This window comes from Acinetobacter sp. ANC 4470 (assembly GCF_002135335.1).
Classification (GTDB): Bacteria; Pseudomonadota; Gammaproteobacteria; order Pseudomonadales; family Moraxellaceae; genus Acinetobacter.
In genome coordinates, this window is the sequence record NZ_NEGC01000001.1 from 115,344 (window position 1) to 346,029 (window position 230,686).

Annotated in this window: 182 protein-coding genes, 11 tRNA genes, 1 other RNA gene and 13 pseudogenes (2 of these 207 only partly in view); 92 read left to right on the plus strand and 115 right to left on the minus strand. The window is 38.2% G+C overall.

The genetic code is table 11. From position 1 onward, the window contains the following. Nucleotides 1-318, minus strand: the 5' portion of a protein-coding gene (gene rpsB, locus B9T25_RS00565) for a 30S ribosomal protein S2 (protein WP_086186570.1). It extends 435 nt beyond the left edge of the window; 318 of the gene's 753 nt are visible here — the first part of the coding sequence; its start codon is at nucleotides 316-318; its stop codon lies beyond the left edge, outside the window. Nucleotides 319-525: 207 nt separating this feature from the next. On the opposite strand from rpsB, the gene map reads away from it, so the two are divergent. The 3 genes from map to B9T25_RS00580 all read left to right on the plus strand — a co-directional run bounded on the left by map (nucleotide 526) and on the right by B9T25_RS00580 (nucleotide 3,470). Further along, nucleotides 526-1,353: a type I methionyl aminopeptidase gene (map, locus tag B9T25_RS00570; RefSeq protein ID WP_086186571.1), complete on the plus strand. Its 828-nt coding sequence runs from the start codon at nucleotides 526-528 to the stop codon at nucleotides 1,351-1,353. 165 nt (nucleotides 1,354-1,518) lie between these two features. Beyond that, entirely contained in the window at nucleotides 1,519-1,938 is a 420-nt protein-coding gene (locus tag B9T25_RS00575) for a hypothetical protein (protein ID WP_086186572.1), read from the plus strand. Between the two features lie 305 nt (nucleotides 1,939-2,243). Next, the gene (locus tag B9T25_RS00580) at nucleotides 2,244-3,470 is read left to right on the plus strand and encodes a pyridoxal phosphate-dependent aminotransferase (protein ID WP_086186573.1); all 1,227 of its coding nucleotides are present in this window, start codon (nucleotides 2,244-2,246) and stop codon (nucleotides 3,468-3,470) included. An 88-nt stretch (nucleotides 3,471-3,558) separates the two neighbouring features. Here the strand turns inward: B9T25_RS00580 and B9T25_RS00585 are convergent, their stop codons facing one another. Further along, on the minus strand, nucleotides 3,559-4,401 hold the full coding sequence (locus B9T25_RS00585) for a DMT family transporter (RefSeq protein WP_086186574.1): 843 nt from the start codon (nucleotides 4,399-4,401) through the stop codon (nucleotides 3,559-3,561). Between the two features lie 321 nt (nucleotides 4,402-4,722). Between B9T25_RS00585 and B9T25_RS00590 the strand changes: the two genes are divergently transcribed. Next, nucleotides 4,723-5,154: a PaaI family thioesterase gene (locus tag B9T25_RS00590; RefSeq protein ID WP_086186575.1), complete on the plus strand. Its 432-nt coding sequence runs from the start codon at nucleotides 4,723-4,725 to the stop codon at nucleotides 5,152-5,154. Nucleotides 5,155-5,238: 84 nt separating this feature from the next. Here B9T25_RS00590 and B9T25_RS00595 read toward each other — a convergent pair whose 3' ends face one another. Then, nucleotides 5,239-5,697 (minus strand): hypothetical protein, encoded by a 459-nt coding sequence (locus B9T25_RS00595; protein WP_086186576.1) that lies wholly within the window; start codon nucleotides 5,695-5,697, stop codon nucleotides 5,239-5,241. A 239-nt stretch (nucleotides 5,698-5,936) separates the two neighbouring features. Here B9T25_RS00595 and B9T25_RS00600 point away from each other — a divergent pair. Continuing rightward, a tRNA-Asn gene (locus B9T25_RS00600) sits at nucleotides 5,937-6,012 on the plus strand. 237 nt (nucleotides 6,013-6,249) lie between these two features. Here B9T25_RS00600 and B9T25_RS00605 read toward each other — a convergent pair. Then, nucleotides 6,250-7,431 (minus strand): S1C family serine protease, encoded by a 1,182-nt coding sequence (locus B9T25_RS00605; RefSeq protein WP_086186577.1) that lies wholly within the window; start codon nucleotides 7,429-7,431, stop codon nucleotides 6,250-6,252. Between the two features lie 170 nt (nucleotides 7,432-7,601). Between B9T25_RS00605 and B9T25_RS00610 the strand changes: the two genes are divergently transcribed. From B9T25_RS00610 to B9T25_RS00635, 6 genes are all read left to right on the plus strand, one after another. Next, a complete protein-coding gene (locus B9T25_RS00610) occupies nucleotides 7,602-8,360 on the plus strand; it encodes a Nif3-like dinuclear metal center hexameric protein (RefSeq protein ID WP_086186578.1) in 759 nt (252 codons plus the stop codon). A 158-nt stretch (nucleotides 8,361-8,518) separates the two neighbouring features. After that, nucleotides 8,519-9,145, plus strand: a complete 627-nt coding sequence (locus B9T25_RS00615) for a superoxide dismutase (RefSeq protein WP_086186579.1) — start codon at nucleotides 8,519-8,521, stop codon at nucleotides 9,143-9,145. Nucleotides 9,146-9,303: 158 nt separating this feature from the next. Further along, nucleotides 9,304-9,379 (plus strand) — tRNA-Asn (locus B9T25_RS00620). A 5-nt stretch (nucleotides 9,380-9,384) separates the two neighbouring features. Continuing rightward, nucleotides 9,385-9,460 (plus strand) — tRNA-Asn (locus B9T25_RS00625). A 224-nt stretch (nucleotides 9,461-9,684) separates the two neighbouring features. After that, nucleotides 9,685-9,760 (plus strand) — tRNA-Asn (locus tag B9T25_RS00630). A gap of 56 nt (nucleotides 9,761-9,816) precedes the next feature. Further along, on the plus strand, nucleotides 9,817-10,260 hold the full coding sequence (locus tag B9T25_RS00635) for a DUF2726 domain-containing protein (RefSeq protein WP_086186580.1): 444 nt from the start codon (nucleotides 9,817-9,819) through the stop codon (nucleotides 10,258-10,260). A 241-nt stretch (nucleotides 10,261-10,501) separates the two neighbouring features. Here the strand turns inward: B9T25_RS00635 and ubiA are convergent, their stop codons facing one another. The 4 genes from ubiA to glnA form a co-directional block, all read right to left on the minus strand. Then, nucleotides 10,502-11,380 (minus strand): 4-hydroxybenzoate octaprenyltransferase, encoded by an 879-nt coding sequence (gene ubiA / locus B9T25_RS00640; RefSeq protein ID WP_086186581.1) that lies wholly within the window; start codon nucleotides 11,378-11,380, stop codon nucleotides 10,502-10,504. A 17-nt stretch (nucleotides 11,381-11,397) separates the two neighbouring features. Continuing rightward, nucleotides 11,398-11,898: a chorismate--pyruvate lyase family protein gene (locus B9T25_RS00645; RefSeq protein ID WP_086186582.1), complete on the minus strand. Its 501-nt coding sequence runs from the start codon at nucleotides 11,896-11,898 to the stop codon at nucleotides 11,398-11,400. Between the two features lie 126 nt (nucleotides 11,899-12,024). Beyond that, nucleotides 12,025-12,300 carry a hypothetical protein gene (locus B9T25_RS00650; protein WP_004651480.1) on the minus strand — a complete coding sequence of 92 codons (276 nt, stop codon included), beginning with the start codon at nucleotides 12,298-12,300 and terminating at the stop codon, nucleotides 12,025-12,027. 91 nt (nucleotides 12,301-12,391) lie between these two features. After that, nucleotides 12,392-13,807, minus strand: coding sequence for a type I glutamate--ammonia ligase (glnA, locus tag B9T25_RS00655; protein ID WP_171262689.1), 1,416 nt, complete (start codon nucleotides 13,805-13,807; stop codon nucleotides 12,392-12,394). 962 nt (nucleotides 13,808-14,769) lie between these two features. On the opposite strand from glnA, the gene B9T25_RS00660 reads away from it, so the two are divergent. The 6 genes from B9T25_RS00660 to B9T25_RS00690 all read left to right on the plus strand — a co-directional run bounded on the left by B9T25_RS00660 (nucleotide 14,770) and on the right by B9T25_RS00690 (nucleotide 19,750). Further along, nucleotides 14,770-15,354 (plus strand): anthranilate synthase component II, encoded by a 585-nt coding sequence (locus tag B9T25_RS00660; protein ID WP_086186583.1) that lies wholly within the window; start codon nucleotides 14,770-14,772, stop codon nucleotides 15,352-15,354. Between the two features lie 8 nt (nucleotides 15,355-15,362). Beyond that, complete coding sequence (gene trpD, locus B9T25_RS00665; RefSeq protein ID WP_086186584.1) at nucleotides 15,363-16,409, plus strand: anthranilate phosphoribosyltransferase; 1,047 nt, start codon at nucleotides 15,363-15,365, stop codon at nucleotides 16,407-16,409. A gap of 21 nt (nucleotides 16,410-16,430) precedes the next feature. Continuing rightward, nucleotides 16,431-17,237 carry an indole-3-glycerol phosphate synthase TrpC gene (gene trpC / locus B9T25_RS00670; protein WP_086186585.1) on the plus strand — a complete coding sequence of 269 codons (807 nt, stop codon included), beginning with the start codon at nucleotides 16,431-16,433 and terminating at the stop codon, nucleotides 17,235-17,237. A 15-nt stretch (nucleotides 17,238-17,252) separates the two neighbouring features. Further along, the gene (locus B9T25_RS00675) at nucleotides 17,253-17,939 is read left to right on the plus strand and encodes a Smr/MutS family protein (RefSeq protein WP_086186586.1); all 687 of its coding nucleotides are present in this window, start codon (nucleotides 17,253-17,255) and stop codon (nucleotides 17,937-17,939) included. Nucleotides 17,940-18,033: 94 nt separating this feature from the next. Next, nucleotides 18,034-18,582: a GTP cyclohydrolase I FolE gene (gene folE, locus B9T25_RS00680; protein WP_171262707.1), complete on the plus strand. Its 549-nt coding sequence runs from the start codon at nucleotides 18,034-18,036 to the stop codon at nucleotides 18,580-18,582. Between the two features lie 298 nt (nucleotides 18,583-18,880). Further along, a complete protein-coding gene (locus tag B9T25_RS00690) occupies nucleotides 18,881-19,750 on the plus strand; it encodes a hypothetical protein (protein WP_086186589.1) in 870 nt (289 codons plus the stop codon). A 331-nt stretch (nucleotides 19,751-20,081) separates the two neighbouring features. Here B9T25_RS00690 and B9T25_RS00695 read toward each other — a convergent pair whose 3' ends face one another. From B9T25_RS00695 to hemE, 4 genes are all read right to left on the minus strand, one after another. Beyond that, nucleotides 20,082-21,968, minus strand: a complete 1,887-nt coding sequence (locus tag B9T25_RS00695; protein ID WP_086186590.1) for a DUF4105 domain-containing protein — start codon at nucleotides 21,966-21,968, stop codon at nucleotides 20,082-20,084. Between the two features lie 71 nt (nucleotides 21,969-22,039). Continuing rightward, nucleotides 22,040-22,510 (minus strand): DUF3015 family protein, encoded by a 471-nt coding sequence (locus B9T25_RS00700; protein WP_086186591.1) that lies wholly within the window; start codon nucleotides 22,508-22,510, stop codon nucleotides 22,040-22,042. A 143-nt stretch (nucleotides 22,511-22,653) separates the two neighbouring features. Further along, on the minus strand, nucleotides 22,654-23,460 hold the full coding sequence (locus B9T25_RS00705; RefSeq protein ID WP_171262708.1) for a DUF817 family protein: 807 nt from the start codon (nucleotides 23,458-23,460) through the stop codon (nucleotides 22,654-22,656). Between the two features lie 39 nt (nucleotides 23,461-23,499). After that, entirely contained in the window at nucleotides 23,500-24,570 is a 1,071-nt protein-coding gene (gene hemE, locus B9T25_RS00710) for a uroporphyrinogen decarboxylase (protein WP_086186593.1), read from the minus strand. Nucleotides 24,571-24,772: 202 nt separating this feature from the next. Between hemE and B9T25_RS00715 the strand changes: the two genes are divergently transcribed. Continuing rightward, entirely contained in the window at nucleotides 24,773-26,002 is a 1,230-nt protein-coding gene (locus B9T25_RS00715) for a L,D-transpeptidase family protein (RefSeq protein WP_086186594.1), read from the plus strand. 177 nt (nucleotides 26,003-26,179) lie between these two features. Continuing rightward, nucleotides 26,180-26,872, plus strand: a complete 693-nt coding sequence (locus B9T25_RS00720; protein ID WP_086186595.1) for a pirin family protein — start codon at nucleotides 26,180-26,182, stop codon at nucleotides 26,870-26,872. Between the two features lie 245 nt (nucleotides 26,873-27,117). Here B9T25_RS00720 and B9T25_RS00725 read toward each other — a convergent pair. The 6 genes and pseudogenes from B9T25_RS00725 to arsC all read right to left on the minus strand — a co-directional run bounded on the left by B9T25_RS00725 (nucleotide 27,118) and on the right by arsC (nucleotide 38,945). Continuing rightward, a pseudogene (locus B9T25_RS00725) lies at nucleotides 27,118-28,276 on the minus strand (catalase family protein). Nucleotides 28,277-28,653: 377 nt separating this feature from the next. Next, on the minus strand, nucleotides 28,654-31,500 hold the full coding sequence (locus B9T25_RS00730; RefSeq protein ID WP_228146834.1) for an ImpA family metalloprotease: 2,847 nt from the start codon (nucleotides 31,498-31,500) through the stop codon (nucleotides 28,654-28,656). Between the two features lie 334 nt (nucleotides 31,501-31,834). Next, entirely contained in the window at nucleotides 31,835-34,987 is a 3,153-nt protein-coding gene (locus B9T25_RS00735) for an efflux RND transporter permease subunit (protein WP_086186597.1), read from the minus strand. Next, nucleotides 34,977-36,194, minus strand: a complete 1,218-nt coding sequence (locus tag B9T25_RS00740) for an efflux RND transporter periplasmic adaptor subunit (RefSeq protein WP_086186598.1) — start codon at nucleotides 36,192-36,194, stop codon at nucleotides 34,977-34,979. The genes B9T25_RS00735 and B9T25_RS00740 overlap by 11 nt, the downstream gene beginning before the upstream one ends. Before the next feature lie 2 nt (nucleotides 36,195-36,196). Beyond that, nucleotides 36,197-37,591 carry a TolC family protein gene (locus tag B9T25_RS00745; protein ID WP_086186599.1) on the minus strand — a complete coding sequence of 465 codons (1,395 nt, stop codon included), beginning with the start codon at nucleotides 37,589-37,591 and terminating at the stop codon, nucleotides 36,197-36,199. Between the two features lie 925 nt (nucleotides 37,592-38,516). Next, nucleotides 38,517-38,945: pseudogene (arsC, locus tag B9T25_RS00755) on the minus strand (arsenate reductase (glutaredoxin)). 84 nt (nucleotides 38,946-39,029) lie between these two features. On the opposite strand from arsC, the gene B9T25_RS00760 reads away from it, so the two are divergent. The 4 genes from B9T25_RS00760 to arsH are packed head-to-tail and all read left to right on the plus strand — an operon-like array spanning nucleotide 39,030 to nucleotide 41,586. Beyond that, nucleotides 39,030-39,353: a metalloregulator ArsR/SmtB family transcription factor gene (locus B9T25_RS00760; protein ID WP_086186601.1), complete on the plus strand. Its 324-nt coding sequence runs from the start codon at nucleotides 39,030-39,032 to the stop codon at nucleotides 39,351-39,353. Nucleotides 39,354-39,358: 5 nt separating this feature from the next. Then, on the plus strand, nucleotides 39,359-39,832 hold the full coding sequence (locus B9T25_RS00765; RefSeq protein ID WP_086186602.1) for an arsenate reductase ArsC: 474 nt from the start codon (nucleotides 39,359-39,361) through the stop codon (nucleotides 39,830-39,832). A 4-nt stretch (nucleotides 39,833-39,836) separates the two neighbouring features. Continuing rightward, nucleotides 39,837-40,877, plus strand: a complete 1,041-nt coding sequence (gene arsB, locus B9T25_RS00770) for an ACR3 family arsenite efflux transporter (protein ID WP_086186603.1) — start codon at nucleotides 39,837-39,839, stop codon at nucleotides 40,875-40,877. Between the two features lie 4 nt (nucleotides 40,878-40,881). Continuing rightward, nucleotides 40,882-41,586 (plus strand): arsenical resistance protein ArsH, encoded by a 705-nt coding sequence (arsH, locus tag B9T25_RS00775; RefSeq protein ID WP_086186604.1) that lies wholly within the window; start codon nucleotides 40,882-40,884, stop codon nucleotides 41,584-41,586. Nucleotides 41,587-42,355: 769 nt separating this feature from the next. Here the strand turns inward: arsH and B9T25_RS00780 are convergent. From B9T25_RS00780 to lldP, 13 genes and pseudogenes are all read right to left on the minus strand, one after another. Further along, nucleotides 42,356-43,156: an undecaprenyl-diphosphate phosphatase gene (locus B9T25_RS00780; RefSeq protein WP_086186605.1), complete on the minus strand. Its 801-nt coding sequence runs from the start codon at nucleotides 43,154-43,156 to the stop codon at nucleotides 42,356-42,358. Between the two features lie 811 nt (nucleotides 43,157-43,967). Continuing rightward, on the minus strand, nucleotides 43,968-44,348 hold the full coding sequence (locus B9T25_RS00790) for a hypothetical protein (RefSeq protein WP_086186607.1): 381 nt from the start codon (nucleotides 44,346-44,348) through the stop codon (nucleotides 43,968-43,970). Between the two features lie 22 nt (nucleotides 44,349-44,370). After that, entirely contained in the window at nucleotides 44,371-44,751 is a 381-nt protein-coding gene (locus B9T25_RS00795; protein ID WP_086186608.1) for a hypothetical protein, read from the minus strand. Between the two features lie 214 nt (nucleotides 44,752-44,965). Next, nucleotides 44,966-45,211 carry a hypothetical protein gene (locus B9T25_RS00800; protein WP_086186609.1) on the minus strand — a complete coding sequence of 82 codons (246 nt, stop codon included), beginning with the start codon at nucleotides 45,209-45,211 and terminating at the stop codon, nucleotides 44,966-44,968. A gap of 88 nt (nucleotides 45,212-45,299) precedes the next feature. Further along, nucleotides 45,300-46,061, minus strand: coding sequence for a hypothetical protein (locus tag B9T25_RS00805; protein WP_086186610.1), 762 nt, complete (start codon nucleotides 46,059-46,061; stop codon nucleotides 45,300-45,302). A gap of 123 nt (nucleotides 46,062-46,184) precedes the next feature. Then, nucleotides 46,185-46,337: pseudogene (locus tag B9T25_RS00810) on the minus strand (hydrolase or metal-binding protein); the annotation flags it as partial. After that, nucleotides 46,328-46,417 (minus strand): annotated as a pseudogene (locus tag B9T25_RS14815) (DUF4102 domain-containing protein); the annotation flags it as partial. The pseudogenes B9T25_RS14815 and B9T25_RS00810, both read right to left, overlap by 10 nt. A 169-nt stretch (nucleotides 46,418-46,586) precedes the next feature. Beyond that, nucleotides 46,587-46,676 (minus strand) — tRNA-Ser (locus B9T25_RS00815). An 87-nt stretch (nucleotides 46,677-46,763) separates the two neighbouring features. Next, nucleotides 46,764-48,797, minus strand: a complete 2,034-nt coding sequence (locus B9T25_RS00820; protein WP_086186611.1) for an NADPH-dependent 2,4-dienoyl-CoA reductase — start codon at nucleotides 48,795-48,797, stop codon at nucleotides 46,764-46,766. Nucleotides 48,798-48,970: 173 nt separating this feature from the next. Further along, a complete protein-coding gene (gene dld, locus B9T25_RS00825; protein WP_086186612.1) occupies nucleotides 48,971-50,671 on the minus strand; it encodes a D-lactate dehydrogenase in 1,701 nt (566 codons plus the stop codon). A gap of 292 nt (nucleotides 50,672-50,963) precedes the next feature. Beyond that, a complete protein-coding gene (lldD, locus tag B9T25_RS00830; RefSeq protein ID WP_086183580.1) occupies nucleotides 50,964-52,118 on the minus strand; it encodes an FMN-dependent L-lactate dehydrogenase LldD in 1,155 nt (384 codons plus the stop codon). A gap of 2 nt (nucleotides 52,119-52,120) precedes the next feature. Beyond that, complete coding sequence (gene lldR / locus B9T25_RS00835; RefSeq protein ID WP_086186613.1) at nucleotides 52,121-52,864, minus strand: transcriptional regulator LldR; 744 nt, start codon at nucleotides 52,862-52,864, stop codon at nucleotides 52,121-52,123. A gap of 22 nt (nucleotides 52,865-52,886) precedes the next feature. After that, a complete protein-coding gene (lldP, locus tag B9T25_RS00840; protein ID WP_171262690.1) occupies nucleotides 52,887-54,557 on the minus strand; it encodes an L-lactate permease in 1,671 nt (556 codons plus the stop codon). 506 nt (nucleotides 54,558-55,063) lie between these two features. Here lldP and argG point away from each other — a divergent pair. Beyond that, nucleotides 55,064-56,407: an argininosuccinate synthase gene (gene argG / locus B9T25_RS00845; protein WP_086186615.1), complete on the plus strand. Its 1,344-nt coding sequence runs from the start codon at nucleotides 55,064-55,066 to the stop codon at nucleotides 56,405-56,407. 60 nt (nucleotides 56,408-56,467) lie between these two features. Here the strand turns inward: argG and B9T25_RS00850 are convergent, their stop codons facing one another. Next, nucleotides 56,468-57,727 carry a GGDEF domain-containing protein gene (locus B9T25_RS00850; RefSeq protein WP_086186616.1) on the minus strand — a complete coding sequence of 420 codons (1,260 nt, stop codon included), beginning with the start codon at nucleotides 57,725-57,727 and terminating at the stop codon, nucleotides 56,468-56,470. 151 nt (nucleotides 57,728-57,878) lie between these two features. Here B9T25_RS00850 and pyrC point away from each other — a divergent pair, with 151 nt between their 5' ends. From pyrC to B9T25_RS00905, 11 genes and pseudogenes are all read left to right on the plus strand, one after another. Then, nucleotides 57,879-58,913, plus strand: a complete 1,035-nt coding sequence (gene pyrC / locus B9T25_RS00855; protein WP_086187014.1) for a dihydroorotase — start codon at nucleotides 57,879-57,881, stop codon at nucleotides 58,911-58,913. Next, entirely contained in the window at nucleotides 58,898-59,557 is a 660-nt protein-coding gene (rnt, locus tag B9T25_RS00860) for a ribonuclease T (RefSeq protein ID WP_086186617.1), read from the plus strand. Before pyrC ends, rnt begins: the two co-directional genes overlap by 16 nt. Nucleotides 59,558-59,577: 20 nt before the next feature. Then, a tRNA-Glu gene (locus B9T25_RS00865) sits at nucleotides 59,578-59,653 on the plus strand. Between the two features lie 129 nt (nucleotides 59,654-59,782). Further along, nucleotides 59,783-62,368 (plus strand): TonB-dependent receptor plug domain-containing protein, encoded by a 2,586-nt coding sequence (locus B9T25_RS00870; protein WP_228146835.1) that lies wholly within the window; start codon nucleotides 59,783-59,785, stop codon nucleotides 62,366-62,368. A gap of 380 nt (nucleotides 62,369-62,748) precedes the next feature. Next, a complete protein-coding gene (locus B9T25_RS00875) occupies nucleotides 62,749-64,173 on the plus strand; it encodes an amino acid permease (protein ID WP_086186619.1) in 1,425 nt (474 codons plus the stop codon). A 156-nt stretch (nucleotides 64,174-64,329) separates the two neighbouring features. Continuing rightward, a tRNA-Glu gene (locus B9T25_RS00880) sits at nucleotides 64,330-64,405 on the plus strand. A 110-nt stretch (nucleotides 64,406-64,515) separates the two neighbouring features. Further along, the gene (locus tag B9T25_RS00885; protein ID WP_086186620.1) at nucleotides 64,516-65,934 is read left to right on the plus strand and encodes an amino acid permease; all 1,419 of its coding nucleotides are present in this window, start codon (nucleotides 64,516-64,518) and stop codon (nucleotides 65,932-65,934) included. A gap of 79 nt (nucleotides 65,935-66,013) precedes the next feature. Beyond that, nucleotides 66,014-66,891: pseudogene (locus B9T25_RS00890) on the plus strand (hypothetical protein); the annotation flags it as partial. Between the two features lie 142 nt (nucleotides 66,892-67,033). Continuing rightward, nucleotides 67,034-67,109 (plus strand) — tRNA-Glu (locus tag B9T25_RS00895). 42 nt (nucleotides 67,110-67,151) lie between these two features. Further along, nucleotides 67,152-67,227: transfer RNA gene (locus B9T25_RS00900), tRNA-Glu, on the plus strand. Between the two features lie 129 nt (nucleotides 67,228-67,356). Beyond that, a complete protein-coding gene (locus B9T25_RS00905) occupies nucleotides 67,357-68,064 on the plus strand; it encodes a glutathione binding-like protein (protein ID WP_086186621.1) in 708 nt (235 codons plus the stop codon). Between the two features lie 6 nt (nucleotides 68,065-68,070). Here B9T25_RS00905 and B9T25_RS00910 read toward each other — a convergent pair whose 3' ends face one another. The 6 genes from B9T25_RS00910 to B9T25_RS00935 form a co-directional block, all read right to left on the minus strand. Beyond that, a complete protein-coding gene (locus B9T25_RS00910) occupies nucleotides 68,071-69,315 on the minus strand; it encodes an NADH:flavin oxidoreductase/NADH oxidase family protein (RefSeq protein WP_086186622.1) in 1,245 nt (414 codons plus the stop codon). A gap of 100 nt (nucleotides 69,316-69,415) precedes the next feature. Beyond that, complete coding sequence (locus B9T25_RS00915) at nucleotides 69,416-71,005, minus strand: ABC transporter ATP-binding protein (RefSeq protein ID WP_086186623.1); 1,590 nt, start codon at nucleotides 71,003-71,005, stop codon at nucleotides 69,416-69,418. Beyond that, nucleotides 70,980-71,993, minus strand: a complete 1,014-nt coding sequence (locus tag B9T25_RS00920) for an ABC transporter permease (protein ID WP_086186624.1) — start codon at nucleotides 71,991-71,993, stop codon at nucleotides 70,980-70,982. Before B9T25_RS00920 ends, B9T25_RS00915 begins: the two co-directional genes overlap by 26 nt. Further along, on the minus strand, nucleotides 71,993-73,066 hold the full coding sequence (locus B9T25_RS00925) for a microcin C ABC transporter permease YejB (protein ID WP_086186625.1): 1,074 nt from the start codon (nucleotides 73,064-73,066) through the stop codon (nucleotides 71,993-71,995). Before B9T25_RS00925 ends, B9T25_RS00920 begins: the two co-directional genes overlap by 1 nt. Before the next feature lie 84 nt (nucleotides 73,067-73,150). Next, on the minus strand, nucleotides 73,151-74,989 hold the full coding sequence (locus tag B9T25_RS00930; protein WP_086186626.1) for an extracellular solute-binding protein: 1,839 nt from the start codon (nucleotides 74,987-74,989) through the stop codon (nucleotides 73,151-73,153). A 31-nt stretch (nucleotides 74,990-75,020) separates the two neighbouring features. Next, nucleotides 75,021-78,308: a LysM peptidoglycan-binding domain-containing protein gene (locus B9T25_RS00935; RefSeq protein WP_086186627.1), complete on the minus strand. Its 3,288-nt coding sequence runs from the start codon at nucleotides 78,306-78,308 to the stop codon at nucleotides 75,021-75,023. Between the two features lie 217 nt (nucleotides 78,309-78,525). Here B9T25_RS00935 and dnaQ point away from each other — a divergent pair, with 217 nt between their 5' ends. The 3 genes from dnaQ (at nucleotide 78,526) to nudC (ending at nucleotide 82,479) form a co-directional block, all read left to right on the plus strand. Next, the gene (dnaQ, locus tag B9T25_RS00940) at nucleotides 78,526-79,938 is read left to right on the plus strand and encodes a DNA polymerase III subunit epsilon (RefSeq protein WP_086186628.1); all 1,413 of its coding nucleotides are present in this window, start codon (nucleotides 78,526-78,528) and stop codon (nucleotides 79,936-79,938) included. Between the two features lie 124 nt (nucleotides 79,939-80,062). Then, the gene (locus tag B9T25_RS00945; protein ID WP_086186629.1) at nucleotides 80,063-81,706 is read left to right on the plus strand and encodes a chemotaxis protein; all 1,644 of its coding nucleotides are present in this window, start codon (nucleotides 80,063-80,065) and stop codon (nucleotides 81,704-81,706) included. Beyond that, a complete protein-coding gene (gene nudC / locus B9T25_RS00950) occupies nucleotides 81,706-82,479 on the plus strand; it encodes an NAD(+) diphosphatase (RefSeq protein WP_086186630.1) in 774 nt (257 codons plus the stop codon). The genes B9T25_RS00945 and nudC overlap by 1 nt, the downstream gene beginning before the upstream one ends. Nucleotide 82,480: 1 nt before the next feature. Here the strand turns inward: nudC and B9T25_RS00955 are convergent, their stop codons facing one another. The 4 genes from B9T25_RS00955 to B9T25_RS00970 form a co-directional block, all read right to left on the minus strand. Beyond that, the gene (locus B9T25_RS00955) at nucleotides 82,481-83,368 is read right to left on the minus strand and encodes an alpha/beta hydrolase (RefSeq protein ID WP_086186631.1); all 888 of its coding nucleotides are present in this window, start codon (nucleotides 83,366-83,368) and stop codon (nucleotides 82,481-82,483) included. Beyond that, nucleotides 83,358-84,041, minus strand: coding sequence for a BON domain-containing protein (locus B9T25_RS00960; RefSeq protein WP_086186632.1), 684 nt, complete (start codon nucleotides 84,039-84,041; stop codon nucleotides 83,358-83,360). Before B9T25_RS00960 ends, B9T25_RS00955 begins: the two co-directional genes overlap by 11 nt. A gap of 65 nt (nucleotides 84,042-84,106) precedes the next feature. Further along, nucleotides 84,107-84,538 carry a YraN family protein gene (locus B9T25_RS00965; RefSeq protein ID WP_086186633.1) on the minus strand — a complete coding sequence of 144 codons (432 nt, stop codon included), beginning with the start codon at nucleotides 84,536-84,538 and terminating at the stop codon, nucleotides 84,107-84,109. Beyond that, on the minus strand, nucleotides 84,538-85,092 hold the full coding sequence (locus B9T25_RS00970) for a penicillin-binding protein activator (protein WP_086186634.1): 555 nt from the start codon (nucleotides 85,090-85,092) through the stop codon (nucleotides 84,538-84,540). Before B9T25_RS00970 ends, B9T25_RS00965 begins: the two co-directional genes overlap by 1 nt. Before the next feature lie 11 nt (nucleotides 85,093-85,103). Between B9T25_RS00970 and rsmI the strand changes: the two genes are divergently transcribed. Next, nucleotides 85,104-85,943: a 16S rRNA (cytidine(1402)-2'-O)-methyltransferase gene (gene rsmI, locus B9T25_RS00975; protein WP_086186635.1), complete on the plus strand. Its 840-nt coding sequence runs from the start codon at nucleotides 85,104-85,106 to the stop codon at nucleotides 85,941-85,943. A gap of 80 nt (nucleotides 85,944-86,023) precedes the next feature. On the opposite strand, the gene B9T25_RS00980 is transcribed toward rsmI, so the two are convergent. From B9T25_RS00980 to B9T25_RS01005, 8 genes and pseudogenes are all read right to left on the minus strand, one after another. Continuing rightward, on the minus strand, nucleotides 86,024-86,275 hold the full coding sequence (locus B9T25_RS00980; RefSeq protein ID WP_086164239.1) for a hypothetical protein: 252 nt from the start codon (nucleotides 86,273-86,275) through the stop codon (nucleotides 86,024-86,026). Between the two features lie 177 nt (nucleotides 86,276-86,452). Further along, nucleotides 86,453-87,685: an FAD-dependent monooxygenase gene (locus tag B9T25_RS00985; RefSeq protein ID WP_086186636.1), complete on the minus strand. Its 1,233-nt coding sequence runs from the start codon at nucleotides 87,683-87,685 to the stop codon at nucleotides 86,453-86,455. Beyond that, nucleotides 87,682-88,890 carry a 2-octaprenyl-6-methoxyphenyl hydroxylase gene (gene ubiH, locus B9T25_RS00990; RefSeq protein WP_086186637.1) on the minus strand — a complete coding sequence of 403 codons (1,209 nt, stop codon included), beginning with the start codon at nucleotides 88,888-88,890 and terminating at the stop codon, nucleotides 87,682-87,684. Before ubiH ends, B9T25_RS00985 begins: the two co-directional genes overlap by 4 nt. A gap of 344 nt (nucleotides 88,891-89,234) precedes the next feature. Continuing rightward, on the minus strand, nucleotides 89,235-89,372 hold the full coding sequence (locus B9T25_RS14500) for a hypothetical protein (protein ID WP_171262691.1): 138 nt from the start codon (nucleotides 89,370-89,372) through the stop codon (nucleotides 89,235-89,237). 96 nt (nucleotides 89,373-89,468) lie between these two features. After that, nucleotides 89,469-90,761 (minus strand): MFS transporter, encoded by a 1,293-nt coding sequence (locus B9T25_RS00995; RefSeq protein ID WP_086186638.1) that lies wholly within the window; start codon nucleotides 90,759-90,761, stop codon nucleotides 89,469-89,471. 209 nt (nucleotides 90,762-90,970) lie between these two features. Continuing rightward, nucleotides 90,971-91,123, minus strand: a pseudogene (locus B9T25_RS14505) (IS982 family transposase); the annotation flags it as partial. 227 nt (nucleotides 91,124-91,350) lie between these two features. After that, a complete protein-coding gene (pepP, locus tag B9T25_RS01000) occupies nucleotides 91,351-92,670 on the minus strand; it encodes a Xaa-Pro aminopeptidase (protein WP_171262709.1) in 1,320 nt (439 codons plus the stop codon). A gap of 79 nt (nucleotides 92,671-92,749) precedes the next feature. Further along, nucleotides 92,750-93,382, minus strand: a complete 633-nt coding sequence (locus B9T25_RS01005) for a UPF0149 family protein (RefSeq protein WP_086186640.1) — start codon at nucleotides 93,380-93,382, stop codon at nucleotides 92,750-92,752. 64 nt (nucleotides 93,383-93,446) lie between these two features. Between B9T25_RS01005 and B9T25_RS01010 the strand changes: the two genes are divergently transcribed. The 3 genes from B9T25_RS01010 to ssrS all read left to right on the plus strand — a co-directional run bounded on the left by B9T25_RS01010 (nucleotide 93,447) and on the right by ssrS (nucleotide 94,569). Continuing rightward, the gene (locus tag B9T25_RS01010; protein ID WP_086186641.1) at nucleotides 93,447-93,998 is read left to right on the plus strand and encodes a hypothetical protein; all 552 of its coding nucleotides are present in this window, start codon (nucleotides 93,447-93,449) and stop codon (nucleotides 93,996-93,998) included. Nucleotides 93,999-94,000: 2 nt separating this feature from the next. After that, entirely contained in the window at nucleotides 94,001-94,285 is a 285-nt protein-coding gene (locus B9T25_RS01015) for a cell division protein ZapA (protein WP_086186642.1), read from the plus strand. Between the two features lie 100 nt (nucleotides 94,286-94,385). Then, a non-coding RNA gene (gene ssrS / locus B9T25_RS01020) (6S RNA) lies at nucleotides 94,386-94,569 on the plus strand. A gap of 894 nt (nucleotides 94,570-95,463) precedes the next feature. On the opposite strand, the gene B9T25_RS01025 is transcribed toward ssrS, so the two are convergent. From B9T25_RS01025 to B9T25_RS01040, 5 genes and pseudogenes are all read right to left on the minus strand, one after another. Continuing rightward, the gene (locus tag B9T25_RS01025; RefSeq protein ID WP_086186643.1) at nucleotides 95,464-96,447 is read right to left on the minus strand and encodes an SUMF1/EgtB/PvdO family nonheme iron enzyme; all 984 of its coding nucleotides are present in this window, start codon (nucleotides 96,445-96,447) and stop codon (nucleotides 95,464-95,466) included. Continuing rightward, nucleotides 96,444-98,120, minus strand: a complete 1,677-nt coding sequence (locus B9T25_RS01030; RefSeq protein ID WP_086186644.1) for an arylsulfatase — start codon at nucleotides 98,118-98,120, stop codon at nucleotides 96,444-96,446. Before B9T25_RS01030 ends, B9T25_RS01025 begins: the two co-directional genes overlap by 4 nt. Nucleotides 98,121-99,230: 1,110 nt before the next feature. After that, a pseudogene (locus B9T25_RS14370) lies at nucleotides 99,231-99,364 on the minus strand (IS5/IS1182 family transposase); the annotation flags it as partial. A gap of 82 nt (nucleotides 99,365-99,446) precedes the next feature. Next, complete coding sequence (locus tag B9T25_RS01035) at nucleotides 99,447-101,120, minus strand: ShlB/FhaC/HecB family hemolysin secretion/activation protein (protein WP_086186645.1); 1,674 nt, start codon at nucleotides 101,118-101,120, stop codon at nucleotides 99,447-99,449. 2 nt (nucleotides 101,121-101,122) lie between these two features. Beyond that, nucleotides 101,123-106,990 carry a YDG domain-containing protein gene (locus tag B9T25_RS01040; protein ID WP_086186646.1) on the minus strand — a complete coding sequence of 1,956 codons (5,868 nt, stop codon included), beginning with the start codon at nucleotides 106,988-106,990 and terminating at the stop codon, nucleotides 101,123-101,125. 602 nt (nucleotides 106,991-107,592) lie between these two features. On the opposite strand from B9T25_RS01040, the gene B9T25_RS01045 reads away from it, so the two are divergent. Further along, complete coding sequence (locus B9T25_RS01045; protein WP_086186647.1) at nucleotides 107,593-110,301, plus strand: M66 family metalloprotease; 2,709 nt, start codon at nucleotides 107,593-107,595, stop codon at nucleotides 110,299-110,301. 39 nt (nucleotides 110,302-110,340) lie between these two features. Here B9T25_RS01045 and B9T25_RS01050 read toward each other — a convergent pair. The 3 genes and pseudogenes from B9T25_RS01050 to greB all read right to left on the minus strand — a co-directional run. After that, nucleotides 110,341-111,142 (minus strand): annotated as a pseudogene (locus B9T25_RS01050) (tyrosine-type recombinase/integrase); the annotation flags it as partial. 167 nt (nucleotides 111,143-111,309) lie between these two features. Beyond that, a tRNA-Ser gene (locus B9T25_RS01055) sits at nucleotides 111,310-111,399 on the minus strand. A gap of 90 nt (nucleotides 111,400-111,489) precedes the next feature. After that, on the minus strand, nucleotides 111,490-111,984 hold the full coding sequence (gene greB, locus B9T25_RS01060) for a transcription elongation factor GreB (RefSeq protein WP_086186648.1): 495 nt from the start codon (nucleotides 111,982-111,984) through the stop codon (nucleotides 111,490-111,492). A 365-nt stretch (nucleotides 111,985-112,349) separates the two neighbouring features. On the opposite strand from greB, the gene B9T25_RS01065 reads away from it, so the two are divergent. Continuing rightward, on the plus strand, nucleotides 112,350-113,462 hold the full coding sequence (locus B9T25_RS01065) for a transglycosylase SLT domain-containing protein (RefSeq protein ID WP_086186649.1): 1,113 nt from the start codon (nucleotides 112,350-112,352) through the stop codon (nucleotides 113,460-113,462). 63 nt (nucleotides 113,463-113,525) lie between these two features. Here the strand turns inward: B9T25_RS01065 and B9T25_RS01070 are convergent, their stop codons facing one another. Both B9T25_RS01070 and ttcA read right to left on the minus strand, forming a co-directional pair. Beyond that, nucleotides 113,526-113,909 (minus strand): SCP2 sterol-binding domain-containing protein, encoded by a 384-nt coding sequence (locus B9T25_RS01070; RefSeq protein WP_086186650.1) that lies wholly within the window; start codon nucleotides 113,907-113,909, stop codon nucleotides 113,526-113,528. A gap of 216 nt (nucleotides 113,910-114,125) precedes the next feature. Beyond that, nucleotides 114,126-115,046, minus strand: coding sequence for a tRNA 2-thiocytidine(32) synthetase TtcA (gene ttcA / locus B9T25_RS01075; RefSeq protein WP_086186651.1), 921 nt, complete (start codon nucleotides 115,044-115,046; stop codon nucleotides 114,126-114,128). Between the two features lie 496 nt (nucleotides 115,047-115,542). Here ttcA and B9T25_RS01080 point away from each other — a divergent pair, with 496 nt between their 5' ends. Further along, a complete protein-coding gene (locus B9T25_RS01080; protein WP_086186652.1) occupies nucleotides 115,543-116,391 on the plus strand; it encodes a lytic transglycosylase domain-containing protein in 849 nt (282 codons plus the stop codon). Nucleotides 116,392-116,531: 140 nt separating this feature from the next. Next, the gene (gene htpX / locus B9T25_RS01085) at nucleotides 116,532-117,437 is read left to right on the plus strand and encodes a protease HtpX (protein ID WP_086186653.1); all 906 of its coding nucleotides are present in this window, start codon (nucleotides 116,532-116,534) and stop codon (nucleotides 117,435-117,437) included. A 49-nt stretch (nucleotides 117,438-117,486) separates the two neighbouring features. Here htpX and B9T25_RS01090 read toward each other — a convergent pair whose 3' ends face one another. The 3 genes from B9T25_RS01090 to B9T25_RS01100 form a co-directional block, all read right to left on the minus strand. Then, nucleotides 117,487-117,840, minus strand: a complete 354-nt coding sequence (locus B9T25_RS01090; protein ID WP_086186654.1) for a hypothetical protein — start codon at nucleotides 117,838-117,840, stop codon at nucleotides 117,487-117,489. A 19-nt stretch (nucleotides 117,841-117,859) separates the two neighbouring features. Next, nucleotides 117,860-118,447 carry a DUF4112 domain-containing protein gene (locus B9T25_RS01095; RefSeq protein ID WP_086186655.1) on the minus strand — a complete coding sequence of 196 codons (588 nt, stop codon included), beginning with the start codon at nucleotides 118,445-118,447 and terminating at the stop codon, nucleotides 117,860-117,862. A gap of 198 nt (nucleotides 118,448-118,645) precedes the next feature. Further along, nucleotides 118,646-121,741 (minus strand): multidrug efflux RND transporter permease subunit, encoded by a 3,096-nt coding sequence (locus tag B9T25_RS01100; RefSeq protein WP_086186656.1) that lies wholly within the window; start codon nucleotides 121,739-121,741, stop codon nucleotides 118,646-118,648. 272 nt (nucleotides 121,742-122,013) lie between these two features. Between B9T25_RS01100 and B9T25_RS01105 the strand changes: the two are divergent. Beyond that, nucleotides 122,014-123,147 (plus strand): annotated as a pseudogene (locus B9T25_RS01105) (glycerophosphodiester phosphodiesterase). A 333-nt stretch (nucleotides 123,148-123,480) separates the two neighbouring features. Here B9T25_RS01105 and B9T25_RS01110 read toward each other — a convergent pair. Next, nucleotides 123,481-125,082, minus strand: coding sequence for an isocitrate lyase (locus tag B9T25_RS01110; protein WP_086186657.1), 1,602 nt, complete (start codon nucleotides 125,080-125,082; stop codon nucleotides 123,481-123,483). A gap of 635 nt (nucleotides 125,083-125,717) precedes the next feature. Here B9T25_RS01110 and B9T25_RS01115 point away from each other — a divergent pair. The 3 genes from B9T25_RS01115 to B9T25_RS01125 all read left to right on the plus strand — a co-directional run bounded on the left by B9T25_RS01115 (nucleotide 125,718) and on the right by B9T25_RS01125 (nucleotide 129,889). Continuing rightward, entirely contained in the window at nucleotides 125,718-126,707 is a 990-nt protein-coding gene (locus tag B9T25_RS01115) for a LysR family transcriptional regulator (protein ID WP_086186658.1), read from the plus strand. A 128-nt stretch (nucleotides 126,708-126,835) separates the two neighbouring features. After that, nucleotides 126,836-128,167, plus strand: a complete 1,332-nt coding sequence (locus tag B9T25_RS01120) for a hemolysin family protein (RefSeq protein WP_086186659.1) — start codon at nucleotides 126,836-126,838, stop codon at nucleotides 128,165-128,167. 381 nt (nucleotides 128,168-128,548) lie between these two features. Next, nucleotides 128,549-129,889 carry a CitMHS family transporter gene (locus tag B9T25_RS01125; RefSeq protein ID WP_086186660.1) on the plus strand — a complete coding sequence of 447 codons (1,341 nt, stop codon included), beginning with the start codon at nucleotides 128,549-128,551 and terminating at the stop codon, nucleotides 129,887-129,889. Nucleotides 129,890-129,945: 56 nt separating this feature from the next. On the opposite strand, the gene B9T25_RS01130 is transcribed toward B9T25_RS01125, so the two are convergent. Then, a complete protein-coding gene (locus B9T25_RS01130; protein ID WP_086186661.1) occupies nucleotides 129,946-130,455 on the minus strand; it encodes a hypothetical protein in 510 nt (169 codons plus the stop codon). Nucleotides 130,456-130,901: 446 nt separating this feature from the next. On the opposite strand from B9T25_RS01130, the gene B9T25_RS01135 reads away from it, so the two are divergent. Next, nucleotides 130,902-131,543 carry a hypothetical protein gene (locus B9T25_RS01135; RefSeq protein WP_228146836.1) on the plus strand — a complete coding sequence of 214 codons (642 nt, stop codon included), beginning with the start codon at nucleotides 130,902-130,904 and terminating at the stop codon, nucleotides 131,541-131,543. Between the two features lie 44 nt (nucleotides 131,544-131,587). Here the strand turns inward: B9T25_RS01135 and B9T25_RS01140 are convergent, their stop codons facing one another. After that, complete coding sequence (locus B9T25_RS01140) at nucleotides 131,588-133,351, minus strand: alkaline phosphatase D family protein (RefSeq protein ID WP_086186662.1); 1,764 nt, start codon at nucleotides 133,349-133,351, stop codon at nucleotides 131,588-131,590. A gap of 206 nt (nucleotides 133,352-133,557) precedes the next feature. Here B9T25_RS01140 and B9T25_RS01145 point away from each other — a divergent pair. After that, nucleotides 133,558-133,643 (plus strand) — tRNA-Leu (locus B9T25_RS01145). Nucleotides 133,644-133,748: 105 nt separating this feature from the next. Then, the gene (locus B9T25_RS01150; RefSeq protein WP_086186663.1) at nucleotides 133,749-134,141 is read left to right on the plus strand and encodes a hypothetical protein; all 393 of its coding nucleotides are present in this window, start codon (nucleotides 133,749-133,751) and stop codon (nucleotides 134,139-134,141) included. Between the two features lie 12 nt (nucleotides 134,142-134,153). Here B9T25_RS01150 and B9T25_RS01155 read toward each other — a convergent pair whose 3' ends face one another. From B9T25_RS01155 to rlmE, 5 genes are all read right to left on the minus strand, one after another. Next, on the minus strand, nucleotides 134,154-134,468 hold the full coding sequence (locus B9T25_RS01155; protein ID WP_086186664.1) for a DUF5713 family protein: 315 nt from the start codon (nucleotides 134,466-134,468) through the stop codon (nucleotides 134,154-134,156). A gap of 122 nt (nucleotides 134,469-134,590) precedes the next feature. Further along, nucleotides 134,591-136,183 carry a vWA domain-containing protein gene (locus B9T25_RS01160; protein WP_086186665.1) on the minus strand — a complete coding sequence of 531 codons (1,593 nt, stop codon included), beginning with the start codon at nucleotides 136,181-136,183 and terminating at the stop codon, nucleotides 134,591-134,593. 153 nt (nucleotides 136,184-136,336) lie between these two features. Then, nucleotides 136,337-137,188, minus strand: a complete 852-nt coding sequence (gene folP, locus B9T25_RS01165; protein ID WP_086186666.1) for a dihydropteroate synthase — start codon at nucleotides 137,186-137,188, stop codon at nucleotides 136,337-136,339. A gap of 137 nt (nucleotides 137,189-137,325) precedes the next feature. Continuing rightward, nucleotides 137,326-139,215, minus strand: coding sequence for an ATP-dependent zinc metalloprotease FtsH (ftsH, locus tag B9T25_RS01170; RefSeq protein WP_086186667.1), 1,890 nt, complete (start codon nucleotides 139,213-139,215; stop codon nucleotides 137,326-137,328). 132 nt (nucleotides 139,216-139,347) lie between these two features. Beyond that, the gene (rlmE, locus tag B9T25_RS01175; RefSeq protein WP_086186668.1) at nucleotides 139,348-139,998 is read right to left on the minus strand and encodes a 23S rRNA (uridine(2552)-2'-O)-methyltransferase RlmE; all 651 of its coding nucleotides are present in this window, start codon (nucleotides 139,996-139,998) and stop codon (nucleotides 139,348-139,350) included. 196 nt (nucleotides 139,999-140,194) lie between these two features. Between rlmE and yhbY the strand changes: the two genes are divergently transcribed. Both yhbY and B9T25_RS01185 read left to right on the plus strand, forming a co-directional pair. Then, a complete protein-coding gene (gene yhbY, locus B9T25_RS01180) occupies nucleotides 140,195-140,518 on the plus strand; it encodes a ribosome assembly RNA-binding protein YhbY (RefSeq protein WP_086186669.1) in 324 nt (107 codons plus the stop codon). A gap of 5 nt (nucleotides 140,519-140,523) precedes the next feature. Beyond that, nucleotides 140,524-141,063, plus strand: a complete 540-nt coding sequence (locus B9T25_RS01185) for a DOMON-like domain-containing protein (RefSeq protein ID WP_086186670.1) — start codon at nucleotides 140,524-140,526, stop codon at nucleotides 141,061-141,063. A gap of 81 nt (nucleotides 141,064-141,144) precedes the next feature. Here the strand turns inward: B9T25_RS01185 and B9T25_RS01190 are convergent, their stop codons facing one another. Then, a complete protein-coding gene (locus B9T25_RS01190) occupies nucleotides 141,145-141,711 on the minus strand; it encodes a hypothetical protein (protein WP_086186671.1) in 567 nt (188 codons plus the stop codon). A gap of 310 nt (nucleotides 141,712-142,021) precedes the next feature. Here B9T25_RS01190 and carA point away from each other — a divergent pair, with 310 nt between their 5' ends. The 6 genes from carA (at nucleotide 142,022) to B9T25_RS01220 (ending at nucleotide 149,123) form a co-directional block, all read left to right on the plus strand. Then, nucleotides 142,022-143,161 carry a glutamine-hydrolyzing carbamoyl-phosphate synthase small subunit gene (gene carA / locus B9T25_RS01195; RefSeq protein ID WP_086186672.1) on the plus strand — a complete coding sequence of 380 codons (1,140 nt, stop codon included), beginning with the start codon at nucleotides 142,022-142,024 and terminating at the stop codon, nucleotides 143,159-143,161. 14 nt (nucleotides 143,162-143,175) lie between these two features. Beyond that, nucleotides 143,176-146,406 (plus strand): carbamoyl-phosphate synthase large subunit, encoded by a 3,231-nt coding sequence (gene carB, locus B9T25_RS01200; protein WP_086186673.1) that lies wholly within the window; start codon nucleotides 143,176-143,178, stop codon nucleotides 146,404-146,406. Nucleotides 146,407-146,501: 95 nt separating this feature from the next. After that, nucleotides 146,502-146,978 (plus strand): transcription elongation factor GreA, encoded by a 477-nt coding sequence (gene greA, locus B9T25_RS01205; RefSeq protein ID WP_086186674.1) that lies wholly within the window; start codon nucleotides 146,502-146,504, stop codon nucleotides 146,976-146,978. A gap of 100 nt (nucleotides 146,979-147,078) precedes the next feature. Next, nucleotides 147,079-147,291: a hypothetical protein gene (locus B9T25_RS01210; protein WP_086186675.1), complete on the plus strand. Its 213-nt coding sequence runs from the start codon at nucleotides 147,079-147,081 to the stop codon at nucleotides 147,289-147,291. Nucleotides 147,292-147,559: 268 nt separating this feature from the next. Then, nucleotides 147,560-148,432 (plus strand): class I SAM-dependent methyltransferase, encoded by an 873-nt coding sequence (locus B9T25_RS01215; protein WP_086186676.1) that lies wholly within the window; start codon nucleotides 147,560-147,562, stop codon nucleotides 148,430-148,432. Nucleotides 148,433-148,499: 67 nt separating this feature from the next. Next, nucleotides 148,500-149,123, plus strand: a complete 624-nt coding sequence (locus B9T25_RS01220; RefSeq protein ID WP_086186677.1) for a CatB-related O-acetyltransferase — start codon at nucleotides 148,500-148,502, stop codon at nucleotides 149,121-149,123. On the opposite strand, the gene B9T25_RS01225 is transcribed toward B9T25_RS01220, so the two are convergent. Beyond that, nucleotides 149,112-150,521: a KAP family P-loop NTPase fold protein gene (locus B9T25_RS01225; RefSeq protein WP_086186678.1), complete on the minus strand. Its 1,410-nt coding sequence runs from the start codon at nucleotides 150,519-150,521 to the stop codon at nucleotides 149,112-149,114. The two genes, B9T25_RS01220 and B9T25_RS01225, sit on opposite strands and share 12 nt — an antisense overlap. Nucleotides 150,522-150,834: 313 nt before the next feature. On the opposite strand from B9T25_RS01225, the gene B9T25_RS01230 reads away from it, so the two are divergent. Further along, the gene (locus B9T25_RS01230) at nucleotides 150,835-151,278 is read left to right on the plus strand and encodes a universal stress protein (RefSeq protein WP_086186679.1); all 444 of its coding nucleotides are present in this window, start codon (nucleotides 150,835-150,837) and stop codon (nucleotides 151,276-151,278) included. A 68-nt stretch (nucleotides 151,279-151,346) separates the two neighbouring features. On the opposite strand, the gene B9T25_RS01235 is transcribed toward B9T25_RS01230, so the two are convergent. After that, a complete protein-coding gene (locus B9T25_RS01235) occupies nucleotides 151,347-151,685 on the minus strand; it encodes an MGMT family protein (protein WP_086186680.1) in 339 nt (112 codons plus the stop codon). A gap of 107 nt (nucleotides 151,686-151,792) precedes the next feature. On the opposite strand from B9T25_RS01235, the gene B9T25_RS01240 reads away from it, so the two are divergent. Then, nucleotides 151,793-152,755: an alpha/beta fold hydrolase gene (locus B9T25_RS01240; protein WP_086186681.1), complete on the plus strand. Its 963-nt coding sequence runs from the start codon at nucleotides 151,793-151,795 to the stop codon at nucleotides 152,753-152,755. Between the two features lie 77 nt (nucleotides 152,756-152,832). Here B9T25_RS01240 and B9T25_RS01245 read toward each other — a convergent pair whose 3' ends face one another. Beyond that, nucleotides 152,833-154,332: a cation:proton antiporter gene (locus B9T25_RS01245; protein ID WP_086186682.1), complete on the minus strand. Its 1,500-nt coding sequence runs from the start codon at nucleotides 154,330-154,332 to the stop codon at nucleotides 152,833-152,835. Between the two features lie 235 nt (nucleotides 154,333-154,567). Here B9T25_RS01245 and B9T25_RS01250 point away from each other — a divergent pair, with 235 nt between their 5' ends. Next, nucleotides 154,568-155,125 carry a hypothetical protein gene (locus B9T25_RS01250; RefSeq protein ID WP_086186683.1) on the plus strand — a complete coding sequence of 186 codons (558 nt, stop codon included), beginning with the start codon at nucleotides 154,568-154,570 and terminating at the stop codon, nucleotides 155,123-155,125. Nucleotides 155,126-155,171: 46 nt separating this feature from the next. Here the strand turns inward: B9T25_RS01250 and B9T25_RS01255 are convergent, their stop codons facing one another. Together B9T25_RS01255 and B9T25_RS01260 are read right to left on the minus strand one after the other, a co-directional pair. After that, the gene (locus B9T25_RS01255; RefSeq protein WP_086186684.1) at nucleotides 155,172-156,077 is read right to left on the minus strand and encodes a neutral zinc metallopeptidase; all 906 of its coding nucleotides are present in this window, start codon (nucleotides 156,075-156,077) and stop codon (nucleotides 155,172-155,174) included. 57 nt (nucleotides 156,078-156,134) lie between these two features. Continuing rightward, entirely contained in the window at nucleotides 156,135-157,055 is a 921-nt protein-coding gene (locus B9T25_RS01260) for a DUF808 domain-containing protein (RefSeq protein ID WP_086186685.1), read from the minus strand. A gap of 196 nt (nucleotides 157,056-157,251) precedes the next feature. On the opposite strand from B9T25_RS01260, the gene trpS reads away from it, so the two are divergent. After that, nucleotides 157,252-158,265 carry a tryptophan--tRNA ligase gene (gene trpS / locus B9T25_RS01265; protein ID WP_086186686.1) on the plus strand — a complete coding sequence of 338 codons (1,014 nt, stop codon included), beginning with the start codon at nucleotides 157,252-157,254 and terminating at the stop codon, nucleotides 158,263-158,265. 360 nt (nucleotides 158,266-158,625) lie between these two features. Here trpS and B9T25_RS01270 read toward each other — a convergent pair whose 3' ends face one another. From B9T25_RS01270 to B9T25_RS01280, 3 genes are all read right to left on the minus strand, one after another. Then, complete coding sequence (locus tag B9T25_RS01270; RefSeq protein WP_086186687.1) at nucleotides 158,626-160,083, minus strand: capsule assembly Wzi family protein; 1,458 nt, start codon at nucleotides 160,081-160,083, stop codon at nucleotides 158,626-158,628. 139 nt (nucleotides 160,084-160,222) lie between these two features. After that, nucleotides 160,223-161,749 (minus strand): lysine--tRNA ligase, encoded by a 1,527-nt coding sequence (gene lysS, locus B9T25_RS01275; RefSeq protein WP_086186688.1) that lies wholly within the window; start codon nucleotides 161,747-161,749, stop codon nucleotides 160,223-160,225. A 126-nt stretch (nucleotides 161,750-161,875) separates the two neighbouring features. Further along, the gene (locus B9T25_RS01280; RefSeq protein ID WP_086186689.1) at nucleotides 161,876-162,313 is read right to left on the minus strand and encodes an SRPBCC family protein; all 438 of its coding nucleotides are present in this window, start codon (nucleotides 162,311-162,313) and stop codon (nucleotides 161,876-161,878) included. A 285-nt stretch (nucleotides 162,314-162,598) separates the two neighbouring features. On the opposite strand from B9T25_RS01280, the gene B9T25_RS01285 reads away from it, so the two are divergent. Further along, on the plus strand, nucleotides 162,599-163,102 hold the full coding sequence (locus B9T25_RS01285; protein ID WP_086186690.1) for a YqiA/YcfP family alpha/beta fold hydrolase: 504 nt from the start codon (nucleotides 162,599-162,601) through the stop codon (nucleotides 163,100-163,102). 43 nt (nucleotides 163,103-163,145) lie between these two features. Here B9T25_RS01285 and B9T25_RS01290 read toward each other — a convergent pair whose 3' ends face one another. Continuing rightward, complete coding sequence (locus tag B9T25_RS01290) at nucleotides 163,146-163,688, minus strand: adenine phosphoribosyltransferase (protein ID WP_086186691.1); 543 nt, start codon at nucleotides 163,686-163,688, stop codon at nucleotides 163,146-163,148. A 519-nt stretch (nucleotides 163,689-164,207) separates the two neighbouring features. Here B9T25_RS01290 and rubA point away from each other — a divergent pair. From rubA to B9T25_RS01315, 5 genes are all read left to right on the plus strand, one after another. Then, a complete protein-coding gene (gene rubA, locus B9T25_RS01295; RefSeq protein ID WP_086186692.1) occupies nucleotides 164,208-164,372 on the plus strand; it encodes a rubredoxin RubA in 165 nt (54 codons plus the stop codon). Between the two features lie 65 nt (nucleotides 164,373-164,437). After that, nucleotides 164,438-165,616 (plus strand): NAD(P)/FAD-dependent oxidoreductase, encoded by a 1,179-nt coding sequence (locus B9T25_RS01300; protein ID WP_086186693.1) that lies wholly within the window; start codon nucleotides 164,438-164,440, stop codon nucleotides 165,614-165,616. 56 nt (nucleotides 165,617-165,672) lie between these two features. Next, on the plus strand, nucleotides 165,673-166,620 hold the full coding sequence (gene estB / locus B9T25_RS01305; protein ID WP_086186694.1) for an esterase EstB: 948 nt from the start codon (nucleotides 165,673-165,675) through the stop codon (nucleotides 166,618-166,620). Between the two features lie 6 nt (nucleotides 166,621-166,626). Beyond that, a complete protein-coding gene (gene oxyR, locus B9T25_RS01310) occupies nucleotides 166,627-167,532 on the plus strand; it encodes a LysR family transcriptional regulator OxyR (protein ID WP_086186695.1) in 906 nt (301 codons plus the stop codon). A 558-nt stretch (nucleotides 167,533-168,090) separates the two neighbouring features. Next, a complete protein-coding gene (locus B9T25_RS01315) occupies nucleotides 168,091-168,675 on the plus strand; it encodes a response regulator transcription factor (protein ID WP_171262693.1) in 585 nt (194 codons plus the stop codon). 98 nt (nucleotides 168,676-168,773) lie between these two features. Here the strand turns inward: B9T25_RS01315 and ppk1 are convergent, their stop codons facing one another. Together ppk1 and mtgA are read right to left on the minus strand one after the other, a co-directional pair. Continuing rightward, nucleotides 168,774-170,855 carry a polyphosphate kinase 1 gene (ppk1, locus tag B9T25_RS01320; protein WP_086186697.1) on the minus strand — a complete coding sequence of 694 codons (2,082 nt, stop codon included), beginning with the start codon at nucleotides 170,853-170,855 and terminating at the stop codon, nucleotides 168,774-168,776. 421 nt (nucleotides 170,856-171,276) lie between these two features. Continuing rightward, nucleotides 171,277-171,951, minus strand: a complete 675-nt coding sequence (mtgA, locus tag B9T25_RS01325) for a monofunctional biosynthetic peptidoglycan transglycosylase (protein WP_086186698.1) — start codon at nucleotides 171,949-171,951, stop codon at nucleotides 171,277-171,279. A 79-nt stretch (nucleotides 171,952-172,030) separates the two neighbouring features. Between mtgA and B9T25_RS01330 the strand changes: the two genes are divergently transcribed. Continuing rightward, the gene (locus B9T25_RS01330) at nucleotides 172,031-172,843 is read left to right on the plus strand and encodes a rhomboid family intramembrane serine protease (RefSeq protein WP_086186699.1); all 813 of its coding nucleotides are present in this window, start codon (nucleotides 172,031-172,033) and stop codon (nucleotides 172,841-172,843) included. Nucleotides 172,844-172,867: 24 nt separating this feature from the next. Here B9T25_RS01330 and B9T25_RS01335 read toward each other — a convergent pair whose 3' ends face one another. Further along, nucleotides 172,868-175,327, minus strand: coding sequence for an ABC transporter permease (locus B9T25_RS01335; RefSeq protein ID WP_086186700.1), 2,460 nt, complete (start codon nucleotides 175,325-175,327; stop codon nucleotides 172,868-172,870). 1 nt (nucleotide 175,328) lies between these two features. Continuing rightward, nucleotides 175,329-176,057, minus strand: coding sequence for an ABC transporter ATP-binding protein (locus tag B9T25_RS01340; protein ID WP_086186701.1), 729 nt, complete (start codon nucleotides 176,055-176,057; stop codon nucleotides 175,329-175,331). A gap of 11 nt (nucleotides 176,058-176,068) precedes the next feature. On the opposite strand from B9T25_RS01340, the gene B9T25_RS01345 reads away from it, so the two are divergent. Continuing rightward, nucleotides 176,069-176,698 carry an arylesterase gene (locus B9T25_RS01345; protein WP_086186702.1) on the plus strand — a complete coding sequence of 210 codons (630 nt, stop codon included), beginning with the start codon at nucleotides 176,069-176,071 and terminating at the stop codon, nucleotides 176,696-176,698. A gap of 441 nt (nucleotides 176,699-177,139) precedes the next feature. Here B9T25_RS01345 and B9T25_RS01350 read toward each other — a convergent pair whose 3' ends face one another. Beyond that, nucleotides 177,140-177,754 carry a carbonic anhydrase gene (locus B9T25_RS01350; protein ID WP_086186703.1) on the minus strand — a complete coding sequence of 205 codons (615 nt, stop codon included), beginning with the start codon at nucleotides 177,752-177,754 and terminating at the stop codon, nucleotides 177,140-177,142. Between the two features lie 312 nt (nucleotides 177,755-178,066). On the opposite strand from B9T25_RS01350, the gene B9T25_RS01355 reads away from it, so the two are divergent. Continuing rightward, a complete protein-coding gene (locus B9T25_RS01355) occupies nucleotides 178,067-179,095 on the plus strand; it encodes an alpha/beta fold hydrolase (protein WP_143222449.1) in 1,029 nt (342 codons plus the stop codon). Nucleotides 179,096-179,109: 14 nt separating this feature from the next. Further along, on the plus strand, nucleotides 179,110-180,117 hold the full coding sequence (locus B9T25_RS01360; protein ID WP_086186704.1) for a hypothetical protein: 1,008 nt from the start codon (nucleotides 179,110-179,112) through the stop codon (nucleotides 180,115-180,117). Between the two features lie 36 nt (nucleotides 180,118-180,153). Here B9T25_RS01360 and B9T25_RS01365 read toward each other — a convergent pair whose 3' ends face one another. Then, nucleotides 180,154-182,220, minus strand: a complete 2,067-nt coding sequence (locus B9T25_RS01365) for a TonB-dependent receptor domain-containing protein (RefSeq protein WP_086186705.1) — start codon at nucleotides 182,218-182,220, stop codon at nucleotides 180,154-180,156. 272 nt (nucleotides 182,221-182,492) lie between these two features. Next, the gene (nfuA, locus tag B9T25_RS01370; protein WP_086186706.1) at nucleotides 182,493-183,131 is read right to left on the minus strand and encodes a Fe-S biogenesis protein NfuA; all 639 of its coding nucleotides are present in this window, start codon (nucleotides 183,129-183,131) and stop codon (nucleotides 182,493-182,495) included. Between the two features lie 158 nt (nucleotides 183,132-183,289). Between nfuA and B9T25_RS01375 the strand changes: the two genes are divergently transcribed. Further along, nucleotides 183,290-183,907 (plus strand): rhomboid family intramembrane serine protease, encoded by a 618-nt coding sequence (locus B9T25_RS01375; protein ID WP_086186707.1) that lies wholly within the window; start codon nucleotides 183,290-183,292, stop codon nucleotides 183,905-183,907. A 200-nt stretch (nucleotides 183,908-184,107) separates the two neighbouring features. Beyond that, entirely contained in the window at nucleotides 184,108-185,658 is a 1,551-nt protein-coding gene (locus B9T25_RS01380; protein ID WP_086186708.1) for a hypothetical protein, read from the plus strand. 254 nt (nucleotides 185,659-185,912) lie between these two features. Here B9T25_RS01380 and gmtX read toward each other — a convergent pair whose 3' ends face one another. The 3 genes and pseudogenes from gmtX to B9T25_RS01395 form a co-directional block, all read right to left on the minus strand. Beyond that, on the minus strand, nucleotides 185,913-186,584 hold the full coding sequence (gene gmtX / locus B9T25_RS01385; RefSeq protein ID WP_086186709.1) for a gamma-mobile-trio protein GmtX: 672 nt from the start codon (nucleotides 186,582-186,584) through the stop codon (nucleotides 185,913-185,915). Between the two features lie 16 nt (nucleotides 186,585-186,600). After that, the gene (locus tag B9T25_RS01390; RefSeq protein WP_086186710.1) at nucleotides 186,601-189,189 is read right to left on the minus strand and encodes a VPA1269 family protein; all 2,589 of its coding nucleotides are present in this window, start codon (nucleotides 189,187-189,189) and stop codon (nucleotides 186,601-186,603) included. Next, nucleotides 189,186-189,545, minus strand: a pseudogene (locus tag B9T25_RS01395) (tyrosine-type recombinase/integrase); the annotation flags it as partial. The gene B9T25_RS01390 and the pseudogene B9T25_RS01395, both read right to left, overlap by 4 nt. A 13-nt stretch (nucleotides 189,546-189,558) precedes the next feature. On the opposite strand from B9T25_RS01395, the pseudogene B9T25_RS01400 reads away from it, so the two are divergent. From B9T25_RS01400 to B9T25_RS01415, 4 genes and pseudogenes are all read left to right on the plus strand, one after another. Next, a pseudogene (locus tag B9T25_RS01400) lies at nucleotides 189,559-192,012 on the plus strand (DEAD/DEAH box helicase family protein); the annotation flags it as partial. Between the two features lie 21 nt (nucleotides 192,013-192,033). Beyond that, entirely contained in the window at nucleotides 192,034-192,726 is a 693-nt protein-coding gene (locus tag B9T25_RS01405; RefSeq protein WP_086186712.1) for an ADP-ribosylation factor-like protein, read from the plus strand. Between the two features lie 2 nt (nucleotides 192,727-192,728). After that, complete coding sequence (locus B9T25_RS01410; RefSeq protein WP_228146837.1) at nucleotides 192,729-193,244, plus strand: hypothetical protein; 516 nt, start codon at nucleotides 192,729-192,731, stop codon at nucleotides 193,242-193,244. A 4-nt stretch (nucleotides 193,245-193,248) separates the two neighbouring features. Continuing rightward, on the plus strand, nucleotides 193,249-194,091 hold the full coding sequence (locus tag B9T25_RS01415) for a hypothetical protein (protein ID WP_086186713.1): 843 nt from the start codon (nucleotides 193,249-193,251) through the stop codon (nucleotides 194,089-194,091). A 32-nt stretch (nucleotides 194,092-194,123) separates the two neighbouring features. Here B9T25_RS01415 and B9T25_RS01420 read toward each other — a convergent pair. The 3 genes and pseudogenes from B9T25_RS01420 to B9T25_RS01430 form a co-directional block, all read right to left on the minus strand. Continuing rightward, nucleotides 194,124-194,369 (minus strand): annotated as a pseudogene (locus tag B9T25_RS01420) (IS5 family transposase); the annotation flags it as partial. Between the two features lie 347 nt (nucleotides 194,370-194,716). Further along, the gene (locus B9T25_RS01425; RefSeq protein WP_086186714.1) at nucleotides 194,717-195,322 is read right to left on the minus strand and encodes an HAD family hydrolase; all 606 of its coding nucleotides are present in this window, start codon (nucleotides 195,320-195,322) and stop codon (nucleotides 194,717-194,719) included. 356 nt (nucleotides 195,323-195,678) lie between these two features. Next, nucleotides 195,679-197,298 (minus strand): inorganic phosphate transporter, encoded by a 1,620-nt coding sequence (locus B9T25_RS01430; RefSeq protein ID WP_086186715.1) that lies wholly within the window; start codon nucleotides 197,296-197,298, stop codon nucleotides 195,679-195,681. A 430-nt stretch (nucleotides 197,299-197,728) separates the two neighbouring features. Between B9T25_RS01430 and metH the strand changes: the two genes are divergently transcribed. From metH to B9T25_RS01445, 3 genes are all read left to right on the plus strand, one after another. Further along, the gene (gene metH / locus B9T25_RS01435; RefSeq protein ID WP_086186716.1) at nucleotides 197,729-201,421 is read left to right on the plus strand and encodes a methionine synthase; all 3,693 of its coding nucleotides are present in this window, start codon (nucleotides 197,729-197,731) and stop codon (nucleotides 201,419-201,421) included. A gap of 114 nt (nucleotides 201,422-201,535) precedes the next feature. Then, nucleotides 201,536-201,976, plus strand: coding sequence for a hypothetical protein (locus B9T25_RS01440; RefSeq protein WP_171262694.1), 441 nt, complete (start codon nucleotides 201,536-201,538; stop codon nucleotides 201,974-201,976). 4 nt (nucleotides 201,977-201,980) lie between these two features. After that, entirely contained in the window at nucleotides 201,981-202,706 is a 726-nt protein-coding gene (locus B9T25_RS01445) for a hypothetical protein (protein ID WP_086186718.1), read from the plus strand. Nucleotides 202,707-202,816: 110 nt separating this feature from the next. On the opposite strand, the gene B9T25_RS01450 is transcribed toward B9T25_RS01445, so the two are convergent. The 6 genes and pseudogenes from B9T25_RS01450 to pnuC all read right to left on the minus strand — a co-directional run bounded on the left by B9T25_RS01450 (nucleotide 202,817) and on the right by pnuC (nucleotide 205,686). Further along, nucleotides 202,817-202,954, minus strand: coding sequence for a DUF559 domain-containing protein (locus tag B9T25_RS01450; protein WP_086186719.1), 138 nt, complete (start codon nucleotides 202,952-202,954; stop codon nucleotides 202,817-202,819). Nucleotides 202,955-202,990: 36 nt separating this feature from the next. Beyond that, a pseudogene (locus tag B9T25_RS14385) lies at nucleotides 202,991-203,119 on the minus strand (IS3 family transposase); the annotation flags it as partial. Nucleotides 203,120-203,160: 41 nt separating this feature from the next. After that, nucleotides 203,161-203,676 (minus strand): peptide deformylase, encoded by a 516-nt coding sequence (gene def, locus B9T25_RS01455; protein ID WP_086186720.1) that lies wholly within the window; start codon nucleotides 203,674-203,676, stop codon nucleotides 203,161-203,163. Between the two features lie 487 nt (nucleotides 203,677-204,163). Next, entirely contained in the window at nucleotides 204,164-204,661 is a 498-nt protein-coding gene (locus tag B9T25_RS01460) for a DUF2505 family protein (RefSeq protein ID WP_086186721.1), read from the minus strand. Nucleotides 204,662-204,796: 135 nt separating this feature from the next. After that, nucleotides 204,797-205,069, minus strand: coding sequence for a hypothetical protein (locus tag B9T25_RS01465; protein WP_086186722.1), 273 nt, complete (start codon nucleotides 205,067-205,069; stop codon nucleotides 204,797-204,799). 32 nt (nucleotides 205,070-205,101) lie between these two features. After that, the gene (gene pnuC, locus B9T25_RS01470) at nucleotides 205,102-205,686 is read right to left on the minus strand and encodes a nicotinamide riboside transporter PnuC (protein ID WP_086186723.1); all 585 of its coding nucleotides are present in this window, start codon (nucleotides 205,684-205,686) and stop codon (nucleotides 205,102-205,104) included. A 223-nt stretch (nucleotides 205,687-205,909) separates the two neighbouring features. Here pnuC and B9T25_RS01475 point away from each other — a divergent pair, with 223 nt between their 5' ends. Genes B9T25_RS01475 through B9T25_RS01485 form a run of 3 tightly spaced genes read left to right on the plus strand, consistent with a single transcriptional unit; the run spans nucleotide 205,910 to nucleotide 208,210 of the window. Further along, nucleotides 205,910-206,695 carry a crotonase/enoyl-CoA hydratase family protein gene (locus B9T25_RS01475; protein ID WP_086186724.1) on the plus strand — a complete coding sequence of 262 codons (786 nt, stop codon included), beginning with the start codon at nucleotides 205,910-205,912 and terminating at the stop codon, nucleotides 206,693-206,695. Nucleotides 206,696-206,730: 35 nt separating this feature from the next. After that, complete coding sequence (locus B9T25_RS01480) at nucleotides 206,731-207,633, plus strand: alpha/beta fold hydrolase (protein ID WP_086186725.1); 903 nt, start codon at nucleotides 206,731-206,733, stop codon at nucleotides 207,631-207,633. A 13-nt stretch (nucleotides 207,634-207,646) separates the two neighbouring features. Next, a complete protein-coding gene (locus B9T25_RS01485; protein ID WP_086186726.1) occupies nucleotides 207,647-208,210 on the plus strand; it encodes a TetR/AcrR family transcriptional regulator in 564 nt (187 codons plus the stop codon). Nucleotides 208,211-208,245: 35 nt separating this feature from the next. Here the strand turns inward: B9T25_RS01485 and B9T25_RS01490 are convergent, their stop codons facing one another. Beyond that, a complete protein-coding gene (locus B9T25_RS01490) occupies nucleotides 208,246-208,728 on the minus strand; it encodes a hypothetical protein (RefSeq protein ID WP_086186727.1) in 483 nt (160 codons plus the stop codon). Between the two features lie 336 nt (nucleotides 208,729-209,064). Between B9T25_RS01490 and B9T25_RS01495 the strand changes: the two genes are divergently transcribed. Then, the gene (locus B9T25_RS01495; RefSeq protein ID WP_086187019.1) at nucleotides 209,065-210,006 is read left to right on the plus strand and encodes a DMT family transporter; all 942 of its coding nucleotides are present in this window, start codon (nucleotides 209,065-209,067) and stop codon (nucleotides 210,004-210,006) included. 254 nt (nucleotides 210,007-210,260) lie between these two features. Here the strand turns inward: B9T25_RS01495 and B9T25_RS01500 are convergent, their stop codons facing one another. From B9T25_RS01500 to B9T25_RS01520, 5 genes are all read right to left on the minus strand, one after another. After that, nucleotides 210,261-212,090, minus strand: coding sequence for a diguanylate cyclase (locus tag B9T25_RS01500; protein ID WP_086187020.1), 1,830 nt, complete (start codon nucleotides 212,088-212,090; stop codon nucleotides 210,261-210,263). Nucleotides 212,091-212,296: 206 nt separating this feature from the next. Next, nucleotides 212,297-212,635 carry an FKBP-type peptidyl-prolyl cis-trans isomerase gene (locus B9T25_RS01505; protein ID WP_034696431.1) on the minus strand — a complete coding sequence of 113 codons (339 nt, stop codon included), beginning with the start codon at nucleotides 212,633-212,635 and terminating at the stop codon, nucleotides 212,297-212,299. 86 nt (nucleotides 212,636-212,721) lie between these two features. Further along, on the minus strand, nucleotides 212,722-213,345 hold the full coding sequence (locus B9T25_RS01510; RefSeq protein ID WP_086186728.1) for an MgtC/SapB family protein: 624 nt from the start codon (nucleotides 213,343-213,345) through the stop codon (nucleotides 212,722-212,724). 85 nt (nucleotides 213,346-213,430) lie between these two features. Beyond that, nucleotides 213,431-213,961 (minus strand): YaeQ family protein, encoded by a 531-nt coding sequence (locus B9T25_RS01515; RefSeq protein WP_086186729.1) that lies wholly within the window; start codon nucleotides 213,959-213,961, stop codon nucleotides 213,431-213,433. A 42-nt stretch (nucleotides 213,962-214,003) separates the two neighbouring features. Continuing rightward, the gene (locus B9T25_RS01520) at nucleotides 214,004-215,035 is read right to left on the minus strand and encodes a CobW family GTP-binding protein (protein ID WP_086186730.1); all 1,032 of its coding nucleotides are present in this window, start codon (nucleotides 215,033-215,035) and stop codon (nucleotides 214,004-214,006) included. A 581-nt stretch (nucleotides 215,036-215,616) separates the two neighbouring features. Between B9T25_RS01520 and B9T25_RS01525 the strand changes: the two genes are divergently transcribed. Both B9T25_RS01525 and B9T25_RS01530 read left to right on the plus strand, forming a co-directional pair. Further along, nucleotides 215,617-215,838: a hypothetical protein gene (locus B9T25_RS01525; protein WP_086186731.1), complete on the plus strand. Its 222-nt coding sequence runs from the start codon at nucleotides 215,617-215,619 to the stop codon at nucleotides 215,836-215,838. 316 nt (nucleotides 215,839-216,154) lie between these two features. Then, nucleotides 216,155-217,765: a bifunctional 3-(3-hydroxy-phenyl)propionate/3-hydroxycinnamic acid hydroxylase gene (locus tag B9T25_RS01530; protein ID WP_086186732.1), complete on the plus strand. Its 1,611-nt coding sequence runs from the start codon at nucleotides 216,155-216,157 to the stop codon at nucleotides 217,763-217,765. A 93-nt stretch (nucleotides 217,766-217,858) separates the two neighbouring features. Here B9T25_RS01530 and B9T25_RS01535 read toward each other — a convergent pair whose 3' ends face one another. The 8 genes from B9T25_RS01535 to B9T25_RS01570 all read right to left on the minus strand — a co-directional run bounded on the left by B9T25_RS01535 (nucleotide 217,859) and on the right by B9T25_RS01570 (nucleotide 226,812). After that, on the minus strand, nucleotides 217,859-218,473 hold the full coding sequence (locus B9T25_RS01535) for a glutathione S-transferase family protein (RefSeq protein ID WP_086187021.1): 615 nt from the start codon (nucleotides 218,471-218,473) through the stop codon (nucleotides 217,859-217,861). A gap of 146 nt (nucleotides 218,474-218,619) precedes the next feature. Then, the gene (locus B9T25_RS01540; RefSeq protein ID WP_086186733.1) at nucleotides 218,620-219,513 is read right to left on the minus strand and encodes a LysR substrate-binding domain-containing protein; all 894 of its coding nucleotides are present in this window, start codon (nucleotides 219,511-219,513) and stop codon (nucleotides 218,620-218,622) included. A 12-nt stretch (nucleotides 219,514-219,525) separates the two neighbouring features. Continuing rightward, the gene (locus tag B9T25_RS01545) at nucleotides 219,526-220,719 is read right to left on the minus strand and encodes an MFS transporter (protein ID WP_086186734.1); all 1,194 of its coding nucleotides are present in this window, start codon (nucleotides 220,717-220,719) and stop codon (nucleotides 219,526-219,528) included. Nucleotides 220,720-220,740: 21 nt separating this feature from the next. After that, on the minus strand, nucleotides 220,741-221,310 hold the full coding sequence (locus B9T25_RS01550; RefSeq protein ID WP_086186735.1) for a TetR/AcrR family transcriptional regulator: 570 nt from the start codon (nucleotides 221,308-221,310) through the stop codon (nucleotides 220,741-220,743). 139 nt (nucleotides 221,311-221,449) lie between these two features. Further along, complete coding sequence (locus B9T25_RS01555) at nucleotides 221,450-221,965, minus strand: acyl-CoA thioesterase (protein ID WP_086186736.1); 516 nt, start codon at nucleotides 221,963-221,965, stop codon at nucleotides 221,450-221,452. Between the two features lie 506 nt (nucleotides 221,966-222,471). Next, nucleotides 222,472-223,461, minus strand: a complete 990-nt coding sequence (locus B9T25_RS01560) for a patatin-like phospholipase family protein (protein ID WP_086186737.1) — start codon at nucleotides 223,459-223,461, stop codon at nucleotides 222,472-222,474. Between the two features lie 240 nt (nucleotides 223,462-223,701). Then, nucleotides 223,702-224,943 carry a sodium/glutamate symporter gene (gene gltS / locus B9T25_RS01565; RefSeq protein WP_086186738.1) on the minus strand — a complete coding sequence of 414 codons (1,242 nt, stop codon included), beginning with the start codon at nucleotides 224,941-224,943 and terminating at the stop codon, nucleotides 223,702-223,704. Between the two features lie 594 nt (nucleotides 224,944-225,537). Beyond that, entirely contained in the window at nucleotides 225,538-226,812 is a 1,275-nt protein-coding gene (locus B9T25_RS01570; protein ID WP_086186739.1) for a DcaP family trimeric outer membrane transporter, read from the minus strand. A 389-nt stretch (nucleotides 226,813-227,201) separates the two neighbouring features. Between B9T25_RS01570 and B9T25_RS01575 the strand changes: the two genes are divergently transcribed. Further along, entirely contained in the window at nucleotides 227,202-227,909 is a 708-nt protein-coding gene (locus B9T25_RS01575; protein WP_086186740.1) for a nitroreductase, read from the plus strand. A gap of 325 nt (nucleotides 227,910-228,234) precedes the next feature. Here B9T25_RS01575 and B9T25_RS01580 read toward each other — a convergent pair whose 3' ends face one another. Beyond that, nucleotides 228,235-229,452, minus strand: a complete 1,218-nt coding sequence (locus B9T25_RS01580; protein WP_086186741.1) for a multidrug effflux MFS transporter — start codon at nucleotides 229,450-229,452, stop codon at nucleotides 228,235-228,237. Nucleotides 229,453-229,597: 145 nt separating this feature from the next. On the opposite strand from B9T25_RS01580, the gene yccS reads away from it, so the two are divergent. After that, nucleotides 229,598-230,686 carry the 5' portion of a YccS family putative transporter gene (yccS, locus tag B9T25_RS01585; RefSeq protein WP_086186742.1) on the plus strand. It continues 1,068 nt past the right edge of the window, so the window shows 1,089 of its 2,157 coding nt (coding positions 1-1,089); it begins with the start codon at nucleotides 229,598-229,600; the stop codon falls past the right edge of the window.

Sequence of the window (230,686 nt, forward strand, 5' to 3'; positions counted from 1 at the left end):
CCAGTTCGTCAACATACCACCTAACCAACGGTGATCAACATATGGTTGACCAGCACGTTGCGCTTGTTCACGGATGATGTTAGAAGCAGCACGTTTAGTACCAACGAACAATACTTTGTTCTTTTTGCTAGCAAGATTGTTAACAAAGTTCAAAGCATCATTTAACGCAGGAACAGTGTGTTCAAGGTTGATGATGTGAATTTTGTTACGCGCACCAAAGATGTATTCACGCATCTTTGGATTCCAGAAACGAGTTTGGTGACCAAAGTGCGCGCCTGCTTGAAGAAGGTCACGCATGCTTACGTTGTAATCTGCCATTTTCTTTACCTTAAAGTTTGGGTTAGGCCTCCATATATCCGCATTCTCCACCCCAAAGGGCACCCAGAGAAATGTGTCGATATATGTGCGGATTTTGTTGCCCCATCCAACAAAGCCCGTGAAATATATTCACGAAAAAGCATTTGATAAAATGGGCGGCTATTTATACCATAGTCACATATAAATTTCCAAAAGTTTTTAGAGATCATGAACAGTACTTACCAAGCACCACGTCGACTCATTAAAACTCCAGATGAAATTGAAAAAATGCGTGTGGCGGGACGACTAGCGGCCGAAGTTTTGGATATGATCAAACCGCATATTGTTCCGGGTGTTACCACTTTAGAACTTGATACGATTTGTCATGACTATATTGTCAATGTTCAAGATGCCATTCCAGCATGTTTAGGTTACGGTGCAGCTCCCGGACGTCCAGCGTTTCAACATGTGATTTGCACATCGGTCAACCATGTGGTTTGCCATGGCGTTCCATCAGACAGCAAAAAACTAAAAAAAGGTGACATCCTTAATATTGATGTGACTGTGATTAAAGATGGTTACCACGGTGACACCAACATGATGTACATCGTCGGTGGAGAAACCTCCATCTTGGCGAATCGCTTATGTAAAGTTGCTCAAGAAGCCATGTACCGTGGCATAGAAACGGTTAAACCAGGTTCAACCATTGGTGACATCGGTCATGCGATTCAACAATATGTTGAGTCCGAACGCTTTGGTGTGGTTCGTGAATATTGCGGTCATGGTATCGGCACAGTATTCCATGATGAACCACAGGTACTGCACTATGGTCAAGGCAGTAGCGGCATGATCCTTGAAGAAGGTATGACTTTCACGATTGAACCTATGGTCAATGGTGGTGATTGGAAAACCAAACTTCTAGGTGACAAATGGACTGTAGTGACTAAAGATCATAGTTTATCTGCACAATATGAACATACGCTTTTGGTGACAAAAACTGGGGTTGAAGTCCTCACCGCTCGCCCTGAAGAAGATTTATCACGTTTTATCAAATAACAGCTTAATCCTCTATTTTTAAAAGGCTACTTCAAAGTAGCCTTTTTATTTTTCAGTTTTAACCCACAGTTTTTCACTTCATATTCACACAGACATCAATTGATTTTTAAATCATTTTCACCATACTGACACGTATCCCCATTTATTTTTAGTTCAGAGATTTTCATGTCCGATTTTAGTAATGTCACAGTAACCCATAATGATGATGACTCTGTTTCATTGTTAATTGATCAAAAACCTATTTCTGAACGCTATGGTATGAAGTTCAGCGCAACGATTGTCGATGAACTAAAAGCGCTAACAAGAGATCAAAGTCTCAAATTATTCGAGCAATTTGTCTTTTCACATACCGATTTAAACTTTGAACACAGCTATCGTTATGTAACCTACGTGATTAACCAAGAATCTGGTTACACCACTGCATCTAATTTCGTTTATAAAATTACTGCTACAGATCAGCAACCGATCGAGCACGTCATTACTAAACAAGGGCAAGCGATGACGCCTGAAGATATTCGTGAATTTATCAATACTCATCTACAAAAATCTCTAACCGATTACACCGACTTAAAATACGCTTATTAATTTTTATTAAATTATTTCATGATGCTCGGCATTGCAATCACCATTATTTTAAATGTAAGTGCAGTGCCTATAACATCTTAAAAACATCTGCTTAAAGCATCAATTTTAGACATGATTTATTGCCACAAATGACATTTTTATTTTAAATAAAACAAAGCAGTCATTTTTTATAGTTATTAAACAATTAATTAAACAAAACAACATACTTTTTCTATTGTTAGCACACTCAGTCTCCCCTTTCTTCGATTTTTTAGGCTAAGATAGTGTGCTTTTTTATTTTAATCTCCATAAGAAGGAATACTGCCGTGGACGTACGTCTCTCTGATCGTGTTAATGCCATCAAACCGTCCCCTACACTTGCTGTTACCAATAAAGCTGCTGAACTTAAAGCTGCTGGTAAAAACGTAATTGGTTTAGGCGCAGGTGAACCAGATTTTGACACCCCACAACACATCAAAGATGCAGCAATTGCAGCGATTAACAACGGTTTTACCAAATATACCGCTGTTGATGGTACGCCTAGTCTTAAAAAAGCGATCATCGCAAAATTTAAACGCGACAACAATCTTGATTACGCAGCAAACCAAATTTTGGTTTCTTGCGGCGGCAAACAATCATTCTTTAATTTAGCACTCGCTTTGTTAAACAAAGGCGATGAAGTGATCATCCCAGCACCTTACTGGGTAAGCTACCCAGACATGGTGATCATCGCTGAAGGCGTTCCAGTTGTCGTGAAATGTGGTGAAGAACAACGTTTCAAAATAACCCCAGCTCAACTAGAAGCTGCAATCACTGACAAAACACGTTTAGTTGTGCTTAACAGCCCATCCAACCCTACAGGTATGATTTACACTAAAGCTGAATTAGAAGCTTTGGCTGAAGTACTGCGTAAATATCCAGAAGTATTTGTTGCATCTGATGACATGTATGAACCAATTCGTTGGGATGATGAATTCTATAACATCGCAACTGTTGCTCCAGATCTTTATGACCGCGTAATCGTATTAAACGGCGTGTCTAAAGCCTATGCAATGACTGGCTGGCGTATTGGCTATGCAGCGGGTCCTGCTAAATTGATTGGCGCAATGAAAAAAATCCAATCTCAATCAACTTCAAACCCAACGTCTATTTCACAAGTTGCTGCTGAAGCTGCATTGAATGGCCCTCAAGACGTTCTTGAACCAATGATTGAAGCATTCAAACGCCGTCATGACTTAGTTATGGCTGGCTTAAATGACATCAACGGTATTTCTTGCCTACCTGCTGATGGTGCGTTCTATGCTTACGCTAATATCAAACCGTTAATTCGTGCTAAAGGTTTAAAATCTTGCACAGAATTCTCTGAATGGTTATTGGAAGAAACTGGTGTTGCCGTGGTTCCTGGTGATGCATTCGGTTTAGGCGGTTTCATGCGCATTTCTTACGCAACTGCTGATGAAGTACTTGTAGATGCACTTGCTCGTATTAAGAAAGCTGCTGATTCAATCAAAGGCGTAGACGCTGCGATTGCTTCAATTGCTGCTGAAAAATAATCTGCTTTTTATAAAGCTTGATTAAAAAAACCCGCGAATATCGCGGGTTTTTTTAATCAAAAATAAATACTAAATATAAAAAAGCGACTTACTTGTTTTCTTTAACGCTATTTTTTCCTGCATAAATCACCAAAAAAATACCCAGCAACACAATGATCGTTGATAAAACAAGACGCAGCCCTATGGTTTCACCAATAAATAATGCTCCACCTAAAATTGCTAAACACGGTACACTCAGTTGCACAGTACTTGCATCTATACGATCGATACGCTTAACAATCGAATACCACAGTACATATGCTCCAGCTGAGGTGACCCCACCTGAAAGCATGGCTAGAACAACACCTTGAGTCGTAATACTTGTACCTTGATATAAAATACAATAACCAATCACCACCAAAGGAACAGCCAGCAGAAAATTACCTACGCTACTCGATAAAGGACCCAGCATCTTCTTACCTAAAATACTGTAAACCGCCCAAGCAAAACCTGAAATCATCATGATGACGGAATAACTTAAACTCGGTGCACTGGCTCCTGGTAAAAGCAAAATCACAATCCCCATTAATGCAATGATTAAACCCAAACCACGTTTTAAATTCAGTTTCTCACCATGAAAAACAGCATAAAGAACCATTGCCAATTGCACCGTTCCAAAGAGTAAAAGTGCCCCAACACCTGCATCAACTTGAATATAGGCATATGAAAATGCCATCATATAAGTCGCCAAAGCCAGCGCGCTGTATAAATTCCATTGTATTGCCTGTCGCGTTTGGCTCAGCAACCACAATATCAACAAGACCACAGCACCACTACAAACACGAATCACACTAAAGCTTAATGGGTCTATTTGATGTCCAGCCAAAGCCAAACGACACAACACTGAATTTGCAGCAAAGGCGATCATAGCCAAGGTTATTTTTAAAAACATTGTTGAGTATCCATATTCAACGACGAGCCTCTATTCATTCTCATAGATATACAAATTTAAATATAAATTCCAATCTTTATCTTTAATGTCTTAAATCAAATAAACTTATTCAACTCAATCATAAAAACCCATGCGCTCGGTATAATCTCATTTTATTCTTATCTTAGATTTATATTTAAAAGCGAACACGCATAAAATCCTGAAATAAATATTAGCATTCAAGCATATAAATCACTTACGTTGACTTGACGAATATTAAGCAGCCCATTAAGTTACTTACACGTTCCTTTTAGAACGCCATAATAATTCAGGAAGATCGCTATGAACCCCAAAGAAATGACAGGGCTACAACTTTTACAAGCCATGTGTGCTGGCAAAATTCCAGCTGCAAGTATTAGTGAAACTATCCCTATGCAGCCGTATGAAGTTTCAGAAGGAACTATCCGCTTCAAAGCTAAAGCGGATAGTCGTCATTTAAACCCACTGGGTGGTGTACATGGTGGTTTTGCAGCAACAGTACTGGATTCTGTCACAGGCTGCGCTGTACACAGCATGTTAGAAGCTGGTGTTGGTTACGGCACCATCGATCTAAATATTAAAATGTGCCGCCCTATCCCGCAAGATAAAGAACTACTGGCAATTGGCACAGTGATTAACATCAGTAAAAATTTAGGTATTTCTGAAGGTAAAATTATCGATGAAAATGGCAAGTTATATGCACATGCCACTGCAACCTGCATGATTATTCGTTAACTTAATTTTTAATGCTTTAAGACTTTTAAGCCCAGCATTTTGGCAAACCAATAAAGGGTTTGCCAGTACTGCATAATTTTCTGCTTATATTGCTGTTTTGAAATTTTTAATCAGGTTATTCTGAGAAATAATCGGACGATGTGTGCCTTTAAAAATACACAAATATTTAAATACGCTATCTAAAGATACTGAAAGCTTTTTCTGCTCAGACACAGACCAGACTTTCGAGTTGTTTCGTCCTGATAACGCACTGCCATTCAACTGATAAAGATATAAATCATGGTCGCGTTGTAAAGGCTTTTTACGACCATTTGAATAACTTTCCAATAGCAATTGGCATGGTGAGTTAATCAACCATTTATCACTAAACCAAAGTTGTAATAAATCACCCAAATAAAGCTGTTCAGTGCCCACTGGCCACACTTGAATATAAGCATCTTCCACCACAGTTCGATACTGTGCAGGATCTTGAACAATTGAAAGGTAGTTGTCTTGATAAAAAGATAAATTTGAAAAAATTTCGGCAATCGTCAGCGTATGCATTCGCTTTCTCCTGTTTAGCCATTTTAGTGCTGGCAAGTTGGTTTTAAATCCACACTGTTTGAATTTTCATTCAAACGCTCTGTTATGAATTTAATTTAACAACTCATTTTTAGCTGTGCAAGTTTTTTTAACTATTTTTACTTATTTGTCTAAATAAAAAGCATACAGTGCAAAAATGAAGGAAAGGTGACAACTTTAGCTTGACCCTCTAAAAAATCTCCTTATAATCGCATTCAGATTCTCCAATAGCTCAGTCGGTAGAGCGACGGACTGTTAATCCGCAGGTCCCTGGTTCGAGCCCAGGTTGGAGAGCCAAATACCAAAAAGCCCACAGCATTAAAGTGGGCTTTTTTTTGCCTTAATATTTTATATACCCGATTAACCCCCACCAATCAAAAAATCGGAAAACTCCCTTCAGATAAAATTATCCTATCTGCGCACCCACCCTTACCTTATTTATCAAGACTTAAAATAATCAACAAGTAAAAACAGAAAAAGCGCATCGAAATGCACTTTTTCTGTTCATATTATCTAAACATAAATCAGGATTTTTTAACGCTGCGGTAAAGGAATATACTGTGAACTATTATTCTGCTCTTTACGCTCAGCGACAACCACATCCAGCATTAATGGTTTTTCATCTCGAACAACAGAAATTTTAATACTGCTATTTGGAGCCTGCAAAGCCACATAGTTAATCAGATGAGAAGCAGATGTAATCGGCTCATTATTCACCTGAATAATCTTATCGCCTTTTTTAATTCCCGCATTTGCCGCTGGGCCCTTTGGCAGTACATCTGCCACCACAACACCTGCCTGCTTAGGTTCAAGAAAATTCTCTTGTTGTACAGGCATCAAACTGATCCCTAACCAACCACGAACTACACGACCATCTTTCAAAATTGAATTCAATACTTGCTGACAAACCTTAGCAGGAATTGCGAAGCCAATACCCAATGAGCCCCCTGATTGAGAGAAAATTGCAGTATTTACACCAATTAAGTTACCCGTAACATCAATCAACGCACCACCAGAGTTTCCTGGGTTAATTGCAGCATCTGTTTGAATAAAGTCTTCATAGGTATTAATACCCAAATCTGAACGATTGGTGGCTGAAATAATCCCTTGCGTTACCGTTTGTCCTACACCAAATGGATTACCAATCGCAAGAACCACATCACCAACTTCATTACCACTCAACTTAAAAGGTAAAACAGGCAGTTTATCTAATTCAATTTTAATGACAGCAAGATCAGAATCTGGATCGGTACCAATAATTTTTGCAATTGCACGACGACCATCATTCAACCCGACCACAATTTGATCGGCTTGCGCAATCACATGATTATTAGTCAAAATATAACCATCAGAACGCACAATAACACCAGAACCTAAACTGTTTTCATTTTGCTCCGGACCGAATTGATCTGGGATTTGATCACCAAAAAATTCACGAAAAGCAGGATCATTTAACAAAGGATGTTGAGCTTTGTTCACTTTCTGCGTGGTAAAAATATTCACTACTGCTGGAGCGGCAACTTTAACAGCAGCACTATAAGAATCGACCCCACCCGTTCTGGTCGTATTGATCAAAGGCTCTACTTTCTCTGCTGGCATTTTTATACCATCAGCTGCAATAGGTGCTTTAGGCTTCTGATATTGTTGCCATGAAAGAAAGCCAAGAGTGACTAGGATGAGTAAAACCCAAGGTAACCATGAAAATGTGCGGCGCACGTTAATTTCCTCTAAATATATTTTAATTCGTTGATGACTAAGTAATTTATGTGTCATTGTAAGATGAAATACATCTAGAAACATAAAATAGTACAAGAGTTTTGTCATGCTTTAGTTACAATTTAAAATATGTTTTGATGATGTTAAATATTTAGACTTGTGAGAAATTTATGGCAAAACTTAATGAAATTATTCAGTGGTGCAACCAAACCCTGAAATCACACGAATTTAAAGACTATGCACCAAATGGTTTACAAATTGAAGGCAAACAAGATGTAAATAAAATTTTGTGTGCAGTCACAGCATCACAAGATGCAATTGACGCAGCGATTGAACAAGGTGCTGACTTACTCCTAGTGCATCATGGTTATTTTTGGAAAGGCGAACCCTATCCAATCACAGGAATGCGCGGTAAACGCATTAAGAGCCTCATTCAGCATGATATCTCTCTGGTAGGTTACCACCTGCCGCTCGATTCGCACCCAAGCCTTGGTAATAATGCTGCCCTCGCGGAAATTTTAGGTTTACGCGATATCGAACCTCTAGATTCCAGTGAACGCTACCCAATTGGCAATATTGGTTACTTGAACCAAGCGATGTCTGCGGAAGCATTTAAACAGTATTGTACTGATCGTTTAGGGTTTAACGCCACCCACTTACCTGCTGAAAAAAACAGCATTCAAAAAGTGGCATATTGCACTGGCGCTGCACAAGATTTTATTGGCAAAGCTGCGGAGCGCAACTGTGATGCCTATATTTCAGGGGAAGTCAGCGAACGTACTTATTATGAAGCACGTGAATTAAACGTGAATTATTATGCTTGCGGTCATCATGCAACTGAGCGTTATGGCGTTCAGCGTCTTGCTAAAGCTATTTCAGAACAGTTCAATATTGAGTATAGTTATTTCGAATTAAACAATCCGATTTAATTTTAAAATCGCCTGTGGTTGGCATTTTTCTTTATACATATAAATTCAGGCTTTATTCTGTATTGTTATTTATAAGCAATGCGCAATTTTCCTTAAGAATCTATTACAATAAAGCCACTTAATGTCAAAACCCAGCAAAATGCAAGGAATTGAAAATCATGACAACTATCACTTTACCAGCACTTCCATACGGATATGAAGATCTTGCTCCGCACATTAGCAAAGAAACTTTAGAATACCATCACGACAAACATCACAACACTTACGTTGTGAATTTGAATAACCTGATCAAAGGTACTGACCTTGAAGGTAAAACTTTAGAAGAAATCATTACAGCGACTGCTGGTGATGCAACTAAAGCGGGTGTATTCAATAACTCGGCTCAAGTTTGGAACCATACATTCTACTGGAACTGTATGGCTAAAAATGGTGGTGGTAAAGCGACTGGTGCTTTAGCTGCTAAAATTGATGAAGCTTTTGGTTCTTTTGAAAAATTTGCTGAAGAATTTGCTGCTGCTGCAACAACTCAATTCGGTTCAGGTTGGGCTTGGTTAGTTGCTGACAAAGTAAACGGTAACTTATCTCTTCTTAAAACATCAAATGCAGATACTCCACTTGCTCACGGTCAAGTTGCAGTACTTACAATTGACGTTTGGGAACATGCTTACTACATCGATTTCCGTAACGCACGTCCTGTTTATATCAAAACTTTCCTTGAAAGCCTAGTAAACTGGGACTATGCAAACGCGAAATATGCAGGTCAAGCTGCTGGCGTTGAAAAATAAGTTTTTTATAGATTCTTATTTTTAGTCTAAAAAATCGTCCTTTATGGGCGATTTTTTTATTTTTAGTGCATTTTTGCATAATTATAAGGCAAATGATTCATTTCTTTATCTTTACGTGTTGACGAGTCGGACTTTCATCCCTAAAATGCGCATCAGATTCTCTAATAGCTCAGTTGGTAGAGCGACGGACTGTTAATCCGCAGGTCCCTGGTTCGAGCCCAGGTTGGAGAGCCATCTATTCTTCCATAGCTCAGTTGGTAGAGCGACGGACTGTTAATCCGCAGGTCCCTGGTTCGAGCCCAGGTGGAAGAGCCAGATTCTAAAAAGCCCATTCATTATGAAGTGGGCTTTTTTATATCCTTATTTATCATCTATTCAGTAAAACAATATTCACGCCTCCAACTCATCAAAATATGACCATCAAAAGCACCAAATTTCACCAGAATGATGATAAAAAAGGCAGTTAAATCAACATTTAGCTTTTTTTATCAAAACAGACTTGACCAAAGTCTTTTAGGTCAATAGAATCCGTTTCAGATTCTCTAATAGCTCAGTTGGTAGAGCGACGGACTGTTAATCCGCAGGTCCCTGGTTCGAGCCCAGGTTGGAGAGCCAAATTCTAAAAACCCACTCTGCTTGAGTGGGTTTTTTCTTATCTATAGATTTATATTGTGTTTGATTCCAGCTCATTTACTTTTCTCATTATTGGTATTATTGCTAGCCTTGTACTCATTATACTGTGTGCTCAGCAATATCTAAAAACCAAAAAGAAGTTTTATTCTAAACGCGTCATTACTGCATATGAATGCAGAATGTACGTTCGTTTGAAAGAAGCCTTCCCCCAATACCATGTCTTGGCACAAGTTGCTTTTAGTGCCTTAATTACCAGTCATAACCTTAAAATCCGTAATCAGTTTAATCGTAAAGTAACCGATTTCGTTTTACTCAATGAATCCTTACAAGTTTTAGTGATTATTGAACTTGATGACCCAACTCATTTATACAAAGTCGAAGAAGATAAATTTCGCGATCATATGCTTCATGAAGCTGGTTATCGCGTATTACGCTATACCGAAATTCCTTCAGTTCGACAACTACAGAAAGATATTGATTAAAAAAGGAGCCGAAGCTCCCTATAAGTTTTACTGTTTCATTAGCATATCAACGGTATTCGCCAACTCAGGAATATGTTCCGAGACTATAGAGCTATGCGTATCTTTATCAAATAATTTAAACTCTACCTATGTGTACAGTTTTATCCAGTTTGGTTTGTACAAGGAAATTTACGCTTAACCACATCTGTTTTAAAGCTTGATAGGCTCCAAGCACTCAACCATATACAGCTCTCAAGCAAAACTAAAACAAGGAAATTAAAATTCCAACAAAAATAATCACACCGATCCAACGGTTATGGCGGAATGCCCAAAAACAATGTTGCGGATCACGATCACGAGTCTTCGTCCATTGGTAAATAAAATCTGCAACAACCAAAAATAAGGCAAGTAAGCCATAAGGGAATAATAAGTTTTCTAAATACAATGCACAGCCAATCAATACCACACTCATCGCTTGTAACATTGCAATAATTTCAATGTCATATTTACCAAAGAGTATTGCTGTTGATTTCACTCCAATTTTTAAATCATATTCACGGTCAGTAATTGCATATTGAGTGTCATAAGCCACTGTCCATGCTAAATTACCGAAGTACAGTAGCCAACACGTCCAATCTAGCGGTTTACCCATAGCCGTAAATGACATCGGAATTCCCCAAGAAAATGCCATACCCAATACGACTTGTGGTAAATGCGTATAACGCTTCATAAATGGATAAATGAATGCAAGTAGCAAACCACCCAAAGCACAATAAAATGTTGCAATGGGGAGAAAAAGCAACGTACAGGCACTTGCAGCAATTAATGCAATAAATACCCAGACAGCCTCTTTAGCAGAAATCACCCCTGTCGCCAATGGACGATTTTTCGTTCTTTCTACTTGCCCATCTACTTTACGATCAGCAAAATCATTGATAGCGCAACCAGCAGCACGCATAAGGATGGTACCGAGTACCATCATAATCAGTATTGTAGGACTTGGAACCCCTTCAGCTGCAATCCATAACGCCCACATGGTTGGCCAAAAAACCAACTCTGTTCCAATCGGCTTATCAAAACGACATAAATAATAATATGCTACTAAACGCTCACGCCATGTAGTTTGTTGCGCAGTGTCCATGACTATCCTTAACCCAGTTACTGTTTAATATTTTGCTGAATAAATTGCTCAAATGTAGGCAAAAAAGTTTCTTGAACAATAAATTTACAACCATGCCAAGTATAACAACTTTGCCGCGTCCAACCATCTTCAAGCAGAATAACGCGGCGCTGACACTGTGGATTGGTTCGTTGAAATAGAAACCATCCTATTGGTTTTTTACCAATATGCTGAAATATACGTGCTTTTGCTTGTAGACTTAAAATAGGGAAGATACTTTTTGCTTTGACCCAAGGCTCCGCTTCAGAGCCATACAGATAGCTTTCACGCACCCATGATGTATGCCAATGTGGCATTTTCATCCATTGTGCATCGCTAAAACCGAGACGTTTAAAATGTTCTTTAATAGGTTTAACGCTAAACTCACCATCCGCTAAATCTGTAAGCTGTTGTGTTAACGAACCTGATGCATATAACCATGTTTTTAATTCAGGAGAAAATTGCGCATCCTGTACCTTACATGCCTGCTTATTTCGCATATACCCACTACTCTTTGAATATGATTTTTTAAATATCATTTACTGTAACTTAATTGAGTCACCCTTTTGTCACTTCACCTGAATGCACCCTGTTGCACTTACCCAGAGCGACAAAATACCAAAGCATCAGCACTTATCCGTTTTTGCAATCACTTCAAATTTACCACTAGCCGTTTTATGTAAAATCAAACCCTCAGAACTTAGAAAAAAATGCTCAGGATAAGCATAATCCAAAGCCAGTGCTGGATTTTTTAAACCAATGAATTCAGCCTGCTTATACCCTTCAGATGTACGCCCAAGCTCCAAGTAAATGACTGTAGAAAAATTCATTTTAAAGCCTTTACTATGGTCTTTAACATCAACCCAAGGATAAAAGCTCGTTTCTTTTTTACGTTGTGCCATATGTTTTCATGAAATTATCTAATTCAAAAGCAATGATACAAAAAAACCCGCTACATGAGCGGGTTTCTTTTTGCTTAAATTCGTGTACGAATTACAAGCTGTAGTACATATCAAATTCAACTGGGTGAGTTGTCGTGTTCAAACGACGAACTTCTTCAGTTTTAACTTCGATATACGCATCAAGCATATCTTTAGTGAATACGCCACCTTTTAATAGGTAGTCATGGTCAGCTTCAAGAGCTTCAAGCGCCATATCTAAGCTGTGTGCAACTGTAGGGATTTTCGCTTCTTCTTCAGGAGGAAGATCATACAAGTTTTTGTCAGCAGCTTCACCTGGATGGATCTTGTTTTGAATACCATCAAGACCAGCCATCAACAATGCCGCGAAACCTAAGTACGGGTTCATCATTGGATCTGGGAAACGTGCTTCAATACGCTTACCTTTAGGGCTAGAAACGTAAGGAATACGAATAGATGCTGAACGATTACGAGCCGAATATGCAAGCATAATTGGTGCTTCGTAATGTGGCACTAAACGCTTGTACGAATTTGTAGATGGATTCGTAATTGCATTCAATGAGCGAGCATGTTTAATCACACCACCAATGAAGTACAACGCCATTTCTGACAAACCAGCATATTCATCACCAGCAAACAAGTTCTTGCCATCTTTAGAGATAGACATATGAACATGCATACCTGAACCATTATCACCAACCATTGGTTTAGGCATAAAAGTCGCAGTTTTTGCATACTGGTGCGCAACGTTCCAAACAGCATATTTAAACTGCTGTACTTCATCCGCTTTACGAACTAGCGTATTAAAGCTCACACCAATTTCTAGTTGGCAAGATGCAACTTCATGGTGATGTACTTCTACACGACCAGGGCCCATGATGTCTTCGATTTTTGCACACATTTCTGCACGCATATCATGTGAAGAATCCACTGGTGGAACTGGGAAGTAACCGCCTTTAACACGTGGACGATGACCAGAGTTACCGCCTTCATAATCTTTGTTTGTTGACCAAGCTGCTTCTTCTGCGATTAATGTATGGCGCGCGCCAGACATATCGATTTCCCATTTCACTTCGTCAAAAACGAAGAATTCTGGTTCTGGGCCAAAGAATGCAGTATCACCAATGCCTGTTGATTTTAAGTATTCTTCTGCACGGCGAGCGATTGAGCGTGGATCACGTTCATAACCTTGACCAGTAGATGGCTCGATTACATCACAAGTTACAACAACTGTAGCTTCAGCAAAGAACGGGTCAAGAAAACATGTTGCAGCATCTGGACGTAAAATCATGTCCGATGCTTCGATGCCTTTCCAACCTGTAATTGAAGAACCATCAAACATTTTACCGTCTTCAAATGTATCTTCGTCAATTGTATCTGCTGGGTAAGTTACGTGTTGTTCTTTACCCTTAGTATCAGTAAAGCGAAAATCGACCCATTTTGCGCCACTTTCTTGGATGAGTTGAAGGACCTTGTTCGCCATGCTCATTTTGCTCCGATGATTTTTTGTTGCACCTGCTAAGTGCATGTTAGTAGTTGGTATCTATTAAGCAATTCTCATACCAACTTTAAAAAACAAAGATAAAATATTGAATTCTTTATCAGAATAGAAGATTTAACCACTTTACTTTGAGGCTATTATACTGTGTGTAAATGTAAATGCACCATATTCAAACACTCTTCATTACTTTTGATTAAAAAGCTTCTTTCCGGTGTGCCAAAATGGTGCGGATTTATTTTTACAACTTGTAAAAGGTCCTTTTTTCGAGCTGTTTAACTTAAAACTAATATCTTTATGTGAAAATCAATTCTTAAAATTTATTTTTACGCCATGTTGATGATTTAATTATTGAATGCTTCGACCGTTTAATGCAAACGAATAAAAATAAATTTACTTTTATCAAATTATGAGTGGGCTATTATTGCAGTATTTGATGCTTCTACATTGAATATGCAAATATTTCCCCCAATTCAACAACCTAAACTCTGTGCGCTATTTTGGTGACAAAAGTTCTCGTTCTAATTCCTTCTTAAATATACGACCATAAGCCCAGTTTTCAGCAATTCAAGTTTTAATACAAACCTACTTACTAGTTAGCCTATTACTTAAATTTGAAATTATTTTACGATTAACTGCCTTTGAAATCTAAATAAAGTCCTTATATCATTTGAGGTAATTTTAGATTTTAACAATCTAAATTAGTGAAATGGATTCAGCATAATATGTACATAAATCAGATTATTCCTATGCTGAGACTCCTCTAAAATCATTATCATGGAAATAGTTCAGCCGAAAATGCTTATTTTTTGCTATGATTATTCACACTCCATTTTTTACTTATTTTAGCGCCCCTCATTTATATTAGGTCAGCCATTAAAAAATAGGCACAATGTGAGTATTCTTGGACTATTCGAGCACATATACGTGCATAAATTTCAACAGGTTAGCTCATGCTTTTAATGATCGACAACTATGACTCTTTTACCTACAACATCGTCCAATATTTTGGCGAGTTAAATCAGGAAGTAAAAGTCGTCCGTAATGATGCCGTGACATTGGAAGATATTGAGCGATGGCAACCAAAATACCTCGTGATTGGTCCTGGGCCTTGCTCCCCTTCTGAAGCCGGTATTTCCATTCCTGCTATTCAGCATTTTGCAGGGAAAATTCCATTACTGGGTGTATGTTTAGGTCATCAAGCGATTGGTCAAGCCTTTGGCGGTGAAATTATTCGCGCAAAAACCGTCATGCACGGTCGTTTGTCTGACATGTATCACAGTAACAAAGGTATTTTTAGCAATCTGCCTTCTCCATTTTCTGCAACGCGCTATCATTCATTGGTGATTGATCAAGCGACTTTGCCAGAATGTTTAGAAGTCACCTGCTGGACCAATGAAGCCAATGGCACGATGGAAGAAATCATGGGTGTAAAACATAAGACATTGCCTGTAGAAGGCGTGCAGTTCCATCCTGAATCAATTTTGAGCCAACATGGTCACCAAATCTTCCAAAACTTCTTAGAAATTTATGCATAGTGAACACAATGAATATTCAACAAGCTTTAAATAATATTACGAAGCAAATTCACCTGACTCAGCCACAAATGGAAGATGTGATGCGAGCAATCATGTCAGGTGAAGCAACTGATGCACAAATTGGCGCACTAATGATGGGCTTACGTCTTAAAGGCGAAAGTATTGATGAAATTACCGCTGCTGCACGTATTATGCGTGAATTTTCCATTAAAATTGATGTCAGCGATATTCCATATTTAGTCGATATTGTGGGTACTGGTGGCGATGGTCAAAACCTATTTAATGTCTCAACAGCATCCAGTTTTGTGATTGCAGCAGCTGGCGCAACCATTGCCAAGCATGGCAATCGTGGTGTGTCTTCAAAATCAGGTTCATCTGACCTATTAGAAAAGGCCGGTATTAATCTTGATTTAAACATGCAGCAAACTGAACGCTGTATCCGTGAAATGGGGATCGGTTTCTTATTTGCACCGAACCATCATAAAGCCATGAAATATGCAGTTGGACCACGTCGTGAGTTAGGTATTCGCAGTATTTTCAATTTACTTGGCCCGCTTACGAATCCGGCCGGAGTAAAACGCTTTGTGATTGGCGTGTTCTCAAATGAGCTTTGTCGTCCTATTGCTGAAGTCATGAAACAACTCGGTGCTGAACATGTCATGGTGGTTCATTCTAAAGATGGACTAGATGAAATTAGTCTTGCATCGCCAACCTATGTTGCCGAACTTAAAAATGGTGAAATCACTGAATGGATGATTACACCAGAAGAAGTTGATATTGAATCACAAACTTTGACTGGTTTAATTGTCGATGGTTCTGCTGAAAGCTTAGCTTTAATTAAAGATGCTTTAGGCAAAAAGAAATCAACCATTGGTGAAAAAGCAGCAAATATGCTTGCACTAAATGCTGGTGCAGGGATCTACGTTTCTGGTCTTACCAATAACTATAAACAGGGTGTGGCTTTAGCCCATGATATTATTTATGGCGGACAAGCTTTAGAAAAAATGAGCGTTTTGTCTGAATTCACCAAAACACTTAAAGAATATGAAGCTTAAACAGATACAGGAATAATAGTCATGGTAGATATCGCAAATACAATTTTAGGTAAAATTGTTGACCGTAAATACGAAGAGTTTGCTGCCCGTTTAAAACAACGTAGCTTAAAAGATGTCGAAGAGCTGGCAAAGGCTGCGACACCTGTACGTGGTTTTGCCAATGCTTTAAATGCTAAACGTCCAGGGGTAATTGCTGAAATTAAAAAAGCATCACCTTCTAAAGGGATTATTCGTGAAAACTTTAATCCTGCTGAAATTGCCCAGCAATACGAACAAGCCGGTGCAGCGTGTTTATCGGTGCTCACCGATGTAGATTTTTTCCAAGGTGCGGATGAAAACATTGCTATTGCACGTCAACATTGCACCCTTCCCGCACTCCGTAAAGATTTCTTAATTGATCCTTATGGTGTAATTGAAGCACGTGCATTGCATGCGGACTGTGTACTTTTAATTGTGGCCAGCCTGTCGGATCAACAACTTGAAGAAATGTCGAAAACGGCATTTGAACACAATTTAGATGTTCTAGTTGAAGTACATGATGAAGCTGAACTTGAACGTGCCATGAGACTTTCAGAGCGCTGTTTATTGGGTGTGAATAATCGTAATTTAAAAACCTTTGAAGTCGATTTAAATATATCGCTGCGTTTGAAAAAATTACTGGAGCCTTCACGTCTTTTGATCACTGAAAGTGGTATTGCAACACCAGAAGATGTTCGCCTGATGCAGGAAAATGATATTCATGCTTTCCTTGTCGGTGAAAGCTTTATGAAACAGCCCCGTCCAGATCATGCATTTACTGCATTATTTGGTCAGCCACAAACCGTATAAATAGTTATAGATGTTATGAGTAAACATGATTCTTCGCTTTCTAAAGATCAGTTTAATCTACTGAAAGCCTTTAAAAAACAAATTAGCCAACCTCATTCAAGTGCGATTGCAAAGCAAACTGAAGTGAAAGCTCCAGTTGTGCAAGAAGAACTGGATGATTTCGATTTGTTCCAAAAGTCGATGCAAGGTGTCCAGAAAATGGATAGCAGTAATATTGCACCGATTGAAAAGAACAAAAAGAAAAAACTAGATAGCCAAACTTTGGCAAAACGTGCGGCTGCAACTGGCCCTATGGAAATGGACAATGCAGAGCTTTCGGATACGCAAGCCATGCTCAATCCTGTTGCCAGTCAAGCCACCTTAAACTATCGCATTGCTACTTTGCAGCACAAGGTTTTTGAAGATTTAAAAGCAGGTAATTTACGTTGGTTTGAAGCGGTTGACCTGCATGGTTGTACCGTTGAAGATGCCCGTACTGCCGTATTACAAATCATTCAAATGGCAAAAGATGAAAATCAAAATGTCATTAAAATTGTGCATGGTAAAGGGCCAGAAGCCATTTTAAAAACCTATGTGAATGGCTGGCTGCGTCAACATCGTGATGTCTTAGCTTTTGTCAGCGCACCAGAGAAACAAGGTGGCACGGGCGCAGTTTTAGTTTTACTAAAACGAAGCGAAAAAAACCCTAAATTTAAACAGTAATCGGAATTTTTCCCGAAAACAGGGCATTGTAGCGGTTTTCTGCTACAATGCTGCCCTTGTTCAATATCAGTGTAAGTGAACACGTCTTATGTCTATGCAGCAATCCTACGCCAATATTTTAACTGCCGTTGGCGAAGATCTTAATCGTCCAGGTCTAAAAGATACGCCAATGCGTGCTGCTAAAGCTTTTTCGTATTTAACGTCTGGATATAGCAAAACTTTAGAAGAAGTGACCAATAATGCGGTCTTCCCTTCTGACAACTGTGAAATGGTTTTAGTGAAGAATATTGAATTCTATTCTTTATGTGAACACCATTTATTGCCTTTCTACGGTCGTGTGCATATTGCTTATTTGCCCGAAGGTAATGTCTTAGGTTTGTCTAAATTTGCCCGTATTACTGAAATGTTTGCACGTCGTTTGCAAATTCAAGAAAACCTGACTCAGCAAATTGCAGAAGCTGTGGCTGAAGTGACCAAAGCACGTGGTGTTGCAGTAATGATTGATTCTGCACATATGTGTATGATGATGCGCGGTGTAGGCAAACAGGAATCAACAACACGTACCGTTTCTTTTGTTGGAGATTTTAAAACCAATAAAGAAGAACGTCGTGAATTCTTAGCTGCCTTACCTGAAAGTCTCTAAAATTTTTTAACTTTTAAAAGCTCCGATTGGTCGGGGCTTTTTTTATATCAAAATATTAATTGATGATTAAAAGCTTTCAACTTTGACCACTATTGATTCGTCCGCATTGTACGAGGTATAGCGAGCAGTAAATTTGATTTGTAGATTGAATTTTACTGACTCGCTATTTTTTGTACAGCAAATGTCAATAGACACTAATAACAATATAATACAAGCTAGAATTTCATTCTGGTCATAAGAAGTATCAATCTCCCCCAATATAATTACAAATATAACTACAACTAGAGTGTGTATACACATGAAAAAGCAAGATCATTTTTTTGATATTAATGAGATATCACAACATATTAAGGTTCAAAAACCTTATTTTGCGTTTCAGCAGCTTTGGCAAGACGAGAGGTCATTGGTTGGAAGCTTTGCTTCTGAGCAACCTCTTGTAGATGAAACCGGTCCCATTACAGCAGGCGAGATAGGAAGACATCTGGCTATTCTAGGAAGTTGTACTGCTGCCGCACTACACAATGGACCTGAAGGCTATTATCTTGCAATGAAAGCTCACTTTATTCGCAAGCACAATAAGCAGGATTCGGACAATGAAGTATTTTATGCCAGTGCTCAAGTTCTAAATATTGATAAACGCACCCTAAAAGTTTCAGTTCAAGCATGGAATAAAGAGCCTGTGGCTGAACTGATTTGTGAGTATTCCATTCTTTCACCTGCATTATTTCAACGTAAATTCCAACACTACGCTAGTGACAATTTATCTGTTCCAGCATCTTCCCCTTATCAACATCCTGTGCCTCTTCATAATCTAACATTTGAGAAGGAAAGGCTTGATGTTTTTGCTGGTCCTTTGTCTCCCCAACAATGTGCTGGGCATTTTTATGGATACCCATGCTGGCCTGTCGCAATTATTGCACAAACAGCATTTCAGGTTACTGGTGAGTTACTCAGAAAAAAATATGGTATTGGAACACGCTTCTGTGTTCAGGATTCGCAGTTGTCGGCAGAAAAACTAATGGGTGCCGATAGTATTTTAAGATTTAGTATAGAAATTATGTCAACACCAGAAAAATCTGGTTTAATAAAAAGCGTTGTATATATTTATCATGGCGATGAAATAGTCGCGCATTTAACTAATTTACTGGAATTAATATTAGCAGAGTAATTATAAATCCTTTGACTATAATTGCTCTAGGCTTAGTCTGGAAAATTTTTGAACCAGCCACTTTAGATAGTCAAAAACACACTCGCCTATTTACACCGCAGATTGCCATTATTATGAAATAATCATTGAATTATCATCAATGAAGTTTGATTGAAATATAGATGCACAGGATATTCAGACAATAGTAAGAAAATAATCAACATAAGGACTGAGGTACGACTGGAATTATACCTAGCACAAAAATACGAAAAAGCCCAACAGGATGTTGGGCTTTTTTATGATTTAGAAAGTAGATTAGGTCATGTTTAAAGAATACGCTCTGTTCCTTTTATTAAAAAAACATTACATACCCTAAACTTGTTTTCATCCACTCCTGACTATCTTGCTGCTGATATTGCCAATTCAAACGAATCACATTTTGGTTATTAAGTACATATTGCAGTTGGGTATTCAACTTCAATTGCCATTGGTGTGAATCTTCCCAATACGGCAATTCCACTTGCAGCAAACTATTGATTTTATCTGACCAGATATTCTGACAACCAATAGTTGCTCCCATCCCTATCTTCCAACCATCATTCAAAGCCTTGCCTGCCTGAATATGGTTTTGCACTTGGGCATAACACAAATGTTCACGCTCTTTATCAGCATAGCTATAACCCATTTGCACTTTTAAATTGGCTACACCATGTTGCTCATGTTCACTAAACCTACCTTCTTTATTCAGTGCTTCTTGCTGCCAGCCTAAATTAAAACCCCAAGTCAGTGGCGTTTTAAATGAGGTAATCGGGTTATAAGAATTGACTGACAGAAAGTCAAAATGATTCAATTTCAATTCATCATTACGATATTGAATGGAGCCATCCCAAAATAACAATTGCGTACCCACACGAAAGCCCGCTTGTGGATCAAGCAAATCATGATAAGCCTGCCTATGCCCAATCTCGACAATTTTTTCACCTTGCACCTCACCGACATTGACTGAAAAATTACGCGCATCATGTGCCTGTGTCGGATCATTTTTAGGACGTATCGGTTGTTGCCGTTGTTTATCTAAATCAATTTGACTACGTAAACTCAATAACTGACGCAATCGTGGCTGTGCAAAACTCGGCTCAACTTTTCGCCCAGTAAATTGTAAATACAAATCGTCATAAGCCATTTCTAGAATTTTAGCTTGCTCTAAATCTGGATACTTTTCCAAAACCACTGCCATATCTTTGATATCAGAAAAAGCGACGTCATGTGCAACCTTAGCTAAGCTCTTACCATGTTGTTTCTCTTGCGCTAATAGCTGTGTTTCTAAAGCAGGACGATAAACAATCTCTTTAACTAAACCTTGCTGTTCAATGGCTTTAATGGTTTCAATGGGTATTGCAGCCACGTTAAAATTTTGAGACAAATTAAGCTCTGGGCGAACCAAATCAATTAAACCCAATAAACGATAGGCACAGTTATCACTGACGAAATAATAAGGAAAACTGACGTTTTTCATTTCCCAAATATGCTCAACTAGAAATCGAGTTTCTTTCGGGCTTAAATTTAATTCATATTCCCATAGATCGCGGCTTTCCAAATCACCATATTCTTTCACTTTACGGTAATACGGCATTAAGGAATATTCACTAGGATACTGCCCCGTTAATCCATTCCAAGCAAAAGACCAACCTTCACTACCTGTTACCGTTGCTGCATAATTTACTGCATAAGATACTAAATTAAGTTGTTTTTGATCTTTAGGATCTAGACGCAATAAAGTATGTCCAAACATCGAACTGGGATTTCCCATAAAGTCCGTCGCATAGATGAGCGTAGCTTTATAAGGTTTAATCTGTGCCATCCAATCATCTAATTCTGGACAAATAACTGTAGGTAAATCTTGTTGTTGAATATTTAGCTTTTGCATTAACCAATGACTACGCGCAGGAAAGCGACAACGTACTGATTGATTGGGTTCAGCAGATTGAAATAATGCTTGAATATTGGCTTGTAACTCTTGCTTAAGCTGTGTTTGACCTTCAGATGCGAGGAAATAACCTGAATAACTCACCTCACTTTGACCTTTTTCATTGGCATACATTAACCTTTGCCAAGTGATGTCATGTTGTAAATTCTGTTGTTCGGCTCGATCTAAATAAGATTGAGCAATCTGGGAAGTCGTTGCTGAATAAGCAACAGTTGAAGAGATTAAAGTAAAAAATAACGCGATGGATTTCATTTAAATCTTTTATTTATGATTTATTTAAGAAGAAAACCCCATCTAAGTGACAGGGTTTAAATATTCAACAATTATACGTATGCTTTAAGCACGTCGTCTTTTGCCATTACAGCTTGTAAGGAAGCCAGAACTTGTAAAGAGTCTTGATTTTCTGCTGAATAAATTTCAGAGAAGTTTTGTTTAGAAACAGCAAAGAAACGAGCTTTGTCTTGTGATTGAATATTAAGAAGTTCAGCCAGTACATTTAAGCTTTCCCCCTGACCTACTGCCATGTCACGCGCTAAAGATTCAGCATTTTCATTGGTAAATGTCACCGCTTGCGCAGTTACTGTACCTGTACCACTACAGCCTAATGTACCAAAAGTGATACCGAATAATTGGTTTGCAAATAGACCATTTGTCGTTGCAGCAAGAATTTTAGGCACTTTACCTGATTGGCCTGCCCAAACTTGTGAACCAATACCACAACCAACATCGTTATCTGCAAATGCAGCGCTGGAACCGAGTGCGACAACTGCAACTAAAGCTAATTTTTTCAACATGGTTATTTCTCCAGAAATTATTATCCGAGTATTTTTAATTATTTCCAATTGCATAATTTTCATTACACCTTTGTAAGATAGCCATATCTTTCTCATAACGCAAAACAATTTATACTTAAAGTTGTCGATTACGTATTAAGCACTTAAAACGCATCATTTTTTAACGTCCAACCACCTTCTGTACTGCGTTTTCCCAATATTTTTAACACTAAAACCAGACTTAGAAGTAACAATAAATACCATGAACCTAACTTGCCCCAGCCCACCATATGCCATGCTTCGACCTGACTTGGGTACAACCAAATTTTATAAAACGTACTAATGTTTTCAGCAATCCAAATAAAAAATGCCAAGATCATCAGCACGGGCAACATTGGGAGTTTGATCTGATGCTGTTGTAACTGAAAATTAATTTTAGTCTTCCAAAAAATGATGATGCTCCATGTGAACAGCAACAATCGGATATCAGCAACAAAAAACTTACTCATAAAATTAATATAAGAAAGCATCGCTAAGCAAATCATATTGAAAAAACTCGGAAGCTTTTCAAATGACACCCGATATAGCCGTAATGAACGCGCAAAAAAACTACCCACTGCCGAATACATAAATCCCGCAAATAATGGAACGGTCAAAATTTTTAAAATGGCTGGTTGTGGATACTGCCATGAAGCAATCTGCGGGTGGGTCAAGAAAATTTCCATGACCATTGCCATAATATGAAATAAAGCAATCACTTTCGCTTCTGCCCAAGATTCTAACTTCAAATACAATAAGCAAACTTGAATAATTAAGGCATAAAACAATAAGTAGTCATAACGAAAAAAACCATAAAACTCTTGGCTGCCCATGGATGCAGTGAATGCAAATGCGATTAGAAGTAAAATCCCAAATAAGGCAGCCGAAGCTGCCTTAAATGAGAACTCAAAACATGATTTAAAAAGACTGATCAAGGTTGAATCCTAAAAAATGAGTTGACTCACATGTCGTTAAAGATATTTGGCGCTATATTCATGCACCGTATCAATAAATACTTTAGGATTTTCAGGATCTACCCATTGAGTAATGCCATGCCCTAAGTTGGCAATATAACCCGTTTTTTCACCACCTGCATAAGCATCATCAAGCATCGCTTTAGTCGCTTTTTCAATGGATGCTGGTGTGCCATATAAAGTGGCTGGATCTAAATTACCTTGCAAAGCTGCACGACCATTTACCGTTTGACGTGCCACATTCAGCGGTGTAGTCCAGTCTAAGCCTAAGGCATCTGCACCAATTGCCACCATTGGCTCGAGCCACTGTCCCCCACCTTTAGTAAATAAAATCACTGGAACTTTTCGACCATCTTTTTCACGTTGTAAGCCTGCAACAATTTTCTGCATGTAGTTAAGTGAAAACTCGATATATTCACGATGTGCCAAAGCGCCACCCCAACTGTCAAAAATTTGTACTGCTTGTGCACCAGCATCAATTTGCGCATTTAAATAATCAATCACAGCAATTGCTAATCGATCAAGTAAAGCGTGTAACACTTCTGGTTGGGCATACATCATATGCTTGGTGTAACGGAAATCCTTACTTGAACCACCTTCAACCATATAAGTTGCAAGTGTCCACGGACTGCCTGAAAAACCAATTAACGGAACTTGTCCACCCAATGCAGAACGAATCGTTGTTACAGCATTCATGACATAATCAAGATCTGATTTGGCATTAAAATTTGGTAAATTCGCTACATCTTTTTCTGTACGAATGGTTTTGTGGAATTTTGGTCCTTCGCCTGCTTCAAAATATAATCCCAAGCCCAAAGCATCAGGCACTGTTAATATATCTGAAAATAAAATAGCAGCATCCAAGTTATAACGGCGCAAAGGCTGTAAAGTCACTTCACATGCAAAATCATTATTTTTACATAAGGAAAGAAAATCACCTGCTTTGGCACGTGTTTCACGATATTCAGGCAAATAACGCCCTGCTTGACGCATCATCCAAACTGGTGTGGTATCTACTGGCTCACGTAATAAAGCACGTAGAAAACGATCATTTTTTAGAGCCGTCATTTCTTTCCCATCTCATTTTTAATCTTCGAACCATCATAACAAAAAGGTCGAAAATTTAATAACTTCTAACGTATCTAAAAATCAATCATGCTCAATGTAAAATAATTTTTAAACAAAAGAACTACTGCATCTCCTCATTTTTTCTGCAATACTTAGCCAGTTTTATCAAATTGTTAATGAATAATTCTTAAGGTTGAATTACATGTTCGTTCGCACATTACTCGCTATGAGTTTAAGTTGCATTATTGCGGGTACAGCATTTGCCGCACCTACCGCAGAACAACCATTAAATCCTAAAAAGATTGCTGATACTGCGGTTCAAGATCCGATTGATCCACTTGCGATGAATGCAGCATCAAATGCTCAAAGCACGGCTAATACCCAGATTACACAACAAGAACAACAAGATTTAAATAAGGCTTCAAAAACCTTACAGAATCTTGAGAAATCTGAAGATAATACAGCTGCTATCGGTACAGCACCGACCACCAGCACAACGACTCCGTCTAGTGCAGCAGCAACTAAGGTATCTTGGACACTTGATGGTCTGAACAATGCCAACTGGTATGACAATATTGGTAAAGGTCAATTCCCTGTTTACGCACGTGCACATGTTATGCTCAACAATGCACATGCTTCACCAGGTGCTATTGATGGTTCAAGTGGTAAAAACACCCTTAAAGCGATTGCTTCATTCCAACAAATGAACGGCTTGAAACCAACGGGAACCCTAACGCAAGAAACTTGGAATGCATTAATTGCAAAACAAGGATCTAAACCTGCTTTTGTTGAATATACTATTACAGATGCAGATCTTAAAGGTCCGTATGTTGCATCTATCCCTCGTGATTATGCATTACAGTCAAAAATGAAAGGTCTGTATTACACACGTGTGACAGAAATGCTCGGTGAAAAATTCCATATGGATGAAGACTTTTTGAAAAAGTTAAATCCAAAAGCAACTTTCAAAAAAGCGGGTGAAAAAATTATTGTTGCCAATATCCGTAACGAAGTACCTGAGGATATTCACCTCATCGTTGCACATAAAGGTGCTAAACAACTGTATTTGTTTAACAGTCGCAACCAGATGATTGGCTCGTTCCCTGCGACCATTGGTAGCTCTGATACACCATCACCAACAGGTACATACAAAGTCACTGGCGTAGCACCAAATCCTTGGTATGGCTATTCTCCAAGTAACTTTGTGCAAGGTAAAAACAATAAACCATTGTCTTTACCACCTGGTCCAAATGGCCCTGTAGGGAATATCTGGATTGGTTTAAGTAAAAAATCATTTGGTATTCATGGTACACCCAACCCATCTGCAATTTCTAAGACTGCATCGCATGGTTGTATCCGTTTAACCAACTGGGATGCCAATGATTTAGGTAAAAAAGTAAAATCTGGCGTAACTGTTAAATTCCTCGAATAATCAAAATATTGATCATCCTAAAGCCTGCATTTATGCGGGCTTTTTTATATTAAGACCTCGCGAAAATAAGTCATCTTATGTTCTATAAATAGAATGATATGTTGCTTTTAAGCTATTTTTAAATAAAAACGACAACAGTAAAATAGCGGTATAGTTTAATAAATATAAGGAAACTCCATGAACGCATTTATACATCACAGTGAAAATCGTGGTCATGTCAATATGGATTGGCTTGACTCCAAACATAGCTTCTCATTTGGCAGTTGGTATGATCCTAAATATATGGGTGTGAGTGTACTTCGTGTAATTAATGATGACACTATTGCAGCACATAATGGTTTTGGTACGCATGCCCATGACAATATGGAAATTTTGACCTGTGTACTTGATGGTACTATTTCACACCGTGACAGCATGGGAAATGAAGGTCATATTTCTGCAGGTGAATGGCAGTTAATGAGTGCTGGTACAGGTGTACAACATAGTGAAATTAACAACAGTGATAGCCCTGTACATTTGTTACAAATTTGGATTCACCCAGATATTCGTAATGCTGAGCCGAACTATCAACAAATCAAATGTGATCCACGTGAACAACCAAATCAATGGCATGTCATTGCAGGACCACAGCCGAATGCGCTAATACACATTCGTCAGCAAGCAGAAATCAAAACTGCTGTAATTACAAAAGACTATGTTCTGCCTATTCAAACCACGCAACATATTAATTATGTCCATGTACTAGCAGGTTCAATTAAGATTGCTGAATATACACTACATGCAGGTGATGCTATTGCTTTTACGGATACTAACCAAATAGAAGCTTTAGAAGACAGCCAAATTATTTGGTTTGATCTTCCTGAAGCTTAAAATATCTCACTCTAAAATAGGCCCATATCAAGATTAGTATCGCCCCTAATTCAATCCGACTTAATCTGAATAAATTTTGATCTAATCGGACATGAATCTTAAAAAATAACGCGTTTTATTCGGGCTAAATAAGAATCAAAAAGTATTTTTTATATCTGCTTAAGTGCAAACAAGATTAGTACTTTTAGCTTAAGCAGATATGAAGCTTTGCTTTGTCGATTGGCGACAGGCGTAGTCTCAACAGGCTACCGAGGTTCTTGTCTTTGGGTTGAATTCATCTCATGTCTGACTCGACTGATACGATCATAAATCACTTTGCGCATCCTATTGATTACTCCAAGTGGTTTATGTTCAGGCAAAGCATGCCATGGCGTAAAAGATAAATTTTCACAAAATTTATCTTGATCAGGCGTATCAAAAACCTGTTGAGGAATACGAATAGTCGCCACCTGATAAAAAGGCGCTTGCGTTTCTTTCCATTCGGTCATCGCATCTTCCACGACCAATGTATTTGATGTTTTAGGTTGTACTAAAAATTCCATACACGCATCACCTTTTTGCAGACTATTTCGGAGAGTATCGCGCAGAAAGTCATGATTGGGATTGTCTGGTATAGGATCTACTGCTGCTGTGCAAGATCTGGCTGAATACTTTACTGCCTGACGATCAGGACCTATGCCTAACTGGTAAGGAACCATAGACCAATATCGGGTTTGCAGCGGGTTTGAAATTCTTGTTCTGAGATTTAAGGCAATCCGAGTTCCTTTAGAACCCAGTGTGAACGGAATCTGAAGCTTTCTAAAAAAATGATCACTGTTGATATCCTGCATCAACGACATATAGCGCTTAGGATCATTAACAAAAAATACGGGATGATTGATCATAATAAAATCTTGTGTAGCGACCTCATCCTCTGAGATTTTTTTCCCTGATACACCTAAAACTTTGATTGCTATCCCCCGTGCATCTTTCTTAATGTCTGCCTGCGTTGCATCAGCAGAACCATTCGAAAAACGAATCCATGCTTGATATTTTTTACCAGGAATAAAAATACCTTTAGCAAGACTACTCGGCAGCGTTTCCATCACATGGAATTCTGCTCGTACACAGCCATGAGCTTTCGGATGTGCATCACGACGTGCACTGCCTAAGACATATTGTTTGCGAATAGATTTTTCAATAACATCAGCGATCTCTTCAGCTATCACCTTTTCATTCGGATATAGCTTTTCACCTATCACCTAAACCTGAATCAATATTAGGGTAAGGAATGTTATGCGGATTATTCGGCATTGTAGCAGTGGTATTTTTAGGTTGTGTAGTACTACAACCACTCATTGCCAATACCAGAGGTGTAATAGTGAACAGCAGACTAAAGTGTATCGGCCTCATAAAATTTGGCATTAACCGCCTCCTTTCCGCAAAGATAACACCATAATTACATTAAGTTTTTTGTAGTGATGTTGCTAAATTCAGCGAACTATAAAAATCATTTATTGAATACACTAACTGTTATGAGGCTTTGTAAAATATATCTTTTAAGAACTAGAGATATTTTACATCTATTTTATTAGGACATAACTAGAGTATGAAGTCTGTCTTACTCTTCCTAATTTATCAGTTATTTAAATATTTTTTCAACAAAGTCTTATCTATGTCAATGTCGCTATCATTTCAAGTGTTAAATAGACCATTCACTGCATGACATTTTTAAGATCAATAAAAAAGGTTACTTTCATATTTGAAAGTAACCTTTTGCGTAAATTACTAAAAAAAAATAATTAGTAAGGATAGTTTGGAACTGCCCCCGTTGCAGGAAGTGTCAACCAAGTCCCCTCATTTAAATGGTTAGACCTATTTGCAGGCTGTGCATAAAAATTCAAAGGCGCCATAGGCAATTTCAGCATAGCAATAGAGGTGTGCGCAGTATCTGTCACAGGCACACCGTAAAGCTTAAACATCTCTTTTAAGTCATAGCCCATAATTTTTGAGCTGAGTACATAAATCATGTCAGGTCGACTCAAGTTTTTCGTCGTGAATGCACCTAAACCTAATTTGTTTTTGTCTGCTGTAGTTGCTGTCGCCACATCAATTTGATTATAAAGACGCTGCGAAATATTCAGTAAGCGCATAAATTCAAATACACCTTGCGAATCAGGTCGTAATTTACCCTGATGTAGCTTGGTATAGTTATGAGCCAACTGCATGTGAAACGCTTGCTTGGCATTGTCATTACCTTGCCATAGACGTTTTTCCATCTCTGCACGCAGCGCTTCCCCACTGAAGTTTGTATTACGACTATCTTTGATATTGCCATATAACAGAGGATGATTAAAATTATTGCCGTTATTGTCCAGATCATAAATTTCATATTTACGCAGCATACTCACGCCTGCCAAAATATTGTTATTACATTCTGTACCGCAGCCAATGGTGTTTCCATTCTCTGTCGATGGGAAAGTCATGGTAAGTACACCCTGAACAGTATTGTGTCCAAGTTCATGTACCCAACCCCAGCCTATATCTAGCCCCGTCGCGCCATCAGAAGGATTGCCTGAACATAGGAAACCACAAGTGGCTATCCAACCAACAAAATGCTGAACATTCGGTGCACGGTGAATCTCACCGGTACAGTCCCAACCTAAAGTATTACAGTATTGCTGAGTGCTGTTATCTAGCGGCATATTGTTATAACCATTGGCCATATGGTTACTGTCATAAATAACGGTCTTAATTCTTTCAATGTAATCACGTGGTGCAGTGTTACCAATCGCATTGAGTGCATAAGCAGTGATTTGCTGAATTTCACCACCTACAAATTTAAAGGTATTCCAGCCAAAGACTCTGCTTTGCAAACTAACGCTGGCTGCATCAATATCAGCATCAGTAATCGGCTGGGTAAAGTCAAAGTGTGCATATTTTGCACTGCCTTTGATTTTTAAAGTAATGGTACTACCCGCTGTAGCATTGCTGTAATTCAACATGAGTGGCCCACCAAATGGGCTGACAAACTTGTTATCAACGCCTGTATTTAGCTTTACACCATAACTGTTCGGACGCAGTGGGCGTTTATAGCCATCATCACTAAATGGGTTGCCCCAAGTGCGGATATGACTGGTTTGTACAGCAAGATTTGCACCTTGAGCATCTACAATCTGTATATCCACTGCTTTTGCAGGAATACTGGCACGGCCAATCGCTGTTACGCCACTGCTTTGCGGAATCGTCACTGTAATGGTTTCCCAATCACTACTGACTGGCATATTTTGCGCTGATGCAGGCATATAGTCACCAGCACCTTGCAGAGCAGCCTTGGTATAACTACGTTTGTAGTCTAGCCAAGCATCTGAAGCATAGGTTTGCATAAAGGTTAGCGGATTACCGTTTTTATTTAAACCCGTGTAGTTCACGGACGGGCGCCACAAATCGGCAATCAACACCAAGGCTTTTAAAATACTATTTTTATTTTCTTCACTAAATGCTGATAAACCCTGAGCATTCAATCTCTGCAATGCGCTTGAATGTGTCAGCATGCTTTGAATCATTGCATTGCTGGCATTAAGCTCACCTAAAGTGACCGATGCAGGATTAATAAAGTATTGTAGGGTTTTAATAGTGCCATCAATCTGATTAATCCGTTCCCAGCGCTGCTCAATGTTTGCAGGATTTGACATCAACAATGTACGTTCATCTCTGAACCAGTTCATATCGGCTTGAATGCCTATGGCATTCAAAACTTTTTGAGTATTCGCTTGGATATCCCAATAAGAACCTTGGAAATAAATCGCTTTACCGGCTTTTAAGTATTTGTCGATCAGCTCTTTTTCAAACTTCTCACCTTCAATACCTTGCCCCAAAACAATCAAATCAACATCTTGCCAACAGGTATTTGCAGGATCCAGTACATTACATGCAGGGTAATTGACCTTTGTCGCTAATTGCTTTTCAAGATAGCTCTTAACATCAACATTCGATGTCCCCTTGACGACAATATTCAGCGTTTTATTCACCGCTTGATGTGCATCACCCGTAATCAGCCAACGTAAACTATTGTTCATCACTTCTGTAAACTGAGTAAAATTAGCATTATTACTTAAAATTGGGCTAAACATTTCCTGACCATAAGCCAAAGCTCGCCCTTTACCAATTTTTGTGACAACGCCTAAGCCGCAACCTTTACCTGATTGAATGGCAAATGAACCATCACAAACTTTATCTCCCATGGCAAAAGGTATGCCAGTACTTAAATCAGTTGGATAAAGATTTAATGATGGACGCACTGTAAATTGTAAAGATGCCTGTATAATTCTATGATTGGCATTGGAATATAAAGAACCTAACAAGTTTTTTTGCCAATAGTGCTGCTGTTCAGCAGTATTGAGCGCCCACTTTAACAGGGACGTCTGATCCTGTAGGGTCAGATTCGCTGTACTGCCTGTGCTCAGTGCGACACTAGTGCGAGCATTGATGAAATCTTCTGGCTTTGCAGAAGGTGGAGCGACTTCTGTCCATGAATCATTGGCGGACTCACCGCCCTCACCGCCTCCTCCACCACCGCAAGCAATTAACCCTATGGATAATGATATCGTCAATAGCGCGTTTCTGAATGCTAAAGCATGTCCAGCCACAATAATTCCCCCAATACAAAAAATAACGACATCATGTTTAAAATGTCGTAAATAATAGCTAGAGATTATAAAGCTAAAAAAGATTAGTACGAATTAAATTAACATCTATCTTTTTGTTTTTTAAGGTTAATTGTTTTACAAAAATATAATTTAATGTGATGTATTTAGAACTAATTGGAATTTGTTTGAAATTTCAGCAAAAATAATGCGTCAGTAAAATTCAGTCTCTAATCCAATCAAATGCATCATCAGTGATGGGGCAACAAGCTAAAGCAAAATACTGAGCACTCAGTTGCTTTAGCTTGTCTCTTTACTGATTTAGCATTTTAAAATGTTAACTAACCTGAGTCTTTCTCTCATTTAACCAGCGATATAACACAGGTAAAATTAACAACGTCAGAAACGTAGAAGAAATAATGCCACCAATGACCACGGTTGCTAAAGGTCTCTGCACTTCTGCCCCTGTTCCCGTCGCCAATGCCATTGGAATAAAGCCCAAAGAAGCAACACAAGCCGTCATTAATACAGGACGTAAACGTAAAACTGCACCTGACCATGTTGCGGTATGGACATCAAACTTTTCTCTTAACTCTTTAATAAAAGTCAGCATGACCAGACCATTTAACACAGCGACACCTGACAGTGCAATAAAGCCAATGCCTGCTGACATCGAGATTGGAATATCTCTTAACCATAACGCCATTAATCCACCAGACAATGCAAATGGCACACCACTGAAAACCAGTAAACTATCTTTAACGTTATTAAACACAGCCATCAATAAAACAAAAATGATGATGAATGCCATAGGGATGACAATTTGCATTCTGGCTTTTGCTGAAGCTAAATTTTCAAACTGACCACCATAGCCCAACCAATACCCCGCAGGTAAGACCTGTTGTTTCAGCTCTTGTTGCATTTCTTGCACAAAAGAGCCTAAATCACGATCACGGACATTGGCTGTGACCACAACACGGCGTTTGCCATTTTCTCGACTGACTTGGCTAATCCCCAAAATATTTTCAACTTTGGCAACATCTTGTAGTTGAATCAATCCACCATTTGGAAGTTGAATCGGTAACATTGCCAGTTGCTGTGGCGTTCGCATGCTTTCGTCTAGTCGAATCACAAAATCGAAACGTCGATCACCTTGTAAAATTTCCCCCACATTCTGACCACCAATACTGGTCGCAACTAAATCCTGTATAGCTTTAATCGATAAACCATATTGTGCTGCCAAAGCATGATCAATATCGACATTCAACATAGGCAAACCGTCGGTTTGCTCCACTTTAACTTCGCTTGCACCTTCAATTTTTTTCAGTTTTTCCGCAATCTTTTCCGCTTCTTGATTCAGCGTCTGCATATCATCACCAAAAATCTTGATGCCGACATCACTGCGAATCCCCGAAATTAACTCATTAAAACGCAGTTCAATCGGTTGCGAAAATTCACTGTTATTGCCAGGAATTTTCTCCACAAACTCCAGCATTCGTGCTCGCAAATCATCAATCGTTTCATTTTGATTCGACCATTGATCATGAGGTTTCAACAACACAACACTATCGGAAATATTCGGAGGCATGACATCTGTTGCGACTTCAGCCGTACCTGTACGAGAGAAAATGGCCTTAATTTCAGGAAATTCTTTTAAAAGCTGCTTTTCTAGCCCTTCTTGTATTCTTAACGATTCTTCAATCCCTGTGCTCGGTGCGCGCAGTAATTGCAGGGCAAAATCCCCTTCACTCAATGTTGGAGAAAACTCAGTTCCCACACGTGTCGACATCACAGCCGTGAGGAGCAAAATACTGATTGCTGCTGTTACGACCACATATTTAAAGGCATAGGCTTGATCTAAAAGTTTTGCATAGCCATTTTTTAACGAACTCATCCAACGACTTTCTGTTTCTTTTACATCGCCTGTTAGGAACAAAGCGATAGCTGCTGGCACAAAAGTAATAGATAAAATAATCGCGCCAACCAGTGCAAGAACCACGGTCATTGCCATTGGATGGAACATTTTCGCTTCAACGCCTTCCAGTGCAAAAATCGGGAAATACACCACCATAATGATGATTTGCCCAAATATCAGCGGACGTCTTGCTTGTTTTGCAGCTAAAAATACTTCCGTAAAACGTTCAGAACGCGTTAATCTTTTACCTTTATGCTGTTGAGCTTCGGCTAAGCGACGGATACAGTTTTCAACAATCACCACTGCACCATCAACGATAATTCCAAAATCTAAAGCGCCTAAACTCATCAGATTGGCGCTGATTTTCTGCTCTGCCATGCCTGTCAATGTAAACAACATCGAAAGCGGAATAACACATGCGGTAATCAGTGCAGCTCTAAAATTGCCTAGAAAAATAAACAGGATCACAATAACAAGGATGGCACCTTCAATGAGGTTTTTGGCCACCGTCTTAATTGCCTTATCCACCAAATGACTACGATCATAAACAGTTTCAATTACCACACCTTTTGGTAATGACTGTTGAATTGCTTGAACTTTTTGATCTACCGCTTGAGCGATGGACTTACTATTTTCGCCCATCATCATCATGGCAGTACCCAATACGGTTTCTTCACCGTTATACGTCGCACCGCCTGTACGTAAATCATGACCAATCGAGACTGAAGCCACATCACCTACCCTAATCGGTAAGCCATTTTTGGTACTAATGCTGACATTTTCAATATCTTGAACAGAGGACAATAAACCTGGCACACGTACGGTCAGTTGTTGCCCATTATCTTCAATAAAACCTGCACCCCGATTGCCATTGTTATCTTTAAGTGCCTGCTCCAACTCTGCCACTGAAATTTGGATCTGTTGTAACCGGGTTAAATCTGGGGAAACAATATAGGTTTTCTCATAACCGCCAATACTATTGACTTCAGCAACACCTTCAACACGTTGCAGCTGAGGACGGACAATCCAGTCTTGGACTTCCCTTAAATCCATCGCAGTATAAGGCGTGCCATCTGGCTTTTTGGCATTCGGTTCTGCTTTGATCACCCACTGATAGATTTCCCCTAAACCTGTCGAGATGGGTGACATTTGTGGCTCAACATCTTCAGGTAAAGCACTTTTGGCTTCTTGCAAACGTTGGTTAATCAGTTGTCTCGCCCAGTAAATATCTGTGCCATCTTTAAAAATAATGGTGACTTGCGACAGTCCGTAACGAGAAACCGACCGTGTCTGCTCTAGGTTTGACATACCTGACATGGCATTTTCAATCGGATAGGTAATCCGTTGCTCAACCTCAAGTGCGGTAAAGCCATTGGCTTGACTGTTAATTTGAACTTGAACATTAGTGATATCAGGTACAGCATCTATCGTAAGTTTTTGATAACTATATATTCCGATAGCAATCCATGCGACGACAAACAACATCACCCAAATGGCATTACGAATAGAAAACTGAATGATTCGATCGAATAATCCTTTACTCGGAAAAAGGTCGTCTTGAGAATTAATGGGCATGTTCAGCCTCTCCCTTCTCCATTTCTGATTTCAACAGAAAACTACCCTGACTGACATATTGCTGTTTTTCAGTCAAACCCGATTTAATTTCGACCCATTGAGCATCACTTGAATAGTTGCCAAGTTGTACAGGGCTTGCCGTCAGATGAATTTGATCTTTTTCAGTTTTGGCAACAAACACGACCTGTTGACCATCAATCTGTTGAATCGCGGCTTTAGCAACACGTAATACAGGTTGTAGTGTTGCTTCACCTGTTAATAAAACATTCACCATTAAATTTGGACGAAGTTCTTGCGCTGGTGTTAAGACTTTCGCGCGAACTTGTAAACGTCCTGTTTGACTATCCGCTTCCGTTGTTAAAGCCTGTACTCGCGCTTTAAATAAATGATTGGTTTGCAAAGATTTAAATTCAATTTCCTGATTCGGTTGAACATGAATATTTGCAGCACTCGGTAAAATAAATTCAACCCATAATTGATCCAGCTGATCAATAACAAATAATTGCTTATCCGCAGAAATATTTTCACCAACAACGATGTCTTTTTTCGTAATCACCCCATTAAAAGGTGCTTTAATCACATAGCGCCCTTGACTGCCACTGCTTGCACCTAGTGCTGATAAACGACTTCGAGCAGCTTGAACTTGAATCTCCGCTTGTCGATAAGCGTTATATGCGCGTTGATAATCCTGTCGAGCAGAGATACCCTGATTAAAAAGCTGTTTTTCTCTTTGATAGTCTTGCGAAGCTAAAGTTAAAGCTTCCTGAGCAATACTTAAGTTGGCTTGTTGATCCACAAGGTCAGGAATAAAAAGCGTGGCTAAAGCCTGTCCTTTTTTCACGTCCTGTCCCAAGATTACAGCAACACTCTCAACTCGCCCTGCAAAACTCGCCTCCACATGCGCTTGTTGGTCAGTATTCACCACAAGTCTAGCTGGATATTGCTGTTTTCGTTCAACTTCACCCAATTCAACTTGTGCTAATTTCACGCCAAACTCAACCAATTGTTTTGATGTGAAGTTTAACGATTCATCTTCAGCATGAGCTTCCTCAGTCTCGCTATGTCCATGTTCTTCATCTGCATGTGCATCAGCCTCTTTACTTGGTTTTTCTTTACCACTGAATAATAAAACGGCACTCAGAACGGTACTCACGATGATAATGGCAATGATCCAAACCCATTGTTTTTTTGCTTGATATACAGACATTTTTATTCTCCTACCACTGAGTTCAGGTCATTTGTGGATTGCCATAAATTTTGATTAATTTTCATCAGTGCATCGGGTGACATAATCGTATCTGAATCCACCCCCAAGGCTAAACTTTCAGCTTGCAACGATTTTTGCCATGCTTGTTTTAACATTTGTATTTTGTTCAAGCGTTGTTCCTGAAGCTGAATGCTGGCTTGATGTACATCAGTGATAGAATATTTACCCACCTTAAAACCCAGTAAGGTTTTTTGATGTACGGACTCCGATAGCGGAATTTGTTGATCATTGATCAAGTCGTATTGCCATTTCAGACCCTTCAGCTCAAGCAATAAAGTGTCCAGTTGAGTCTTATTCTGCTGTTGGTAATACTGCTGTTGCTGATCTAATAAATCTTGTTTTGCTTGGGCGATTTGCATGCCATATTGCTGACGATCAAATATATTCAAAGGTATTTCAACCCCTAACCTTATTTGACTTTCAGTATTGTTTAAATCGGCTTGTTTACTATTGGTGATCCCCAAAAGCACATTCGGATTGGGTCTAGATTGTGCCTTTAAGTATTTTAAATTGGCTTGCTGTTTGGCTTTTTGCAGTTGAATATTTTGTAGCAATAAATTTTCATTGAGCGATTTTTGCACAAAGGCGGTGGTATCGGATGGCCATAGTTGAGCACGGCTTGCTCTCAAATCATGATCAAGTTCAGCTGCCCCCCACAAATTTGCCAATTGTCTTTTCACCGTGGTTAAGGACAACTCTACTTCTTGTGTCCGTCGCTGACTTTCAATGTGAGTCACTAAAGTACGATCCAAATCCAATCTGGAAACACTCCCTGCACGATAACGCAATCGGCTGGCATCCACATTTGCTTGACTGTCTGCTAATTGAGTTTTGCTAATTTTTAGCTCTTCTTGCAATACAAGAACTTGAGACCATAAATATTTCACAGCCAATAAGGTTTCTGCTTGATATAATTTTTGATTTAAATCAACTTGAGAGAGTTCAACTTTTGCTAAATTTTTTCGGCTACGACGTTGACCAAAAACATCTAAAGGTTGGCTAATCTCGATATCTAACTCTTGGTCCTGATCAGACTTAAACCCTGTTTTTTGCACAGATAGGCTTGGGTTCGCCCAAAGCTGGCTTTGTTTCAGTTTAGCTGTCGCAATGTCCTGTTGGGTTTGCAAGGTACGAATTTGATTTTGATGACCTTCAACACGCATTAATATTTGATTGAAATCTGAATCTTGCTGATTTTTGGATGCAATGGATTGATCAGCAAAAATGCTCGCTGAAATGGATATTCCGAGTATGAATGCAACAAACTGACCTTTTTTTAGCTGAGCAGTCGCTTTTCCATTCAAACCCATATAATAAGTTAAAACTTTTTTTGACATGAAGATGTCCCACAAACATGAATAGAATGATGGTGGGTTGTTTTAGGCTACCCCACCGTTAGCGGGGACAATTCGGGAGGAGGTGATAAAAGATGAAGATAGGGAGATTGATAAAAATTTACCCAAGGATGCGACTGTAGAATATCGACTTGAAAATTGGGTTTATCGTTATAATAAGGCGGTGTATCTAGCTCAAGTGCAATATGATTCGATAAGTGACTACACCTGTCGTTAAAACATATTTTCTGACAGTAATCATAAATTTTTTGATCATCTACCAAACTGTTCTTATTGTCATTACGCTGTATATTTGGTTGAACAAGAGATGGATCATTTAGAAATGAAGTCACATTTGGCATTTCATGCAGACACGCCGCTTCCGCTACATTCCAAATACTTTGGAATGTAAACAATAGCAGGAACATCTGTATCAGAAATGTCTTTCTCTTCATAGAATAATCTTAAACTTTAAGCCCCCATTATAGCGACCATTTTTGTCGAAAGCACTCAGATTTATAGGATACGAGTTAATCTCCCCAGTAAAGCTGTATCTATAGTATTCAATCCAGCTTTCTATAAAGTGAATCATTTAGAAAAAAACAAGCCAAAAGCGATCAACTTCTTTCATAAGTTGTTTTTCGATGAACATAACAAAGGTATAAAAATCGAATTAATAAAATGAGGCAGTGCTAATTTTAAAGAATCCAATATTGAATATTTTTTGATTTATGCCAGTTATCTAGTAAACCCCATTATCTAATAAACCAAGTTATCTAATAAACCAAGTTATCTAATAAATTTAATCACTAAAACATTCTAGATTTTTAGAAAAATATTCATCCAATACAAAATGTAGCTACTGAATCCACGCTTTTAGCTTCATATAACAAACGTTGTATAAAATTTAAATGTCATCGCAATCTGATTATTTAATTCTATTTCGATTTTCATCAATAATCACTTCACCATCTTCCTTACTCAATGCTTGCAGTTGAGGTGCACAAAGTATATCTAATACCGCTTCTGACGGTCGACACAACTTAACGCCTAATTCAGTAACAACAAAAGGACGATTAATTAAAATTGGATATTCAAGCATAAAACCGATCAACTGATCATCAGTCCAATGCTGTTGATCTAATTCCAGTTTTTCGTAAGGTTCAACATTTTTACGAATGGCTTCACGCACAGAAAGCCCTGATTTTTCAATTAAAATCATTAATTCTGCTTTACTGGGTGGCGTTTTCAAATACTCAATAACTTCAGGTTCTTATCCTGTATTTCGTATCAGTTCAAGTGTATTTCTTGACGTTCCGCAAGCAGGGTTATGATAAATCTTAATCTTTGGTGACATGACTTTTCTCAGTGCAAAACAGTATTGTATTTATATATGGATATACGTATATTCGCAATAGTAAATATATTAAGGAATCAGAAAATGAATCAAACCGATTTCTTTAAGTGTCTTTCTGACGCGACGCGTTTGGACATTTTGAAGTTAGTCATGGCCAAACAAAATATTTGTGTGTGTGAACTGACAGAACAGTTGCAACTCAGCCAACCGAAGATTTCTCGCCATTTGGCTTTGCTTCGAAATCTTTCCATTTTGCTTGATCAAAGACAGGGGCAATGGGTGTATTACCGTTTAAACCCAAATCTTCCTGAATGGGCAAATGAGGTTTTAAACATCATCTCAAAACAAAATGACGACATGATGAATAATCCTCATGTTAATTCGTCCATTGCAATTCATTGCGAGTAATACCGATGAAATTCTTATTTTTATGTACTGGAAACAGTTGTCGTAGCATTCTTTCAGAAGTGTTATTCAATAGCCGTGCGCCCGAAGGTTGGAAAGCTTACAGTGCCGGTAGTCAACCGTCAGGTCAGGTTCATCCACTCACCCTTAAGACTTTGCAAAATTTAGGCTTATCTACTGATGGTTTATCAAGCAAGACCATTGATGACTGTGAACAGTATCAACCTGACGTTGTAATTACCGTTTGTGATTCGGCAGCTCAAGAAGCTTGCCCGCTTTACTTAGGCGGAGCGATTAAGGCGCATTGGGGATTATCTGATCCATCTCACCTAGAGCTGCCTGAAGAAGAAAAGCTCAACGCTTTTTTAGTGACGGTTGATCATATTAATAAACGTTTGGATGCTTTATTTGCATTGGATGTAAACAAACTTTCTCGTTCTGAGCTTATTGCAGAAATCAATAAAATTTCAAATATTGAGTAAGATTATGTCTACTTCTAAAATGTCATTTTTAGATAAAAACCTAACCCTATGGATTTTCATTGCGATGGCATTCGGTGTAGGGATTGGGGTTTTTTTCCCCCAAGCATCGGTTGCCTTGGACAAGATGAGCATTGATTCAGTCAATATCCCGATTGCCATCGGTTTGATTTTGATGATGTATCCACCACTGGCCAAAGTGGACTATGCAACGTTGCCACAAGTATTTAAAGATAAGCGAACGCTCACTTTATCCTTGGTTCAGAACTGGCTAATTGCACCTTGTTTAATGTTTGCTTTGGCACTCATTTTTCTACAATCCTATCCTGAATATATGACAGGTGTGATCCTGATTGGCTTGGCTCGTTGTATTGCGATGGTATTGGTGTGGAATGGTTTGGCCTGTGGTGATAATCAGTATGTTGCAGGATTAGTCGCATTTAACAGTATTTTCCAAATTCTGTTCTTTAGTACCTATGCTTGGCTGTTTTTGACCGTCTTACCACCCTATTTTGGTGTAGAAGCACAAGTTATTCATGTTAGCTTCTGGACAATTACCCATGCAGTTTTGGTTTATTTAGGTATCCCATTTTTACTTGGTTTTTTGACCCGATTGATTCTTGTGAAACAAAAGGGATTGCTTTGGTATCAAAGCAAATTTATTCCTAAAATTAGTCCGTTAAGTCTTCTTGCTCTGTTATTTACCATTGTTGCCATGTTTAGTCTGAAAGGTGGTGAAGTTGTTAGCTTGCCATTAGATGTGCTCAGAATCGCAATTCCTTTAACCATTTACTTTGTGGTGATGTTCTTCATTAGCTTCTTTATGAGTAAGTGGATGGGCAATGATTATCCAAAAACTGCTGCTATCTCCTTTACTGCGGCAGGTAACAATTTTGAATTGGCTTTAGCCGTTGCCATTGCAACTTTTGGACTAGCATCGCCTGTTGCTTTTACAACAGTGGTTGGACCATTGGTTGAAGTGCCCGTGTTAATTGGCCTAGTGAGTGTTTCACTCTGGCTGAGAAAAAAAGTATTTAAAGAGATATAACGCGATGACTCTTCCAAATGTAGATTTAAATCTTCTTGAACAACCAACTCTAGACAAAGTTCAAGCCAAAGCGCTTGATCATGCGCCACGTATTTTGCTGCTTTACGGTTCAAATCGTGAAGTCTCTTATAGTCGACTCGCTGTTCAAGAAGCAGGTCGAATATTGGAGCATCTCGGTGCTGAAGTAAAAATCTTCCATCCTAAAGGGCTTCCATTACCTGAAGATGCGGATACAGCTCATCCCAAAGTTGCAGAACTGCATGAACTTCTAGCATGGTCAGAGGGCATGGTGTGGTGTTCACCTGAGCGACATGGCTCAATGAGTTCTATTTTAAAAGCTCAAATTGACTGGATTCCGCTTGCCGCAGGTGCGATTCGTGCCACGCAAGGTAAAACGCTAGCAGTCATGCAAGTTTGTGGTGGCTCGCAATCATTTAATGCAGTTAATCAGTTGCGTATTCTGGGGCGCTGGATGCGTATGATCACAATTCCAAATCAATCGTCTATCCCAAAAGCTTTTTTAGAATTTGAAGAAGATGGTCGGATGAAAGCCTCTTCTTACTACACAAGAATTGTGGATGTTATGGAAGAGCTGTATAAATTCACCCTTTTAACCAGAGGGCAATCAGATTATTTAACTGACCGTTATTCTGAGAGATTTGAGACTGCAGAGGAACTTTCCAGACGGGTTAATCAAAATAATATTTAAATGATCGACCATGTATCAAATACCAGTTAAACCAATAAAGCCCCACAAATGAGAAGCTATGCCAGTTAACTTCCGAACTGACTGGCATGAGTTCCAGATATAGCTTTTTTAATTTATACACACTGTCTATTGATGAACATTTAACCAAGACTCTATTTCAATATCTGCATGCAAAAACACCGAAAAGCAAATACAATCTTAGCTTATCATTCAATAAATTATTTAATTCAATCCAGTATTTATAGAAGAAAAAAGTTTTCGTTTTTAACGCCTGTTTAGCATTACTTATTGTATAAAGCATAGTGCGTAATCACGTCCTTTTGGCGACCAAATTTTACTTATTATTACTTTTATAGTTTTTGTTGCACTAATATCGAAAAAATAAAATTAACTACAACCCAATAAACTCAAAACACAACTTAGGTCAAGAATCTGCCTCATTCGGTAAATTTATTTAGTACGGCAATCCGAACAGTAAAAAGAGAAGAAAAACTAAAACTGCTAAAACAATGAATTTATCCACAAAACCAAAAAATAATATGAAAAACAACGCACCGAATTAAAATATGGAGTGAATTATTGCTTTTTTTTGATCTTGTAAAGCACCGCAATAAAAAATTTGGGGCTGTAGTAGATTAGCAATGTGATAACCGATTACAGCCCCAAAATTAAAATAAAGTTAACTTAAAAAGATCGTCAGCTCGAATTCAAATAAACCTTATAAAATTAGCAATCCTCATGATAGAGCCATGTTAACCACATAATTTAATTAAAATAAAACTACCATAATGATAATGCCTAATATAATGCGATACCATGCAAATACTCTTAGCGTATGCTTTTCAACAAAAAGAACCAAAGCTTTTACCACAAATAAGGCTGAAATGAAGGCGGCAACAAATCCTAATGAAATATTTAACAAATTATCTTGAGTCAAAACATCAGCATTTCGAATTAAATCAAATGTTGCAGCGCCCAACATCGTTGGCATAGCTAAAAAAAATGAAAATTCTGTAGCTGCTTTTCGAGATAATCCTGCAAACATTCCACCAACAATTGTTGCACCTGAACGTGATGTACCTGGAATCATTGCCACACACTGTGCAAATCCAACGATTAAAGCTTGTTTAAATGTGATTTCTGTAGCTTCTGTGGTTTTATGTTCAAACTGCTTAGATTCCACCCAAAATATAATTAAACCACCTACAATCAATGCAATAGAGACAACTAATGGATTAAAGAGAACTTGCTTAATAAAGTCTACTGCTAAAACACCAATAACGACTGCAGGTATAAAAGCAATAATGACACTTGTTGCAAAATGCCTTGCTTCACTATCCCCACTAAAAAAACCTTTTATTAAATCTAATATCTTTTTTCTGTATAACCAACATACAGCCAATATCGCCCCAAGTTGAATGACAACTTCGAAAACGCGCCCATCATCAGATTGAAAATCAATAATATGCCCAAATAAAATTAAATGACCTGTACTTGAAATAGGTAAAAATTCAGTTAACCCTTCAATAAACCCTAAAAATAGGGCCTTAAAAACTTCGATGTTTTCCATAAATCAACCAAAAATTAGGATAAAAAAACGGTATCCATCATGTTTTCACCAGATTATTTATTAGTAAAAAACATTCATTTTTTACTAACTCATCACACTTAAGCAACTAACATTAAGTACTACCATTTAAGGTTTTTGATATTAATACAGCTATGCTTGGTTAAGATAGTGAATTTCTACGCTTATATGTACAATTTCTTTATGAATAGCCAAGGTTCATTTGATACCGTAAAAAAAACATTCATTAAAGAGCCACCAATTTTTTTTGTATAGATGTACTACAGCAGGTAGCAATAATCAAAAGTACTATCAGAATCAATGAATAGGAACACAGCTTAAAGAGTATGTATTAAAAAATAATCAGGCTATTAATGAGGAAGAGTTACAGAATTTTTTAGCTATATTACATAAATTTTAGCTTGGAGCTTATGCATACATTCAAGGACATAAATTTTAAAGTAAGAAGCATAAATAGTCCGTAGGCATAAAACTAACCATAATCAAAACAAAAACTTAACTCGTATCCAATTCCTTGTTCATTAGCTTATTTTAAAACTTTTATAATCCAGATTTTTATATGGGTTACTATGTGGAACAAAAGTATAGGCATAAAAAAAGACCCTTGAAAATCAAGGGTCTTTTTACATATTTGGCGGAAGCGGTGGTAACTCCATAGGCACAACCTGCATATCTATATCCTAAATTGGACAACTCCTGATAAATTGCAGATGTTGCTTTAATACCCTCTATCTCCAATAAATTTTTTAATTGTTTTAGTCTTTCTCTTGAAAGTGTTTGTGTAGCTGTCATCTTATTCCCTTTTAAAATTTTCAGGTTTTACGATAAAACCCAGTACGACTGTTTTTGCTTGTTGTTGAATAAATTGCCAGTCTTGTAAATGAACACTTTGAAATACTGCTAAGATTCGAACCTTCATTTCAGGCTCTAAAACAAATTTTTGTTCGCATATTCGCACTAATGGGTATTCAGAATATTCACATTTAATAAGTGTGAGTACTTTTCCTTTCGAATCTTTTTGAACATATAAGTCATCTATATCGTATAGACTCTTAGGTAAAGCTAGGTAATAGCCGCCTCGATCATTGGCCTCTAAAAACTGTCTCAGATAATTAATCTCACTTTGCGTTAATTTTAATTGACCTGATGTCGTAATATTTGGATTAATACTCATTTTTTATTCCTTTTTATTGTATTTACTGTGTTTCAAATTGTTGAATTATTTTAATCACTTGCTGTCGATATGCTTGCCACTTAGGAATTACGTGTAATCTATTTTTACGTGTATAGATGACCACCCCTCTTGACTTATATCTAAATGAAATCTCACAAAGTGGTAGACTACCACAGTAAATCTTTACAGCTTCATCTGCTGGAACCTCTGGCGGTGAAATCCAGAATTGATCACGCTCAATAGAAATACAGTTTTTAGGAGTTGGATCATTTGGTGCCTTATTGGCTAGCCTGTCCAATGTTACCTGTGCTGCCTCATAACCTATTCTCTTTAAACGTACATCTTCTTTTAACTTTTCTACATCATAGCAACTCAATATTTTATAATTTTGCAAACCATTCACATCCTTTACCCTGAAAGGATTTCTAGAATCAAGAGTGGAGCCTGTACTTCCAACTTTATTAACTGGATGCCTTTTACCTGAATACAGTGATATTAAAAATCCATAGATATCTTCTTTGTTTGAAGGACGTCCATCTTTATTCCGTATAACAGGTTGACCACTCTCTGTAATTTCAAACCTGATAGTACCTAGCTGTGGCTTTTCATTAGGGTCTTTAGGCCGAGAATAACCAAATGGCCCCCCCAGTTAACAATATTTGTCCTACTCGTCCATCATCTACCCGAATTCCACCTTGTAAATAATTCATTGGGACTTTTAGTTTTAAACGTGGAGCCTTATTTTCAATATCCCCTTGCATATCTACATATAAAACTCGATCTACAATTTTAAACTCAGGTGCATTTCTTTGATTAAACTTCTGTAACCTTTCTTTTTCCCGCTCTTCAGGAGGGGGAAGCATGCAAGCAGTCCCAAGCTTAAATGTAATAAAAAAATCACCTTAAGCTTTTGTTTGAGTAATTTTAAGTTCATCTTTCTTCTCAGTATTTTTATTTTGATTGAATTAATTGGCTTGGTCTTACTTTTTCCACTTCGCTAAACAATGAAAATGTCTGATTTACATAATTCACTACACCTGAAATCTTCTCCATATATTGCATTAACTCAGGGGTTTTCTGTGCTTGAATCAATTTCACAGTCCGTGAAGGATCAAAACCATCAAACTGACAATAAAATAGGGGTTCCCCCCGTTTTAAGATCAAATCTTTTGATGTCTCATGCCATTCAAATGCCCACATCAATGGACGAGGCCAAATGTGAATCGGGAAACGCCCACCAAAGATTGTGCCGGGTAAAGGATTTTTTCGGTAATGCCCAAATGCATCGAGTTGAGTGATATACACCACTTCATCTGCTATAAAACAATAAGGAAGCTTTAATTGAAGAATGGGAACATTGGGTATACGCCATTCATTTTCATTCACCAATGCCAGCAATTCACGCAGTTTATTTCCACGGACAGGTGAAGCATCACCTAAGACATTGATGAGTGTGGGTTTACCTGACGGATCCCGATCAAATCTTAAATGAAAATCAAAAGGACAATTGATCACAAAATAACGACTTTCAAGTTGTAATACCGCTGGGCAACGGCTTGCAGATTTTGCATGTTTAGTTTGCGATTGTGAGCGCATACGGTAAGGCGGCTCAAAAAGAATTGAAGCTTTATCATCAATTAAGAACCAACCTACTTGGATTGGTCCTTCCCCAATAGTTTTTTGATCATCTTCAATTGTAAAATTAATGTGCATTTTTGAGATTTTTATAAGTTTTAAGTATTTTGCATATTACTATCTTCTGTATATTTAACATACAGAGTAATACACAGGCTGACGATAGCTTTGAGTTGTGCTCTTTCCTCTCAAGGTCAGCTATAAAGGTAAACATGAAAGTAGATCACCGATGCTGCATCGGTAATAACTCAACCGTGCTGCCAGAGTCTGAATACTATTAAAACCTGTGGTTCTAAAAATAAATGTGCCGAGTTCATCCGACTCATCCAGATTTACATACAAACGCCCATAGGGAGCTTATACATTTTATCAGGATTTTTTTTTGCTTTTTTAACCTGTAAAGCAGTCAGTTTATTGATTCCACATACAGTCATAGCGTATAAACAAAAAAATGCAGTAAGAGATAATCTTACTGCATTTTTTAATACTTTATAACCGCTCATTGACGTACTGTGTCATAGCTTGCTATACCGCTTATTTCTAACTTTAACCTTATAAGTCAAATACCTATATAGTGTTATAACAGTGTCAGAAACTTCAATGTGGCGGAAGCGGTGAGATTCGAACTCACGGAGGGGGTAAACCCTCGTCGGTTTTCAAGACCGGTGCATTAAACCGCTCTGCCACGCTTCCATGTGCGCCATAATACGGATCTTTTTAAAAACTGACAAGTAAAAATTACAAGTAAACCATTCAAATGAATATTGTTTCACCACATTGTTATAATTTGGCTGCTAATTCAGCACCTTCACGAATTGCACGCTTCGCATCAAGCTCTGCCGCCAGTTTTGCACCACCAATAATATGGTAATTTGCCAAAGTATTTTCACCTTCATTTGGCATGATGTCTTTTACTGACTCTTGCCCTGCACAAACGACCACAGTATCTACACGTAAAAGTTGGTCATAGCCATTGGTTTCAATCCATAAACCTTCATCAGTAATAGATTTATATTGCACTCCACGCAACATTTTAACAGCATGTTTTTTAAGTTGCGCGCGATGCACCCAACCCGATGTTTTTCCTAAACCAGCACCTAAAGACGTAGTTTTACGTTGCAACAAATAGATTTCACGCACAGGATGATCGACTTGCGCGGGTTGCAGACCACCTTCAGAAATATAACTCGGATTTGGATCAATCCCCCACTCACGTTGCCAATCCGCCAACGGTTGTGGCTGAGGTTGATGCTCTGGTTTCAATAAAAATTCAGAAACATCAAACCCAATACCGCCTGCACCAATCACTGCAACACGATTACCAACGGCAGCACCACGTAATACTTCTGCATACGACAACACTTGCGGTGCATGACTTCCTTCAATTTTCAAACCACGCGGCACAACACCTGTTGCGACAATCACCTCATCAAAACCTTCACGTTCTAATTGCTCACGGTTCACTTTGGTATTTAAACGCAGCTCTACCCCTGTTTTTTCAATTTGAACTTTAAAGTAGCGAATAGTTTCGTGAAACTCTTCTTTACCTGGAACGACTTTGGCTAAATTAAACTGCCCGCCAATTTCTTGCGCAGCTTCAAATAAAGTCACCTGATGACCGCGACTAGCAGCCACTGTTGCAGCAGACATGCCTGCTACACCACCACCGACAACTGCAATTTTTTTCGGTGCTTTGGTTTTTAAATAAACCAATTCAGTTTCATACGCTGCACGTGGATTGACTAAACAGCTGGCACGTTGATTTTTAAAGGTATGATCTAAACACGCTTGATTACAGGCAATACAGGTATTAATTTCATCAACACGATTAGTTGCAGTTTTACTCACCCAGAATGCATCCGCTAAAAACGGACGTGCCATCTGAATCATATCGGCTTTTCCAGCAGCCAAAATAGCTTCTGCTGTTTCAGGCATGTTAATACGGTTTGAAGCAATTACTGGAATCGTGACATGCTTTTTCACTTCAGCCGTGTAATCAGCAAATGCTGCACGCGGTACAGACGTGACAATAGTAGGAACACGTGCCTCATGCCAGCCAATACCTGTATTTAGCAATGTTACCCCTGCTTTTTCCAAAGCTTGAGCAACTAAAATTACTTCCTGCATGGTATTGCCATCATGAACCAGATCAAGCATCGATAAACGAAAACAGATAATAAATTTTTCACCGACTTTTTCACGAATCGCTTTGACAATATCAACTGCAAAACGCATTCGATTATCAATATCTCCTCCCCAACGATCATCACGCTGATTAACATGGCGACTTAGAAATTGGTTCAGTAAATAACCTTCAGAACCCATGATTTCTACACCATCATAGCCTGCTTTTTTAGCAATACTGGCAGTCTGTGCATAATCATCAATGGTATCTAAAATTTGCTTTTCACTCATTTGACGTGGTTTAAAAGGCGAAATGGGTGATTTAATTGGACTAGAAGAAACCACAAAAGGTTGGTAACCATAACGCCCAGCATGCAGAATCTGCATCAAAATTTTTGCGCCATGTTTATGCACAGCATGTGTCACTAAACGATGTGGCGCAACATCACCCAAAGTATTCATGGTGCCGCCTGCTGGCAATAACCAACCTGAACGATTGGGTGAGATACCACCTGTAATGATCAACCCCACACCACCTTTTGCACGTTCCCCAAAATATGCCGCGAGTTTAGGATAATTATAAAAACGATCTTCTAAACCTGTGTGCATTGACCCCATCACAACACGGTTTTTGATGGTCGTAAATCCTAAATGAAGTGGTTTTAAAAGATTTGCATAGCGAGTTGTCATGAAGGTTCCTTTTATATTTGGCTTTGCAACTTGTTGCATACTACTTTACCGACTTTTTTTATTTTGTTTATGACATTTTAAAAACATTCTTTAGCTAAACAGTCAATACAGACAAAAGAGGTATAATTAAAATAATTACACCTCTTTATTCAAACACTTAAGATTTTGAAAAATTATGACTTCCAGTTTTTTAATTTAGATGTATGTCCAATCCCGACATTAAAACGATTGGTTGGGTCTAGTTTTTGATAATGTTTTTTCAGTGCAGGCTTAGCCACATACAAATGCCCCACATTATGTTCCGCTGGATATTCTGCACCACGACCATCCAATAAATACCACATTTGATGTTCTATCGCTAAGGGATCAACCCCTTTTTTGACAATATAATCTTGATGAAAGACATGACATAGAAAATGACCGTAGTAAAGTTTATGAATAATCAAATCGTCTATGTCTTTAGGTAAAGTTTCCAACCATTCACGATCATTACGGCGTAAAGCAATATCCAATGCCACAATATCTTCAACTTCACTACGATGCGTATCACGATAGCGAATAGCGGCACCGGCAACCGCAAAGCGATGTAAAAAGGCTTTCCGTCCTTCTTCCTCTGTACAGAGAAAATAATGACCTGAAGAGCAAGTAGCAAAATAGTGTTTTAAAAATTGCTCAACCTGTTCAACATCCTGATTTTCTATACGCAAAACTAAATGATGTTCATATAAATCACGAAATTTATTCATGCGCTTCGGTAAATGGTTGGGCATAAACTTGGTGATGAGTTGTAAAACCTTGTCTGACAAGCCTTTCATACCAAATTTTTCAAGATAACCATCAACCTTATCTTTCATGGCAAAAGCTGCTGGAACTTTGGCTGTGCCGAACTTTTCGATAAACATGAAAGTGTCTTTACCGTATTCTGCACCAATGTCATAAGCCACACGATGAATATATTCACCCGCGATTGGCAAGCGTGCTAAATCTTTGAGTAAAAAACGACGAATTTCGGTTAAATCATCCTGTGAATTTGTACCAACATAGAACACTTGACTTGGAATTTTCTCAAAAGTATCGAGACGTACTGCAAAAACACAAACTTTCCCTGCCGAACCCGATGCCTCAAATAAACGCGATGGGTCTGCATTAAATCGTGCAGGGGTATTTTCATCAACCTGTTTTACATCATGTGCATAACGCTGATCTGAAGCACAACAGTTTGAGTCATGTTGAATATCATGAATTTGATATTGCTGATTTTCCAATTTAGATAAAATTTCGTCAGGAGATGAACCTAAATTCACCCCCAAATGATTGACCAGTTCTAACTGACCCTGTTCATTGACTCGCGCATACAGCGCCAGTTCAGTATAAGCAGGGCCACGACGCACCAATGCCCCACCCGAGTTATTACATACCCCACCTAGAACCGATGCACCAATACAGGATGAACCAATCACTGAATGGGGTTCACGATTAAATGGTGCCAATTCTTTTTCCAGTCGATCCAGTGTTGCACCTGGTAAACAAATCACCTGCTTACCGTCATTAATCACTTGAATCCCTGCTAAACGGCGGGTACTGATTAAAACGACTGGACGATCATAATCATCACCAAAGGGCGTAGAACCACCCGTCAATCCTGTATTGGCGGCTTGCATAATTACAACACAATCTGCATCTACTGCAGTTTGTAGAACATGCCATTGCTCAATTAAAGAACTCGGAGCAACGACAGCCAAAACCTGTCCTGAACCGTAACGACGCCCCTGACGGTATAAGCGTGTGTCATGATCATCGGTCAAAACGTGTGCTTTACCCACGATGTTGATGAGTTTATGAATGGTTTGCTGTGAATCTGATTGAGTTTGCATATGAAATTTTCCTATTCCAAATGTTAATCAGGAATAATATTTATTGATCTAATTTTTTATTTAAGCTTTTGAATTAAAACTAAAAACCTGAATTTTAATCCTGTATTGGAACAATCCCCCCTTTAAAAAGGGGGGCGTTTTCATTACTTTAATCTTGAAAGATGTAGCTCCTCCCTTTCTAAAAGGGAGGTTGGGAGGGATTAAAGTAAAATGAATTGGGAGATGAATTAAAAAATTTAAATATTTTCAACTCATCAACTTATGACTGAACTACTACGCTCGTTAAAACTCCTCACCCAGCCAACTCTCGATCCAATTTCACCAAACAATCAGAAGTAATATCTGCGATGGTTTTTGCACCAGTCAATGTCATCGCAACACGCATCTCTTTATCAATTAAATCTAATAAATTAGACACGCCAGCGCCACCAGCTGCTCCTAATGCATAGACAAAAGCACGCCCCAGCATACAGGTATCCGCACCCATCGCCAGCATGCGTACCACATCCAAACCATTACGAATACCTGAATCGGCTAGAATTTTAATCTCACCCTTCACCGCATCTGCAATTGGAGGAAGCGCACGAGCACTGGATAAAACACCATCTAACTGGCGACCACCATGGTTTGAAACCACAATTCCATCTGCACCAAAACGCACAGCATCTTTAGCATCTTCAGGATCTAAAATACCTTTGATGACCATTGGGCCATCCCAGAATTCACGAATCCATTCCAAGTCTTTCCATGAAATAGATGGGTCAAAGTTATTGCCTAACCAACCAATGTAATCTTCAAGCCCTGTCGGTTTACCTAAGTATTTTGAAATATTGCCTAAGTCATGTGGACGACCATGCAAACCAACATCCCAAGCCCATTGCGGATGAAGTACCGATTGTAAATAACGACGCATTGCTGCATTTGGACCACTCATACCCGAATGTGCATCACGATAACGCGCACCGGGCACTGGCATATCCACAGTAAAAACCAAGGTTGAACAGCCTGCTGCTTTAGCACGTTCTAAAGCATTTTTCATAAAACCACGGTCGCGTAACACATATAACTGAAACCACATTGGACGTTGAATCGCAGGTGCAACCTCTTCAATCGGACACACTGAAACCGTAGACAACGTAAAAGGTATGCCTTTTTTATCTGCCGCGACTGCTGCCTGTACCTCGCCACGGCGAGCATACATCCCCGTTAATCCTACAGGTGACAAAGCCACAGGCATGGATAATGTTTCATTAAATAGCTTGGTTTCAAGACTTAAGGAAGACATATCGTTCAAAACACGCTGTCTTAAGGCAATTTTGGATAAATCTTCTACATTGCGCTTTAGCGTATGTTCCGCATATGCACCACCATCGATGTAATGAAATAAAAACGGCGGTAAGCGACGTTTTGCGGCTTCACGGTAATCATTAGTAGAAGAAATAATCATAGTTATATCCTGTTTAATCGACTTGCACGCTGACGACGAGCTTCTTCCTCATCAATCGAGCGTACTTGTTGAACTACAAACTCAATATGTCCACACACTGCTTGTTTAGCAGCTTCTGGATCTCTACATTCAATTGCAGCCATTACCCGAAAATGTTGGTCATGCAATTGATCAAAACGGTGTGATTCTGAATAGACTTTTCGACGACCTAAAACCACATTAAATTGCAACAAATCAAATAAGCCACGCATCATCTGGATAAGTACCAAATTATGTGATGCTTCGGCAATCGCCAGATGAAATTTGGCATCTGCTTTTGCTGCCTGATCATCATCCCCCATTGACTGAAAATGGGTAATTTGATCATAGTATTGACGAATATTCTGTAGGTCTTCTGGCGTGGCACGCTCTGCGGCATACCAAGCAGTGCCCCCTTCTAAAATAGTTCGTGCTTCCTGCACATCAAAACGATAGGCAGGATCTTGATCAATCAAATTAATTAAAGGCTGCACAATTTGATGTTGCGACCAATTGGTCGGCAACTGCTGCAAAAAGGTGCCCGCTCCGACTTTACTGACCAACATACCCGTACTGGTCAATTGCTGAATCGCTTCACGTAAAGAAGAACGGGACACGCCAAGTTGTTCACATAATTTCCGTTCAGCCAGTAATCGATCTCCAACTTGCATGTTGCTTTGTTCAATCAACATACGAAGGTTTTGTACCACTTTATCGGAGACTTTCATTCTGGCTGTACTCAATTGCGTGTTATGGAATCATCCATGGGAACACATAGGCTTGTAAGGTCACAATAATACCAATCATCACTGTAAAAGTTATACTGTGTTTAACGGTAAAGCGAAACAGATCAGACTCTTTACCAACTAAACCTACCGCCGCACATGCAATTGCAATCGACTGAGGAGAAATCATTTTCCCCGTCACACCACCACTGGTATTTGCAGCAACCAGTAAGACTTCTGGCACACCAATTTGTTGCGCAGTCGTCGCCTGTAATGCAGAAAACAATGCATTGGCTGATGTATCTGAACCTGTCAGGAATACACCAATCCAACCTAAGAATGGTGAGAAGAAAGTAAATGCTTGACCCGTATGCGCCAGTGCCAAAGCAAGTGTTGCAGACATCCCTGAATAGTTCGCAATAAATGCAAAAGACAACACCATACCTATCGAATAAATGGGTGTTTTAAGATCATTAAAAGTTTCAGCAAATGTCTTTAATGCATCACGTGGTTTCATTTTCAAGTAAATGATGGTGATGATAGCAGCAATCATAATTGCTGTACCTGTTGCAGATAACCAATCAAATTTATAAATGGCATCGTAGTCCTTAACTTCAGGAACGACAGGTGGCATTTTCTGAATCATTTGATGCAAATAAGGTATTTTAATTGAGAATACTAAATCGCTAAGTGCACCACCTTTCGCAAACAAATCCTTAAATGGCTTGATACTCCAAATCGTCACCATAACAGTTAACACTGCAAATGGAGACCATGCTTTAGCAATTTGACCCAAACTGTACTGCTTACGCGTTTCAGCAACAATACTTTCATCCACTTTAGCATCTTCATCTTGGAAGCGGAAAATGTGCTTTGGTTGCCAGTATTTTAATAATAAAGTTAAGCTGACTAATGAAGCAATTGCTGCAGTAACATCAGGTAGTTCTGGACCTACAAAATTTGATGTTAAATATTGTGCTAAAGAGAATGAAAGACTTGCCACAAAAATTGCTGGCCATGTTTCTTTCACCCCACGCCAACCATCCATAATTGCCATGATCCAGATCAATACAATCGGCACCATAAATGGTAATTGACGACCCACCATCTGACTGATTTCCATGGTGTCTACACCAGAAACCTGACCTGCCACAATAATAGGAATACCCATTGCGCCAAAGGCAACAGGTGCTGTATTCACAATAAGGCAAAGCCCTGCTGCATAAAGCGGTTTAAAACCAAGTCCAACCAATAAAGCTGCGGTAATGGCGACTGGCGCACCAAAGCCTGCCGCACCTTCTAAGAAAGTACCAAAGGCAAAACCCACCAACAGCATTTGTAAACGCTGGTCTTCAGTAATGGATAAAATGGATGCACGAATAATATCAAATTGACCCGTTTTTACTGAAATTTTATAGAGGAACAATGCGCCAAGAATAATCCAAGCAATAGGCCATAAACCATATAAAAAGCCATAAGCCATTGAAGCAAAGGCCATAGCAACAGGCATTTCATAAGCAAAAAGAGAGACAAGCAGTGCTAAAACAACAGTGATTGTTCCTGCGACACTACCCTTCATACGAAATACGGCAAGTGCAAGAAAGAAAAAGATAATAGGTATAAGGGCAATACTACTGGAAATCCAGATATTCCCCATAGGATCGTAAATCTGTTGCCAATTTTGAAGCATTGTCATCTCCTTGAAATGCTTGCGAGGATATTGAAAGTCATCTGACTATTATTGATCTAAAAACAAAATTGGTAATACCAATTACACTAAAATTAAAAAATAAACCACAAAATACAACTTTATATTAGTTTCCGATACTTTAAAGATCAATATCGGTCTAGCTTTATTTATTATTGGTATGACCAATATAAAGGAGAATTAATCGATAATTTCGGCTTAAAATTCAGACTAAATAAAGCTAACAACATGAATTCATTTTTATTTTTATGATTTATGGCTAAAAAAACAGCTTTATCATTTTTTTATACAACTTTAGTCGTATATTTGATTTTCAACAGCCAATCATCGTTTATTTGTAATTTTAGAATAATGTTCTACTTTGATGAATATTTTTATGGATTGTCCTTTTTTACGAAAACAAGCTGAATCAAAAGTGTTACAATATCGCGTTTATAAATTCTCCTGGCCACCAATAACTATGTGGTGCCTATTTGAAATAGTTAGGACGAGCAATGACTGATAATGCAACCATCTTGCAGCATGTACCCGTAGGCAAAAAAGTTGGGATTGCCTTCTCTGGTGGTCTAGATACTTCAGCTGCTTTATTGTGGATGAAACAAAAAGGCGCAGAACCTTATGCTTATACAGCAAACTTAGGTCAGCCTGATGAAGACGACTATAATGCCATTCCAAAGAAAGCTGAAGCTTATGGCGCTGTAAAAGCACGTTTAATCGACTGCCGTTTACAACTTGCTCTTGAAGGTATTGCTGCAATTCAATGTGGTGCATTCCATATCAGTACTGGCGGCGTTCCTTATTTCAATACAACGCCACTTGGTCGTGCAGTTACAGGTACTATGCTTGTTACCGCAATGAAAGAAGATGACGTAAATATTTGGGGTGATGGTTCTACTTATAAAGGAAACGACATTGAACGTTTCTATCGCTATGGTTTATTAACCAACCCAGCACTTAAAATTTACAAACCTTGGTTAGACCAAACCTTTATTGATGAACTTGGTGGCCGTGCAGAAATGTCACAGTTCCTCATCGACAACGGTTTTGACTACAAAATGTCAAAAGAAAAAGCCTACTCAACAGATTCAAATATGTTGGGTGCAACACATGAAGCTAAAGATCTTGAATACCTCAATGCAGGTATTAAAATCGTTGATCCAATCATGGGCGTTGCATTCTGGAAAGATGACGTAAAAGTTGAAGCTGAAGAAGTTTCGATTACTTTCGAAGAAGGTATGCCAGTTGCTTTAAATGGTCAACGTATTGAAGATCCAGTTGAATTCATTCTTGAAGCAAACCGTATCGGTGGTCGTCATGGTCTAGGCATGTCGGATCAAATCGAAAACCGTATCATTGAAGCAAAATCTCGTGGGATTTATGAAGCTCCGGGAATGGCACTCCTGCATATCGCTTATGAACGTCTGGTAACAGGTATTCATAATGAAGACACCATTGAACAATACCGTATTAACGGTTTACGTTTAGGTCGTTTATTGTACCAAGGTCGTTGGTTCGATTCTCAAGCGCTTATGCTTCGTGAAACCGCACAGCGTTGGGTTGCGAAAGCCATCACTGGTACTGTAACTTTAGAACTGCGTCGTGGTAATGACTACACCATTATGAACACTGAATCTGAAAACCTCACCTATGAAGCTGAGCGTTTAACCATGGAGAAAGGTGATTCAATGTTCTCTCCTATGGATCGTATTGGTCAATTAACAATGCGTAATTTAGATATCACAGACACACGTGCTAAGTTAAGCATTTATACCAACACTGGCTTACTTGCAGTAGGTACGGGTTCAGCTGTTCCGCAATTAAAAGACAAAAACAAATAAGTTCGTTTAAAGTCAAAAAACCGCCTAAATAGGCGGTTTTTTTATATCTGATTTAAAATTTTAGGCGACTTGTGTGGTACGAATAGATTGATAATAAATTTGATTTCGTCCAAGTTCCTTCGCTCGATATAAAGCCTGATCTGCGATAGTGAGTAATTCTTCTTTACCTAACTCTATCTCACCCCGATACACCGTAATACCTAAACTAATCGTAATATGATTTGAGACTAAAGATTTGATATGCGGAATTTCCAAACGATCAATTGCTTTATATATATTTGATGCCACGGCATAAGCACCATGTGCGTCTGTCTCAGGTAATAACACCACAAATTCCTCACCACCATATCGCGCCACAAAGTCCATATGTCGTATGGCATTTTTAACTGATTTTGCAATGGAAGAAATAACATCATCACCTTTCTGATGACCATAAAAATCATTATATTTTTTAAAAAAATCCACATCAATAAACAAAACAGACAAAGGCGTTTGATCACGACGGGATTGTTCGTAAAATACATCCATCATCTCATCAAACGTTCGACGATTTGAAATTTTAGTCAGCTCATCATGCTGACTTAAATGCAGTAATTCTGAATTATAAATACGGTGAATTTTTTCACTTACTTTGGCACGCATTGAATATAAATAAATCATTCGTTCACGTGCAAAAATCATATGGCTAATCACATAGCCGAGCATACAGCTCCCAAATAGAATACGCCCCAAAACCATCGCATCAAAATCAACATTCAGCCCCACAAAGAGCAAAACTGTGACTGTTGCTGCGGATAGGCCCGTCACAAGCATATAAAATGGTTTCACTCCCGTAAGAATATAAGCCAATATATAAACAATACAAACGATCGCCATCGCTTGATGCCTCAGCTCAACAGTTTCAACCGTAATGGTTAACCATGAAATTGAAACAATTGCCCAAAACATAATAACCATAGAAGCATGAGAAAAATATGGACGCGCTTTAGCAGAATAAGCAAAAAAGAATAACACCAACAAACATAAAGCACCATTTAGTAGCCCAAGCATACATTGCAAAAAATCATGCGTAAAATATTGCTTATTGATAATCCAATAATCACTGGGCACCATGACAACGATGAAAATAAAATAGGTTAAAACGCCCCCCCAAACATATTTTTCCACATGTTTTCTGGCACGCTCTAAGTTTTTTGACCAAAACTCTTGTTCCATTTTTTTAGGAAACACCCGACCTACACGACGACTTTGCCGCGCAATCAATTCTTCTAGTTTTTCTTTATCGTACTGTAATTTCGCCAGATTATATTTATATTCCATTGCTAGGCATTATGTAATTCTTTTAATTACTTAAAATAACATAATTTTATTGTTTATAATTATATATCTCTCACCATTTGTCTTTAATTCCCGTTACCATTTTCACACTTTATAGATTATCATTTGTTTTATTTCTTTGATTGAAATGACCTTGAATACGATTACTCTTCTCCAGCCAGATGATTGGCATGCTCACCTACGCGATGGTCTCTCATTACAGCGCACGGTTCCTGATTTAGCTCAGCAGTTTGCTCGCGCAATCTGTATGCCAAATACTGTTCCTCCTGTAAAAACCGTTGAGGAAGCAATTGCATATCGTGAACGCATTATGGCCCATGTGCCTGAAGGCATCGCCTTTGATCCACGTATGGTGCTTTACTTTACTGACCACACTGCGCCAAGTGAAGTGAAAAAAATCAAAGAATCTGAACATGTAAATGCCATCAAGCTATACCCTGCTGGCGTAACCACAAACTCAGACAACGGTGTTAGTGATATTCGTAAAGTCTATGCCGTAATTGAGCAACTTGAAGAACATCAAGTTCCTTTATTGCTCCATGGTGAAGTCACGCACAGCCATGTTGATATTTTTGATCGTGAAAAACGCTTTGTCGATGAAATCTTAGCGCCATTACTTAAACAATTTCCGAAGCTGAAATTGGTTCTAGAACATATCACCACCAGTGAAGCTGCGCATTTTGTACTTGATCAAGGTCACAATGTCGCTGCGACAATTACACCACAGCATTTATTGTTTAATCGCAATGATATGTTGGTCGGTGGTATAAAACCACATTTCTACTGTTTGCCTATTTTAAAACGTCAAACACATCAGCAAACTTTACTTGAAGTTGCAACCAGCTCGAATCCTAAGTTTTTCTTAGGCACAGACAGTGCGCCTCATTCAAAAAATGCCAAAGAAAATGCATGTGGTTGTGCAGGTTGTTATAGTGCACCTACAGCAATTGAATTATATGCACAAGCTTTTGACCAAGTGGGTAAAATTGACCGCCTAGAAGGTTTTGCTAGCCATTTTGGTGCTGACTTCTATGGTCTTCCGCGTAATACCAACACCATTACGCTGGTCAAAGAAGATCAAATTATTCCGACAAGTTTAGACTACTTGGATGGTGAAAAAATTATCCCTCTGTATGCGGGTAAAACCATTCAATGGAGAAAAGTGTGACAAATGAAACCCAACCAACAATAGGTCAGCGTTTCCGTGGATTTTTACCTGTTGTTGTGGATGTCGAAACAGCAGGTTTTAACTCACAGACCGACGCCTTATTGGAAATTGCAGCCATCCCGATCATTTATAATGACGAAGGTCAATTTGTGCCAGGTGAAGCTTACCATGCACATATTAACCCTTTTCAAGGGGCAAACTTAGACCGTCGTTCTTTAGATTTTATTGGTATTGATCCGTCTAATCCAATACGCATAGCCATGGCTGAAGATGAAAAGACTGCGTTAAAACGCATTTTCAAAGCCGTGAATGAGGTTCGTCGTCAGCAAAACTGTACTCATGCAGTATTGGTCGGACACAATGCACATTTTGATTTAGGTTTTGTACAAGCCGCTATTACACGTACTGGCACTAAAAATCAAAATCCATTTCACAGTTTTTCTGTGTTCGATACAGTGACGTTAAGTGCTGTGATGTTTGGTCAAACAGTACTGGCAAAATCTTGTATTCAAGCTGGAATTGAGTTCGATGGCAAAGAAGCACACTCTGCTTTATACGACACTCAAAAGACTGCGGAACTGTTTTGTCATATTTTGAACAAACTCGCACCTTACCTACTTGACACTCTGGCGGCGGATCAATAAGATACCGCCATCTTCTAAACGTCCCTATCGTCTAGAGGCCTAGGACATCGCCCTTTCACGGCGGTAACCGGGGTTCGAATCCCCGTAGGGACGCCATCTATTATTTCTTCTTCATTCAATTTCAAATATTGCTCTATATTTTAGACGCGACTTTATTTTAAATTCATCTGCACTATTACCTACTGATTCTATTTAAAATTTTATTGAAAATAATTCTCATTTCTATTGCTTAATTTATCACTTTTAATAATAATCACTCTCGTTTTCATTTACTTTATCTTTGCCATGAAATTCACTTACTCCCCACTTAGTTTTGCAGTACTCGCTATTTTAAGTTCAATTTCATATGCCAGTGACGCAGTACCACAAAGCAATGAAATCAAAACTCAGCAAACTGTAGCAATGATGCCTATTGTGGTTCAAGCAGAAGATAAAGGTGATGTAGGTAAAACGGTTTATAACAAAGAAGATTTAGAAAAAACACCAAATAGCTCAAAAAATATCACTGACTTTTTAAAAGTAAATCCAAATGTGCAATTTGATACTGGATTTAGAAGTGGCAAACAACAAGGTGAGCTGCCCCCTGCTGAAATTAGCATTAATGGCGGATTACCTTATGAAAATAAAATTCTAATTAACGGCATGAGCATCAATAATAATATCAATCCTACAAGCACAGCCACTTCTAATCATAATACTGACATGATGGGTTCAAGTATCGCTGTTGCTGTAAATACAGACCTGTTATGTAATATTACTTTATTTGATAGCAATATTAGCGCCGAATACGGTGAATTTCTTGGTGGTGTTTTAAAAGCAGAAACTTGCAAACCCCAAACACCCGTAGGCGAATTACATGGAAGTATTAGCTACGACTACACTTCAGATGACTGGTCTCGAATCAACCACATAAATAATGAAGAAAAAATTGCTTATGAAGAATCTGTAAGCGAAGGCATTCAGCCCGCGTTCACCAAACAAGGGCTAAGTAATACTCTTTATGGCAATCTCACTGAAAAACTGGGGTTAAGCTTAGCCACTTCACAACGATGGTCAAAAATACCTTTAAAAACTGAACTAATTGATGTGGAAGAAAAAAATCAAACTAGGCAATCCGATAACATCTCTTTAGAAGCCTTCTATCACCCATCTGATCGAACTCAGATAAAATTTGGGACTCAACTATTTGAAAGTAGCGGTGAATACTTCCAAAACAATGCTAAAAATTCAGACACTGAACAAAGCTCCGATAGTCAAAGTTTTTTTATTCAAATGAAAAATCAGTTCAACAGTTTTCAACTTGAACAACAGTTAAATTATCAAACTTTAACCAGTGACCGTACTGCACCATCCAATATGTATAGCTGGTTAAACTCCGAAACAAAGAATTGGAATAAGACTGGAACACTAGCACAAGAAGGTGGCTTTGGTGATATGGGGCAACAAGAACAAAAATCAGAATATCTAATTAAAGCTATTTTCAACCCAATTAAAAATGGCAAATTCAATAGTACATTCAAAATGGGAACTGGATATGGACATTATGAAGCGTATTGGAAACGTAATCAGAATAGTTATTGGTATGTCAGTAGTACAAATTTAAATGGTGCAAGTTGTACTGCTCCAGATGGGCATATATACGATGGCTGCGATGAAGGTGTGACCTCAGCTGGAAAATATAAGGGCCAATATGCCAAAACCCGAACACTATATGAAGCTGGAGAAATCAACATCCGACAAGATCGTTGGCATGCTTTTCTAGAAAACAACATGCAATACGACCAATTTCTTTTTGCTAACCTCGGCTTTCGTACCGATTATGACAGCTTAAGCCAAAATAATAATGTTGCTCCTCGTACTTCATTTAGCTACCAACCTTGGGGTGATGATACTTTTCGTATTACGACTGGCTGGAATCGCTACTATGGCTTAAATTCATTTGCCAATGAATTACAAGATCAAAAACGACTATTACAAACAACTGAAACCAGAACTTCTGTCAATGGAATTTGGAAAGAAACCGATGGTTCTCGTTATAGTCGTATGCTCGTACGCTCACAACTAGATACCCCTTACAGTAATGAAACCGTATTCGCAATTAATGGCAAATATGCAAATATCGACTGGTTACTGAAATGGGTTAATCGAGAAAATAAAGATCAAATTCGCAAAACCGTAGACAGTACCATTAACAAACCCAATAGTAATAGCACTTATAATGTATACAGCTATGATAATTCAGGTTTTTCAAAGTCTGACATCTACACACTTTCGCTAACGAATAGTGAGCCCCTACTCTTTAAAAATAGCTTACACAAACTTACTTTAGCAGCGGACTACACAAACACTATCCGCAACTTTTCATCTTATGATGATGCCTACGAAGATCCAAATGAGCTAATTTATTATGATGGAAAACTCATAGAAAGCGCTAGCCGCCCTGCAGATAATTTCAATACCCCATGGACCATCCGAGCTGGTTGGGATATTACATTTGAAAATACCCCTTTACGCATTAACAATCTTTTTAGCTTACGTAGCCATTATGAAAAAATGAAAGTTAAGTCCAATGGTTATACCGATGAAAATGGCACCAAATACGATAGTTATTCTCCAGAAAAAAATCCTAGCTCATTTAATTGGGATATCCGAACAACCTACCCAATAATGCTTGGAAATAATTACCAAGGCATTTTAGGCTTAACCATAAACAATGTGACAAACAAACATAATACTTACATAGATGATAAGGGTAATAGTAATTCTGAAATCGGTCGCCAATTTATTGCTGACATTAGCTTCAAATTCTAGTTTTTAAAAGTTTAACCCCTGAGCACTTCGGTGCTCTTTTTTTATGTCAATTTTCTAGTTAAGCCCACTCAATTCATATAAATACCACGCCAGTCATGCTGAAAAAGCTTTTCTTGTTTTAATCATTCTCCTTGCCTTTACTCTACATACATATATTGTCAGTAAAGATATGAACCCTCAAAAAATTCACACTTAGCAACACCACCTCAAAATCAAGTCCCAAAATATCAAGCACCAGACCATTAAACAGCGGTTTGATCTATTATTTTCTGATCATCTGGTTTTCTTATTAAATTTAGTAATAAATCAAAAAAAACGATTTATGTGAATATTCACCTAATTAACAATTAAAATAACTCTTTCCTCTTATTTACGACACTATGCAATCTCCTATTCAACCTTCGCAGTCTTCAACTACTGAGGGGCAAACGAGCTCGTTAAAAAGAGCAATGACCAAGCGTCATCTCATTATGCTCTCCCTTGGTGGTGCAATTGGTACCGGTTTATTTCTGGGTTCCGGTGAAGTCATTGCACAAGCAGGTCCCCTTGGTGCAGTTATTGCCTATATTATTGGTGGTTTAATTGCCTATATGGTCATGCTTTGCTTAGGTGAGCTTGCAGTACATTTACCTGTCTCAGGCTCTTTTGGCGCATTTGCATCAAATTATATTGGTCCCGGCACAGGTTATATGGTGTCTTGGATGTATTGGCTAGGTTGGTCAGCGACTTTAGGAACAGAATTTACTGCAGCTGCATTACTGATGCAGGAATGGTTTCCAACCATTTCTATTTGGATATGGACACTAATTTTTGCCAGTGGTGTATTGCTGTCTAATTTAAGTTCAACCCGAACTTTTGCCGAATCTGAATTTTGGCTTTCCATGATTAAGGTTGCAACTGTTCTTATTTTCATTATTTTAGGTTTTGGGGCTATTTTCGGTTTTATTCCTTTCCAAGGTTATGAATCGGCACCTTTATTTGAAAATTTAACTGAACATGGTTGGTTACCAAACGGTATATTTCCTATTTTTGCTACCATGCTGATTGTGAATTTTGCCTTTAATGGCACAGAAATGATTGGGATTGCAGCAGGTGAAACTCAAAATCCAGAGCAAAATGTACCCAAAGCCATTCATGCTGCTGTTTGGCGTTTAATCATTTTCTTTGTCGGCACGATTATTGTTATTAGCTCTCTGCTACCTTATCAAGATGCAGGTCTTAACGCTACTCATGGTTTAAGTAGCAGTCCATTTGTATCCGTTTTTAATTTCATGGGTATTCCCTATGCTCAAGATATTATGCGTTTTGTGATTATTACCGCATTACTTTCCACAGCTAACTCAGGGCTTTATGCTGCATCTCGTATGATGTGGGCATTATCAGATCAAAAACAACTGCCCAAAGTTTTTTCTAAAGTCAGTCAATCAGGTATTCCTGTCGTTGCTGTGCTGGTTACCATGATCGGTGGTTTACCCGGTTTGCTTTCAGAACAATTTGGTGCCGATGTGATCTTTAAAAACTTACTTGGCGTTGCTGCATTCACCATGGTCATTGTTTGGATGAGTATCTGTTGGAGTCAGTTTAACTTCCGTCGCCAGTGGCTCAAACAAGGTCATCGTGTTTCAGAACTTAAATTCCGTACTCCTTGGTTCCCATTAGTCCCCATCCTCGGTTTTATTTGCTGCACCGCAACGGGTTTAAGTATGGCTGCGGACCCTGAAATGATCTCAGGCTTTATTGGTTGTCTACTTTTTATGGCAGCTTGTTATGCCAGTTACTATTGGCTATATCATAATAAAAATTAGCCTTTGATTACCATATGTATGAAGCGCAGTTTAAACTGCGCTTTTCCATTTTGAATTTGTTACTTTTTATGCAATCAATTTAATATTCTAAAAATAATGCAATTACAGGTTTGACAGCCTCAGTAAAAATCCATAATATACGCATCACCTCATAACGACCCTATCGTCTAGAGGCCTAGGACATCGCCCTTTCACGGCGGTAACCGGGGTTCGAATCCCCGTAGGGTCGCCATATATCGTGCTATACGATCATTCAAGCTGCAACATTTATCATTATTACATTGCAGATTCGTAGTTTTTCACTACAATAGCTCGCTTCATTTATATGTTTCCTTTTCTTTTATGCAGCCATCTCATACTCCGAATGATGCTTCGCATCAGGGCAATTCTGCGCCATTAAAACGCGCTATGAGTACTCGACACTTGGTCATGATTTCGCTTGGTGGCGCAATCGGGACAGGGTTATTTTTAGGTTCGGGTGAAGTCATTGCACAAACGGGGCCTGTGGGTGCCATTTTTTCTTATATTTTAGGCGGTTTAATTGCCTACGCTGTGATGCTGTGCTTAGGCGAGCTTGCTGTGCATATGCCTGAATCGGGCTCTTTTGGTAACTATGCACAAAAATTCATTGGCCCAGGTACGGGTTATATGATTACTTGGTTGTATTGGCTCACATGGACTGCCACCCTCGGGACTGAATTTACTGCTGCGGCTTTGCTGATGCAGGAATGGTTTCCTCAAATTTCAGTCTGGATTTGGACGATTGTTTTTGCCGCAATTGTTTTTGGACTGAATATGACATCAACCAAAATGTTTGCTGAATCTGAATTTTGGCTGTCTTTAGTTAAAGTTGTGACTGTGATTGTCTTCATTATTTTAGGTCTTTTGGCAGTTTTTGGCATACTCTCTTTCCAAGGCTACTCATCTGCGCCTTTATTTAGTAATCTCACAGCTCAAGGTTGGTTCCCTCAAGGTTTATTCCCTATTTTTGCCACCATGCTAATTGTGAATTTTGCTTTCTCAGGTACAGAATTAATTGGTGTTGCTGCTGGTGAAACCAAAGATCCAGCCAAGAATGTACCTAAAGCTATTAATGCTGCTATTTGGCGACTTTTAATCTTCTTTGTCGGAACTATCGTCGTTATTAGTGCACTATTGCCGCATCAAATGGCAGGCTTAAATGCTGAAGGCGTAAGTAACAGCCCATTCGTGACTGTATTTACTTATATTGGTATTCCATATGCAGAAGATATTATTCGCTTTGTGATTATCACTGCGCTGTTATCTGCAGCGAACTCTGGCTTATATGCTGCTTCGCGTATGATGTGGTCTTTATCTGATAAAAAACAATTACCTGCTGTTTTTTCTAAAGTAAATCATCGTGGTATTCCATTTATTGCCATTATTGTCACCATGCTTGGTGCGCTTCCGGGCTTATTATCAGAACAATTTGCACCTGAAACAATCTTCAAAAACTTACTGGGTGTAGCTGCATTTACCATGGTGATTGTGTGGATGAGCATTTGCTTAAGCCAATTCAATTTTCGTCGTCAGTGGTATAAAACAGGTCATACAGCTAAAGAATTGGGCTTTGCTGCGCCATTATTCCCAATCTTACCCATTCTTGGTTTTGTATTCTGTTTTATTACGGGTATTAGTATGGCGACTGACCCCGAAATGTTACCAGGCTTTATTGGTTGTTTGATCTTTATCGCAGGTTGTTATCTCAGTTATTATATTTTCTATCGAAAGCAAAACTAACACAGAAAAAGAGTGGTCAAGTACCACTCTTTTTTAAGCTAAATACAGACAATGTCCTCTATAAAAAATCTGACCCTGTATGAAAATCATTTTTATTCACGGCATGAATCAACAAAATTATGATGAAAATGCTTTAAAACAACATTGGTTAAATGTATTTAAAACTGGCTTGAGTCATGCAGAGCAAAATATCGAGCTTAAATCACTGGATATTAAATTACCCTTTTATGGCGACTTACTGACCAAACATCAGCTATACAACATTTTAGATTTAGCCATACTGCTACCTAAATCACTTTTGCATTTACATCTCCCCTTTCACCTCAGGCATCACACGTCTATTGTTCAAGAACGTAGTCCGTGTACACTCCCTTGCCCTGTTTCAATCCTGAGCAATCTGAATCGCTTACCCAGCGTTTATCCGTCATTTCAGCGTTAACCAAAGACCATGCTTTTAGAGAATTAAGTATGTTCCTCAATCACTACCCAAAACTACACGAAACACTGATGCATAAATTTTTAATTGGAACCTATTTGTACTTGTCCAACCCAGACTTTATGCATGAAGTTCACCAAAGGATTATGTTCCACATTCACCCCACCAAAGATCATATTATTGTGGCTCATTCACTAGGTACAGTCATTGCCTATAACTTACTGCATCAATTTACCAACTTTAGAGTGCATCGTTTTATTACGCTAGGTTCGCCGCTGGCATTTAAGGTGATTCAAGAAAAACTGAACTTACCTATTTCTCGTCCACCTCAGCTGCATGGTGATTGGTTTAATTTTTATTCGCCCGATGATTTTTTAACAACTTTCCCTCTATCCGAAGCACCTTTTAATTTCAAACCACCGATTATTAATCAAGCAATTACCACGCTTATTCACAATCCACATCAAATTACCGGTTATTTACAACACCCAGCTGTCATCAAAAGCATTGTGGATGCCTTGTTGCTTAAAAAACAAACCAAATCAAAGTATATTTCACATATTTGTTTTATTTTTATTCACTTAACTCTATTTTCAAAGATTATCCTCGAAAAAAGTTTGACAGCTTTTCATATCCACCCTATTATACGCCCACCTCTGAAACGACCCTATCGTCTAGAGGCCTAGGACATCGCCCTTTCACGGCGGTAACCGGGGTTCGAATCCCCGTAGGGTCGCCATTTAATTTATGGTTTTGTTTTCAGAAGTATGCCTCATCTATTGACCCTATCGTCTAGAGGCCTAGGACATCGCCCTTTCACGGCGGTAACCGGGGTTCGAATCCCCGTAGGGTCGCCACATTCGAGATTGAAAAATCTCATAAAAAAGCCTGATTATTAATCGGGCTTTTTTATTTTTAGCAGAATCATATTCAAAATAACTTTCTATTTTATACTCAAGTACGACAAAACAATAAATTATTACTCTATGCACATTCGTCTATTTCATAAAACCAATTCACGCTTTCAGCGTATCCTCTGGTTATTAGAAGAATTAAAACTCGATTATGAATTGATTTTTTGCGAGGACAATCTATCAAATCAAAGCTTAGATCCGATTAAACATCCTCACCTACTCGCTAAATGTCCAACTGTGCAAATTTATGAAAATGATGGTTCAGATGTCATTACCCCTGCTGAAACAGCCTCAATTTCAGACTATCTAAGCTATTTATTTAATGATTTAGGCATAGCTCAGCTTAGTCATCAAGAAATACAGTTCTATTATTATTGGAAAAATTTTGCTGAAGCGACATTTATGCCTGATTTAGCACTCAAACAAATTTTTGCTGCAATTGTGGCAAAAACACCTTGGGCAGTACGTTTTGTCAGTCAATTGCTAAAGTTTGGATTTGATCAAGGTTATTTAAATCATACCTTGAATCAACATATGCACATGATTGATGAACATCTAAAAACCCACAACTATGTCGCAGGTCATCAGTTCAGCATTGCAGATCTATTATTATGGTTTCCACTATTGGCTTGCACGCAATCCAACCCAGCATTTGAATCCTTACAGCATATCCAGCGTTACTTATTACACATCCAAAGCAGACCTGCCTTTCAACGTGCATTAGAGAAAGGACAATGGTCTGCTTCAACATTTCAATCGTATTGGTCTAAAGCGTGGTAATCAATCCTATGCACTACGACGTGAATTGACCCGACCTTTAATCATGGCAGTAATATTGCCTTTGGCATATTTAAAGAACACTTTGAGTGGTGACAATTTAGGATTTGGACGTTTGCCCTGCGCAATGTCTTTAAACTGCGCGGCATACCAGATAATTTCCATAATCGCCATTTTATCGACCATAGGAATACCTGTTCTAATATTATTGACTGCGTAACGTACATCCTGCCCAGCAATCAAACGATCGGTTACATCCGTTTCGACTGCCAAAGGACGTGCAATACCAATAAATTCACAAGCACCACTGTCTAAGGCTGCATTCATCCCTTCCACGGTACGGAAACCACCCGTTACCATTAAATGGCATTTTACTTCTTTGCGAATGTTCTCTGCAAAATCGAGGAAATATGCTTCACGGGCAATGGTACTGACTTTACGTTTATCTGCTTTCGCCCCAGCCATTGCCGGTGCTTCATAAGTTCCGCCTGAAATCTCAATTAAATCAATACCCGCTTCATCAATGGCTTTAAAGACGCTAATGACTTCTTCTTCAGTAATACCACCACGCTGAAAATCTGCTGAATTTAATTTTACTGAAATAATAAATTGCTCTGAAGTCGCTGCGCGTACGGCTTGATAAATTTCCAATAAGAAGCGCATACGATTTTCAATTGAACCCCCCCATTGGTCTTGGCGTTTATTGGTCAATGGCGATAAAAATTGACTGATCAGATAACCATGTGCGCCATGTAACTGCACGCCTTCAAAGCCTGCTTTTTCACAAATTTGTGCCGATGTTGCAAAGCGCTGAATAATGTCCAGAATTTCATCTTCACGTAATTCACGCGGTGTACCAAAAGTTGTCGCAAGCATTGGGCTAAAAGGCACAGCCGAAGGTGCAACGGTTTCTTTATTGAGTCCTTTTGGACACTGACGACCTGGATGCGACAATTGAATCAATTGCACCATGTCATATTGCTTACCAATCGCTGCCCAGCGTTGCAATTGAGCGAGATCACGCTCTGATTCAACCACCACAACGCCCGGTTCATTTTTGGCACGAAAGTCCACCATCACATTGCCAGTAATCGCACAACCTAAGCCGCCTTTTGCCCACGCTTCATATAACCCCCAATGTAATTGGCTAGGTTGACCTTCATAATTGGCTAAGGCTTCACTCATCGCACCCTTAATAATGCGATTTTTAAAGGTGATATTTCGAATACTGGCTGCTTCAGCAAGATGACTCATATTCATACCCTAATTTATTTGTCGTTATGTAGAGCTAAAACTCTAAACTTTTTATATTATTCGTCAATGATTATTCTGACAATATGACTTGTCAGTAAATTTATACATACTGACTTGCGGCAATCAATTGTTGGGTATATTCGGTTTGCGGATTTAAAAATAATTGCTCCGTGGTCTGAAATTCCATCACTTTCGCACGACGTAAGACCAAAACTTTTTGACACAATGCTTTCACAACCTGTAAATCATGGCTGATAAATAAATAACTAATTTGGTGCTCTTGCTGTAAACGTCTTAACAGCTTCACAATTGCCCGTTGCGTAGTGCGATCCAGTGCCGAGGTCGGTTCATCCAGTACAAGTAGCTTAGGTCTTAGTACCAGCGCTCGTGCCAAAGCCACACGCTGACGTTGCCCACCCGAAAGCTCATGTGGATAACGCGTTCTAAAGCTGATGGGTAATTCTACTTTTTCTAAAGCTTCATCAATGCGCTGTGATATTTCAGGATTGGAGAGTTTTTTTAAACCCAAACCTTCACCAATGGTCTGCTCCACATTTAAACGTGGGTTTAAACTACTAAATGGATCTTGAAAAACGATCTGAAATTCAGCACGCAAGGGACGTAATTGTGTTTCATTGCATTTGTTTAAATCTGTTCCAAGCAGAACAATTTCACCCTCACTTTTAATGAGTCGGGTAATGGCCAAAGCCAGTGAACTTTTACCCGAGCCACTTTCCCCAACAATGCCAATCGACTCACCCCGTGCCAACTGTAAATCTAAGGGTTCAACAGCGACAAAATAATCTTTGACTCGGTTTAACCAACCTTGCTTAATCGGAAACTTCACCGCAACATTGTGTAGAGTCAATATATTAGGACGATCTGCAATCTCTATGGCTTGACCAAAATCATGATTTAATAAATCTTGAGTATATGCCTGCTTCGGATATTTAAATATTTCGTCAACACTGCCCTGTTCTGCAACCACACCTTTATTCATCACAATCACCTGATCAGCATAGCGATGAACCAAATTTAAGTCATGGCTAATCAAGATCATGGCCATATTTCGGCTTTGTTGTAATGATTTGAGTAACACTAAAATTTGCGCCTGTAAGGTCACATCCAAAGCCGTCGTTGGCTCATCCGCAATTAAAATATCGGGATCTAAGGCCAAAGCCATAGCAATCATCACACGTTGACGCTGACCACCCGACAGTTCATGCGGATAACGGCGCAATTTATCTTCTGGATCGGTCATGCCAACATCGTTGAGTAATTCGATAATGCGTGCTTGGGTCTTTGCTTTTGACCAGCCTTGCAGCAACAAAGTTTCACCAATAATCTTTTCCACCCGATGTAATGGGTTTAAGGCAGTCATCGGTTCTTGGAAAATCATCGCCATTTTCTGACCACGAATTTGTCTTAGTTGTTCAGACTTGAGGGTTAACACATCTTGTTGCCCCAACCAGATCTGACCTTTTATCGTTAAAGTGCTAGGTAGCAGCCCCAGTAAAGCCAAACTACTGATGGACTTACCCGAACCACTTTCACCGACAATGGCAATGGTTTCACCGGCATGAAGCTGAAAATTTAAATCATCAACCAACAGCTGTTGTTCATGCTGAATACTTAGATGCTCTACAGCCAATACCACCTGTGGATTATTGGCGTCTTGGATCGAATGCATCACGTGTCGCCTCCCCAATATAAATCAATAAAGATAAAACAATGGCTAAGGTAAAGAAGCCTGACAGTGCCAACCATGGTGCATTTAAGTTCGACTTGCCTTGTAATAATAATTCACCTAAAGATGCTGCATCTGGAGGTAAACCATATCCTAAGAAGTCCAAAGCTGTCAGTGCGGTAATATTGGCCGTCAACATAAATGGTAGTTGTGACAAACTTGAACTCATGGCATTTGGTAAAATATGCCGAAACATAATGGTTCGATCACTAACTCCCAGACCACGTGCTGCACGTACATAATCCAAATTACGGGCTTTTAAAAATTCTGCGCGTACCAACCCCACCAGTGTCGTCCAACCAAAACATAGCATAATCAAAAATAGCCAATACACATTTGGAGTAAACATACTGACCAAAATCATCACCATAAATAAAGTCGGCAAGCCGCCCCAGACTTCAAGGATACGCTGCCCCATTAAATCGACCCATCCACCATAATAGCCCTGAATTGCGCCTACCACGATTCCCAGAATGGCTGAAGCAAAGGTTAAGGCAAAGCCAAAAAGCAGCGATACACGCAAACCATAGAGAATACGCGCCAACACATCACGTCCTTGGTCATCGGTTCCTAACCAGTTTTGCGAAGTTGGTGCAGAAGGTACAGGCACCGCCAGTTCTAAATTTGGCGTTTGGTAGGAATACCTAATCAGTGGCCAAAGCGCCCACCCTTGATTATCGATCAGCTGTTGTACCACGGGATCTTTATAATCTGCTTCTGTTTCGAATACACCGCCAAATGTGGTTTCAGGATAGGATTTAAAAACAGGTAGATAAAGTGAATTATCATATTTCACTAACAGCGGTTTATCGTTGGCAATCAATTCCGAAGCCAGTGATAAAATAAGAATCAGCACAAACAAAATCAGACAAGTGAAGCCAAGTTTATTTTCTTTAAAGCGTTTTAAGCGCATATGTATTAAAGGTGACATCACTCGGCACCTCGCGAATCAAAATTAATACGCGGATCAATCACCTGATACAGCACATCACTGATTAAACGCAATACTAAACCCAGCAAGGTAAATAAAAATAATGTGCCAAAAATAACAGGATAATCACGCTGTTGAATGGCTTCAAAACCCAGCAAACCCAAACCATCTAAATTAAAGATGATTTCAATAAATAAGTTGCCGACAAAGAAAATACCAATCAATGCTTCGGGTAAACCAGCAATCACAATCAACATGGCATTTCTGAACACGTGACCGTATAACACGCGTGATTCGCTTAAACCTTTGGAACGTGCAGCCAAGACATACTGCTTGTTTAATTCTTCCATAAAGGAATATTTGGTTAAATAGGTCAGTCCCGCAAAACCACCAATCACCATGGCCAATAAAGGCAACATCATATGCCAAAAATAGTCTTTAATTTTGCCCAGCCAACTTAAGCTGTGAAAATTTTCAGACACCAAGCCCTGTAAGGGAAACCATTGAAAATAGGAACCACCAGCAAAAAAGACAATCAGCAACACGGCGAAAACAAAAGATGGAATGGCATAGCCAATCGCCAATAACATGGACGTCGATTTATCAAAGAACATGCCATGTTGGCGCGCTTTTTTAATTCCCAAAGGAATCGAAATCAGATAAATCAGTAAAGTGCTCCATAAACCCAAAGACAAGGACACAGGCATTTTTTCCCAGAGTAACTGGGTAACAGGTTTATCTTTAAAAAAACTAGTGCCAAAATCAAAATGCAAGTAACCTTTCAACATCATCCAAAAACGTTCATGAGCGGGTTTATCAAAACCATATTGTTGTTTTATTTTTTCGACCATTTCATCACTTAAGCCACGTGCGCCACGATACTGACTAGTCGATGATGACCCTACTTCCCCAGCACTTGATGTACGCCCAGCTCCCTGAAAATTTTCAGCTTCCTGAATAGCTTGTTCAACTGGCCCACCAGGTGCAATCTGAACCACGACAAAATTAATCAATAGAATGAAAAACAGTGTTGGAATAATCAAAAGCAGTCTTTTTAATATATATGTGCCCATCGAAATGACGTTCCTTGTGACTTCACTTATTTGGCATCATGATCATTATAAGTTTTCAAATAAACTTATAAATAATCTGAAAAGCTATTGTTTACGTAAATAATTAACGACTTTTTGAGCTTGTACTGGGTCTGACCACCAATACTCAATACCTGCTGACAATTTGGGTTTGACTTGAGGTTGCTTATACATATTCCAATATGCATACCAAGTCCCTTCTTTTTGATAAGTCGGCAAGTGATAATAACCTGCTCTTAACAATCTATCTAAAACCCGAGAATAAATCACCACATCTTCACGGTTTTTTGCTTGGATAATGTTCTTTATCGCATGATCAATAGCTGGGTTTTTAATACCCGCAAAATTATAATTGCCAAATTCATCAGCAGCTTTACTCCCCCAAAATTGTGCTTGCTCGTTTCCAGGACTAATAGTCATTGGTAAACGTAAAGTGGTCATATCAAATTCATTTTTTCTTGTTCTTTCAAGATACTGTGGCACATCAACCACGCGAATACTGACATTGATCCCCAGTTTTTTTAAATTACGTACATAAGGCATTAAAGTACGCTGCAAACTGTCCTGATGAATCAAAAACTCAATTTGTATTGGTTTGCCTTTTTTGTCAATTAAATGACCATTCTGATAACGATAACCTGCATCAAGTAAAATTTGATGTGCTTTGAGTAAGTTGGTGCGGTTAAAGCCACCACCTTCAGAACTAGGATATTTCCAGTCTACAAGCACCCCTTTACGTTGTAGAGGATGGAGCTGATTTAAAAATGGCTTTAAAATTGCCAGTTCTTTGGCACTCGGCTTGCCTCGTGCAGCCAATTCACTACCATCAAAATAACTTTGTAAACGTTGATACTGCCCATAAAAATATGCTTTATTTTGCCATTCAAAATCATAGACATAGGTTAAAGCTTGACGAAAATAAATATCATTAAATGGCGTTCTACGATTATTCATCACAAAGCTTTGTAGATCTTTTGGTGTTTGAATTTTTAAAATATACTTTGTAATCAAACCTTTTTTAGCTGCATCAAAGTTATATTCAGTCATCCAAGTTCGCGCAGAATTTTCTTCTTGTAAGGTATATTGCCCTGTTTTAAATCCCTCAAAAGCAACTTGCATATTTCGATAATATACATATTTCAAACGATCAAAATTGTAGCGACCTTTATTTACGGGTAAATCTTTCGCCCAATAATTTGGATTTCTCTTATAAGTAATACTACGCCCCGCGTCAATTCGATCAATCAAATAAGGGCCTGAACCTAAAATAGGTTGCATCGAGACTCTGGTAAAATCTTTATTTTTCCAATCTGCTTTGGAATAAATTGACATTTGTCCCAAAATTAAAGGTAACTCAGTATTATCTGCTGTCTTAAATGTCATTTTGACATCGTATTTTGATAATACTTCTGTTTTTGCCAAACCTGACAAATACATTTGCAAACCTGTATTGGCTTTGGTCTGATAAGTATCAAAAGTGAATTTAACATCTTGAGCAGTAACCTGCGTGCCATTACTAAACCGAGCTTTAGGATTTAAATGAAAAATAATATAGTTTGGATGATCCAGATCAAAGGTCACTTTTTCAGCCAATAAAGGGTACATCACATTGGGTTCATCAAGTGAACTACTCATAAGACTGTCAAAAAGATAATTTACACCTTCGACATAGCGACCCTTACCATTCATGCTATTTAAATTATCAAAAGTACCGCTAGCATACTCACTGAGATAGCCCCCTTTGGGAGCATTCGTATTGGCATAAGGCATTGCCGCCAAAGCAGCATATTTCGGCTGACTATAGATAGCAATATAAGGAGTAGCCTGCACAGCAGCCCAAAGCCTTGGTGCAAAAAGACTTAACCCACACATCAAGCCAATGCATTTTGCTATAGCAAACGGCATGTGATACTACTCCTTGTCTCTGCTTAAATTTTTATAAGCTTGGAACTTTAATCACTTCGCCAATACGCAATTGAGTATTCGTTTGAATAGCATTCATTTCAGCAAGTTTTCCAGTATCCACACCATAACGGTTTGCTAAACCAATTAAGGTATCTCCCCGTTTAATTTTATACTCAGCTACAGTTTTAGGAACCACAATCTGTTGACCCACCCGTAAACTTGCACGCGCATTTAAATCATTTAGAGCCGCTAACTCAGCCACTGTCACTCCAGACCGGTTGGCAATGGCATTTAAAGACTCACCAGGTTTTACGTTATAGGCTTCAGTATTTCGAGATGGTTTCGCGGCTTTAATGGTTGGTGCTTCAACTTTTGTTTCAGACTTTGGCAAATCACCTTCAATTTTTAAGCGTTGCCCCACCCGTACATTTGAAGTCCGCGGCAAAGCATTTAATGTCGCTAAATAATCTAACTGTAGGCGATATTTTTTCGCAATACTGCTGAGTGTTTCACCCGATTTTACGACATGTATATCGCTCTGTTTTTCAACACTTTGCTTTTCAGTACTGACTTTTTCAATTTTTGCTTCAACTTTACTGAGTACTGGTTCTTCACCGCTCAATTTTAAGCGCTGCCCAACACGTAATCCCGTATTACGATTTATGCCATTAATATTGGCAATATAGTCTATTCCTAAATTATATTTCGCAGAAATAGCAGATAAACTATCACCCGATTGTACCGTGTAACTCTCGGGAACCGTTGAACCTGCAGGAATTCTAATGGTCTGACCGACTTGTAAGCCACTGTTGTTGGAGAGTTTATTAAGCTGTGCCAATTCAGTTAAAGACATTTTTGATTGTGCTGCAATGCTATACAAAGTATCGCCACGTTGTACTTGATAACTTTCAATTTTATACGATGGTTCTACAGCAGCAGCTTCCGCTTTAATCGGACTGGTTTTTTCTTCCTGTTTGCTTTCTACCTTGGTGTCGACTTCATGCAATGGAACATTAATTTTTTGTCCCACCATTAAACTACTGTCCGAAGTTAAACCTGTGGTTAAGTCCGCTAATTCTTGATTAGACAATGCGTAACGGTCTGCAATCAGTTTTAAATATTCACCACGTTTAACCACATAGGGCTTGGTCTTCACTTTAGCGATTTGGCTTGCACTACTAGCTTTATTATCCGCACTATTCGAATTGACTAAAATGGTTTCTTTTAATGCTAATTTTTGCCCAACACGCACGCCACTACTGATAGATAAATCATTGTAATCCGCCAGTTGTTTGACCGACAGTCCAAATTGGCTTGCAATGCCGGTTAAGCTGTCATTGGCTTGCACCACATAGGTTTCAGGCTGTGCTTTTTTAGCCTTGGGGGTTGCAGATGTCTCTGTATTTTGCGGTTTAGCATCGTATAAATAAATACTGGTTCCCACATAAAGCGGTGAACTCGGATCAATCTGATTCCACTTCGCTACCTCACGCCAATTCAAACCATTTTTCATGGCAATCACCGCTAGAGTATCCCCAGGAAGCACTGTATAGGTACTGCGCTTACCTTTGGGCGGAACAACGACAATTTCTGAATCAGTCTTAACGTAGTTTTTACCTTGGTTCCGTTTAGCTTCTTCAGAATCCGCTTTGGTATTTTCCGCTACGCCTTTTGGATAAGAAAATCCTTTGGTTAATTCTTTACCTTGTTGCTCTGCAACAGACTGACTGGTTTGAATCGCGGTTAATTTAATTTTACCGTCAAAAGGATCAGTAATTTCTGTACCTTGCGGTGCGATCGCTTTAATTTCTTCGACCACTTTTTCTTGTTCAGCTTTACTTGCCACAGGCTGAAGCACTTGCTCTAGCGTTTTATTTTCACCTTCAGCTTTTACTGCCGCCAAAATCTGTTCACGTTCACGCACAGATAACGGCGGCTCAACAATCACAGGTTTAACATTGACAACTTGAGTAACCGCAACAGGGATACGTGGTGCACTAGGAATATCGCTATTTGAAGCAAAAGATGCCAATGCAGCCGAACCTTGAGGTGTAAATACACGTTTACTTGAGCTTTGTGTTACTACCACAGGATTGGTCGGTTTAACCGTAGTCGTTGCTACAGGTTGAGACACTTTGGTTGTATTGGTCACTAATATCGGTGGTGCTGTTTTTACCGGATTAATCACTTTAGTATTGAGTTCAGGCGGATTGCTTCTTTCTGGGGTAAAGGGTTGTGCTGCACTTGCCCACAAACTCCCCGAACTCGATTGTAATTTTTTGAGTTTCGTATCAATGGATGGGCTTAAATCGGCAGGAATAATAATGCGCATTGGGCTTTCACTATCAATACGATCACCACGATGCCCCGGATTCAACTGATACAACTCTGCACGGCTTAAACCAGTAATAGCAGCAACATCATTTAAATTTGCTGTACCAATCGCTATTTCTCTAAAGTGCGGACGATTGGCAATCGGTGGTAATGACACACCATACGCATTTGGATTTTTAATAATTTGCGCCACGGCCAAGAAACGCGGTACATAGTTCATGGTTTCTTGCGGAAGTTTAAGTGACCAATAATCCGTTGGCAAACCTGCTGCTTTATTACGGTTAATCGCTTGTTGGATACGACCGGGACCTGCATTGTATGCCGCTAAAGCCAGTTCCCACGAACCAAACTGATTATATAGCGCACCTAAAAACTCATAAGCCGCACGGGTCGATTCAACTACATCTCGGCGACCATCGTATAAACTGGTCTGTTTCAAACCATAAATACGTCCCGTACTCGGAATAAATTGCCACATCCCTGCAGCCGCAGCACTACTGGTTGCAGCGGGATCATACGAACTTTCAATAATCGGCAATAAAGCCAGTTCTGTCGGCAAACCACGACGTTCAGCTTCTTTCACTGTGTGATAAAGATAGCGAGAAGCACGTGCACTCAAACGGTCTAAGTATGGTTGACGTGAAATAAACCAACCACGTTGCGCTTCAATACGAGAGTCCCAATGGGCTTGATCCATTTTAAAACCAACGGTCATCCGCTTCCAAACGTCACCGTGTTTTAAAATCAATAGTCGATCACCTTCTACTGCACGCATATCGGTTGCAGAAAGTAAATCTTCTAAAGAATCCAAGCTATTGGCATCTAGATATCCAGAACCTACCAATTTTGATTTTGATCCTTGTGTTGCACTTTGGCTTGAGGAACAGCCCGTCAGACCAAGAGCAGCTAAGGCTGAACCCAATACAGTAATTTTTAAAAATTTAGGTAATGCAGGCTGACACAAAATCGCGGTTGGTTTATACATAAAGGAATCCAAACAACTCGTATAAAATTTATTTTTTAGATATGCCATTGTAGTGAAGCATGTCGTAGACACAAGCCCGTAATTTAGCGCTATTTCAGTATAAATGTTACAAGAAATTAAAAAATAACCATGTTATGCAGTTCTAAACGGCAATTGCGTTATACAATATAGCATTCACGTTGTTCAATTTGACTCTTACTCGTTCGGATTTGGTTATATGACTCAAACAATTACACTCTATGTCGATGGCGCTTGTCGCGGCAATCCTGGTTTAGGCGGTTGGGGTGCATATGTCATTACTGAATCTGAAGAACACAAAATCTATGGCGGTGAACCACACACCACCAACAACCGTATGGAATTAATGGCGGCAATTGAAGGGATTAAATTTTGCCCTACCGATGCCAAATTGATTATTTGGACAGATTCCAACTACGTCAAACAAGGCATTACCGAGTGGATTCACGGTTGGAAAAAGAAAAACTGGAAAGATGTTAAAAATCCAGATCTTTGGAAATTACTGGATGCAACCTGCCAAGGTCGTGAAATTGAGTGGAACTGGATTAAAGGTCATGCAGGACATGCAGGTAATGAAATGGCAGATCAATTGGCAAACCTAGGTGCGGACAAAACCCTAAAGTCAATGAAAAACCCATCCGAAGAAACAGTGATTTTAGATAAAAAAAAAGATGAAAAAGATTGGTTGCTCGATGACCCTTTTGGTTTCGATTTAATGGATTCCGATGCACAAGATGACGATGAAATTTTAGAAAATGATGATCAAACTTTAGAACATTTCGAAGCTGAAATCACACAGGTTGAAACCATACAAGAAAACCTTACATCTGAGGAAGATATTTTATCAAGTGCTGCAACGCCTTTAACATCTGATCATCCACACATTGTCATTACACCTCGAAGTAAAGAAGTGTTTGGCCCACGCCAACTGATTTTAGATACAGAAACGACTGGTTTTTATTTCCAAGATACGGATCGTATTATTGAGGTGGGCGCCATTGAAATGGTGAACCGTAAACTTACGGGAAGCTCTATTCATATTTATATCAACCCGAAAAAAGCTGTTGGCGACTCTGAAAACATTCATGGTATTTCAGATGCCTTCTTACAAGACAAACCTGTATATGCAGACATTGCAGAAGTCCTTTTTAATTATTTAAAAGGTGCGGAAATTATTGCGCATAACGCCAACTTCGATATGAACTTCCTTAACATGGAGTTTAAACGTGCAGGCTTTGTTGCTCTCTCTGAAGTCTGTTCTGTCACCGATACATTGGCTATGGCGAAAAATAAGCATCCGGGGCAAAAAAACTCCCTCGATGCTTTAGTGCGCCGTTATGAAGTTCCACAACGAGACCGTACTTTCCATGGTGCGTTACTCGATGCTGAAATTTTATCCGATGTCTATCTTGCTATGACGGGTGGTCAAGTCTCCTTTGATATGGATACCCTAACCGCAAGCGAACAACAAGAAGCACAGACGGCACGCCAACAAAGTGTGCAAGTTGATCTCCCGATCATTCTCCCTTCTGCACAAGAACTTGACGCACATGAGACATGGATCAAACAATTTGAAGAAAAGCATGGAACTGCTTGTCTTTTTGCAAAATAAAATCTACATTTCTAGTATTTTTTATATTTAAACGTTTAACAGTTAAGTTATAGTTAAACATAAAGAAGTTTCGCCTTAACGGGCTGCTCATAAACAGATAAAACCCTAGGAAAGGTGCAGATACATGTCTTACCAAACCTCTATTCATTTTGACCCAACTGCATTGCTGATAATAAAAAATGAGGTTGATAATTCAATTAAATTAGTTGAATCAGCGGTTAGTACTTTAGCAGAAGACCAAAGCTTACCTTTTGGTATTGATGATGCACTTAATCAATTTGAGCAATGCGCTCAAGTCTTGGCGCTCATTGATATGCAAAGTTTGGCTAAAATTGCTCAATATTCTGCAGAGTTAATGCGTAAAATCATGGGGAATCCTGCGCAAATTAACACGCAAGAGGTGATTGCTTTAAGTGAAGGCACCACCATGTTGAAGCGCTATATCGAATTTATTTGCTTGCGCGAAGTTAAAATTCCACAATTCCTACTCGATACCCTCAATCGCTTGGAAATTGTATTGGGTAAGCCCATTACCCATGAAGGTCAGCATATTGAGTCGCTACTTGACTGCATCACCCCAGATTTTCAACTGCCTCAAGCACCTACCTTAGAAAAATCTAAATATGTTCATCGCTTATATAAATTATCTTTAAACAAGATGATTAAACAAGCTGAAACTGAATTTGATCTTCAAGCGATTAAATTAGTTGGTACATATTTAGCAGGTCTTGCTGAAAATACGCCAAGTAAACAATATTGGAATTTGGTACATGTTGCATTTAATCAAATGGATAATTTGCTTCTCAATGACCCACGTTTCCGTACCTTAGTCAGTATTGAAAGAAATATGGCTCAATATTTTAATGCACCTGATGATTTTAAACCCAGCTTGTCCGATTTAGCCAATATCTTAAGTTTGTGTATTAGCCAAGAAGATAATGCTGCACAGCATATTCGTAACCAACTAAATATTGGTGACGACCATCTTACAGACACTCAATTACAAGTCTTCAGCCGCCATCTGTATGGTCCTGATTTTGATACCATGCATACGATTAGTGAACTTGTGACCACAGAAATGGCACAAATTCGTAACGACATCGAATATAACTATCACAACATGACAGCAGAAAAAACACTGGAATTACAACAAAAATTAAATAATCTGGCTAATATTTTCAAAGTGTTAAATCTAAATGAAGCCTTCAATAATTTATCGCGTCAAGCAAGTTTGCTTAACGATGTGGAGGTTCTAAAAGATGAAGGTTTTGCCCAACAATTAATGAATTGTATTTTATCTGCAATGAATTCAATTGGGGTACTCGAACGTCATCACACTTCAAGCCGTTTACAGCTTCGTGTCAACAATATGAATATTTCATTAGATCGTTTAGACGAAGCACATGAAGCGTTACTCAATGAAGCTAAAATACTAATTGAACTTTCTAGCCAGACCTTAATGCAATATGCACAAGACAACAATCTTGCACCGATAGAAAATATTCCGACCCAATTACGCGAAATTGGGGGTGCGCTGTTGTTCTTAAATACTGAAGCAGGTCAAGTCGCATTAAGAACTGCTGCTGATTTTATTCAACAGAAAATTGAAACATCAGGATTGATCAATGCTGAACATATCAATCATACGCTCGATATTCTAGCCAGTGCCGATATGATGATTGACAATTTAAAATACAAACAGCCTGTATTACAATCAATGTTTAATGTAGCATTACAAAGTAGCGAAAAACTGAAAACTGTTGCCTAATGTCTGAATTATCACTTGCTTATATTTTTCATCAACATCAACTTTTAGTGGATGAAAACTTTCAACTTCCTCAAGTTGAAAGTTTGGCAAGTGATCTTTATTTTAGCGCAGGCAATCAAGTGATTGCCCGTGATCTTCTTGAAGATGAAGCCATTCCTCAAGGTTTACAGTTGGTTCCCATTCGTCAATTATTGACGATTTGGGATATCCAACAGTTTGAATATGCCAGCCGTGCAATTCAACTATTAGAATGGCGTAGAAATCATAAATTTTGCAGTTATTGTGGGCATCAAACAGAAGCACATCCGACTGAACATGCCATGATTTGTCCTGCATGCCGCTATCATCAATACCCCCGCGTACAACCTTGCGTTATCATTGTGATTACACGCGGCGATGACGAAATTTTACTGGCGAAAAATGCGAAAAACAAAACCAACATGTACGGACTCATCGCAGGTTTTGTCGAAGTTGGAGAAACTTTAGAAGAAGCAGTACGCCGTGAAACCTTCGAGGAAATTGGATTAAAATTAAAAAATCTCCAATATCTTGCCAGCCAGCCTTGGCCTTTCCCCAGTAATCTCATGCTCGCTTTTCGTGCTGAATATGCTTCTGGAGAAATAAAACTTCAGGAAGAAGAAATTAGCGATGCTCAATTCTTTAAATTTGATCAACTGCCTGAAATTCCATTTAAAGGCAGCATTGCATACGCGATGATCAAACATATAGTTGAAGGTCACCCTGTCGCAGATGACACTCGCGAATGGTTATAAATTAAGGTCTTAACGCTTCTTCTAAAACCGCCAAAATTTGTTTCTTGGTTTGGAAATAGCGACTAAACAAACTCGAAACCGATCCCATAATGGAAACATGCCCCGTACCAGAGATGGTAATCATTTGGCTATGGTTGCCCTTTTCCTGCAAAATACGATGTAAATCTTGTGAATTACTATGACCCACAACTTGGTCATCCGACGCTAAAAACAAGTAATGCTTAACTTCATTGCTTTCAACAAAATAATAAGGCATGACATGTTGATAAGGTACGCTCTGATCAAACGCATCCGCACATAAGGGATCATCTTTATAATCAAAATGATAAGGTCCAGACAAACCAATAACCACTCGAATTTGAGAACGACATTGTAAAGCATAAGGCTTCGGATGATAAATTGCCGACATAACATTAAAGGCACCCGCTGAATGCCCCATCAATACTATCTTTTCAGTCCGAATATTTAATTTAGCCTGATGCTGCGTCAAATAATTTAATGCCAAACTCAAGTCATCAATATAACTCGGGAAAATATGTGCTGGTGCCAGATGATAATTAATGACGACAACATCATAACCTTCTTTAGCAAAGGCTTCACCGACAAAGTGATAGTCTTTTTTATCTCCATGCAACCACGCCCCGCCATGTACAAACACAATTAAAGGACGTTGCTCACGTGCTACTTCGGCAGAAAAAATATCTAAACGCTGTCGTGCTTTTAAACCATAAGCGATATTTTTATTCAGCGTATAACCCTTTCGAGGAGTTAAACGATTCAATACATAACTACCAAAATCGTACAGTCGGAACTCTTTATACAGCGTTCTCAACATTTCTACTTTTTGATCCAACGTTTTTTTGAAGACTTGAGTTACATTATTGAGCATTCGTAGGCTCTGCTTGATCGGGGTCGATTGCTACTGGTGTTTGTTCAACAGGTTGTGCATTGACGACTGGACTACTAAAGCTTGAAGTCACTACACGGGCTTGTTCGACATTATCAATCAAGGTAACAATTTTAGTGACATTACCCACTTGCTGAAGCACTTGATTAAGGTCATTAATCTCTGCCTGATTTAAACGTCCCATCACATATAAAATACCATCTTCGGTATGAATACGAACTTTACTATCGGATACAACCACGGCTTTCATCACCAATCCACGTGTATTTGCAGTTACCGTAGTATCTTGCATAATGGTGCTATAACCAATTTGGTTGCCAATGGTAATGTAATTATGTACCGTTTTAACATCTGTCATCGCACGTACATTATCTTCAGCCAATTGCTTTAAATGCGCATCTGGCACTTGCCCTGTAAGCAGGACATTACCGTGAAAACTTTCAATATTTACACGAGATTGTTTAAAGCGTGAATCTAATTTATATAAATTAATTTTAGCAGTACGTTCTATAGAAGAATCAATAAATACTTGCCCAAGTGAACGAGCACCACTTTCTGTCCCAACTGGCGCTGATCCTGTACCACTCGATATAAAGCTCGCACAACCAGATAAACTTGCTACACACAGTAACGTCATTGCAATACGATTAAACACTCAGCAAGGCTCCTAATCATCTATTTAAATTCTATTTTATTGCAGTATTTATACTCTAATTTTGTTCAAAGATTAATAAACTCTTGATCAAAAGTAAACGCATTTTCAATCCATTGCTGATCATAAGGGCATTTAGAAAAATCTTGCTGTATCTTTTTTGCAAATTGTTGGAAAAAATCAAAGCAAATCACATCAAAACGACAATAAAATTCTTGAAATTGTGGCTGTGCATTTAAAAAGCAAAGTGCTGATTTCATAATTTTCTTTTGCTTTGAAGATGAAACCGTCTCACATGATTGTGCATATTGAGTCACTGAGCGCGCCTTAACCTCAACAAAAATCAACTCTTGATCCTTTTGTACAATCAAATCAATTTCTCCATAGCGGCAGTGATAATTTGCAATAATCAAGGTAAAACCTTGCGCTTGTAATAGCTTTAGAGCTTGTAGTTCTGCCCATTGTCCCAAATTTAATGGGCTTGATATCGTGCTTAACATTACAGTACCTTCAATCCTTTTTCAGTATTTTCATAGCAATGTGGCATACAATAAATTTGATGGCCACTGATTTGGATAAGGCCTGTACGTCCCTGAAATTCAATATGTTTCAAATAAGACGCTTGTAAATAGAACTGTTTAATTTTATCTTGCTCGAGCACTTGATTCAGTACATCTTGTTTTTTCGATAAGCTAAATTGCCAAACATTTTCCATTTGGTTCGTAACCTTGCTTAAACGCAGAATTCCAAGCTTCGGTTTCACCTGCATTAAAGCGTCCACGTCGTTGTGCACTAAAGGCCCAGCGATCAATTGCATGGTTTTTGTCACAGGGCGTTTTAACAGTTGCGCCATAAATTTCTGATCTGAGTTTACAAATTTAATTGGGGTTTTCATGCCTGATGCTTGATAAGCACGCATAAAGCCCTGTTTGATACTCAATCCAGCTCGCGCCATAGGCCCAGATTCAGGTAAAATGACCAATACTTCAGCTTGTGCAGAGTTAAAAATGCCGTACAGGATGAAACACATCAATTTTTTATTATTATTCAACATTGGAAAACCTTATGAGTGCTCAGTTATTTGTTGTAGCGACCCCAATTGGGCACTTAGATGACATTACTTATCGTGCTATTGATGTTTTAAAGTCGGTTAGTATTATTGCGGCAGAAGATACGCGTACTTCTGCTCAATTATTAAAGCATCATAATATATCAACTCCACTCACGGCTTGCCATGAACATAATGAAAGTAACAAAATTGATATTTTGATCCAAAGATTGCTGAACGGCGAAAATATGGCATTGATTAGTGATGCCGGTACACCACTGATTAGTGATCCTGGTTTTAAATTAGTTCGTGCTGCACAAGACAATAATATCCGTGTTGTGCCTGTACCAGGTGCCTGTGCTGCGATTGCCGCACTTAGTTCTGTGGGTTTACCCAGTGACCGTTTTAGTTTTCAAGGCTTCTTGCCTTCACGTCAATCTCAACGCCTGATTCAGTTAGAAAAACTCAAAGATGAAACACAAACTTTAATTTTTTATGAAGCACCACACCGTATTTTAGATTCAGTGAAAGATATGGCCGATGTTTTTGGTGCAGATCGCCCTGTGGGTTTTGCTCGCGAAATCACCAAGACCTTTGAAACCATTAAAAAAATGACCTTAGCCGATTTAATTCAATTGATTGAATCAGATCGTAACCAACAAAAAGGTGAAATTGTTTTAGTCATTGGTGGTGCAACGCAAGAAAAGGATTTAGAGCAAGAAAAACTAGATCAGTTATTGACGCGTTTACTGCAAGATTTATCGGTCAAAGCCGCCTCTCAACTGGCAGCTGATTTGACTGGCATTAAAAAGAAAGTGGCCTACCAACGTGCATTGGAACTCACCAATAAAGATTAAGAAATCAGTCCATCAAAACTAAAAAAGCATCACCGAAGTGATGCTTTTTTATATCTCTGACAAAATGGCGCAAAAAAGGATTAGTCTTTTGCAGATTCGTCCGCAGGAACTTCCGTAATGCGTCCACCACGTGCCAGAAATGCTGCAACTTCATCTTCCAATGCCTGACGTTGTTTCAACTTAGCTGTCACAGTCAATGTTTCAGCTTCTGCCATATCACCATCAGTTGCACTATTTTCACTGCTGTCAGATGCACCTTTTTCAGCCGCTTTGGCTTCATCATCATCTACTGCTGTTTCTTCTACGTCATCGTAGTCATTCATATCCGTCATCTTTATTTCTCCCCACAAATGACTTCTATTGATCCAATTTAAATTGGTTGCGAATTAGGGAGAAATTTACCAATCTCTGAGCATTTCGCATAGAGTTAAATATTAAAAATTCGTATCTTTTTTAATCAAAAAAGTAAACTTGTATGTATATTTGTACAAAAAGCAGCATTTTAAAAATTAAACTGCATATATGGTCTGTTTTAAAACCTGTAACCCATTGGCTTGAGACAAAAAGGCATCTTTTAAAATCGTATGCTGTTCTACTTGTTTTAAGCCAAAATTACGTGCCCATACCACTGGAAGAAGCTGTGTCGTCTCCAACCAACCCAGTGCAGACATACTGTGCATCATGGCATCATTTTGTCCTTTACGGCGGTGCTCATAGCGCTGCAAGGTTTGTTGATGTACCCATACGCCGCGCTTTTGATCATGCAGCAACACATCACATAAAATAGCGGCATCCAAGCAACCGATATTCACCCCTTGCCCTGCTAATGGATGAATCACATGTGCAGCATCGCCTATCAGCGCTAAGCCCGCTTTGACATACTGCTGTGCTGCGCGCGCTTTCAGTGGAAATTGTGCGCGTGGCGTTGCCTCTAGAACTTGACCCAACATATGATGACTTTCACGGGTGAGAAGTGCACAAAAATCTGCATCATCCAGAGTTGCATATTCTTCGGCATAATCATCTGGCAATGTCCAAACGATGGATTGCCAATAATCCTCTTGCTCAGGTTTTAAACTCGCCATCGGTAAAAATGCCAACGGCCCAGTTTCAAGGAAAATTTGACGCGCGACATGCAAATGTGGCTGTGCCGTTCGAATCGCACAGGTCAAACCCGCTTGCTTATAATCCAAGACATCAATATCGATAAAAGCTTGCTCTCGTACAAAGGAATTTGCACCATCTGCACCGATCACCAATTTTGTTTTCAGCTGTGAACCATCGGCAAGGTGAATATGCCAAACCCCAATGCCTTGTTCCACACGGGTGACTTTAACTTGAGTACGGTAATCTCTAACCTGTTCCAGCATTTTTTGCTGAATGGCTAAATTCAAAACACTCGGTTCAACCATAGAACCTAAAGTCTGTTCAACACTGGGTATGTATTGACTAGGTTGTCCAAAATTGATTTCACCATAACCATTTTTATTCCACACTTGCATACCGCTATAAGGCATGTGGCGCGCAAGTTTGTCCCATACATGCACTGTTTTTAACAAATGAATGGTCGCTTGGCTTAATGCCAATACACGCGGATTGGCAACGGCTAAAGTTTTGGCTTCATCCAGAATAGGGGCAGCATCTAAAACCGTTGCTTGTACGCCACCTTGAGCAAGCAGCAAGGCAGCTAAACCACCAACTAAGCCACCGCCAATAATGACAACATCTAAAACATCACTCATGCTTTTAGTCCCATTGCATAATTGGCAACAAGCGGTTTAATGCCCGGAATGGTATCAAAAGCGAGTAAACCGGTGTTTCGAATAAATTTGAGTATCGGATTTTGATTGCTAAAGCCACGTACCACAGAATCGCAGAACTTAATCACACGTTGTTGATCGGTTAAACGCGCTTGTTCATAAGCCAGCAACATACTTGGCTGACCAATATCAGCCGATTGTGCGAGTTGCTCTGTCAGATAACGAACCAAAACATAAGCATCACGCATACAGAGGTTGAAACCTTGCCCCGCCACAGGATGAATGGTGTGTGCTGCATTACCCATCAGTACCACGCGACCAATGGCTTGTTTTTCTGCCAGTACTTGTGACAATGGGAAACTAAAGCGTTTACCCGTTTTTTGGAATTTTCCTGCACGGTCGCCATAGGTTTCTTGTAAGGCATCAAGGAAATGTTGGTCATTTTCATCGCCCAACCATTCGCCTTCTGTGCCTTTTTTCACCGGCCAAACCACAGAGCGACGATATTCACCCGGTAAAGGTAATAGTGCCAAAGGCCCTAAATGGCTAAAGCGTTCAAAACCAACATGCTGATGCGGTTTCGATGTTTGTACTGTGGTGACAATCGCGACTTGGTCATAATCATGTTCGCTTGCGCCAATACCAAGCGCTTTACGGCAAAATGAATCACGACCATCGGCAGCAATCACTAATTTTGCCTGTAATGATAAATGCTCTTCATCACGTATCGCCTCAATCAATGCTTGATCGGTGTCTTGCGTCAGTGAAGTAACTTGTACGCCATCAATCAGTTCAATGAGCGGCTGTTTACGAACTTCTGTAAGCAGTACACGCCCCAGCCAAGCATTTTCAATCACCTGACCAAAGCTTTCGACTTTTTCTTGTTCTGCTTTTAAGCGTGCCTTACCAAAACTGCCTTGTTCAGTAATATTCACCTCAAGAATTGGGATTGCATGTTCTTGCAATGCATTCCATAAACCGAGTTCTTGATAAATTTGCACACTGCGACGCGACAATGCACTATTTCGCGCATCAAAACTCGAGTGATATGGCGCAAGATTAGCATCATCATAATTGGGGTATTGAATGGCTTCCAATAGTTTTACTGCAATATTTGCTTTGGCTAGCATCAAAGCAAGGCTTAGCCCCACCATACCACCGCCCACAATGATGACTTCTTGTTGCATGCGTATATCCTTTTTATGATGTATCCGAAGTCACAACCTTCAAATACCTATAACTTTTAATGGATTTTATATTACATCAAAGATCTTAATTTTTATAATAAAGTGGATGTTTTTACGTACTTTCACCGTAAAGCTATGTCATGGTGGTGATTGAAGTAGCAACGCTATAAACTTTTCGCTGATATTGCTCAGATAGTTGTTTAATCCAACGAATTAAAATCGCGGAACACAACTATTCACGTAAAAGCCCATGATGATAAAACCATCATAAACTAGTCATTTTTATTGATGAGAATATAGACACTTTAAATGGGTTCTAACAAACGCGTTTCGCATAACGGTCATTATGTTAAATTGAGTGCATCAAAATTAGAGAGCGTTACCGTGATCTTTTTTTCAGCTTCATGTACAACCATCATTTTAAAGAGAAGGCTATAATCCCATTGAATTCGTTTAATTCTTTGGTCTTTCATAGCTTCCATAAAATAAGTCTCCAATGTGTAAACATATTTCAGGATAGGACAATGGTATAAAATTAAAAGGCCCATATAATAAATATGTGCCTTTTAATTTAAAGCTTAGTGGTCTTCTTTTAGATACTTTGGTTCCCTAGGTAACTTTAAACTACAGAAGAAACAAATAACTAACATGACAATAACATAGAGGAAAAAACTATTTTCAATACCAGCAGACTTAAATTGCAAAGCTACAGATGGTGCAGAGCCACCAAAAATTGCATTACCTACAGCATAAGAAAAACCCACACCTAACGCACGAACATGTGTTGGAAACATTTCAGCTTTCACAATTCCACTGATCGAAGTATAGAAACTCAAAAGAAGCATCAGGAATATCAACAGCAACGCAATTATCAAAGGTGACGAGCTGAAGTGACGCATACCAATTGCCATTACTGGATAAATACAAATCGCCATCAATGCACTAAAGAGCAACATAGATGTTCTTCGACCAATTCGATCTGACAGAATACCGAAAAAGGGTTGTGCAACCATTAGTACAAAAATACAGCCAGTCATAATCAAGCCGACTGTTTTAGGATCAACTCCGATATTGGTTAGGTAGGTTTTTGAATAAACAGTAATCACATAAAAACTAAGTGAACCAGCAGAAGTATAGCCCACTACTAAGAGGAAAGTTTTCCAATGATTCTTAAAGAGCTCTCTTAGAGTACCAGACTCTTCTTTATCACTTTCATCGACTGAAAGCGTTTCTTTCAAACGACTACGCGCAAGTAACGAAAGAATAGCCGTAATACCACCAATCGCAAATGGAATACGCCATCCACCATCAATTAATTGTTGTTCACTCATAAAGGTCAAAAATATCACACCTAATAAGCTTGCAAGCAACTGACCACCTGTCAGTGTCACATATTGAAATGATGAAAAGAAACCACGTTGCCCTCGGAGACCCAACTCGCTCATATAGGTTGCAACAGCACCATATTCCCCACCTACAGATAGTCCCTGCAATAATCGTACTAACAAAAGTAGAAATGGTGCAACCATCCCTACTTGATCATATGTTGGGAGTAATGCAAATAAAAATGAACTGACTGCCATTAAGCAAATCGAGATTACCATCGATTTTTTACGACCATGTTTATCGGCAATGCGCCCAAACAGCCAACTACCAATAGGACGCATAAAGAAGCTAGCAGCAAAAACGCCCCATACATAAATTGACTGTGTTGAGGAATCCATATCAGGTGCAGTTAAAGCTTTGGTGAAATATACAGCAAAAACAGCATAAATATAGAAGTCAAACCATTCAACGAGGTTACCAGAGGCAGCGCCTACGATCCCTTTGATTCGACTTGCCTTTTCTTGCTTACTATAAGTCTGACTCATAGGTACTTCATCCTTGTGTAAAATTTCTCATAGAAATAAAGGTAATATTCCTAAAAAACATATTTAAAAATAAAAAATCTAGGGAGATTCTATAGCAGAATGCCATATTTCGCTTATGCTGTACCTATTCTTGATAGGTAAACGTAGTCATATTAAGTTCTGGAATATTTAATGGCAATTGCATAAATTGTACTTAACCCGAATCCTGCTTAAGCCAATAATTTCATCACATGAATCATTGGCTTGTTTTGATGACATAATTGATAAGCATATAAAGATGCATAAATTCCTGTTAAATAATCTGAAATACTGCGAGATTTACTTGTTACCAGTTGATAACACCCCTTAAGTAAACTGAATAAGCGCATCAACAAACTCTGCGTTATCCATTCTTATTTTTTTATTTTGATAGATGATGCTACATCTTATTTAATTTTTCTAAAATCAACATAATGCACCTTATACAAAAGGCCCGAATCATGGGCCTTTTAATCATTTATTTAACATAAAATCTCATCTATAAAACTCATTTTCCAGAGCATCAAAAGCCGATCTTTTACATCAGATCGGCTTTTGATGCTCATTTTAATTATTGAGCCATCAACGCTTCAATTTCTTCAACAGTTTTCACTACCGCAGCAGTTAAAACACGTGGTCCATTTTTGGTAACCACAACATCATCTTCAATACGAATGCCAATGCCACGCCATTTCGCATCTACAGTTTCATTATCTGGTGCAATATAAAGCCCTGGTTCAACCGTGACCGTCATGCCTTCTTCATAAGCACGCCATTCACCTTCAATTTTATATGAACCGACATCATGCACGTCCATACCCAACCAGTGACCTGTACCATGCATATAGAATTGATGGAAACTTTCAGATTCAATAATCTGTTCAATATCACCTTGCATCAGGCCCAAATCAAGTAAACCCTGCACCAAAATACGTACCGCAATACGATGTGGTTCTTTATACGAATTACCGATACGCACAGCATCAATCGCTGCAAGTTGCGCTTTTAAAACAACTTCATATAACGCTTTTTGTTCAGGACTAAATTTGCCGTTGACTGGAAAAGTACGGGTAATATCCGAGGCATACAGTTGATATTCACAAGCCGCATCAATTAGGACTAAATCACCATCTTTCAGTACTTTGTCATTTTCAACATAATGTAAAATACAGCCATTTTCACCACCGCCAACAATACTGTTATACGAAGGCACACAACCATTTTGACCAAAAATATAATTCAGTTCGGCTTCAAGCGCATATTCCATCATATCCGGCTTCACCGTTTGCATAGCGCGGGTATGAGCTTGAGCCGAAATAGTCGATGCGATTTGTATCAGTTCAATTTCTTGTGTCGATTTATGCAAACGCATTTCATCTAAAATACGATCGAGTTGAATCACATGTGTAGGTGCCGATGTGCCTTTACGCGATTCACCATTTGCCTGAACAATCCATTTGGCTACACGTGCATCAAAATCGGCTTGTTGCCCCATGCGATAAAATAATTTTTGCTTATTCAGCAGTTTCTCAATAATTTCCTCATCCAGCAGGTCAATGGCATAAGCTTCATCAGCATCATAATCCTCCACAGCACCATCAACCCCCGCTCGGTAACCGTGCCAAATTTCCATTTCACGGTCACGCTCGCGGCAGAACAAGCTATAGGTATAACCTTCATCTATAGACTCAAATGTCTCAATGATTGCCACTGCTTCAGGTTCGGCAAATCCCGTCAGGTAGAAAAAGCTACTGTCCGCACGAAATTTATAATCTGCATCACGGTTACGCATAGCCACCGGACTGGTAGCAATAATCGCGATACTGTGCGGACCCATTTCTTCTGCTAGGCGGTCGCGACGTTCCTGAAAATCTGCTTGAGTCAGTTTCATCATTGAGAGGTACTTTTATCTTTTGTGAGTGGAGTTAATAACTTTTACATCGCTTGTTCTTACATCACAGTCGTCTGAATTAGCTTGGACGATGCGGTGTAAACATTTCTACTACATTGTTTGTTTCTGGTGCAGTTGTACTTTGTTTCAATTGCGACTGAAGCTTTTTCAGCAACGGTGTTTCCGCAATATCCACTTTTTTGCGCCCCAAGGACAGACTAACAGGAATTAAACGTACAAATTCATAAAGTTCCTGATAGCTTGCTTCCCCCTCTTCATCATCATCCGATTCTTCAAATTCGACTGCTGCCACATCTTGTAGATGTTCAATCCATTCAATTTCATCTTGACGAATATGACCTGAAGCCAAACCAAAGCCTAAAACTACGCCTGCGCACCAATCTGCCAAGGCTTGTACACGATCAACCAGCACGTGTTCATCGTCTGGAAGCAATGGTAAATAATCCAGTTCATCATCCGATAAAGCATGCGCAATATCTTCTGCTTCACTGGTTAACAAATCTAGAACATGTTCTTCCAATGCTGGAATTTCCAGTGTTGCTAAAATTTGTTGCCACTCATCACTTTTTGGTGCTTGAGTAACACAAACAATACCTGTAAGTAATCCATGTAACTCACTTGGGCTTGAAATCTCTTCAATTTTTGAAAAATTGTGGTGCCATTCCGACCAACCTGAAATATCGTCTTGCATTCGCTTATCCAATCTCTATACTTCGTATATATTACCTTTGTTTGCAATACTGTGCGACTACGATATGTTAGAAGAATTACAGCGTCTACAGGCGCATATTGGCGTTTTAAAAACGCGACTTACGCATTATGAACGTGAAAATAATGCACTCAGCGCGGCAAAAGAAAATTCTGCCGATCATCATCATGCCCAAATTGTGCAAAAAAACGGCATCATCACCCATAAACAAGAAGAAATAGACAATCTTAGCGAGCAATTACATGATGCGCAGTCTCAATTCAAGCAATTGAATACAGATGCGACCTCACTGGCTGATCGTTATGGTCGTTTAGAAAAAAGTTGTACCGATCTTAAAAATCGTTTTCAGGAAATTCTTGCTGAGCGTAATGAATTACGCGTCATTAAAGAAAAAATGCAAAATGAACAGCGTCTTGCTCAACAGGAAATTCAGGGTTTTCAGCAAGAACGTGAAAGATTGTTACAAAAAAATGAACATGCCAAAGCAAAAGTCGAAACCATTATTCAGCGCTTGTCTATTTTAGGCACTGCTCAGGATCATCACGCGCAAGAAATTCAACAACTTGCCCACCCAACAGAAGCAAATGAGGACATTTAATCATGACTGAACAAATTGCTGTTGAGTTGCGTGTATTGGGACATTCTTTTCGTTTAGCGACGACTGAAAGTGAAAAAAGTGATTTGGAACGTGCCGCTGAATTATTAAATGAAAAATATGATGATTTTCGTCGTAAAGCGCCACGTCTTGAACCCAGTAAACTGATTATTATGGTGGCGCTAGAGCTGATGCAAGAAGTGCTTGCCATGAATAAATCGTTGCAAGAGTATTCACACTGCGAACGTTTATTAGCGACTATTTTAGAAGATGTGGATGATTTAGTTTAGTTTTTATTCAAACTGAACAAAGTATCAACATTTGAAATGCGAGTTTACAGTTACTGCACACTGAAGATTTGCCAATACCACATTATTCGTTATACTGAGTACATCTCTGAGGTGTTCGCCAGCGGGTCAAGTTCCCCTGAGCCGATATCTACACCATTGGATGTGTTCTGTATATTTAGAGTGTATGCCTGCCTTCGTGTAGGAAACCCAGCAAGTATGCGTCGCGTCCGCCTTGAACTTTAGGGTTCAAGGGTAATGACATGCAGCGGCATCATCGGAGTGTTTTTAGTATTAAGTTTATAACTAAAATAATAAATCCCTAAATTCCACCCCAATCAAATTTTCATTTTCTAAGCATGTACATACGCCATCTATATCTCTAAACAATGACTTAATATTATTTAATAGTTTTAGGAAGTGAAATACACCTTTCTTTGACTTAATTAAAATTTCTATCCCCTTTTTTCAGGAGATAGCAATGAAATATCTAATTAAAATGGAAAATTCACTCTCAACTGAATAGAGCGATTATTTTGAGAATCACGATCAATATTGGTTCCGTATTCCATATTTAACTCAATTTCATTGTTCAAAATTAGTTCACTCCCGAAACCAATCATCCAATTACTATTTTCAATATTTAAACTATTAATTAGGTAAGCAGAACTTAAGTCATCATAGCACCGCCATCCCCCAATGAAATGTATAAAATTTCATAATATTTTGCTTAAATATTGAATGCTAAAATCAACAATCCTTCCCCCCATAATTAGCAGCAGGTTTTTAAAGTGTAAAAATCATCCATTTTATGCAATTTTAGTTTTAAGAAATAAATAGTTATATCCATAATTTTAGATATTTTTAAATATTAGTGATATTCCTCACATTATTTCCAAATTTCAAAACTCATGGAATAACTGAGATACAACACTATGAACTCCCTCACGATTCATGAGTTGGGGGAGGAATAGCATTTCAAAAAGTTGGTTCGTGACTGATCGAATATTAAAACGGAATATTATTAAATTATTTGATCAGTAAAAATTCTATAACACGACTATGCAAAGCCACTTTTTTTATTATTTGAATAAAATTTTATATAAGCATAAACATCTAAAAAAGCTGTGTAGCCCCCATATAGCCACATGCTTTGAAGTTTAATATCTTGGATTAGAAGCTTAATCCTTAGAAATTGTTCTAAATCCTACATGCGAAATGGCCAAATCTAGTTCTTGAGGATGACGACTACTTGCCCTAAATCGCGCACAATAATTATTGGCACAAAGGAAAGAACCACCTTTAATTACAAATGACTGCGCTTGAATTTTCTGATGACGTAGATGTTGATAATCCCCCATATGTTGATCATGTGGACCGCTATAAGGTGTCGTTGTCCACTCCCAAACATTGCCAATCATGTCGTAAAGTCTGAAATGATTAGCAGGAAAACAACCGACAGGAGCAACATCATTAAATTGATCTTGGTTTAAATTTTCAAAAGGAAAACCACCTTGCCAATAATTTGCAATGGGGCGATGTGCTGCATTTTTCGGTTCATCATACAAAGCAACATCATGTTGAACATTTGCTTTCGCAGCATATTCCCATTCTAATTCCGAAGGTAATTTATGATTTAACCAAATCGCATAATGCTCAGCATCATTCTTGGTCACATAACGAACAGGTTCAGCAGGATTTGGGGATTGACCCTTTTTTCCATAGGGTGTTTTCCATGTATAACCAGATTTTAATTGCCACCATTGTTGAGAATGTTCGATATTGGGACTAAAAACGGCTGCTTCCTTTTGCTTTTCCGCATCGCTAATATAGTGCGTAGAATCTACAAACTTTTTAAACTGTGCAACCGTCACTTCGGTCTGATCAATCCAAAACCCTTGAACTGCTCTTTGCTTTTCTCCAAAGTTGATTTCATCTGGATAAGCCAAATCAGATCCCAACTCAAATGAACCTGCTGCAATCCAAACCATCCCTGCATGTTTGTCTTTTAACCAATTCTCTGGAATTCCAGAATACTGCTTACACGCTTGAATATTACCCAGTTTCAATTCATTTATTTGGGTATTTTCTTGTTTTGAATCTGGAAAATGACAGCCTGCAAAAAGCAAGCTGCAACTCATCCAAAAGATATTTTTCAATATCATTGCTTATATTCCAACACGCCATTTTGTTGCGTGTATTTGTTATAGACCTCTATCAATTTACCAACTTGATCGGGATATACATCTGCTAAGTTATTTCTTTCACCACGGTCATCTTTAATATTGTAAAGCTCCCATTTGCTCGTACCTAAATTAGCATTGGCTTGTAAGGCAATTTTCCAATCTCCTTGTTTGGCGTATTTACTACCATGTAGCTCATCGGCAAAACTAAAATCGATTGGACGTATGGTTTTGCTTTTATTTTCGAGAGTCGATTTCCATGAATATCCAATAGGATTATTAATTTGGCGTCCCTTGTATTGATCTTTGGGTACAGCAATATTTGCATATTCAAGCACAGTTGGAAGTACATCTAATACCGATGCAAAACCATGATATTTAGATTCTGAACCTTTTTGATTTGGAAATTTCACAATAGCAGGAGCTGTTGTAGCCCCCTCACCTGCCGTCCCTTTCCATAGATGAAAGGGTGTTGAACTCACTTCTGCCCAACGTGGACCAATAAAAGTGTATGAGTTTTCTGTACCCAGACCAGTCAGTGAATTATCGACCTGAGCCTCTGAATTGGCGCTACCAGCAGAGCCTTCTGCACCATTATCGGAAACAAAAAAGATTAAGGTGTTTTCATACTGACCACTGACTTTTAAATGCTGAATAATCCGACCAATGTTGTAATCGAGATTTTCCACCATACCTGCATAGATTTCCATTTTCCGGGCTTCAATAGCTTTCTGCTCAGTCGTCAATTCGTTCCATTTTCCTAATTTAGCAGGTGCATTCTGACTATCAATAGGAATAGCAGCAGAAAAATTATTAGGTATGATTCCAAGTTGTTTTTGTTTTGCTAAACGTGCTTCACGAATAGTATCGTAACCAACATCATAAACGCCTTTATATCTATCACTAAAGGCTTTGGGCGCCTGTATAGGCCAATGTGGCGCAGTATATGCTGCATAAGCAAAGAAAGGTTGTTTAGAGTCTTTTCCACTATCTAAATATTGCAATAATTTATCTGTGTAATAATTTGTAGAAAAATAATCATCAGGTAATTTTGTAATTGGAACTTCTTGACCATCTTCAGTATAAGTCGCATTACGTTTATAGCCAGTTGGTGCTTGCTTGTAATGTAAATCAAAGCCTTGTAGCAATGTAAAGGAGTGATCAAATCCTCTTGCTTTGGCGTTGGTTTCAGGGGTTAAACCTAAATGCCATTTACCACTAATATATGTTCGGTAACCGTTATCATGCAGTACTTCAGCAAGGGATAGTGAATGGTTATTTAAATATCCTTCATAACCAGGTTGCCCTTTGAGGTGTGCAGGTGTAAGTTCAGCCATTGCTCCAATTCCAGCTTGATGATGATCAGTCCCTGAAAGCAGTTGAGAACGTGTTGGTGAGCAAGTTGGTGCAGTGTGGTAGTCAGTTAAAATCCTCCCCTCATTGGTTAAAGCATCTAAATTTGGGGTATGAATTTCACCACCAAAAGCCCCTAAATCTGAATAACCTAAATCATCAGCCATAATAAAAAGGACATTTGGCTTTTGCTGTTCTGCAATATGACTATTATTTTCTTTATGGTCACTATCATTACAACCAGTTAAATAAAAACTGAATAGTGCAATGGAAATAGAGCTAACCAAGTTTTTTCTTTTCATGTGAATAATCTAATTCAAAATTTTGTCTTAGATTAAAAGATCATTTTTTTATAAAAAAATAATTAATTCAGCATTCTTATGCATTATTTTTACTAAGTATTTATATTTATAGATAAATATAAATACCGAATAAAAAGAAAAGTACCTTTTTAAAACAGCTTTACTGCACGAATAATCGGGAGGTCGATTCTGCTGTAATCAAGTTTACACAGTAAGATTTCATACATATAAACATACGGCTTATTCAAATCGTCATTTACCAATAACCTAAAGCTACTTAAGTGGCTGTTCCAAATAAGATTGGCTATACTTATGCCTGATATTAGGTTTATTCGACCATCATATTGTAGGCTGGAAAACCAGTTTCTTTGTAAACCGCCAATTACTGTACATAGCAGTGTGTCTGCTACTCGAAAGAAGCAAATGCTATCTTATTTATGAGTATATTGAAATTTACAACAATCTAATCAGAAGGCATTCTGCAAATGGCTGGTTAAGTCCAGAAGTCTTTGAGCAGGAATATTTTAAAAATTTAGAGGGGAATAATGGCTGTCCACAATATTATCTAGGATCAATAATAAAACCCACTAAGACTAAAATTCACTTGGTATCCAATCTCTTCTCTTTAAATCGTTTCAAAGCTTTTTGAACCCTAAATTTTATGTGGATTTTTATATGGGATAAAATCAAAGGTCTTTTTACATATTTAGCGGAAGCTATGATAGCGCCACCAAGACTACAAGTACATGAATTATAATGTATAAAATTATTTAATTTAAATTTCCACTACTGTTTTACTGTATCAAAATTTTTTATGTTTCTAATTATTTATTTTAAGTAATTATACACTATTCTTTCATACAGTTCGATTCACCCTCTACTATTTACAGTTTTAGATTTACCTTCCTAGACTGACCAGCAGACATGATAGATTACCTACGTGAAATTTGTGAGCATGTACCCACCTATGAACTATCTGATGATGTTGAAGCAGCATATTTACGTGAATCATACCTTGAAAAACGTAAAGGATAATGGCTGAATGGGCTAATTATTGTAATGAATAGCAGAAACAGAATAAATTTGATTTCATTCCAGTTTAGCTTGTTATTTGGCATACCACTGTTTTATGAGGGTCAAACCAAATGGTTATATTCCCTCGATTAATCAAACTTGCGCAGTATACTGCTCATGTAAGAAGCCCCGTTGGTCGTACGATAGATTTTAGGTGTAGGCTTATCCATTTGTAAATGATATTACCGAATAAGCCTTGAATGATAGGTTTGTGCAACAAAGCACTATCAAGCCTGAACTAAATACAATTGACTAAAAGTGTTTACTAACGTTAAACCAAACCTCTGCATCATTTTGTTTATCAATAATTTTTAGTTTATCACCTATTGGGAAGCCAATACTTAATGACGCTTGTGTTTGGCTCGAGTTTAACCAACTCAACCCTAAACCAGCACTATGCAGACGTTCCTTATTGTCACCTGTTAAACCTTGCCATTCTCTCGCTTGATGTTGCACGGTTGCTGTATCCACATACACTTTGCCAATAAACTGATTATGGGCAGAAGCATAAAGATTTTGTCTGAGTTCAGCGGATGCATAGTAACCACTCGAACCACTTAACGTACTATTTTCATACCCTGCCAGACTCGATGCGCCACCCACACTAAACTGTTGCGCACTATCTAAGTTATCTGGACTAAATTGTGCTTGTAGCGATGCGTATAATTGGGTTTTAGAACCGTTTAGATTTTGTAAGCGTGAGACATTGAACGATGCACTGACAAAATCACCTTGGGTTTTTGCAGTCATTTTGTCATCGAGTGCGGCCGTGGCATTTTTATAAACAACTTTACCAATATCGGCGGCAACCCCGATCTGGGTTAAACCACCGCCTGCAAAATCATCAAACTGTGATGCATCTAAGCGAATACGGCCCACATGAATATCACGATGACGATAAATATTGGCAACCGTAATATCATCTTCTAGGCGTTTATGGTCATATTGTACGCCCAAGATCACTTCACTACGATTATTTAATAAAATAGGCTGATTGATCCAAACACTGGCCTGTTGTGCGATACCCACCGCATCTAAGATACGATATTCTTTACCTAATTCGTAGCTTAAGTCCGAGTAGCTTGCCCCTAAACGGGTACCCGCACCATTGATGGTCGCTTCATATCCTAAACGACCAAAATTAAGATTGCCCGAAGTTAAACCATCTAAACTTAGGCGATCGCCCAAGCCTAGTGCATTGTTGAGCACAATACCCGCAGTGAAACGCGCTTCTTTGGTATATTCATTACCATAGTTATCCGCCCCCACATAACCTGTGAGTTTCGCTGTTGGCTGAATATCGATGGTCAGATCACTGGTACCCGCATAACGGCCTGCACTGATCACATTACGCGTTTGTACGCCATCTAAACGATTGAGCAATTTTAATTGTTGTTGCAACGTTGCCGAATCAATCACCTGTCCAGATTGTAAGGGTGCAACTATAGCTTGCACCAACTCTGGCGATAGATCAGCTTGATTGTTCACATGAATACGATCATATTTTGCCTCAATGATCGCAATCGTCAGCACACCCTCATTGAGATTTTGTGCAGGTAAATAGGCACGGCTATAAGGATAACCTTTGTACTGATAATAGGCTGTGATCCGTTTGGTCAATTGTTGCAAATCGGCCAAAGTTTGCATATTGCCTTCGGCATCATGCACCAATGCCTGCAAGTCAGCAGTTGCAATACTTTGGTTGCCCGCAATACGGATTTTTTCAATGCGAACTTGTTGCTTGTTATCCGCTTGTATCGTTTGCATTTGCTCAGGCTGCTCAATAGAGATTTCAGCCTGTGGTTGGTACGGTTGGATGCTTTGTTGCTGCAACAGTTGCCCAGCATTGGGCAGTGTTGCAGCAAAAACAGGGATGCTAATAATAGCCAACATACTGATCAGTAGTGTTTGTTTTGGATATAACATGATTAGAAGTTCCCTGCGAATGTGTGAATACCGTCCATATTGATGCCATCTCCTATGATTTCGATATTGATGTCATCTGAACGTTTTGGCTTGTCTTTTTTAGGTGAAAAATGAATCGCACGTTGGTAGTTATCATCCAACAAAGCTTGCCAAATTGAACCGTTCGGTTGGTTGGGTTGTTCAGGAATACTCGGTACTGTTGGTGGTTCAGGCGTAACAGGGGGTATTATCAGCGGTGTTTGGATTTTGAGCATTCCTGCCGTGAACATCAATTCATAGTTTTGATCTTCACCACTGACAGTATTGCTATACGTCCCTTCTGCTGTAGCACTGGCACCTGTTGCCGTCACGCCTGTTAAGACAGAAGTTGTTTCGCCATTCACCAAACCTTCAACAGTAAAACCATCGACATGCTGTTGTTGACCATTAAAGGTCGTGGTTAAGCTGTTACCGATGACCTGTGCTTTGGCTTTGGCAACATTGGCTTTAGCGCTACTGTTGGTGTTGACCTGATAGTTACCTGCATCGGTTCCACTCAAGCTACCTAAAACCGTAACATCTTTGCCTTGTCCTGCATTCTTATCGGTAAATTGTCCTTGAGCAGTTAAATCAACCACATCACCCGTAATCACACCACTCAAGCTACCATTGACCGTGGCATTTAAACTACCGTCATAGACTTTGTCTTGCGCGGTAATGCTACCTGTAATGTCTTTCTTGCTGATGTTGGCAGTCACTGATCCATTCGTGGTCAATTCATAGTTGCCTGCATCTGTACCAATTAAGCTACTTGATGCATTCACCACTTTGCCTTGACCTGCATTCTTATCCAAGAACTGACCTGTGCCACCGACTGTAACGTTATCGCCTACAATCACATCATTTGGATTTAAGGTGCCTTGTACGACTGCGCTAGTCGTGCCGTCATAGACTTTGTCTTGGGCGGTTAAAGTCCCTTGCAGTTGTTTCTTGCTAATATTGGCTTGGGTGCTGCTATTGGTGTTGACTTGATAGTTGCCTGCATCGGTTCCACTCAAGCTACCTGAGACATTTACTTCCTTGCCGACACCTGTATTTTTATCGCTAAAGCTACCTGTGCCATTTAACACCAACTGATCACCTAAAATAATCTCGTCTGAGTTTAGGCTGCCGTTGAGCGTGGCATTGGTATTACCGTCATAGACTTTATCTTGCGCAGTAATGCTACCTGTAATGTCTTTCTTGCTAATCGTTGCTTTCGTAGTCGTGTTGCTGCTCACGCTATAGTTACCTGCATCAGCACCGCTTAAATTGCCCGATACCGTAACATCTTTGCCTTGTCCTGCATTCTTATCGGTAAATTGTCCTTGAGCAGTTAAATCAACCACATCACCCGTAATCACACCACTCAAGCTACCATTGACCGTAGCATTTAAACTGCCGTCATAGACTTTGTCTTGCGCGGTAATACTACCTGTAATTTGTTTCTTGGCAATATCAAGTGAACCATTTTCATAGACGATATTATAGTTACCAGTTGATTCCCCACCAGTCACAGTATTGACATAGCTGCCTGCATTTTCACCACTTGCACCCGAAGCTGTTGCACTACTAAAGATCGTTGCTTGATTCTTCGCATCATTACCCTTTAAGCCTGAAATGGTAAATCCAGCGACATTTTGAACCTGACCATTATAAACGGTTGTTGCACTATTGCCTTTCACCGTTGCAGTGGCTTTGTTAATGGTATAAGTCCCTTTAACAAAAGTAATATCGTAGTTTTTATCGCCTTTAGTCTTATCATTATATGCTGCCAAATGGTCTTGCGTCCCTGCATTGGTACGATTGGCAACAGCATTGACTGCCAAGACAGATTGATCTTCACCCTCAACCAAACCATCCACACGGAAACTATCAACTCTCTGGTTAAACCCGTTATAGTCTCGAACCTCATCGGTTGCATAGACCGTGGCTTTTTTCTTATTAATGGTAAATTGACCATCAACATAGGCAATATCATAATTTTTGGTGGTGATATTTTCACCTGCAACCGTATTGACATAATTGCCTGCGTCTTTACCCGATGCCCCCGATGCCGTGATATTCCCTAATAAGGATTCACTTTCACCATTAACCAATCCACCGACGGTATAGCCCGAATTATTCATCGATTGCTGTTGACCGTTATAGATTTTGTCATTTTCACTCGAACCTGTGACCGTGACTTTGGCTTTATTAATGGTTAAGGTGCCTTCATTGCCTATAAAGTCATAACCATTTTGGTTATCACTATAGTAAGTGGCTTTGTATTTACCTGCATCAGTACCATTGGTTTGACCATTGGCAGTGTATTTACTGCTGTCTAAGCCCCACACTTCAGCAAAATTTTGTTCTTTACCTGTATACGTTGTGGTTTTATCAGTCACGGATAAATCGGCAGTGGTCAGGAAACTACGCAATAAAGGCGCACTTAAGCCATCATAAATACGCCATGCCGTATCTTTACCACCGAGTTTGCTATCGGCATCGAGGAACGTAAATTTAGAGGCATCTTTCATGTCTGCATTGTTTAACGCAAAGCTTGCATCACTGCCTGCACTATTATTTTGTCCCGTAGTGTCTTTATTCCAATGTCCCTTGCTAACGGTTGCATTACTATTGTTGCCGACTAAACCGCCAACTGAACTATTACCTGTAACGCGACCTGTGGCATAGGCGTTTTGAATGCTGGCTTGAGCGGTATTGCTGCCGACCAAACCTGCCACATTGGTTTCACCTGTGACCGCACCTGTGGCATACGTATCTTTAATGGTTGCGTTTTGGTTCATTCCCACCAAACCACCGACATCGTTTTTACCTGTCACTTGGCTGGTTGAATAAGCGCTCTCGACTTTTGAACCGTCTTGCTGTTGCCCAATCAGACCACCTGTGGCATTGCCTGTACCTGTTACCGTTCCTGTACTATACACGCTATACAACTGCGAATTTTGCGCACTGGTTCCAACCAAAGCACCAACCTGATTTTTACCTGTAATGTTGCTGTTGACCAACCCAAGGTTTTTAATACTGGCATTTTGAATATAGCCAAACAACCCGACGTTATCGACTTGGTCACGGTAAATATACAAATTTGAAACGGTATGACCTAAGCCATCCAACTTTCCTGTAAAGGCATTGTTATTGTCACCCAATGGGTTGAAGCCCATGCCATTAGCATCGCCCCATGTTTTGGAATTAGTGGCATCAATGTTATTGCCGAGTAAATAATTCCCTGCAAGGTTTTTATTTACACTTTGTAACTGGTTAATATCTTGAATAACGCTGTAATAACCACCCGCTTGATCTTGTTTATTAACGACTTGGTTCGCCCCAATTTGATCTTTCAAATACGGCGTGGTTTGACCATCGGCATTACCCCAAATTTTATCGAAGTCAAAACCGATAAATTTATCCGCACTAAACATTTCATCGCTGGTCAAGCCATTACTATCGGCGCTACCTGCACTGGTGCTTTGCCCAGTTTTATTTTTGTCCCAATAGCTGTTGGTGACTGTGCCTTGCACATTATTGCCCAGTAAACCACCGACCGCAGTCGTACCTGTGACTTTGCCTAAAGCATAAGTATTTTCAATACTTGCAGCAAGGTTTTCACCAACTAAACCACCTACACGATCACTACCTGTGACCGCACCTGTGGCATAAGCATTTTTAATTTGCGCATCATAGTGGTTATTACCGACCAAACCACCGACATTTTTCGTCCCTGTGACTGTACCTGTGGCATAGGCATTTTTGACCGTAGCACCGTGGTTATTGTCTCCGACCAAACCACCAACAACTTCGCTACCGTCAACATTGCCTGAAGCATAGACATTTTCGAGGCTTCCACCATCGTTACCACCGACTAAACCACCCACATAAGTCGAGTTTTGCTCACCGTGCACATTGCCTGTGGCATAGGCATTTTTGATGATACCACCATCAAAGTTCCCCCCCACCAGACCACCAACCGTGCCATAACCTGTGACTGTACCCGTATTAAATACATTTTCGATCAGGCTGTGATTCGTGCTTTGTCCAACCAAGCCGCCAACAAAACTGTCCCCAACAACTGAACCGCCAATTAAGCCAATATTACGAACAATCGCCCCATCAATATGTCCAAACAACCCAACATCATAACTATTTGGACGGTTGATGGTGATATTGCTGACGGTATGCCCTAAGCCATCAAAACGCCCAGTAAAGTAATCAAATTCATTGCCAAGTGGGTTAAAGCCTTTTTCATCGCCCGTACCCCAATCTTTGGTTTCCGTTGCATCGAGATCCGTCCCAAGGACGAAATTGCCTGACAGCTCATTATTGACATCTTGTAAGGCATCTAAATTGGTAATGACGTTATAATCTATACGCTTGCTGGCATCGCTGCCTTTTTGGGTACTAAAATTTTGCCCCGCCTGTAGATTAATCTTTGCGCCATTTTTAAGGTGATAATTGGCATCTTGACTGTCATTTTGTCCATACAGCAACGCAACTTTACCATCTTGGTGCTGTGCAGTGATATTGGCATTAATATTAATATCGTTATGCGCTTTTAGGGTGAGCGTGGTGTCTTTGTTCCACGTCACCGCAGCATTGACATGAATATCACCTTTTTCTGCGCCTGCGGCTTGAGTTTCTAAAATCACCGAGGTGCTATTTAAATTCGTTCCTAATGTGGTTGCGCCAATGCCACTGCCTGTTTGCGCTGCCGAACCTGCACTAATGGTAAAATCGGTCGGGTCAATTAACCATGTCCCTGTTTTACCCCCATCCGATAAGGTCGAAACTTGGGTCGTTTCAGCTACTTTTACTTGTGCTGCACTGGTTTCAATAAAACCACCATTTTGACCATTTTTACCTTCGGCTTTGAGCACACCACTCACATTGGTGGTGCCATGTTGCATATCTGCCAGTAAAATGATTTCGCCTTTGCCATCTTGGCTTAAACGATTGGCTTCAATAATACCGCTATGATTAACCACCGCTTTGCTTAAACTATCTTTGGCTTTGGCTGTTAAATATACTGCACCATTATTGGCTAAAATTGCGCCACTGTTATCAATTAAACCCTGTAACGTGCCAATTTCCACTTGGTATTCAGTCAATTGACCATCTTGTAAACGCAAGGTCACTTGATCGGCTGCGGTTAAATGTACCATGCCATTCTGCGCCTGAATTTCGCCTGTATTGATGACAGTCGGTGCAATAAAGGCCACCACACCACCATTGGCAATCACCGAACCATGGTTTTCAACTTTACCAGCAGCGCCCTGATTTTTCAGAGTAAAATTACCACTCATAATATCACCATCGGTGACATTTAAAGTCGACGCCACGATCCCCCCGACGTTGACTTGTGCGGTTTTAGAGAAAATCACCCCATTCGGGTTGAGTAAAAACACCTGACCATTGGCGTTGAGTTTACCCATAATCTGGCTGGCATTACTATCTTGCACACGGTTGACTGCAATCGAAGATGAATTCGGTTGATAAAAATTAACCGTGGCATTTTGCCCAATATTAAAACTATCCCACTGAATGCCAACATTTTGGCTATTTTGCTGCACATTTAAGGTATTATTATTTTGCGTAACTTGTGCTGAACCAGCCGTCACTGTGCCATTGGTCGGCAGTTGCACATCATGCACTCCCGCCCAAATCGAAATCGGCAGTAACGCCAAACTCAATAAAGATAAACGGGCAAAATGCAACACACTTTGAGCGACTTGTTTGATTTGCCCCGTTACCGTTGCACTTTGAGCACTTTTACCATGGCTTTTAGCCAACTCTGAAGTTACTTGCCAGCAACCAAGGTTTTTATTCCACACCGTTTTATATACTTTATTCATCTCTACGCCACCCTAAAATTAAATATTAACGCTGAGTTTTTCGTTTTCATTTCATTCATCATTATAAAAACGAAGACACAAAAAATTAAAAATGTGATGCAAGTATTATTTATAATAAAAACAGTAATAGAAATCAAAATAAATCAAATTAAAATACAACTGTCTTAAAAAAAATAAAATACCAGACCCATAAAAACATGCACCAAGATACAATATTTATCTTTATTTTAAAACCACACCATATAATAAATAGCTAACTCACCCCATAATTGATCACTTATCAAACTAAGGAGAAGTATTTAATTTTTTATTTTAATTATAATTAAGTTATTTAAAATAAAAATAATGAAAAACAAGATATTAAGTAAAATATGAATAACCAACTAAGATAAACAAAATAACTCTTTATAATGACAAAAAATGTCACTTAATAACAATAAGAAGCTCAGAACAAGCCAATAATTGTCATTTTTAAATTAGATTAAAAGTCTTAAAATAAATTCACTCATTCATATTTAATATATACCCATATAATAAATTTAAGATATTATCTTATAAACAGCATCTCAATTTAATACATTGCAAATCAGGTCAATTTTAATATGAAAATTGTGACTAAATTCCCAATACACACATTAACCATATGTGTTTTATCAGCCTTAGTTGCTGCGTGCGGGGAAAACACCCCAGAAACAGCTCCTACTAATAATGCTGATTCAAGAGAAACGCTAAGCCTTGCATCCATGCGTATGCGCATGCAAGGAGCTTATCCTGAACCGACCAAGGATATTCCCAACGAAGCCAGCTTAGGTTTTTACGACACTGACAAAAATAGTAATGCCCGCACGGTGCGTAATGACTTAACGGGTAATTTTGCCGCCATGATTCAATTTGCACAGGATCATACCGTTGACCCAAGTGGCAATGAAGCCAAGCAAATGCCGCGTTTAACCAGCGAAAAAGATGGTTTGTTACTGGTCACGCCCACCCCAGAAATGGGTGACATTGAGCAACTCAATGCTGAAATTTATTTAAATAGTCGCCTGATTCGTCGTGTAGCATTACAAGAGCCATCGCAAATTCCTGCCTCTGACCAAACCAATTCAGACAATCGTCCACGGGTACAATATTCAAAACGCGCATGGACTGCCGCCCTCAATTGGGATGAAGTCAAACCAGGTTTAAATATTCGTATTGTTGATCCTGCATCACGTCAAAATGGTCGTCTGGCTGCCACCGCAATTGATTTTGCGCCACCAGCTGAATTACTCGTACAAAGTATTCGTTTAGGTATGCTGACAGCGCCACGTAAGTCCAACGGACACTACATGCTGAATGAACCTGAAAAAGCGGGAACAGATTACCTACAAACCATTCCCGCTGCGCGAATGATTGTGAGTCAATATGACGATATGCAACTCAATAAAGTCATGGTCGCAAGCGGTGTGATTTATGATGATAAGAGTGCGACCACAGGTGATGTTTATAGCGGAGATATGCGAGAAAATACTGCTAAATCAACCTTTAGTACAGGGATCAATCTTGCCAACTGGGGTGTGACCAGTGCAGGTATGGCAAGCCAACAACAACCGCAATTAACGCAAAGTGTGGTCATTCACCATGCATGGGGTAAGTATCAAAATGGTGATGCCAATCACGGTTTAAGTGGCGGTAATGGTATTTTAACCCTCATTGATTCGTCTGGAAACGAATTTAGCCATGAAATTGGGCATCACTTTGGGCTTGGGCACTATCCTGGCACAGTAGATGGCAACTACTTTTGGGCAGTACATCACCATGACAGTGGTTGGGGATATATGGCATACCGTAACCGTATGCGTGGAAACCTGCTTTGGAATGTCAGCGATATGAGCAACCGTGCAAATGGCACGCCTACTTTCCAAGATAAATATGTTTACGCACCTGATGCAATGTCTGGTGGTGCTTTTTCAAGTTCGCTTTCACGATTTACTCATTACACAGGTCATAGTGCCAAAAATAACATCCAACCTGCCTTTAACCGTGCGGTATGGGACGCGGCTTCAGCCACAGGTTATAAACAGTGGAATGCGGTCACACGCCAAATGGAAGTTATTCAACCCAAAGTCCCTAATTCAAATAACGTTTGGTACAACCGTACCGATGGTAACTACCTAAAACCAACCCAATTTGGGGTACCCGTTTTTACCATTTTAGGTGGTTATGACCCTGTCAACAATGTGGGCTTATTGTACCCTGCGGCGCGTGGCAACTGGGGTAATGTCTTTACCCTACCTCAGGCGCAAACCAGTTTGGCTAATGCAAGCTGTTGGATTAACGTCAAATATGTAAACAAAGCAGAGGAAAATATTGCCCTTGCACCAAGCCGTATGGGAAGTAATGCCAATAAACTGCATATCAATATCGCCCAAAGCGATGCACCACGCAGTGTCGATTTATACTGTAAAAAAGCCAATGAACAAGCAGTTAAACTCTCATCGATTGAAATCCCAACCTATGCCACAGCACTCCCTGCTGCGGTAGTGATTGGTAAGCAACAAGGATTTAAAGCACTACGTCAAGTTGAATTACCACAATTGGAACAAGCTTTACTTAGCAATCAAGGCAAAGCCATTGCTAACCTATCACCAAATGCCAAAGTACTCTACGACTCTTACACAGGCTATAAATCTGAGTTATCCAATGCCGCACAAACCGAGTTACAACGCTATAGCGAGCAACAAACCAAGTTGTATCGTCTAAACCGCTGGGTAAATGCCTACCGTACTGACCTAGCTGCTACCAATCCTACTACTGTTTCAGCATTTAAAGCTTTTACAGAGCAATTGGACTTGCAAAATGATCAACCTCTCGCCAATGTTACTCAATTACGTTTACCTTCAAAAGGTAATGCTTGCTTAAAAGCGGGTCAACTCAGCGAGGGTAAATTTGAAGTCTATGCGAGTGGTGTCAATGGTTGTAACGTTGCTGCTTCAGAATGGATTTATGACGCAATGGGCAAAGTACATAACCGCCAATACATTAATCAATGTCTAACCAGCTCAATGACACTGACAGCATGTAGCAATGATGATGCTGGACAAACATGGAGTATCAATTCAACCACCCAAGCCATTCATCAAGGGACCCAGTGTCTTGATTTAAGCGGTGGTTTTACCCCAAGTGTCGATGGTCGCTCAACGATTATTCGTTACAACTGTACAGGTAGTATCAATCAACAATGGACTCTACCAACTCAAAACCAAAGTTTTGTTTTAGCGGCAGCACAAGCACAAAACTTAGTGCTGATGATTAACAGCCTACAACCTTAAATCGATATGATCTATAGAAACGGCAGATAATATCTGCCGTTGTTCTTCTGGATAGTAGTAAGACTTTTTAAGCTTACCAATTTCTCCGAGGCGTTGAAAGGTCAAGACTGAGAGCTTTAATGCAACTTGTGTGGTCATCAAACAGTGTGCGTGTAATTTAGAATAGTTCCAGATTTTATTCAGTATGGGTGCTAGATCTTGTTCTTCGATCACTGCTGCCCCCCTTGTGGATTGGATAATTCTATATCTACAATTGGGTGATTTTGTATCAGTTTATTTTTCGCACTAATTTAAAAATTTGATTTAAATCTAACTTTAAGCGTTTGGCGACAGATAATGTCTGATGGTCAATAATACGCTGAAATGCTTTACTTCTAATACTTCTACAATAAGTTGTGGGAAGCTCATATCGCCTATATAAGGATAAGGGCATCATAATTTAAACGACGAAGGGTTTCTTCGTCCTGCTTGCCTTCCAACTCGCATTTTTAAGTCACTCCGCACTCACCACACGAAAAGTATGCTCTGCTTCTTTTTGTTTTTTGATTGTTGGTTTCTAAACCTACTGTTACTGGATCAATTCCCTGCTTGATTAACTTTTTATAATCGTCACGAACTGTACGCGTCTCTTCCAAAGTAACCTCTGGATATAGACCTAGTGATAGATCATTACCTTTTGCAAAATAAGGTCGTGTATAGTTAAATATCCAGTATTTGCTACCATTGGACTCTATGCGCAGGCAAAAATTTCCACCATCAGGAAGCTTATACATTTTATCAGGATTCGCTTTTGCTTTTTAACCTGTAAAGCAATCAGTTTATTGATTCCACGTGCAGTCATAGCATATAAACAAAAAATGCAGTAAGAGATAATCTTACTGCATTTTTTAATACTTTATAACCGCTCATTGACGTACTGTGTCATAGCTTGCTATACCGCTCGTTTCTAACTTTAACCTTACAAGTCAATTGCTTATATAGTGTTAAACAGTGTCAAAAACTTCAATATGGCGGAAGCGGTGAGATTCGAACTCACGGAGGGAGTAAACCCTCGTCGGTTTTCAAGACCGGTGCATTAAACCGCTCTGCCACGCTTCCAATGGCGGCTATAATATAAATAAAATCCAATCTTAGCAAATACTTTTGTACGTTTTCACAACCGAATGCTTAAAATTAAACCAAAATAAATTAATTTACTAAATTTTCAGGTTTTTCATAACGAATTTCATTGATATACCACAGTTTCTTGCCTAATGGTGTCACCACCTCAACCTCATCATCGGCTTGTTTTCCAAGTAAAGCTTGTGCCATAGGCGAATCAATTGAAATATGTTGCGGATGATGATCATAAATTTCATCTACTCCGACAATACGCACCGTAATTTGTTCACCTTGATCATTCTCAATCTCGACCCAAGCCCCAAAATAGACTTTCCCTTCTTGCTCTGGAGAAAAATCAATTATTTTAAACTCTTCTAAACGCTTACCTAAGTAACGAACCCGACGATCAATCTTACGTAAAATCTGTTTATTATATTGATAATCTGCATTTTCACTACGGTCACCTAAACTCGCGGCCCAATTTACTTTCTGGGTAATTTCTGGTCGCTCTGTATGCCACAAATGTTGTAATTCAGCGACTAATTTGTCATGCCCAGCACGTGTAATTAAGTTAGATTTCATAGTGATTTTAGGTTTTAAACTTACAATTTAATGACAATAATGCGCTATTTTATCAACTTTTCAAACAGAGTTAAAATTTATAAAATTAATTATTAAATTAAATTAATTACTTACACCGTATTCTTTAAAATAAATTAGTACAAAATTTGACAAGTGTGTTTTTCAGCCTTATTATGCGCCCATGCTTTTAAATTGATCACTTTTTAATCTATGTAGAGATTCTACATTATTCTCCTTTTAATCCAATGTCATTTTTGAATGACGTCATGACTGCCCGACCCTTATTGAATTTATCAAACTTGAAAAAGTCTGAGGCATGTTTGTCTTTACTTTTTAGGGCATAAATTACTTGTAGCGGAGACAACATGCACAGTAGTTCAACTTCTGGAGCGAGGCTTAGCCTTAACTCTTTAACTTCTTCTTTTTCCTTAAAAATTCTTGCATTTAGTACACTGTTAATGCCATTTCACAGTATTAATGCAAGTAAATCGTACCAATACGATTCTGTAGTAAACGACAAGCAATTAACCGTTGTTTCAGTCGAAAACTCGACCACAGTCTTTAAAGATGGTTCACACCTACATGGTTTTGGTTATGACTTAGCACGTAATTATGCAAATAGTCTAAATGTTAAACTTATATTTAAAACTGTTCCAGATAATGCCACAGCACTAAAGTGGATATCACAAGGTAAAGCAAACTTTGCCATGACCACTGCCAATGTAAGTACGATTGAGAAAAAGCAATTAACTTCATTTTCGGCAACCTGTGGTGATTTAAGTAGCCTGCAACAAAATGGCTTAAATACCAACCTAAATTGGGTATTTAAGCATGCTGATGATCCACTCACCCAAACCGCAAGTGGTTTTGTGTGTAAAGGAAAACAATCGGGTTCAATTCGTCAACTTGCGTCATTCTACAATCAAAATGTGGTTAAAGAAGGATCATGGGGCACTATTCAGCGCGATTTGAATCAACGTATGCCTATTTATAAAGCCAGCTTTAAAAATACGGCCGCAAAATATGATTTAGATTGGCATCTATTAGCAGCGATTGGCTATCAAGAATCCTACTTAAAACCGAATTCAGTTTCAGCTACGGGTGTTCGCGGTTTAATGATGCTAACCAACAGCACTGCCAAAGCCATGGGTGTGAGTAATCGAACTGACCCTACCCAAAGTATTGAAGGTGGCGCGAAATATTACGACCAAATGTTAAGCCGATATAAACATATCCCTTATCCTGATCGTAATTGGTATGCACTTGTTGCTTATAATATGGGACCTGGTGCAGTCAATCAGATTCAAAATCGAATTAAAGCACAAGGTAAAAATCCCAATAACTGGGTTAATTTATACAGTTATTTAGATAACAACAAAGCCAGTAATGGTCGTTATCGACAAGCTGTTCAATATGTGACTCGTATCCGTGCCTATTTGGAACATATTAAATCGACACCGCAGTTAGTCAATATCTAGTCTGTGTACTGTAGACAAAAAAAAAGCTTAGCTAGATTGCTAAGCTTTTTTTGTTAAAAATACTTAAGCGGTTTGCTCAAGCACTTTTTTAAATAAATCTTTTTGTTCTTGGCTTGGCTTAGCAGTTTGTAAAGCCATCAATTGCGACATATCACCTTGAACTTTAATTTTACCGGTCATAAATGCTTGCATTGCTGCAGCCATATCAAACTCTAGGAACACTTTGCGAAGTGTTTCACCATCCATATTCAACGTCGTTTTCGCACTTGAAGATAGACCTTTTTTGATTGCACCACCATCCAGAGACAATTCAGTATTGCCTTCTGAATCTGCAACCACCAAGTTAATTGCTAAATTTGCAAGTGTAGGGGGCAAGTTTAAGTCACCAGCTTGAGCAGTTAAAGTCTCTACTGTTGAAAACCAATCATCAGTTAAAAAAGCAGGCATGATATTTCCTCAATTTATTTGTTCATATGTGTCGCCTATCCAGACAACATCTTTGTGAAGCTATTGTGCTTGACGCTTGTTATAGCATGTAAAATTATTTTCTGCTTAAAGTTTTTTGCACTGAACGTTCAATTTTAATACTTTTAATACTTTTATTAAATAAATCAAATACATGAAATAAACACCAATCCTAAAATTGGTGTTTTAAAAGAACACTTATTCTACCGCGAAACCTAAATCAACCATATTGATGCGTTTATTTTGTACTTCATCTTCAGTTGAACAACTGCCTGTGAAATCAATTTCACGTTGCTCATCTAAAGCTTCGAAATCAAATAACTCACGATCAGCCAATTGTGAAGGTGATACGTTCTGCATCGCACCAAAAATACTATGTAAGCGCTTCGGATATTGTGCATCCCATTCACGCAGCATATTATTAATCATCGCACGCTGTAAATTTTCCTGCGACCCACATAAGTTACATGGAATAATTGGGAACTGTCGCATTTCTGCATACTTGATAATGTCTTTTTCTTCCACATAAGCCAGTGGACGGATCAAAATATTCTTCTTGTCAGATGACAAAAGTTTTGGTGGCATCGCTTTTAAGCTACCGCCATGAAACAAATTCAAAAAGAAGGTTGCCATAATATCATCACGATGATGACCTAAAGCGACTTTAGTTGCCCCAATTTCCTGCGCAAAACCATATAAAGAACCACGGCGTAATCGTGAACACACTGCACAATACGTTTTACCTTCAGGTGTTAACTTTTTGGTAATGCTGTAGGTGTCTTTTTCCAAAATATAATACGGAATGTTATTTTCTTCTAAATAACGTGGTAATACATCTTCAGGAAAACCGGGTTGCTTTTGATCCAGATTAACCGCGACAACATCAAAGTTTATTGGTGCAATACGTTTAAACTGCAACATGATGTCTAGCAAGGTATAACTGTCTTTACCACCAGAAATACATACCATTACCTTGTCACCTTCTTCGAGCATTTTAAAATCACGAATGGCATGACCGACTTGACGGCGAAGCTTTTTCAACAAACGGTAATATGCCGAACTTGTAGGCAGTTCTGGTTTGAAATTAAATCCTTGTTCGGACTCAACTGGCGAGTACATAGACGAGATAAACCATAAATAAAAATACCGCGCGATTTTATCCGATTCAGCTGCATATCGCACCAAAAGAATTTATTTTCTGAAAATTAAAGATTGCTGTCATTTTCAAGTAATGGACTACATGCTATTTTGACCTTTTGAGTTCATTTTTTACTCAGAACGCTTACTGTTTGTACTTTTCCACAGTTGTCCACAAAACCTGTGGATAACTTTGTGGATTTCAAAAGGCTTGACAAGGTCTCAGACCTATTATTTAAGGCTTCCATTTAAATTGATCATTTTTTGATCTATTTTATTTTTAAATAAAATCAATCGCTTAACAGTGTCAAGTTATCCTGATTAAAAAAAAATTAAATATTTTTTGATTACTATATCTACAACCAGCACTTGCTTTTTACAAACTTCATGAGAAATAAACCCAGAAATACTTTCTATCCTATTTTTTTTTGTTAAACTCTTCTTTAACTGTTTGAGGCAGATTTTTTCTACATTAAAAATGAAAAATAACATTGTAAATATTGGGCTTTATATTTTGGGGTGTGTAACAGTTAGTTTTGTTACAGCGACGAGTTACGCGGGTCAAACCATTTATCAATTAAAAGATTCCAATGGCACAACTTTACTGACCAACAAACAAAGTCGATATAGTCATTTAAAAGTTGAAAAAAAGACCTATTATCCTGACAGCAATATGCATAGTTATAGCAATTGGGGAAGTTCTGAAGCTTCCGTTTTGCCAAGCTATAATCGCAATAAAAATGCTTTCGACCATATTATTAAGCAAGCGGCATCACAACACCGTATTTCTGAAGGCTTAATTAAAGCCGTCATGCATACTGAATCTGGATTTAATGTCAATGCTCGCTCCCCTGTGGGTGCGCAAGGTCTAATGCAACTTATGCCTGCCACAGCACGACGTTTTAATGTTTCCAATGCTTTTGATCCTCAACAAAACATTATGGCTGGTGCAAAATATTTAGCATGGTTAACCAAACGTTTTAATGGCAATACGTCATTGGTTTTAGCTGGCTACAATGCAGGTGAAGGTAATGTCGCAAAATATGGTGGTATTCCTCCATTTAAAGAAACCCAAGATTATGTAAGACGAGTCAGTAGTCGTTTCAGCAACTTATACTCAAATGGTGTAGGTCTGAGCTCAAATCGTGATAATCATCCAGATAATGCTAAAATTATTGCGCAATCGACGCCAAATGAACCTTCTCCTTCTCATAGTGAACAACGTCAAATTATAATGGCAGCCAATGGCAGTTTTACTGATGCCCCAATGCGCTCATACGCCACCGCTCATGCGACAGCTTCTGCGAAAATATTAATTGCTGATTAAAAAAATCAGCTTATAAATTTCATCATTCAATAGAATGAACCATTTTTCCCTTGAATTTTTTAGGCTTACACCTCATATTTACTGAAATGATTTTTGATTCATAAATCAGATTACTTTTTTATTATAAGAGGATTATCTCAATGATGCGGATTGGTTTGTTCTTGCTTACCAACCTCGCGGTACTGGTAGTAGCTGGCATTATTTTGTCACTCTTCGGTGTCGGTAGTTACCATGGCGCAGGCGGCTTAAATCTGGGCAACCTGATGGTCATCTGTTTAGTCTTTGGTATGGTTGGTTCACTCATTTCTCTATTCATGTCTAAATGGATGGCAAAAAAAACCACGGGTACTGAACTGATTGACCCGAATGCACCTCGTAACCAAGCGGAAGCATGGTTATTACAAGAAGTTGCGCAATTGGCTCAACGTTCTGGTATTAAAATGCCAGAAGTGGGTGTTTTCCCTTCTTATCAATCAAATGCTTTCGCCACAGGTTGGAACAAGAACGATGCTTTAGTTGCCGTTTCAACGGGTTTGCTCGAACGTATGAACAAAGATGAGCTTCGTGCTGTACTTGCGCATGAAATTGGTCACGTTGCCAATGGTGATATGGTCACACTTGCGCTTATACAAGGCGTAGTCAATGCCTTCGTAATGTTCTTTGCTCGTGTTGTGGGTGACTTTATTGACCGTAATGTATTTGGTCGTGAAGATGGCGAAGCACCAGGATTAGCTTACTTTGGTATTACCATCGTATTAGATATTGTGTTTGGTATACTTGCCTCTTCTATTGTGATGTGGTTCTCACGTCACCGTGAATATCGTGCCGACGAAGCTGGTGCACGTTTGGCCGGTAAACAAGCCATGATCTCTGCATTATTACGCTTACAATCTGAATCAGAACTTCCTGATCAAATGCCAAAAGAAATGAAAGCGTTCGCAATTACGGAAGGCAAAGAACAAGGTTTTAGCTTAGCAGCTTTGTTCCAAACCCACCCAACGATTGAGCAACGTGTAGCTGCATTACAACAGTTAAATTGTCCATAATATTTCTTCATTCAATTGATCGAAAAAAGCCTCCTACATGGAGGCTTTTTTAATTGTGCTGAATACAGCGTAATAAACTACCATTAATATCAATTATACAAAAAAGTTCAATTTCCTTTAACTGCTGCATTTCGGTGATACGTGCATTGGGAAATACTGACCAATCTAAATTACGCCAAGCTTGATCCAAAACCGATAAATCTTGCACACGAATACATGCACTATGCCAAGACGTTTTCGGGTCTAATTCTGGATGGTGAAAAAACTCTAGTTTCAAGTTCTCTTTCTCTAGAATCATCCATACCTCTGATTGATAAAGACACTGAAACCCCAACATGGCATAAAAATTTCGTGTTGTCTCAAAATCAATCGCAGGTAAATTTGCAGCAATATAATCCATCATTTTTTATCCATAGCATAAGCTAAACATTTAGACCTTGAAACCAGTACCATAGCCAGCTCAGTCCAAACCACATCGCAATCAGTATGAGGACGAGAACGATTGCTCCTAAAAGGTCTGGAATATGCAGCCAAATCCAAGCGACTAAGGGGTTGCGCCAAAATGCTGACGTCTGCTGTTTACGCTCTAAGCTTTCATGTAAAAAAGGATGCAGTACATGTGCATCACTCTGAATCTGATATTCCTCTCGAATGTGCTCATGCACAACGGTTAAGGCTCTTCGGCTTGGGCGTATAAAAATATCAAAAATAGTCCCAATCACAGGAATAAAACCAATGACTGCATCCATCAGGGCCAATTTCATCACTGAATTTAATTTGCTCTGGGGCACGCCAATTTGTTTGGCTTTATAAATGGCATAACACGTCAGTGCAAACCCTGCAACATCACCAGCCACAGGAATGGTACTTAACGCGGCATCTGCCCCGACCCCTTGTTTGGTAAATGGAATACGCACCACCGAATCCATCATATTGGCAAACTTGGCTAAATCTCGTTCTAAGCGCACCACTTCTTGTTGGCTGAGTTTTTTTTGTTGTTGCTCTGGCATAGCCTAAATTCCAAGAAAATCATTGATCTAAATAGTTGAGATTACACCATATATTAACATTAGAATTTGTATTGATATGATAAATTTATAGCCCAACTCCAATCAGCAACGCTAAATGTCTGGTCATGAAATAGCTTGAACCTATTTCAAACAAACGCCTAATGTAGTCTTGCTGATGTTGTGGCGTACAGGACTCTTTTATCGTTGAGTTTTGACTTTAAACAGTGTTCGTATCAACACATACATAAATGGAATAAAAATCAGCACCAAAATGGTTGCAAAAATAACCCCGCCTAACACACTGATGCCAATTTCTTGACGACTCACAGCCCCCGCACCAAAAGCAAAGACCAATGGAATCACTCCTGCACCGAATGCCAATGAGGTCATAAGAATAGGACGTAAGCGCAGACTCGCACCTTCCAACGCAGCTTCAATTGCATTTTTACCTTGCTGTTGCGCTAAGGATGCAAACTCAACAATTAAAATGGCATTTTTACAGGACAAGCCAATAGTGGTCAGTAAAGCAATTTGGAAATAAATATCATTGGGAAATCCGACAAAATAGCTCAATAAGATGTTGCCACCAATCCCGAGCGGAATCGCACTCATGACTGCGCTAGGAATAGACCAACTTTCATAAAGCGCAGCTAAGCATAGAAAAATAAAGCCAATCGACACTAGATATAACAGCAGTGATTGGTTACTTGATTTTTGCTCTTCAAAAGATAAACCGCTCCATGCCACATCAATACCAGCTTGCTGTTCAACCAGTTGAGTGACGTCTTGCATCGCAACTCCTGAGCTGACATTCTTAGCGGTATCTGCTTCCATTTGCAAGGCGGTATAACCCATATAGCGATTGACCACTTCAGGACCACCACTCCAAGTCACATTGGCAAAATGACTAAAGGAAACCATTTGATTCAAATCATTTCGCACAAACCAATATTGCAAATCTTCTGGCTTAGAACGGAATTCTGCATCGCCTTGCATCATGACTCGCTTAATCCGACCACGGTCAATAAAATCATTGATATAGCTGCCGCCCCATGCACTGGACAATGTGCTATTAATAGCAGCTTGTGATAGCCCATTTGCCATAGCCAGTTTCTGATCGACATTGACCTTGAGTTCCGCTTTATCTGGATTGGAACGCTTATCTAAGTTTTCAAAAGTAGAATATTTTTTTGCTTGTTGCTGTAATTGCTTAAATTCGCTCTCTAGATATTGACGACCTTGACCATTCACATCACGAATCCAAAAATCCAGTCCATCAGTTTGGCCTAAACCACTGACAGAAGATGGCAAACTCACACTAATTTGTGCATTCGGATGGTTTTTAAAATATTTTAAAGCACGCTCACGGATGGCTTGCGCTGAATTTTTTTGTCCAGAACGCTCATCCCAATGGTTCAATGCAATAAAGCCCTGCCCCAAATTTTGCCCTGTTCCAGAAAAATTACGCCCATAGCGAATCATCACCAAATTGACATTCTCTTTTTCATGTTCTAAAAAATATTGTCGAATCTGTTCACCAATATCTCGACTTTTTGACATGGGCGCACCATCGACCAGTTTAAACTGCACATTTAAAATACCCTGATCTTCACTAGGAATAAAACTGGTCGGTAACGCACGATAGAACAATGCAAAAACTATGATTAATGCAAAAAAAACAACGAGGGAAATCGCTTTGTGTTGAATCGTCAGCTTAGATAATTTTAAATAAAGCTGCTTTAAACCTTCTAATTTTTGATTAAACCACAGTGCCCATTTTGCAGGTTGTGGATTAGGTTTTAAAATCAGTGCACATAAAGCGGGAGTTAAAATCAGTGCTACAGCTAAAGATAAAGCCATTGCAGCCACTAAAGTAATTGAAAATTGGCGATAAATCACGCCAGTCGAGCCACTAAAAAATGCCATCGGGATAAATACAGCCGTCAGCACCAAAGTAATCCCAATCAATGCACCGCTAATTTCTTGCATCGACTCAATGGATGCTTGTTTTGCCGTTAAATTTTTCTCGTGCATCAAGCGTTCAACATTTTCAACCACCACAATCGCATCATCAACCAACAGCCCTATCGCCAAAACCAAGGCGAACAGAGTTAAAGTATTGATACTCATGCCCAGCACAGATAACACCGCCATCGTCCCCAAAATCACTACAGGCACAGTAATGGCTGGAATGAGTGTCGCACGCCAATTTTGTAGAAAAATAAACATCACTACAATAACCAACAAGATGGCTTCAAATAAGGTTTTGACCACTTCCTTAATCGACTCTTGTACAAATGGCGTATTATCCCTTGGATAAACCAGCTGATAACCGTCGGGCAATTCTGCTGTAAGATGATCAACTTCGGCCTTAATTAAAGCTGAAGTGGCTAAAGCATTTGCACCAGAGGCTAAGGAAACCCCCATTCCCGCAGAGGGAAAACCATTAATGGTATTAAACGACTGATAATTTTCCGCACCTAATTCGATGCGTGCAACATCTTTTAAATAGATAAAACTGCCGTCTCTAGTCGATTTAACAATGATATTTTCAAACTCAGATACACTTTTTAAGCGTGAGCCTGAAGTCACTTTGGCATTTAAATATTGATCCTTTAATGTTGGTAAACCACCAATTGCTCCAGCTGCTACTTGGGTATTCTGTGCTTCGACTGCTGCACGAATATCACTTGGCATTAAGTTATATTGTTTTAATTTTAAAGGATTTAACCAAATACGCATGGCATATTGTGAGCCAAAGACATCAACCTCACCAATGCCTTCAATACGGGCTAAATCTTGCTCCAGATGCGTCATCATATAATCGGACAATTCAATATTGTCACTTTTTCCCGAGGCATCGTACAAGCCAATCACCATATGGGTATCGCCCAGTGACTTAAATACATTGACACCTTGGCGCTGTACATCTTCAGGTAAACGATTCAGTACGCCATTAATTGCATTTTGAACTTGAACTTGTGCGGTATCTGGATCTGTACCATTTTCAAAGCTTATACTAATTCGACTACTACCAGATGAGTCACTGCTCGAACTAAAATACAGCAAATCATCAATGCCTTTAATTTGCTGTTCTAAAACTTGGGTGACACTTTCTTCAACTGTTTCAGCCGACGCACCTGTATAGGTTGCACTTACAGTAATGCGTGGTGGTGCAATATCAGGATAGCGTTCTATGGGTAAACTCAACACTGCGAAAAGCCCCAAAGCCATCACAATGATGGCCAATACACCAGCAAAAATAGGTCGTTGAATAAAAAATTTCGACAGCATATGACTTGATCGCAGTATAAAAGGTGAGATTGCTAAACATTCAAAAATTATTTTCTAATTTAGCGAATTTATGTTGATATTCAGTGACTAAAAGTTAAAACACAATAACATTTAACAGAAAAACAATTTTTACCATAAAATAAGGAGAAATCATGAAGATGATTTTTTAAACCCATCATTATTTCTTGTAATTCTTTATCATTTGTCATATTCCTGAACCAATTTCCTTAGACACTATATCCCGATAAATAACAACGACACGGGAAAAATAGATGTTTAAAAAAATTGCTTTACCACTACTCATCCTCAATCTGGTTGCGTGTAATAATGATAGTGACCCAGTTCATGTCACGACTCCACCCGTAGCTAATCAACCTGAGATTTTAATCATTGGTCATCGAGGTGCCAGTGCTTTACGCCCAGAACATACTTTAGCAGCGTATCAAAAAGCCATTGATGATGGTGCCGATTTTATTGAACCTGATTTAGTCCCAACCCGGGACGGATATTTAGTAGCACGTCATGAAAATGAAATTGCTGGTACAACTAATGTAAGCGAATTACCTCAATTTGCTGATCGTAAAACCACGAAAGTTATTGATGGCGTTCCCCTTACTTGATGGTTTACAGAAGACTTTACTTTAAGCGAACTTAATCAACTTAAAGCCCGTGAACGTATTTCACAAATACGCCCAAATAACCTCCAATATAATGATTTATATAATATTCCAACTTTAGAACAAATTATTGAATTAACGGATAATCATTATAAAAAAACTGGAAAAATTATAGGCTTATACATAGAAACTAAGCATCCAACTTACTTCCAACTTCAAAATTTAGCGCTAGAAAATCCATTACTCGCAACATTAGCAAAAAATAAGTATAGTCGTGAAATTGCTCCTGTTTATCTACAATCTTTTGAAATCAGTAATTTAAAAGAAATACGTAAACAACTAGACCAACTAAAATCAATTAAAAATGTTAAAATTATTCAGCTTTATGCTGGAAAAACAGCCCAACCTGCCGATGCGACTGAACAAAAATTAAAAATAACCTATGGTGATATGGCTACCGCGATAGGTTTAAAAGAAGTTGCAGAATATGCAGATGGTGTGGGTCCTAGTAAAACCTATATTTTACCCAATACTCAACCTGCGACAGCAACCTCATTTGTAAGAGATGCCCATACAGCAGGATTGAAAGTACATCCATATACTTTACGTCCTGAAAATGAATTTTTACCTAATTATCTTGATTGCAGTAACAACTCAGCTGAGCGTTGTGAAACAGGTGCTATTCAAGAGTATGAGCTGTTCTTTAAAGCTGGGGTAGATGGCATCTTTACCGATGATCCTGGGCTTGGTCGTAAAGCACTTACACGATATACAGCTTCATTGAAATAATGATATTTCTTTTTAGTGTTTTACGCTTTTAAATAACTTAACTTTAAAAAGGTACATCGTACCTTTCTTCTTTCAAAGAATAGTCTAAAAGCATGGAAATATCCATGTTTCACAATTTATAAAATGCCAAAGATATGGGTAGTGCCGCACAATTCATATCTTTAAGTATTATTTTTATCAGGTGGCTGCTGATTTCAATCTCTTAACCATTGAAATTAATTATATAAATGTAAACCTTTAAGCTCCCTTAATCTTTATATCTTGGTCTTATTGCAATTAAAAGCCATAAAAAAACCCTGCTTTCGCAGGGTTTTTCTGAATCAGTTTGGAGGATTAACCACCGAATTGGTTCATTGTATTTTTAGAGTCATCACCAGCTTTCAATGCATTGTCACCAGCGAAGATTTCTTTGTGATCATCACCGATGTCAGAACCAGCCATTGCTTGGTGTTTAACACATGCGATCGTACCGCGGATTTCTTTACGTTGGACGCCAGCAACATAAGCAAGCATACCTTGATCGCCGAAGTAACCTTTAGCAAGCTCATGTGTAGAAAGAGCAGCTGTATGGTAAGTCGGAAGTGTGATCAAATGATGGAACACACCCGCTTCACGAGCAGCATCAGCTTGGAATGTACGAACTTTTTCGTCAGCATCAGCAGCCAATTCAGTCGCATCGTATTCTTCGCTCATTAACTTAGCGCGGTCATATGCAGAAACGTCTTTACCTTCTGCAACAAAACGATCATAAGACTGTTGACGGAAATTAAGCGTCCAGTTGAATGATGGGCTGTTGTTATAAACAAGCTTCGCATTTGGAACTGATTCACGTACACGGTTCACCATGTGAGCGATTTCGTCTACGTTTGGAGTCGCAGTTTCGATCCAAAGTAAGTCTGCACCATTTTCAAGGCTAGATACACAGTCAAGTACAACACGGTCAATTTGAGTATCAGCACGGAACTGGTACAAACCAGAAGCTAAACGCTTAGGACGGTGTAATTTACCATTACGTTTGATCAAGATTTCGTCTTCTTGCGCATCTGCAATATCAATTTCAGACGTTTCTAGGAAACTGATGTATTGAGAAGCGATGTCACCTGGCTCTTTAACCACTGGGATTTTTTGAGTCAAGTCAGCGCCTTCAGAGTCTGTACGCGCAACGATGATACCGTCATCAACACCCATTTCTAAGAATGCATAACGAAGTGCATGGATCTTAGCGATAAAGTCTTCATGTGGAACAGTTACTTTACCAGCTTGGTGACCACATTGTTTCGCATCAGATACTTGGTTTTCGATTTGTAGTGCACATGCACCCGCTTCGATCATTTTCTTCGCAAGTAAATAAGTTGCTTCGTCATTACCAAAACCAGCATCGATGTCTGCAATAATTGGCACAACGTGAGTTTGGAAACCGTCGATTTGAGCAGTAATTTCAGCGGCTTTCGCTGTATCGCCCGCTGCTGTTGCTTTTTTAAGCGCACGGAACAAATCGTTTAATTCTTTTGCATCAGCTTGACGAAGGAAAGTGTAGATTTCTTCAATTAAAGCAGGTACAGAGGTTTTTTCGTGCATAGATTGGTCAGGCAATGGACCGAATTCTGAACGAAGTGCAGCAACCATCCAACCAGAAAGGTAGATGTAACGCTTGTCAGTTGTACCGAAGTATTTTTTGTTCGCAATCATTTTTTGTTGCGCGATGAAACCGTGCCAGCAACCCAAAGATTGAGTGTATTTGCTAGAGTCAGCATCATACTCAGCCATATCACGACGCATAATCGCAGCGGTATATTTAGCAATGTCTAAACCAGTTTTGAATTGGTTTTGCATTTGCATACGCGCAGCATCTTCTGGGCTAATGTCACGCCATGTGCTACCGAATTTTGCTTTTAATTCACGGATTGCATCTACTGCTGTTTGATATTGAGTCATGATATTTCCTGTAATAATATTAGGATTTCATCAGTTGAAGGACTAAATCTTCTCACTATTTATTTGTTCAGATTTAGAGCACTTCGTTGTTATGGGCACAGCTTAGAGCGAGTCAAAAAATTAATCCAATATCCTGTGTTAATTTTCAGTATTTATTTAAAAAATATGTAGATCAAAGTCGTATTATGATTATCTTAAAAAACCATAAGTATATATTTTTAAAACATTTATTAAAAACAGAAATACACTACAATTGTATAGTGAATCATCAGTTCATTTTCTTTATCACTATTAGACTTAAGTCTCACCTTATGATGCCATGTCTTATCTTAGCTCTAGCCAAGCTTATTTTTGTGCTTAATTCGCTGTTCCAAACAATCTGTACGACGAAATACAAGCATAGCTTTTGCTTACTCATATACAGCTCTTCCCTCAAATAAGATCCATGCTGTTATAGATGAAAATGAAGTAAATAAAGTCTAAACGATGTCTGTGATTTGCTGAATTCATTTATCCTCAAAACTCGCTTTATATTTACATCGTTATGCTGTTTTTTTCTGCGCCTTTCTACACAAGCCTTACTGCTTATGGCATAATCAACACAATTTCATGGCTTGATTATCGGTATTTTTTATATGAATCTGGAGCGTGTCGACCTCAATCTATTAATTTACCTCGATGTACTTTTACGTGAAAAAAATGTAACCCGCGCAGCAGAACAATTGGGTGTCACCCAACCAGCTATGAGTAATATTTTACGTCGTTTACGTAATTTATTTAATGATCCTCTCCTTATTCGCTCTTCTGAAGGTATGACCCCAACAGAACGTGCACTAGAACTTCAACCCCGTATCCGTGATGCCTTGTCTGATTTATCCATGATATTGGAACCACGTACCGAATTTCGTCCTTATACATCTAACCGTGTTTTCCGTATTATGACCTCCGACTATGCTGAAGCGACTCTTGTCCCTCGCCTAGTCAAAGCCTTACGCTCCGAAGCTCCCAATGTTGTTCTTGACTTTTTAACTCCAAGTGACGTGTCATACCGTGACATGGAACAAGGTAAAGTTGATTTAGCCATTAACCGCTTTAATGAAATTCCACAAAGTTTTCACCAAGTCTTGGTTTGGCGTGACAGTTTTTCCTGTTTGCTGAATAACAAACACCCTGCTGCGACCAATCTCAATCTCAAAAGCTATCTAGATGCACAACATATTTGGGTCTCTAAAACGGGTATGGGCGTTGGCTTCGGCGTAAATCCTGATAAACAAGCTGGATTGGGTTGGATTGATCAAGCACTAGAGCGTATTGGTCAAAAACGAAAGATTTCAGTTTTTACTCGTCATTATCAAATGCCTGCACTTTTGGCTTCGAATGTCGATTTAATTGCAACACTACCAAGCCGTATTGCACATCTACAATCAAACAATTCAAATTTACTTATTAAAGACCCACCGTTCTATATTCCTGAATTTGAATTAAAAATGGCTTGGTGTCCGTTATTGCATCATCATCCTGCACATCGCTGGTTACGTCAGCTTATTCTGTACGTGGCTCGTCAAATGATTGAAGAAGAAAATCGTGAATTCCTTACCAATAACTCACAGTTTTCTCACTATTAAACAGAAAAATTCTTAAATTATTCTTTTTTAAGCCTATACTGTGCTCACTGAGGTAGTAATTTCCTTACTACCTCTAGTCCTTTTGTGTTAAAAATACTCCATAATAATGATGATCTACAGGTGGATTCGTGAGCCTTTTCCAGAATATCCTCATCATCGTAATACTGATTGCGGGAGCCGGTTTTCTCTCTTTAACTGAGATTGCCCTTGCCGGTGCACGTAAAGTCAAACTTAAAATTCTTGTTGAATCTGGCGATGAACGCGCACAGAAAGTTTTAGATCTACAAGCACAATCTGCTGATTTCTTTGCTGCTTCACAAATTGGCTTAAATGCCGTTGCCATTCTGGGTGGTATTTTAGGTGAAGCTGCCTTTCGTCCCTATTTCGTCACTTTTATTGATCGTGTTTATCAAGGTCCTTGGACAGAAACGATTGGCTTTGCGCTCTCCTTTACCTTAGTGACCTCACTTTTTATTCTTTTTGCAGATTTAATGCCAAAACGCTTGGCGATGATTGCACCAGAAAAAATTGCGGTATCGGTTATTAACCCAATTCAAATCTTTATTAAGGTCTGCAAACCACTGGCTTGGGTGATTAATGCCATCGCGAATTTATTGTTCCGCTTGTTTAAAGTCAATACGATTCGTGACGACAATATTACCTTCGCAGATATTTCAGCCGTCATGGACGCTGGTGCACAAGCGGGTGTGCTACAAAAGCAAGAACATCATTTTATTGAAAATGTATTTGAACTTGAAGAACGTAATGTCCCTTCAAGTATGACCACACGTGAAAATGTGGTATTTTTTACTTTAAAAGAATCTGAAGCGAGCATTCGCCAAAAACTTGCAGAATATCCATATTCTAAATTTGTGGTGTGTAGTGAAAATATTGATGATGTGATTGGCTATATTGACGCCAAAGATATTTTAGTGCGTATTCTCAATAATCAGTCTTTACTACAATTGAACGAAAATACCATTCGTAACGTACTGACTATTCCAGATACTTTAACCTTGTCTGAATTACTGGATCGTTTCCGTTCAACCAAAGAGAAATTTGCAGTCGTTATTAACGAATATGCCTTGGTTGTTGGTGTGATTACCCTTTCAGACATCATGATTACTGTCATGGGTGACTGGGTTATTCCAATTGAAGCCGATCAGCAAATCATTAAACGTGATAACAATTCATGGCTGATTGATGGCAGTACACCAATTGAAGATATCAAGCATGCGCTTGAAATTAATGAAATGCCAGATGATGAAAATTATGAGACCATCGCGGGTTTCATGATGTATAAGTTACGCAAAATTCCACGTCCTGCCGATGCTGTGATTTTTGATGGTTATAAATTTGAAGTCGTCGATGTTGACCATTTCAAGATTGACCAATTGTTGGTTACACGCTTACTGGAAAAACCAACAGAAAATGAAGAATCTGAACAACACCCCACATAATTTTGTATTTACCTAAGCAACAGGTGTAATCAAAAATGACGCATATATAAACCCATTCTTGTGATGGGTTTATTTTTTAATAAAAACTTTTAAATCCCCTCTCTTCTAATCAATGGCTCGCAACAAACGATAATATTAAATGTATTTTCGCCATCGTTAATATGATTAAAAATCCATCTATTTTTAACAATGAAGTAGAAAAAACGTCAGAATAAAATCATAACATACTGTAATTAAATAATATTTTTCTACTTTATAGCAAAAAAATTACTATTTTCATTCAGTTGTTTAGTTTTACTTATACATGTCTTAACATCAGGCCCCAATTAAGATTTTAAATTTATAAGCCAATATTACTATATTTCAAAGGACTGATTTTCCATGTTGACCCTATTAGGTCTTGGTATGATTCTATGCTTCATGTATTTAATCATGACCAGACGTATGAGTGCGCTCGTTGCACTTACTCTGATTCCCGTAATATTTGCTCTCATTGCCTATGGATTAGGTTTCTACTTTGACAGCTTAAGTCACATCGAAATTCAAAATATTGGCGACATGATGCTGGATGGTGTTAAAAAACTTGCACCTACAGGAGTCATGCTTTTATTTGCTATCTTATATTTTGCCATCATGATTGATACAGGTTTGTTTGATCCATCCGTTAAATGGATTTTACGACTGGTCAAAGGCGATCCATTAAAAGTTACGTTGGGTACAATTACTCTAACGCTGATCGTTTCGCTAGATGGTGATGGTTCAACTACTTATATGATCTGTGTAGCTGCTATGCTGCCGCTATATAAACGCTTAGGAATGAGCCCACTGGTGATGGCCTGCTTGATGATGCTTTCAAGTGGCATTATGAATCTTACCCCATGGGGTGGTCCTACTGCCCGTGCAGCTAGTGCACTTCATGTAGATCCAAGTGATGTATTTGTTCCTATGATTATTCCAATGCTTTGCGCAATTGCATGGGTCTATTTTATGGGCTATATGTACGGTCGTATGGAACGTAAACGTTTAGGGATTATTGAACTGGATATCAGTCATGGTGATAATATTCAAATCTCTTCAAACCCAGAAGCCAATCGTGCTCACTTAAGATGGTTTAATGCTTTATTGACTGTAGGCTTAATGATTTGCTTGGTTAAAGGCGTATTGCCTATGCCTATACTCTTCATGATTGCCTTATGTATTGCACTGGTCGTAAATTATAAAGATCTCAACATGCAAAAAGACTTAATTGCACATCATGCAGGTAGTGCTTTAAACGTAGTCGGTATTATTTTTGCAGCGGGTATCTTTACTGGTGTTTTGGCAGGTACAGGTATGGTTGACGCCATGTCCAAAGAGTTAGTCTCCATTATTCCAAAAAGTATGGGGCCATTTCTTGCACCCATTACTGCTGTCCTGAGCATGCCTTTGACCTTCTTTATGTCAAATGATGCATTCTACTATGGTGTTCTTCCAGTTCTTTCTGAGGCTGCATTACATTACGGTATTACCCCTGTTGAAATGGCACGTGCATCAATTGTAGGTCAACCTGTGCATTTACTATCTCCTTTAGTTCCCTCTACATACCTTCTGTGTGGCTTAGCTGGAATTGATTTAGGACAACATCAAAGATTTGCTATTAAATGGGCAATTCTTACCTGTTTAGTGATGATGTTTGCCGCCATCATTTTTGGCGTCTTCCCATTCTACTCAACCCTGTCTTAAAAATTAGTCAGAAAAAAAGCACCTTCATAAAGGTGCTTTTTAACAGTTTACAAAGATTATCTAAAGTGTTCAATCAAGCTTTCAATCACCAGATCATAGTGAATTTGAATATCAGCTTCTAAAATATTGTAGGCATTATCAAACTGCACCATTGGCCAGCCTTCTTTCCAAAATGGGAAAATATTGTGTAGACCATTCGTTACAATGGCATCTTCACGAACAATTGCTTGTGCAACTTGTGATAAAACCTGAGCAGTTTCAGCGCCATCAATCGCCATATAATCAATACCACGTACTTTCAAAATACGGATACGATCTTTTTTATATTTAATCTTTTTCGCTTGTCCTGCATTTAACCCCAATGCCAAAGTAACTGCTTCAACAAAGTTTTTTTCAAAAGTATTATGCAAAGCAACAATTGCTTGTTTATGTGCTTCTTGACGACCCGCTTTACCACCATTCAAGATAATCTCTTTCGCTTCAGTATTCAGCTCATCGTTTTTCATGGACTGTAAAATGTCTAAAATTTCGATATCGCTTAAAGATTCAGGAGATTGATCAGTCATGAACTGTCCTTGGACAAAATAATAAAGCACTATTTTCGCATAAATCATCATTGAATACAGGAATAAAATCTAGTTCAACGTATTCTTCACGCATAGCACCGCTAAAATAATCCCTAAAACAACTTGATTACTAACAAAACTAATTTATCTAAATGATGACCCCGATTAACGATTTTCAAATAAAATAATATTGTAAATTAATTCTCCGAAATCCCGAGAACCTAACTTTGCATTCCCCTAAAAATAAAAATAACATCGTTTTATTGCTGATTTATATTATGGTAGCGCCACTTTTTTCTACCAAATGGCATTAAATCATTTATATTACAATTCATTTTTATGTGCCTTTAATTCTTATGATCAGCAACAAACAAACTGCGCTTTTTTTAAAAGAAATGCGGGAACAACACCCATCCGCCTTTAAAAGAAATTTTTTGTTTTATAGTATGATCAAAACTAAAGGCATTTTAGATGAACTTAAAGAACTAATTCCTTGGGTTCTTGCAGCAATGATTTTTATCTCTCTTTCAATGAGTCTGGGTCATTTCATTTCGGTTCAATTACCACAATTTAATCACTTTCGCTCCTATGGCATCGCCGTTTTAGCCATCATGTTATTGCTTATGCTTTACACCCCATTGGTAATCAAACAAATCAAACATAGTTCAACTTCTTTATATCAACAACTTCGCCATACCCCGATTAAATTAGCAGCGCTTATTCTGCTCCAAGCCATTAACATCGCCTATATTGAAAGTGTTTTTTTACAGATTATTCTATTTTTCCTTGCCTTAAGTTTTGGTTTTGTACGCTTTTATAAAGAAAACATGTTCCGTGAAGGCACCCAAAATGAACAATATTTTTATCTACAAGAAACACGTCGAATCTGTTTTTGGTCATATAAACAAATTTTAAAAATTAAACTAAAAAGACTATTCAGTGCTAAAAACTCAAAAGCACTCAAGGCACTTCAGCAACAAGAACAACAATTTATTGACCTTTATATTCAGCTAATTCGTTATGAAAATGAACTATGCAAAACCCATAAACATGTTGATGTCGAAACCTATTTAGACAGCTTAATGTAGCGCCAAAAACCGAGTTTCCCTACCCAGATTTTAAACAGCAAAGGTTAAGCAATTTTTTGTTCGACGTTTATATCATTGAGCGTTCTGTCGACCAAAACTTGATAAGAACGATCATGATCGACAATATACTGTCTGTCTTTAATCGTATTCACAAATACCCAATTTGCTTGCATCTGCTGTGCAGTAAAATGCACGGTTAAATAGCCACGTTGATTCAAATTACAATAATTTAGTTCATCAATTAAGGTTCTAAAAGCCAATTCAAATTGCTGTAATTGTACCAAAGGAATATTTAAATATTTCTCCATCCCTGGTGAAGACACGGAACTGGTCGCCAGCTCCAACCCCACATGCTCACCACTTTGGTTATGTAAATCCGACGCCCATGCATTGTGCGTATCACCAGCTAAAACCACGACCTTTTTATCAACTTTCCTCAAGGTCGCATAGAGTGTTTCACGTTCCGCAGCATAACCATCCCAAGCATCTAAATTGTAGGGCGCTACCAAAGTTAAACGTGATTTTTCTATTTCTGTTAGGCTTGGATCACCCTGTAAAGCTCGCATTTTCAACGTAACTAATTCTGGAATTTTTTGGTTTAAGACCACAATATCCATCTGGCTTAACGGCAGCAAAAGTTCCGCAGGAATCAGCATTTTACTCATCAGTACTTGTTGACCGAGTACATTCCAAGTCGCTGTAGATTGTTCTAATTGAGCCTGTAACCACAGTAATTGCTTATTGCCCATTAACGTCCGCATTGGATGATTTAAATCTTCTTGAAAACGCTGAAAATTCATCCCCTGCACGGTCATATAGTCAGCATAATCTAACTGTCGATCACGCGCTAAAACGCGCGTATCTAACATAGTCAACTGTACCAATGTGCCAAAATTAAATTGACGATAAATATTTAAATGATCATTGTCTGAAACAGGACGTATAGGCATCCATTCAAAATAAGCTTGAAGTGCTGCAATTTTACGCTCTATAAATTTACCTTCATTTTTATTACTTTCTACTTCTTCGGTATGATTTTCCGCGCCATCTTTCCATGTATCATTCGCCAGTTCATGATCATCCCAAATCACAATAAAGGGATGACGCTGATGTACAGTCTGTAAATCTATATCCTTGCGATACAAAGCATAACGTTTACGATAATCGTCTAATATAATCATTTCTTTATTATTATCTACAGCTAACTCTCGCCCCAATTTAGCAGCATCTTCTGTGGCATACCCACCTTTACCATATTCATAAATATAGTCTCCCAGATGAATTACCACGTCTACATCCTGTTTGGCTATTTCTTGATAAACATGAAAGTAACCTGCTGGATAGTTAGAACAAGAACAGACCGCAAAACTCATCGTATTGCTACTTTCAGGTAATGTTTTGGTTTGCCCTATAGGCGAAATAACATTGCCATAACGGAATCGGTAGTAATAGCGCTGATTTGATCTTAATTTACTGGCATCAACTTTTACGGTAAAATCTTGTGCTTGTGCAGTTTGAACTTTGCCAGAATTAATCAATTGGCTGAATTTTTGATCTAAAGCAATTTCCCAAATGACCTCTAAACGCAGAGATACATCATTCGGTGTAAGACGCGTCCATAAGATGACTTTATCTTTTAAAGGGTCACCACTGGCAACACCATGTAAAAAATCTGCTTTCACACTGTCAGATTGCATTCCATCATCAGAATTCCCACCACAAGCAGTCAGTGAAATTGGTAAAGATAAAGCCCCAAAACTGGCTAATGATTTTTGCAGAAGTTCACGGCGTGATATTTTCAAAGACATCATATTTTTCCTTATTTTTTATTCTTTTAATATAAAAAAGGATTGTTTCTTTATGATCTCAATTCTATGAAAGAATCATGACAATTTATTTTTTTGAGTAAAAATAAAGAATTTTGATAGATAAGCACATGAATTGATTGAAAAGAAAGCAAATAAACGCGAAGATACTTGCCAAGTTTTCATTCGTCCTCTATTATTGCGCTCATGCCCGAGTGGTGAAATCGGTAGACACAGGGGATTTAAAATCCCCCGCCCACAAAGCGTGCCAGTTCGAGTCTGGCCTCGGGCACCATTTTAATACTTCTTAAAATGGTGCAATAAAAATCCCAGCTTATGCTGGTTTTTTTATGTCTAAATTATTAAAATATTATCAAATACAGAACAAAAAATAAAAACTATGCATCTCAACAGATTACAACATCTACTCTATATCAGCTTCTTTTTACTCATTACCTCTCCTTCTAGCCACGCTAAAGAATTAGTCGTAACAGAAAAGGTAGATGTTATTTATGATTTATTTTCTGGAACAATCACACAAGATAAAAATCAACTGATCTTACAACGGTGTAATTTAGCCAAGAATCAATATTTACTTGATTTCAACCATACTCAAGATGAAGAAACTATTCGAAAATTACTAAAACAAGACGCTCATTTTTGGCTCAGTCTTAAAGCCAGCGTTGATGAAAAAAATGAAAGATATCATTTAATCGTGGATGAGATATCAGACGTACATCTTAAAGAAAGTTGTCATCTTTCAGATTTTTTGTCGGATTTAAATAAACTTTAAAAAAAGAGTGAATTACCACTCTCTATTCGATACCAATTCTTCCATTTCAATATTCATGTAGCCATTATCTTGCGCCACCATCATCATCGCTTCAGCGATATAATCCGCTGCCGTGTCATCTAACGATGAATCAAGATCATCAAACTGAGGCTTCATTTTATTAATGAACACAACGGTTTCAGCAGCAAAACGGTAAATTTCAACTTCAGTTAGATCCGTTTTTGCTATTTTCTTCGCAAACTGCTTAATGATCTGTTTAACTTCAGCGACAAGAATATCTGGATAATATTTATCATCAAACATAGGGAGAAGTAAATCTTCAAACATATAAAACTCAAAAAAGACACGCATTAAAGCGAGCCTGTATAACACAAACTTTACATTTTACCAAATGAAAAAACGAACAAATTTCCATCTGCTCGTTTATATCACTTCAAACAGCCCAACATCTACGATTTTTTCTGTTCTGAACTTAAACTTTTTGCTATTTTTAATAAATCAATAAATTCTTCACGCAAGCCAAATGTATCCGGTTTTTCAGCACTTTTCGCTAAGCGTAAAATTTCATCCCATTGCATATTTGCATTGTACTGACCACCTCGTAGTTGCTGTCCATACGCGGCAACTGCAATAGCAAAACGGGTATCTGTAGTGGCCTGTGCCAGAGGCTTACTGGCAATCTGTACAGGAGAGTTCAGCAAGATACTTTGTGTTTGGTTAGGCAATTTATAACGTAAATTCACATCAGCATACTCATGTTTAAGTGAGGCCAAAGCTGTAGATGCGGCTTGATAGCGTGATGAATTTAACCAACCTTTTTGCCCTACAGGAATAATTTCATAGAGTGCAGTAACGGTATGTCCTGCACCAATATCCCCTGCATCGACTTGGTCATTATTAAAATCTTCATTTTTTAACAGGCGATTTTCATAACCAATCAGACGATATTCTTTAACCGTCGCTGGGTTAAATTCGACTTGTATTTTCACATCTTGCGCAACCGTTGCTAAAGTAGAAGACAACTGACGTTGCAACACTTTTTTAGCCTCACGCTCATTATCAATATAGCTATAATTACCATCACCTGCATCTGCAAGCTGCTCCATCATCTGCTCATCATAATTACCACTACCAAAACCCAAAGTGGTCAATGAAATGCCTGATTTACGCTTTTCAGCAATCATACCTTTTAATGTATTAAAATCGGTAATGCCAACATTAAAGTCACCATCAGTCGCAATTAAAATACGGTTGATCCCTGCTTTAATATAAGATTTCTGCGCCTGCTCATAGGCCAATTGAATCGCCCGTTCGCCCGAAGTGGCACCTCCAGCACTTAAGTGATTAATCACTTTTAAAATTTTATCCTTTTCTACTCCAGAAGTTGGAGCCAAGACGAGATCCTCACCACTGGCATAAGTAATGATAGTGACTTGATCTTGTGGGCGTAACTGCTCAGTGAGTAGTCGTAGCGTCTTCTTCACCAAAGGTAATTTATTCTCTGCATCCATACTTCCGGAAACATCGATCAGAAAAACTAAATTTGCGGGTGGTAATTTCTGCGCCTGTAAATCTTTGGCTTTAATCCCAATTCTGATAATTTTGGCATTCGGTTGCCAAGGTGAATCCACCGTTTCAGTATTGACCGAAAATGGATGCTGACTTTTAGCAGTAGGATTCGGATAATCATAGTTAAAATAATTCACCATTTCCTCAATACGCACGGCATCCACTGGAGGAAGCTGACCATTTTGAAGTAGAAAACGGCGCACATTGGTATAACTCCCCGTATCCACATCAATACTAAATGTAGAAATGGGCTGCTGGGCAACGCGATGTACAGGATTTGTTTCTATTTTTTGGTAATTTTCGGTATTTTCTATCAATAGTTGAGAGTGTTCATATGCAGCAATCTTCAACGCTGGCGCTGGCATCGACAATGCCGTAACTTCGCCCATTCTCATTTGCTGAGATGGTATTTGTCCACAAGCAGCCAACATGAATGTACTTACCGTGACGGTCAAAAATTTAAGTTTAAACATTATCACTTATCCTAAGTTGTTATTATCAAAAACAAATCAATAGATTTCTGCACTATAAACAACTTTTATTTTTATCATACTTCCTTTATGTAATTTTGCGCTAAAAAATCAATAAAGCAAGCCAGTTGAACCAATCAAATTGGCTTGCCAAACTTAAGCCAACTGCATCGCTTTCCAGACTTTAATTGCATCTGTCGTTGCTTTGACATCATGTACACGCACCATACAAGCACCTTGTTGGATACTCATCAAATGAGCGACTATCGAGCCTACAGCACGATTTTGAGCGTCTGCACCACCCAATGCCTCCCCAATAAAACGCTTACGAGATAATGCCGATAGAATCGGATACCCCATTTGGTTTAATTTATAAAACTCTTGTAGCAGTTTTAGATTTTGCTGTGCATTTTTTGCAAAACCAAAACCAGGATCAATGATGATATTTTCAGGCTTTACCCCAACTTTAAGGGCATCATTAACACGTTGCTGTAATTCCACCATCACATCTGTCGTTACATCATGATATTGATTCAAGTTGTTCATCGTGGTTGGTTCACCACGCATATGCATAATAATGATGGGTATATTCAGCTCAGCTGCGGTGACTAGAGCATTCGGACGTATTAAAGCACGGACATCATTCCAAATATGTGCACCTGCTTTTACCGCAGCCTTTATGACTTCAGGCTGTGAAGTATCAATTGAGATAATAACATTATGCTTGGATAATTCTTTAACCACAGGCACGACACGACGAATTTCTTCTTCAACCTCAACACTTAACGCCCCTGGCCGTGTAGATTCCCCACCCACATCAATCACGGTCGCGCCATCAGCCATCATTTGCAGCGCATGTACTATAGCTTGGTCTTGAGTATTATGCTTCCCACCATCACTAAAAGAGTCGGGAGTAACATTAAGAATCCCCATCACATGCGGTTGAGATAAATCTAAACTCAAGGCTCCACACTGCAATACTCGTTTGGGTAATGGCATCAATTGCATAATAACTCTCCTAAAAGTTCTAAGCCACAGTGTATCAAGAGTTACTTTTATTCTTACTGAAATATTTTCAAAGATTTAACTTTTAAGCATAAAAAAGAGCCTCTATGGAGACTCTTTTTTACATATAAAACTTTTGATTAATTTGCAGGTAATGGTGGTGGTGTTGCTGGACCATCCTTTGGTGTTACATCAATTACTGGGTCTTCAGCAATATACACCTTAGGTGGTTGTGGTTCACGACCTTCCATGATGTCACGGACTTGATCACGATCAATGGTTTCCCATTCCATCAACGCTTTCACCATAGCATGAGCAATGTCTTTCTTACTTTCTAAGATATCACGTGCCACTTTGTACTGCTCATCCAAAATACGGCGAATTTCACGATCCACTTCTAACTGTGTGGTTTCAGAAATACTGCGACTACCGATGCTGCCCATGAATGATTGCTGTGCATCTTCTTCATACACCATCACACCCATCTTGTCAGACATACCGTATTTGGTCACCATTGCACGTGCCATTTTTGTTGCACGTTCAAAATCGTTCGATGCACCTGTAGACATTTGATTAATGAATACTTCTTCAGCAATACGACCACCAAACAAAATTGAAAGTTCATTCAACATTTTGTCTTTATAATGACTGGTTTGGTCGAATTCAGGTAACTGCCAAGTTACACCCAAAGCCCAACCACGCGGCATAATCGTCACTTTATGCACTGGGTCTGTACCCGGTAAACTTTCAGCAACAATCGCATGACCTGCTTCATGATAAGCCGTAGCACGACGTTCTTCATCACGAATCACCATCGATTTACGTTCAGGACCCATGTACAACTTATCTTTTGCATCTTCAAAATCGTGCATATCGACAGTATTCTTATTACGACGTGCTGCAAATAATGCCGCTTCGTTTACAAGATTTGCCAATTCTGCACCAGAAAAACCTGGCGTACCACGTGCAAGAACTTTGACATCCACACCCGTGACTGAAGGTAATTTCTTCATGTGAACATTTAAAATTTGTTCACGACCTTTAATGTCTGGAAGACCAACCATGACTTGACGGTCAAAACGTCCCGGGCGAAGTAAGGCTTTATCCAGTACATCTGCACGGTTGGTTGCGGCAACAACGATAATACCTTCATTACCATCGAAACCATCCATTTCAACCAACATTTGGTTCAACGTTTGTTCACGTTCGTCATTACCACCGCCAGTACCCGAACCACGGTGACGACCAACAGCATCAATCTCATCAATAAAGATGATACATGGTGCATGACGTTTCGCTTGTTCAAACATATCACGGACACGGGACGCACCCACACCCACGAACATTTCAACAAAGTCAGAACCCGAAATACTGAAGAATGGAACTTTAGCTTCACCTGCGATTGCTTTAGCAAGCAAGGTTTTACCTGTACCCGGAGGACCGACCATTAATACGCCACGTGGAATACTTGCACCTAGGCGTTTAAATTTGGTTGGATCTTTCAAAAAGTCGACAATTTCAACGACTTCTTGTTTAGCTTCATCACAGCCAGCAACATCTGAAAAGGTCACTTTAATTTGATCTTCAGACAACATTTTTGCTTTAGATTTACCAAAACTCATTGGGCCGCTTTTGCCACCTGCACCACCACCCATGTTGCGCATAAAAAACATGAATAACAAAATGATTAAAAGTACAGGGAAGCTAGCGATAAGAAGCTGCATTAACAAACCTTGACGCGCAGGAGCAGTACCTTCTACGACAACATTGTTTTTAATGAGGCTTGGCATAAGGTCTGGGTCTTGAATCGCAGGACGAATACTTTCAAACTCTGAACCGTTTGTTTTTTCACCACGAATTCTTTCACCATCAATTGTGACTTGCTTAATTTGACCAGCATTCACCGCTGAAACAAACTCTGAATAGTTCAGTGCAGTCGGTTGATTGCGGTCACTGATGTTACTGAAAATAAGGATCAGTACACCGAGTATAACCAGCCACAATACGGCATTCTTGAAGAGATCGCTCAAAGCTTTATTCCCATATCAATCTAATTTGATCATGCCCAAAACGGGTGACCTTAATTTAAGCTAAAGACCAGCTTTTGCAATATTTTAAAAATGTACAAAATGCACAATTTTTAACGTCTTGGCAAGTAAACTTTATTTAGAAGCCTTCTTACGCCCTTGTCCGATCAAAAATACTTCTTTCGAACGGGCACGCGAAGCAGCAGGTTTTGCTGTTTTTAGTACATCAAAGCTATCTACAATTTGTTTACGGAATTCATCAAATCCAATTCCTTGGAAAACCTTAACTACAAATTGACCTTTAGGTCCTAAAACCTTATTGGCGAAATCTAAAGCAAGTTCACACAAGTAAATTTGACGAGGTTGATCTACAGCCTTATTACCTGATGTATTGGGGGCCATATCTGAAATTACAACGTCTACAGTCCGTCCATCTAAAAGATTTAACAATTTTTCGAAAACTTCTTCCTCGCGGAAGTCACCTTGTAAAAAGGTTACATCAGGCAATGCATCCATTTCCAAGATATCCGAAGCGATAAGTAAACCCTTATCCCCCACCAGTTTTCCGGCAATTTGCGACCAACTTCCTGGTGCAGCACCAAGGTCAACAACCGTCATACCCGGTTTAATAATTTTGTATTTTTCTTGCATTTCAAGCAGTTTATAAGCAGCACGCGCACGATAACCTTCCTTTTGCGCTTTTTTCACAAAAGGATCGTCTAAATGCTCTCTCATCCAATCTCGACTACTTTTCGATAACTTTGGGTTGGTAATGCGTGTCGCCATAACTCTCTAAATAATAAAAAACTTCTAATTCATGATTGTACGTGAAAAATACATGCCTTGCAGTATACATCTGTATCTAAATCTAATCTTTGGTGATGTTTTTTTCGATAATTGAAATGGATTATTTCAACAGAATATAAAGCGTTTAAACTTGGCATTTGTTATACTAAGCCGTTTTTAAAATTAGGTTATCTTTATGGCGGCTTTATCAATTCATGAACGCAAACGTTTGCGTCAAATCGGACATGCGCTTAACCCTGTGGTTATGCTTGGTGGTCAAGGTTTGACTGAAAGTGTCATTGAAGAAACAAACCGCGCTTTAAATGATCACGAACTCATCAAAGTTAAAATTGCGGGTGAAGATCGTGAAGCTCGTACTGCTGCAATTAGCGAAATTGCTCAAGTAACTGGTGCTGAAGTTGTGCAAACCATTGGTAAAATTGCATTGCTTTATAAAAAAGCAACCAAACAAAATCCAAAACTTTCAAACCTTGTACGCCACGCAAATTTGTCTAACTAAGCTTTATGGCCAGTTACGAACTTAGCGCTTTTGATCGTCGCTTTCAATCTATTTCCCTTGTGGGGGCGATTGAACAACAAGGTCCACATACTTTAAATGTGGGCTATTGGTTACGTGATCCCTATCAACTCATGCAATGGCCTGAATTGGTGGTTGGAAACCCGCGTCAAGATTTCTTATGGGAACAAACCTGTTATGAAATATTTATTGGCGTTCACGGCGAAGATTTCTATCGTGAGATTAACCTCTCACCTTCACAAGCTTGGCAGGTTTATCAATTTGAGGAATATCGTTATCCTGAAGATATGCCTCCGCAAGCAGCGCATGACATTGAACTCAATCAACTCAAACGCACACATTATGGTTTAAGTGTGAATTTGGATTTAACCGAGTTTATGTTAAAGCACAAATTACAATGGTCGAATTTATTTTTAAGCTTAAGTGCTGTGCTTAAAACGTCGCAAGGTAATCAATACTACGCGATGCAGCATAGTAGTCCAAATGCAGACTTTCACAATAAACGTGATTGGCTGCATCAACTCTAAGCCAGAACATGAATATTCGATAAATAAAAAAGTGAGGCATAGCACCTCACTTTTTTATATCTTGCTTTTACATTATCGCAATTAACTTTTAAGCGTTGTATTGCTCTCTGGTTTAGTCGCTTCGTCTTTCTGTGGAGCCACTTTTTTCCATGCTTCCAAAGTATGCTCTTTCGAACGTTTAAATGTTTCAGTTAAATGATCTTTATGTTTAACTGAAATTTGACCGACATCTTCTTTTAACTCTTTACCCAGTTTCGATAAATCGTTAATAACGGCATTTAACTCAGATTTCACAAACTCTTTTAACTCGCCTAAATCTTTTTGTGAAAAATTTAATTGCTTTTTAAGGAGTTCTATACGCTGAATAAGATCTTGTTTCAAATTTTGGATTTGATCTTGTACATTGCTCTGTAATTCTTTCGCTTCAACCTTAATATTTTCAGCCGACTCAGTAACCAATTCTGCTACTTTGTGTTGTGCTTCTTTAGATGCTTGCTCCAAATTTTCAGCACTGTCAGTAACAACTGCAACCACTTCAGTTACTTTTTGCTGGGCTTCTTTAGATACTTGCTCTAATTTTTCGGCACTATCAGCTACCACGTCTTTTAAAGCTGTTTTAGCTTTAACCTGTTTCTGCTCTATCGTCATGGTCATATTCCTATAGTTATTAGACAATGCCTATAGCCTAGCGCTATTTGATAAAATTTAACTTTTGATTTGTCAGACAATTCTTATTTGCTTACATTTTATATACTTAATTTAAAAGCAGACTCCCACGCAAAATACAAGGCATTTATATTGCATATTCAGTGTAAATTAAATGGACTTCAAGACACTTCATCCGTATAATACGCTGTTAAGTTCAAGCGAGCAGACATAGGAGGGTTGGTTAAAAAAATAGCCTTCCTTTTTTTTCGTCTTCTCGCTTTTTTACAGCCTAAATTTCAGGAGCTTTGGTTTGAGCACTCCCGCCATTTTAGCCCTCGCAGATGGAACGATCTTTAAAGGTACGTCTATCGGTGCATCGGGTAGTACGACTGGTGAAGTCGTTTTTAATACTGCCATGACTGGCTATCAAGAAATTTTGACTGACCCAAGTTATGCACAACAACTTGTGACTTTAACTTACCCACATATTGGTAATACAGGTTGCAACGAAGAAGACGCTGAGTCAGGTCGAATTCATAAAGTATGGGCAAACGGTTTAATTATCCGTGACCTACCTTTATTGCATAGCAATTTCCGTGCTAATCAGTCTTTAGGTGAATACCTAGAGCAACATAATGTTGTTGCGATTGCTGATATTGACACACGTAAATTGACACGAATTCTACGTGCGAAAGGTGCGCAAAATGGTTGTATCCTCGCTGGTGAAAATATTACAGAAGCAGAAGCTTTAGAAAAAGCACGTGCTTTTGGTGGCTTGGATGGTTTAGATCTTGCGAAAGAATGCTGCGACCCAGAAGGTTTTGAATGGACGGAAGGTTCTTGGACACTAGGTCAAGGCTTCTCTCAACCTGAACTTAAATTCCATGTTGTCGCATATGATTACGGTGTCAAAACCAACATCTTACGTATGCTGACAGATCGCGGATGCAAACTGACTGTAGTTCCGGCTCAAACGCCTGCAGAAAAAGTTCTCGCATTAAATCCAGACGGTGTGTTCTTATCGAACGGCCCTGGCGATCCAGCTGCATGTGATTATGCAATTGAAGCGGTAAAAACCATTGTTGAAACCACAGATTTACCCGTATTTGGTATTTGCCTTGGTCACCAAATTCTAGCCCTTGCTTCTGGCGCTAAAACGGTAAAAATGCCTCACGGTCACCATGGCGCAAACCATCCTGTACAAAATCTTGAAGATGGTACAGTGATGATTACTTCTCAGAACCATGGCTTTGCAGTCGATATTGATACATTACCTGCAAACCTAAAAGCGACGCACAAATCATTGTTCGATCAAACCCTTCAAGGTATGCATCGCACTGACAAACCAGCGTTTAGCTTCCAAGGTCACCCTGAAGCAAGCCCTGGTCCACATGACTGTGCACCATTATTCGATCATTTCATCGAACTTATCGAAGCATCTAAGAAGTAATTAAGGAAGCGATCATGGCTAAACGTACAGACATTAAAAGCATCTTAATTATTGGTGCAGGTCCGATTGTGATCGGGCAAGCATGTGAGTTCGATTACTCAGGTGCACAAGCATGTAAAGCACTTCGTGAAGAAGGTTATCGCGTTATTTTAGTGAACTCTAACCCAGCCACTATTATGACCGACCCAAGCATGGCAGATGCTACGTATATCGAACCGATTACTTGGCAGACTGTTGCACAAATTATTGAAAAAGAACGTCCAGATGCTGTCCTCCCAACGATGGGTGGTCAAACAGCATTGAACTGTGCGCTTGCACTGGATGAGCACGGTATTTTAGCGAAATACAATGTTGAATTGATTGGTGCGAGTAAAGATGCCATTGAAATGGCAGAAGACCGTAAATTGTTTGATGATGCGATGCGTCGTATTGGTCTTGAATGCCCACGTGCTGCTGTTGCAAGCAACATGGAAGAAGCATTCGAAATCCAAGCAAAATTGGGCTTCCCTTCAATTATTCGTCCATCATTCACCATGGGTGGTTCAGGCGGTGGTATTGCTTACAACCGTGACGAATTCATTGAAATCTGTGAACGTGGTTTCGACCTATCGCCAACTCACCAACTTTTAATCGATGAATCATTGATTGGTTGGAAAGAATACGAAATGGAAGTTGTTCGTGACAAAAACGACAACTGTATTATCGTCTGTGCGATTGAAAACTTCGACCCAATGGGTGTGCATACAGGTGACTCAATCACTGTTGCACCTGCACAAACATTAACAGACAAAGAATACCAAATCATGCGTAATGCATCAATTGCTGTTCTGCGTGAAATTGGTGTTGAAACAGGTGGTTCGAACGTTCAATTCGGTATTAATCCGATAGATGGTCGTATGGTTGTGATCGAGATGAATCCACGTGTATCACGTTCATCTGCGCTTGCATCTAAAGCAACAGGTTTCCCTATTGCACGAATTGCTGCGAAATTGGCTGTCGGTTACACCCTTGATGAATTGAAAAATGACATCACTGGCGGTGCAACACCTGCGTCATTCGAACCTGCAATTGACTATGTGGTAACCAAAATTCCTCGTTTTAACTTCGAGAAATTCCCACAAGCTGAAGCAATTCTAACCACACAAATGAAATCTGTGGGTGAAGTGATGGCCATTGGTCGTAACTTCCAAGAATCTATGCAAAAAGCGCTTCGTGGTCTTGAAGTTGGCGTTTGTGGTTTTGACGAACAAATTGCTGTTGGTGCAGAAGGCGCGAAAGATAAGATCCTACAAGAACTTAAAGTTCCAGGTCCTGAGCGTATTTGGTATATCGCGGATGCCTTCCGTCATGGTTTTACTTTAGACGAAGTTTTTGCTGCAACCAATATCGATAAATGGTTCCTCATTCAAATTGAAGACATTGTTAAAACTGAAGAACAAGTAAAAACACTTGGTTTTGGTGATTTAAATGCCGACAACGTTCGTGCATTTAAACGCAAAGGTTTATCGGATCTTCGTATTGCACACTTGATGGGTATTTCACAGAAACAATTCCGTAAACACCGTTGGAACTTAGGCGTAATGCCAGTTTACAAACGTGTAGATACCTGTGCTGCTGAGTTCGAATCTGATACAGCGTACATGTATTCAACTTACGATGAAGAATGTGAAGCAAATCCATCGACCAAAGACAAGATCATGGTCATTGGTGGCGGTCCTAACCGTATTGGTCAAGGGATTGAGTTCGATTATTGCTGTGTACACGCTGCCCTTGCAATGCGTGAAGACGGTTACGAAACCATCATGGTCAACTGTAACCCTGAAACGGTTTCAACTGACTATGATACCTCAGACCGTTTGTACTTCGAACCAATCACTTTGGAAGATGTACTTGAAATCGTACGTATTGAGAAGCCTAAAGGCATTATCGTACAGTACGGTGGTCAAACACCTTTAAAATTGGCTCGTGCTTTAGAAGAAGCAGGCGCACCAATTATCGGTACATCGCCGGATGCAATTGACCGTGCAGAAGACCGTGAACGTTTCCAGCAAATGATTCAACGTTTACAACTTCGCCAACCCAAAAACAGCATTGTTAAATCTGCTGAAGAAGGTATGGCTGAAGCGTCTAAAGTGGGTTATCCACTTGTGGTACGCCCTTCATACGTACTTGGTGGTCGTGCGATGGAAATCGTATACAACGATGACGAGCTAAAACGCTATCTTCGTGATGCGGTTCAAGCATCGAACGAAGCACCTGTACTGCTTGACCACTTCTTAGATGATGCAATTGAAGTTGACGTAGACTGTGTATCTGACGGTAAAGATGTTGTGATTGGCGGTATTATGCAGCATATTGAACAAGCAGGTATTCACTCAGGTGACTCTGCATGTTCGATTCCTCCTTACTCTCTTTCAAATGAGATTCAGGACGAAATGCGTCGTCAAACCGTTGCGATGGCAAAAGAGCTTGGTGTCATTGGTTTGATGAACGTTCAGTTTGCTGTAAAAGGTAATGACGTTTACATCTTAGAAGTGAACCCACGTGCATCACGTACTGTGCCGTTCGTGTCTAAGTGTATTGGCGAATCTTTAGCAAAAGTTGCTGCACGTTGTATGGCGGGTCAATCTTTAGAATCTCAAGGATTCATGAAAGAGATCATCCCGACTCACTTTGCAGTAAAAGAAGCGGTATTCCCATTTTCGAAATTCCCTGGCGTTGACCCTGTTCTTGGGCCTGAGATGAAATCTACAGGTGAAGTAATGGGTGTGGGTACTTCATTTGGTGAAGCGTTCTATAAAGCTGTGTTAGGCTCAAATGATCGTTTACCAGGTAAACCAACCGAAGGCGAAGTGAAACACGTATTTATCTCGGTTCGTGATTCAGACAAACCTCGTGTTGTGGGTATTGCGAAACAATTGGTTGATTTTGGTTTCAAAGTCATCGCTACTGGTGGTACTTTTGACATCATCAATGAAGCGGGTATTGCATGTGAACGTGTGAACAAAGTCACAGAAGGTCGTCCTAATATCGTCGACCGCTTGAAAAATGGCGAGATTCACCTCATTATCAACACCACTGAAGGTAAACAAGCGCAGCAAGATTCATTCTCGATTCGTCGTTCTGCACTTCAAGGTAAAGTGTATTACACCACGACTTTGAATGGTGCTGATGCTGTATGCCAAGCTTTAGCCATTAAATTACCAATGGATGTATATCGCTTGCAAGATTTAACAGCAGGTTAATTCATGATCCGATAGGTCCCGCCACCTTATCGGTGGCGGGATTTTTTTATTTTTAATCTGTATTTTTTAATACATAACAACTGTGAGGGACAACAATGAAACGTTATCCTATGACACCTGAAGGCAAACTTGCCTTAGAGAAAGAATTACTTCAACTTAAATCGGTTGATCGTCCACGTATTATTGCTGCAATTGCTGAAGCACGTGAACATGGGGATTTGAAAGAAAATGCAGAATACCATGCTGCTCGCGAGCAACAAGGCTTCTGTGAAGGTCGTATTCAGGATATCGAAGGTAAACTCGGCGCAGTTCAAGAAATTGATATTAAATCACTTGAGCAAAATGGTCGGGTGGTTTTTGGTGTGACTGTCACCATTGAAAACCTAGATACTGAAGAGAAAAAGACCTATAAAATTGTAGGTGATGACGAAGCAGATTTTAAGATCAATAAGATCTCTGTGAACTCACCAATTGCTCGTGGTCTTTTGGGTAAAAGCGAAGGCGATGAAGCAAAAATCACAACACCACAAGGTGAAGTGGAATACGAAATTGTGAAAGTTGAATATCTTTAATTTTTAAAGATTTATCACTTTCAAAATCCCCCTCTTTTGAGGGGATTTTTATATTTCATTAGACTATAATTTAAGCAACAACATACTATGAAAATAAAAAATGGATGAACGCTTAATACAAACTTTTTATTATGCAATCGGTGGAATCTTCTTAGGTGTGATGGTTGCTGTTGCATGGTCTTTTTATATTGATACCCATACAAGTTCAGTAAACATTATCTTAATCACTGTATTTATTTCAGCACTTTGTGGTTTTCTGTTTCCAAATCTTGTTTCACATTGGTTTAAGGCTTTTTGGAGTTTTTTCACCTAATTCGGAATTACGCTTATCAATCATAATATCTGATCAACCTTTCTCTTTGAGGAGATAGGCAACACTACAGCGGAAAAACATTTTTATTCTTTATAAAGAAAGGAGTTTTACGAATCTACCACTTTGAAAAAGTAAGGTTTATTTAAGACATCTCTTTAGCAAAAAACATATGATTTAATCCATAAATTAAAATTTTAGCTATTGTGAGTCAATTTGAATTCGCTAAACTCACTCAAGAATAAAAACTTTGAAATGTGGAATAAAAAATATGAAAGCTGGACGTTCAAGTAAAACCGCAGAGGCTGCGGCTGCATTGAGGGCAAATCATTATTTACATTCACAAGAACCTGTTTTCTCAGATCCTTATGCATTAGAACTCACCAGTTTCGGCTGGCGTAAATTGCTGTCTATTCCTATATTTACCAAAGTAATGAATTCTAATGTCATGAATCACACCTTAGGTTTACTAACAGGGCAAGTTGTTGCACGCTCAAGATTTACAGAAGACCTTCTCCTCCAAGCCATTGAAAACAATATTCAACAATATGTTTTAGTGGGTGCCGGTTTAGATTCTTTTGTTTTACGTTTAGCAGAGAAATATCCTCAGCTTAAAATTTTTGAAGTTGACCATCCAGATACGCAAAAAGCGAAACGCGCTAAACTTAAAAAATTTGGCACCATCCCTGCCAATGTTGAATTTGTTGCAATTGATTTTGAAAAAGAGCACTTATTTGATGCTTTAGCACGTAGTAGTTACCAACAAAAACAAGCTGGATTTTTTTCTTGGTTGGGCACAACACATTATTTAACACCACAAACAACATTAGCGACTTTAGCAAATATTGCTTCTTTTGCTGCACCTTCAAGCGAAGTTGTAATGGACTATTCCATTGATTATAAAGAATTGAAAGGCTTTGAGAAGTTCGGTAGTTTTGCAGTTTCACAATTTACACGATTATTAAAAGAACCTTTAATTGGTGCTTTTGGCTCACAAGGCTTGCATCTGGCAATGGCTAAAATGGGCTATGAAATCGTAGCTGATCTATCGGGTCATGATATTACCGAACGCTACTTTAAAAATCGACAAGACCATATTCGCCATACTGTTGCAACGCATATGTTGCACCTGCGTATTATGTAGACTTTTAACAGCCTGAGCGGGCTATTTCGTATAGAATACACCCTACCCCTATTTGCTGTATTTAAATATGTCTGATGCCATTAATTCCCCTGTTAAACATTGGTGTGAATTCGAATTTATCTCTAAAACAGTAAAAAATCCGAATATTCACATTAAGGGAAATTATAGTTATTACTCTGCATATTGGGATCAAGGATTTGAGCGCTGTGTGGTGCGTTATCTGCATGATAAACCTGCTACTGTGGAAAAACCGATAGATCAGCTACATATCGGCAACTTTGTCTGTTTTGGCGCTGAATGCGTGATTATGATGGGCGGCAACCAATTGCATCGTACTGACTGGATTTCAGCCTTTCCGTTCGATACCCGTAGTTTTGTCCCTGCTGGCGATACGATTATTGGCGATGGTTGCTGGATTGGTAGTCGCGTCATGATTATGCAAGGAGTAAAGCTAGGTGAAGGTGCTATCGTTGCAACAGGTGCTGTGGTGACTAAAGATGTGCCATCTTACGCTGTAGTGGGCGGCGTACCTGCAAAAATTATTAAATATCGTTTTCCAACCGAGAAAATAGAAAAACTACTTTCTCTTAAGCTTTATGACTTAGATGAAAAGCAGTTTTTAAAAATGCGTGAACAGTTGCAGACGGATGATGTGGATGCTTTGATTAACTTCTTAAACCTAGATAAATAAATACTTTTTCCAATTTTCAATGAGATTACCTTCATAAGGATTCTCAAATAAATCCTTTGAAAGCCAATCTATCATTTTAAAATACGCCTTCTCATTTTTTTCTAAAAGCATGTCAATATTTAATAAAAGTTCAGAATTTAAAGTTGAATTAAAAACCAACTTACTTAAACCATCTCCTTGTAATTTTTTTAATTCTTCTTCAGGCATACTTGATTCAATTCCAACAATACGATCCAACAAACAATATTCTGTAAGACCAATCAAATCAGATCTCACATATTCTAAAAAATCTTCAGTTTTATTAAACCTATTTAAAACATCAATATCAAAAAGTAGGTAGACTAAAAATTCATTTTTCAAATTATTCTCAACCTGAAAAAGCGAAACTTTATTTACGATTTTTAATAAAGCTCTCATGTTAATTTTTTTGTATAAATATAATACTGAAATTAATCCAATCACTCCCTTGTTACTACTATTACGTACAAAGCCAATTTGACTCAAATATTCTTCAATAATTTCATAAATTTCTTCATATGGAAGTAAACTCTTTTTCTTAAGAGATACCTCAAAATCAACAAACTTATCCAAATACTCTTCACCTAAAGCCTCATCATAGCCATAGTTGTGACAGATCACCTTAGAGAATTGGGCTTTATCCATCACTAAAACAAAAACAATATTTTTAATATCAAAAAAGTGCTTAATCCGTTCAATCAAACGAATCGCAAAGTCAGGGCGACAACGGTCTAATTCATCAATAATAAATACTAAGGGCTTATCTAGTTTCACAACAGTTTCAGCTAAATGTTTTTTGAATTCGGATAAAGTTTTCTTTTCTGCTTCATGACCAACTATTTTTTCTTGAATACTTTCCTTTATACGATCACTAGCTTCATCTGATAATTTATCTATTTCATCTTTAGCATTTTCATAACCCTGCTGTAAAACGCTATTAAAAAATCCAGCACCAATCAAATGCAATCCTAGAGTTAAAGCTATTTTTGGTAAAGATGGCAATAATGCACTTCCAACTGATGCTGATAAATCAATTAGTTTTTCAACTTTCCCTTTAGTCTTTTTATCTTTACTTAGAATATTGGTAATTTCAGAGGTCACAACTAAAAATGGATCATCTAAATAATCATTTGCAAAAGCATCTAAATAAATCACATTATGCTTTTCATCTTCTAAATGCTTTTGCCAATGCCGAACAAACCACGTTTTACCCTCGCCCCAACGCGCATCTAATGCCAACACCGCACCACAATTTAAACGGTCAACATAATGGGTGAGCTGCTCACCCAAACGCTTTCGATCCCAAAGATCATCCTTCCACGCTTCTTCAATATTTTCAAAATTGTCCCGTTGCCAATTTAATTGATTTTGTTCAGTCATTTCTATTTCATTATTAGTAAGTTACTACACTTATGATATGACATTTTTCAAAGGCATATTTCATCTACTTTCAAATAAAAAATCTGCTTACAATTTCATCAGACTTTAGTTTTAAAGCCTTTATATTTCAAACCAATACATGTTAGATTAAATTAGAAATAATACTTTATGGTGGTGAATCATCCTCATGAAATTGCTAAGTTTTATTTTAGAAAAGATGTAGTTAGAATCAAAATGTAAGCTGTTTTAATAAACAATAATTTATAGTTCTATAACGTAGCTGTTTTAGTAACGATTATAAGGAGAAATTCACATGGCTTATCATAATATTTTAGTCCCAGTTGACGGTTCAGAAACATCATATGCAGCCGTCGAAAAAGCGGTTGAATTTGCTAAAGCATTTGGCAGTAAAATTACAGTGATTCAGACTCTAGTACTCGATCCATATATTGCAGCGGAATATATTTCTGCAAGTCAAACCAATGATTTAATCGAACGGGCTCGTACCTCAATTGAAGAATCGCTTGCTGCAGCCAAAGCAAAATTTAATGAACAAGGCATTGAAGTAGAAACTAAACTACTTGAAGGACAAGTGATTCATCGTGAAATCATCAGAGCAGCAGAAGAAATACATGCTGACCTGATTATCATTGGCTCACATGGTCGTACAGGTTTCAAAAAGCTATTCCTTGGCAGCGTTGCACAAAGCTTATTAGGAGAATCTCATATTCCTGTCCTGATTGTTCGTCAACCATAATCCTTTTCTCTTTCCCATCTTTTTCTAAAGATGGGAAACCCCTTACTTTATTCAATTCAGTCATTATTTTATAAACCATTTATCCATTGATATTGTTTTAAATTAATCTTATCTGCAATAACCATCACGCCTTCTTCTAACAATTTCAAACGTTGAATATTATCACCATGATCATCTAATTTACTTAGGCTAATTTTCCCTTGTGAATTAATGACTCTATGCCAAGGAATTTCAGTCGCTTGATCCATATGTTTTAAAACATAACCGACTAAACGTGCATGTTTAGGCAAACCCGCCAGCTTTGCAATTTGTCCGTATGAAGCCACTTTTCCATAAGGAATTAAAGCAACCACTTGTAGTATTTGACGTGCTAACTCATCACTGGAGTTACTAGAATGTTGTGGCATATATTGTCCTTAAATCATCTAATTTGACCTTTCAAGCAAATGATTTTATTTATAAACTCTTCTAGTCTAGAGCAACATCCAATATAAAAACAATTAGGCCGCAACTCATGAAAAGGACTTTTTCAACACTCTGTCTATCATTGGCAATATCCTGTGGTAGCGTGGCTTTAGGTATGTTACCTAGCACAAGTTTTGCAGCGGCAATTAACTTCCAACAAATATTACAACAAGAACGTGCTTGGGCAGGCTTACAAAGCAAACAACTTAAAGTTAAAAATGTAATGTGGTCATATAGCGAAGGCGGATCATCAGCCAAACCTACTGTATTATTGATTCATGGCTTAGCTGGATCTCGCAATAACTGGAACCGTGTGGCGCGCTATTTGACTCCTTATTATCATGTGATTATTCCTGATTTACCTGCTCATGGCGACACTCAAGTCACAGAAGACTTTGATCTGACCATTCCAAATTTAACTGAAAAAATCCGCCGATTTGTCGAGGCAGGCAAGTTTGAAAATCAGCTCCATATTGCTGGACATTCAATGGGCGGCGCGATTGCCCTACTCTACACAGCCCAATACCCTCTGGATACTCAATCGCTTCTTTTAGTGGATAGCGCGGGAATTTATAAAACTGCCAATACAGCTTATTTAAAAGACCCGACATTATTAAAAGATTTGATGGTTTCTAAATCTGGAGATTTTGACAAACTCATGCGCTTAACAACTGAAAGCCCGCCCTTTATTCCAAATGAAATAAAAGTCGAACAAGAAAAAATGATGATCGCACAATCAAAAAATACACAAAAAATGATCAATCAATTGGTGTTAATGTCCAAAACCCATACACCTGATTCCTTCGCACTTGCTGCACGTACTATTGATGTTCCAACACTTATTATTTGGGGGAAACAAGATAAAATCATCAATGTCGAAGTAGCACAAGAACTCAAGTCTTTATTGAAAAAAGCAGAAACACCAATTGTATTAGACGGAGTTGGTCATATGCCTATATTGGAAGCTGAGCAATTGATGGTGAAGCCCTATTTAGAATTCTTAAAAAAATAAAGATGATTTGATCATTCAATTTTTCTCTACTCTAAAAAAGCTCACATTCGGGCTTTTTTAGAGTAATTTTAATACCATTAAAAATTATCTGGGCTTTCCAAACGCTTCACAACATGTACCTTTTCTGGGTTGTGCATTACAGCTACGCCATCATCAGCTTTTTTATCAATTAAGGCATCTGGGTTATATACCGTAATAGTTTCATTACCATTAGCATCTTCCCCCACAATATACTGAAAACCTTTCTTGTTCATTTTATGGCACAAGCGTTGATACCAACCTTTAAAACCCGTCGTTTCTTCATTCGGATTGTAATAGAACGCATTCATTACAGCGGGTAAACCAAGCCCACAGACTAAGCCTGAAAGTAATACTGCAATAAAGGTATAACCAATTAAGATACTGCTATATTTACTCAGCTCAGGAATATTCGCAACCGCCAAGATCAAGGCAAGTGAGATCCCTCCACGCACTCCACCCCACGATAAAATAGCCAAACTGCCGTTATAGCTTTTATGGCGAAAATTGGGGAAAAAGGTAAAAGAAAGATAGTTCGCAGCAAAGCGCGAAGCATGCAAAATAATAAAGGCGACAATACCACCTAAAATCAGGCTAACACTTAAATCTAAAATAAAGAGTTCTAGACCAATCAGCGTAAACAAGAATGAATTAATAATGCCTTCAACGGTATGCCAAAAATGGTTTATTTCACGAATTTCACGTTCTTGTAAAATTTCTTTCCACTTATTCCCCACAACCAAACCACCAATCACACAAGCAATTGGCGCAGAAGCATTCGCAAATAACGCAACTAAATATGAACCACATGCCAACAATGCTGTAGTTAAGATTAAAGATTCCATTTCATGTTTACCACGAAGTAATCTTAAAATTCCCAGACCAAAGCCCCAACCAATAATAATTGCAACCACAATCTCATAGAGTAAGGTTTCTAAAGTACCAATAATGGTAAAGTGCTCCCCCTGCAACACATGCAATAAAGTCATGAATACAGCGATACACATGGCATCATTAAAGAGTGATTCGCCTTCAAGTTTCACCATTAGATGATGAGGTGCACGTACTGAACTTAAAACAGCTTTCACCCCAATCGGATCAGTGGCACCAAGCGCAGCACCTAATAACAGAAGAACTAATATATCGACATGGTTGCCAGTCAGGAGTTGATACCCATATAGAGTCACCCCAAAAAAGACCGCACAAAGTACCAGAGCAATACTTGCCAAGATACTAATGGGCTTCCAATGACTTTTTAAATCGGACACTTTAAATTTTAAAGCGGAAGATGTCAGGATAAAACAAATCACCCCATTAATTAAAAAGTCATAAAAATCAATATGGCGAACAGCTTCTTCAATATTGTGAATATTAATTGTTATGAACTGATTACCACTGAGTAAACTCGCACCCCATTGTAAAATAAAAACAAAAATCGCCGAAACAATTGGCACACCAATGGCTTGTGGGAAAGCTAAGATACGTTTATTAAAAATTGTCGTGGCAATAGAAAGTGCGAAAATAACAGTAAGTATCTGAAGAAAAAAGAAATTTCCCATTAAAGTTCCAGCTTTAGCGATTCATTGGAATAAAGTGCATTCATCCAACTATTTCCAATTAAAATATTTCATTAAATAAAATTTATTAACTAAATCAGTTTAACGATTTTCTGCAGATCAAACAAAATAGTTAAGTTTTTTTACATATTTTTAGCAATGATTTAACATAGAGCAACATCAAAGTGTTGAATGTATCAACGCTTTCTTCCAACTCTACATTAAGTTGAATTTATTCATGCATCAAACAGTTAAAACACTATTTCGACTTTTTTTTGCAGTTGTGATTTTTCTCATTACAATCGCTTTATTTTTCAGTGTCTATTCGAAAAGCAAAGAAATTTTAAATGCAGATCAAGCTTTCCAACAAGCAAAACACATTTCACTTAAATCAACGATGCAAGAACAGTTGGTTTTAGTCTCAAATAATAAACGCCCCGATCAAGCGATTTTTATTTTAATTGCCAATAATGGTTTTATTTCAAAAATCAATTGTGAGCATTATTTACAAGATATTTGCACTGATGAATATAATCAAATCCACACTCGACAAATTAAACAGATTGATTTACTAAAAATTGGTCAATTCAACTATATTCAAATGGTTAGTTATCAAGACAGTCGTACTCAAAAACAGCAACAATGGACTTATTCTCAACAACAAATTCAGCAGTTTTATCAAGCTGATATTTCAAGTTTAAAATATATTATTTTTAGCATCAGCCTTTTTGCCTTAGCTGCACTTTACGTTTCAATCAGGATTATCCGTAACTTTAAAAAATTCTTAAGTCGCTGAAAATTTAAAAATAAAAAGAGGATTTAAAATCCTCTTTTTATTTTGTTTAAATCGCTTGATTAAAAGCATCACAATCGTTGATATTTCCTGATTTCAAACCTGTTTGAAACCATTTCATCCGTTGTTCACTACTACCATGGGTGAAGCTATCAGGTACAACTTGCCCTGTAGAGCGTTTTTGCAAGTAATCATCACCAATTTTATGTGCTGCATCCATGGCTTCTTCAATGTCACCTTGCTCTAAAAATTGGGTACGTTGTTGATTATGATGTGCCCAAATTCCGGCAAAGCAGTCTGCTTGTAATTCCTGACGCACAGAGAGTTGATTGCCTTGCACCTTACTGGACTGAGCTCGTGCTTTTTGTACTTGATCAGAAATACCTAACAACGTTTGTAGATGATGCCCGACTTCATGCGCAACTACATAAGCTTGGGCAAAATCACCTGCTTGATCTTGACGGGATAATTCTGTGGAGTTTTTCTCGCCAGAAACACCCATTTGCTGACGCATATCTTTAAAGAAAGCCGTATCAATATACACTTTACGATCTGCAGGACAATAAAATGGCCCCATTGCAGATTGTGCTGTACCACAGCCCGAATTAACCACACCATTAAACATGACTAACTTCGGGGCGACATACTGACTATTTAACTGTTGTTGAAAGATTGGAGTCCACGTATCTTCGGTATCAGCTAAGACTGTCCCAACAAAATCCATGGCTTCTTGCTGTTCTGCTGTTGGGTGATCCAAGCCTTTCGTTTCAGCAGGTTGTGATTGTGACGTCACTTGCTTCGTGGCTTGATAGGCTTGTTGAGGGTCAACGCCAAAAAACTTCCACGCCACAAAGGCAACCACAAGACCTAAAATACTAATACCACCCGCTTTAGCACCGCCACCACCACGACGGTCTTCTACATTTGTACTTACACGACGTCCTTTCCAGCGCATAGTGATATTCCTTTTATTTTGTTTTCATCTGATTTTACATAATTTTTATGATGATACTTATTTTGATTTCGGCCAAAACTTTTTAATAAAGTTCACAACCACTAGAACCAATAACCCTGCAACAAAACCAATGGCAAAATTAATTAAGGTGGGTGTAATTGCACCAACAATATTGCCAACTGCGGGAATGTGCTCAATATAGTCGACTGAATCTTCACTCCAATGATGAATCAAAGGCACAGCATGATTAATAATCCCGCCCCCGACCAAGAACATCGCAATTGTTCCTACAAAGGTCAGGGTTTTCATTAATTTTGGTGCAAATGCTAACAATCCACGCCCAATACTTTGCTTAAGACTAGATGCTTGCTCGGTTAAATATAAACCTAAATCATCAATTTTCACAATCATAGCAACAAAACCATACACCCCCACAGTCATTAAAGTAGCAATAACTGAAAGCACGAGGACTTTGGTACCAAATGCAGCTGTCGCAACCGTACCCAATGAAATTACTACAATTTCAGCAGATAAAATAAAATCAGTACGAACAGCACCTTTAATTTTATCTTTTTCAAAGGTGACGAAATCTGTTTCTATTTCTATCAATTCAGCCTCAGCTGCTTCTTGAGTCTGGGCTTTTTTATGATGCAAACTATGAAGAACTTTTTCCACGCCTTCATAACACAAAAATAAACCGCCAATCATCAATAAAGGATTAATGAGCCACGGCGCAACGACACTAATCAGCAAAGCTAAAGGTACAAGAATTAACTTATTAATGAATGAACCTTTTGCGACGCTCCAAACTACGGGTAATTCACGTTCAGAACGAACACCACTAACTTGCTGCGCATTCAGCGCTAAATCATCCCCTAATACCCCAGCCGTTTTTTTTGCCGCCATTTTACTCATGACAGCAACGTCATCTAATACGGTGGCAATATCATCTAATAATATTAATAAGCTACTCGCCATTCTTTTTATCCTTAAAGTTTCTAGAGGGTATTTTAAATACAAATAGTTAAGAAAACTGTATCAACTTCATTAAATTCTTTTTATTTTTTCAATGTTCTGTTTTTATAGTGTCTGACATTAAAAAACATTATGCCGTACAATATAGCAATTCATCAGCAGATACATGTTGTGTTAACAACTTTGGAATAGAGAGATAATGAGTAATCAAGACAATCGTCCTGTTATTTTGACTGGCGACCGCCCAACTGGACAACTTCATTTAGGTCATTTTGTGGGCTCTTTACGTTCGCGTGTAGGACTACAAGATTCTCACCATCAACATCTCCTCCTTGCTGATGCTCAAGCCTTAACAGATAATGCAGATAACTTTGAAAAAGTACGCCGTAATATTATTGAAGTAGCAACAGATTATCTTGCCGTCGGCATTGATCCAACGAAAACAACAATTTGTGTTCAGTCATGCTTGCCTGCATTAAATGAATTAACCATGTTGTACCTCAACTTTGTGACTGTGTCACGTTTAGAACGTAACCCAACCATTAAAGCAGAAATTCAACTCCGTGGTTTCGAACGTGATATTCCAGCTGGTTTTTTATGCTATCCAGTTGCACAGGCAGCTGACATTACCGCATTTAAAGCATCTGTCGTTCCTGTTGGTGATGACCAAATTCCAATGATTGAACAGACCAATGAAATTATACGTCGTTTAAATCGTCAAATTGGTCATGATGTTCTGCCAGAATGTAAAGCTCTACTTTCAAACATGAGTCGTTTACCCGGTTTTGATGGCAAAGCAAAAATGTCTAAATCATTGGGCAATACCATTGTGCTAGATGCTTCTGACAAAGATATTAAAAAAGCTGTAAATGCAATGTATACCGATCCGAATCATTTAAGAATTGAAGATCCAGGTCAAGTCGAAGGTAATATTGTATTTACTTATTTAGATGCTTTTGATCCAAATAAAGAAGAAGTTGAAGAGTTAAAAGCACATTATCGTCGTGGTGGCTTAGGTGATGGTACTGTGAAGAAACGCCTTGAAAGTGTACTCAAAGAACTCATCACGCCTATTCGTGAACGTCGCATCGAACTTGCTAAAGACCCTGACTACATCATGGATATTTTGAAAGATGGTACCGATAAATGTCGTATCATTACTCAAAATACACTCGATGAAATTAAAAATGGTTTAGGTGTGTTTCACTTCTAAAACTAACTTCATAAAAAAACCTTCTATCTAGAAGGTTTTTTTATGCCAGAATAATGAGGAATTAATCACACTAACCTAGAGTGATTAACTTTAGTTAACACAATTTAACCGAAACTATCATGAAATGACTTACCGTTCATTTTATGATGGCTTCAATGTTTAAGACTCAACAGAGTTTCAACATTCTCCTTAACCGAAACTGTGCAAACAGCTTCGTTGTTATACGCAATGGTCACCCCAATCATTGCGTATTTTTTTGTCTTAAATTTCTGAAATATTTTAAAAAATTGATCTTTAAGTCTATATGAAAAAAATTACAAAATAAAAAATCCCACTAAAGTGGGACTTTTTAAATAGAACTTAATACTGGAACAATGTTTTATCTAAGGGAAATTCAATTCCAATAGATGCTCCCCCGTCATTACCATTTACATCTGAATCACTGAACCAGCCATTAATTTTTAACGGAATGTCAGGTTTTAAATAATATGACCAAGTTAAATCCAAAGCTTTAATTTCATCATTTCTTGGGAATGCCAGATTGGTTAATCCTTCAGATTGGTTTACTTTGGCAAAAAGGACTCGTCCACTCAAACGGTTCATTGGGTCTAAACGAATATCACCACCAAGCGAAACCATTTCACCATCTCCCCCCATTGCATGACCTAATGAGTAGCCATGCTGATAGTAGCCATCAGTATAAATGTGATGATTATACGAAATACCTTTTACATCACCATTCGTTGTAGTATCCGCCCACTCTGCATAAAGTTGGTACGGTAAATTTTTAAAACTTGAAGAATAATCTACGCCTGCAAGATACATTTTTTTCGAAGGTAGAAAACCAGCCTCATCTTCACCAACATATTGACCATATAAACTCACTGGTACTGAAGTCAATGATTGTAGGTTAAGTCGTGCATCAAAACCTGCCAATTGGTTTGAAGCATTTCCTTCGCCAGTACATGAACTATCATTACATTCATTATCTTTACCAATAAATGCATTCCAATATGCTCTAAAACTTCCTGGTTGTCCTTCACCATCGATTTGAGAAATACGCGATGCACCTAATTCTAAATAAGGCAAAGGTTGTGCAGTTAAACGCAGCCCAAATAAACGTGTATCAGGTACTGCTGTGTAAGCATCCAATTGACCACCAAATGCCTGATATTGCCAAGGGCCAATCCAAGATAACCATGGCGTTTCAAAAGCTTTTTGTTCTGCGCGCTGAGCCGTAAAACCATACACTGGACGATTTGCGTCGCCACGGATTAAGCTACCATCATGACTTGAGCCCCAATAGGTTGGAATTTGCCCTGCAATGAGCCATTGATTCCAAAGTTTTCCTGCAATATAAGAACCTTCAACATTCACATCTTGATCATTATCAATCTGCGGATTTTTTTCAGCATTAACACGAATTTTAGCATCCCAATTTTCACCGCCTGCATTAAATTCTAATGCAGCTTGATATTGAGCTTTTTGCTTATCCCCAAATGCTTGAGGGATATCTTTCTGGTCAGACTCTACATATAGACCTGCTTTTAACATATGGTTGTCAGCTTTTAATGCAGCTTGAACAGAATCAATAACTTTTTTTTGCGTGTTGTTAGAAACATTGGCTGATGCAAGTGCGCGTAAAATTTCGTCACCGCTCATTGGCCAAGTTGAGGTACTAATCTGAATAACGCCCTGTTGATTAAGCCAATTTAAATCTGTTCTTAGGTTTTGATCATTTAAAACTAGACCCTTAGCAAAAATTGCTGAAGATGCACTCATTAACATCGTTACAAATAGTGTTTTTTTCACAAACATTTTCTTTACATTCTGAAGGCTTAATTATACAAACACCATATTTTCTTTAAGCATTTTTTGCAATGATTCAATTTTAGTATTGTTGTAATTATCTTCATAAAAAACCCGCTTTAAAGCGGGTTTTTTATGAAAACATAATTTAGTTTTTATGACGCATGTGAGGGAATAAAATTACATCACGGATACTTGCTGCATCAGCAAATAACATCACTAAACGGTCAATACCAATACCTTGACCCGCTGTTGGAGGAAGGCCATATTCAAGTGCTTCAATAAAGTCTGCATCGTAATGCATCGCTTCATCATCACCTGCATCTTTCTCTTCAACTTGCGCTTGGAAACGTTCTGCTTGGTCAATTGGGTCATTTAACTCTGAGAAACCATTCGCCAATTCACGACCACCAATAAAGAACTCAAAACGATCTGTAATATGTGAATTATGATCATTACGACGCGCTAATGGTGAAGTTTCCGCTGGATATTCAGTAATAAATGTTGGTTGGCGAAGTTTCGTTTCAACCGTTTCTTCAAAGACAATGGTTTGCAATCTTCCTAAACCAAAACTTGGTTTTACTTTTTCTTTCAATTCTTCTTGAATAAATTTAGCCAAAAATTCACGATCAGCAACATTTTCTGGCGTGAGGTTTGGGTTATGTTCAAGAATAGCATCAAACATCGAAATTTTCTTAAATGGCCCTTTGAAGCTAAATACTTCACCTTGATAAGGCACATCGGTAGAACCCAAGATGTCGATGGCTAATTTTTCCAGCATATTTTCAGTCAAAGCCATTAAGTCTTTGTAATCTGCATATGCTTGATAGAATTCAATCATCGTGAATTCTGGATTATGACGAGTCGAAACACCCTCATTACGGAAGTTTCGGTTAATTTCGAATACGCGTTCAAAACCACCGACCACTAAGCGTTTCAAGTAAAGCTCAGGTGCAATACGTAAGAACAATGGCATATCAAGTGCATTGTGATGTGTTTCAAATGGACGCGCAGATGCACCACCTGGAATCACATGCATCATTGGTGTTTCAACTTCCATGAAACGTTGTTCAGTTAAAAATGCACGAATACCAGAAACCACTTTGGCACGAATCTCAAAGGTATTACGCGTTTCGTCATTCACCATCAAATCAAGATAACGTTTACGATACTTCATTTCTGTATCGTTTAAACCATGGAATTTATCTGGAAGTGGACGCAGTGATTTGGTTAAAAGCTCGAAGTGCTCAATATGAACGTAAAGATCGCCTTTACCAGAACGACCGATATAACCTTCAACTGCAATAATATCACCAAGGTCTAAACTTTTAATGCTTGCAAGTACTTCTGGATCTAATTCTTTACGTGCAACATAAAGTTGAATACGGCCAGTCATGTCTTGAATCACGATGAATGAACCACGGTTCAACATCACTCGACCTGCAACTTTTACATAAACTTTTTCACCCGCTTCAATTTCTTCTTTAGACCGATCAGCAAATTGATCTTGTAAATCTTGAGCGTAGTGTTCACGTTTAAATGTGTTCGGCCAAGGGCTAATCCCCTTTTCCTTAGCATGTTTTTCAATATGCTTTAACTTGGCATGACGCTGTGCAATTAAATCGTTTTCGGAAATTTGTTGTTCAGAAGTCGATTGAGCGTTATGTTGCGTCATCTCTGCCTCGTATATGTGTAAAAAACGGAAGTTGCATAGCATAGCAGATTCAGCAAAAATTTCGTATGACTTATTGCCAAACAAAAGTATTGATTTACTGAAAACAACTTCCTTTAATTCATATTTTTAGGCTTCGGCTAATAGTTTGACCTGTTCAAAACCCTTTTTAAATGCAATCACCATCATTTCTAAATATTCTTGGGTGGTTTCTAACTCAACTCTCAATTTTGTTTTTCCATTGAAGCCTTCAAGGAAGTATTTTTCCAATGCACCACTCCATTTCTTGACTTCTTCACTGTCTAAGTCTTCAACACCATCTTGCAACATACCTAAATGTTTAAAAGCCACCACTTTAAATTCGTCTAATTGGTTAATCGTAGAAACCATACCATCACCATTGGCATCTAAAAAAACAGTTCTACCATCTACCGTCCAATCTGAATGCATAGTCGAACCCGGCGAAAAATATTGTGTCCATTGTGTATAGCTCTTTGAATCCCACAAAACTTGCCATACTTTTTCCGGAGAAGCATGAATCAAAATTTCATAATTTAAAATTTCCATAGTTCATCTCGTTCAGCATCATTGTTATATAAAAGTATTTATATTTCTTTTTGAATGCTATGTATGTTTGGTTACAGCCATAATTTAGACTTTTAGCGCTCTATTTTTAATCAAAAATTTATTTTGTAAGTTCGTTTACACTACTAGTTCAGCCCGCCTCTTAGACCAAAAGCTAACTTCTTTGTTCAGCAGAGTCCCTTACAATAAGTTAAGCAAAATAGTTGAAAAGGAAACTATTCAACTCTTTCTATCTTTGTAAATAAAGACAGAGTGAACGATAAAATAATGAGTACATGTACTTCAAAAATCTTATTTTTACATGGACTAGATTCTTCTCGTGAATCGACCAAATTCCATGCCATTGATGCTAACCATAAGTATTGCATCGATATCGATTATCGCAATCTCACTTTTCAAACTGTAGCCAATTTTTATCATGATATTATCGCCAAAATTAAACCTGAAATCTTAGTGGGACACAGCTTAGGTGCTTATTGGGCACTCAAAATGTCAGCCTTACACAAAATTCCAGCAATTATTGCCAATCCAAGCCTTAACCCAAATTTTCGTGAAGACTACCCGCCGATTGCCGAAGTTGATCTTGAACATGAGATTGCTCAAATTGCTTATTTAGAGCTAGGTGATGAAGTACTGGACATGTACACAGTTAAAGAACAACTTGAACCATATATGCTTGTTCAAGCCGTTGAAGGTGGGCATCATCGTTTAGCCAGCCCTGAAAACTTAAATGATTTAATTCAACATCTGCAAATACATTTTTTGAAGTAAAAAAGCCTTGGATTAACCAAGGCTTTTTATCATTTATTATCTTTTATGCAACAGCTTGTTCTGGCTGAGATTTATCATTTAGCACCGACCAAACAGTCAAACCCAAATCAGTATGTAAGTCAGGTAAATCTAGGAAAATACTAGCACCCAACAGTTCATGGTTACATTTATCTACCAATTGTTTAACTGCTTTTAAAGTGCCACCCGTTGCCAAAACATCATCCACAATAATAATTTTTTGCGGCTCAATTTCAGCAGACATTTCCAAACGATCCATACCATATTCTAAACTATAACCCACACCAACCACTGGCGGCGGTAACTTACCCGCTTTACGAACCAATAATAAACCTTTGTCTAACCGCTGTGCCAACAAGCTCGCAAGAACAAAACCACGTGCTTCAACAGCAACAAAACTATCCACTTCTTGCAACTTTTCAGCAGGAATACTGGCAATTAACGCATCGGTTAATAGCTCAATATTGCCCATAAATAATGGTGTCAGATCAAAGAAACAAATTCCATGTTTAGGGAAATTTTGCACAGTACGAATTTTAGACCACAAAATAGTAGACAGATTGCTCATGGGGAGAAAAGTAATTTAAAAGAGAATATATCAATTTTAGCGCTTTATACACTGAATGACCAGTAAACGACCTCCAATAAAATACAACAGAACACAAAGCTAGAACACAAATCTATGATTTTATTATATAAATTTTTAAATAAATTATAGGTATAAATTTAACCAATCCTAAAATAACAAATCCAGTATTCTTTTCCTCCTCGACCTTAGTCTAAAGGCTGACTTCTGAACTTAAAAAATGATCTAAAGCTTTATATACTTCTTTTCTTTATGGTTATTTAAAAGTTTATATTGTTAGACAAAAATGATATTTAAGTATTTTTATGACAAGTTTTGTCCTCCTCTGCAATTCTGCTTTCAAATTCACTCACTAAACTCAGATATTTGCTTTACATTAACAATAGAACTGCGTAAAAATTTGCATGAATATGTACATTGAAAGTCATATTATTAGAGTCAAGCTATATATGGAATTTTACTGACTTAACTTTTTAAAAAGTCAGTGCTTTGGAGAGTCAAATGAAAAAGTATCAATGCATCGTTTGTGGATGGATTTATAACGAAGCTGAAGGTTGGCCACAAGATGGTATTGTCGCAGGCACGAAATGGGAAGATATCCCAGATGATTGGACATGCCCAGACTGTGGTGTATCAAAAATTGATTTTGAAATGGTTGAAATCTAATCATTGATACAAAAGACCATAGTACATGGTCTTTTTTACATCTTATAAAAAGTTTGGAGAACATTATGCATCCTATCGTCATTATTGGTTCAGGTATGGCCGGTTATACCGCAGCACGTGAGTTTCGTAAGCTAAATCCCGAGCATGAGCTGGTCATGATTTGTTCAGATGATGCGGTAAACTATGCTAAACCCACGCTGTCAAATGCTTTAGTTGGCAATAAAGCACCCGAGCAAATTGCTTTAGGTGATGCAATTAAAATGAGCGCTCAACTGAAAATGCGTATTGAAGCGCATAGTTGGGTCAAAGAAATTCAGTCCGAACAACACCAACTCATTTTAGAGAAAGAGGGTCAACAAAGTACTCAACCCTATTCAAAACTGGTTCTTGCCGTGGGGGCAAACCCTGTTCGATTAGCGATCGCAGGCGATGGTAGTGATGACATTCATGTGGTTAACAATTTGAACGACTACAAAGAATTCCGGAAAAATCTTGCTCAACATCAAGATAAACGTGTCGTGATTCTAGGTGCAGGTCTGATTGGCTGTGAATTTGCCAATGACTTACAAAACACTGAACATCAAGTCACTGTGATTGATTTAGCTTCAAGACCTTTGGGACGTCTCATTCCTGAATATGTTGCATCGTCGTTTCAAGAAAAATTAGAAGATATTGGTATTCATTTTGTATTAGGTACAACAGTTGAAAAAGTCATCAAAGTTGAAAATGGCGACTACCAAATTACCTTAGCTAATGGTCAATCTGTTGTTGCAGACATTGTACTTTCTGCGATTGGTTTACAACCCAACTTAGAATTAGCAAAAACGACGAATATTCATTGTAGTCGTGGCATTTTGACCAATGGACTTTTAGAAACCAATCAAGTAGATATTTATGCCATTGGTGACTGTGCAGAAGTGAATGGTCTACTGCTACCTTACGTCATGCCAATCATGCAACAAGCCCGTGCTTTAGCCAAGACTTTAAATGGTGAAAATACTCATGTTCACTACCCCGCAATGCCTGTTGCAGTGAAAACACCGACCGCACCACTGACTGTACTTCCAGCACCCATTGACGTAGATGTCACTTGGGAGACAGAAGAACTAGAAGATGGCATGATTGCCAAAGCGCTAGATAGTCAAAATACCTTACGCGGTTTTGTGCTCTTGGGTTCAACCGCAGCAAAACAACGTTTAAGCTTAACTAAATTAGTACCCGACTTGATTCCTGTAGCAGTTTAAGGTTTTAATACAAAGGACATTTTCAAAAAATGTCCTTTTTTAGGGGGAGAATAACAATGAATAACAGCATACTAAAATTTACGGGCTCTCCATATACTTCTTTTATGCATGAAACCAAAGTCAATTTAAGCAATGGCATTGAGCTGCATGTCGAAATGGGTGGAAAACCTGAACATCCTGCCATCATGCTCATTATGGGTTTAGGCGCGCAAATGTTATTCTGGCCTGATTTTTTCTGTAAATCACTCATAGACCAAGGTTATCGAGTCATTCGTTTTGACAATCGCGATATTGGGTTGTCTTCAAAAGTTCGTCATTCAGGTCCGCGACTCAATACATTAAAACTCATGGGTCGTTTTGTTTTAGGTTTAGAAAACCAAGGCGCACCATATAATTTATATGACATGGCTGAAGATGCTGCATTGTTAATTGATCATTTAGAACTTGATAAAGTCTCCGTGATTGGGGCTTCAATGGGTGGTATGATTGCGCAAATTCTGGCAGCAAAACATCCTCAAAAAGTCAGCAACCTAGGACTAATGTTTACCAGTAACAATCAACCGTTACTCCCTCCCCCTTTTCCAAAACAACTTTTTAGCCTGATTGGTAAGCCTGAATCTACAGACGAAGATGGTATTGTGAATCATAGTGTAAAAGTATTTAATATTATTGGTTCACCTGGATATATCAACCAAATTGAGCTAATTCAAACCGCACGCAAGTTATATCAACGAAGTTATTATCCAGCGGGTGTACTTCAACAGTTTTTAGCAATATTATGTACTGGTTCTTTGCTACAATTGGGTAAGCAAATTCAGCAACCTACCCTCGTGGTACATGGCTCTCGGGATCGTTTACTTCCACCGAGTCATGGCAAAGCAGTTGCAAAGGCAATTACAGATGCTAAGTTTGAATTAATTGACGGAATGGGGCATGATATCCCTCCGCATTTTATTCCATATCTTAGCGGATTATTTGCTGATCACTTTAAATCAAAACATTAGGACACTATGGCTGCATTACCATCTTTAAGACAGCTGTCATACCTCGTTACGCTGTCTGAAACGCTGCATTTCACTGAAGCTGCGCGTCGTTCATTTGTGACCCAATCGACCTTGTCAGGCGGGATCATGGAGTTAGAGCGCTTGTTAGGTGGAGTACTCGTTGAACGCGACCGCCAAAATGTACGTTTAACTCCGCTAGGCGAGCAGGTTGTTGCCCGAGCCCGTGTTCTATTGGCAGATGCACAAGACTTGATGCGTTTAAGTCGTGAGATGAGCGAGCCTTTAACTGGTGATTTACATTTAGGGATCATTCCAACCATTGCGCCTTTTCTTTTGTCGAAACTTTTAGATGAAGTACATAAACAACTTCCTAAAATTCAGTTGCATTTGCACGAAGCACAAAGTGAAAAAATTGTCGAAAAACTAGAACATGGCAATCTTGATATGATTGTTCTGGCTCTACCTTTTGATACACGTGGCTTAAAAGTTGCTGAAATCGCAAAAGAAAATCTTTATTTGGTTTGCCATAAATCAGACCAAAATGCGAATAATGCAAACTCTTTAGATGACTTAGATCTATCACGCTTAGTCCTGCTTGAAGAAGGTCATTGTCTACGTAATCATGCTTTGAGTGCTTGTCCAATTGGTGAACGCAAAAATGATCATCGCTTAAAAGCAAGTTCATTGCCAACATTGGTAGAAATGGTTTCTTCTGATTTAGGCTTTACCCTACTTCCTGAAATTGCAATTCATACCAATATGATTAAAGCAAATCCAGATTTAGTGGTCAAAGCGATTGATGCCGCACCAAGTCGCACCCTTGCATTGGTGACGCGTAAAAGCACCCCTTTGCAAAGTGAATTTGACGTGCTGTTGCAAATTTTTCAAAAAATCACTAAAAATCTTCACTAAAAAATAATCGATATATTAAAAGGAGTCATGGCTCCTTTTTTTATGTTTAATTTTTTATACTTCCTGTTCGCTTCACACTAATCGCCCACGTACTAAAGCTAAAAATATTTTTCATTTTTCATTCAATAAAAAAATAGCCTATCTATGCAACAGATAAGCTATTCAAGGTAATAAACAGATTATGACTCCATAGAGCAATAAAATATTCGATTCCTGATGAGTTGGAGTACTACTATTAGCCAAACTAATAAGACGTGCTGTCATAGTAGAAGCTTCAATATGTTTTTTATATCCCCATAAATAGGGATTTTTCATTGCCCAAAAGCACTCAATTCCAAACAAAAAAAACAGGTTGAAACAAGATCACAATAAAATATACATTTTTTAAATATGTATTATTCAACAAATACTTAAGTTCACTTTAAAGCTTATAAATTACCAATTTCTTGGGATAGCACTTTAATTCGCTTTAGAGTAAAGTGACTCAATAAAATCGAAAATGATTGTGAGAAATGCCTAGTGGGTGAACTAATGTTACCTGTTCCTATCATGATGATAATGGATCAACCAACTTTTAATAACCTATCAGAAAGCATTCTCATTCGGTTAGGTTATCCTGACGAATTGATGATTTACACCAACAACCTCACTGAAGCTGAGCAATTATTACAACAACATTTACCCAATTTAATCTTGATTGATTTGTATCTTGATCAGTCGAAAAGTATTTCATTGATAAAAAAAAATAATAAAATTCATCCTGATGCACATATTATTGTGCTCTTAGCCCAGCAAGAAACGTCTTTACTGTTTGATGCGATTCAAGCGGGTGTACAAGGTTATATTTTTCATGAGCACACTGAAGCAGAAATTTTAAATCATATTAAAACCATTTTGCGTGGCGGAGCGCCAATCCATTGCGCTTTAGCACAGTATATTTTGTCGCATCAACTGAACTTTAATAACACCCGATCAACAACTGCAATAAACCACCCCATACACCTTACAGCGATTGAAAGTGATATTTTAAATTTAATATTAGATGGACTTAGCCCACAACAAATTGCACAACAGATTATTGTGCCCTTATATATAATCGAAGGCTATATTAAAAATATTTATCAAAAAATTGCCTGCTTATAACATTAAGCATGCCTAATTTACTTTGATCCCAAAACCACCATCGAGATAAAATAAAAGAGTCCGAAGACTCCTTTATTTTATCTACTGACTATAATAAATTATTTAATCAGATCTAATAATATTCTTTGCGCATTATGCGGTGCTTGACCTGCCTTAACTTGAGCACGTACCCAAGTTCCATCTCCTTGCAATAACCATGCTTGTTGATTGTCTTGTAAATAAGTCAATAAACCTTGCTGATAAATACGTTTTTTTAGCGCTGGATCTTCAACTGGGAAACACGCCTCAACGCGATTAAATAAATTACGATCCATCCAATCGGCACTTGAGCAATAAATTCGCGCATTGCCATTATTACCAAAGTAATAAACACGGGTATGTTCTAAGAAACGCCCCACGATTGAACGCACTCGAATATTTTCTGAAAGCCCAGGCAAACCTGGACGTAAAGAGCAAATAGAACGAATAATTAAATCAATCTGCACGCCTGCTTGAGATGCTTCATACAACTTGTTAATCAGCTGCATTTCAGTTAAAGCATTCACTTTGACAATGATTTTTGCAGGCTTACCCGCTTTGGCATTGGCAATTTCTTCATCAATATAATTCACAAGTTGCGCATGTAAGGTAAATGGCGCATGCAGAAGTTTCTTCAACTTCGCCATTTTCCCCATCCCTGTCAATTCTTGAAAAATGCGATGTACATCTTCACACAGCTCTTTATCTGTGGTGAGTAAGCCATAGTCAGTATAAATACGCGCATTGCCTGCATGATAGTTACCTGTGCCCAAATGCACATAACGCACAAGCTTGTTATTTTCACGGCGTACCACCAAAATCATTTTGGCATGGGTTTTATAACCGACAATGCCATATACCACCACAGCACCCGCTTCTTGCAGTACATTTGCCACTTCAATATTCGATTCTTCATCAAAACGTGCACGCAATTCAATAACTGCGGTGACTTCTTTACCATTGCGCGCCGCTTCTGCAAGCACTTGCACAATTTCAGAATCTGGACCACTACGATACAAGGTTTGCTTAATCGCAAGCACTTGCGGATCACGTGCAGCTTCACGCAATAAATTAATCACGGGTGCAAATGATTCAAATGGGTGATGTAACAGAATGTCTTGCTTCTGCATGGCAGAAAAAATATTTTCAGATTTTTTCAGAACTTTTGGAATAATTGGCGTATGTGAATCATAACGTAAATGTGGACGTTTAAAATTCGAGAGTAAGCGCGCAAGATTAACTGGACCATCCACTTTATAAAGTTGATCTTTTTCTAGATCAAACTCGTTAAGTAAATATTCATAGATGTGTTCAGGACAATTTTGGGTCACTTCTAAACGTACCGCACGACCAAAACGGCGTGAGTTCAATTCGCCTTTCAATGCTTTGGCTAAATCTTCAACATCTTCATTTAATGCCAAATCAGCATTACGTGTTACGCGAAATTGATAGCAACCTGTAGCGGTCATGCCAGGAAACAAATCAGACACATGTTCATGAATAATGGCAGACAACATAACATGATGTTCTTTGCCATCGGTCAATTCATCGGGTAAGCGTACCACGCGAGGTAATGAACGCGGTGCTGGAACAACCGCTAAATCAATTTGACGACCAAAGGCATCTTTCCCTTCCAAGGTCACAATAAAGTTTAAACTTTTATTCACTAAACGCGGAAATGGATGGGCTGGATCTAGGCTAATTGGAGTAAGAACGGGGGCAACTTGTTCTTGGAAATACTTTTTAATCCAAGCTGACTGAGCAGGTGTAAGCTCACCACGGCGTAAAAAACAGATGTCTTCTTCACGTAGTTTAGGCAAAATTGTTTCATTTAAAATACGGTATTGACGTTCAATTGCTGCGTGTGCTGTTTTAGAAATGGTATCTAGTACTTGTTTTGGGGTTAAACCATCAGGGCTACGACTTTCATTGCCTAAGTCGAGTTGCTCCATCAAACCAGCAAAACGTATTTCAAAAAACTCATCCAGATTACGGGAAAAAATAAGCAAGAAATTCATGCGATCAAGCAAAGGATGCAGAGGATCAACTGCCTGTTCTAATACACGAAGATGAAAATCTAGAATAGAAAGTTCACGGTTAATATAGCGATCATTATATGTATATTCTATTTGTGTAGGAGATGGGTCTGCTGCAGTATTCATACCTAACCTATGCTTATTCGAAAGTAATTCGTATTCACATAAGTATGCTTCAAAATTGTGACAATTTCATAAAAAAAGCCCAATAATTTATAATGCTGATCAGTTAAGGAATTTTACAATTACCCCCTTAGCTTTTTTGTTATTCACGACGGAGTCTTATCATTTTAAATCAAAGTTTTGGAGCTCGTTTGTTCTTTTGTTTTGCCAAAAGAACCAAAAGCATTTGTCATCCGCAAAACTCGTCAAATACCTTTTATTGATCAATTCATCGCAGAAACCTTACTTTTTCAAAGTGATTTTGCCTCGAACAGTTGCGGATGACGTTTCCGTGTATCGAATAACATCATGAATTTTAAAAAATGCCAATCAATCTATTAACTAACAGGCATTACAATAATCTATGCTTTTTTCTGGAGTTATTTTAAGGAATATGGCTATAACGCATATATTTTTGAATCATACGTTTACGATACTTTAATTTTCGATCTTCACGATGATCTTGATAATATTTGGGATTGGGTAAAATGGCAGCTAAGAAAGCGGCCTGATCACGCGATAAATTTTTCGAACTTTTACCAAAATAATGCTGTGTTGCTGCTTCCACCCCATAAATATTTTCACCAAATTCAACTGAATTTAAATATACTTCTAAAATCCGTTCTTTTGACCACACGCGCTCCATCATCCACGTGGCAACTGCTTCTTGACCTTTACGTAAAAATGAACGCTTATTATATAAAAATAGATTTTTCGCCAATTGCTGTGAAATAGTTGAGCCACCTGCAACCACTTTACCCTTATCTTTATTACGTTCTAGGGCAAATTGCATGCCAGCCCAATCAAAACCTTTGTGTTGTAAAAACTTACCATCTTCCGCTGCAACCACTGCATGTTTCAAATAGTCACTAATTTGATCATAATCACGCCATTCATGTTTGATTGGCTTAGAAGGTTCTGACCAATAATCTATCCGCATCATCATGGTAGTTTCGACTGGATGAGTCCGCCACCAGACCAAACTTGCAAAAACCCAAAGTTGCACTAAAAGCACCAAACTGACAAGTATTAACAAACTACGAACAATAAAAGCTTTCATGTCAGTGAGTTACTCCAAAATATCTATTTTTTCGTGCTAAGCTTGAAGCTAAATATAGCAAAGATTATAAAAGAATAGCATGACTGAACTTTCACCTCCCACAATTCGAAGGAAACCCGAGGTTCACCTTTGGTGGCTGACTGCACTTTTTATTGCCATTAATGTCAGTTTATTTCTCTGGCAGGTGCTTACAGGGGTAAATATTAGCAGTCCGAGTCTGGTCGATGCTATTCATTGGGGAGCCGATTATGCGCCTTTAACCTTTTTAGAGGAACCCATTCGGCTGTTTACTAGCATGTTTTTTCATTTTGGCTTAATCCATTTAATGCTGAACATGTGGGCACTCTATATTTTTGGCAGTGTTGCCGAGCAGCTTTTTGGTCGGTTTTATTATTTAGGTTTATATATTTTTGCAGGTCTCATGGGCAGTTTGCTCAGTGGTTTTCTCGACATTCAAAACACCTTTGAACTGCTGCAAAGCAATGACCCCAAACTTTTTCCAACCGTTAGTGCTGGTGCTTCTGGTGCAGTAATGGGAATTGGCGGTGCATTGACTGTTTTATCCTTATTTCCTGTTTTACCCAAACAACGCTTTATTTTAGATAAAAAAACTTTGGTCATGGTAATGGGCATTAACTTATTGATTGGTTTCACCATGCCCGGAATTAATAATGCAGCCCATATTGGTGGCATGCTTATGGGTGCCCTATTGGCGATTATTTGGTACATGGGACAACGGATACATAAACCGAATTTAGGTATTTATGTGGGCTTGGTTGTAGGCGCGGTGACATGTTATTTATTTTATGATTACTGCATTCAACAAGTTCAAATCCTTGAACCTATTTGGCAGCAAATCCTTACCGCTATGCGCGCAAAACTTCATTTTTAAGCTTTATGAAGTCATAATGAGAGATCATTGATTGATCTCTCGCAAACTTTGTAAGGGTGGAATATCGCAAAGGTAACTTAAACGATAACGTCCAATTAAAGCACACAGTAAAGTCATGAGAATCGGTAAAATCAACCAAATTTCCCAATGTGCCTGAATTACCAAATTCATTTTATAGCTCGCAATGGCACTAATTACTTCTGCAAACAGACAGGAAACCACACCTGCCACAAATCCAATAAAACCAATTTCCAAACTCATCATTTGTTTTAACTTTTGTTTAGAACTGCCAAACGAACGTAGCAAAGCCACTTCACGTTTACGTTCATCCATCAATAAATTCAAGCAGGCGACGAGTACCAAAACACCTGACACACTCACCAATAACGCCAGAATGGTAATAATTTGCACCAACACATTTACTAAACGTTTGACTTCATCCAAGATCAAACTGACATCAATAAAAACAGTATTGGAAAATTGCTGAATCACAGGAACCAATTGCTTTTTATTCTGTTCTGGCACATAAAAACTACCTAAATAACTGCCTGCATTTTCATCCATAGTTTTGGGTGCAAAAATAAAGAAAAAATTGGGGCTAAAGCTTTCCCATTCCACACTACGCAAATTAATGACTCTGGCGTGAACCAAACCTTCAGGCAAGCTAAAGGTCAGCCGATCACCGATTTGAATCCCTAGTTCTTCCGCAGTTTTGACTTCAACAGATACATCACCGACCTGCTTTAATGCTGCGCTGCCCTGCACTATTTTATTGTCAGTCGGATATTCTGTGGTTTGAGTTAAATTTAATTCACGGCGTAAAGCGTTATTGCTTTTCAGTAATTGCTCTGCAAAGGGCTGATCATTTTTCGACACCAGTCGCCCGCGGATATTAGGATATAACGGTGTACTCTGCCAACCCTGTTGTTCAAGCTGGGCTTTGAATACAGGCATATCAAACGGTGGTAAGCCGTAAACAAATTGATTAGGTCTGCCTTCAGGTAATTGTTGCTGCCAACGCTCCAGCAAATCCGTTCGTAACACCGCCAATACGGTAATTAAACTTAAACCCAATGCCAAAGCGGTAATTTGAAAAGCTGTTTGATAAGGCGCACGTACATAAGCTGAAATGGATATTTTTAAGCTTTTGATTAATTTCAGCCCGCCCCAAATGAGTAAATACAGCACAGTGCACAGCAGAATAATCGCACCAATGACCCAAGCGGTGAGCACAATATTTTCAGTCAGTACAATACTAAATAGCACCAAACTTGCCGTGCCCATCAGTAGCATCCACAGCATCGACTGCACAGATTTTTCTTGCTGACGAATGACACGAATAGGCGGTGTATTCAGCAGTTGCCATAAACTTGGCACAATAAATCCAAGCAACACTACAGCACTGGTAAGCATGGCGATAGGCAAAGGCCCAAGCAACATATCAAACACAGAAAATTGAATGTGCAGATGCGGAATCAACTGTAGCATCAGTTGCAACAAGCCATAGCCGAGTGACACCCCCGCTAAACTCCCAATCACCATTGCAACCATTAAAACCACGCTCAATAAAGCCAAGTACGCGTTAAGAATCTGAGCTTTCGTTGCTCCAATACAGCGCATGAGCGCAATATAATCCTGATTTTGTTGTACATAGCGCTGACTGGTTAAGGCAATGGCAATACCACATAACAAAATAGTCAAAATATTGGTCAGTTGTAAAAAAGTATCTAAATTAGCAATCGGCTTCATTAAACGAGTATTGCCTTCGCTGGCATTGCGTAACCTAAGACTCGTTTGTTCATTCTCGCTTGGCGTTTCAGCACCTTGCTGCAATTTGAAATTTTGTTCAAATTGCTTGTTTTGTTCTGCCGTACCCGCCATCAATAAACGATATTCAACCCGACTCCCAACTTGAATCGCATGGGTTCGAGCAACATCAGCTTGAGCAATAATCACGGTAGGTGAAAAACCTGAAAAGCCTAATTCCTGATTGGAATCATGTTGAATTTGAGCCGTGACTTTGAAGGTTGCATCGGCAATATGAACCGTATCACCTACTTTGACATGTAGTAAGTCCATAGCACGAGCGCTGAGCCAAACCTCTCCTGCTTGAATTTTATCTGCTGTTGGTACAACACGAATGTCTCCACGTAACGGAAAGGCGTCATCAATGGCTTTCACATTGACCATCACAAATTGCTCATGAGTATGCGCCATTGAACTAAATGTGGTGACTTTAGATTGTTGTAGTGCTAATTGGTTTGCTTGATCTTGCCACTTTTTTTCCAGTGGCTCATTGTCGCTCAGAACCAAATCCCCTGCCAGCATTTCAGCAGCTTGTAATGCCACGGCATTTTGAATTTGTTCATTACTAAATTTCAATGCAGTTGTCGCACTAATTGCCAAAACCAGAGCAATGATCAGTAAGTAAACACCGCTACTTTTAAAACTTTGTTTGAGTAACGGTTGAAATAAAGGGTTCATTTCAGTCCTCACCGTTACGATGTTCAATTATATGTCCATCTAACAATTCAAAATGACGCTGGCATTGTTCGGCCAGTTTTGGATCATGCGTCACCAGAACCAAGGTTGTGCCCAATTCACGATTCAGCTGAAATAACAATTGCTCAATGTCTTTGGCTGTTTGCGTGTCTAAATTACCTGTAGGTTCATCGGCAAAAATAATTTTTGGGTCGCTTATTAAAGCTCGCGCAATCGCAACACGTTGCTGTTCACCACCAGAAAGGACTTTTGGCGTTTGAGTCGCTTGTCGTTCTAAACCCACTTTTTTCAGCAATGCCAAGGCTTTTTTTTCAGCTGCTGCAAAATTAAATTTTTTTTGTAAACGCAGCGGTAACATTACATTTTCAACGGCAGTTAAATGCGGTAATAGTTGAAAAGATTGAAAAACAAATCCAATATGTTTTAAACGCACCAAAGCACGTTGTTCTTCGTTTAATTCAGCAATCGATTCCCCACAAACCATTAATGTTCCTGCACTGGCCTGATCCAACGTCGCTAAAATTCCAAGCAAAGTCGATTTACCTGAACCCGAACGCCCCATAATTGCCACTTGTTCGCCTGCATAAATATCAAAATTTAAATTTTCAAAAATGCGTAATTCTTTTTGTGCAATTTTGATCTTTTGCGTCAGTTGCTGGGCAGAAATAATCACTTGTGGCATGATGGAGTGATCGTGAGTAACTTGGGTCATAATATCTCTATATGCAAAATCGCAATTTAAAAATTCGTGGAATTTCTTACTTGGCGATGTTCAGCCTATGTCTTATTCCAACCGTGGTTTCTGCTAAAACCATTATGATTGTTGGCGATAGTATTAGCGCAGCATATGGCATGCAAGCAGAACAAGGTTGGGTCTATTTATTACAAAAACGTTTAGAGCAACAGTATCCGAAAAAACATAAAGTGGTCAATGCCAGTGTCAGTGGTGAAACCAGCAGTGGTGCTGTGGCACGTTTGCCGAAATTATTGCAAACCTATAAACCACAAATTGTGGTGCTTGAACTCGGTGGAAATGATGGTTTACGTGGTCAATCGCCACTTTTGATTCAAAAAAACCTAGCCAATTTAATTCAACAAAGTCAGCAAGCCAAAGCAACGGTGATTGTTTTGGGTATGAAAATTCCACCCAATTACGGCACGGCTTATAGTCAAGCTTTTGCAAAAAATTATAGTACGGTCAGCCAACAATACAAAGTGAAATTGATGCCCTTCTTTTTAACAGGAATTGCCGGCAATAAAAATCTGATGCAATCCGATCTGGTTCACCCCAATACCAAAGCACAAAGCATTTTACTGAATAATGCTTATCCCTATATAAAAGACGCTTTATAAACTCATGCTAGTCAGTTAAAAAATGACTGGCATTTTTTATTTTAAATCCATAATGTTATTCGATACACAGAAACGTCATTCGCAACTTGAGCAATAAATAAAGCACGGCTTTATTTTGCAGCGCAAGGCAGGACTACATTGGCAATATATTATTTTTGCAATTTTTTTGTTAATTTGCGGTAGTTGGCGAGTTTTGCGATGAGGCGCACTGCGCCGCAAGATGCTTTTCTTACGAAGCTCAAAATATATTTTGAGACTTCTCATTTTGGCGAATGAGAAACACTCTTTTCGCAAGGAACAAACGAGCTCCAAAAATTTGATTTAAAACGATAAGACTCCGGCGTGAATAACTAAAAGCTAAGGGATTAATTATAAAACCCCTTAGCTGACCAACATTAGCGTTATAAGCGCCTTTTATGAATCATTGAAATTTTTTTGATTTTAAAAATCAAAAAATAAGACTTCACCGGTTTCCAAAGAATATTCTGCACCAACGACTTTTAACTTCCCTTTAGCAATCAGGCTTTCCAGTACAGCAGAACCATGACGCAACTGATTGACTGATGCAAAAACATTTGATCGTACCGCATGTTTGGACAATTTAGCCAAATCATCCTTCAGTTCTGTCTGTAACAATGTTTCAACCGATGGGCGCACACGGTTTACAATTGACATTAAGTTTTGTGATGGTGGACTGGCAGGATTCATCAATGTATCAATCGTGGCTTGAATAGCACCGCAATGACTGTGACCTAAAACCACAACCACTGCGCAATCATAACGCTCTGCAGCAAATTCAACACTGCCAACCTGAGAAGGCGCCACCACATTTCCTGCCACACGAATCACAAATAAATCACCAAGTCCCTGATCAAATACCATTTCAGCAGGAACACGAGAGTCAGAGCAGCCTAAAACGATAGCAAACGGGTTCTGGTCTCCCGCCATTTCTGCACGTTCCTGATGGCTCAGTTGTTTATGATGGGTCGTCTCGCCAGATACAAAACGTTGGTTACCACTTTTAAGACGTTCTAAAGCTTCTTGAGCTGTTAGCATTTCTTTCCCACCAGAATATTTTTAAGTTGCAACATTTTAATCGCTGTAAAAATGAAAGTCACTTGCAAAAACGAATAGCTGTACCAGTTTATCACGATGTTACAACATATTTTATTTCACATAAAAACGAATCCAGTTCACATTCTCCAGCATTCTAGACACCTGATTCAATAAACAATACAGTGACATTTTCTTAATAATACTTACAATAAGCTATAGACATTTCTAGAAAAATAAATGCAGTCTAAATTTAGATTATTTTTATCATATTCTCTATAAATATTATCATGAACACATTAAGGATAATGATCAATGATAGCACCACACTCGATTTTATCCCGCATCTTTACCACGATGTGCTTGGTACTTGCCGTCAGTGTGTCTCATGTTTCATATGCAGCAACAAATAAAGCGAATGATGCCGCGAATTCGTTACAAAGTTATTTTGCCAAAGAACGTCATGCCGCAGGCTTACGCAGTAAAAGCATAAAAATTGATGACATTACTTGGAGCTATAATGAAGGTGGTTCCAGCAATAAGCCTGCTGTATTACTCATCCATGGCTTAGCAGGAAATCGTGACAATTGGAATGGTGTAGCACACTTTTTAACACCGTATTACCATGTAATTATTCCAGATCTTCCAAGCAATGGCGAAACCAAAGTTGCAGATAATTTTGATCTCTCTGTACCAAATGTGACAGAACGCTTACGTCGTTTTGTTGAAGCAATTAATGTCGAAGATAAACTGAATATTGCAGGACACTCATTGGGCGGATCAATTGCAACCGTCTATGCTTCACAGTATCCATTTGATACTCAAAGCTTATTTCTACTTAATAGTGCAGGTATTTATAAACAAGCCAATACGGCCTATACCAAAGATCCTTATTTTTTAAAAAATCTAATTGTTTCTAAACCGGGTGATTTAGAAGATGTGCTCAGTCAAGTCATGCAAACACCACCAGATTTACCGCTTTACTTTAAAAAAGCACAAGAAAAAATGTTGATTTCGCAATCTTCACAAACCCATAAAATGATTGATCAAATCGTGACACTGAATCGTATTTATACCCCTGAATCATTTGCCCGACTCACGCGAACCATTGAAGCACCGACACTGATTCTTTGGGGCAAGCAAGATAAAATTATTAATGTTGAAGCAGCAAGTGAATTACAATCTTTATTGAAACGTGCAGAGACGCCAGTGATTTTAAACAATGTCGGGCATATGCCGATTTTAGAAGCAGAACAACAAGTGGCTTTACACTATTTACCCTTTCTAGCAAAAACTCAAAAGCTAAAAAATCCACTTGCTGATAAACTTATCCCTTTAAATTAGTTTGCAGAGACAGTATGCAGAAACACCCGATGATTGAGCAATTAATAGATGCTCATCTTGACTTTTTAGAGCAAGAGTTTTCGCATGCTGCCACCATTCAAAGCGAATTTCTAAATTTTTATCATTGGTTTAGAAAACAGACCTTGCAGAATATTTGGTCATTTGAGCACATCAATGCCCTGTTACAAAAGCAAATTTTAGCCACACCTGCGAGCCCTGTTCTCATTGAGCAAATCACCGAACATATTCGTTTTGCTTTAATTCATCCTACCAATGAAAGCACTCAAATTGCAGATGTGATACCCGTACTCACGGTTGATAAAATTGCCCAATATGTGGCAAGTAAAAGTGCTCATCGCCAGCGGTTAATTAGAACTGTGGTCAATAGCCCTGCTTTTTCAGCTATGATTACCCAATTAATTCAGCACTCTATTCAAGATTATTTAGACAATTCTGTCATGGCTAAACGCATGCCCGGTATGTCAAGTTTTATGAAAATGGGCAAATCTGTTTTGGAAACAGTAACTGACTCCAATTTAGATAAAACGATTGGACATTATCTACAAAAAAATATCTTGAAGCTTAGCCAACTAAGTGAGCATGTTCTCAATCAACATTTTGATGATGACAAGCTATATCATTTTCAGGCCAATCTTTGGCATAAAATTAAAGATATGCCTTTAAGCATTTTGAAAAACTATATTGAAATTCAAGACCTTCCCAACACGGTCAGTTTAGGGCATGAAATTTGGGATCATATCCGTCAAACAGAATACTTAAAACAACAAGTTCATGATGGTGTTTATGCTTGGTATATACGTAATCAAGAACGTAGTTTTGACCTATTACTTCGCGATTTAAATATTGATGAAGCACTAATTCAACAAGAATTACAGCACTTATTAGCACCTGTAATTCAAAATTTGGTTTCCTCTGAATATTTACGTGAACGTGCAAGAGCTAATTTAGAGAAATTTTATTATGCTGAAACAGCGCAGAAAATCTTAAATATTCAGTCATAAAGAAAGCCGCATAAAGCGGCTTTCTTATTTAATTCATTAGAAATTAGCCACAAAACTAATACCATAACGACGACCATCTAATAATTGATCACCATCTGCATTTTCAGCTTTTTCATCTAAGATATTGTACACCCCAAATTTACCCTTTAAGCTTGGGGTAAATTTGTAGTTAAAACCAATATCCACAAACTCATAACCTGGATTCGGATTAGACATAGACGTTCGGCTCAAATAGGCAGATGTTTCACCACGATAATGCAAGCGAGACCAAACATTTAATGCATCATTAATCTCATAATCTGCTGTTAAATTAAACATATTTTTTGGCATTTCATTTAAAGGCTGCCCTTTAAATTCACCAGATTTAATTTCAGTATTTGTATACGTATAATTGGCACTTAAAGTCGTATAATCATTTAAAGTCGCCTCAACTGTTGCTTCGATACCTTTTAGTTCAGCATCATCCACATTAATGCGATCACTTATAAAGTAGAAAGGTGTTGCACCTTCAGCACATTTCCATGCTGCAACATTGTTACGATTTATTGTTGATCCATCAGTATCTGTTTCACAAGTACGAACTTCTGTGATCTTGTCTTTAAACTTAGTGATATAGCCTGTTAAAGATGCAGATATAAAATCATTTTCCCAATTTAACCCTAATTCTGATGACATACTTGTTTCTGGATCAAGTTCAGGATTAGCTCGAATAATGCCTCGACCCGTTGGAGTTGGTGATCCACCACCACCAGTTACACTATAAAACCCTTCCGTGGCTGCACGAATATCAGGCTGTTTATAACCAGTTGACACCCCACCTTTTACAGTAAAATTATCATTGAAGCTATATACTCCATATAATCGCGGAGAAAAATTACCACCATAATTTTCATCATGGTCATAACGCAAACCACTCGTTAAATCAAATGAATCCGTAATGCTCCAAGTATCTTCAAGAAAAGCTGCGACAGACCACCGTGTTAATTCACTAAAAAATGGTACATTTGGATTTCTGTTAGTAGCCTGATCATTTAACGATTCATCTTTATAATAGGTACCAAAGGATAAAGTATGGTTGTTTAACATCCAATTCCATTGATTGTTAAACGTCCAAGTATCAAGCTCAATACCTTTGGTATCTAAAGTTGTATTCTCTCGATCTGGATTTCGAGAATTTTCATATTGCAAATAGGTTTTACTTTCGAGGTTATCACTATATCGACCATTATGCGTAATTGCATACACACTTCGATAGTTTCTTGAAGTTGAATCTGCGGCCGTTGCGGTATCTTCAACCGTTTTTCCTACCGTTGATTCAGCATCTTGCTGCACAAAATTGGCTTCAAATTCTAAATTATGATTATCATTTAAAATATAAGTTAAGCGCGAATTGAGACTTTCTCTTTCATTGCCACGGAATCCGCCAACATAGCTATCTTCTTCACGTTCTTGTTTATTGATACCTAATTGCAAACCTAATTTGTTCGGAATAAGCGGACCTGCTAAATAAACTGCTCCATTCTTAATATTCCCCGCATTACCTCGATCTTGAATAATGGTGCCAAGTTCAACAGTTCCAGTCCATTCATCTGTAACTTTTTTCGTAATAATATTAACGACCCCACCCATCGCATCACTACCATACAGGGTCGATGCTGGTCCGCGAATAATTTCAATTCGATCGATCGCTGCCATTGGTGGTAAAATATTTTTTTCTAAACCATAATCATCGCCGTTCGGATTTACATCTTTAGAGTATTGGCGTTTTCCATCCACCAAAAATAATGTGTAATTTGAACTCATTCCTCGAATACTAATAGACTGGGCTGAGCCTGAACCTGAAACAACAACCCCAGGTGTATTTCTCAATACATCAGTAATATCGCTATATTCTCTTTTTTCTAGTTCTTCACGACTAATTACCGTAATTGAAGCAGGTGCTTTGCTCACTTCCTGTTCATAACCAGCTGCTGTAACAACAATAGTTTCTAATTTAGTCGGCTCTGCAACAGTCGATATTTTTTCTTCGCTTGCATAGGTAAATGAAGCTATAGCAGACAAAATTGAAAAAGATAATGTAGATCGAATAATACGCTTGGTCATTCAAGGCCCCCAAGTAGCAAAATAATGGATAAGTATTGCAATTTTCGTTTCACAGTGTAACAAAAAGCAACCATATTGCAATTAATATTGATAATTATTATCATTAGCATTTGTTTGTTTTTCTATAAGACTAAAATGCTTGAGAAAAATTTAAGGATTTATCTAAATTTATAAGAGAACAAATTATGGATGGCTAACCAAATCTTGACACTTCATCTTTTAAATAAAAAAACCTCCTTAATTGGAGGTTTTTTTGAACGTATTTCAAAAAATTATTTAAAATAAGCACCCTCTGCCTGAGTGTGATCCGTTTGGTCAACAACACGAGATAATTCTGGGATATGCTGTTTTAACGTGGTTTCAACACCTTGTTTTAAAGTGACATCAATTGCTGAACAGCCTTGGCAACCACCACCAAATTTCAATACTGCGGTTAAACCATGTTCTTCATCTTTAATAATTTCAACTAAAGCACAGTTACCACCATGTCCAGCAAGACCGGGGTTAATTTCGGCTTGTAATACATAGCTAATACGCTCTTCAATTGAAGCATCTGCACCCACACGTGGCACTTTTGAATTGGGCGCGCGGAATGTCAATTGCCCACCGAAACGATCTTTATTGTAATCAATCACAGCATCTAACAAATATGGGATAGATGGAGCATCAATATAAGCCGCAAAGTCTGGATAATCTTGTTTATAGTCTGTAGGAATAATTTCTTCAGGCGCACTATATGCCATACAACATTCAGCACGTGGCGTACCAGGATTTTCCACAAAAACACGTACAGCAATACCCGGTGTATTTTGTTTTTCAAGTAAATCAAACAAATACTCTTGTGCTGTTGGCGTAATCAATAAATTTGGAATTTCTTCTGCAACTGCAGCGCTGATGTTCTCAGTCGACATAATAATATTTCCTCAAGCTGAAGTGGCTATTTTAACTGAAGATGCGGGGTAATAAAAAAAAATCAACTAAAATTGTCGGAATTATTATAAAAATTAATCTTAACCCTTCATTTAATGGCATTATTAAAGCAACTATCTAAAAGCTGAACCTTCACTTTATGCTAGATTTACCTTTTAACCATACTGTTAGCTTGATCTTCATTACAGTGGTTGTATCACTGATTGCATTTTCAAATCAGAAAGTCATGAGCCGTCTTATTTTCTGGCCACCGGCAATGCAACGTGGACAGTATGATCGCTTTGTTACTCATGGTTTTGTACATGCCGATGGTGCTCATCTTATCTTCAATATGATTACGCTGTTCTTTTTTGGCAGTGTTATTGAAAGTTTTTATCGAGAGTATTTTTTTAATCTTGGCTTTATTCTGTTCTATTTGGGCGGTTTAATTGTTGCGATTATCCCAAGTTATTTAAAACATAAAAATGACCATCGCTGGGCCAGTTTAGGGGCTTCTGGTGCAGTTTCAGCCGTCTTGTTTGCTTATATCTTATTTGAACCATGGAAACTGATTTTTGTTTTCTTTATTCCAGTGCCTGCGATTATTTTTGCCATTTTATATATTGGCTATAGTATTTGGTCTGGAAAACGTGGCAATTCCAACATCAATCATAGTGCCCATTTATGGGGGGCAGCTTACGGTGTAATCATGACCATCATTCTAGAACCACGTGTTATTCCACACTTTTTAAATAAGCTGATGCAACTTCCTTTTTAAAACTTATGCTTTATTAATCCATATTCAAGGACGCTGACTTTTCAGCGTCCTTTTTATGCAAAAATAAAATTCTGATTACTTAAAAAGAATTCTAAAAAAGAATTACACAATTTTGTCATTAAATGCTAATCCATAAATCAAGTTGGCATAGATAATGTAGACATATGTATATTAACAATCAAAAAAATGAGATATTTTGCATGTCAACGTCATTAGATGGTCTTCAATTCCCGATTAATCCTGCTAGCAATAAAGCCAGCACCTCTCAGACAGGTAAAGAAATTATTGCCGAAGCCCTTTCTATTGTTGACAATAAATCATCAATGGATGCTCTCGCTGAAAAGAACTGGCGTAAAAATTATCCCGTCTATTTTAAGGCTTTGGTTGAATATGGTATTCGTACCATTAATAATCCCATTACCATCGCAAAACAAGGCTTGCACAAAGCTCATCATAGCTTTGATTTTTATCGTAATGGTCAACGCTACTTACTCAAAGACATCATGAGTGATGTGAATACAGCAAATTTGTATACCGTTCAGCTTAAAGGTGAAAGTGATGCTGCACCTGAATGGTATGTGCCTTATAAAGGACAAAAATTACAAGGTCAGGCTTTACTGGATCAAATTCAGACATGGCAAGATGCAGGCATTATTGAACTCAGCCATGCGGATGCTTTACGTGCTGCACAGGCACACCCTGAATGGTTCAATCTTTCTGACCGTACTATGGTCTTATTTGGCGCAGGCTCTGAAGCAGGCCCCCTCACTTGGTTATCGAAATGGAAAGCCAACATTGTGGCAGTCGATTTACCCAATAGCCGTGTTTGGGACAGAATTTTAAAGACCATTCAACAAGGCAATGCAACCCTGTATGCACCCTGCGCAGAAAAATTAGCCAAAAACACCTCAACTGCCACGCTGAAAGATAAATTAGGAGCTGATTTACTCACTCAAACGCCAGAAATTGCACACTGGCTAAGCCAGAATGAACATCAGCTTGATTTAGCAGCGATTGCTTATTTAGACGGTGAAAAACATGTGCGTGTCTCTATGGCAATGGACAGTATTATGCAATACGTGAGTGAGCAAAAGGCTGACACCAGTTTAATGTTTATGTGTACTCCAACCGATGTCTATGCCGTTCCTAAAGAGGTGATAGAAGCTTCACATGAGAAGTTCCAGCAGCGTTCCAAAACCCAGAAAATTATTAGCAAAAGTATTTCTACTGTTTCGGGACAGCATTTTTTCAAAGAAAATCTACAAACATTAATTTCTTCTGATAATGGCAAGGAATATGGTATTGCAGATTGTTTGGTGCTGGAACAAGGCCCTAACTATGCTTTAGCAAAACGGATACAACAGTGGCGTGCAACTTTAGCTCGTCATTATGGGCAATGTGTCAGTATTAATATTGCACCCTCAACCACAACCCATTCAGTGACTAAAAATCCGCTATTAAAAGCCGCGTTTAATGGTGCTAGCCTGTTTGATGTTGAATCATTTAGTCCAGAAACCACCAATGCGCTTATGGCGGCATTATGGATTCATGATTTACGCAATCCTGACTCCGTTGCAAATCCTGAAACACCATTGGCCCATCCTTTAGAATTAATGATGAAAGGTGCAAACCATGGTGGTTTATGGCGTGTGGCTTATTTAGCGCGTACAGCACTGCCTTTTGCAGCGCTCTATGGCTTTGCCAATGATAAATTACCAATGAAAAAAATATACAAATTGTTTAAGAAATAATTTTTAGCTTTAATGCAAAATGACTATTCGCAATAGCAATAGACAGCTTACCTGCTATTTCTAAACTTTTGCCAAAGTCAGACCACACCCAAAAACCAATAAAAAACGCTGTACACTTTCTATCTAGTTAAATTTATATAAAAACAGGTTAATCCTTTATTTTATATTATTTTACAATATCTTAGTTAGTGTCTGTTTTTTATATGCATATAAAAACAGTATATAAAAAAAAGGCTGGCAGATTGCCAGCCTTTTTATATTTCAGCTAATATTTTTTGTATTGCAGATACAAAGCCTGACTTAAATAATGATCGTCCATTTTCGTCTTTAATAGAGCCCAGTCTAGAAACTATCCAACCTCTGTTTCGAAGATTATTTTCGTCAATAGCATCGCGAAGCGCTTCGATTTCACTATTGACCAATACGCCAGTTAACGATGGTATTATTTCGACTTGTTGCTGTACTTGGCCTGCTGAAAAAACCTGATTTGGCCTCATATCAACAATCACTTCTGTTTGTTGTTTGAGAATATGGTTCTCTGCTTTGAGTTTTTTCTTTTCAGCAATGATTTGACCGAAGACTGCTCTCATAGCTGGATCATCTAGTCTCTTTAATAACTCCATGTCTGATGATACTTCATTCTTTCGAGAATAACGCTTGGGAGGTTTTTTTGTAGTGGTATCTGCTAAGGTTGCCCATTCTTTTAATAAAAGCTTATAGTGATTACCTGCTTTATTACGAAAACTATCAATACCAACCCCACCACTACTTGCCGATAGTTTTCCAATCGTTACTATTGAATAATCTTCTTCACCAGCATTAAAACGTTTTTCTAGTAAAGTATTTAGCTTATCTAATGAGGCCTGAGTGCAGGTGCTTCTATCTTTTTTGAGATTATCCAAAAATAATTTCATATCAGTACTCATTCTGAGATACTCCGCGTTAAATACTGCTGATTAAAGACTTTAGTGAAAAACTATTTATAGGTGTATTTAAATGCTCCTCTAAAGTTTTAATTCCAGTCTCAAGTAATTTATGATTTTGTAAAAATTCATCAAATTCTAAATACGACACAATCTTCTGAAAACTTCCAAGTTTATTAATTGAGTCGATTTGTTTAGTCATTGTACGAATCATAGCGTTGGCTGCAATTAATTGCTGGTCTTGATCAAGTAATAGTAAATGAGGTAAATAACCTTTTCGGATCATTATCCGACTTAAACTTTGTGTCCTGTCCTGAATTACTGAGGTCTTTTTAATATCATCGAGCAAATCAGGATAAATTTCAGCATCTTCACAAAGTAATGAAAGATGTAATAGCTCGGATGTTGTTTCTATAAATCCAATTTTTATATCTTCTTGAGAACCAACGGCTACCAACTTTGTTTGATGGTCATCTTCATTTCTTTTTTGCTCTATTTCAACTAAGCGTCGAATGAGGTTGAATGTAGCTATCCAATTTTTTGTGTACTCATCAGATTCAACTAATTGTTTTTCATGACGTCTATTAAGATGTTGCAATTCATTATGTTTTAGAAAAGGTATATTTTTTAACTCAGCTTCATATTTTAGCTCTTCGAAACTCTCTATATCTGCCTCTATCTTTGTTGCTAGATTGGCTGCATTATAGGCTTTATAACTCATAAAGTTGAGATGTGCATTGAGTGCTGGGAGGTAACTAGCATCGGTAATAAACCATCTGCATCGCACGCAATTTTCGCTACTGTGACCAACAGAACTATTAAGCCGTTTAGAAAAATTTTTGGAATCTTGTATTAATTCTCCACCATTCCAACAACCAGCAATAGATTTCACTTCGTCAGTCATTACATTATTACCTCCAGCTAAACAGAGTCCATGATGTCTCAACTCCCAACCTATTGGATTGCGATTAACTAATATTGATTTAATTGACATGTCATCATGGAAGGCCATTTTGGATTCAATTTGCCGTAGTTCAGCATCTTTTAAAAATATACGGATACTTTCTTTAGAATTATTTTCGAGTACTTTTGTTGCTTCTGCCATTTTCTCCTGCATGACAACAGGTGTTAACTTTGTATAATATATAGTCATTAAAATTCTTGAATGACCAGCCAAAAGTTTAGAAACAACTGGAAGTGGTAATTTAGCTTCTATTAAGTAGCTTGTAATGAGCGATACTCGTAAACTATGCAGTGGATAATTAGTTTTTACTTTTGGAGATTTGTAGTTTTTTTCGTAATGATGAACTAATTGAAGTGGTGTTCCATTAGGGAGTGTGTCTCCACAATTTGAGAGGTTATTTTCTAACTTCTCTAATAATTTATACCAAATCAAAGGAATACTTGCATCTGGAATTGGCTTTTTCCTATTTTCACTACAATTTGATGTAGCATCACGCATTAAAAAACAGCAATACCCCATCTTGGAAAGATAAGCATTTGATTTTAAATCTTTTGTGTGTTTGATTTCTAATGTCGTACAATCTGTAGGGGCTACAATGGGATTGTATTTTTCTTGCCAATTTCTAAGTTTTTCTAGCCAATATAGTAGAAATTCATTTTGCCAAGGAATTTCATAGCCTCTTTGGAATTCATCTTTGTTTTGATCTGCTGTTTTATTCGTATTGATATATAAACCTGTTGAATCCAAACCTGTCACATTATCTTTGAATCGTCGAAATATACCTTTTGAATGACTATTTAATACAAATTTATATTTTGTATTTTTTATCCATTTACCATTTTGATAGCGCATAGCATCTGCTTCACCAGTATCTAACATACGCACCTGATATGTTCTGAGTGGTAGTTGTAATTTGACGAATAGCACCATTGCTGCGACAGGTGACCACATTTTATAAATTGTGACAGATTTTTTATTACGCATTACTATTTCACGTATCCAAACACAATCTTCATCATTCTTATCTATAAGATTCTCATCAACTTCAAACCAACCTGTTGCCGCAGTCGATCTAATTCCACTCAGACTTTGTGCCCAACTCCAATTTGAAAAACTTCCAGATGGTTTAGGACACAAGATTTCACTGAGACGTTGAATATAGCGATAGGGTAAAGGACTATGGACTGTTTCAGATAGTGTTTGCTTGCTTTTTAGTTGTTCGAGTGGATTTTTATAAAGATAGATTTTGCTACCTTTATCAGTATTTTCAAAGAAATGATTATCTAATATCCAATCAATAAAATTAGATATATAGTTAATTATTTCTGTAGTATTTCTATTATCTCTGCGCTTGGAATTTTTAATTATTGCTGATTTAAAATCATGACTAGAAGCTTTCCAACCGTTTTGATCTCCAGCTAAAAAGATAAATATATCAGCACACCACGGCACAGTATGAATAATATATTTTTCAAGAAAAATACCTAGTGCATTTAGTTTCTCTGCTGTACTACTATCTTGACTTTTTATCCATTCTTCAGCTAACTCTCTCCATCCATTCATTTTTTCGCCATATCTTTTAGTTACCCATTGCAAAGTAAGATCACTTTTTCGACCATCAGGTTTGGCTATTTTAATTCTCATTTGTGTTTTCCAAATTTGGGATTCTTGCCAGCGAATAAGTTATATGGGTCAATGTCATCAAACCCATGCTGTAATAAAACTTGCCAGCTTGGAGTACATGTTTCCTCATTAGAATCTGATGGATTTAAAAGTTGTTCTGTTGCAGCAGTTAGAGCTTTTGTGACTTCTTTAAGCGAAGGAGTTGTATAGACTAATTGGGATTCTATTGATGAATGATGTAAGCATTTTTTGATAATTATTGGTTCTACACCTGCTCGACTTAAACGCCGACCATAAGCATGTCTGTGAGAATGAGGAGATAGTCCATCAGATTTGGAAACGTCTAAACCAATACGCTTCAGACCGCGTCGATAATTATCATGGAATGCATTAGTGCAAGGTTTTTATACTCAGGCTGAACTGAAACGCTTAATTGAAAGACGTAAAAATAATCCTGATTTAAGCAGCTTCCCGATTAATGAAACAATGGTTGAACGCTATTATCAAACCACAGCGATTAAATCACTTCTTGCAGAATTCCAGCAAAAGAAACGTGCAGGCTTACTGATTATGGCAACAGGTACAGGTAAAACCCGTACCGCTATTGCTTTAGTTGATGTGTTGATGCGGGCCAATGTCGTGCAACGCGTCCTGTTCCTTGCAGACCGTAATTCATTAGTCAATCAAGCAACACGAGAGTTTGCTAAGTTTTTTAAATCGGGTGCATCTGTTTTTAATTTAATTGACAGTAAAGGCGAAATTGGGCGAATTAATACCTGTACTTATCAGACCATGATTGGCTTGATTGATCAGCTCAATGAAGATGGTACGCGTAAGTATGGTACAGGCACATTTGACTTGATTATTGTCGATGAAGCTCACCGTAGTGTGTATCAAAAGTACGGTGAAATCTTTAAATACTTTGACAGCTTATTGGTCGGTTTAACGGCTACCCCACGAGATGAAGTCGATCGTGATACCTATGCCTTATTTGGACTTGAAACTGGCGTACCAACGCATTACTACGATTTGGATCAAGCGATTGCCGATGGCTTTCTTGTACCACCCAAAGCTTTCTCTGTGCCTTTAAAATTCATGCGGGAAGGCATTAAGTACAGTGAACTTTCAGATGAAGAAAAAGAACATTGGGATAATTTAGCATGGGGACAAGATGTTCCTGATGAAGTCTCGGCATCACAGATCAATAAGCAATTGTTTAATACCTATACCGTAGACAAAATGCTAAAACACCTAATGGAAAATGGCATTAAAGTTGAAGGTGGTGATGTACTGGGTAAAACTATTATCTTTGCGGTGAATCAAAAACATGCGGAGTTTATTGCAGATCGATTCAATCTTAGCTATCAAAAATATGATGGGAAGTTTGCACGGATCATTACCCATGCAACAAAATATGCGCAAAGCGTAATTGATGATTTTAGTAAAAAGGATTTAGCAGAACCACAAATTGCCATTTCAGTCGATATGCTCGACACTGGTATTGATGTGCCTGAAGTGGTGAATTTAGTATTCTTTAAAGCTATACGCTCTAAAGTAAAATTCATGCAAATGATTGGTCGTGGTACACGACTGTGCAAAGACTTATTTGCACCAGAGTCGGATAAATCTGAGTTTTATATTTTTGACTACTGCTCTAACTTTGAATATTTTGAAATTAATCCTAAAGGTGCAATGGGCAGTACGGTAGAACCGATTGGACAACGTCTGTTTAAAGCACGTTTAAATATTATGAGTCTTTTGAATGCACCAGACTACACACAAAAGAATCAGCTCAATGAACAGCAAACCTTAGAATTAAAAACCGTTCAAAACGATTTATGTGAAGGGTTGCGAGCTGAAGTCACGGCAATGAATAAAGATAACTTCATTGTTAAAACTGAGCTTGAGCATGTTGAGAAATTCAAAACATCAGAAGCTTGGGAAAACCTAGATGATCTTGCCATGGGAACATTGCGAGAACATATTTCTCGCTTGCCGCATGAGCTTCCGAAAGAAACTATTGAAGCAAAGCTCTTTGATATGCTCTGCTATAACCTAGAGTTGGCAGTCTTGGAAAAAAATAATAAAGCATTCGAGTCTTATGCCAATCGAGTGATCCAAATTGCAGCAGAGCTTGAAACTAAATCTAATATTCCAGTAGTTGCTCCACACCTTGCACTGATCCAAGAGATTCAATCACCAGAGTATTGGGTGGATATTACTTTACCCATTTTAGAATCGATGCGTAAACGAATCAGAGGCTTAGTCAAACTTATAGAGAAAACATCATCCACTGTGGTTTACAGCATGTTTAAAGATAAGTTAGGTGTTGCTACACAGGTCAATATTCCAATTGTTGCTAGTGGCGTGGATATTGCTCAGTATCGTAAACGTGTAGAAAGCTTTATTAAAGCCAATGAAAACCACATTACGATTGCTAAATTAAAAAAAGGTTTACAGCTTACGCCGACTGATTTGACTGAACTTGAGCGCTTCGTATTTGATGCACAGGAAGTCGAAAGCAAAGATAAATTTGAGCAATACTTTGGATTAGCTATTAGTTTGCCACAGTTCATACGCTCTTTAGTTGGCTTAGATGCAATTGCTGTGAAAGAAGCTTTTTCTAAATTTTTAGTCGGCACAACCTACAATGCAAACCAAATCCATTTTGTTGAAATGATAATGGAGCACCTTACCAAACGAGGTGTAATGCAGTCGTCCCAACTGTATGAGCCACCCTTTAGTCAAATGCATTATGAGGGGCTTGATGGGGTGTTTAATGATAAGGATGCAGACAACATTATTGGGGTTGTTGAGGCGTTTAATCAGAGTGCGGTGGCATAATAATTTTAAGGGAGAAAAGATATGGTTTTACCTCTATGGGCTGCTTATGTTGCAGGTGGATTAGCAATAAGTGGAGTATCTAGTTATCTTATTTATAATAATTGGGAAAAATTAAAAAAATTATTTAAAGGAAAATCTATAGTAATTTTAGGACAGCGAGCTACTGGTAAAACAACTCTTCTTAATTATTTGCTTAAAGGAGAAATTACTTTAGAGCATGAAGCAACAATTGGTATTAAAAAAGTTAAAGTTAGCAAAAAGAAACTAGCTGAGCTAGGGTGGAATGTTCATATTAATAGCACTCAGAATGATTACAGTGGGGTTACGTCTAATTATGAACAGTGGAGGAATGCTCTTCTAAATGTGGATATTTTTATCTATCTTTTTAAAATTGATGAATGGATTCTAGATGAAGGGTCTGTAGAAGCACAAATTGAAAGAGATATAAAAAATATTCAAAAAGAGTTAAATGGTAAACATATACCAATGTTTATTGTTGGAACTCATTTAGATTTACTCAAAGGTATAGAATTTAATTCTGAACAAGAAAAAATTAAACTAATTGATGAACTTCAAAAGGAAGGATTCTTTAAAAATATTAAATCAAGATTAAATGTTGGTGATTCAAAAGTATACTTACACTTCGGTAGCATGAAAGATCACGATGGATTAAATGAAATTATTCGTTTCATCATTGGACATATGGAGGAATAATTATGGAAGAAATGAAGGTTTATTTCTTTGCGCAAGCTTTGGATAATGACAGTACTGATGATTGGTATGAGTTCACGAATAATGCACTTTTAAAAATAACGGACGAAAAAAATCAGTCCTTTGTTAATAACATGATATTTGAACTTACGAACAATGGAAAGAAGGAAAGTATCCAGTATGTAGACTGTTACTTTAAGTTTGTTAAGAATGATGCGTTTGATTTAATTTTACTCATTAATAATGAGCAGTTTGATGCATTGGGAAGACAGTCAAAAACTGCTTTAATAATTCAAAACTGCATTAGAGCTCAAAACTCATTAGATTTCGAAAAAATATTGAATTTATTTTGGGAGGAAACTAATAGAAATTTATTAACTTTAAGTAAGGTCGCTAACCAATGTAATCAGATGTTCGAAATAGTAAAAAAAAAGAACAAACTAAGTTGGTTGCTCCCACTAACCTTAGTCAGCTTAGGTGCAATTTTAGGATTGTTGTTTCAAAAATTAAGCAAAGGATAGAAAAATGAGTCTTAAAAGTTTTCCTAATAATATCGATGATCGTCGAGTAGTATGGTGCCTATCGCAGGATACAATTGATATAGCTTTAAATGATAAATCCGCCTCTGAAATATTATTTGCGCCAAACATTACAGTCGTTCAACTTCCTTTAAGTCGAATTGCAAAAAGAAAATCAGATAAGCTTTGCGAATTAGAAAAACAAGGATTATTAAAAGTAGATCAAGTTCTAGTTTGCTCCGATGAGGGGATTAATGCTAGCGAACAGTATCTAAACTTGGATCATGTTATAGACGATTTCCTAACATACAATTTAAAAAAAGCGAATGCTTATGCTAGATTTTTTGCTGCATTAGGAGCAACATCATTTGAGTTTGAGCATAAAAAAATTGATTTTTCTAACGGTAAAGCCGATTTCTCAGTAGCGCTTGATGGAGTTGCATCTAAACTAACAAAAGCTAATATAGATTTGACTGCTAAAGCTAAAAGAGCCTTAAATCAAATTGCTTCAATTATGAAAGGGTACACTCAAAATCAATGTAAAACTGAAGAAAGAATATTGTTAGCTGAAAGAATTTTGAAAGAGTACAGCTTAGAAAGTGATGAAATATGCAAATCTGAGTTAGCGACATTTAAAGATGGTGTAGCAAATTTGACTGATCTCGATATATCTATGTCATCTACAGCTGATAGTACAAAAAGTATAAACATTCTTATCGATGTTGGGCTTCAAATTCCAAATATTAAACCAGAAGGAAAAAGCAGTTCAGTTGCTTCTTTAAAATCTAAGCTTGAATTAGTATCTATCGTAAAAAACAGCTTTGATTTCAATTTGAAAATAAAGTTCTAGAAATTATAAAATTTACTAGGGTCTGTTGAGAATTAACGTGAGTTAATTACGCTAGCACAAAGATAAATCATAGCGGCAAAACTTGAATCTGTTTTGTCGCTACGCATGGCAATACGTTTGAATTCTTTCAACTTACAAAAGTAGTTTTCGATTAGATGCCGCCATTTATACATGCACTGATCAAATATACGCTGAACCTTACGATTAGATTTTGGCGGAATCACTGCCTTTGCACCTCGATCATCAAGTTCTTTTAACAGCCAATCCGCATCAAATGCTTTATCTGCTAATAATGCTTGAAAATGTAAAGAGCCACTTCAGTGGGACTACTTCAAATGTATAGAAAGATTTTTTAAGCAGGTTTCAGCGGATGCTTACTGTGTAACATAGCTAGTGTCCAAGTAAAAGAAGTATCGGTGTTCAATACTGTGCATCACTAAGTGTCCATTAATATAAGAATATGCAGTCTAAGTTAGAGAGTCTGTCAATAAAACAGTATAACTGCTTATCAGCCTCTGTTACAAAGAGATATATTCAGGATCTGTAGTCATTTTAAGTGAATCCAGTAGACTACTCTTAAGTAGAATTCGTGGAGGATAATTACTGATATATACAAATAGATGTTCTAATCAGATATTAGATCGTTCAGCACATTACTGAGATTTTGTTTTTTATTTCGTTCTATTAACCTTGCTGACATACCTAAAGAAATTGGTACTTCAACATCTAAAATCGGATGATCACCGACAAAGAGTACATCACACATTTGACAGGAGAACTGTTTTAGTATTACTTCATAAATATGCTTTTCAGGCTTTATCGCACCAACCTCATAACTTAGAAAAACTGCATCAAATGAGCTTGGAAGTATCGCTTTTAGTTTCTCACCATAAGGCTTTGCCAAATTTGAACATAGCACTAATTTAAAACCAAGACTCTTTAGCTTTCGAAGTGTTGGAATAGTATCTTTATACAACTCAATTGTATTCAGTTCAAAATCAATATCTTCTTCTATTTCTTGAAATAATTGCTTTGGGATTTCTTTCCCAAAAAGTTTAGCCAATTGTTCAATATCAACATCATTAGACATAATAATATTGGCATCTTTTAAACTAGGTTTTCTACCACCCTCCTTAAGCCATTTCATTAATTTACGATACGGGGATTTGCTTTGACCAATTTGTACAAGCGTTCCAAAGGCATCAAAAACAATTACTTTAGGGGAGTTCATAATAGACTTATAACGAATGTAATGATTGAAGTCAGTTTAGTCGATATCTTATTTTTGAGACAATCACATTTGCAATCTAATCTGGCGATTTTAGCTTATGGTTTAGACATAAATAATACTTAATCCGTTGGTAATCGTAAAAGCTTTAAAATAAGTTGGGAATCTTGAATTTCAAGGTAGGTTAAGAAACATAAAAAAATTTATATATCTTATATAATTTCAACTAGAGATAACCAAATTTAAAACATTACAGTTGAGTCCAAATAGACTCCCTTGAGAGTCTATTTGATATGTTTTATATATTTACAAGTACTAGTAATAACAATTGCAGCGTTTTTTTATTTCAAACAGATTGCTTAAACAAACTGTAAGAACAACCAATACAAACCACCAGATAAACAAATCGTGGCGGGTAAAGTGAAGACCCATGCAGAAAGAATGGTTTTCACAGTTGCAAAGTTTAAGCCTGATTTATTGGCAACCATGGTACCTGCAACAGCACTGTTCAAAACATGTGTGGTTGAAACGGGCATACCAAAACCATCTGCTGCTGCAATGGTGGTCATTGCCACAAGTTCAGCCGACATCCCCTGACCATAAGTCATATGATCTTTACCAATACGCTCACCCACTGTCACCACAATACGTTTCCAACCCACCATTGTTCCTAAACCAAGTGCCAGTGCGACTGCGACTTTCACCCAAGTTGGAATATATTGTAAGAATGAATCTAGGTTAGAGCGATACTCTTTAACCACTTTGGTTTGTGCTTCCGACATAGCAGGCAACTGTTTAGTTTTATCTAAACGCTTAAATGCAGTACTACTTAAATACATATCATTGCGAATAACAGAAATATCCGCTTCAGGAATATCTTTTAAATCACCATACTGAGCAACATGATCGCCTAAATGATCGGTTAAGCTTGCTAAAGCAGGAATGACATCTTTATTCATTTCTTTGGTTTGAACGTATGACGTCAAGACTTCACGTGCTTGAGTATCCGAAATATGACTATGATTGGCGTAAATAACCGTCGCAGTTTGATTTGATAATTGATCAAATGACTGAATATGTTTAGCATCTAAATTTTTATTCAACGAATATGCGAGCGGCACAACACCAATCAAAATGAGCATAATTAAGCCCATACCTTTTTGACCATCATTTGATCCATGCGCAAAACTCACACCTGTACAGGTAAAAATTAAGATGGCACGAATTAAAGGTGGCGGTGGCTTATTACCTTCAGGTGGCTGAAACAATTCAACTTGTTTTTTAAAGACTTTTTTTACCAACAAGAACACAACAGCAGCAAATGCAAAACCAATTAAAGGTGAAAAGAATAAAGCCTTACCGACTTTAATCACTTGGTCCATATCTACACCACTGGCACCATTACCTGCATGCAAGATGTAGTTCATAATGCCCACACCTAAAATCGAACCGATTAAAGTATGTGAACTTGACGCTGGAATACCCAAGAACCAAGTCCCTAAGTTCCACAGAATAGCGGCGATTAGCATGGCGAAAACCATGGCAAAACCTGCGCCCGAGCTGACATTCATAATCAACTCTACAGGCAACAAAGCAATGATGCCATAAGCAACAGCACCACTTGCCACCATTACGCCCAGAAAATTACAAAAGCCTGCCCACATGACCGCAACAGGTGCAGACAAGGCATTGGTATAAATGACCGTAGCTACTGCATTGGCAGTGTCATGAAAACCATTTACAAATTCAAAGCCTAAGGCAATAAAAAGTGCTGTCGCTAAAAGAATGACGGAATATAAACTTAAAGTTGGAACATGTGACAAATCAGCTGAAAGTTGAAAGCCAATGTACACCAAGGTAGAAACAATAACCGTGAGAAACACCGGCATAAAAAATTTCGGTGTGGCAACATGCACATTCGTCGATCTTGTTGGCACGGATTGCACCTGATCTTGGACGGGAGGAATATTAGAATTCATGCAGACGGTTCAAGGGGATAATAAAATCCCCTTATTGTTCAATTTAATTGTGACAATTATATGACAAACAGGTGTCATATAAAGCCAAATCTTAACAATTGACTTAATTTAAATCACTCCGCTTCATTTTAGGGAGCTAAATTCTTTTAAATCCATCATTTTGCAATATCTGAAGCTCAAAATAGTTTGTGCCTTAATATTTCAAAATATTTGGATAACTACATAAAAAATATTTTTAATCGTCGCATCGCTCAATTTTTTGTACTCTCTATTGGATAATAGCGTTGTCATATTTCAATTCGATGAAAAATACAGCAGCAACAGGCTTATTTTAAAGTCGATCTGCCGAAATCGGCTGAATATTCCTCAAATGCAGTGTAATTCTGCTAAAATAATGCCCATTTTGTATTCCACTGGATTGGGGTTATTTATGTCCACGCTTGCCACCCTAAAAGAGCTTCTTGCCAAACGCATCCTAATTATTGATGGTGCGATGGGCACCATGATTCAACGCCATCAATTAGAAGAAGCAGATTATCGGGGTGAGCGTTTTGCTGACTGGGCATCTGACTTAAAAGGTAATAATGACCTTTTAGTGCTGACCCAACCACACATTATTCAAAGTATCCATGAAGATTACTTAGATGCGGGTGCGGATATCATTGAAACCAACAGCTTTAATGGTACGCGCGTTTCTATGTCTGACTATCACATGGAAGATTTAGTCCATGAGATTAACTTTGAAGCAGCACGTATTGCCAAAGCAGCCTGTAAAAAATATTCAACCCCAGACAAACCACGTTTTGTAGCAGGTGTACTTGGACCGACATCACGTACCTGTTCAATTTCACCGAATGTCAATGATCCTGCATTTCGTAATGTCACTTTTGATGCGCTAAAAGAAAACTATATTGAAGCGACACATGCCTTAATTGAAGGCGGTGCAGACATTTTATTGATTGAAACTGTATTTGATACCTTGAACTGTAAAGCGGCAATTTTTGCAGTAAAAGAAGTCTTTAAACAGCTGGGTTACGAATTACCGTTAATGATTTCAGGCACCATTACCGATGCTTCAGGTCGTACTTTAACGGGTCAAACTGCGGAAGCTTTCTGGAATTCTGTACGGCACGGTGATTTACTCTCGATTGGTTTTAACTGTGCCCTTGGTGCAGATGCCATGCGTCCACACGTAAAAACTGTGGGTGACGTGGCTAATACCTTTATTTCAGCGCATCCAAATGCAGGCTTACCGAATGCTTTCGGTGGTTATGATGAGACCCCAGAAGAAACTGCGGCATTCTTAAAAGAATTTGCGGAAAGTGGTTTGATTAATATCACAGGTGGTTGTTGTGGTACGACCCCAGATCACATTCGTGCCATTTACAATGCAGTAAAAGACATTGCGCCACGTCAAATTCCAGACATTCAACCCGCTTGCCGCCTTTCAGGTTTAGAACCTTTTAACATCACTAAAGATTCATTGTTTGTAAATGTCGGTGAGCGTACCAACGTTACAGGTTCAAAAAAATTCGCACGTCTGATTCGTGAAGAAAACTATACCGAAGCTTTAGAGGTTGCCTTAGACCAAGTTCAAGGTGGCGCGCAAATTGTCGACATCAACATGGATGAAGGCATGTTGGATTCGCAAGCAGCAATGGTCACGTTCCTGAACCTGATTGCATCTGAACCCGACATTTCCCGTGTACCGATCATGATTGACTCATCTAAATGGGAAATTATTGAAGCGGGCTTGAAATGTGTGCAGGGTAAACCTGTCGTCAACTCTATTTCCCTAAAAGAAGGTTATGACGAGTTTGTCGAAAAAGCGCGTTTATGCCGTCAGTATGGTGCTGCAGTTATCGTCATGGCATTTGATGAGCAAGGTCAAGCTGACACAGCTGCACGTAAGCGTGAAATCTGTAAACGCTCGTATGATGTTTTAGTGAACGACGTTGGCTTCCCTGCTGAAGATATTATTTTCGACCCGAACGTGTTTGCTGTGGCAACGGGTATTGAAGAACACAATAACTACGCGGTTGATTTCATTGAAGCAACAGGTTGGATTAAACAAAACCTTCCCCATGCCATGATTTCTGGTGGTGTATCAAACGTATCGTTTTCATTCCGTGGTAACGAGCCTGTCCGTGAAGCGATTCATGCAGTGTTCTTGTATCATGCCATTCAACAAGGCATGACCATGGGCATTGTAAATGCAGGACAACTTGCAATTTATGATGATATTCCGAAAGAGTTAAAAGCAGCGGTTGAAAATGTTGTTCTCAACCAAAACCAAGGTGAAAGTGGTCAAGATGCCACAGAAAAGCTACTTGAAGTTGCAGAACAATACCGTGGTAAAGGCGGTGCACAACGTGAAGCTGAAAACCTTGAATGGCGTGATCAGCCTGTTGAAAAACGTCTTGAATATGCTTTAGTCAAAGGGATTACCGCTTATATTGATATCGATACCGAAGAAGCACGTTTAAAATCTACCCGTCCTTTAGATGTGATTGAAGGACCTCTCATGTCAGGCATGAACGTGGTCGGTGACTTATTTGGTGCAGGTAAAATGTTCTTGCCACAAGTCGTGAAATCGGCACGTGTAATGAAACAAGCCGTAGCTTGGCTGAACCCGTACATCGAAGCAGAAAAAGAAGAAGGTCAAACCAAGGGTAAAATCTTGATGGCGACGGTAAAAGGCGATGTACATGATATTGGGAAAAATATCGTGGGCGTCGTTTTGGGTTGTAATGGTTATGACATCGTTGACCTTGGCGTGATGGTGTCTGCGGAAAAAATCTTACAAACTGCGATAGATGAAAAAGTCGATATTATTGGTTTATCAGGCTTAATCACGCCATCTTTAGATGAAATGGTGTTTGTTGCCAAAGAAATGCAACGTAAAGGTTTCCATATTCCATTGATGATTGGTGGTGCAACCACATCGAAAGCACATACAGCAGTTAAAATTGATCCGCAATATTCAAATGATGCCGTCATTTATGTCGCTGATGCATCTCGTGCAGTGGGTGTTGCGACGTCCCTGCTTTCACCTGAAATGAAGCCTGAGTTCATTAAAGGCTACCGTGATGAATATGTGAAAGTGCGTGAGCGTATTGCCAATAAACAACCAAAAGCTGCGAAATTGTCTTATCAAGAATCCATTGCCAATGGTGTAAAAATTGATTGGACAAACTATGTGCCGCCTAAACCAAATGTGCTTGGTCAACATGTCTTAAAAAATTATCCGCTTGCGACTTTAGTCCCTTATTTTGACTGGACACCGTTCTTTATTTCGTGGAGTTTGGCAGGTAAGTTCCCTGCTATTCTGACTGATGACGTCGTCGGAGAAGCGGCAACAGATTTATATGAACAAGCGCAAATCATGCTGAAAGACATTGTGAAAAATAATCGTTTTGATGCGCGTGCAGTGTTTAGCCTTGCACCTGCAAAACGCACTGATGCAGATACGGTTGCTATTTATGATGAAAATCAAACCGTAACACATAAGTTTGAACATACACGTCAGCAGTCAGACAAAGTATCTAAAAAACCAAACTTCTCATTGGCAGATTTTATTGCTCCTGAAGATGCAAACCTTGAAGATTACTTAGGTGGCTTTACAATTTCTATTTTCGGTGCAGAGGAAATGGCACATGAATACAAAGCCAAGGGCGATGATTATTCAGCTATTTTAGCGCAATCTTTAGGTGACCGTTTTGCAGAAGCTTTTGCTGAGCATTTGCATGAGCGTATTCGTAAAGAATTCTGGGGTTACCAAGCAGCTGAACAACTGTCGAATGAAGACTTGATTAAAGAGAAGTATGTCGGGATTCGTCCTGCACCGGGTTACCCTGCCTGCCCTGAACATTCTGAAAAAGCGACTTTGTTTAGTTGGTTGGATTCAACCAATACGATTGGTACGGAACTCACTTCGAGTTTTGCAATGTGGCCACCTTCAAGCGTGAGTGGTTTCTATTACAGCAACCCGCAATCTGAATACTTTAATGTTGGTAAGATTGCACAGGATCAGCTGGATAGTTATACAGAGCGTAAAGGCTGGTCAATGGATGAAGCGAAGCGTTGGTTGATGCCGAATTTAGATGATTCGATTGATATTTAAATAAATCCTCCCCAACCCTCCTTTTTAAAGGAGGGAGCAAAAATTCCCTCGATTGAGGGGATTTTTTTCATTTTTGTGATAAATTATTTAAATTACAAATTATTTAATAAGCTTATGAACATAAAACAAACAGACTTTGAATCCCAAGAATTTGAGAATTACCAAAACTTAATGATTGTTCCAGAACTAATAGAAGATGAACAGAATATCTACTCATCCTCATCCATATCATTTTATAAATATGCAAAAAATCAAGTTAATCTCAATTATATAAAAAAACCTGATATTGTTTTAGAGCAGAGATCTATAGATTGGTTCGGACCAACTCTGTTAATTACTACGACAGCCTTAACACAAAATCCTGAATTAATTTCAATAACACTTAATGTAATATCAAATTATATAACGGATTTTCTCAAGGGACGCAATGAACCAAATATTAAATTCAGCCTTTTAATCCAAGAATCAAGAACACGGTTCAAAAAGCTTGATTATGAAGGTAACAAAGAAGGCCTGAAAGAAGTCGATAAATTAATTAAACAGTTAAAAAAATAATTTTATGAATACATATACTTTTAAGGAAATCCATTCCCAATTTTGTGAAACAATTGATAAATTGCAAATTTATAATAACTATACAGCTTCTCTAGAACTAAAAAAAACAGCTATAGACGACTGTATTCTCTTTCTAAAATTTATAAGAAATGAAAAATATAAAGCTATAAAAAACGAAAATTCGGTCATCGCAAACCACTTGTTTCACATGCAATGCGTACTAAATAGTTTATTATCATCACTAAAAATTTGGCTATATATTGATAATAACGAGTTCAAAAATGCATGGGACTCTTTAATAAATGCATATGAATATTTATCTATTGCGAAAAAAATAAATGAATATGAAGGTCTTTTAAATCTAGAAAAGCATTTAAACTGCATTGAAAACTGTATATTCCCGAAAAGGAAAATCTATTTAAGTGCTGCATTCACATCAACAATTGGGAATTGTTCTATTTGTAATAAAGACTTCCATGAGTGTATCCACATTGAAAATAATATTTATTGTGGACAGCTATGCTACAGAGCAAATATAAAAAATATTAAAGGTAATCATGTTGCTTTAGTTGAAAATCCAAAGGACAGAAGATGTATCGTTACTAGTTATGGACAAGAAAATTCAATTATAGACTCTTTCACTCTAGAAAAAGTTGAACTTAAAGAACAAACTCAAGAAGGTATATTCCATGCCCATATTCTATCTTTTTCAACATTAGATTGGGATTAAGCCCAATAGTTTCTAGCAGAGAATTAGGAATCCCTCCTAGCCTCCCTTTAAAAGGGAGGAACTCAACGAATTTAATAACTCCATTAAATCCCCCTTTACAAAAGGGGGATTTAGGGGGATTCTTTCGCTAACCGAGATGCAACCACTCCAGAAATCACATGAATAACTGCATCAATCTCTCTCAAAACTTGCCCATTATTACACCTTAACACTCTCAATCCAAGCTGTGCCAAGACTTCATCACGTATACGATCAGATTCTAAACCTGAATAGCCACCAAAACTCTAGACACACATAACCATCTTTTGATGGGTCCTTTCATAATCTAATGGAGAACGTTGACCATTGAAACCATGTCTTCGTTTTGAGTTATAAAACATTTCAATATATTCAAATATGTCTGCTCTAGCATCTGATCCAAGCCAATTAAATACATGACAACACCTCCCTTTTTTTAAAGGGAGGTTAGGAGGGATTCTATGAATGGAGCATCCATCCGCTCTACAAACAACACCCCATCCAAATGATCAACTTCATGCTGCACGATCCGCGCAGGAAAACCATGAAATACACTTTCAACTAGCTCACCTTGCAGCGTCAAATACTTCACCTTGACCATTTCCGCCCGTGCGACCTGCCCACGTTCATTTGGCACACTTAAACAACCTTCTTCACCTAAAATAGTACTTTCAGATTGTTCTAAAATTTCAGGATTCACCATCACCACAGCATCCATATCAGGTGCATCTGGATAGCGAAGGTTCGAACGTGAAGCCACTATAATGACTCGTTTAGACACATATACTTGCGGAGCTGCAATCCCTACACCATTACGTTCAAGCATGGTGGCTTGCATCGCTGCTGCAAGTTCATTTAACCATGAACTATTCAATTCCGCCTCTGAAACGGGTGCTGCTTTTAAAGTTAAGATAACTTCTCCACGCTGCGCTACAGGTAAAATAGTGCTCATCATTTCTTTCCTATAATTTTATTTAACCATTTCAAATTTTTAATAAGACTAAGCCTTTTCAGGTTAAACGATGTCGCTTTGAAATGGGCTATTTAGAATTAATTAACCGTTAATGATTTTGTATTTAACCTAAAAGCCACGTCATTTAAGCTAAATTTAATCTTCTACTTTAGAATAAGCCCAATTCTACATAAACATCATAAATATGAATACCACTCAACTTTGGCTCGGTATTCTCCTTAGTTCTATAGGTTTCACCTCATTCTTTATTGCAAGATTCATATAACAACAAGTTTGAATCCTACTCATCATGACTTTTTAAATAAGAAGAATTCTTTAAGCAGAAATTAGCGTTATTCTCTATCTTCAGAAAAGCCCTAAAAAATATATTTTTTATAAAAAGAATCGCCCTTATTTTGTAAAAATAAGGGCGATTCTTTCAATTAAATAAGATCAATCATGAGCTTAAATAGCTCACTTTTTCAAATTAAATTGTTAAATTTTTCTTTAATTCATCTTCTACAATTTGGATTTCCAAATCACTAAATTTACGAATTTCACCTTCTGCATGTTTTTCTAGGAGCCCGCCGATAAGTGGCACTTTAATTTTAACGGTCCAATCTAATTGAATATCAATTTGCTGAGCATTGCCCGTAACAGAACGCTCACCTTGTGCTGCTAAAGGTAAATTTGCACCTAATTCAACGGTCGAAGTTAAAGCCTCTAAATTGGTAATATCTGTACGTTTTAAACGGAACGCATCTTTAAGCAATTTTTTGGCGATATCTGGAATATTCACATCTAAGTTATAAGCACGCTTTAATGTGTAAATATCCCCCTCAACTTTAGATTCTAAAATTTCTAATTTTTCTCCAGGAATACGTTTACAAACAGCTTCATGCATCTCTGGGTCTGCCGCTAAGCGACGAAACTCATCCAAAGAAACACCATGAATAGTGGCATTGACGGTAAAACGATGTGCCATATTGCTCTCCTTTATTTTTTAGTTGTTTGAATATTTTAAATCGTGAGATCAGCTCAGCACTGAACTAACGTATTTTATCCTAGCTTATTTAATTGAATTTGAATGATGCTGTCATTGACCGCGTATTCCGAACTATTAAGCATGTACGCCAGAACAAATCTCAATTTTATCAACACAAGAAATTTTGAGGAAATGAGTTCTATATTCAATAATGGCATAAAATTGTTCAGCGCCATCATCTAGACCTGTAGCTGACCATGTGGTGCCTTTCGGAAAATCATTCAGCCATTGGGCTTTATAAAAATCTGAGACAGAATCAAAATTGATATATTTCTCAGGTGCAGCCTGAATGCGTGCTGCCATTTCATCAAATTGTGTGAATTGATATTGTATGAAATCAATCAGCATCTTTATTCACCCACATACACCCATAAAATATGTTACACACCCTTAAAATGGGTGATCGCTTGTTTCTTTTTCACTTGTTCCCACTGCCACCAACCAAAAGCGGCCAAACCAACAAAAGCAGCATATAAACCCGCAGTTAGGAATAAATCTTTATAAATAAACATGCCCACATAAACAATATCGACAAAAACCCAAAGCACCCAAGTCGCGATATGTTTACGGCTGGTCCAATAGGTTGCCAACAAGCTAAATGCAGCCAATTGTGAGTCAAGCATCGGTACGGCAGCATCGGTAAAATGTTTTAAGGTTAAACCGAAAATTAAACCACCCACTGCTGCCAACAGCATTTGGGAAATAACCGTTTTTTTAGCAATCGGTTCAATGCGAATCTCATGATCTTGTTGTTTACCCTTGAACCAGTGATAGAAACCATAAAAGTTCACTGCCATAAAGAAAAACTGCAAAATGGTTTCGCCATACAACTTAAACTCATAAAACAAATAAGCATATAAAACGAAAGCTGCGAAGTTAAACCACCAACACCACATATTTCGTTTAACGGTTAATGTCACACCAATAACACTAATAATGACCGCAATAATTTCTAAAGGTGACATAACAATCAATAAGCTTAAAAGAAGTGTGGCTATTATGAAAAAAATAGCGCTGAACGCAAGATAAATTATGCCTATTCCTCTGCTAATTCACCGTGCATCGCGCTCCCTGCTCCCATAACAATGTATCAATACAAACATCACACAGAAATTTGACTAAACAGATTTGACAGTTTTCTAACGATCGTTTAAAAATATAAAAAATGATCAATCTGGAAGAATAAAAATGTCAGAACAACAAGGCAAAGTTAGTCGTGAAATTCGCGGACATCTGTTCATTATTGGTTTAGACCGTGCGACGAAAAGAAATGCTTTTGATAGTCACCTTATTCATGACTTATCCCTCGCCTTAACGGAATATGAAGACCATCCTGAGTTACGCTGTGCAGTTATTTTTGCACATGGCGATCACTTTACCGCAGGTTTAGATTTAGTCGAATTACAACCTAAGCTCAGTAGCGGCATCTTTAATTATGATCAACAGCACATCAACCCATGGGGAACCAGTGGACGACCACGCAAAAAACCAATGATTGTTGCAGTACAAGGCTTTTGCTATACCGCAGGAATAGAACTGATGTTAAATGCCGATATTGCTATTGCGCAGGACAATACCCAATTTGCCCAAATGGAAGTGCAACGTGGCATTTTACCTTTTGGCGGTGCAACTGCCCGTTTTGTACAAGCTGCGGGTTGGTCAAAGGCTATGCGTTATTTACTCACGGGTGATGCATTTGATGCAGCAACGGCACTCGATTTAAACCTGATTAATGAAATCACCACTGAGTCACCGCTCAATCGTGCCATTGAACTGGCTGAACGTATTGCTCAAGCTGCACCACTCGCAGTGCAAGCGACCCTTGCCTCTGCCAAAGAAGCAACTGAACACGGTGCTGAAATAGCATTCTCAAATTTACAACAACACCTCACCCCGTTGTTAACAACACAAGATGTACAAGAAGGTGTAATGGCTATGCTGCAAAAACGTGCTCCACAATTTAAAGGTCAATAATTTAAGCCTAAACCTAAATAAAAAATGAGTTCGTTATGTCCCATTTAAATCAGAGTCTACAAAAACAAGATTTTAGTGTTGCTACACAATCCTTTACTGCAAGCGATGGATATACTCTGGTTGGCACACTTTACATACCAACACATGGTATAAAAGCCAATATCGTACTGTCTAGTGCAACAGGTGTTCCACAAACTTTTTATCGCCGCTTTGCTGAATATGCCACGCAGTTTGGCTATCAAGTGCTGACGTTTGATTATCGTGGTATCGCACAATCTGCACCGAAGCGACTCAAAGGCTTTAAAATGTCTTACTTAGATTGGGGTGCTTTAGACCTTGCTGCGGCCATTGATTATCTGGCACAGGATCAGGTTCCGCTCTTTATGGTCGGTCATTCTTACGGTGGACAAGCACTTGGTTTAGCGCCAAACCATGCCAAAGTGACAGCAATGTATTGCTTTGGCACGGGCGCAGGTTGGCATGGCTATATGCCTTTTAAAGAAAAAATGAAGGTTCAGGTGATTTGGAATATTATCTTCCCCCCTATGGTTGCAGTCGCAGGCTATTTACCGTGGAGCAAACTGAATATGGGGGCAGATCTACCCATCGGGGTCTATCAACAATGGCGAAAATGGTGTAAAAATCCGACCTATTTCTTTGCAGACCCTGAACAGCATGCCTTAATTGCACAATATGCACAGGTGAAAACCCCTATTTATGCAGTATCTGCACTGGATGATGATTGGGCTTTACCTAATTCACGCCATGCTTTTATGCAATATTACCGCCAAGCACCGATGCAATTTATCAATATTTCAGCGTCTAACTATGGCTTAAAAGAAATCGGGCATATGGGTTATTTCCGTAAAGGCTCAGAAAAAATCTGGGATGAAATTTTACAAGCCTTTCATGACTTCATTGCCACAAAAAATGGATAGAGACTTTAAATAAATGCGTCCACAGAAACTGAGCCGAGAGCAGATTCTTAACAGATGTGCCTTACAATTTAAGACATATGGATATGCAGCGACCAGTATGGGCATGCTCGCCAAAGCCTGTGGACTGACCAAAGCTTCTTTTTATTATTACTATGCCAGTAAAGAAGCTTTATTGATGGATGTACTCGAACTCACCCAGCAATATTTAAATACGCATTTATTTAAGTTCAGTGAACATAGAACACTTTCTGTCGTTGAGCATTTTGAACAACTGCATGAGCGTGCGGTACAATTTTTTAGTTATGGGGTCAAAGGCTGTTTAGTGGGAATTCTTTCTATCGAAGCGCTATATCAATCTACCGATATTTTAGAAAAAATTCGCAGTATTTTTAAGGACTGGGAAATGGCATTTTACCAATTTTTTAAAGTCCAACTGAGCGATCATGAAGCCTCAATTTTAGCTAAACAAAGCGTAGCTGATTATGAAGGCGCTATTTTAATGTACCGTCTAAATGACGATAGCTTTTATCTTGATCAAGTGAAACGTCGAATTTTAAAACAGTTAGATGCTGTATAAAGTTTTGCTCTCGCAACCCCATTCATCAAAGCTAACTATGCTTTTTGCTTTTCTTTAAGCTCCAATTTATGCTCATAACCAAAACGGTCGACATGGGTATAAAATACCCCATAGCGCCCCACATAGTATTCCAAAGACTGATCGTAAAAAGTCCAGTAAATAGACCATTCACTTAAATCAAGTTTACGAATTAGCGTTTTGGTTTTAGCTGGCATTTTTCTTAACGCATTTTCTTGTAACGTTATCGCTTTAGCCATCTCTCGTTCAGTCGGTTTTTGTTCAAAAAATATTTGGCAGATATCATCAAAAAGCTGCTGTTCATATTCTTCAACGTCCTCTGTACACGTTTCAGTTACAAGGGTTATCTCGCCCATAGAAGTCGCAGCAGGTTTATTTGAATATTCTTGCTGCTTATTTCGGTATTGCTGAAAATGTTGATGTATATGAATTTTAAACAATACTTTCCAAAGCCCAATAAACACGATGAAAAGACACAACCACAAAAGTATTTTCAACATAACGTCACTCTCGCGAGTAAATAGTTATTATTTTTATATTATATAAACTAATTTGAGTAAAATTCATACAATTTTTAAAATATTATGCTATAAAAAATGTTCATTCATAGATCTTTTCTACATGTTACCTATTCCATATCCTCAAGACCCGCTTGCGAATTGTTTCGCTTTGGACATTCAAGTCAACAAGGCCCATTCACGACGTGTGGACTTTTTACACGAGGTGCCTTGGAAGCAGTACCGTGATCATTTTTTAGAATAATCACTACAGCATAAAATCACTCCAGGTCGCCTCAATAGCGACCTTTTTTATTGCCAAAAATAAGGACATCACCCATAAGTAATCCATTCCATTCAAAAGACTTATCCTCGCCACTGTGCGATCCGGTTGCAGCGCCTTTAAATCGAAACTCACGCCTCGCTACAACCGGTCAATTTATTATTGTTGTGCTGATTTGGTCGCTGACACCACTTGCAGCCGTCTGGACAGTGAATGAAATTCATTGGGCGTGGGGTTTATTTATTCGATTTAGCTTGGCTATTGCAATGGCCTTCCTTTGTCAGGTTTACTTTAAAGTCAAAATACCACTCCATCCGCAAGCGCTGCTTAGCTATGCCGCAGGTGCAATTGGCTTATTTGCCTCCATGACCTTTTGCTATATGGGGGCATCCAAAGTTCCTTCAGCTATTATTTCAATGATCTATGGCATTGCCCCATTGATGTCGGGCTTAATGGCAATCTATATGTTTAAAAGTACCAAGTTTAATGCCTATCAATGGATGGGTTTAATGCTAGGTATGTTCGAATTATTTTTCGCACTCGGTTTCGGCTCTCAAAACTTCGTACTTAATTATTTTGGAGTTGGTTTAGAACTGATTGCGATGATGCTGTATGTGCTTTCTGCTTTTGCAGTGCGATCTGTCAATGCGAACATCCACCCGATCAGCCAAATGACAGGTGCAACCCTAGTATCATGGATCGGCTATTGTGGTTTATTGCCCTTTTTCTGGTCGGATATGCCAATACAACTACCCTCCTTACAGGCGTGTATCGCACTCATTTATAGTGCTTTATTTTCGTCCGTGTTGGCCATGATTTTTTATTATGCATTACTCACGACCACACTGATGCTTATTACCCTCATAACGCCAGTGCTTGCCACTGTTTGGGGCAGTTGGCTGAATCAAGAGCAATTAAGCACAGATTTAATTTTTGGACTATTTTTACTCTGTCTTGGCTTGGCTCTCTATTCTTTTCAAGCCCGCAATAAAGTCTAAAAAAATCCCGAGTTTGACCTAAACTTGAGATTTTTTAAAATTTTGGGTTAAAGCCAACCTCTATTATTCAAATAAAATTGCTTTAAGAAATAAGTTTGTTTGATTTCAAATAAAAAGCTCTACGTAACGCTTCGGTATCTAAATAATCTGGATGATCTAAAATAGAATAATCTGGTAAGCCACATGTATTACACCTTGTTGCTATAAAGGCCGTATGGTTTCCGTCATTTCATCGGTGGCATGCAAAATCATATTCAAATTTGTTGCGCAGATATAACCGTACTTATCGCATTATGCACTTGATATTGATCTCGCCCAGCATGCTTCGCGGCATAAAGTTGTACATCCGCAGCTTTCATTAATTCATGAATATCCGCATATTGATGTTCTTGATCTATCCACGCAACGCCCATGCTTAGAGTCACATATTGCTTTTGGTCGGGGCGATTTAAATGTTCAAATTGATTTTTTCTGACTGCATTTAATACCTGCTGTAAAACATTTAATACCACGGCATTTGGGACATCATGCAAAATAATCGCGAACTCCTCTCCACCATAACGTGCGACATAGGCAGATTCTGGTAAAGCCTGTTGTATCACCTTAACCAAATCTTTTAGAATGATATCGCCCTTTAAATGCCCATAGTAATCATTATAATTTTTAAAATAATCCACATCTAACATGGCAAAGGTCAAAGTACTGTTGGTATGATTTTGCGTCTGTATGAATAAACGCTGAATTTCAATATTTAAAGCATGACGGTTAAACGTCCCTGTTAATGCATCAATTTGAATTTGTCGTGCTAACTTTTCATTTAACTGATGTAATTGTGAGGTACGTTGTTGTACTTTGTGATCTAAAGAACTGTTCAACTCAACTAAATTGTCATTCAATTGCTGAATATAATACGTATGCTGTGCGTAATTTTTCGACTGCTGAAACATAATCAGCAAGGCATAAAAACTGGTTGAAATAAATGAAAGGTTAAAAGAATCAATTAAATTGAGCGTCAATAAAAAGTCATGTAAAAAGGTTACACATAATAAAATAATCGCCCATAAATTGGTCGTAGAATAGGGTTCTTTATGTTTTAGTGTTAAATAAAAACCATAAGTAAAATTAAAAAATATCACCAAGCTAAAGATGGAACTATAAAATGCGAAACGCTGAAAGACTTCTGGTAATGTTAAAACCGTGACCACAATGTTAATAACCAGTAAAATCATGGCAGCAAAATACACCAGCGGATGTAAATAACGTTGATTGAGTAAAAACATATAACTTAAGAAAAATATCACTGCCAAATAAGTAAATAAATATTCTAAGCGTGCTCCCCACAACCAGCTAATGTCTGTAAATGCAGTGTAAGCATATGGTGCCGAAAATAAATTATGTAAGGCTAAAAACAGGATAAAAACCCCAAAGACAAATACTCTAATACTACTGCGCCCAATAATTACACCTTGGAAAACCGAAAACATTACCGTGAATATTCCAACACCTAATACTGCACCACACACTAAACCGATGCTCATCATCATCTGTTGGAATTGTCGACTGACTGTTTTAGAAGCACCAATTTTCATGGGGTTCTCTAAACCGCCATGTAGATGATTAAAGTTTGAGGCTTGTATGGTAATGGTGAAATATTCTTCATTCACAACAAAAAAAGCAATTCTAGGTGCATTTTCTGTTTGATGATTTTTCTCATTCTTACCAACTTCACCTAAACGAAGTAGAAAGTCTCCATTTAGGTACATACGATAAGCACCATATTGATTCGGAATAAAAATCGAGATACGGCGCCCAAGATATTGTTTCGGCATTTTAAAGTGCCCAATAAATGTACCGTAAGTTTGATTGGTTCCAGTGAGTGCTTTGAAAGAAGTCGGTAACTGTACTGTTTTTGATTGTAAGACTGAACTGGGTTTAATGATCAATTGTTCAGGATAATACTGCCACTGCCCATTCAGTGGACTAGTGGTATTGTCCTTAAAATCGACCTGATTGATTAATTCTTGGTGTAGGTAATAAGACTCAGGTGCGGCTTCATATTGTGCCCATGCGTGCTTTTGCCACATGAATAAGCATAAACATGCCAAAAGAAAAAACTTAAAAAAATGTAGTAAATATTTTGTTTTAAACAAAAAGCGAATCATCCTTTAATTACGCTTAGCCATACCTTAATGTAACGATAAAAAAATAAAACTCAAATAACTTTTGTATTCTCTACAAGATCCATCCTTGTCTCTTGTAGAATATTTGTTAATCAAAGCATGCAATGCTCTTAATCACGTGTTTTTACGTCAAATAATTCAATTTCAAAAATAAGGTTTGAGTTAGCAGGAATCACTTTACCCATTTTACGTTCACCATAAGCCAAATGTGCTGGAACGAGTAATTTACGTTTACCACCCACTTTCATCCCCATAATACCTTGATCCCAACCTTTAATCACACGGCCCGTTCCAATCACTGTTTCAAAGTAATTACCACGGTCAACAGATGAGTCAAACTTGGTTCCATCTTCTAACCAACCTGTGTAATGAGTGGTAATCAGTGCGCCTTTGACCGCTTCCTTCCCTTCACCCACTTTCAAATCAATAATTTCTAATTCATTCGACATTGTCATTTACCAAACCTACAGCTGTGTTTTCAGTCCATAGTATAAACTGGATTATCAAATTCCTTGCAATTTGAATGTTGCAACATTTAAAAACTGAGTTCTTGAATATTGGGATCATTGAGTAAATAAGCCGTCAATTTTTTATGATTTTCAGCTGAACCAATTAAAATCCAGCGTCCTCTAATTTTATGTTCTGTTTTATGCTGCACGCTGCGTACAACCTTCATTTCATAGGTTTTGAATAGATTTTCATATTTATCTAAAGTTTTTTGTTGAAATTCGCAAACAATTCGATAAGTTCGTGCTTGGTTAAGTGACTCAATCTGCTCTTGCACATAAACTAAAAAAATTAAAACGATCAGCACAATCAGCGTGCCAAACAAACTTAAAAGTTCGTAGCCAGCACCCACAGCCATACCCAGTGCAGCCGTCATCCAAATAGTGGTTGCCGTGGTGATCCCCGAAATACGATTTTCATCTTTAAAAATTACGCCTGCACCCAGAAAACCCAGCCCTGTTAAGATATTGGCTGCTAAGCGATCAGGATTTTCCACACCAATTTTTAACGACAAAATAGTAAACAAACACGAGCTTAAACTGACCATAATCATGGTCCTTAATCCCGCAGATTTGCTTCTATATTCGCGTTCTGCACCAATAATTGCACCAATACCAAGCGCAATCAGCAAATGATATAAATCAGAATCCATTGATCTACCCGCTTTAAATTATTCTTTTAAGGTATACGCAATTTTGCTATACGGATGCAAGCCTAAACCTGCATCCTGAAATGATTTACTGTAACTGTTCCCACTCAACCAATACTTGTGCTTGATCACCAATTAACGTCCACTCGCCATCCATTACATTTAATTGTAACTGCATGGTGCGTTCACATAATTGCGGCAAAGCATCCGTTGTGGCAGTGGATAACTTCCAGACCTGTACATTACTCATAGTTTTTAATTTACTGTTGCGCTTATACCACTCGTCGACAGCCGAGCCATACGTGACTACGGCAACTTGTTTACAGCGCGCGCTGGCTTTTTTAACTTTATCTTCATCTGGACTACCAACTTCAATCCATTTTATCAATTGACCTGTTAAATCTTTTTCCCACAAAGCAGGTTCATTCGTTTCAAATAAATCTTTGGTAAATTCTAAAGCTTCACCAGCAAAACGAGCATATGCCAAAATACGTACCATCAATCGCTCAATCGTTTCTGACGGATGTAAAGCCATCGTCAGCTGATAATCAGCATATTGATGATCATCCATATTGGCAATATTCAAATCAGCCTTATAAATCGTTGCTTTAAGCGCCATAAAAAAGTCCTCAAATTTGGTGCTTAGCATATAAGATTTAGACTAAATTTGCTGAGTTGTTTTATCCGTATTATCGGCATTTAGCTGACATTGAAATAATTGATCTTCAAAGTGTTGCCAATCTCGCTGATCTTGCACAATAATTTCAATACGGTTATCAATCCCCTCTTCTGAAGACTGATAATTAAATTGCTGCGGATTAAAATTAAAGGTTTTCCAGCCCTGATTGGTATGAAAAATACCTTTAATTCGCAGCCAATTTTGTTGCTCACACAGTAAGTCTAATAATGGATAAAAATCGAAGAGCCAACGCTTAGGTAATTTCCAACCCGCCACACTGTACCCTTGTGTCGTTTCGACATAGTGATAAGGCACCTGTTTAATCTCAGGTAAAGTTTGTCCTACAAGCAGTGTTTTTTGAATTTTCAACAAAGGTTGAATCTTACGTTCAGTCCCGATATAAGGCTGATCAATTTGCGCAAGGGCAATATCCGCTTGCCCACTCCTGAGCCAAGTTTGTGCATACGCTTGATATTCTGTCTGTAAGATATCTAAGGCTTGCTCATCGGCAAAATCCATACGATCTGCATGAGAAACCACTATAATTTGTGCAGCTTTCAATTGGTCTGCATACAAATTTTGCTCAGTCCATTGCGTATCGTGTAAGCGTGAACCATCCACCACGGTCACTAAAGCATGCATCGCGATACTTTGCTGCCAATGTGGTTCTGTGAGTTGTTCCAACAGTTGTGCAGGATGTCCCAAACCCGTTGGTTCAATAAACAATCGGTCTGGCTTTGTTTCCGACAATAGTCGCGATAAAGCAATTTGCATTGGTAATTGACTACTGCAACACAAACACCCCCCCAAAAGTTCTTTGACTTCATAGCCTTGTGTTTGTGGCAACATCTGCTGATCGACACCAATTTGCCCAAATTCATTCATCAACACTGCCCAGACTTCATTTTCTGGCTTTTGGCTAAGCAAATGCTTAAGCAAAGTGGTTTTTCCAGCGCCTAAAAATCCAGAAATAATATGGGTAGCTACCGCCTTCGTTGGAGAAATCAGTTTCAAAACTTACTCGCTTTTGACTAAAGTGAAAATCAATTCAGGTCGTAATCAGCGCAAATTACGCTTAGGATCTGCTGAATGGTTCCACTTTAATTTCTTCCTTGCGAGATGGCAATGTAATCCCACTATTTAAAAAGTTCACACAACATGCTTATTCAATTTATTAAGATAACTCAATAAAATATAAAAATTAAAGTCAGTGTCAACACGCTATTTTTACTATATTAAAAGACCAAGCATATGAAATATCTCACCGTAATTTGAAATATTTTTTTACATTTAATATAAAAAGCAATCCATTTAAAAACACTGATATCAAGCTAGCTTGTTTGTTCTTAGTAAAAAACAAGGCTTTAAAATGAGGATATTGAAATATTTACATACAATTTTCCTTCAGTTTATGCAGCATTTTTTACAGTAAATAAACATGTTGCACTTACTTGTATTTTTCACGTTAATAGCTCTGTTTCACTTTGTTGCTTTGATTGCTCTACAACCCTAGCCTCTTTAGCATGGGCCCTGTTCATATTTATGTGATGATAAATGTGGGCTAATAACTTTTTAAAGAATAAAGGATGCCTAAAATGAAATTAACTCAACTATTACTTGCTTCAACGTTTACCATTGCTGCTGCAACAACGTTTGCTACAAGTTCGGATACACAAAGCAAAGAAGAGAAAGTAATTGTTTCTACTCAAGAACAACCTGAAATTGCAGCATCTGAAAGTGCTGCAACCAACCCAACATCGGCTAATCCTGCATCGGAAGTGGCTGTTGAAGAAGCACCTGCTAAACCTGCTCAATAATATTTAAATCCAATCGCTCGCTTATTAACTCTACCTTGTTCAAATAAGCCAGTGAAAGAGTAAAAAAGCTGAATTATTCTAATAATTCAGCTTTTTATTTTTGAGTAATTCTTCATTTATAATAGAAAAAAATGATTACTTATTTAAAAAAACGTATGGTTAAATTTAAAATTATTTTATATTTTTCAATATATTAATATATTACATAGTCTTTTAGATGTTTCCTTTTTAAGCAATCTATCTACTATGGCATAGCTTGTTTAGCCCCTCAAATTCATCGTTAATAGCATTATCGTGAATCGAATGGATATTCGCTGTGAGCACAAACAAAACGAATTACACCACTGAAGTGGCTATCTTGGGCGCAGGTCCTGTTGGTTTAACGATTGCGAATTATTTAAGCAAGCAAGGTATACAAGTCACTATTATTGAGCAGTTGGATAGTTTAATTGACTACCCACGCGCGATTGGCATTGATGATGAATCTTTACGTACTATTCAATCCCTCGGTTTAGTGGATCAAGTATTACCACATACCACACCAAACCATGCAATGCGTTTCTTAACCCCTAAAGGTCGCTGTTTCGCAGATATTCAGCCGCTTACTCGTGAATTTGGTTTCTCACGTCGTAATGCCTTTATTCAGCCTCAAGTCGACAATGTTTTACTACAAGGTTTAAAACAATACGAAACAACTAATGTATTATTTTCACGTCAGCTTAATGAATTTAGCCAAAATGCAAATGGCGTAACACTAAAACTTCAAGACAAAAATCAAAAAGAAGAGACTATTCATGCCCAATATTTAATTGCCTGTGATGGTGGTAACTCCATTGTACGTCGTAACTTAAATATTGCTTTTGATGGTAAAACTGCACCAAACCAATGGATCGTCATTGATATTGAAAATGATCCTTTAGCAACACCACATATTTACCTTTGTTGTGACCCTGTACGTCCATATGTATCTGCGGCTTTACCACACGGTATTCGTCGTTTCGAATTTATGGTCATGCCAGGTGAAACACAAGAAGAGCTCAGCAAACCAGAAAATATTGCAAAATTATTGTCTAAAGTTTTACCAAATGCTGAAAACATTGAAGTGATTCGTCAACGTGTCTATACCCACAATGCACGTATTGCCGATAAGTTCCGCGTAGACCGTATTTTACTGGCCGGTGATGCTGCACACATTATGCCTGTATGGCAAGGTCAAGGTTATAATAGTGGTATGCGAGATGCCTTTAACTTAGCGTGGAAAGTTGCGCTGGTGGTACAAGGTAAAGCAACTCCTGATTTATTGGATTCATACCAAGTTGAACGTAAAGACCATGCCAAAGCGATGATTGATCTTTCTGTAATGGCAGGTCACGTACTTGCACCACCTAAAAAATGGCAAGGTTTTGTCCGTGATGGTATTGCTTATGCACTGAATTACATCAAACCGATTAAGCAATATTTGCTTGAAATGCGTTTTAAACCTATGCCTAAATATAACGATGGCGCATTGCTGGCAGATGGTAAAAAAGAATCGCCTATTGGTAAAATGTTCATCCAGCCACATGTAAAACTTGAGTCTGGTGAAAAAGTTTTACTTGATGACATCATTGGCAATGACTTTGCAATTATCGCTTGGGGTGTCGACCCTCAATGGGGAATTAATGATACCAATATGCAAGTGTGGAAAAATTTAGGGGTTAAATTCATTCAAATTATTCCTGAAGTTCAATTTGGCAATGAAAACCGTAAAAAGTTTGAAGGCGTGATTACTTTAGGCGATATTGGTACTGATATTCGTACATGGTTTGGTAAAACATCTGAATCTGTTGTTATTTTACGTCCTGACCGTTTTGTAGCAGCGCTTGCGATTCCACAAACTTTAGATCAGATCAGCCAACAATTGTTCAAAAAATTACATGTAAAATAATCCATAAACTGGATTATATTCAGAGATCTGACCGCGCTTTCGCGTGGTCTCTTTATTTCATCTTGATGATTAAATGAATCACATAGAAAAAAATTAGCTATTTAATTTCTGAAACCAAATTACACCTTTCATCGAATCACGCTGTTCAATCAATTCAATAAAAGGTTTGAACTCGTCCAGATAAGGTAAAATTTTGAAGGCAATTGCAAAAACTAGCCAATAAGCCAAATATAAATCTGCTGCTGAAATTTTTTCCCCCAACAAATATGGATTCGCTTGTTGCATACCATTTTTTAGAAATAAAAAGACACTATCTTCATTACCAAAAGTCAAACTGCTTCTTTTCGCTTCAATCTGTTCATTCGAAATATGAAAACTTTTGAAATCCATATACTCAGTCAAAGGACCATGACAAAAAAACATCCATCTCAAATAGGCTCCACGCTTTGGATCATCCAATGCTGGTGCCAAACCCTTTTCAATATATTTATCTGCCAGATAGGTAAATATTGCAGCCGTTTCAGAAATCACGATACCTTGATCGACCAAACAAGGCACTTTCCCCATAGGATTAATTTTCAAATAATCTGCTTTATGCATATCTTCATAAGCAATCTGAATTTGATCAATTTGGTCTTCAATGCCCAGCTCTTTTAGCAAAGGGAAAAGAGTCATGCCACGTGATTGTGCATTGTTATAAAGCTTCATCATTCTTGTCAGGCCTATATTGTTGTTTTAGATTTTAAGTATAGAGAGGTAAAATAGTTTGTACATTATTGTTATGTGATGTGTGCAATGATGCCTTTAATTTTTTAAAGCATCGCGCAACATTTAGGATTTTAATGCTTCGATTTTTAAAAGAAGCCCATATAAAACTGCTCTTTTAATATTTTTAAAATCAGTTCAATGACTTCATTTTTTTGACCTTTACGATAACTTGCATGCAGGTCAATCATCGGTAACGGCTCAATGGTATTTTTCACCACAATTTTGTCACCTAATAATGGAATCACATAGGCGGGCACCAAGCTCCACCCCACGCCCATCCCCACTAAGTTTACATTCAATAGAATATTGGTCGATTGTTGCACCACATTTACATTCAGTTTGGACTGCTTAAAGAAATCTGTAATAATTTTATACAGTTGTGGTGATGCAACTTCATCACTAATAATAAAATCCTGATGATTAAAGCTCTTAATACTCACATGACGCTGTGCGGCAATGGCGGAATCTTTAGGAACAATTAAAGCCAAAGGCTCACTAAAAATTTGTACATGCTCAAGTTCACTTGACTCATCAACATAGCGCGTAAAAGCGATATCAATATCGCCTTTTTTTAATGCTTTAAATTGATTTGCATCCGTCAAACTATGAAAATTAATTTTAATTTCAGGAAAATGTGCCCGAATATTCGGCATGATATAAGGGAAAATTTTCATTTCAGCCACGGGAACAAAACCAATATTGAGTTGGTCTTTGTTTAAATTGGCAATTTTCCGTGCATCTTGAATGGCTTTTTCAGCATGCTCTAAACTTAGCAATGCTTCTTTTAAAAATGCTTTACCTTCTTCGGTCAGTTCGACTTTGCGATTCGATCGAATCAGCAATTGCACACCCACTTCTTGTTCAAGGTCTTTAATTTGCTGGCTTAAGGAAGGTTGTACCGTGCACATACGTTGTGCCGCTTTAGTAAAATTCAGCTCTTCTGCCACTGCAACAAAATAGCGTAAATGACGTAATTCCACGGTTTTACCTCTTTATTTGAGTTGTTTAAGTGTTGCTGAAACTGTGTATTTATAGACAAATAACGTTGCCACAGTAATAACAGCACAGAATAGATAAGTCGTTTGATAACCATAGTAGGCAATGATCAAACCAAGGATCACCGACCCCATCGCCATGCCTAAATCAAATAAGGTGAAGAAGGTCGAAATTGCATGTCCCATGCGCTGTTTAGGCACCGACTGAATAGCCACTGTTTGAAAACAGGGAAATAATGAACCATAACCAATGCCAATAAATATAGCAGAGAGCCAAAGTATCCATTGATTAGCAATAAAACTGACCACTACTAAACCCATCGCAAAGAAAATAAAGGACGGATAAATAACTGCACTTGCACCTTTACGATCGTAAATTTTACCCACCCAAGGACGTACAATAATCATCGAAATAGCAAAGACAATAAAAAATAGACTGGTATAGGCAAGTAAATTTTCAGCTTCACTATATGCAGTAATAAAACTCATAATACTGGAGTAAGCAAATGCAGTGAGCAAAGCAACAAAACCAATAGGTACTGCACGCATTTCAATAATGTCATGCAAACCTAGACGCTTTCCTACTCTTTTGTCATCATCGCTTGAATCAATCTGATTTTCTGCTATAGGAAGCATAAGACAAAACACAAAGCCCAGACAAACCACACTGGCTAAAATTAAAAATAGATTTTTAAAATCAGTGAATTGAATAACCATTAATGCCAGCAATGGACCAAACACCACTGCAAGGTTGGTCGACATCACGAAATATCCCATACCTTCACCTTTACGATGATCAGGAATAAAATCATTGGCAATAGGCACTGTGACTGTCGTCAAAACACTAAACCAAATACCATGAATAAAACGAACCACCAATAAAGCCCATAGACTATCGGCAAATAGATAGCTGAAAGCAAAAAGTACAAATAAAAACCCAGAACCACGAAACGCTATTTTTTTTCCTAATTTTTCAACAATTAGTCCAGAAAATGGGCGGACTGCAATTGAAGATACCAAAAATAAGGTCAATGCCAAACCCGCTTCTTTTACCGTTCCACCTAAATTTTTCATGATATAAATCGGTAATATGGTCAGTAGCGCATAATAATAAGTAAATAAAAACAAATTATTAAAAAGACACAATATAAAAGAGCGATTCCATAAACGCTCAGTGGCTGTCGTAATCATAATGACCAACTTACTGCATAGCTATGGCGAGTTTTGAACAAGAATGGGTTGCATGACTAAACTGACCAGATGTTCAATGTAGGTTTGATCTGGTATTCGATTGAAGAAAATAATTTGATAATGGATTGGACCATAAAGCGTATCCAGCATGAGTTCAAAAGGATATTCAGCAATAATTTCATGACGCTGAATGGCGATTTGAATCAACTTACGCATTTGCTCACGGCGTGGTAATAAATACTGTTTAAAGAATTCACCCGCAGCTTCACGATGTTCCGCCATCACCACCAATAAGGCTCGCCCCACAGGATGGTTTAATGCTTGAGATAACTTTAAGAGTTGCTGATTAAAATTAAATGCCAAACTTTGTTGAAAATCTAATTCAAATACAGGTGCAGTTTGTTCTTTAAATGCATCTAAGACTAAATCGGACTTATGCTTCCACCAACGATAGATCGTGGATTTACCCACCCCTGCACGTGCAGCAATATCTTCTACAGTTAAATGGCTGTAATCATGTTCTGCTAATGCCTCAGAAACTGCATTTAAAATACATTGCTTACGCCGTGAAGTTTTTTCCGCTTCAGTCATTATGCTACCAAATAGAAACGATACGTATCGTTTTATATTATGCTGATTTATTGTGCCTGTATAGCGTAAATCTCATTTTTTGAATCAAAAAAAAGACCGCTTAAAAGCAGTCTATTTATTCAATCTATAATGCTTAGCATTATGAAGTTTTTTTATAAATACTACATGATGGATGATGGCTTTCTTGTAGACGTGCTACTTTACGATGTTCAGCAGCTTCAAAACGGCAACGTTTCCAGTCATTGTCTAAATTTAATGCAGGAATTTGTTGTGGCTTACCATTTTCATCGACAGCAACCATGGTGAAATAGCAACTATTGGTATGGCGCATCGTACGTTTTTGAATGTTCTGTGCTTCTACACGAATCCCGATTTCCATTGAAGTACGACCCACATGGTTTACGCTAGCAAGAAAAGTAACTAACTCACCAACATGAATCGGTTCTTTAAAATTTACTTTATCGACTGACAAAGTCACTACATAGCTGCCTGAATAACGGCTAGCACATGCATAGGCAACTTGATCCAACAATTTTAAAATTGTTCCACCATGAACATTACCTGAAAAGTTCGCCATATCAGGGGTCATTAATACTGACATGGTTAATTCAGCCTGGTCATCTAATGCTGGAGCAATTTGATCTAATGGGGACATCGCGTTCTCTAGACTCTTTAACAGACAATAGTATATGTAACTATTATTATATCGTTTTTCAAAGAAATTGAACGTCGTAATTGACAATAAAACCATCATTATTATTTATAGTTAAAAAAGCATCATTCCAAATAACATATACCTATTTATTATAAACAATTGTATATTATGTGTTTTTTATATATTTCCAATTTATAGAATAAATACTCAAAAAAAGTTATTACAAAAAATAGCCACCGATGAATTAAAAAAATTCTCAGTGAATCATTATTACATTCAGTATTTTACGGATTAAACATGAATGAAATTTGATTTACATACACTTTATAATATATCGAATTATTAGAATAAAACTAAATAATGAGAGTCTATTCATCTAACTGTATTTCAATCTATATACCATCTGTAGTATTTGGAATCATTGGAATAATAAAGCTCAACTCAAAAACTCATTTTACACTTACTAACTCTACCTTCATCATTACAATGACAATGATCAGGCTGAATTAATCATATACACTAAATTTCTGAAGCTGCTGTTGTGGATTTTGTTTTTGATTAAATACCGCTGAAATTTGCTGTAATCGATTTTGTGCTGCATCAATGCCAGCTTGTATGGTCATTTCACGACCTTTAACATCAAAAATATGCCCCTTCTCTCTTAAATCAGGCTGAATCACGATATCTGCATGTTTAAGCTCTTCTTTGGCTAAATGATTCTGCATAATATTAATATTTTGATTGAACATTCCCCAAACATTACTGGTTTCGGTATGCATTGGTTGAGCTAAAATATCAACTGCAATAATAATATCTGCGCCTAAATCACGGGCAACAGCGACAGGTACAGGACTGACTAAGCCTCCATCGACATATTCATCTTTACCAATTTTAGTGGGAACAAACATACTGGGTATAGACACTGATGCACGTACGGCTTGCCCAGTGTTACCATAATTAAATACCACTTTTTTGCCTTCTTTTAATCCTGTCGCCACCACATACATTGGCGTTTTAAGTAACTCTAAAGGCGTATTATTCACTTGTTGATTGACATAATCTTCAACTTTTTTGCCATCAAAAAAGCCTTTCATATCCAGTTTAATATCACGCACATCATTAGCTTTCATATTCAGCGCAATGTCACGTAATTCATCAGCTGTTTTACCACTTGCATAAATTGAACCGACAATACTTCCAGCACTCGTACCCACAATAAAGTCAGGACGAATACCTTGTTGTTCCAAAACTTTAATCACACCTATATGTGCATAACCACGCGCACCACCACTGCCAAGTACCAAGGCAATGATGGGACGATTTTGTTGTTGTTTTAATTTTTTGAAATTTATCCGATCTGCACGGACTTGAGCGTCAACACTCGGCGATTCAGATAAGCCTGTAGAGCCCACAGTAATCTTGGACTGCGGCATAGTCTGGCAGCCCACAACACTTAATACTGCGAAAGCCATAAAACCAGATTTGATCTTGATCATGAATCACCTAATGATAAATAAGCTTAGCTTTTAAAAGTTGTATAGTGTAGAAACGATCCATTTTTCACACTGTAGTATTTCGTTAAACTGTAATCCAAAAAGATTAGTCTGTATAAGACCAACCCGAATGAATTTGCCCATTTCACCTCTTTATTATCATACTACTTTCCTAACTTTTTAGATTAGAAAAATAGGCATAAAAAAAGCCTGAGAACAGGCTTTTCATAGCAGTATCAAAACTTATGCAAAAAACTTAAGAATAAGCTGAATGACTGTCGCATTAATTAAATCTACAAAGAATGCACCACATAATGGAACGATCAAGAAAGCTTTATGCGATGGACCATACATGTTGGTAATAGCCTGCATATTGGCTACAGCCGTCGGTGTTGCACCCATACCAAAGCCACAATGTCCTGCTGAAAGTACAGCAGCATCATAATCTTTGCCCATCACACGGAAAGTCACAAATGCCGCATAAAGTGCCATCGTCAGTGTTTGTGCACCTAAAATAATCACCAATGGACCAGCTAAATCAGCCAATTGCCATAATTTTAATGAAAGTAAAGCCATTGCCAAATAAAGTGATAACGATGCATTACCAAATACGTCAATTGCACGGTCAAAAATTCCAACTTTAAATACCCCTTCAAGGACATTTCGTAGAATTACACCACCTGCCAAAGTCCACACAAAAGTTGGTAGCTCAAACCATGTACCTTTACTAAATCCAGTCATTAACTCAGCAAATGCTAAACATGCAGCGAACATACCCAATGTGGTAATCGCATTATCAGCCGTAATTAAACGAACCTGATGCGGATATTCAAATTGTGTAAACTCATCCGAATCTGTATCAGCATTAAGCGTTGAGTCACGATCTTCAATTTGTTTATTGGTACGAGAAATAGCCAACTGATGACGATTAATCAACATTTTGGCTAAAGGCCCACCAATGATACCGCCAATAATTAAACCGAAAGTTGCGCTTGCCATACCCAAGGCTAATGCGCCCTGAATACCATGCTGTACTTCTAAAATCTCACCCCAAGCACCAGCTGTACCATGACCACCCGTTAGCGTAATTGAACCAGCAATTAGACCAATTAAAGGATCAATACCTAATAAAGTTGCTAAACCAATACCAACAAAATTTTGTACGATAATAAATGAAGCAACACAAACTAAGAAAACAACCAGTCCAAGCCCACCTTCTTTTAACTTGGCAAAGTTGGCACTTAAACCAATAGAGGCAAAGAAAATAAGCATAAAGCTGGTTTGTAACTCACGACTTGTCGAGATACTCAAACCCCATACACTGTGAATTAACAATAACGCAATAGCTGCAACCAAACCACCAGCAACGGGTTCAGGGATATTATAGCGCTTTAAAAAATCAATTTTATTGACAAGAAAACGTCCTAATAAAAGGACGATTACCGCTGCAATGAGCGTATAAAAGGCATTAAAAGTAAATTCCATCATTATTGTCCATAAAATAGTTGGATTCTTTTTGTTCTATAGCCTTAATTAACACTTGAAAGAAATGAAACTTCAAGAATCATTTGGTAAATACCAAACCGTAATGAAAGCTGTACAACAAAAAGGAATAAGAACAAAAATTCATTTTTGATGAAACCACGGGACAGGGAGATGATTTCTACCATCATGGTGAAAAATCATTAAAAGAGACAATACGAGTTACTATGTTCCAGCTTTCAAATGAAAGAATCATTTCATTTGACGCCAACTAACCGACCGACTCATGAGAGATTATCTCATTTAAAGCTTCTAGTCCTGGTCATGTTTATTTACGCTGGGTATGCGAAAATAAACATACATCACTCAAAATAATAAAGGTATTACTGTAAGCAATGTTCAAAAAGAGCATACATTATGCAGATTTAGCTATTAATGTCTTTAGTTTTTTACAATTTTATCTTTTACTGTAAATTATATTTTTTTATACTATTTTCAAAATTCTATATTTTTTCATAAAAAATATTGAGATATTTGTACTACACATTAAAAAGAGGCGAATAAATCGCCTCTTTCACTCTGTCTAAACTTTTTAAATTAGAAGCTATATTTAGCCATTAAACCTACACGGTTGTCTTTATATGACGCTCCAGCAAATGTATCACGCTTACCATTGATATATTCAACACCTAAGTCAATTGGCGCAACTGGTGTATAGATAAAGTTAATCCATGCTTGTTGAACTTTTTCATTAGCCGTGGTATTGAGCATTGCATAATCAGTATCATCGGCAGCAAAACTTGCACCATATGCTAAAGTAGAACGTAATTTAGGCGAAAACTTATAGGTCGCACCCACTTGAACCGCATTAAATTCATTTTGTTCAATACTGTTATTCGTTGTATTCACAACATACGCGGAATTACTGCCGTATAAATAGTTGCTATTACCCACGACATGAGAGGCATCAGCAGAGATTTTTAATGGTGCAGATACTTGATAGTTCACACCTGCTGCAATACCCCAGCCAGTTTCATTATCATCAGCAGCAGTCGATTTATAATTTTCAACCAATGCACGTGCAGAAACAGAACCTTTACCTTCAGCAAAGCCTTGGGTTAATTTTGCAGTCAAATTCGGTAAACTATATTTGATTCCTGTACCTGAGCTATCGCCTTCTTCAGCTGAAATAAATAATTGAGTTGCAGGCGCAAGTTTCAGACCATAACGAACTTGAGGAACACGTGCTGTACCACCGCCCACGTTCGTACCAAAATCAATCATTTCAGGCGCATGATTCGACAAGAAGTTCGACGTTGTTTGACCAAATAACCAATCGTTATAAGTTAAATAAGCATGACGAATACGAAGTGCATCATTGGTTCCAGCAAAGTCGACTTCAACCTTACCACCGACTTTTCCACTTTCAACAGGTGTACTGAAATCTAGACCTAAACGTGTCGTTTTTCCGGTAGCGCGTAATTTATCTGAAGTTTTTCCGTCACTTGTGTGAACAGCGTTAAAGTCGTTATCCGCACCTTCAATAATATAGTTCGCATCACCACGAACAAAACCATATAAGTTTACACTTGCGCCAGCTTTAGTTTTAAATCCTGTTAACGGCAATTCAGGTTTAGCTACAGGTGCTGCAAGTTGTACAGGCTGAGCTTTTACTTGCTCAATTTGAGTTTGCTGCTGTTGTTGAACTTGATGTTGTTGTTGAATTAAAGATTTTAATGCTTCAACTTCATTACGTAATTGTTGAATTTGTTCTTGCTCAGCTTTACCAGCATGCGCTGTACCTACCATTACAGCTGTCACTGCCAATACTAGGCTTTTAGCCATAAATTTACCGTTGAGTAAGCGACTCATTCTAATCTCCAATTTAACTATCTCGCGTCCGTGCATTAATGACCCCTAAAGACTCAACAAATTAATGAAAAACAAATATCCATCCTTGTCAAAAACTTCAAAAATCATTGCATTTTCTGCTATTAATACTGTGAAAAAATTTAAAATATTATATACAGTGCAATATATGTAAACCGTATGTAAGCATCAATCTATCAAGTTCTATCCTTTATTAAAATCAATTTTCTCAAGCAACAATTTAAAAACTATCTTATTTTTAGATACTTATTTCAAAATAATGAATACATTCTTAAACTTAGCTATTATTCACATAAAGTATTACGTACAAATATTCGACTAATGTATATAGTACAGTTCAACTAAAAAAAGGCATTTAAAAAGGAATTTTCATGAATTTGCAACAAGTTCACCATGTAGATGATGCCATTACCTCACGCCATTCCGTCCGCGCTTTTTTAAATCAAACGGTTGATGCTCAAATCATCAAAGATATTTTAGCCGTAGCTAGCCGAGCGCCATCAGGAACCAACACCCAACCTTGGAAGGTCTATGTGGTAACTGGGAAAAAGCGTGATGAAATGGTGGATCGCGTCTGTAAAGCACAAATCGAACTGTTTACACAGCCTGAACTTGCAAACCAATATCAAGAAACCTTTGCTTATTACCCAGAAAATTGGATTGCACCATTCATTGATCGTCGCCGTGAAAATGGCTGGGGTTTATATGGTTTATTAAATATCCAAAAAGGTGAAAAAGAAAAAATGGCGCGTCAACAACTGCGCAATTACCAATTATTCGATGCACCCGTTGCTTTGTATTTTACCGTCAATAAAGCCATGGGCATTGGTTCTAAAATGGATATTGCCATGATGATTCAAAATGTCATGATCGCAGCAAAAGCACGTGGTCTCGATACCTGTCCTCAAGCAGCTTGGAATCATTTTCATCCTATCGTACTGGATGTACTGGGTGCACCAGAGGATGAAGAATTGGTGTGTACCATTGCTTTAGGCTATGCCGATGCAGATGATATCGTGAATACTTTTATTACCCCGCGTATTGCAGTTGAAGAATTTACTGTTTTCTTAGATCAATAACTCAATTCATTTCAGCTAAAAAAGAGACCTATCATGAAGGTCTCTTTTTTATTCATTCACGGCGGAGTCTTGCTTTTTTAAATAAAATACTGGGAGCTCATCTGTTACTTTGGATAAGCCCAAATGAAAAGCCTCAAAATATATTTTGAGTTCGCAAGAAAGGCATCTTGCGCTGCAAAATAAAGCCGTGCTTTATTTATTGCTCAAGTTGCGGATGACGTTTCCGCGTATCGAATAACATCATGAATTTAAAATAAAAAAATAGTCCAGTTTTTAACCGACTAGCATTACCTCTGTGCAAGTCTCTTTTAAATTTATTCACATATTAGCGATGAGTGCTTTGATGCTGTACAGGTGGTTTTAATTTCGTAATCGCAACCAGTGTAATCACCACAAAAATCAGCATCAGAATACCCATATTCAAAAGTGCATTCCAAGCAAGGAAATTTAAAATCACCCCACCGAGTAAACCGCAAGCAAACTGCATACTGCCCATAATAGCGCTGGCTGTTCCTGCTCGTGCACCTTGCTCAGACATTGCTAAAGCCATGGCATTCGGACCAGTAAAACCTATGCCAGAAACAGCCAAAAACATGCCGATAAAGATAATCCACAGTGGACTATGACTAAACAAACCCGTAATGAATAAGACGGATGCACCAACAAGCTGTAGCATACCGCCCATTTTCAAACGACTCAGTACTGAAAACTTATATGCAAGTTTCTTATTAAGTGTCGATAACAACATGATGCCAAAAGCATTTAGACCAAAAGCATAAGCGAATTGTTGTTGATTTAAGCCATAGTCATCCATGAGTACTGAAGCTGATGAGCTGATATAGCAAAACAAAATACCACCAGAGAAACAGCCTGCAAGCATGGGCCATCTAAAACTATGATCTTTAAAAATAACTGCGTATAAATTTAAAATTTGATTGATATTTAACTTTAAACGGCGTTCAGGCGCTAAACTTTCTTTAAAGAAAAAATGTACACACAATAAACAGATCACACCCATTAAGGTCAAAAAGACAAAAACGGCATGCCAAGAAAAAAACTTAAGTACGATTGCACCAAGAGTAGGTGCAAGAATCGGTGCAATCCCCATCACAATCATCATACTTGCAAAAGCTTGAGCAGAAGCCTGCATATCTAAACGATCACGAATTGCAGCGCGAGCAATCACCACCCCAACGCAGCCACCAACCGCTTGTAAAATACGTGCTGCAATTAAACTCCACTCATTCGTTGCAAAAACACATAATAGGCTAGCCACAATATAAAGGATTAACCCAAAATACAGTGGTGCTTTACGTCCAATTCGGTCGCTCAGCGGACCATAAACCAATTGCCCCAATGCTAAACCTAAAAAATATGCAGGTAAGGTATTGGCAACCATTTGTGTACTTACGCCAAAATCCTGTGCCATTTGAGGCAACGCGGGTAAGTACATATCTATAGAAAGTGGGCCTAATGATGTCAGTAACGCCAATAACAAAATCCAATTTGTCGAATATTGTTGTCCTTGGTTTTTTTCAAACATAATGCTGTTTCGACGTAAAATACATGTAATTCTAATTAGTCTACAATCAACTTCATATTTTTTATACGATATTAAGGTGATTTTTTTACATTAATATGATTATTTTTATTATCATTAATCTCATATATTGATAAGGATCTCCCCCTTGAATCGTTGGCTAGCTGAATTACGCAAAGCGACCTACAACACCACGTTTTTGTATACGATTCGGATGATTATTATCTTTGGAGGTACAGCATTTGTACCCTATTTTTTAGGTAATCAAATCTTAACTATTCCGCTTTCATTGGCTGTGGTCGCTGCTGGCTTAGGTGATATTGACGACCGTTTTTCAGTCAGAATTATGAATATGATCTATACCTATGTTGGTTTTTTCATTACCGCGACTGCTGTTCAATTGTTATCACCTTATCCTATTGTATTTGCTAGCGGATTAATCGTTGCGTGTATTGGTTGGATTTTACTGGGCTCACTAGGAAGACGCTATGCATCCATTTCATATGGCTGCTTGGTCGTAACTGTATACGCGATGTTAGGTGTAGATCTATTTGAACCATGGTATGTGCAACCGACTTTATTGGTATGTGGCGCAGCTTGGTATGGGTTAATTTCAACGATCAGCTTTTTACTCTTTCCGATTCGTCAAGTTCAAGACCAACTATCACACTGTTACTCATCCTTAGGTGATTTTCTCTTTGCAAAATCGAATCTATTTGATGTGGATATGACATCTCCCAGTTATCAACGCAGTATGGTTAGCTTGTCATTGGAAAATAGCAATTTGATTGGCATGTTTAATGAAATGCGCACCACACTGTTAACCCGTTTAAAGGGAGATCGTGGGCGCCACGATACTCGTCGTAGTCTACAATATTATTTTGTCGCACAAGATATCCATGAACGTGCAGATTCCTCACATTTTGATTATCTAAAACTTGCCAAAATTTTTGAACATAGCGATATTATGTTTCGTTTCCAACGGATTTTTTCTTTACAAGGTAAAGCCTGTAAAGACTTAAGTGATAGTATTCTTCATGGGACTTACTATCATCATAGCTCTGATTTTGAACAAAGCTTTCAAAACTTGCGAATTTCACTTGAAAAATTACGCAATACTCAACTGTACGACCTAGTCTGGATCAATGCGTTATGGTCTCTGTTTCAAAATCTAAAAGCCATTGATGCTCAACTCAATAATATAGAAACTGAACAACATATTAAGCATGAAAAAGAC

Coding starts and splice junctions, on each gene's coding strand:
- map (WP_086186571.1), top strand. CDS start 526: ATGAACAGTACTTACCAAGCACCACGTCGACTCATTAAAACTCCAGAT.
- B9T25_RS00575 (WP_086186572.1), top strand. CDS start 1,519: ATGTCCGATTTTAGTAATGTCACAGTAACCCATAATGATGATGACTCT.
- B9T25_RS00585 (WP_086186574.1), bottom strand. CDS start 4,401: ATGTTTTTAAAAATAACCTTGGCTATGATCGCCTTTGCTGCAAATTCA.
- B9T25_RS00590 (WP_086186575.1), top strand. CDS start 4,723: ATGAACCCCAAAGAAATGACAGGGCTACAACTTTTACAAGCCATGTGT.
- B9T25_RS00595 (WP_086186576.1), bottom strand. CDS start 5,697: ATGCATACGCTGACGATTGCCGAAATTTTTTCAAATTTATCTTTTTAT.
- B9T25_RS00610 (WP_086186578.1), top strand. CDS start 7,602: ATGGCAAAACTTAATGAAATTATTCAGTGGTGCAACCAAACCCTGAAA.
- B9T25_RS00615 (WP_086186579.1), top strand. CDS start 8,519: ATGACAACTATCACTTTACCAGCACTTCCATACGGATATGAAGATCTT.
- ubiA (WP_086186581.1), bottom strand. CDS start 11,380: ATGGACACTGCGCAACAAACTACATGGCGTGAGCGTTTAGTAGCATAT.
- B9T25_RS00645 (WP_086186582.1), bottom strand. CDS start 11,898: ATGCGAAATAAGCAGGCATGTAAGGTACAGGATGCGCAATTTTCTCCT.
- B9T25_RS00650 (WP_004651480.1), bottom strand. CDS start 12,300: ATGGCACAACGTAAAAAAGAAACGAGCTTTTATCCTTGGGTTGATGTT.
- glnA (WP_171262689.1), bottom strand. CDS start 13,807: ATGAGCATGGCGAACAAGGTCCTTCAACTCATCCAAGAAAGTGGCGCA.
- B9T25_RS00660 (WP_086186583.1), top strand. CDS start 14,770: ATGCTTTTAATGATCGACAACTATGACTCTTTTACCTACAACATCGTC.
- trpD (WP_086186584.1), top strand. CDS start 15,363: ATGAATATTCAACAAGCTTTAAATAATATTACGAAGCAAATTCACCTG.
- trpC (WP_086186585.1), top strand. CDS start 16,431: ATGGTAGATATCGCAAATACAATTTTAGGTAAAATTGTTGACCGTAAA.
- B9T25_RS00675 (WP_086186586.1), top strand. CDS start 17,253: ATGAGTAAACATGATTCTTCGCTTTCTAAAGATCAGTTTAATCTACTG.
- folE (WP_171262707.1), top strand. CDS start 18,034: ATGCAGCAATCCTACGCCAATATTTTAACTGCCGTTGGCGAAGATCTT.
- B9T25_RS00690 (WP_086186589.1), top strand. CDS start 18,881: ATGAAAAAGCAAGATCATTTTTTTGATATTAATGAGATATCACAACAT.
- B9T25_RS00695 (WP_086186590.1), bottom strand. CDS start 21,968: ATGAAATCCATCGCGTTATTTTTTACTTTAATCTCTTCAACTGTTGCT.
- B9T25_RS00700 (WP_086186591.1), bottom strand. CDS start 22,510: ATGTTGAAAAAATTAGCTTTAGTTGCAGTTGTCGCACTCGGTTCCAGC.
- hemE (WP_086186593.1), bottom strand. CDS start 24,570: ATGACGGCTCTAAAAAATGATCGTTTTCTACGTGCTTTATTACGTGAG.
- B9T25_RS00715 (WP_086186594.1), top strand. CDS start 24,773: ATGTTCGTTCGCACATTACTCGCTATGAGTTTAAGTTGCATTATTGCG.
- B9T25_RS00720 (WP_086186595.1), top strand. CDS start 26,180: ATGAACGCATTTATACATCACAGTGAAAATCGTGGTCATGTCAATATG.
- B9T25_RS00735 (WP_086186597.1), bottom strand. CDS start 34,987: ATGCCCATTAATTCTCAAGACGACCTTTTTCCGAGTAAAGGATTATTC.
- B9T25_RS00740 (WP_086186598.1), bottom strand. CDS start 36,194: ATGTCTGTATATCAAGCAAAAAAACAATGGGTTTGGATCATTGCCATT.
- B9T25_RS00745 (WP_086186599.1), bottom strand. CDS start 37,591: ATGTCAAAAAAAGTTTTAACTTATTATATGGGTTTGAATGGAAAAGCG.
- B9T25_RS00760 (WP_086186601.1), top strand. CDS start 39,030: ATGAATCAAACCGATTTCTTTAAGTGTCTTTCTGACGCGACGCGTTTG.
- B9T25_RS00765 (WP_086186602.1), top strand. CDS start 39,359: ATGAAATTCTTATTTTTATGTACTGGAAACAGTTGTCGTAGCATTCTT.
- arsB (WP_086186603.1), top strand. CDS start 39,837: ATGTCTACTTCTAAAATGTCATTTTTAGATAAAAACCTAACCCTATGG.
- arsH (WP_086186604.1), top strand. CDS start 40,882: ATGACTCTTCCAAATGTAGATTTAAATCTTCTTGAACAACCAACTCTA.
- B9T25_RS00780 (WP_086186605.1), bottom strand. CDS start 43,156: ATGGAAAACATCGAAGTTTTTAAGGCCCTATTTTTAGGGTTTATTGAA.
- B9T25_RS00790 (WP_086186607.1), bottom strand. CDS start 44,348: ATGAGTATTAATCCAAATATTACGACATCAGGTCAATTAAAATTAACG.
- B9T25_RS00800 (WP_086186609.1), bottom strand. CDS start 45,211: ATGCTTCCCCCTCCTGAAGAGCGGGAAAAAGAAAGGTTACAGAAGTTT.
- B9T25_RS00805 (WP_086186610.1), bottom strand. CDS start 46,061: ATGCACATTAATTTTACAATTGAAGATGATCAAAAAACTATTGGGGAA.
- B9T25_RS00820 (WP_086186611.1), bottom strand. CDS start 48,797: ATGACAACTCGCTATGCAAATCTTTTAAAACCACTTCATTTAGGATTT.
- dld (WP_086186612.1), bottom strand. CDS start 50,671: ATGCAAACTCAATCAGATTCACAGCAAACCATTCATAAACTCATCAAC.
- lldD (WP_086183580.1), bottom strand. CDS start 52,118: ATGATTATTTCTTCTACTAATGATTACCGTGAAGCCGCAAAACGTCGC.
- lldR (WP_086186613.1), bottom strand. CDS start 52,864: ATGAAAGTCTCCGATAAAGTGGTACAAAACCTTCGTATGTTGATTGAA.
- lldP (WP_171262690.1), bottom strand. CDS start 54,557: ATGACAATGCTTCAAAATTGGCAACAGATTTACGATCCTATGGGGAAT.
- argG (WP_086186615.1), top strand. CDS start 55,064: ATGACTGATAATGCAACCATCTTGCAGCATGTACCCGTAGGCAAAAAA.
- B9T25_RS00850 (WP_086186616.1), bottom strand. CDS start 57,727: ATGGAATATAAATATAATCTGGCGAAATTACAGTACGATAAAGAAAAA.
- rnt (WP_086186617.1), top strand. CDS start 58,898: ATGGAGAAAAGTGTGACAAATGAAACCCAACCAACAATAGGTCAGCGT.
- B9T25_RS00875 (WP_086186619.1), top strand. CDS start 62,749: ATGCAATCTCCTATTCAACCTTCGCAGTCTTCAACTACTGAGGGGCAA.
- B9T25_RS00885 (WP_086186620.1), top strand. CDS start 64,516: ATGCAGCCATCTCATACTCCGAATGATGCTTCGCATCAGGGCAATTCT.
- B9T25_RS00905 (WP_086186621.1), top strand. CDS start 67,357: ATGCACATTCGTCTATTTCATAAAACCAATTCACGCTTTCAGCGTATC.
- B9T25_RS00910 (WP_086186622.1), bottom strand. CDS start 69,315: ATGAGTCATCTTGCTGAAGCAGCCAGTATTCGAAATATCACCTTTAAA.
- B9T25_RS00915 (WP_086186623.1), bottom strand. CDS start 71,005: ATGCATTCGATCCAAGACGCCAATAATCCACAGGTGGTATTGGCTGTA.
- B9T25_RS00920 (WP_086186624.1), bottom strand. CDS start 71,993: ATGTCACCTTTAATACATATGCGCTTAAAACGCTTTAAAGAAAATAAA.
- B9T25_RS00925 (WP_086186625.1), bottom strand. CDS start 73,066: ATGGGCACATATATATTAAAAAGACTGCTTTTGATTATTCCAACACTG.
- B9T25_RS00930 (WP_086186626.1), bottom strand. CDS start 74,989: ATGCCGTTTGCTATAGCAAAATGCATTGGCTTGATGTGTGGGTTAAGT.
- B9T25_RS00935 (WP_086186627.1), bottom strand. CDS start 78,308: ATGTATAAACCAACCGCGATTTTGTGTCAGCCTGCATTACCTAAATTT.
- dnaQ (WP_086186628.1), top strand. CDS start 78,526: ATGACTCAAACAATTACACTCTATGTCGATGGCGCTTGTCGCGGCAAT.
- B9T25_RS00945 (WP_086186629.1), top strand. CDS start 80,063: ATGTCTTACCAAACCTCTATTCATTTTGACCCAACTGCATTGCTGATA.
- nudC (WP_086186630.1), top strand. CDS start 81,706: ATGTCTGAATTATCACTTGCTTATATTTTTCATCAACATCAACTTTTA.
- B9T25_RS00955 (WP_086186631.1), bottom strand. CDS start 83,368: ATGCTCAATAATGTAACTCAAGTCTTCAAAAAAACGTTGGATCAAAAA.
- B9T25_RS00965 (WP_086186633.1), bottom strand. CDS start 84,538: ATGTTAAGCACGATATCAAGCCCATTAAATTTGGGACAATGGGCAGAA.
- B9T25_RS00970 (WP_086186634.1), bottom strand. CDS start 85,092: ATGTTGAATAATAATAAAAAATTGATGTGTTTCATCCTGTACGGCATT.
- rsmI (WP_086186635.1), top strand. CDS start 85,104: ATGAGTGCTCAGTTATTTGTTGTAGCGACCCCAATTGGGCACTTAGAT.
- B9T25_RS00980 (WP_086164239.1), bottom strand. CDS start 86,275: ATGACGGATATGAATGACTACGATGACGTAGAAGAAACAGCAGTAGAT.
- B9T25_RS00985 (WP_086186636.1), bottom strand. CDS start 87,685: ATGAGTGATGTTTTAGATGTTGTCATTATTGGCGGTGGCTTAGTTGGT.
- ubiH (WP_086186637.1), bottom strand. CDS start 88,890: ATGCAACAAGAAGTCATCATTGTGGGCGGTGGTATGGTGGGGCTAAGC.
- B9T25_RS14500 (WP_171262691.1), bottom strand. CDS start 89,372: ATGGAAGCTATGAAAGACCAAAGAATTAAACGAATTCAATGGGATTAT.
- B9T25_RS00995 (WP_086186638.1), bottom strand. CDS start 90,761: ATGAGTCAGACTTATAGTAAGCAAGAAAAGGCAAGTCGAATCAAAGGG.
- pepP (WP_171262709.1), bottom strand. CDS start 92,670: ATGAAACTGACTCAAGCAGATTTTCAGGAACGTCGCGACCGCCTAGCA.
- B9T25_RS01005 (WP_086186640.1), bottom strand. CDS start 93,382: ATGCAAGACGATATTTCAGGTTGGTCGGAATGGCACCACAATTTTTCA.
- B9T25_RS01010 (WP_086186641.1), top strand. CDS start 93,447: ATGTTAGAAGAATTACAGCGTCTACAGGCGCATATTGGCGTTTTAAAA.
- B9T25_RS01015 (WP_086186642.1), top strand. CDS start 94,001: ATGACTGAACAAATTGCTGTTGAGTTGCGTGTATTGGGACATTCTTTT.
- B9T25_RS01025 (WP_086186643.1), bottom strand. CDS start 96,447: ATGATATTGAAAAATATCTTTTGGATGAGTTGCAGCTTGCTTTTTGCA.
- B9T25_RS01030 (WP_086186644.1), bottom strand. CDS start 98,120: ATGAAAAGAAAAAACTTGGTTAGCTCTATTTCCATTGCACTATTCAGT.
- B9T25_RS01035 (WP_086186645.1), bottom strand. CDS start 101,120: ATGTTATATCCAAAACAAACACTACTGATCAGTATGTTGGCTATTATT.
- B9T25_RS01040 (WP_086186646.1), bottom strand. CDS start 106,990: ATGAATAAAGTATATAAAACGGTGTGGAATAAAAACCTTGGTTGCTGG.
- B9T25_RS01045 (WP_086186647.1), top strand. CDS start 107,593: ATGAAAATTGTGACTAAATTCCCAATACACACATTAACCATATGTGTT.
- greB (WP_086186648.1), bottom strand. CDS start 111,984: ATGAAATCTAACTTAATTACACGTGCTGGGCATGACAAATTAGTCGCT.
- B9T25_RS01065 (WP_086186649.1), top strand. CDS start 112,350: ATGCACAGTAGTTCAACTTCTGGAGCGAGGCTTAGCCTTAACTCTTTA.
- B9T25_RS01070 (WP_086186650.1), bottom strand. CDS start 113,909: ATGCCTGCTTTTTTAACTGATGATTGGTTTTCAACAGTAGAGACTTTA.
- ttcA (WP_086186651.1), bottom strand. CDS start 115,046: ATGTACTCGCCAGTTGAGTCCGAACAAGGATTTAATTTCAAACCAGAA.
- B9T25_RS01080 (WP_086186652.1), top strand. CDS start 115,543: ATGAAAAATAACATTGTAAATATTGGGCTTTATATTTTGGGGTGTGTA.
- htpX (WP_086186653.1), top strand. CDS start 116,532: ATGATGCGGATTGGTTTGTTCTTGCTTACCAACCTCGCGGTACTGGTA.
- B9T25_RS01090 (WP_086186654.1), bottom strand. CDS start 117,840: ATGATGGATTATATTGCTGCAAATTTACCTGCGATTGATTTTGAGACA.
- B9T25_RS01095 (WP_086186655.1), bottom strand. CDS start 118,447: ATGCCAGAGCAACAACAAAAAAAACTCAGCCAACAAGAAGTGGTGCGC.
- B9T25_RS01100 (WP_086186656.1), bottom strand. CDS start 121,741: ATGCTGTCGAAATTTTTTATTCAACGACCTATTTTTGCTGGTGTATTG.
- B9T25_RS01110 (WP_086186657.1), bottom strand. CDS start 125,082: ATGACTCAATATCAAACAGCAGTAGATGCAATCCGTGAATTAAAAGCA.
- B9T25_RS01115 (WP_086186658.1), top strand. CDS start 125,718: ATGAATCTGGAGCGTGTCGACCTCAATCTATTAATTTACCTCGATGTA.
- B9T25_RS01125 (WP_086186660.1), top strand. CDS start 128,549: ATGTTGACCCTATTAGGTCTTGGTATGATTCTATGCTTCATGTATTTA.
- B9T25_RS01130 (WP_086186661.1), bottom strand. CDS start 130,455: ATGACTGATCAATCTCCTGAATCTTTAAGCGATATCGAAATTTTAGAC.
- B9T25_RS01135 (WP_228146836.1), top strand. CDS start 130,902: ATGATCAAAACTAAAGGCATTTTAGATGAACTTAAAGAACTAATTCCT.
- B9T25_RS01140 (WP_086186662.1), bottom strand. CDS start 133,351: ATGTCTTTGAAAATATCACGCCGTGAACTTCTGCAAAAATCATTAGCC.
- B9T25_RS01150 (WP_086186663.1), top strand. CDS start 133,749: ATGCATCTCAACAGATTACAACATCTACTCTATATCAGCTTCTTTTTA.
- B9T25_RS01155 (WP_086186664.1), bottom strand. CDS start 134,468: ATGTTTGAAGATTTACTTCTCCCTATGTTTGATGATAAATATTATCCA.
- B9T25_RS01160 (WP_086186665.1), bottom strand. CDS start 136,183: ATGTTTAAACTTAAATTTTTGACCGTCACGGTAAGTACATTCATGTTG.
- folP (WP_086186666.1), bottom strand. CDS start 137,188: ATGCAATTGATGCCATTACCCAAACGAGTATTGCAGTGTGGAGCCTTG.
- rlmE (WP_086186668.1), bottom strand. CDS start 139,998: ATGGCGACACGCATTACCAACCCAAAGTTATCGAAAAGTAGTCGAGAT.
- yhbY (WP_086186669.1), top strand. CDS start 140,195: ATGGCGGCTTTATCAATTCATGAACGCAAACGTTTGCGTCAAATCGGA.
- B9T25_RS01185 (WP_086186670.1), top strand. CDS start 140,524: ATGGCCAGTTACGAACTTAGCGCTTTTGATCGTCGCTTTCAATCTATT.
- B9T25_RS01190 (WP_086186671.1), bottom strand. CDS start 141,711: ATGACGATAGAGCAGAAACAGGTTAAAGCTAAAACAGCTTTAAAAGAC.
- carB (WP_086186673.1), top strand. CDS start 143,176: ATGGCTAAACGTACAGACATTAAAAGCATCTTAATTATTGGTGCAGGT.
- greA (WP_086186674.1), top strand. CDS start 146,502: ATGAAACGTTATCCTATGACACCTGAAGGCAAACTTGCCTTAGAGAAA.
- B9T25_RS01210 (WP_086186675.1), top strand. CDS start 147,079: ATGGATGAACGCTTAATACAAACTTTTTATTATGCAATCGGTGGAATC.
- B9T25_RS01215 (WP_086186676.1), top strand. CDS start 147,560: ATGAAAGCTGGACGTTCAAGTAAAACCGCAGAGGCTGCGGCTGCATTG.
- B9T25_RS01220 (WP_086186677.1), top strand. CDS start 148,500: ATGTCTGATGCCATTAATTCCCCTGTTAAACATTGGTGTGAATTCGAA.
- B9T25_RS01225 (WP_086186678.1), bottom strand. CDS start 150,521: ATGACTGAACAAAATCAATTAAATTGGCAACGGGACAATTTTGAAAAT.
- B9T25_RS01230 (WP_086186679.1), top strand. CDS start 150,835: ATGGCTTATCATAATATTTTAGTCCCAGTTGACGGTTCAGAAACATCA.
- B9T25_RS01235 (WP_086186680.1), bottom strand. CDS start 151,685: ATGCCACAACATTCTAGTAACTCCAGTGATGAGTTAGCACGTCAAATA.
- B9T25_RS01240 (WP_086186681.1), top strand. CDS start 151,793: ATGAAAAGGACTTTTTCAACACTCTGTCTATCATTGGCAATATCCTGT.
- B9T25_RS01245 (WP_086186682.1), bottom strand. CDS start 154,332: ATGGGAAATTTCTTTTTTCTTCAGATACTTACTGTTATTTTCGCACTT.
- B9T25_RS01250 (WP_086186683.1), top strand. CDS start 154,568: ATGCATCAAACAGTTAAAACACTATTTCGACTTTTTTTTGCAGTTGTG.
- B9T25_RS01255 (WP_086186684.1), bottom strand. CDS start 156,077: ATGCGCTGGAAAGGACGTCGTGTAAGTACAAATGTAGAAGACCGTCGT.
- B9T25_RS01260 (WP_086186685.1), bottom strand. CDS start 157,055: ATGGCGAGTAGCTTATTAATATTATTAGATGATATTGCCACCGTATTA.
- trpS (WP_086186686.1), top strand. CDS start 157,252: ATGAGTAATCAAGACAATCGTCCTGTTATTTTGACTGGCGACCGCCCA.
- B9T25_RS01270 (WP_086186687.1), bottom strand. CDS start 160,083: ATGTTTGTGAAAAAAACACTATTTGTAACGATGTTAATGAGTGCATCT.
- lysS (WP_086186688.1), bottom strand. CDS start 161,749: ATGACGCAACATAACGCTCAATCGACTTCTGAACAACAAATTTCCGAA.
- B9T25_RS01280 (WP_086186689.1), bottom strand. CDS start 162,313: ATGGAAATTTTAAATTATGAAATTTTGATTCATGCTTCTCCGGAAAAA.
- B9T25_RS01285 (WP_086186690.1), top strand. CDS start 162,599: ATGAGTACATGTACTTCAAAAATCTTATTTTTACATGGACTAGATTCT.
- B9T25_RS01290 (WP_086186691.1), bottom strand. CDS start 163,688: ATGAGCAATCTGTCTACTATTTTGTGGTCTAAAATTCGTACTGTGCAA.
- rubA (WP_086186692.1), top strand. CDS start 164,208: ATGAAAAAGTATCAATGCATCGTTTGTGGATGGATTTATAACGAAGCT.
- B9T25_RS01300 (WP_086186693.1), top strand. CDS start 164,438: ATGCATCCTATCGTCATTATTGGTTCAGGTATGGCCGGTTATACCGCA.
- estB (WP_086186694.1), top strand. CDS start 165,673: ATGAATAACAGCATACTAAAATTTACGGGCTCTCCATATACTTCTTTT.
- oxyR (WP_086186695.1), top strand. CDS start 166,627: ATGGCTGCATTACCATCTTTAAGACAGCTGTCATACCTCGTTACGCTG.
- B9T25_RS01315 (WP_171262693.1), top strand. CDS start 168,091: ATGGATCAACCAACTTTTAATAACCTATCAGAAAGCATTCTCATTCGG.
- ppk1 (WP_086186697.1), bottom strand. CDS start 170,855: ATGAATACTGCAGCAGACCCATCTCCTACACAAATAGAATATACATAT.
- mtgA (WP_086186698.1), bottom strand. CDS start 171,951: ATGAAAGCTTTTATTGTTCGTAGTTTGTTAATACTTGTCAGTTTGGTG.
- B9T25_RS01330 (WP_086186699.1), top strand. CDS start 172,031: ATGACTGAACTTTCACCTCCCACAATTCGAAGGAAACCCGAGGTTCAC.
- B9T25_RS01335 (WP_086186700.1), bottom strand. CDS start 175,327: ATGAACCCTTTATTTCAACCGTTACTCAAACAAAGTTTTAAAAGTAGC.
- B9T25_RS01340 (WP_086186701.1), bottom strand. CDS start 176,057: ATGACCCAAGTTACTCACGATCACTCCATCATGCCACAAGTGATTATT.
- B9T25_RS01345 (WP_086186702.1), top strand. CDS start 176,069: ATGCAAAATCGCAATTTAAAAATTCGTGGAATTTCTTACTTGGCGATG.
- B9T25_RS01350 (WP_086186703.1), bottom strand. CDS start 177,754: ATGCTAACAGCTCAAGAAGCTTTAGAACGTCTTAAAAGTGGTAACCAA.
- B9T25_RS01355 (WP_143222449.1), top strand. CDS start 178,067: ATGATAGCACCACACTCGATTTTATCCCGCATCTTTACCACGATGTGC.
- B9T25_RS01360 (WP_086186704.1), top strand. CDS start 179,110: ATGCAGAAACACCCGATGATTGAGCAATTAATAGATGCTCATCTTGAC.
- B9T25_RS01365 (WP_086186705.1), bottom strand. CDS start 182,220: ATGACCAAGCGTATTATTCGATCTACATTATCTTTTTCAATTTTGTCT.
- nfuA (WP_086186706.1), bottom strand. CDS start 183,131: ATGTCGACTGAGAACATCAGCGCTGCAGTTGCAGAAGAAATTCCAAAT.
- B9T25_RS01375 (WP_086186707.1), top strand. CDS start 183,290: ATGCTAGATTTACCTTTTAACCATACTGTTAGCTTGATCTTCATTACA.
- B9T25_RS01380 (WP_086186708.1), top strand. CDS start 184,108: ATGTCAACGTCATTAGATGGTCTTCAATTCCCGATTAATCCTGCTAGC.
- gmtX (WP_086186709.1), bottom strand. CDS start 186,584: ATGAGTACTGATATGAAATTATTTTTGGATAATCTCAAAAAAGATAGA.
- B9T25_RS01390 (WP_086186710.1), bottom strand. CDS start 189,189: ATGAGAATTAAAATAGCCAAACCTGATGGTCGAAAAAGTGATCTTACT.
- B9T25_RS01405 (WP_086186712.1), top strand. CDS start 192,034: ATGGTTTTACCTCTATGGGCTGCTTATGTTGCAGGTGGATTAGCAATA.
- B9T25_RS01410 (WP_228146837.1), top strand. CDS start 192,729: ATGGAAGAAATGAAGGTTTATTTCTTTGCGCAAGCTTTGGATAATGAC.
- B9T25_RS01415 (WP_086186713.1), top strand. CDS start 193,249: ATGAGTCTTAAAAGTTTTCCTAATAATATCGATGATCGTCGAGTAGTA.
- B9T25_RS01425 (WP_086186714.1), bottom strand. CDS start 195,322: ATGAACTCCCCTAAAGTAATTGTTTTTGATGCCTTTGGAACGCTTGTA.
- B9T25_RS01430 (WP_086186715.1), bottom strand. CDS start 197,298: ATGAATTCTAATATTCCTCCCGTCCAAGATCAGGTGCAATCCGTGCCA.
- metH (WP_086186716.1), top strand. CDS start 197,729: ATGTCCACGCTTGCCACCCTAAAAGAGCTTCTTGCCAAACGCATCCTA.
- B9T25_RS01440 (WP_171262694.1), top strand. CDS start 201,536: ATGAACATAAAACAAACAGACTTTGAATCCCAAGAATTTGAGAATTAC.
- B9T25_RS01445 (WP_086186718.1), top strand. CDS start 201,981: ATGAATACATATACTTTTAAGGAAATCCATTCCCAATTTTGTGAAACA.
- def (WP_086186720.1), bottom strand. CDS start 203,676: ATGAGCACTATTTTACCTGTAGCGCAGCGTGGAGAAGTTATCTTAACT.
- B9T25_RS01460 (WP_086186721.1), bottom strand. CDS start 204,661: ATGGCACATCGTTTTACCGTCAATGCCACTATTCATGGTGTTTCTTTG.
- B9T25_RS01465 (WP_086186722.1), bottom strand. CDS start 205,069: ATGCTGATTGATTTCATACAATATCAATTCACACAATTTGATGAAATG.
- pnuC (WP_086186723.1), bottom strand. CDS start 205,686: ATGTCACCTTTAGAAATTATTGCGGTCATTATTAGTGTTATTGGTGTG.
- B9T25_RS01475 (WP_086186724.1), top strand. CDS start 205,910: ATGTCAGAACAACAAGGCAAAGTTAGTCGTGAAATTCGCGGACATCTG.
- B9T25_RS01480 (WP_086186725.1), top strand. CDS start 206,731: ATGTCCCATTTAAATCAGAGTCTACAAAAACAAGATTTTAGTGTTGCT.
- B9T25_RS01485 (WP_086186726.1), top strand. CDS start 207,647: ATGCGTCCACAGAAACTGAGCCGAGAGCAGATTCTTAACAGATGTGCC.
- B9T25_RS01490 (WP_086186727.1), bottom strand. CDS start 208,728: ATGTTGAAAATACTTTTGTGGTTGTGTCTTTTCATCGTGTTTATTGGG.
- B9T25_RS01500 (WP_086187020.1), bottom strand. CDS start 212,090: ATGTGGCAAAAGCACGCATGGGCACAATATGAAGCCGCACCTGAGTCT.
- B9T25_RS01505 (WP_034696431.1), bottom strand. CDS start 212,635: ATGTCGAATGAATTAGAAATTATTGATTTGAAAGTGGGTGAAGGGAAG.
- B9T25_RS01510 (WP_086186728.1), bottom strand. CDS start 213,345: ATGGATTCTGATTTATATCATTTGCTGATTGCGCTTGGTATTGGTGCA.
- B9T25_RS01515 (WP_086186729.1), bottom strand. CDS start 213,961: ATGGCGCTTAAAGCAACGATTTATAAGGCTGATTTGAATATTGCCAAT.
- B9T25_RS01525 (WP_086186731.1), top strand. CDS start 215,617: ATGAAATTAACTCAACTATTACTTGCTTCAACGTTTACCATTGCTGCT.
- B9T25_RS01535 (WP_086187021.1), bottom strand. CDS start 218,473: ATGAAGCTTTATAACAATGCACAATCACGTGGCATGACTCTTTTCCCT.
- B9T25_RS01545 (WP_086186734.1), bottom strand. CDS start 220,719: ATGATTACGACAGCCACTGAGCGTTTATGGAATCGCTCTTTTATATTG.
- B9T25_RS01550 (WP_086186735.1), bottom strand. CDS start 221,310: ATGACTGAAGCGGAAAAAACTTCACGGCGTAAGCAATGTATTTTAAAT.
- B9T25_RS01555 (WP_086186736.1), bottom strand. CDS start 221,965: ATGTCCCCATTAGATCAAATTGCTCCAGCATTAGATGACCAGGCTGAA.
- B9T25_RS01560 (WP_086186737.1), bottom strand. CDS start 223,461: ATGATCAAGATCAAATCTGGTTTTATGGCTTTCGCAGTATTAAGTGTT.
- gltS (WP_086186738.1), bottom strand. CDS start 224,943: ATGGAATTTACTTTTAATGCCTTTTATACGCTCATTGCAGCGGTAATC.
- B9T25_RS01570 (WP_086186739.1), bottom strand. CDS start 226,812: ATGAGTCGCTTACTCAACGGTAAATTTATGGCTAAAAGCCTAGTATTG.
- B9T25_RS01575 (WP_086186740.1), top strand. CDS start 227,202: ATGAATTTGCAACAAGTTCACCATGTAGATGATGCCATTACCTCACGC.
- B9T25_RS01580 (WP_086186741.1), bottom strand. CDS start 229,452: ATGTTTGAAAAAAACCAAGGACAACAATATTCGACAAATTGGATTTTG.